This window comes from Clostridium nitrophenolicum (assembly GCF_055391695.1).
Window position 1 is genome coordinate 4,267,528 of sequence record NZ_AP042469.1, and the last position, 230,686, is coordinate 4,498,213.

Here is a 230,686-nt window from a genome sequence, read left to right on the forward strand (position 1 = left end):
GCTGTAGGCAAATCCAATCTAATTTCCCTTTTCATCTGCATAGTAAATAGTGCAAAAAAGTTATCTTCTCCTTCCATCATAGAGAATGTACATATTTCTATTAGCTTAAAAAAATTTCTCCTGAATTCATCCGTTATGCTTTCATCCTTTTCCCACTGCATCATTTCATTAAATAAATCTATTCTTAATTCATCAAATTTATTGTTTTCACTCATTTTTCTCCTTCCTCTCTAGAATTAAATCTGATCATATACTGAAAAATAACCCTCTACAAAAGATTTTTCATTTAAAAATTCAACATAAAGGCTATTCTCATAATTCCACTTTATTTCTTTCATAATGCCCATTTTTAAATCCACTGGGTACAGTTGAAGGAACTCTGAAAATAATTTAATTTCTCTTTCTCTGCCATCTAAATTATTTAGATATGTTAAAGCATTTTTAGCTGCTAAGTATAACCTAGAGTGACTTTCTTTATTGACCTTTTCCGCTAATTCCTCCTTTATTTCTTCTTCTGAAAATATTTCTTCTGGTGTAATTAGCGGATTAGTATAGTTCTCCAAATAATTGTAAAAATCTTGTGCAATGCTTGGACCTACATTACCTTTGACTACGTTATATAAAATTTTTGAAGGTACTTTTCCTTCACTTATTAAATAAACTCTATATGCATTTGATATTCTCTCCCAGCTTCTTGGGGTAGCTTTAATACTCTCTTGAGAATATGGATTATGTAAGTACTCTGGAAAGCTGGCAATAAACTCAACTATACGTTGATGAATATTCTCTTCTCCACTTACGTTATTTCTTTCCATTCCCCATCTTAACCATTCCTTAACATCTGCATCTAACTCAATCCATACAAACCTATCTTCCTGAGCAGGATCCATATCAACTACTTGATAACTGCTTTCTGCAAAAGTATCATATTTACTAGAGGGATTCATAGCTGCTATAACTTTTACATTGTCCGGCAGTAGATATCCATTTATCTCTCTATTTAGAATTATATTCATAAGCTCTTGCTGTACACTATGCTCACATCTATTAATTTCGTCAATAAATAATATTATATTTTTGCTTGGCTCTTTTTTAAAAATTCCATCTATTTCTAGCAATTTTGTATGAATTGCATATACGGTTTTTCTTCTTGTAACTTCCCTTCCATTAACTTCAACTGTGTATTCCTGAACCGTTGGTAATCCTCCAATTTCACCTTCTTTAAGTATGTTGGCATCTATAGTAATACAATGATAACCTTCCTTTTGCGCCAATCTTTTTATAAGCGCAGTTTTTCCTATACCACTTTCTCCTATAATAAGTGGTACTGCTCCACTTTTTATTACTAGATCTGTTGTTAAAATAGCATCTGTAAAATTCATCTACGTCATCTCCTTACATCATTTTTAGTCTAATTGATATACAGTAATCTTGCTTACTATAAAGTTCTATATGGAAAGTTTATAATCTAATATAATCTTTTTAGTATTCATGCTGCCATATTTATATGCAAATTTAATTTTATCAATATTTAAAGTATCCTCTTTTATAAAATCTAAGACATATTCTTTGTCTATATTTTCATCAGAAAGTTTTTCTTTTAAGACTTCCTTAATCTTCTCTATATTCACATTACCATCTACATATTTTATTACCTTTACATTATGACTAATAAAACGAAGCCACATATTCTCTGTAATATTGTCAATATATATTACTGCTTCTTCATTTTGAGTAACGGCTTCAATTTGAACATTAAAAGATGGATTTTTAATATATTTTATAGCATTCCATTCCTTTTTTATTGCCAATAGATTAACTTCTTCTTCTGGATTGTCTAAATACTTTATTGAGTCCCAATCCTTATCAACGGCTAAAAGTTGAATTTCTTTAGAAGGATTCTTGTAAAATTGAATGGCCCATCCTTTTTGCTCTATAGCCTTTCTTATGAGTTTTTCACTTGGATTTTTAATATGTTTAAGTGAATTCCACGCCTGCTCAACGGCATATAAACACATATCCTCTGTTGGATTCTCAATATACTCGATTGCCCATTTATTAGATTTTAATGCTTCCCACAGTACCTTTTCTGTAGGTTTTTTTATATATCCAAGAAGCATGCCATTTTCTTTAACTGCCAGAAGCTGCATTTCTTCTGTAGGTTCCTGAATCGATTTAATATAATATGGATTCTTAGAGAGAATATCTAATATATTTTTTTCATTACTATCCATAACGCTCACCTCTATTTGTTTACATCTCTTATAAAACTCATGTATGCTTTAGCTGAGCTTTCCATCTTGTTGTCACCTGGTATGTAGTACACAGTATTTTTTATGTTATTCGGCAAATATTGTTGTTTCACATAATGATTTTTATAATTATGCGGATATTTATATCCTGTACCTCTATTTAATTTTTGTGCACCTCCGTAATGTGCATCTTTTAAATATTCTGGTACCTCCCCTACATTTATATTATCTAAATCCTTTAATGCATTATCTATAGCATTTATTGCTGAATTAGATTTAGGTGACGTAGCAAGTAGTATCACAGCCTCCGCCAGTGGAATTCTAGCTTCTGGAAATCCCAGCTGCATGGCTGAATCAACACAGGATTTAACTATAGATATAGCACTTGGATATGCTAACCCTATATCTTCAGAAGCAATTACCATGAGCCTCCTACATATTGATATTAAATCCCCTGCTTTCACAAGTCTTGCCAAATAATGAATGGCTCCATCAGGGTCACTTCCTCTAATGGATTTTTGAAAGGCGCTTAATACATCATAATGATTATCACCTAATTTATCATAATTTAAGGCCTTTTTTCCAGAACACTCCTTTGCAATTTCCAATGTAATTTCAATGTTACCATCAATATTTCTAGAAGCAGTGTAAAGTGTTAATTGTAAATTATTAATGGATTTTCTTAAATCCCCTCCACTGTTTTCGGCAAGAAATTCTAATATACTCTCGTCACAAATAACTTTTGTATCTTTTAATTCATTTTCAACAGCTTTAACAGCTCTAAGTAAGGATTTAACAATATCCTCTTTACTTAAGGGTTTAAACTCAAATACAGAGGATCTGCTTAGCAAAGCATTATATACATAAAAATATGGATTTTCTGTAGTGCTAGCTATCAGAGTTATCTGCCCATTTTCTGTATACTCTAATAAAGATTGTTGTTGCTTTTTATTGAAATTCTGAATTTCATCTAAATATAATAATACTCCGTTTATTGACATCAAATTACCTAATTCATCAATAATCTTTTTTATATCGCTAACAGAAGCATTAGTTGCATTAAGCTTATAAAATCTTTTATTCGTTGCACCTGCAATAATATTCGCAATGGTGGTTTTTCCAACTCCAGGCGGTCCATAAAAAATCATATTCGGTATTTGTTTCGTTTCAATAATTCTGTTAAGTATCTTTCCTTTTCCTATTAAATGCTGCTGCCCAACTACTTCCTCAATACAACTAGGTCTTATTTTATCCGCTAACGGTTTCATATAACTGCTCCTTTTTAATAATTATTATTAATTAATATTTTACATCATTTTTTTAAAAAAGTAAAACCTCTCACATCAAGCGAGAGGTGCAATATTTATTCTTCATCTAAGTAACAATTCACTATTTCTCCATAATATACAGTATGATAATCTTTTGCTCCATAAGAAGCTTTATCAATACTCTCATCTAAAAGATTAGGACACATGTCTTGTTTAAATACAACTTTACATTCATAGTGAATTCCACATCCTTTTATTACTGGGATAGAAATATTTTTCCCATCCTTTAATACTAAGTTGCATTCTTTAATTTTATTTATTTCTCTCCCTGATTTTGATCCACAGACTGCTAATGCATTTTTCATTTTATCATCAAAAGGTACGCTTACAGTAAACTCTCCACACTTTTCGATGAGCTCATGAGTATGTCTTGACTTTCTTACAAGCACTGTAAACATTGGCTTATGCCAAACAAATCCAATACTTCCCCAGCTTATAGTCATGGTATTTACTTCATTATCTACCTTACATGTTAAAAATGCCCCTTTTTTATGTAAGTTCTCCATAGATTTTTCTAAATTTGATGTAAAATTCATTTGTGTGATCCTCCTATTTACATTAACTATATAATTTAGTATACACTTTTGTATTAGCTTTATTATATTTTTTCATATTCCTTTTTTCTTTCTCTAAAATGTACTGCCTTTAAACCACATAGCTGAACTATTTCCCTGGCAATGTTAAAATTACTTCCAATAGCTGTAGGGACATGTGAATCAGATCCTATTGTTACATTTCCCCCCCCCAGCTCTCTAAATCTTTTATAAATAGTAATAATATTCTGTATCGCCTTTTCATCGTTAAGCCTTCTAGTACTAAGTTCTAAACACTTGTCATTTTCTACTAAAGTCTTAAGTATCTCATCTATAATCTCTGAATAATCTTTATAGTATATTTCTTTATCATCATATTTAGCATATCTTGCTATATAGTCTATATGCCCCATACTATCAATAAAGTCAAAAGCTTTTACAGATCTGTACAAGGTTCTAAAATACTTCTCATATGCTTCTTGTTTACTTTTACCCTCATAATACTTATTATAATATATATCCAGGTTATCTATCAGATGTACAGACCCTATAATATAATCAAAAGGATTGCTTTTTACAAGCTCTCTACTTTCTTCAATACAATCCTCCTTCATTCCAAGTTCAATTCCTAGCAAAACGTTGTCACTTCGATACTTGGAATATTTTTCAAAGTAATCTTGTACATCAAAACAAAAAAGCCCTTCTTTTGGAAACTTTAAATCCATATGTTCCGTTATTATCATCGATATATTTTTATTTTCTGCCGATTTTATAGCATCTTCTATTTCCATTTGGCAATCTGTAGAAAACCTTGTATGTACATGAGTGTCAAACATTGCTTTTCCTCCTAATCTAATAATACATTAAAATATATTTACAATTCATTTTAATTATACTTGCTTACAAAAACATAACTACAAAAGGTATAGTAATCATTGATATTATTGTAGATATAAATACGCTTCTAGAAGCTAGTGCTGTATCTGCGCCATATTTTTCAGCTAAAACAGATGCTAATACTGCCGCTGGCATAGCTTCAATTATTACAGCTATTTGCATTAATAATTTATCTGCATTCAATAATTTTAAAATGCCTAAAGTAAGAAATGGCACTGCTATAAGTCTTAAAAAAGATGCATAATAGACTAAAGTACCTGAAAAAATATCCTTTAGCTTAATTTCTGATAACATAGCTCCTACAATAATCATCGATAAAGGTGTTGTCATAGAACCTACAATACTCATTGCTGTAAACACTGGATAAGGCAGCTTAATGGAAAAACTAAAAATTATTAGTCCTAAAATAGTAGCAATTATGGCTGGATTAACGAGTACTTCCTTTAGCGTTTTTAAATCTTTCTTTCCTGTATAAATCATAATCCCAATACTAAACATAAAAATGTTAAAAGGTATATTAAAAATTGCACCATAAAAAATTCCTATTTTCCCAAATAAGCTTTCTAAAACAGGGTACCCCATAAATCCACAGTTAGAGAATATAGTTGCAAATCTTAAAACCTTTTTTGAGTTTTCAGGATATTTAAAAGTTAAAATCCTACTTACAAAAATCAATATTATATGAATGATTATTGAATAAACAAACATTATTCTCGCCTTTGAAATCATATCTTGAGAATAAGTATAGTTAAAAGAGGAAATAAGTAAACAGGGTAGAGTTATATTAGTAAGAAAGTTAGAAAAACTTTTGCTAGCTTCCTTAGATAAAATATCTTTTTTTCTTGCATATACTCCTACTATCATAATAAGTGACAAAATTATTACTTGATTAATTATATTATTTTTCAAATCTTCTCCTCCAAAATTATACTCCATTAAAATTTTACACTTTTATATAGAAAAAATAAAGAACTTCTTTCTCAATTTTGCATACTAAAACATGATTATGTAAATATATATAAATAGTGAAACTAGTTTATTTTGGGGGTATAATAAATGAAGAAAAACAACTTGAAAGATGTTAAAGATGCTGTATTCAATGATTTAAAAAATGCAAAAATAGAAAGCGGAAAAGAAAGTACTCAAAGAATTGCAGGAAGTATACTAAAAAAATATAATGTAGATTTTGATGAAATTTTACAAAATACCAATTACCTATCCATATATAAAAACTCTGATACTATTGGCAATATATCTATTTCTAATGAAACCTCAGTAATAACAAATGATTTTGGAGAAGATACAAAAATTAAATATGATACCTTTAATGAATTAGAAATACTATAATAAATAAAAATTCTGCTTGAAAACTGAGCAGAATTTTTATTTAAAGTTTAAAAGCTTTATTTCAACTAAAGCTTAATATTTTTTATTCATTTTCTATATTATTATACATACACATATCAGCATAATTAGAAGCTAAGTCTGCAATTCTCTGTGTAGTTTCCTTGGGACTATTTCTAAATAATCCTTCAGCAATATTTTTATTCTCTGAAAGAAATTGATATATATTTAACGTTATATAGTCCCTAATCTTAAGATATATGTAATCTTCGTGCAGAGCACTTGCTCTTCCATTTAAATCTTGAATAGCATTATATCTTTCAATAAATTCTAAATCAACTTTATCTAAATTTTTACCATTTTTGAATACAATTTTCCCATCTTTAACTTCTGTTTCAGAATCATTTTCTATTTGTAGAATAATTTCATTAATTTTATCTGATTCAGGTATCTTACCATTTTGACCCCATTGAAATATTACATCTAGTTCTTTATTCCACAATTTTTTAAGATAAATAATATCAGCCTTTAATAAAGTTATATAATCAATATCACTTTCTATATTTTCCTTTTTACTTCTTAAGATATTATAAATACTTTGGTACCAATAACTTTTAGCTTCCAATATCGGTCTTGCCGCTGCCTCAACCATTCCCGAAATAATTTCCTGTTTGTTACTCTCATTTATTTCCATATTCAATCCCCCTGGCATTAGTTTGTTTAATTTATATCATTATATTTCAATTATAACATATTTTTTACATTAAAATCTTGTGAATTTGCGAATTGAATATCCACTATTTTGAATTCATAAATACAAAGGCTAAAGCATTAGCTTTAACCTTTATAAATCTTAAGCTTCACGTCAAAGCTTATATTTTTGTCACTGTATTTAGCTTCAATAGTTCCCCCTTGAAGTTCAACTATACTTTTAGCAATAGCCAAGCCTAAACCACTTCCCCCTGTTTCCGATGCTCTAGATTTTTCCAATCTATAAAACCTATCAAACATTTTTTCTAATTCTTCTTTACTCATTTCTTCGCACTTATTCTGAATAGACACAACTACATAATCATTATCTTTTGTCAATACAACTTTTATAATCCCAGGTTTTATTGAGTATCTTGCAGCATTTATAAATAAATTTTCAAATATTCTAGCGGTTTTCCCAGGATCTACTTCCACTATAACCTTTTCCAATAAAAATGCTTTAGATACTGCTACTTTATTTTCTTCAAATATAGGCACCAGTTCCTCTACTAGTTGATCAAGCAGTCCATCAAGCACTATAGTTTGCTTATCCAATTTCACACCATTATTAGTTAGCTTGGTATATTCAAATAAATCATTAATTAATACTTCAAGCTTCTCTGACTTATTGTATGCTATATTTACATACTGTTCTAACTGATCTTCATTATATTTTTTTTCTTTTATAAGTCCTAAGTATCCCTTAATAGATGTTAATGGAGTTCTTAAATCATGAGAAACATTAGTTATTAACTCACTTTTCATTCTTTCTGCTTTTCTTTCATCTTCTATCTTATTTTTTAGCTCTTCCGCCATAAAATTTATATTGTCAGCCAATAGTGCAATTTCATCTGAACCCAGTTTTTCTATTCTATAATTTAGATTGCCTTTAGATATTTCAAAAAGACCAGAAGAAACTAACTCTATATATTTCATTTTTTTCTTAGTTAAAAAATAAAACATAAAAAAGAAGACTGCAAGAGAAACTATAACTGTTGGTAATGGGGTATTATCTCCATAATGATATACAATATCTCCTTTGGGTATACCACTTACCATTAAATATCCTTTTCCATCAGAAAATTTAATTGGGTAGAAATTCACATATTCTCTCCCTGTATCTATTATTTCATCATTATTTCTAACTGATATTTCTCTATTACCCATTGTTTCCATCGCATTTTTTATAGTAGCATAAATATCTATCTGTGTCTCATTAGCATTGTCTGATTTGTACAAAACCTTTCCATCTAAATCAGAAATTAGTATTTTGTAATTTTCCCCATTTCTTGATTGTTGTAATATTTGGTTTATGCTTTCTTTATCGTTAATACTTATGTTTCTATTTTTAATAGTATCTGCAATATTTAATGCCTTATCTGATATCCTTTTAACACCTTTAGTATAATCTATCCTGGCGCTCATGCTGCCTTTTTTAAAAGTGTCATTTGAAATACTTCCTACAATAATTGATGCTACTAAGCACACTGCAAATATCACTATTAATTCTAATCTTATGCTTTTGCTTATTTTATCTAGAGCTAAATTATATATTTTTGTAAATGGACTAAATAATTTTTTTATAAATTTAGGACACCTAACCTTCAATTTTATACCCTACCCCCCAAACTGTTTTTATAAACCTAGGTTTTCGGGGTTCTTCCTCTATTTTTTCTCTTATCTTTCTTATATGAACCATCACAGTGTTATCTGATTCAAAGAACTCTTCATTCCATACTGACTCATAAATTTTTTCTATACTAAAAACTATTCCTTTATTTTTAGCTAAAAGACAGAGTATGTCAAATTCTCTTGGGGTTAATTTTATTTCCTTATCTGATATCTTAACTTCATGAGTATTCGTATTTATTAATAAATCATCTACCTCAATTACACCTTCATTTTTCTCTTGTACAGCATTTAATTTTTTGTATCGACGAAGTTGCGATTTTACTCTGGCTATCAACTCTAGCGGATTAAAGGGTTTTGTTATGTAATCATCTGCTCCAGTAGTAAGCCCTAAAATTTTGTCCATATCCTCACTCTTAGCAGAAAGCATTATTATTGGCATGTTTTTATTTTCTCTTATTTTTATACAGGCTTCAATTCCATCCATACTTGGCATCATAATATCTAGTATTATTAGGTCTGTCTCTTCTTTTTCTAGATGATTTAATGCCTCTAACCCATTAGCAGCCTTTATTACTTTATAGCCCTCATTAGCTAAATATATGCCTATTAAATCTCTAATTTCTTTTTCATCATCCACAACTAATATAGTTTCTATTTCCATAATGAACTCCTTTCCAAACTTATCCTACAGCAATGCAGAAGGAACACTTCTATAAATACTGTTAAGTTTGAAGTTTCTATCTACAAATATATATTAACACTCTTAATCATAACATAGTAATTGAAAATATGTATACCTTGAAAAATTCTCCTAAACAATATACTTATAATTATAAAGCTTATATCTTAACTATTTATTATGTTAATTCTTAACCTTTTCTTAAATTTGTACATCTTAGCAACTCATTTATTTTTATAAATTAAAGAAATATTATTGTTGATATAAGTTCTACTATTAGCTAATAATATTTATAGTATATTAACTATTTATATTGCCTTTCATGGAGGGATTAATCTTGAAGAAAAAAAGCAACCTTACAAGTCGATATATTAAATCTAAAGCAAAGTATTTTGGCTTTTTAAATAAAGATTCACTAGAACTGCATTATTGGATTTATGAGTTATTTTATCAGATACAAAAAAGAACTAACAACAGATGTATTCTAAAAGGAGGTGCTGCCTCACAACTGTACTTGCCCGTTGACTGGCAGCGATGTACTAATGATATTGATTGTGCTACAGACTTGTCGCCTAAAGAATTACAAAAGGTTATGAAGTCAATCAAAGATGACTTTACTCGAAATGGTCTTAACAGCAGTTATAGGGAGTATATACCTAGAAATATAAAACCTCACCATAGAATAATACCTATGATGACCTTCATTTTTGATATACCTTTTGTTTTCAAAACAAAAAAAAGAGTTAGGTATCCAGGAATAAAGATAGATTTTCTATTTTTAAATATAAGTAAACTTCATAAAACCAAATTAATAAGTAATGAAACTTTAGGACTAAAACTTAATTACGTTCCTATTGCTATAGATAAGTATTCAACAATCAGTGACAAACTAATTACCCTAGCATCTAATTCTCTTGGACTAGAAAACTTTAAATTAGAGGCATTATATAAGAATATCTATGATCTTTATTGTTTAATAAATACCTACAATGATTTAGAGAGCTTTAAAATAATATCTGATAGAATAAAGGATAGTTTAAATATAGAGCTGGAAATGAAAAAAGGTGACTACATAACTATCGATTTACTTTTAAAGGATATATTATTTACTCTATATGATATTGCAACTTTTAGCCTAAGAGTAAACAATTCAGATCTACCTTTACAAATCAAAAAATTTCAAGATAACACAATGCAAAAGGAAGTCAGAGAAAAGCTTAATGCGGATATGTGGAGTGTAATGTGCCTTTATCTTTATATATGGGTATTTTCAATAAAAACTTATATTAACGATAAAGATTATTCTAAATTACAGGGAATAAATTCTGTTATAGATCAATATGAATATTTTGCATCCTTAATGAAAAAAGAAAGACGTGCATTTAAGAGGGACCTAAAGGATCAAATAAAAATAAAGGATCCCAACCTTATTTTAGAAGGCACCGGAAATCCCCTAAGACTCATTTATTTAAATTATATTTTAGATAACTTAAAACCAAATTGGATATAAAAGTCTAAAATAACTTGTTTCAAATTATAGATAAGCACTTAGATTGCTTATCTATATTATTTCCCAAAAAATAAAAATGGCTCCGTGGAGAGGATTCGAACCTCCAACCCTTCGGTTAACAGCCGAATGCTCCACCATTGAGCTACCACGGAACAATATTGTTCTCTGAAAATTGCACAGTGAATTGTGTTGGTCAAGCCCTCGACCTATTAGTATCAGTCAGCTGAACATGTTACCATGCTTACACCTCTGACCTATCAACCTTGTGTTCTTCAAGGGGTCTTACTAGCTTACGCTATGGGAAATCTAATCTTGAGGTGGGCTTCACGCTTAGATGCTTTCAGCGTTTATCCCGTCCCGACATAGCTACCCAGCTGTGCTCCTGGCGGAACAACTGGTGCACCAGAGGTCAGTCCATCCCGGTCCTCTCGTACTAAGGACAGCTCCTCTCAAATTTCCTACGCCCGCGACGGATAGGGACCGAACTGTCTCACGACGTTCTGAACCCAGCTCGCGTGCCGCTTTAATGGGCGAACAGCCCAACCCTTGGGACCTACTTCAGCCCCAGGATGCGACGAGCCGACATCGAGGTGCCAAACCTCCCCGTCGATGTGGACTCTTGGGGGAGATCAGCCTGTTATCCCCGAGGTAGCTTTTATCCGTTGAGCGATGGCCCTCCCACGAGGAACCACCGGATCACTAAGCCCGACTTTCGTCCCTGCTCCACTTGTATGTGTCGCAGTCAGGCTCCCTTCTGCCTTTGCACTCTACGAACGATTTCCAACCGTTCTGAGGGAACCTTTGGGCGCCTCCGTTACTTTTTAGGAGGCGACCGCCCCAGTCAAACTGCCCACCTAACAATGTCCCGTGACCAGATTCATGGCCGCCGGTTAGAATCCCAGTACTGTCAGGGTGGTATCCCAAGGATGACTCCACAAAGGCTGACGCCCTTGTTTCTCAGTCTCCCACCTATCCTGTACAGACAATACCGAAACTCAATGCTAAGCTACAGTAAAGCTCTACGGGGTCTTTCCGTCCAATCGCGGGTAGCAAGCATCTTCACTTGCACTACAATTTCGCCGGATTTGTTGTCGAGACAGTGCCCAAGTCATTACGCCATTCGTGCGGGTCGGAACTTACCCGACAAGGAATTTCGCTACCTTAGGACCGTTATAGTTACGGCCGCCGTTTACTGGGGCTTAAGTTCACACCTTCGCTTGCGCTAAGTGTTCCCCTTAACCTTCCAGCACCGGGCAGGCGTCAGCCCCTATACATCAGCTTTCGCTTTAGCAGAGACCTGTGTTTTTGCTAAACAGTTGCTTGGGCCTATTCTCTGCGACCTACTTGCGTAGGCACCCCTTATCGCTAACTTACGGGGTCAATTTGCCGAGTTCCTTGACAACAATTCTTCCGCTGGTCTTAGGATTCTCTCCTCACCTACCTGTGTCGGTTTGCGGTACGGGCACCAACTTCCTCCATAGAGACTTTTCTTGGCAGCGTGGAATCAGATACTTCGCCCATAAGGGCTCCCCATCACACCTCAACTAAGTTTAACGGATTTGCCTGTTAAACATGTCTAAGTGCTTAGACGCACATCCAATAGTGCGCACATCTTATCCTCCTGCGTCATCCCATTTGTAATAACGTCAGTTGGCGGTATCGGAATATCAACCGATTGTCCATCACCTACGCCTTTCGGCCTCGGCTTAGGTCCCGACTAACCCTGAGCGGACGAGCCTTCCTCAGGAAACCTTAGGTTTTCGACCAATAAGATTCTCACTTATTTCTCGCTACTTATGCCAGCATACTCACTCCTGTACAGTCCACCGCTCCTTTCGGTACGACTTCAATCCATACAGGAAGCTCCTCTACCGCTCTTTCGAGCCCATAGCTTCGGTGGTAAGTTTTAGCCCCGGACATCTTCGGCGCAGGATCTCTCGACTAGTGAGCTATTACGCACTCTTTGAATGAGTGGCTGCTTCTAAGCCAACATCCTAGTTGTCTTAGAAATCCCACATCCTTTTCCACTTAACTTACACTTTGGGACCTTAGCTGATGATCTGGGCTGTTTCCCTTTTGACCACGGATCTTATCATTCGTAGTCTGACTGCTGAGATTCAAGTATATGGCATTCGGAGTTTGATAGGGTTCAGTAACTGTTGTCAGCCCCTAGCCCATTCAGTGCTCTACCTCCATTACTCATTCTCAACGCTAGCCCTAAAGCTATTTCGAGGAGAACCAGCTATCTCCGAGTTCGATTGGAATTTCTCCGCTATCCACAGCTCATCCCATGGTTTTTCAACACCAACGTGGTTCGGTCCTCCACGGAATTTTACTTCCGCTTCAACCTGTCCATGGATAGGTCACTCGGTTTCGGGTCTACGACATGCAACTTATTGCCCTATTCAGACTCGGTTTCCCTTCGGCTGCGCACCTTAAGTGCTTAACCTTGCTACATATCGTAACTCGCTGGCTCGTTCTACAAAAAGCACGTCATCGCACGTAAAAGTGCTTTGACCGGTTGTGGACACACGGTTTCAGGTTCTATTTCACTCCCCTCCCGGGGTTCTTTTCACCTTTCCCTCACGGTACTGCTTCACTATCGGTCACCAGTTAGTATTTAGCCTTGGGAGGTGGTCCTCCCTGCTTCCCACAAGGTTTCACGTGTCTCGTGGTACTCTGGAGCAGATCTAAAAGTTTCCGTTTTCACCTACAGGGCTGTTACCTTCTACGGCGGAGCCTTCCAGCTCTCTTCAATTAACTCCTACTTTCATTTGTGATCTGTCCTCAACCCCAGGAACAAGTTCCTGGTTTGGGCTCTTTCCCTTTCGCTCGCCGCTACTTAGGAAATCGATTTTTCTTTCTCTTCCTCCGGGTACTTAGATGTTTCAGTTCCCCGGGTATATCCCTATAAACCTATGAATTCAGTTTACAGTACACTACGTTAGTAGTGTGGGTTGCCCCATTCGGAAATCTTCGGATCACAGGCTATTTGCGCCTACCCGAAGCTTATCGCAGCTTATCACGTCCTTCTTCGACTACTGGTGCCAAGGCATTCACCATGCGCCCTTTGTAGCTTGACCATCTAAATTAATATTACCTTCGCATTACTGCGTCAGCTTCCCTCATTGCGGTGCTCATTTACCTTAAGTAAACTCTGCTCCTCATTCAGTTGCTTCCTTGTTCTGCTCGCTACTATTAATTTATATTAATTCTTAAATCTACAAAGGTTACTTACTTATATAATAAGTAGTTTTACCTTCAGCTTTACTTTCATTTATATATCACTGTGCAATTTTCAAAGAACAATTATGGTGGAGATAAAGGGATTCGAACCCTTGACCCCCTGCGTGCAAGGCAGGTGCTCTCCCAGCTGAGCTATACCCCCATAAAATATTAAGGGATTCATAACGAGCAATTTACAACCCCAGATTGATGTTATTGAAACATCTGACCGGGGTAATTCTTAACGCCGAAGGTATTCGGCTAAATTACCCGTTCAAATCCATTTAGGATTTGAACCCTCAAAATTAAACAGAGTGTAAACAAACCTTCAAAGTAGAATTACCTACTTTGTCGACTCCTTAGAAAGGAGGTGATCCAGCCGCAGGTTCTCCTACGGCTACCTTGTTACGACTTCACCCCAATCACTAACCCCACCTTCGGCCGCGTCTTCCTTACGGTTAGACTACGGACTTCGGGTGTTGCCAGCTCTCATGGTGTGACGGGCGGTGTGTACAAGGCCCGGGAACGTATTCACCGCGACATGCTGATTCGCGATTACTAGCAACTCCAGCTTCATGTAGGCGAGTTTCAGCCTACAATCCGAACTGAGGGTAATTTTATAGTTTTGCTCCACATCACTGTATTGCTTCTCTTTGTATTACCCATTGTAGCACGTGTGTAGCCCTAGACATAAGGGGCATGATGATTTGACGTCATCCCCACCTTCCTCCCGGTTAACCCGGGCAGTCTCACTAGAGTGCTCAACTTAATGGTAGCAACTAATGATAAGGGTTGCGCTCGTTGCAGGACTTAACCTAACATCTCACGACACGAGCTGACGACAACCATGCACCACCTGTCTTCCTGCCCCGAAGGGCTTCCTCCATTACGAGTAATTCAGGAGATGTCAAGTCTAGGTAAGGTTCTTCGCGTTGCTTCGAATTAAACCACATGCTCCGCTGCTTGTGCGGGCCCCCGTCAATTCCTTTGAGTTTTAATCTTGCGATCGTACTTCCCAGGCGGAGTACTTATTGTGTTAACTGCGGCACAGAAGGGGTCGATACCTCCTACACCTAGTACTCATCGTTTACGGCGTGGACTACCAGGGTATCTAATCCTGTTTGCTACCCACGCTTTCATGCCTCAGCGTCAGTTACGGTCCAGAGAGTCGCCTTCGCCACTGGTGTTCTTCCTAATCTCTACGCATTTCACCGCTACACTAGGAATTCCACTCTCCTCTCCCGCACTCTAGACTTCCAGTTTGAAATGCAGCACCCAAGTTAAGCCCGGGTATTTCACATCTCACTTAAAAATCCGCCTACGCATCCTTTACGCCCAGTAAATCCGGACAACGCTCGCCACCTACGTATTACCGCGGCTGCTGGCACGTAGTTAGCCGTGGCTTCCTCCTTTGGTACCGTCATTATCGTCCCAAAAGACAGAGCTTTACAACCCGAAGGCCTTCATCACTCACGCGGCGTTGCTGCATCAGGCTTTCGCCCATTGTGCAATATTCCCCACTGCTGCCTCCCGTAGGAGTCTGGACCGTGTCTCAGTTCCAATGTGGCCGATCACCCTCTCAGGTCGGCTACGCATCGTCGCCTTGGTGAGCCTTTACCTCACCAACTAGCTAATGCGCCGCGGGTCCATCTCAAAGCGGATTGCTCCTTTAATTAGTTCTCCATGCGAAAAACTAATGTTATGCGGTATTAATCTCCCTTTCGGGAGGCTATCCCCCTCTTTGAGGCAGGTTACCCACGTGTTACTCACCCGTCCGCCGCTAATCCATCCCGAAGGATTTCATCGCTCGACTTGCATGTGTTAGGCACGCCGCCAGCGTTCGTCCTGAGCCAGGATCAAACTCTCAATTTAAAAGTTTGAATGCTCATTACTGTTTACTCACTACTATATAATATAGTAATAAAAGAATTGCTGGTTTAGTTTACTTTAAAAAGTCATTTAGACTTTTTACCTCTGTTTAATTTTCAAGGATCATGTCGCTCTCTGCGACTATTAAATGTTATCACCTTTAATTAAGCTTGTCAAGAAGTTTTTATTATTAGTTAAAACGTTATCTAACTAACTTTTATATGGTTTTTCACAGCTTTTATATGATATCATACAAGCTAATTTGATGTCAACGAATTTGTACATTAATTTTGCTTGTATTATCGCTCACTCAAGCGACGATAGTTATCTTATCACTTTTATCATTATATTACATTATTGCTTTTCCCTACAGATTAGAATTATATTATTAATTCTTTATTATTCTTCTAAATGCTCAATATTTTTTATAACGATACACCAGACACAGTTTTCATTATCTTAGCCTTCTTTGCAATTAATAAAGGATATTAAACCAATGAAAATCACTCCATTAAGTAGACACAACTAAAAAGACTGCTGTAAAGTCTACTTAGCGGGGTGATTTTTATGTCAAAAATACTCTTTTTAAACAAAATCAACAATAGTAGAAAAGATGGATTAGGCAGTTCACAATTGCAAAGAAGTTAGACTTATACGGCTAAATAATTCTTCACCTTTACTATTTTTCCACCTCTTACATATACCCTTGGAACCCTTCTGCTAAACATACATATTACTTCACCTAAACTAGTACCTAACATCGCTTTTATGTCTTCAAGAGTTATACTTAAGTTGCCATCACTCCCCATTAGTATTACCTCATCTCCTATTTGAACATCTCCTAAGTCTGTAACATCAATCATACATTGATCCATACATATTGCTCCTACAATAGGAGCAAATTTACTCTTTATTATCACTTTTCCTTTTCTAAAAAAACGCCATGAATAGCCATCAGCACAACCTACAGGCAGTGTAGCAATTTTGCTCTTTCTTTCCGTTATGAATTTCCTTCCATAGCTTATTGAGGTCCCAGCTTCTACTTCTTTAACATGTATAATATTCGCTTTCACTGACATCACGGGTTTTAAGTCAATTCTAGATTTCATTATCTCTTCACCTGGATATAAACCATATTGTATTGCCCCTGGCCTGACACCGTCCAAATAAGTTTCCGGTAGATCGATTATAGCAGCACTGTTCGCAGCATGTTTAAAATTAATCCTTACATTTCTACGTTCAAGCATATTCACAAAATGATTAAACTTTGCATATTGCTCATAAGTATATAATTTATCTTTTTGGTCCGCAACAGAAAAATGTGTAAACATTCCCTCTAGTTTAATACCTGGCAGCATACTTATTTGTTTTACAATGTCAGCACTTTCTTCACTAGGTAAAAACCCTATTCTTCCCATGCCAGTGTCAACGGCTATATGCAACTTACCTGTTTTCCCAATCTCCACGGCAGCATCTGAAATTGCTTTAGCAAGTTCATATGAGAAACAAGTTTGGCTTATATTATTGTTTATCAGAATTTTTGCCATATTAGAAGGAGTGTATCCCAATATCAATATAGGATTATCAATACCAGCACTCCTAAGTTCCAATGCCTCGTCTAGTATCGCTACCCCCAGCCATCTTATTCCATTTTCTAAAAGTATATGTGTAAGTTCAATAACCCCATGACCATACGCATCAGCTTTAACAATCGCAATATATTCCTTTTCATTTTTTAAAAGTCGCTTTATCTCTCTTACATTATGTTCAAAATTATCCAAGTTTATCTCAGACCATAGAGGTCTAAATTCATTGAACATTATCTCCTCCCCTTTTTTAAATCGCTTGAATCAAATAAAGAAGATAAATAGCCATCTTCTGATTCCTATATAATTAGACTTAATAACCATTTTTCTATTTTATTACTTATTTTATTTAAAAATAAAACGCCCCCTTAAAGTAAATTAAATAGGCCTTTTTTATCTGTATCCATTACTATAAAGGGGCATCTCTTTAAAATTTATAGTTATCTATGAACTCATAAATATTATATTCCTAATTTTTGGGATTTTTCCATGACACTGTGTGATTTACTATATCCAAAGTATATTACAATTCCTATAGCTATCCATATTGCAAATACAACTTTAGTAAAGTGTGGCAATTCCCAAATTAAATACAAACAAAACATCATAGCTATGCTTGGAATTATAGGAACTCCTGGACATCTAAACGGCCTCTCAATATCAGGTCTTCTCTTTCTAAGAACTATTGCTGATGCTGAAACTATAATAAAAGCTATAAGGGTTCCCATGTTTGCCATTTCAGCTAGCCTCATTACCGGTAATAATCCAGAAAAACACATTGATATAATAGCAACTAATATTGTACTATTTACAGGAGTTCTATATTTAGGATGAACAGTTGAAAATACCTGTGGAAGTAATCCGTCTCTTGACAATGCGAATAATATACGAGTGCACCCGTACATTGTAACTAATAATGCAGAAGTTAATCCACATACGGCTCCAACGGATACTAGCGCCGATCCCCATGTAATACCAACTTGAAGGAGAGCGTATGCAACTGGTGCTGCTGTAGTCTTATATACAAGATAAGGAAGAACCCCAGTCAGTGTAGCTGCAACAAGTATATACAACACTGTGCAAACTATAAGAGAGCCAATTAAGCCAATTGGCAAATCTCTCTGTGGATTCTTACATTCTTCAGCTGCACAGGAAACTGCATCAAATCCTACATATGCAAAGAATATAACTGCTGCACCTCTAAATACACCACCAACACCATAGGGGAAGAATGGATTCCAGTTAGCTGGTTTAATATGTCCCACTGCTAAAATGATAAATAGAATTATAACACCTAACTTAAGTATAACTAGAAAATTATTTAACTTAACACTCTCTGTAATACCCCTTATTAACAGCAGCATCATAACAAATACAATAAGAACTGCTGGTAAATTAATTATTCCACCATTCTGGCCAAAAGGATTGCATATTGCTGCAGGAAGATGTATTCCAAATGCTCCTAAAAGTGTTACCAAATATCCTGACCAACCTACTGCAACAGTTGATAAACCTACCATATACTCAAGTGCCAAATCCCATCCTATAATCCATCCCCAAATTTCACCTAGTCCAACATAGCCAAATGTATATGCACTACCTGCAATAGGAATCATACTTGCAAGCTCTGCATAGCATAAAGAGGCGAAAATACAAGTGAGACCTGAGACAATGAATGAAAGAATCAATGCTGGTCCCGCATAGTTTGCAGCCGCAACTCCTGGAAGTACAAATATTCCAGTACCAATAACGGCGCCAATCCCTAAAAATACCAATTCAACTGGTCCAAGAACCTTTTTAAGTGCTCTGTCACCTGACGCCCCTGCTAATAAATCTTCAATAGACTTAGTTCTAAATATAGAATTACTATTTGTTGCCATTATAAACACTCCTTTCATTTTTAATATTTGTAAAACACAAAAATACGAACCAACTATATCATGTATCTTAAAATCAAATAAAGCCTAGAATTCAATTGTTATTTACTACATAATAGAAGAATATAATTTAAATTTCCTCTTTATTTTCCTCTTTATTTACCTCTAAATTATTAGTTGCATCACATAATGTACTATGTTTTGCTCCATACAAGAAATAGATTGCTATGCCTACTATTGTCCATACTCCAAATCTAATCCAAGTAACTCCTGGTAAACTATACATGAGATAAAAGCAGAATAATACCGTTAAAATCGGTGTAAAAGGAACACCTGGGCATTTAAACTTTCTTTCTACATCCGGCATAGTTCTTCTTAAAATAATAACTCCTATAGATACAATTATAAATGCAGATAAAGTTCCTATATTACACAAATCCATAAGTACAGTCAGTGGTAAAAATCCTCCTATAACAGCTGTTAATGCACCTGTTGCTATAGTACATATTCCAGGTGTTCCATGTTTTTTAGATATTCTGGCTAGTGATTTCGGTATTAATCCATCTCTTGACATAACCATGAATATTCTAACTTGTCCGTATACAGTTACAAGAAGAGTAGAAATCATTCCTATAACAGCTCCTACGCCAACAAGTGCTGAACCCCAATTTATTCCTATTCTTCTTAAAGCAGCTGGAAGAGCATTATTTACATCAATTTCTTTAAAAGGAACCATTCCTGTAAGTGTTAACGAAACAGCTACATATAATATGATAATTACAGTTAAACAAATAGTTAAACCAAGAGGGATGTCTCTTTTAGGGTTGATTGTTTCTTCTGCTGCAGTAGAAACAGCATCAAAACCGATATATGCAAAGAATATAATTGCAGCAGCCGACATTATTCCTTTAGTTCCGTAAGGTGAAAATGGATGATAGTTAGCAACATTTATATGCGTTGCTCCAAGAACTATAAAAATAATAATTACAGATACCTTTATAAAAACTATTATATTATTTACTTTTGCACTCTCTGATACACCAATATAAAGCAGCCATGTTATAAAAGCAATAACTAAAACTGCAGGTAAATCTACAATTCCACCAACCAGTGGAGACTTTATTAGCATTGCAGGCAGATGAATATTGTAGGCTTCAAAAACTCCAACTAAAGTTGATGACCATCCTGATGCAACAGCCGCCGCAACAACAGTATACTCAAGTATCAGGTTCCAACCAATTATCCATGCTATAATCTCGCCAAAAGCAACATAGGTATAAGAATAGGTACTTCCTGCAACTGGAAACATAGTAGCAAGTTCTGCATAAGTAAGAGCACATAGGGCACTGGTTATTGCTGCTACTACAAAGGATATTGTAACCGCAGGGCCAGCCAGCTGTGCCCCCTGACCTGTAGCAACAAATATACCAGTTCCTATTACTGACCCAATTCCAAGAGCTGCTATATCAAATGCAGTCAGTTGTTTTCGCAGACCACTGCCTTCTATCGCCTCTTTAAAGTCCGCTACGCTCCTTTTTCTAAATATGTTCATAAAATAGCCCCCTTAAATTTATTAAAAAATTTTATTTATCAATGTCCTATAACTTAACCAATTAAACATACAATTTATTCCTATACACCTTTAATATTAACATCGCTAATGTAGAGGTACACTAAGAAGAGAGTTAATTATGTGCTTATATAGCTCCGGTATTACACTTAAAGAGTATGGAACATTTAGCCTTTCAGTACACTTATGAAAATCCTTGCCTTCTCCTCCAAATACTACTCCTGGAATATCAAGCTTACTTAAATCTTCTAATGGTAAATCATAATTCACTCCATATCCAACAATATTAGAAGACAGATTATCTAAATCTTTATTTTTGTCACATCCTGCATAGCTTAGATCAGATATAGCCATGAAAAAGTCATCCTTAATAATTTTTTCATTGAATTTTTCATCAGCATATTCTATTGTTGCATTTATAGCATCTATAAATTTTCTACTCTTTTCATCTTTATCTTCTAAATGTCTATGAGGATAGTATGGAGGAATAAAAGAAACTATTATCATAGGCCTTTTATTTTCATACTTTTCATAGGTTTCTTTTACTATATTTATGGCTATGGTTTGATTGTCCTTTTTTTCTTTTTTCCAAATCTCAACTTTTTCTTTAATATAACTTTCAAAATCTTTATTCTTAGCCTTAACTTCTGAAAGCAATTTTTTATAAGGCATAACACAAGGTTCCACTTCAATATATTGAATTTCTTCACAGTACATTTTCATATAATTTTCTCTTTTTTCTTTAGCACTATTTAAAACATTGCTAAATGCCTTAAATGCTAACTTTTCTAAATCACTTATAATCTTCTCCTCTGACATATTAAGGGTTAATATATTATAATATGCTGCTGCTAATAGAGGACTTTGCACAGAGTATAGTTCCTTTAAATCTGTTTGTTTTAGCGCCATAGGTGGTGGGGTAACAGTTTTGTTAACCTTATCGCAGAAATCTGGATTACCTTCTAGGAGTCTATTTATTTCTGATACCAATGCATTAGGATTTAACCCCTTAAAAGACTCTCCTACATGTGTTTCTTTTCCTACACAGAAAAACAAAGGCATTACTTTACCTACACTTCCCATATATATTCTTTTGAATTTCTCATCTTTATTTTTAGGTATACTACATTCAGATACAATTGCACCAACATAGTTATATCCCATTTTCTCCTGAAGATTTACAAGAAAAGGAACTGAGGCTATCATCCCCTCTGAATTACTTTCTTCTCCTGGTACTCCTAAAAACAATATGTTCCCTTTGAAATTCCTATTTTCACTAAATTCTCTTATAATCTCAATATCTATAGCAATACCAGATTTCATATCTGCAGTTCCTCTTCCAAAAATCCATTTGCCAGATTTAAGATCTACTAGTGCCTCATTGTCTAAAGTTAACTCATTAATTCTTTTTGTACATTCTTCTACATTAAAAGCAATATCCTTTAATTGTCCATATTCTTCTACTTCAACTACATCTATATGTCCTGTTAATATTATTGTATCTTTTGACTCATATTTTCCATTTACTAGAGCCCATACAAATTTTCTTCCTAAAGAATCTCCTTCTATTTCGCCTAGTCCAAAATTATTCTTATTTTCTTTAAAATAAGAATTTTCTGATAATATATTGTATATTTTTTGAGATATAAGATTTTCGCCTTCTGTACCTGATACACTTGGAACTGATACTAATTCCTTTAATGTGCTATAAATTTTTTCTTGTAATATCAATTTTATGCCCCCCATTTTTATTAAATTACTTAATTATGAGTAGAAAATATTGGTATATAATATATACACCAATATTTTCTATTCACTTTCAAAATTAAATTTATATAGAACTACCATAATATAGTTATCATTGTCACTTGCAAATTTTGCTGCTGTTCTTAATAAGTTTCAAAGGAAGCTGAATTTTCTGTATTATTCATAACACTATTTTTACCTATATATACTATTCTTTAAGACAATTATTCTCTATTTTTTATTAAATCTCTAAAGTCTCCCATAATAGCTCTTGGAACTGGAAGATCTATCATTGTCTTAAGCCCTGCATCAGCATTAATTATGTGAGGAATCATATTTACACACATAGCAATTGTTCCTATTCCTCCATCAACTTCCGGCTTGTTTGCCATATGAATAGCTGGGTTCCCCTTAATTGTTATATAATCCCCTGTTTCTGTTCCTTCCATTTCTGGTTCAATCTGCTGTGGGTGAATTAAATCTATTTTAACTTCTCCATTAACCCATCCCTGAGCTGTCATACTAACACCAGCAACATCTCCAGCCTTTGCGAATCCAAATGGTGATTTTCTGTCAATTGTTGTAACTATTGGTTTCATTTGTTGCTCAAATTTTTCAATCTTCCAGCCAAGTCCATCAGCAATCATTGCTGCTGATTCAGCAAAGCCAACATGTCCAGAAAGTGTACCATCTTTAATTCCATTCTCAAATTCTTCAACAGTAGTACCAACTCCCTGTTCCTTCATAACAAATGGTCCAAATGGTGATAAGCTATTTACTCTTTTTGCTTCAATATGTTCAACATCTTCCATACATCCAGTTAGGCAAAGCACAAGTAAATCCATCATAAGACCTGGATTTATACCAGTTCCAAGTATACTAACTCCATTCTCTTTAGCAATTTTATCAAGCTCTGAAGCAATCTCTGGATCTTGAGCATATGGATATGCCATTTCTTCTGCTGTTGAAATTACATTTACTTTATTTTCAAGTACAACCTTTAATTTTGGAAATGCTTCTTTTGTAAATGAATCTGTTGCACAAAGGCATACATCTGGATTTGTCTCAGTTAATATTTTTTCAATATCAGGATTTATTATAACTTCTCGTCTATCTCCTCTTTCTATTTCCAATAATTCATACATACTCTTTCCTATTTTTTGACCTCTAGCACATACTCCAACAATGTCTACACCTTTTTTCTTTAAAAGCATTTTTGCCATACCACTACCCATTGCTCCAAATCCCCAAATAACAACTTTTACATTTCTTTTCATAATAATTCCTCCTAAATATATTTAATTTAATTTAATTTTTACCTTTTAAGACATAATCGCTACGGCCAATTCTTCTTCATAATATTTTTTTACGTAGAATGAAGTCATGGCAGCAAGAAGACATCCATAATCCATTTTGAAATCTATAATATCTCCTACTCTAAGAGGTTTTGTACTATCTGTAACGTCCAATATCAAATGATCACTGCTGGCACCAAAAATACTTATATTATTATCTAAAGGAATAAGTCCATCTACTTTTATATCCTGTCTACCTATAGCTACAATAGCTCTTTTTCGTATTCCTTTATCTTCGAAACTAGGTTTTTGGCCAAAAGCATCCATACCTATCTTACCTTTAGGAACAGTTGGCTTATCTTTTATCTCTACTATTTCTCCACTTAATATGAAAGCATCATCATAACAGCCAGGTATTAATTTCCCAAAGGATGTTTCCCTTCCTAGTACAATACCTTCACCCACTCTTAATTGGTTAACTCCCTCTGGAATAGTATTATCCATAACCATATAGAGACTGCTTGAATTACCACCTGAGATTATTGGTAACTCTATATTACATAGAGCTTTAATCTCATTTTTTAATCTTATAAGTTTGCCTAAATTATCTTTATCTGGAAGAACTCCTCCGTAGCATGTAACATTAGTGCCTAAACCTATAAGACTTATGCTGTCGAGTTTTAATATTTCCTTAACTACAGCAACAACATCCTCTTCAAGTACACCTTCTCTCAGGTCTCCAACATCTACCATTAATATAATATTGTGTTTTTTATCTAAGCTTTTAGCTGCTTTTGCTAAGGTTTTTATAGTATCCAATTCAGAATTTAAACTTATATCACTATACCTAACAACTTCTTCAGCTTCGCTTTCCATAGAAATCCTTAGTAGAGTCTTTCTACAGTTTAAATTACTCATCTTTTTTAAGTTTTGTATTCTTGAATCTCCAATATGTGTAACTCCCCCATCCAATATAGCCTGTACTATAGGAGATTCTGCGCAAAAAACTTTAGTTACTCCAACAACATCTATTCCTTTTTTATTACACAAGGATAGTATCTGATTTGCATTATGTGTTACTTTTGAAAGATTCACATCTATACAGGGGTACTCCTTCCTCATAATAGTTTCTCCTTTTACTAAATACTAATTGATTATTCAAACTCTTTAATAATGCTATCTAAATTTAAGCTCTGTCTTAAAAGCGCTTCTGCTGCCTCCTTATCCTCTTTGCTCAATACTCCTGCGCAGGCCATTATATAATCCTTATCTATTAAAGCTTTAGCACCTTTTCTTGGAAGCATAGTGATGTCATCCTTTAAATACCTTATTTCCAAGAGTGTTCTTTCACCACTTGGAAGTCTTGCTAATGCACCACCGGTACCTATTATATATTTAACCTGTGATAAATCCTTGCCATAAGCTATAAAACCGCTTTCTCCGCTGTATTTTCTTTTTATAGTTCCTATATGTCTATTTACAGCTACATCTACAGCTTTTTTAGTGAGCAAACAACTGGCTTTTATATCTTCTTTTTCAATAGGGATAGCTTTTATATGCTCAGCAATATACTCCTTATTTAATTCTCCAAGATCTCTTATATCAAGCAATTCTATGACGTTTTTGCTATTTATAAAAATCCCTAAATCCCCCTCTACTGTTCTTTTAGCTTTTGGCTCCGGATTTACTAGCATATCTAGAATCACTTTACTGCCTTCAGTAACAGAATGTACATCTGTTGTAGCTCCTCCCACATCTAATACCACTAAGTCTCCTATTTTGTCATAGAGGATTTTTGAACTTTCCATTACAGCACCAGGAGTTGGCATTATACTTCCATCCACCAGTTGTTTAATTTTATTCATGCCTGGAGCTTTTATAATGTTTTTTTCAAAGGCATCCTGTATTATCTTTCTTGCAGGCTCTACATTTAATTCATCTACTCTTGGATATACATTGTCTATAATATATAGCTCCTGACCTTCAAATATTTCCTTTATTTCTTCTCTATTTTCAATATTGCCACAATACACTATTGGTTTATTAAACTTCTCTGCACTTATGAGTTCTGCATTAAAAATTGCTGTATCTCTTTCTCCATAGTCTGTACCGCCAGCAATCATTATCATATTAGGAGCAATGTCATGTATTCTTTTTATATCGCTCTTTCTCATTTTGCCAGCAGTAACCATTTTAATAATGCCACCGGCCCCTAAGGCAGCTTCTTTCGCTGCCTTAACAGTCATCTGTTCCATGAGGCCGTGTACAGTAATTTTTAACCCACCAGCTGCACTGCTGGTAGCTAACATTTTTCGCCACAAAAGTGATTCGTTTATTTTATTTTCAATATCTTTTATTGCATTTTTTAGTCCTATAGTCACGTCACCATCCAGAACTGTTGTACATGCCTTCCCCTGAAAAGGAGTATCTACAAAAATTTTGTCATTCTTATCACGATGCACGTTAAAAGCTGTCACTAAAGTAGTAGTACTGCCTATTTCTGCAACTAAATAATCAACTTCCATAAGATTCCCTCCTGTATCAATTGCTGCTTATACCTTGTAATGTCATGTATCAATATACTCTATTTAAAATTACTTCTTATTCCTCTTCATCCGGATCAACACCCATTAGCTTCTTAATAATAAAGGATGCAACATCTGTACCATTTGAACCTCTTCCAAATCCAACATCCATACCACGTGCTTTTGCAATCTCATCAGTTACCTGAGTTCCGCCAGATACAAGTATCAACTTATCTCTTACACCTTTTTCTACGCACAGATCATGAAGCTTCTGCATATTCTTTGTATGAACATCATTATGGGTTATTATTGTACTGCATAATATAGCTTGAGCTCTTGATTCTATTGCCGCATCAACAAGCTTTTCTACAGGGCAGGAAGTACCAAGATAAATTGCCTCTATACCAAACTTTTCAACCCCTCCGTGTTTAATATCTATAACTTCTCTTAATCCTACAGAGTGTTCATCCTCTCCCACAGTAGCTGCAACAACTTTTATTGGATTTTCTTTTACATAATCTCTCATTACATCTGGAGATAGGGTTTTTCTTCTCTTCGGTAGTGAAAGCTCATCTCGTTTTACAGGCATAAAATCACATACACCTTTAATTTCTACTAGAGTTCCTTCTGACATCTGTAAAACTTGTTTATGAATAATTTCTACGTCCTTTAAATTCATTCTCTTTCCCATTTCAAGTGCAGCAGCTTCGCTGATTTGTTCATTTTCAGGTATGCATAACGTAACTTTTACATATCCATCTTTTGCCCACTGAACTTCTGGAATTACTGTACCATCTTCTTTGATTCTCTCTAATCTTTTGAATACGTTGTCATTTTCATCAAGTTCATCGATATATTTAATCTTTGAATGATCACATAATGTGCATCCATTTATAGCATCACATGCATTCTTATATTCCTTAGGGATGTTATTATATCCAAAATGAGCACAAACAGGTGCAAAGTAGTCTTTGTCTCTTTTTATTATGGTTCCAACAGCATCTCCACCATCTATCTTTCTTGCTATACCGTCTCCATTTCTCTCAGGATATTCTCCTGAATCTACAAAGAATCCGGAATCGACTGCTTTAAAGTACCCACCAGCTTCAATCATTTCCTCTAAGAATAGAATAGCTCTTTCTTTTAATTCTCTTACTTTTTCTGGTAGATAACCCTCTTTTCTTAGCTCTATCATGTCCATCAGTCCATCCATACCAATAAACGCCTGCTTAGCAGTATTTACAGCATGTATATTATTATAGTGCCATGGAACATTTCTTCCCTCGTCAGGGGTTATTGTGCTTTGAATATCTGCAGAAGTTAACTGTGATATCAACAGATTTAAAGTATGTCCTACAGTAGCTTCTCTTTCACAGGACTCTATATATTTTGTGTTCATTTGCGCTCTCATTTTATATTTGCTAAATAACTCTCTTAATGCTACTGCATATGGTAAATCATATTTCATGCATGGTGCTGGTGCAGATGTTGGAGGAACTGTTGAAAGAGCTATATTCTCTGGCTTCATTCCAACTAATTCTGAAAACTTTGCATTTATAGCATGCTGTACCATAAGTTCTGGCATTACATTATAGCCTTTCATTGCTGTAGCATTAGCATTGTGAGCACCATCTATCTGCAGCATATCTGCCCAAACCATTATTTTTTTCGCTACTGCTGCATCTACAAAGGATCTAAACATATTAACATTTCTATAAAGCACATTGTACTGAGGGTCCTGATGCGCTCCATTTACTCCCTCTTCAGCAAACATAACAGCTATGTCAGGACCAGCCACTCCAGATACGTAAGAATGAAAATTTATCTTTCTTCCTACTTCTTCTTCTATTAAATCTATGGCTTTTCTTGTTGCCCTAACTTGCTTTCTTGTAATAGGAACGCCACCTATTCCCTCTGGGGTACCTTCTATTAATCCATCAAAGTGACTTTGCCCTGCTGTTCTTATAACCATTAAGTGATCTGCACCATGCCATGCTGCCATTCTCATTCTTCTTATATCATCTTCAAACCTTCCGGAAGCTATTTCTGTGGTAATAACCGGTTGTGGCTGTGGATCAATGCTATTAAAGCTTCTTGCAGCTGGAAGCGGTTGACTGTTTTCTAAAGATTTAGATATCTCACTATAAGTAAACTCACCAGCTTTTCCTTCTTCATTTTTTTCTCTCCAGTGCCAACCTCTCCACTTTGGTTCATATTTGTCTAAATCTCTTAATATTTCTTCTATGTCTATTTTCTTATTTGCCTCTAATCTCTCAATCATTACTTGTCACCGCCTTTCATTTTGTCAATAACTAAATCCCAACCTACACCTTTTGCTAATTCTTCTCCTGCTTTTAAATAATTAATATTTTTTATTTTTGCATAAGTTAAAACTACATTGCCCATTCCTTTATCTAATAAATTCCACTTTGTTCCATAATCCACTATTGGCTGTGCATCTAAACTGGAAAATCCCATTCTCAAGAGCACTGAACGTTCAATTGCTGGTGATGTATGTGTATATGCTAAGTCTACTAATGGCTTTATAATTTGCTCTGTTAAATCCCAAAACCTTTCATATAACTTTTCGTCACTTAAATCTTTTAAATGCTGTCTTCTTATTTCAAAATCACTTTCCCTTTTCATACATTTCCCCCTACTCTATACTTATATTATTTTCTTTTAATAACTCTTTAGTTTCTTTTAATGATAACTTGGTCTCCTCTAACAGGAATTTAAGATCCCTTTGTTCAATTTCATTTCCCTTTATTCTCTTTAAAGAATTTCTTATATATGACTTTCTTAACTCTTTCATATTTGCATCTATTACTGATACTAATGAAGGATGAGAAGGTAATATTATGTTCTTACCTGGAACTTCTTCCTTTGGATTACCTATAATGATTTCAATACCATTTTCTTTTGCAAAATTAAGCTGAGCTATAGGATGCTTGCCCGCCCCTGTGTATTCAGTTTCTTGAACAACTATTATTTCATCATTATCATATTCTTGCGCAATTGCAAAAGCAGCAGCCAGTGATGTATTTCCTGCTGGACCTCTTTCTAAGCCCTCTAGTTGAGCTAGCACTTCAGTCATCCAGAATACTTCACCCTGGCTTATGGTTACATATCTGTCCATATACCTTAATGGTCTTGCTGCACTTCTTGGAACATCTGATCTATCAGGGTTCGTCATGAACGGAATGCCAAACCCCGTGTGCCCTGTAGTAAAGGATTTCTTATTGAAGGCTATATCTGATGCCATATGAAGACCGCTCAAATCTACAGATGAACCTATTATTTTTGTATCTAACGCTCCTGCTTTTATTAGGCCTCTAGCTGTACCAGTAACATTGCCGCCTCCTGCATGTGTTACCACTACAGCACTAGGGTCTCTTTCAAACTTTTCTCTACATTGTTCTGCTATCTCATAACCTAATGTTTCTACTCCAGCTATTCCATAGGAGGAATATAAGGATGCATTATAATATCCTGTATCTTCAAGTATTTTCAGATATGTGTAGAATAACTCTGGCCCAACAGTAAGCCTAATAACTTCTGCTCCATAACCCTCACACTTTCTTCCTTTTTCTATGATTTCAGGCTGTCCAATTTTTCTTGAATCATAGCATTCATTTGCTATTATGCATTTGAGTCCTCTTATATTAGCTTGAGAGGCTACTGCTGCACCATAATTACCAGAAGTGGCTGCAGCTACACCTTTATAACCTCTTTTCATAGCATCATACACAGACACTGATGCTCTTCTATCCTTAAAGCTTCCCGATGGATTACAGCTCTCATCTTTTATAAATATTCTAGCAGCCTTACCTGTTTTAGAAGCCTTTCTTGCTAACTTTGTTATGTTTTTAAGTTCTATTAATGGAGTATTTCCAACCCCAGCCTCTTTTTGAATTTCTCGAACTTCCTCTAAACAATATCCTACATCTCTCATAAGGCCTTCATAATTAAATGAAAGTTTTCCAGTTTCATATTTATCAAAATCAATCCCAACAGATTTAAGCATAATTTGACTCTTTCTTGCCATAAGTTCTTCATACTTATTCATTATTTATTACCCCCTTCTTTTCTTAAATGCAGGCTTAGCAATTATTCTTTTATGATGTCTCTAACTTGTTTTCTCACATAGCTTAGTTCTTGAACATATTTTCCAAAGGAATGATCATATCCTGGTTCAATCTCAACAACTTTTCCTCTTGCAATTCTTCCTACATTTGTTTCAACTTCTACCTCGCCACCAATTTCACAGTCCTGTAAACAGTTTCCTCTTATCCAGCACTTAAGTGGTGTTTGTTTAGTTTCTTCAGGTATACTTTGAGATCTCTCCTTCGGTGTTAAAACAGTCTCTTCAATTTCTACCCATGTACCCTTTTTTATCATATACTCTTCACCTACCACATAAAAAATTTTAACTTAAATAAATTAGCCTACTATTGTATACACATCTCATAGTGATTTCTTAGGCAAAATTTTATTTACTTTTATGTATTACTTATATAGCAATTGCCATGCCAAATAAAAAAGCATGTATTTTGGCCTTGTTCCAAAATACATGCATAAATTAAGGAAAAATTTTTTGCACTATTTATTTAAATATTTTTAATAGAATTAAATAAGCTTACTAATATGCACATAAAACCCAATTATTGTAAAAGCAATTTTTTTTGCACGTCTCGCAAAGATTTTTGCACTTATGCAGATTAATCAAATTTACTTAATATTTATACAATTACTGCAAATAGTTCACTACAAGCTAATCTATTTTATTAATATTATACTTTTTAATCTTATATTGTAAGTTTTGTCTCGAAACATTTAACTGTTTGGAAGTTCTACTAACATTATATTGATTATTTTTCAATGTTCTTTTTATTATCTCTTTTTCAATATTGCCAATATATTGTTCCAAGTCAAAGTTATGATTTTTATCTATAATAAGGTTTTCAATATCTATTTGAGTTTCATTTAAGGACTTACTGAATATTTTCGGATCAAAATGCCAATAACTTAAAATAGAATTGTTATCTGCCATGTTCATAGAAGATTCTATTGCATTTTTTAATTCTCTTATATTCCCTGGCCAATTATATTCTATTAGCTTTTCCATAACGTCTTTATCAATTCCTATTATATTTTTGTCTAAAATTTTATTATAATTTTCAATGAATTTATCTAACAATATAGGTATATCCTCTTTTCTTTCCCTCAATGGTGGTATATTTAACCTTATAACACTTAATCTATAATAAAAATCTTTTCTAAGTTTTCCGCTTTCAATTAGTTTTTCGGGCTCTTCATTTAATGTTGCTATTACTCGAACATCACAATCTATAACTTTGCTGCTTCCAACAGGTCTTATATATCCATCCTGTAATACTCTTAAAAGCTTAGATTGAAGATAAGGTTCCATTGAATTAACTTCATCTAACAAAATCGTTCCTCGATTCGCCTCTTCGAATAACCCCTTTTTATTTTCTGCTCCTGTAAAACTCCCTTTTTCTGTTCCAAAAAGCATTCCTTCAAGCAAAGCGGCAGGAATAGCTGCACAATTTATAGGTATAAACGGTTTGTCCTTCCTAATTCCGTTATAATGAATGCTTTGTGCAAAAACTTCTTTACCGCATCCAGTTTCTCCATAAATTAAGACAGAAGAATTTGATATACTTGCTTTTTTAGCTTTTTCTATAGCACTTTTCATTGTAGGAGTGTTTCCACATATATCGCTAAAGGTATAGTTCTTTTTTGATTTCACATTTATTTCCTGTAACTTACATATACACTCTGTTAGTTCCTTTAGTTTTGTCATATCTTTAGCTATTTCAATAGCAGCTATATTTTTACCATTATGGATTATTGGCACAGTAGTATTTATAGTTGTGACTTTTTTCTTGTATTCGTTGCTATACTGCTGAATTAAGTCCACAATTTTCTTACCGGTTTTTAGAGCATTCATTAGAGTAGATGTATCTTCCTTTACATCCTTTAGGTATTCATTAACTCTTTTCCCTAGAACTTTCCCAGGTTCAATTCCTTCTATCTTGCCCATAGCCTTATTGTAATACATCGTCTTACCGTTGGAATCAACTATTTGAATTCCTTCGTCTAAATTTTCTAATAAACACTCTAATACCTTTTCTGCATTGAATAAATTTGAAACCATTTTATCCCCCTCAATTCCATAGTATTTATAATTTTAAACTACAGAGTTAAAATCCATCCCCATATAAATAGAAGCAACTCATTTTCCATATTATTCCGTTATATAAATTATAAGTTTAATTACTCTTCAAATCAATATACTGATTATTCTAAATACTTTTTATATTTACTAAGCAAAATAAAAAAACACTAAGCAAATGCTTAGTGTTTTTTTATTGAATCCGGCAGCGACCTACTCTTCCACAGGGTCTCCCCTGCAGTACCATCGGCACTCTGAAGCTTAACCATCGTGTTCGGAATGGAAACGGGTGTTACCTTCACGTCATTACCACCGGATGCTGATTTGTCAAAATCTTCGATTTTGGTAACAAATCAGTACTCCTCAGCTCCGCTGAGTGAGTTTCATTTAAATATGAACTTTTATAATTGCTTTATATAATATAAAGCATATGTTGGAGCGGAAGACGGGATTCGAACCCGCGACGTTCACCTTGGCAAGGTGACGCTCTACCACTGAGCCACTCCCGCAAATTCATGACATCTCAATAATTATTAAAGTTTAAATGGCTGGGATAGCAGGATTCGAACCTACGAATACCAGAGTCAAAGTCTGGTGCCTTACCGCTTGGCGATATCCCAAAATAATGGTGCGTCTTAAGGGATTCGAACCCCTGGCACACGGCTTAGAAGGCCGTTGCTCTATCCAACTGAGCTAAAAACGCATATTTGGAGCGGGTGAAGGGAATCGAACCCTCGTAACTAGCTTGGAAGGCTAGCACTCTACCATTGAGTTACACCCGCATATACTTACATGTCCTTAGTACATTTATGAATTATATACTATCTTATACTGCTTGTCAACTATATTTTAAAATAAGTTTATATTTTTATTTGATTGCTATCGTTATTAATACTTCCATCGTACGTTATGAAAGTAATTCGCATCAGATCAACACTCTATGGAAGCATCGGATAAAATTAGAACTAAAAACTCTGCTTATTTTGGTTTCCTATAATGCTATCTATAATAGTAGTTTTAATTTTCAAAACAAGCGTTAATTATTAACTCTTAACACAATTAAGCTTTATATTTAAAGACATATTTATAACTTGACTAATAAGAATTTATGTGATATTATACCATTATAGAATTTAATAAAGTTAGTTAAAAGGGAGTAATTTAAACTGCAAAATCAACATTCCGATTTGAATATTTATCAAATCTGGTTTTGTAGGCCTTTGTGAGGTAATAAGACTTTTAACATAATCTTTAGGGTTATGTTAAAAGTCTTTTGTTTTTTACTTTACTACATAGTCTCACAATATTAAATTTCTTAATAATCTTATTTAATTAAAGCATTATTAAATTTACTTAAATAATAAAGGAGGAATTTTATGTCTACTAAAAAATCAATGTTAACATTAGGTCTATGGGTGGGACTAGCTTTACTATTTAATATAGGTATTTATATATTTATGGGTTCAGAAAAAGCTTTATCTTTTTTAGGTGGATATGTAATTGAGCAAAGCTTAAGTCTAGACAATCTATTCTTATTTTTACTTGTTTTTGAAGGATTTTCAATTAAACCAGAATATCAAAAGAAAGTTCTTACCTATGGTATATGGGGTGCAATAATTTTAAGATTTATATTTATTGTATTAGGAATAACTGTGATTAATAAGTTCCACTGGATGCTATATATATTTGGTTTAATACTAATAATAAGTGGAATTAAAATGTTTAAAGAGAATGATAAAGTTAACAATATAAAAGATAGTAAATTACTTAAATTTATTAATAAAATCATTCCTGTTTCAGATAAACTAGAAGGCGAAAAGTTTTTTATAAGAAAAAATAAAAAACTTTATATAACTCCTCTTTTTGCAGTATTATTGCTTATAGAAGGTTCGGATATTATATTTGCTATAGACTCAATCCCTGCTATATTTTCTATAACAACAGATCCTTTTATAGTTTATACTTCAAATATATTTGCAATTTTGGGACTTAGAAGTATGTACTTCCTTTTATATAGGCTTCATGAAAAATTTGCTTATATAAAATACGGTGTTGCATGTATATTAATATTTACAGGTATAAAGTTATTAGCATTATTATTTAATATACACATATCAGTAGTAGTGTCCTTAGTGTCCATATTTACTATACTTGCAATAAGCCTTTTAGCTTCTGTATTTATAAATAACAAAAGTAAAGATGACGAAGCTACCAGCTATTCAAATATACAATAATTAGAACTTAATAGTTGCTATTTAACTAATTATAATATATGTATTATTTAAAATTAGAGATCACCAGAATCAAGTAAATTATGATTCCAGTGATCTCTATTTATATGTAATTTATTAATTTATTTCCTTAAATCTACATATCTGAGTACAGTTTTCATGGAAATTAGTTTTAAATAAGCTTGAAATTTGTTTCACTTTGTTGTATAACATTATTGTACTGACTGGTCAGTACTTATTTTATTATAGGAGGATGTGTTTGATTTATGAAATTATTTAAAATTTTTAAAAGTGAATTAAAATCAATATACCAAAATAAAATCAAACTAGCAGCAACTGCAGCGGTCATAGTCATTCCTCTTTCGTACAGCTTATTCTATTTAAAAGCTTATTGGGATCCCTATGGCAATTTAAAAAATTACAATATAGCTGTAGTAAACAAAGACAGAGGTACCTCTACAGAGGGCAAAAGTTATAACTATGGTAATGACATAGTTAATAATCTAAAGGATAAGAATGATGTAGGCTTTAAATTTGTTTCTGAAGAAGAAGCTACTAAAGGCATAGCTAATGACAAGTACTTTGCAGAAATTCAAATTCCTGAGGATTTTTCTCAAAAAATAGTAAGTGCAAAAGATGGTAAAGCTATATCACCTAAAATCATTTATCTTTCAAACAACAAGAAAAATTACATTGGCACAAAAATCTCTGATGCTATAAAAAATGAATTCGTTAATGAGATTAAGAAAAGTATTTCTGGGGAATACGGTGCAATTGCATTTGATAGCATATATGAAATGAAAGACGGTATGAAAGATGCCTCAAATGGAACAGAAAAGTTATATGATGGAACTAGCAAATTAAAAGATGGAAGTCAAAGTCTTAATACTGGATTAAAGGAAATGGACAAACAAGTTCCTGAGCTTCAAAATGGTGTTAGTTCTCTAGCTAACGGTTCAGATCAATTGAATAATGGTCTTGGACAACTTAACTCAAAGATTCCAGAATTATCAGCTGGTGCAAATAAGTTGACTTCAGGAGCAACAACATTAAATAAAGGTATGAACAGTCTGCAGGAAGGTGCAAAAGAGTTAACGGATAAATCTTCGGATTTAAAAAATGCTGGAGACTCCTTAAATGAGAATTTTGATAGTAAGCTTATATCAGGTTATACTCAGGTTTCTAGTGGCTTGAAAAGTGGCGCAGATCAGCTAAGCTCTGGAGCTAATCAGGTGCAGAATGGAGTAAATTCTTTAATTACTACATTAAATCAAAATCAGTACGCTATGAGTAATGGACAGAAACAACTTCAAGCATATCTGGCAGCGCATCCAGAAGCAATGCAAGATCCTAATATGCAAGCATTTCTATCAACAATGCAATCTATATCAGATCAGTCTACTAATCCTGATAATTCAAAAAATATAGAAATGCTGAAAGATGGTGTAAACCAAGTAGCTACTGGTGCCTCAAATTTATCAAGTCAACTTGATATAAATAATCAAAACTCCGCATCAGGAATGTTTTACTCTGGACTTAATAGCTTTAAGTCTCAAGGAATTGAACCATACACGACAGGTGTTAACCAATATGCGAACGGAGTATACCAACTATCTTTAGGAATTAATACAATATCACAGGGGTCATCCCAGCTAGCAAGTGGTTTAGAAAATCTTGATAGCAATATGCCACTGCTTCAAAATAGTTCTAAACAGCTATATGATGGTTCTTATCAACTAACTAAGGGTCTGGGCCAACTTAATAGTCAGGTGCCTAATCTAGCTCAAGGTGTAAATCAGCTAACTGAAGGTTCTGGTCAACTAAGTAATGGGCTAAATGATTTGAAGAATGGAACAAAGGAACTCGATACTGGATTAAATAATGGTATAAAGAAAGTTGAAGACAATGTTAAAACTCCGAGCAAAGATCTAGGAAATTTTATAGGTAACCCAGTAAAAGTAGATGAACAAAACTTAAATCCTATAAATAACTACGGTTCAGGATTGGCACCATATTTCTTACCGATATCCATATGGCTTGGTGCAGTTTTCATGTTTCTTGTAATTAAAACTAAGAAAGATGATTATAAAGAACTTAGCAATGTTCAGCTTGTTCTTGGAAAATTTATTCCATATGCTGTTATTGGTATAATTCAAGCTGTATCATTAGGTGGAATAGTACTAGCACTTGGAATTGAGCCATCGAATACTTTACTTCTATTTTTACTATTAACCTTAATGGCTCTTTCCTTTGACTCTATAATTCATTGCTTTATGAATCTATTTGGACTTGTCGGTGAAGGACTAGCTGTTGTATTATTAGTACTTCAATTATGCTCAGATTCTGGTACCTTCCCTATTGAAGTGTTACCTAAGTTCTTCCAGGCTATAAGTCCATACTTACCTTTCACTTACGCTGTAGAAGCTATAAGAGAAATATTATTTGCATCAAGAATAAACTATTCAATTATTCAAAAGGACGCATTAATATTAGTTCTCTTTGGACTAATAGCAATGATTGTTAACATCATATTCGTTAGAAAAGGTGAAAAACTCTCAGAAAGCCTTGAAGAAAAATTGGCAGCTTAGTATATAAAAAAGCCTTGTTAAAATAGAAGTTTTTAAACTTATTTTAACAAGGCTTTTTTAATTAATCTTCTATTGGTTTTTTAAGGAATCCTAACATTATTGCTGTAACAAAAGATCCAATTAATATAGCCGCTACATATAATAATGGGTTACCTTTTACTATAGGAATTACGAAGATTCCTCCATGTGGGGCTGGAAGCCCTATATTAAACATCATAGTAAGCGCTCCTGCTATCGCTGAACCTACAACTATCGAAGGTATAACTCTACCAGGGTCAGCTGCTGCAAAAGGTATAGCACCTTCAGTTATAAAACTTGCACCCATTATATAACAAGTTTTACCTGCATCTCTTTCCTGTTTTGTAAATCTATTTTTAAATAATGTAGTTGCAATAGCAATACCTAATGGTGGAACCATACCTCCAGCCATAATTGCAGCATGAGGATAATAATTCCCTGAACCAATCATTGCTATTCCAAAGGTAAATGCAGCTTTATTTATTGGACCACCCATATCAATAGCCATCATTCCACCTAATACTATACCAAGAATTATCTTATTGGCAGTCCCCATAGAACTTAACCAACTTGTAACACCTGCATTAAGAGCTTTAACCGGATTAATAACAACGAGGAACATAATAGCTCCAGTGATGAATATTCCAAATAGCGGATATAATAGTACTGGCTTTATGCCCTCTAATGACTGTGGTAATTTAGAGAATATATTTTTAAGACCTAATACAACGTAGCCACCGAGGAAACCTGCAATTAACCCTCCTAAGAATCCAGCACCATTATTTGCTGCTATAAATCCTCCAACCATCGCTGGCGCAAAACCTGGTCTGTCAGCTATACTGCTGCCTATGAATCCAGCTAGAACTGGTATCATTAGTGAAAATGCATTTCCACCACCTATATCCATTAAAAGCTTAGCTGTTGGGTTAAAGGATGGGTCCTTTGGATCAAAAGCTTTTATACCAAACATAAAGCAAATTGCTATTAATATACCTCCTCCTACAACAAAAGGAAGCATATTGGAAACACCATTCATAAGATGTTTATAGAATCCTGTTCTTTCATTTTTACTTGCTGATACATTTTTATCATTTCCGCTGTGATGATATACTGCTGCATCACCACTTAACCCTTTATTTAAAAGCTCTTCTGGCTTCTTAATAGCTTGGGCAACAGGAACTTGAATTAGTTTCTTACCCTCAAATCTAGACATTTCAACTTGCTTATCTGCAGCAACTATAATAGCAGTTGCCTTTTCGATTTCTTCTTCTGTTAATCTATTTTTAACCCCCGTAGAACCATTAGTTTCTACCTTTATATCTATTCCCATATCTTTGGCTTTATTTTTTAATGCATCAGCTGCCATATAAGTATGAGCTATGCCAGTTGGACATGCAGTTACAGCTAATACTAAACCATTAGATTCTCTATTCTTAGTATTTACATCTTGTTTTTGTTCCTTTAAATAACTCTTTTCTTCACTATCGATTAATGATAAAATCTCATTCTCTGAATTTGCACTCATAAGCTTTTCTCTAAAGCTTTCATTCATAAGCATACTGGATAATCTAGATAATGTATCTAAGTGCTCATTATGAGCTCCTTCGCTTGCCGCTATCATAAAAAATATGTGAGAACTGTTTCCGTCTAAAGAATCATAATCTATTCCACTCTTAGAGCGGCCAAAAGCTAAGGCTGGAGTTTTAACTGCAGATGTTTTCGCATGTGGAATTGCTATTCCTTCTCCTATTCCTGTTGAAAATTCATTTTCCCTTTTCCATATGGCATTCTTAAATTCTTCTTTGTTATTTAGTCTTCCTGCTCTATCTAATTTATTTGTCAATTCATCTATTACGTCAGCTTTTGTGTTTGATTTTAAATCTACAATAATCGTTTCTTTTGTTAGAAGCTCTGTAATTTTCATAACTTTCCTCCTATTTTTAAAAGGTTTTCATCTTAGGCATTAATTTTTTATTATTTAAATTGTACTTCAGAAAAATAATTTCTCTGAAGTAACTTTTAAGAAGATAATTTAGTGATCTTAACCTGTACAAGTAGCTTTTCTACCTCTTCCCTTTTGCATAAGTCCATAGAAAATGCTGTAGCGCTTCCCGATGCTACTCCGTATCTAAAAGCTTCGTTAATATCTTGAGTTTTAGAATAGCTAGCAAGGAATCCTGCTATAAGTGAATCTCCTGCCCCTACTGAATTTTTTACAATTCCTTTTGGAGCAGATGCATGATATACTCCTTCACTACATATTAATAGCGCACCTTCACCTGCCATAGATATAATTACATTTTGTGCTCCCATTTCTCTAAGCTTTTGTGAATATTTTATTATATCCTCTTTCTTATAAATCTCAATATTAAATATTTCACCTAATTCGTGATTGTTAGGCTTAATCAAAAATGGCTTGTGTCTTAGTGTAGATATCAAAGCCTCACCAGTAGTATCTACAACTACTTTTACCTCTTTATTTTTTACCTTCTCTTGAATTTGCGAATATATATTCCTTGGAAGAGACTTCTGCACATTTCCAGCCAACACTAAAATGTCTTCTGAATTTAGAGCATCTATCTTTCCAAATAACTTATTTAAATCTTCTTCCCCAATATTAGGACCACTACCATTTATCTCTGTTTCTTCATTAGAACTAAGCTTAACATTTATTCTCGTATCTCCATTTACCTGGATAAAATCAGTATATATTTCTTCCTTTTGAAGAAAACTCTCTATAAACTGTCCTGTAAATCCCCCAATAAAACCTAATGCCCTGCTTTTTATTCCTAAGTTATTTAAAACTCTTGATACATTTATACCTTTTCCACCAGCATATTTATTTTCGTCAACCACTCTGTTAACAGTTCCTGCTGTGAAGTTTTCAACCTTAATAACATAGTCTATTGAAGGGTTAAAAGTTACAGTATATATCATTAAATTGTCACAACCTTTACTTTAGTTTTTTCATTATATTCTTTGTAATTTTCAACTTCCGAATTTGTAATTATAACAGCATCTTTTAAATCTGCTACTTTTACAAAGCTAACTTCTCCAAATTTGCTTTCATCAGCCAATACAAAGGATTGTCTTGAATGCTTGATAGCGTTTTCTTTAAGCATAGCCTCTTCGGAATCTGGAGTAGTAAAACCACATTCAATGTGTATTCCATTTATACCCAGAAAACATTTATCAAATCTGAACTTCTCAAGACTTTTTAGAGCATCTGAGCCTATAACTGCCTTTGTTATATTTTTAATTTTTCCTCCAAGTATATAGGCATTTATGTCTTTATCAACTAGAGCATTTATATGCTTAAGACCATTAGTAACAACAACAATGTTGCTTTTATCTATATATTGAATCATTTCATAGGTTGATGTACCAGCATCTAGATATACACTGTCGCCATCTTCTATTAAAGATGCGGCATATTTAGCAATAATCTTCTTCTCATCTACGCTTTGAACTTCTTTTTCACTATAGCTGGGTTCAATTAGCCTTCCTTTAGGTAGTGTTGCACCACCATGTATTCTTTTCAAAGCATTAATACTCTCTAAATAAGTTAAATCTCGTCTTATAGTCGATTCTGATGTATTAGTAGCCTCTATAAGATCTATTATTTTTATTACCCCTTTTTCTCTTAATAAATCTAATATAATACTGTGTCTTTCTTCAGTCAGCATTTTATCACCTACTTATTGATATATAATATCTTTACTCTATGTAAACATTATAATATAGGAATTTTCAAAAATCAATCATTTTCATTCAAAAACATTTAAAATTTTTCACACAAAACGTCAATATCATTCATAAGTTGAGAAAAAACTTTCATCAATAATAGTAAATTCCTCCTCCCTGTGATAAAATATTTTACATAACAATTAAGGAGGATAGCTATGAATACTATTTTATTTGATCTAGATGGAACATTACTTCCACTGGATATGGCTCTGTTTGAAAAAATATACTTTGAAGAACTTACAAAATCCTTTTCTGATATACTGACTCCAGAGGAGCTTGCCAAAAACATATGGGGTTCTACTAAGACTATGGTGGCAAATTTGGAGGATAAAACCAACGAAGATGTATTTATGAATGACTTTGGCCAAAGGGTAAACTATGACTTATTAAAAATTAAGCAGCGTTTCGATGATTTTTATGATACTACTTTCTTTAGAGTTAAAGAGGCGGTTAAAGATGTTGAATCTATTAGAGAAAGTGTTAAAATCTTAAAAGAAAAAGGATACAAAATTGTAATTGCCACAAATCCACTCTTTCCAATTAAAGCAATCCATCATAGAGTTCGTTGGGCTGGTTTTGATCCTAAAGAGTTCTCTTACATATCAAGCTTTGAAAAAAATCATTATTGTAAACCTCAATTGAAGTACTACGAAGAAATATTAAATGATATTTCTAAAAATCCTGAAGAATGTCTTATGGTTGGAAATGATGTACAAGAAGATCTTGTGTCAAAACAATTAGGTATGAAGACATATTTAATAACGGACAATCTACTCCATAGAACAAAAGATGAGATAATATCAGATTATATAGGAGAATATAAAGATTTCTATGAATTTGTCAAAACCTTGCCTTATGTTCAAGATTAAAATTTGATAACGAATAATTTAAGGCACAAAAAACCAATTAGTCTTTTGTGCCTTAAATTATATCCTTGATTTCTACTTAAGTAGAGAAAAAATCATATTTTTGTACAATTCAGGAACTACATTAAATGAATATGGGACATTCAACCTTTCAGTATATTTATGAAAGTCCTTTCCTTCACCACCAAAAACTATACCTGGAATATTAAGCTTATCTAAACAGTCTAATGGTAATTTATAATTTATATCATAAGCAACAATATTAGATGATAAATGATCTAGATTTTTACTTCCTTCTATTCCAGTATAACTTAAATCAGATATAGCCATAAAAAAGTCTTCTTTTATAAGTTTTTCATTAAATTTCTTTTCAGCAAGTTCTATTGTTTCATCTATAACTTCTATAAACCTTTTACTTTTATCATCTATACCTTGTAAATATTTATGTGGATAGTATGGAGGAATAAAAGAAACTATTATCATTGGTTTTTTGCTATTATATTTTTCATAAGTCTCTTTGACAATATTTATTGCAATAGTCTGGTTGTCCATTTTTTCTTTTTTCCAAAGCTCAACCTTGTCCTTTATATATTTATCAAAATCTTTTACTTTAGCCTTAACTTCCATTAAAAGCTCTTCATAAGTCATAACACAAGGTTCTCCTTCCATGTATTGAACTTTATCTGGAGATTTTTTTATAAATTTATCTCTCTTTTCCTTTAATAAATCTAAAACATTGTTAAAAGCTTTTAAACTTAACTCCTTTAAATCCCTCATAAGTTTGTCTTCTGAAATACTTAAAGTTAATATGTTATAATATGCTGCTGCATATAATGGAGTCTGTACAGAGTATAGCTCCTTTAAATCTAACTGTTTTAGGCATGTAGGTGGTGGTGTAATAGTATCGTTAACTTGATCCGAAAAATCCGGATTATACTCTAATAGCCTATTTATTTCTGAAACTAAGGCATTGGGATTTAATCCTTTAAGAGATTCTCCTACATGAGTTTCCTTACCTACGCAGAAAAATAATGGCATTATCTTTCCCACAGTTCCCATATAGAGCTTTTTTAACTTATCATTTTCATTATCAGGTATACAACATTCAGAAACAATTACTCCACAATAGTCGTATCCCCTCTCCTCTTGTAGTTTTAAAAAGAAAGGTACAGATGCAATCATTCCTTCTGAGTTACTTTCCTCTCCGGGCACTGCTAAGAATAGCAAATTTCCTTTAAAATTCCTCTCTTCACTAAGTTCTCTAAGCATTTCTATGTCTAAGGCTATGCCATATTTCATATCGGCAGTACCTCTTCCAAAAATCCATTTACCGGATTCAAGATCTCTTAATGCTTCTTTATCTAGATTTAACTCACTGATTCTCTTAGTACATTCTTCAATATTGAAAGCAACAGGTTTTAAGTGTCCAAACTCTTCTACTTCTACTACATCTAGATGCCCTGTTAATATTAGTGTGTTATTTGATTGTTCTTTTCCATGCACAACACCCCATACAAAACTTCTTCCATATGGGTCTTCTTCTATTAGTTCCATACCAAAATTCTTTTTATTGTTTTTGAAATATGGTATTTCCGATAGTATGCTGTATATCTTTTCAGATGTTATATTTTCACTTTCTGTACCTGATACTCCAGGTGCTGCAACTAATTCTTTTAACGTATTGTAAACCTTATCACTTAAAGTCATTTCCTCTCCTCCTTTTTTGCGTCCCTGTATATTATATATTAAAAAACTACAAATTTAAAAGAATTTTTATAGCAAATTATTTTAACCAAAAATAAAAAAACACTAGACATCTATCTAGTGTTTTTTGGTCGGGGTGACAGGGATTGAACCTGCGACCTCATGGTCCCAAACCACGCGCGCTCCCATCTGCGCCACACCCCGTTATATTGGAGCGGGTGAAGGGAATCGAACCCTCGTAACTAGCTTGGAAGGCTAGCACTCTACCATTGAGTTACACCCGCATATTCTGCAAAAATTGCTATAAGCTTCGTATTACTTCGTCAGCTCCCTCCCTGCGGTACTCATTTACAGATCAGTAAACTCTGTTCCTCGCTCAGTCGCTTCCTTGTACTACTCGCTTCTATCAATTTTTAGTTGTTACTTTTTGTTTTTTCATTTTTAAGGAACACCGGGTAATTCTTAACGCTAACTGGTGTTAGCTAAATTACCCGGCAAATGTCATTTAGACATTTGCCCTCTCAAAATTGCACAGTGAATTGTATTGGTCAAGCCCTCGACCTATTAGTATCAGTCAGCTGAACATGTTACCATGCTTACACCTCTGACCTATCAACCTTGTGTTCTTCAAGGGGTCTTACTAGCTTACGCTATGGGAAATCTAATCTTGAGGTGGGCTTCACGCTTAGATGCTTTCAGCGTTTATCCCGTCCCGACATAGCTACCCAGCTGTGCTCCTGGCGGAACAACTGGTGCACCAGAGGTCAGTCCATCCCGGTCCTCTCGTACTAAGGACAGCTCCTCTCAAATTTCCTACGCCCGCGACGGATAGGGACCGAACTGTCTCACGACGTTCTGAACCCAGCTCGCGTGCCGCTTTAATGGGCGAACAGCCCAACCCTTGGGACCTACTTCAGCCCCAGGATGCGACGAGCCGACATCGAGGTGCCAAACCTCCCCGTCGATGTGGACTCTTGGGGGAGATCAGCCTGTTATCCCCGAGGTAGCTTTTATCCGTTGAGCGATGGCCCTCCCACGAGGAACCACCGGATCACTAAGCCCGACTTTCGTCCCTGCTCCACTTGTATGTGTCGCAGTCAGGCTCCCTTCTGCCTTTGCACTCTACGAACGATTTCCAACCGTTCTGAGGGAACCTTTGGGCGCCTCCGTTACTTTTTAGGAGGCGACCGCCCCAGTCAAACTGCCCACCTAACAATGTCCCGTGACCAGATTCATGGCCGCCGGTTAGAATCCCAGTACTGTCAGGGTGGTATCCCAAGGATGACTCCACAAAGGCTGACGCCCTTGTTTCTCAGTCTCCCACCTATCCTGTACAGACAATACCGAAACTCAATGCTAAGCTACAGTAAAGCTCTACGGGGTCTTTCCGTCCAATCGCGGGTAGCAAGCATCTTCACTTGCACTACAATTTCGCCGGATTTGTTGTCGAGACAGTGCCCAAGTCATTACGCCATTCGTGCGGGTCGGAACTTACCCGACAAGGAATTTCGCTACCTTAGGACCGTTATAGTTACGGCCGCCGTTTACTGGGGCTTAAGTTCACACCTTCGCTTGCGCTAAGTGTTCCCCTTAACCTTCCAGCACCGGGCAGGCGTCAGCCCCTATACATCAGCTTTCGCTTTAGCAGAGACCTGTGTTTTTGCTAAACAGTTGCTTGGGCCTATTCTCTGCGACCTACTTGCGTAGGCACCCCTTATCGCTAACTTACGGGGTCAATTTGCCGAGTTCCTTGACAACAATTCTTCCGCTGGTCTTAGGATTCTCTCCTCACCTACCTGTGTCGGTTTGCGGTACGGGCACCAACTTCCTCCATAGAGACTTTTCTTGGCAGCGTGGAATCAGATACTTCGCCCATAAGGGCTCCCCATCACACCTCAACTAAGTTTAACGGATTTGCCTGTTAAACATGTCTAAGTGCTTAGACGCACATCCAATAGTGCGCACATCTTATCCTCCTGCGTCATCCCATTTGTAATAACGTCAGTTGGCGGTATCGGAATATCAACCGATTGTCCATCACCTACGCCTTTCGGCCTCGGCTTAGGTCCCGACTAACCCTGAGCGGACGAGCCTTCCTCAGGAAACCTTAGGTTTTCGACCAATAAGATTCTCACTTATTTCTCGCTACTTATGCCAGCATACTCACTCCTGTACAGTCCACCGCTCCTTTCGGTACGACTTCAATCCATACAGGAAGCTCCTCTACCGCTCTTTCGAGCCCATAGCTTCGGTGGTAAGTTTTAGCCCCGGACATCTTCGGCGCAGGATCTCTCGACTAGTGAGCTATTACGCACTCTTTGAATGAGTGGCTGCTTCTAAGCCAACATCCTAGTTGTCTTAGAAATCCCACATCCTTTTCCACTTAACTTACACTTTGGGACCTTAGCTGATGATCTGGGCTGTTTCCCTTTTGACCACGGATCTTATCATTCGTAGTCTGACTGCTGAGATTCAAGTATATGGCATTCGGAGTTTGATAGGGTTCAGTAACTGTTGTCAGCCCCTAGCCCATTCAGTGCTCTACCTCCATTACTCATTCTCAACGCTAGCCCTAAAGCTATTTCGAGGAGAACCAGCTATCTCCGAGTTCGATTGGAATTTCTCCGCTATCCACAGCTCATCCCATGGTTTTTCAACACCAACGTGGTTCGGTCCTCCACGGAATTTTACTTCCGCTTCAACCTGTCCATGGATAGGTCACTCGGTTTCGGGTCTACGACATGCAACTTATTGCCCTATTCAGACTCGGTTTCCCTTCGGCTGCGCACCTTAAGTGCTTAACCTTGCTACATATCGTAACTCGCTGGCTCGTTCTACAAAAAGCACGTCATCGCACGTAAAAGTGCTTTGACCGGTTGTGGACACACGGTTTCAGGTTCTATTTCACTCCCCTCCCGGGGTTCTTTTCACCTTTCCCTCACGGTACTGCTTCACTATCGGTCACCAGTTAGTATTTAGCCTTGGGAGGTGGTCCTCCCTGCTTCCCACAAGGTTTCACGTGTCTCGTGGTACTCTGGAGCAGATCTAAAAGTTTCCGTTTTCACCTACAGGGCTGTTACCTTCTACGGCGGAGCCTTCCAGCTCTCTTCAATTAACTCCTACTTTCATTTGTGATCTGTCCTCAACCCCAGGAACAAGTTCCTGGTTTGGGCTCTTTCCCTTTCGCTCGCCGCTACTTAGGAAATCGATTTTTCTTTCTCTTCCTCCGGGTACTTAGATGTTTCAGTTCCCCGGGTATATCCCTATAAACCTATGAATTCAGTTTATAGTACACTACGTTAGTAGTGTGGGTTGCCCCATTCGGAAATCTTCGGATCACAGGCTATTTGCGCCTACCCGAAGCTTATCGCAGCTTATCACGTCCTTCTTCGACTACTGGTGCCAAGGCATTCACCATGCGCCCTTTGTAGCTTGACCATCTAAATTAATATTACCTTCGCATTACTGCGTCAGCTTCCTTCATTGCGGTGCTCATTTACCTTAAGTAAACTCTGCTCCTCATTCAGTTGCTTCCTTGTTCTGCTCGCTACTATTAATTTATATTAATTCTTAAATCTACAAAGGTTACTTACTTATATAATAAGTAGTTTTACCTTCAGCTTTACTTTCATTTATATATCACTGTGCAATTTTCAAAGAACAATTATGGTGGAGATAAAGGGATTCGAACCCTTGACCCCCTGCGTGCAAGGCAGGTGCTCTCCCAGCTGAGCTATACCCCCATAAAATATTAAGGGATTCATAACGAGCAATTTACAACCCCAGATTGATGTTATTGAAACATCTGACCGGGGTAATTCTTAACGCCGAAGGTATTCGGCTAAATTACCCGTTCAAATCCATTTAGGATTTGAACCCTCAAAATTAAACAGAGTGTAAACAAACCTTCAAAGTAGAATTACCTACTTTGTCGACTCCTTAGAAAGGAGGTGATCCAGCCGCAGGTTCTCCTACGGCTACCTTGTTACGACTTCACCCCAATCACTAACCCCACCTTCGGCCGCGTCTTCCTTACGGTTAGACTACGGACTTCGGGTGTTGCCAGCTCTCATGGTGTGACGGGCGGTGTGTACAAGGCCCGGGAACGTATTCACCGCGACATGCTGATTCGCGATTACTAGCAACTCCAGCTTCATGTAGGCGAGTTTCAGCCTACAATCCGAACTGAGGGTAATTTTATAGTTTTGCTCCACATCACTGTATTGCTTCTCTTTGTATTACCCATTGTAGCACGTGTGTAGCCCTAGACATAAGGGGCATGATGATTTGACGTCATCCCCACCTTCCTCCCGGTTAACCCGGGCAGTCTCACTAGAGTGCTCAACTTAATGGTAGCAACTAATGATAAGGGTTGCGCTCGTTGCAGGACTTAACCTAACATCTCACGACACGAGCTGACGACAACCATGCACCACCTGTCTTCCTGCCCCGAAGGGCTTCCTCCATTACGAGTAATTCAGGAGATGTCAAGTCTAGGTAAGGTTCTTCGCGTTGCTTCGAATTAAACCACATGCTCCGCTGCTTGTGCGGGCCCCCGTCAATTCCTTTGAGTTTTAATCTTGCGATCGTACTTCCCAGGCGGAGTACTTATTGTGTTAACTGCGGCACAGAAGGGGTCGATACCTCCTACACCTAGTACTCATCGTTTACGGCGTGGACTACCAGGGTATCTAATCCTGTTTGCTACCCACGCTTTCATGCCTCAGCGTCAGTTACGGTCCAGAGAGTCGCCTTCGCCACTGGTGTTCTTCCTAATCTCTACGCATTTCACCGCTACACTAGGAATTCCACTCTCCTCTCCCGCACTCTAGACTTCCAGTTTGAAATGCAGCACCCAAGTTAAGCCCGGGTATTTCACATCTCACTTAAAAATCCGCCTACGCATCCTTTACGCCCAGTAAATCCGGACAACGCTCGCCACCTACGTATTACCGCGGCTGCTGGCACGTAGTTAGCCGTGGCTTCCTCCTTTGGTACCGTCATTATCGTCCCAAAAGACAGAGCTTTACAACCCGAAGGCCTTCATCACTCACGCGGCGTTGCTGCATCAGGCTTTCGCCCATTGTGCAATATTCCCCACTGCTGCCTCCCGTAGGAGTCTGGACCGTGTCTCAGTTCCAATGTGGCCGATCACCCTCTCAGGTCGGCTACGCATCGTTGCCTTGGTGAGCCTTTACCTCACCAACTAGCTAATGCGCCGCGGGTCCATCTCAAAGCGGATTGCTCCTTTAATTAGTTCTCCATGCGAAAAACTAATGTTATGCGGTATTAATCTCCCTTTCGGGAGGCTATCCCCCTCTTTGAGGCAGGTTACCCACGTGTTACTCACCCGTCCGCCGCTAATCCACCCCGAAGGGTTTCATCGCTCGACTTGCATGTGTTAGGCACGCCGCCAGCGTTCGTCCTGAGCCAGGATCAAACTCTCAATTTAAAAGTTTGAATGCTCATTACTGTTGTTTTTGACTACTAACAAGTAGTTCAAAAGAATTGCTGGTTTAGTTTACTTAATAAAAATCATCTTGATTTTTAACCTCTGTTTAATTTTCAAGGATCATGCCGCTTTCCCTGGCGACGAATATTATTGTACCAGCTATAAAAACATTTTTTAATCATAACGAGTATCATTAAACTAAATTATATTTAAGTTTCTATATTATTCTTCAATATGCTTTAAATTTTCCTTATGGACACACCAGACTTCGTTTATCTTAATTATAATCGAAACTAAATATATAGAGAAGTTGCAATAATACTTTATTGCAACTTCTCTATATATTTATCATGGACTTTTCCGAACACTGATGCAGATACTATAGACCCTATTAGTGCCAAAAACATATCCCATTGAGTATCCCAAACATCTCCCTGAGTTCCTAAAAATGCATCTGCAGCAGTACCTGTCGCTTTAGCAACTCCCCATTCTAGTAGTTCATAGGAAGCGCTTATTGATAAACAAATACAAATAATTAAAAAGTTCAACATTTTACTCCTTTTCAAATATGACTTTTTAATTAATACTTCTTTAGCAATAAAAGCAGGTATAAATCCCTGGGCAAAATGTCCTAATCGATCATAATAATTTCTGCTTAAATTAAAGGTATCTCTTATCCAATTGAATAAAGGCATCTCTGCATATGTATAGTGTCCTCCTACCATTAATATAATTGTATGGATGAGAATTAATACATATACAAAGGTTGTAAATCTAAATTTGCTATAAGTTATTGTGATTACTATAACTCCTATAACTGCTGGTAAAACTTCTAAAAACCAAGTAAATAAATTCTTAGGATTAACTGCCGACCAAATAAAAACTATAAAAAATATTATTAGTAAAACTATATGCAATCTATCTCCTATAGCAGCATTTTTATTGAACATTTCATATACACCTACTTAGCTGTATATTGCTAACTATCATAGTAATCCTCAGAATCTTCACCTAAATCCTCATCAAACTCTTCCTCAAAGGACACAAATTCAACTCCATCTTCGTAATTATCATTATCATAAGAATCTTTGCATGCTTCACATAATCCTCTGGTTAATTCATCAGAATCAAATATATTTCCACATCCTCTGCATCTTGTAATTCCTCTTTCAAATTCATATTCAGCACATTCTTCACACAATCCTGCACTGCTTTTAGAATATGCTTTAAAATACTCTCCACAGTGTATACACTTTTTCATTTTATTCCTCCTATTTTTATATTATTATGCGCTTAGTAATCTCTTTCCCATCTGCATATTTTGTAATAAGTTCTTCGCAGTACTCCATGTATTCTTCCAAACCCTCTTTTCCATTAAAAGAAACTACATTTAATAGAAGCCTTTCAGTATCTTCTGTTACCATCGCCCTTACTGAATCAGAAGTGGTACTTCCAAAGTTACCCTTACTATCTCGAAATACTGGTAAATTGGATAAGTTAATTTGCCCTCTTCCAATTCCTTCATAATAATCTCCTTCTTCTCCAATTGTAAGAACTATATCTGTATCTATTTTATCTAAATCATATGCACAAACAGGATTAAAAGAACGTATAGATATTAAATTATTTATATCTACTATATTATTTACTTTGTAAAGTTCATTTCCTTTAACAATTCTTCTTACTAATGATTCAGATGAAACTCTATATCTGCTAGGATCTTTCCCTAGTTTTTTATATGCTTCTCTAGCCGCCTTTATATTATTAATTTTTAAAACATCTTCCAAAGAATTCTTGCTAGATATTTCATTGCTTGCTGAAGATATTTCCTCCCAAAGCAGTTCACTAGATTCTCCTACCTTAATCTTAGCTTCTATAGATCCTAGTGCTATTTTACCATTAAGTGTACTCTTTATCTTTTCGCATATGCTTATATTTGTCATAATTCTCTCCTCTTTCAAGTATATTCTTTTATGATACTAAAATTAATTAAAACTTCTCTGGCTTACAAATTATTTCATGTATCTTTGTTGAGAATATGTTATTTGCATGAGCAGGGGTAATAACTACTGCAGTATCCGCTCCTACTCCAGTCCCACCAATAGCTATTACTTTTTCTCCATATGGGATAAACCCTGAGTCAAGAGCCATAACTGCAACTTCTACACAAACCTTTGTTCCTTGTCCAAGCATTCTCAATGCATAAGCTATAATCTCTACTGGATTTGCTCCACCAAATTTTGTACTTATTCCTCTCTCTGCACCACTTAAGACATGGGTTGTAGTTAAAACTTTTATACCCATGCTTTTCAACTCTTCCCTTACATCATCTGGCATCTCATTTTGCCCTGGTACCTGGAATCCATAAGCATGAGTAACACAAATTATATTTAAATCGTTGTTATCCTTAATGAGTTTTACTGTATCTCCGCTGCATGATGCCACAACTATATTTTTTATATTCTTTTCTTTTGCTGCTTGTATTGCTAGTTCTATTGTTTTTTTTGTATTTGCTTTACCTTTTTCATTAAAATACATTGATTATCACCCCTTAGTCCTTTTATTATATCTATTTCTAATTCTACATAATACTTCATTATTTTAAAAGAAAAATTTGAAAAATAATTTATATATTCCAACTCTGGAAATAATACCACCTGATACTATATGCTAAAGATAAAAAAATGCATTTATCGCAAAAAAAATAAAAAACCCTTCATCCTAAAATTAGAACGAAAGGTTTTGATGCCTGGTATCACCTAGTTTAATAAAATGTTCTACGCTGATTATATGTGTTATGTAATTGAAATATTATATTTAGTTTTTATATACTTACTAATATCTCATTTATATCTTCACTTACTTTTATACGCTCATCATATACCCACTGCTCATCAAACTCTAATCCAAAGGTTTTTGAAAATGAATAGTAAAGATTTATTTTTTGATAATAATTTTCTAATTCATATAAATCTTTTAATAAGCATTGAGGCTTTGATATTATTTCTCTTTTAGCTATGAAAACTTCATCTACATAACTTAAAAATGAATCCATCATAATAGGATTAGATACATCAAAAGGAATTCTTAATAATTTCCACTGTATTCCTTCATCTAGTTTATATGTTTTTACATTATCTAGCACTATTAAATATTCTGTTATATCCATTTTTCTATAAAAATGTACTTTTTCATTTCTCGTGCTCCATAATGCCAATTTTTCTCTAAGATTAAGATTTTTTATTTTTAGTATAGCTTCACTCGGGCCTACCACACCTTCCTCAATAACTTTATCTTCCACATCTATCATTTCTTTTATGAACTCTTGTGTATCACCATAAGAAGCTACATATCCAACTTCATATATACCTTTTCTTCCTGCCCTACCTGCAATTTGCTTAACCTCTTGAGAGTTTAAATATCTTATATCGGTACCATCAAATTTTTTAACATCCATAAATATTATTCTTCTTATAGGCAGATTAACTCCCATTCCTATGGCATCTGTAGTTATTAAAATTTTTGTTTCTTTATTTATAAATTGATCATACTGTTTTCTCCTCACTTCTGGAGGTAAATCTCCATAGATGAGGCTGGCTTTTATACCTAAATCAGCATAGTGGTATGCTAGCTGTAGTACTTTCTTTTTAGAAAATACTACTAGTGCATCTCCATCTTCAATTTCTTTATACTTAAATTCTTCATATTGTAGTTCAAGTGGAATACTTCTCTTATATTCTCTAAACTCGTATTCATCCTGACAATCTTCTATTATTTTAATGAGAAGTTCTTTAGCATTTAAAGCACCACAAATATGTATCTCTTCACACTTTAATCCTAAAAGTGCCCTTGTCCACGCTGTTCCTCTCTGGTCATCATTAATCATTTGAATCTCATCTATAACAGCAATATCATAATTTCTTTCAATATCAAGTTTCTCTATAGTACAGGATATATGCTTTGCTTCTTCAACTATTATCTCTTCTTCTCCTGTTAAAAGGCTGCATTTTACTCCTTCTGCATTTAATTTTTCGTAGTTTTCTAGTGCTAATATTCTAAGAGGCGATAAGTATATTCCATTTTCAGCCTCTTTAAGTCTTTGCATAGCATTATAAGTTTTCCCTGTATTTGTTTCTCCTAAATGAAGATAAATTTTTCTCTTAATTTTTCTTGCACTCTCATATTCATCTTTGGGATTTGAGGGAAACACAATATCAAATTCCTTAGATATAATTCTAGGAATATGTTGAGTTATAAGTACACTTATAATCCCGGATCTTAAGTAATTCTCATGATTATTTCTTATTATTTCATTAAGTCTGAAACTAGTATGATTTTTTCTATTATAATCCTCCACAAGTCTTTCTGATATATAGTCAAAAATCTCTATATATTTCTCATAAACTACTTTATAATCCCTTAACCCCTGATTTTCAAACTCCTCCAATAGCTTTATTTTCTTTCTTATTGAAGCTTCATGTTCCCAAAGTGCATTGGTTTTAGTATGTCTAACTATTTCATCTATCTGATTTATTTGGTTCTTTATTTTTCTAAAATTTCTTTCCACAGCTCCTCTTTTCACTGTCCTTCACTCCTTTATTACTTTCCAATTAACACTTAGTTTATTAAATTTCAAACCATTTTATTTAAATTATAACAAAATAATAAAAATTCCTATATCTATAATTCTGATATAGGAATCTATTATATGAATGCTACTAGCAAATTGCCAAAATTATTTATTATTTAATTCATTAATTTTTTCTTTAAGTACATTAATAAAGCTTACATTATTTTTTATAGTAGTGGCTTTTCGAGTTTCATTATTATCTTTTTTCATATAATCGCAATAATTATGTGAATTACTTATTGCCTCAATTCTAGATCTTCTCCTATAATAATCTATCCCCATTGAATTACCTCCCTGTAAAACCTTAATTATCACTTTTCTATATATTTACAATCCATATATAAATTTTAAAACATCGTACCATATTTTGTAAATATTTTTAAATATTGATATTTTCCCAATGTTTGATAAAATAGTTGTATAAAGCTCAAATATTTCATATGTGATATAATTTTAATGCTAATGATGACTAAAGGAGAGGTATTATGGATAATTTTGAAAACCTTCTAAGTAAGTATGCTGAACTGTCAGTAAGAGTTGGTGTAAATCTTCAAAAGGGTCAGACTCTTGTTATAAACTCACCTATAGAATGTGCAGAATTTACAAGAATTGTAGCTAAAGAAGCATATAAGGCAGGTGCTAAAGAAGTCCATGTAGAGTGGAGTGATGAAGAACTTACTCTTATTAAATTTATGAATGCACCGGAGGAGGCATTTAAAGAGTTTCCTAAATGGAAAGCTGAAGGCTATGAGGAGCTAGCTAAAAATGGAGCAGCATTTTTATCTATTTCAGCATCAAATCCAGAGCTTTTAAGAGATGTAGATCCGAAAAAAATTGCAGAGTCAAATAAAACTAGATCTATTGCATTAAAAAAATATAGAGAATATATAATGAATAGCACAGTAGCATGGTCTATTGTTTCAATACCTACAAAAGCATGGTCGAAAAAGGTTTTCCCTAACCTATCTGAGGAGAGCGCAATTGAAAAACTTTGGGAAAACATATTTAAAATAGTAAGAGTTGATAAGGATAACCCTATAGATGCTTGGAATGATCATTTAGATAATCTTCAAAAGAAAGTTGAATTTTTAAATGAAAAGAAATTTAAAAAGCTTCACTATATTTCAAAGGGCACAGATTTAACTATTGAATTGCCTGAAAAACATATATGGGCTGGTGGAGGAGAGTATAATTCAAAACAAACATATTTTGTTGCAAATATGCCTACTGAAGAAGTATTTACTCTTCCTTTAAAAACAGGAGTAAATGGTAAGGTAAAAAGTACAAAGCCACTTAATTATAGTGGAAATTTAATTGATAATTTTACTTTGATTTTTAAAGATGGGAAAATTGTAGATTTTTCAGCTGAGAAAGGTTATGAAACATTAAAGAAGCTAATAGAAACGGATGAAGGTTCCCATTACCTTGGAGAAGTTGCCTTAGTGCCTTATGATTCACCTATATCAAATTCAAATATAATATTCTACAATACATTATTTGATGAAAATGCTTCATGTCATTTAGCTCTAGGTGAAGCCTATCCTATATGCCTTGAAGGTGGCAGTAATATGAATGAAGAAAAGCTTGAAAAATCTGGAGCAAATATTTCTTTAACACATGTAGATTTTATGGTAGGTTCGCCAGATCTTGATATAACTGGAGAAACTAGAGATGATGAAGTAGTTCATATATTCAAGAATGGTAATTGGGCCTTTTAGCAACATAATATAAAAAATATGCGACACAGTTTTTATAGGAAAAGTAACTAGAAAGTTAGCTTATACAGAGGGATATGTTTCCAAAGCTGAAGTAGATTTAAAAACTTTAGACTGGCTAAAAGTTTTTAACGTGCTGAAGCTTGGAAACATATCCCGTCGTATAAGCTGACTTTCAGCCTAATTCCCTATATAGGGTCTTATGTCGTATAATTTTTATAATTAAGCTTTCTTTTTACTTTCTATATCATCTCTATCATTTAAAGTGCTGTGCTTCATACCATACATAAAATAGATAACAGCTCCTATTGCCGTCCATATTGCAAATCTAATCCAAGTAACTGATGGTAAACTCATCATTAGATATAAGCAAAAAATTATTGTTAAAATTGGCGTAAAAGGAACACCAGGACATTTAAATTTTCTTTCAATATTTGGCATGGTTTTTCTTAATATAATAACTCCTAAGGATACAAATATAAAAGCAGAAAGAGTTCCTATATTACATAAATCCATAATCATACCTAAAGGTAAGAATCCAGCCATAATAGATGTTACAATACCTGTAATTATAGTGCATCGTCCAGGGGTACTATATTTTTTTGTTATAGCAGCAAAAGATTTAGGTAATAGTCCATCCCTTGACATAACCATAAATATTCTAATTTGTCCATATAAAGTTACAAGTAATGTAGAAATCATTCCTAAAACCGCTCCAGCACCAACTAATGCAGATCCCCAAGTAACTCCTATTCTTGACAGAGCTCCTGGAAGGGCATTATTTACATCAATTAATTTAAAAGGCACCATTCCAGTAAGTATTAAAGAAACAGCTATATAAAGAATAATAACTAAAATCATACATATTCCCAATCCAAGGGGCACATCTCTTTTGGGATTTTCAGTTTCTTCTGCAGCTGTTGAAACTGCATCAAATCCAATAAATGCAAAGAATATTATTGCAGCTCCAGACATTACTCCTTTGAATCCAAAAGGAGCAAATGGATGGTAGTTTACAGGATTCACATGGGTTATTCCAAGAAAAATAAATACAAGTATAACGAATATCTTTACACCAACTATAATGTTATTTATTTTTGCACTTTCCGATACACCAATATAGAGCAGCCAGGTTACAACTGCTGTAATTATAATAGCTGGTAAATCTACAATTCCTCCTGAAAGAGGGGAATTTGTAATCGCCGTTGGTAAATTTATACCATAGTCTTTTAACATTCCAACAAATGTTCCAGACCATCCTGCAGCAACAGCAGCTCCAGAAACAAGATATTCAAGTATTAAATTCCACCCTATAAGCCATGCCCAAATTTCACCGAAAGCCACATATGAATAAGAATAAGTACTTCCTGCAACGGGAAACATCGTGGCAAGTTCTGAGTATGTTAATGCACAAAGTGCACTTGTAATAGCGGCTATTATAAAGGATAATGTAACAGCAGGGCCTGCTAATTGTGACCCCTGACCAGTAGCAACAAATATGCCAGTTCCCACTACTGATCCAATTCCAAGGGCAGCTAAATCAAAGGCACTTAACTTTTTCTTAAGTCCACTTTTCTTAGCTGCATCTCTAAAATCTTCTACAGATTTTTTTCTAAATATATTCATATTTTATCCTCCAATATTAATTCACAAAAATCTTTATTTATGCAGGTCCAAAGAAACTTCTATAAGTATAAAAAAAACTAAATAATTATACAACAACTCTACAAGGTAGTTTTTTGTGTTTTTTCTACAAATTTTTTTATATTTCTTCATATTTCTCTTAATATTATTTAATTGATATTTTTATCAAAAAAAAGAAAGGTATTCTCCTTTCTTTAAAATATTTAAATATCTATCTTTTTAATTAGCTTTTCTAGATACACAGACTTCATCTGTTTGCTTGCCATTGCCTGTTTCATAGGAGGCAACTTTAATATAGCTGACAAAATTGCTGCCATTGCTCTATGACTTCCTAGCGCAGGATTATCGAATATTAAATTTTGCAGCTGATTTTTTTCTACTGCCATTAATACTGCTCTATGAACGGAATTAGCGGGAGTTATTATATGCTCTTTCCGCCTTTCTAAACTAATACTCTTTTTTGAGCAAGACCGTACACATACTCCGCATCCAAGGCATATATCTTCGTCAATTTTAGCATAGCGCTTCTTGCTATCGTCACCGTTAGAAATCATTTTTATAGCCCCTATTGGGCATGCTTTTACACATTTTCCGCATCCTATACAATTATTTTCATCAACCTTAGGTATGAAATTTGTAGTATGTACAGGATGAAGCATTCCAAATTTTTTTGCTGTAATCATAGCTTCGCAGCAACAACCACAACAGTTACAAATAAATGTGACCTTTTCTCTTACATTTTCTCCACATTGAACCAAGTTATGTTCATATGCTTGATGAAGAAGTTCCAATCCTTCTGATACTTCTACTTCACGAGCAAATTTGTGCTTTACTAGAGAGGATGCAACATTATCAAAAGTCATACATATATCTAATGGAGCATCACAACCACGATTAATATGATGCATTTTATGTCTGCAATAGCACATACTTATTCCTATATGAGAAGCATTTTTTATAACATTACTAGCTCTCTCATAATCTAATATATGAACAGAATTCTTATTTGAAAGCACTCCCTCCTGTACAAATACTCTTCCAAGTCGTGTTTCAGAACTAAAAAATAATTCTTTAATAAAATCCTCTTCTACATTCATGTATTGGTAATAAAGTTCACTTAATAACTTTTGGTCTATATCATTTCTAGTCCTCATAAGTGCGAATTCAAAAAAGCCTGCCATAGGTGGCGGAAGCATATATTGTTGTGTTCCATTATTATCAACATCTAATAATATAGCTCTACTCGCTAATCTATCTAATATCTTTCTAGCCTCTACCTCTTCCATATTCCATATCTTACTTGCAGTTTTGGCTGTGAAGGGTTTTATTGGAAGAGTAGCTACTAACTCAGCCTCCTTCTCGCTAAATAAAATACTTAAAATTTTATATAGAGTTTTAGAAGGAGGGGCTCCCTGTGGAAACCGATTAATCCTATCTATAAGATGTTTATAGCTTTCTTTAGCAGATAAATGAGACATACTTTCACCTTCTTTTTTTCACCTATTTCACAAATACAATTATATCAAATTTTTCATATTATTAGTATTGCCATAAATTTTTATAGTATAATCCTTCATTAGTTTCCATATTAAATTAAAACCCTTAGATGTTTTTTCATCTAAGGGTTTTCCAATTATCTTACAGTTTTTATTATTCCATTCGCTATTGATTGCGCAAGTTTGTTTTGGAAACTATCACTTGCTAAAAGCGCTTCCTCAGTTGGATTACTTATGAATCCAAGTTCCACTAATACAGAAGGTGCTGCCGTGTTCTTTAAAACATAGAAGTTTGCAGTTTTTATTCCTCTATCTACAAATCCTGTAGAATTAATAAGTTCCGTCTGTATTGCCTGTGCTAATTTTTGACCTGCTGAACTTCCATCATAGTAATATGTTTCTGTTCCACGAGCCTCTGATGCGTCTGCACTATTAGTATGTATTGATACAAAGTAATTAGCTCCAGCATTGTCAGATATATCACACCTTGCTTGAAGGTCTTGAACAACATCTGCTGGCCAAGATACACTATCACTTGTTCTTGTGTATACTACACCTATTCCATTTTGCTGAAGTATTTTTCCTACCTTTAACGATACAGCTAAAGTTACGTTTTTCTCATAAGTTCCATTTGGGCCTACAGCTCCAGAATCATATCCTCCATGACCTGGGTCTATAGTTATTATGATAGGGCCAGTTATAAGATTTTGTATAACATAATCCGCTACTACCCCTGTTCCGCCAAGTACATTGATTGTATATATAGATTTTATATTGCTCTTAACTATAGGCTGCTGACTTCCATTTGAATTATGTACCAATACTACCGGTGATGAAGTTTTTGCTGCTGCCGCTGAACCAGATAGTGCATCTGCAAAACCTTCACCATTCGCTACATATACAGTATTAAAACTTATATTTGAAGCAAATTCATTTATAATAGCCGAATTTGTTTCATATCTATCCTGTCCACTTAATCTTTTATAATTTCCAAGACTGCTTGCTGCCGAATCACTTACGACTCCTGTACCACCTACAATATAGCCACTGCTAGCATTATTACTGCTTATAAATTTAGCTGTAACATCTGGAAGCTTATCTTTCGGAGTAAGTAATATAGGTATTTGCTTTACAGCTGCTATTGAAGCAACAGATACTGCATCTGGAAAATTCTCTCCTGATGCCACTATTATGCCATTACCTGCACCTATATTTTTAGCAACTTCTACACTTGTCTCATATCTGTCTTGTCCCTGTAAGCGACTTGATTTTATGCCCATAGAACTTAGCTGGCTCTCTATGCTAGTAGGCATTACACCAGTTCCCCCTACTATCATAACGTTTTTTACACCAAGTCTTACAATCTCACTTTTAACAGAATCTTTTAGTACAGTCCCTGCATTTAATAAGATAGGCGCATTATACTTTTTAGCTAAAGGTGCTGCACTTAAGGCATCTGGGAAATCTTCTCCGGATACCAATATTACGTAGTCTGATTTCTGCCAGTTGTTTTGAGAAACCTTAATAGAAGTTTCGTATCTGTCGCTGCCTCCAAACCTTTGAATTTCAGGAGCTGCAGATACTTTAATAGTTGATAAAAAAGTAATAAACAGAAATGCTAAAAATGTTAGTAAAAAATTCTTTCTGCCAAACATAGATTCATCTCCTTGTACATGTATTATTTAGCCTGTCCTTTTTATTCTAACATAACTTTAGTATTATATATCAATGTTATTAATTCCACATTTGTAATTATATTGATATAAAACAATGAGTTTACACAAATTTTACATATTTCACTCTCAAAATAAAATAGGATTGTCTCTAATTCCAAGACAATCCTACTTTAATTTCATTCTATATTTTATAGTATGAAAATTTATTACAGTTTATTTCTTACCTATAGATACACGCCAAACCTCTGGCCCCTGCTCAAGATATTCCCACTGAAACTGATCTGTGTATTCAGCTAAAAATTGATAGTAAAGTGGACGTGGATCATGATCATTTATTAATTCCATTTTTTCTCCAGCTTTTAAATCTTCAAAAGTCTTCATTATTACTGCATGCTTATCTCTAGGTTGATACTTTCTTGCATCAACCTGTGCAACAAATAAATTCATATACAATTACCTCCTTGATATTTAACTTAATTTTATATAATCATTATATTCTCTTATATTTTAAGATTCTGTGATCTAAATCAAACTTTAATAATTTAGTGTATTTTGGGTATATCTATAATATATTAGCTTTGCAACTAAATATAGAGGTGTTAAATCTATGAGCAATAATACAATACCTTCATATAGTGATATCCTCAAGAACCTAAATGAAAGCTTTAGTGATTGTCCTGATATTATTATGAGAAAAGTATATTTAAAAGATGAGGTAGAAGGGTACTTTATATTTATAGAAGGATTAGTAAACTTTGATTTAGTACAGAGAGATTTTATATCTCATATACTCTCCATGTCATCTGAAGAGCTTTGTGATGAAAATAAAGTTAGAACTCTTCCTGTGTCCAATATTGGTTTTTATTATGACATCCCCTCTATAGTAGATAAAGTATTATATGGTGAATATGTATTTATCTTTAACGGAATGGGATTTGCTGTGTCCTGTATTTTAAGAGAATTTGAAAAAAGAGCTATCGAAGAGCCAGTTGTAGAAAAAAACATAAAGGGGTCTCATGAAGGTTTCGTTGAAACTCTTAATATTAATATTGCAATATTAAGAAGGAAAATAAAAAATAATAATCTTAAATTTAAATTGCTCCGTGTTGGAACTTCATCCAACCAAATGGTAGCTATTGCCTACATACACGGTATTGCTAACCAAGATATTTTAAATGATTTATATAACAAAATTAAAAATATTGATTTTGACGGAATGATTGGAACTGGGTATATAGAACAACTTATATCAAGTTCGCCAAACTCTCCATTTCCACAGTTTTTATCTACTGAAAGACCAGATAAGGTCATGGCTATGCTGCTTGAGGGTAGATTTGCTGTTATGATAGATGGTTCTCCTGTTTCCTCAATTGCTCCAGTTTCAATGTTTTCTTTCCTTCAAGCACCAGACGACTATAATTCCAGTTGGATATCTGGATCTTTCATAGGTTTATTAAGGGAATTGGCAATGCTGCTAGCATTATTTCTTCCAGGGATATATATAGCCATAACATCCTTTCACTACTATATGGTTCCTCTTAGGTTGTTGATTCCACTTGCAGAATCCAGAGAAAGGGTACCTTTTCCTCCATATATAGAAGCTTTAATTATGGAGCTTACAATAGAGCTCATAAGAGAAGCCTCAATAAGGCTTCCTTCATACATAGGATCAACTATAGGTGTTATCGGAGGCATTATTGTAGGGCAAGCAGCAGTTCAGGCAGGGTTAGTCAGCGTGTTAATGATTATAGTTGTGGCAATAACTGCTATAGCTTCCTACACCCCCCCAATATCTGATATGGGTTTTGCTATAAGATTTTTTAGATTTATAATTATGATTGCCTCTGCAACTTATGGGTTAATAGGAATGCTAATATGCTGGATACTGCTGCTTATTCATTTATTATCTCTAGAATCTTTAGGTCAGCCTTATTTTTCTCCTATTGTTCCATTTAAGTTTAAAGACTTAAAGGATGTATTTGTACGCCTTCCGCTTAAGTATATGAAAAAGAGACCTGACCAATCAAAGCCTATTGATAAGGAGAGAGGAAAAAATGATCAATAATAAAAAGCATAATATTACTTCGAAGCAACTTATGATATTTATTGTATCCTCTGAAATAGGTTTCGGACTCCTTTCTCTTCCTTCTACCTTAGCTGAAAAAGTTGGGCATGACGGCTGGATATCAGTTTTATTGACAGGAATCCTATGTATTATAGCTGTATATTTTATAATGCTTTTCTTAAGTAGATATTCGAATAAATCTATTTTTCAGATTAATATACTTTTATATGGCAAAATTTTAGGTACTTTTATAAACTTTGGGTTGTTTGCATATTTATCTTTTACTACTAGTGTTGTAGCTAGATCTGTTGCAGAATTTACTAAAGTAACATTATTAAGACTTACTCCAGACTTTGCTATTTCTGTTGTATTATTATTATCATCTATATATGTATGTTCTAAGGGGTTTAAAGTTCTAGCTAGACTATCTAGTTTAATATCTCTTTCTTATATTGTTGCTATAGTATTCTATTTGTCAATACTAAAACATGCAGATTTATCTTTTATACAACCTTTAGGACTTGCAGGAATTCCTTCGATTTTACAAGGAGTCCTTATTTCTAGTTTTTCCTATTTAGGCTTTGAGTTAGCTACAATTGTCTATCCTCATGTTACTGATAAAGATAAAGCTATTAAGTATGCTGTATATGCTAATATATTTACTACTCTCTTCTTTACATTAATAGTTTTTTTATTGACTATATTAGCTGGAGAAAAAAAGCTAGAGTTAAGTGCCTTCCCATTGCTTACCATAGCAACTTCTATTAGACTTCCTATATTTGAGAGAGCAGATATATTTTTCATAATTCTTTGGTTTCCTGTAATGGGAAGTGCTGTAAGAAGTTATTATTGCTCTTCATATCATTTTATAAGATTAATTTTTAAATTAGACAATGAAGTGCTTCCTATAATAGTATTTTCTATATTCATTTTAACATTAAGCAGTATACCAAAGGACTTAGTTCAATTAGGTCAGTTTGCTGAAATGGTAAATTACTTAGGTATTGGAGTTGTTGTTTACCTTATTATATCTTTTCTATTTTCTTTTGTTAATAAGAGAGGTGTAACGATGAAATGAAGAAGTATTTAATACTTTTCTCTATTATTATATCTATTCCTTTTCTGCTCACTGGTTGTTGGGATCAAAAAGTTTATGAACAAATAGGATTTATTTTACAAGTTGGCATAGAATCTTCTCCGGACAATAGATTGCTTGTATCCTACACCTCTCCAGTAACAGATCCCAATAAGAAAGAACAGGTGGAGTTGCTTTTCAGTGATGTAGAGATTGTTAGAGAACAAAGAGAAAAAGCTATACAAATGTCTGCTAAGTTATTACAAGGTGGAAAGGTACAACAGATGCTTATATCAGACTCTTTGGCTAAAAAAGGCATTATTAATCTTTTAGAAATATTAGAACGAGATCCTGCAAATCCTGCTATCGCATATGTAATCGTTAGCGAAAGTAGCCCCAAGGAATTATTTAATTATTCCCAAAAACTTGGAGACAAACCAAGGTCTGCATTTTATCTTCATCAGTTAGTTATTAATAATTTTGAAAACGCCTATTGCCCTAATACATCAATATTTGATTTTGCCCGCGCTTACTTCGCTCCCGGTATAGATCCTATAACCCCTATAGTTAAAATAGAAACAGAAATGGGAAAAGGCATACGAGTTGATGGCGCTGCACTATTTTCTGGCGATAAGCTAGTAGGAAAAATTAAACCTAAGCAAACCTCATTACTTTTAGCAATGCAAGGTAAAATGTCTAAAACAGAATATATTTTTACCACTGTAGGCCCTTCTAAAAATGATTCATCTGGGAAAACTGGAGCTGCAGTCATGCTTACTAAACCTAAGAAAAAAATAAATGTTAGTATTGAAAATGACATCCCTACAGTTAAAATATCTTTAGCCTTTAAAGGTGATTACGATGAGCGTGAATGGAATCACATAGACAAAAAAGAAATACAAAAAGAATATGAAGAACTAATGGCTAAGGAACTAAAATCAGAATGCATGAAATTATTAAAATATACACAAGAAGTAGGAAGTGATCCTCTAGGTATTGGAAACTTAGTTAGAGCTAAGCATAATTCCTTTTGGCAGAAACATAAGTGGGAAGAAGTATATAAAAATATTTCCTTCGATGTTGATGTTAGCTTAGAAATTGTCAGATACGGATTAATTAAATAAAATTATTTTCTTATTATAGGAGAATATAATAACAATATTCTCCTATAATAAGAACAGCTATTAATATGTAATCGCTATATTTGGAGTTATTCCTGCTAAATGAGCTTCATACTCACACTCATCATATAAATTTTCTGCATCACCATATCCATTAAGTATATTTTCGAAATACAGCATAATTACCTTTTTTATATATTCTGCATAGTGAAACTCTCTAGTTTCCTCTCCCTTTTGCAAACATTCAAAATATAAATTTTTAAATCTTTTTGCCATTTTGCCCATATCCTCAGGTTTATCATTATTAAAAGCTTTTTCAACTTCTTCTTTGGCTTTACTTAATCTATTTATCATTATTTGAACTCCTCCTAACTACCACAAAACAAACTTATTATTATTGTTTTTGCACCATCTTTAACCACCTATATTATGCCACATATTTCATAAAAATTATAGTATGTTTGGATGAAAAAAGGAGCGAAAATCGCTCCCTTCTTTCATTTCATAAATTATTAAAAAACTTTTGTTAGTATTTACTCTTCAACGTTCTCCTTATCACCTTCAATGCTGTGTAGAATTGCTACTTGGCTATCCAGCTGTTCTTTTTCAACTACAATTTCAGTCCATTCTCCCGCTAGGTTGCTGTTAAAGCTGCGAAGATGATCATAAAGATTGTCTGAATCCACGTGGCTATTTTTATCAACAATAATTGACAATCTTTTAATCCTCTTTATGTTATGAGCCTTGCAAAGAGCTTCTAAAGAATCTGATATTTTATTTAGTAATATAGTATCATGCATTATATATTCCCCCTTATTTTTTTATAGTTCCTATCTTGGGAAGGCTGTTTAAAATTCCTACATTCCCCATGTGACATCCAGAAAATTCACTAGTTAAATCTTTTCCTGAATATAATCCATAATGAGTTCCGCCTCCCCATGCAGGATTCACACTTACGTCATATACTATCCCATTTACTGCAACATAAGCTGGCTTCCCTCCTTCTCCATTATAATTAGCGATAATATTATAGCTATAAGTACAGCCCTTTCATTAAATTATATACACTAAAAAAACAAAATAGCACTAAGAATAGCTCCTAGTGCTAAGAATTAATTAAAGTTGCCATACCTATACATAAAACTATAGATATATTTATAAGAATAAAATTCTTCACAGACAATACAAAGGTTTCACTCTTAACAGGTTTTTCAGTGAAAGCTTTTATATTTTTACTTACTGGAATTATTGTAATTAATACCAACATAGCTATACTCGGAATTAACTTTATTGCAATCAGTATTATTATATCTATGTATCCGATAAAGTAGAAAATTTTAAAAAGCTGTAATGCCCTTTTTTTACTTATATAGTATGGCAATGTATATCTCTTATTTATTATATCTTTTTCCATATCACAAATGTTATTGGATAGCATTATGTTTGATATACCAGTCACAGCAGGTATAGAGCTTAAAAATATGTAAAATACTTCTATTATATTTACATTTAAAGTTAAAATATTGTTTTTATATACCAATCCTATAATATTTTGATCGTATATATGAATATAAATTGATAAAAATAAAATCACAAATCCCATAAAAAAACCTGAAAATAGTTCACCTAATGGCATACGTGAAATTGGAATTGGACCAAAAGTATAAAATATACCTATAAAGAATGAAACAGCCCCTATAAAAAGAACAATTATATTTGTATTTAAAGCTAATATAATTCCAAAAGTAACTGCGATGACTAACAAACTAAATATTACAACTAAGGCTGTGGATTCCTTAATACCGCCCTCTATAACTATGTTTTCAACTTTACAACTATCTAAATGGAATTTACTTGCTTTTTTATAGTCACAATAGTTATTTATAGCTGTTGTAACCATATCAAAAGCAATTAGCGATATAAACATTATTATAAAATTGTAAGGTTTAAAGCTTTTATAGTGATACAAGGAATAGGTTGCTCCTAGTGCAAAAGGAATTACACTAGCTATTTTAGTTCTAATTTCAACAAATTTTAAAAAGCTACTTAATGACATCTTCTAACCCTCCAGTTTTATTAAATGAAACTCCTTCTCCTTCCGTCGAATGAGTAAGCGATTCACTACAAATCAGCACTCTGTGTAAGCGATCATCTCAAAATCAGCACTCTGTGTAAGTGACTATCACCAAATCATAGATTTGGGATATCTACTTAAGATTTTGGATGCCTGCTTAAGATTTGAGTTCTCTGCTTAATAAAAGACCTTAGGTTTATCTAATACCTAAGGTCTTTTTAAGACTACTTATCTATTATTTCATTACTTTCCTATAGTAACTTTTACTACTGAAGTATCACCTTTTTTCGCATTTTCAACTAGCTGAGTAGAAAGCTTTTTAAAATTGTTTGTAGAAGTAGTTGCCCCAGTTACAGTATCTACTTTTGTTGGATCCTGTTTTGCTACTAGTGAGTCAGTCAACTCCTTAGTGTATTTAGCTGGGTTTGTTTTATTCTTTTCTTCCATTGCTTTGTTATAACCTGCATCTTGAGTTTTAAATTTTCCATCTTTATTAACATAGTCAAATTTAGCTGAAGTGATTTTTCCATCCTTTACTTCCATCTCTGCAAATGGCTTCCATCCTCTTTCATCGAAGTCTGAAGCTTCAGCCTTGTACTTTCCATCTTTAAAAGCTGCTTGAGTTGTTGAATTTGAATTAGCAGGTGCTGCTTCTTTCTTTTCACCGCACCCAGCTAGTAAGCCTGTACTTATAATTACTGATACTAATAAACCTAATAAAAACTTTTTTTTCATATTACACTCCCCCATAACAATATAATAAGTATTAAAACATTATCAGTATTTGTTGGATAATCTAATTATACTATATTCGAACAATATTGTATATATTTTACAAATATATAATAACCTAAATTTTAGTAATTAATTTAATTTTAATTATAAATAATGTGAAATTTATTCATTTAATTGATTAAATTTACTATTACTCTATATATTTAGTTAATTTATAACAAATAAATCCTTTTATACTATTCATAACTCATATGGACATATTATAAATTTAGATATAAAATGTTATTATGGATTAATTTACATCTTAACCAAATTATGTGGTATTACAAGGGGGGGGATTATGTTTAATGATGCGAAAATACTTATTTTAGGTGCTGGATATGGTGGTATAAGGGTAGCAAAAAAACTAGCTAAAAAATACAAAAAAAATCCTAATGTAAAAATTACACTAATTGATAAAAACCCATTCCACACTTTGATGACAGAACTTCACGAGGTTGCTGGTGGAAGAGTTCAACCGGAATCTGTACAAATTGAGTTAAGTAAAATATTCCATAGAACAAAGGTAAAGGTGGTCACTGATTATATTACTAAAGTAGATACTGATAAAAAAATTGTAACTACTACTTTTGGAGAATATAATTATGATTATCTGGTAATAGGCACTGGCTCTGAACCAGCCTTCTTTAACGTTCCAGGTGTAAAAGAAAATGGTTTTACACTTTGGTCCTTTGAAGATGCAATTCGTATAAGGGAGCATATACATTCAATGTTCTCAAATGCAGCAAAAGAAAGAGATGAAAACAAAAGAAAAGAATTTCTTACTTTTACAATAGCAGGTTCTGGCTTTACTGGAATCGAAATGGCTGGAGAACTTCTTGAATGGAAAAGTAAGCTATCAAAAGATTACAATGTAGATGAAAAAGAAGTTAGAATTTTAGTTGTGGAAGCCATGTCTACAATTTTGAATATGCTAGATCGTAAACAAGCAAACAAAGCTGAGAGATATATGTTTAAGCATAAAATAGATCTAATAAAAGATTCGCCTATTATTGAAGTGACGCCAAATTCTATAAAGCTTAAAAATGGAGATGAAATTTCAACTAAAACTCTTATTTGGACCTGTGGTATACAAGCCAATCAACAGTCCTCTGAATATGGTCTAGAAAAGGGAAGAGCGGGAAGACTAATTACAAATGAATATATGCAAGTAGTAGGAAAAGAAGATGTATTTGTAGTTGGAGATATTTCTTACTATGAGGAAGAACCGAGTAAAGGAAATCCTCAAATTGTTGAAGCAGCAATGCAAACTGGCGACACAATAGCGAATAATATATCCGCATTACTAGAATCTAAAAAATTAGCTAAATTTAAGCCAAAGTATCATGGTTTTATGGTTTCTATTGGCGGAAGATACTGTGTAGCAAACCTTTCGGGCTTTAAATTATCTGGCTTCTTTGCTATGGTTATGAAACACTTAGTTAACCTCCATTATCTATGGGGAGTAAATGGGATAAATGCTTGTTACCATTACTTAGTACATGAATTTTTCTCAATTGAAGATAAACGAAGTATAATGAGAGGTCATTTATCATCGAAAGGAAACCGACTATGGCTTGTACCTCTTAGATTATTTATAGGATCTCTTTGGGTATTAGAAGGATTAAAGAAATTTGTTGGCGAAGGTACCTGGGCTGAAAAAGGACTTCTATCTGTAATATCTGGACCTGGTCCTGATAGCTGGCTTAAATCTGGAAATATAAAACTTCCTTTTGAATGGTTAGTTTCTGCTGCTAACTCAGGAGCTTCAGAATATGTTAAAAGTGCTGATGCGGCTGCACAAGCTGCTTCCGCTCAACCAATACCTATATTAAGTCATATGCCAGGCTTTTATAAATTCTTGATGAATGTAATGATACCTAATCCTGATATTGCAATTTGGTTTCAAAGAATGGTTGTATTTACAGAAATATGCATTGGATTAGCTTTACTTGCAGGATTATTTACATTTTTAGCAAGTGCCGCCTCTGCCTTTTTAGTTGCTAACTTTGTACTTTCTGCTATGGCAGGATGGGATATACTATGGTACTTCTTCGGTGCTATTGCATTAATGTCTGGAGCTGGAAGAACCTTTGGTTTAGATTATTGGGTGATGCCATGGATAAGTGAGCAATTGAGTAAATGGCGGTTTGGAAAAAGAATACCTGTTTATAATCAGGAACTACAGGTTAAGGAATTTATATCTCATGAAGGAAGTATAAACTCGTAGTTAAAAATAATCACTAGATTTGAGGAATAATCTTATGGATAAAATGTGGAATAAATACGATGATGTAAGTAATGAACTAAAAGCCGTAGTTTCTCTAATGGAGAGTAACATTAAATGTAAAGATAAAAAAATAGAGAATTCTATAAAGGAATTAATTCGCTCTGGTGGAAAGTTACTAAGACCTGCTTTTGTTATAATATCTTCCCATTTTGGCAGCTATAATCCTAAGAAAGCAATACCTTTAGCAGCTGCCGTTGAAATGCTTCATATGGCAACTTTAGTTCATGATGATATTATTGATGATGCTAAACTTAGAAGGGGTCAGGAAACTATTCAATCAAAATATGGAAAAGACTACGCAGTGTATATAGGGGATTTCCTTTTCTGTGTCTGCTTTAAAATCTTGGCTTCTTCTACAACCCTAGAAAACATTAAAATAGACAGTAATTCTATGTCGAGAATTTGTTTAGGTGAAATAGATCAGTTTAACTCAAGATTTGATAATACTCTTTCAGTCAAGAATTACTTAAATAGGATTTCCGGTAAAACTGCTGAATTATTTTCACTGTCATTATATGCCGGTGCCGCAGAAAGTGGTTGTACTGATGCCCTTTGCAAAAGATTTTGGCATATAGGTCATAATATAGGCATGGCATTTCAAATAATCGATGACATATTAGACTATACAGGCTCTAATGATTCAATAAAAAAATCTGCCACAGTTGATATAAAGCAAGGAATATTTACTTTACCCTTTATCTATGCCGCTCGAAAAAATAAAAGTTCCTTTATTCCCTATCTAGAAAAACAAATTTTTTCAGATGAGGATGTGATGGATCTTATGCTTTTAGTAAACAAATATAACGGCATAGATAGTGCAAAACAACTTGCACATAAATATACTGAAAAAGCTTTTAAGCTAATTAATAAACTGCCAGAAAATCCATATAAAATAGTTTTAAATGAAGTTACTGAATATCTTCTTAAAAGAACTTATTAAAAATAACATAATTAAATGGCGCGGCTAATATATTAATATATTGGCCGCGCTTTCTTATATTTAAAATGAATAACATCAGGCTCACTAGCATATACTTAAATTCCTATTAACAACTTTAAAAAATTAGCATTTAATAGCTGTTCATATGCATATATTTTATTGAAACAAAGGATTGGGAGGTTGCTATGAACAAGAAGATTATTGCTATAGGCAATATAGTGATGTGTGATGATGGAATAGGTGTAAAAATTGCCGAGCTTTTACACTATGATTTTAAACTATTGGGATTTGAAACAATAATTGGTGAAACAAAGATAGAATATTGTATGGATAAAATAAAAAACGACGATTTTTTAGTAGTTCTAGATTCAAGCTATTACGATATTGAGCCTGGAACTGTTACTGTAACTCCGCTAGAACAAATCGATCCTGATACTTTACATTTTTCGCAAAACACATTGACTTTATTAGAGCTGGTAAAGTTGTATAATAAAAAAATTTCGGGCTTTCTTATATCTGTTGAGGCCTCCGAAATATATTTTAATCCTGACCTTAGTGAGGATTTGAAGGTAAGATTCCATGATATATGTAACCACTGTATAAATTATGTTACTATAATTAATAAACTAAACACTACATCTTAAAGCTATAATTTTTTCGCCATTGCTTGGAAATTCAAGAATTTTGCGACGCATTTTTTTATAGAAAAACTAACTAGAAAGTTAGCTTATACAGAGGGATATGTTTCCAAAGCTGAAGATAGATTTAAAAATTTTGTGTTAGTCTTAGTGAAGGGTTTTAAGAGAACCTTAGAACTTTAGAGTTGTTTGAGCGTAGCGAGTTCTCGAAAGTTCTTAGGTTATCTTGAAGCACAAGCTTTAGACTGACTAAAAATTTTTAACGTACTGAAGCTTGGAAACACATACCGGCGTATAAGTTAACTTTCAGCCTAATTCTCTATATAGGGTCTTATGTCGCAAAATTTTTATTTCACGAAATGCAAGTTTTTAATGAATTCCCTCTACTGATTTTCTCTCTGGTTTTTTGTTGCATATTTTTTGCCTTCTCTTCTCAAGTTCTTTTACTATATCATCAATAGTAATATCCTGATATGCCATTAATACTAGCAGATGGTAAATTAAGTCACAGGTTTCATATACGACTTCGTCTTTGTCATTATTTTTGCTTCCTATTATAACCTCAGCACTTTCTTCGCCAATTTTCTTTAGTATTTTATCTATGCCCTCACTAAAAAGATAACTTGTGTAAGAACCTTCTATAGGGTCTTTTTTTCTTTCTTGTATTACCTCATAAAGTTGTTCTACAATATTTTTTAATTCCATTAATAAAACCCCCTATTTATATAATATTTCTATAAAAACAGCTTTTACTTCCAGTATGGCAAGCTGCTCCTATTTGATCAACTTTTACAAGCAAAGTATCTCCGTCACAATCTACACTAATATTTTTTACATATTGTAAATGTCCAGAGGTTGCTCCTTTATTCCAAAATTCCTGTCTCGATCTACTCCAGAACCAAGTTGTTCCTGTCTCTATAGTTTTCTTTAAAGCTTCTTCGTTCATATATGCAAGCATTAACACTTCTCCACTTTTGAAATCTTGGATAATTGCCGGAATTAAACCTTTAGCAAAATCTATTTCTTTTAATATTTCTATTTTTACATTATTTAATTCTACATTCTCCATATTTATTACCTTTCTACATTCATCACCTATATAATGTTCTAACTGCTATAATTAAGAGTTAATTACTACTATTAGCTGAATTCATTAATAAAATACTTTATAATCTTACCTCAACTGATTTTTCTTTAAGATAATTTTTAACTTGTGATATGCTCAATTCTCTATAATGAAAAAGTGAAGCTGCTAACGCTGCATCTGCTCCAGTTTCTTTAAACACATCATAGAAGTGCTCTAATTTTCCACAACCACCTGAGGCAATGACTGGAATATTGCAAGCCTCTACCACTGCCTTTGTAAATTCTATGTCGTATCCATTCTTTGTTCCATCTGCATCCATACTTGTTAAAAGTATTTCTCCAGCACCTAAGCCTTCAACCTTTTTTACCCACTCTAAAGCATTAAGTCCTGTATCTATTCTCCCACCGTTTATAACCACATTCCAACCAGAACCATCTTCTCTTTTCCTTCCGTCTATGGCAACCACTACGCATTGACTTCCAAATCTTTCAGCTGCTCTTTTAACAAGCTCTGGGTCTCTAATAGCTGCTGAATTTACCGATATTTTATCTGCACCAGCTCTTAATATTTCCTTGAAATCCTCTAAAGTTCTTATGCCTCCTCCAACAGTAAGAGGAATAAAAACTTTCTCTGCAGTTCGCTTAACTACATCAATCATTGTGTTTCTTCCTTCATGAGTAGCAGTTATATCTAGAAAAACTATTTCATCTGCTCCTTCATGATTATAAAAATCTGCTATTTCAACGGGATCACCAACATCCCTTAAATTAACAAAATTTACTCCTTTAACAACTCTTCCCATATTAACATCAAGGCAAGGTATTATTCTTTTTGTAAGCAAACTCCACACCTCTTTCTACACTTTATACTTAAGTAACCTTCCTAGCAACAGAATCCTATGATTAGATCCTTCGTTGAAACTATCTTTAACTAAAAAAATTGAGTCATCTAGCCTTTAGATTCATCTATAATTTCTTTGACTTTTTCTATAAAGAAATTCATCTCTTCATCTGATCCTATACTAATTCTTAAATAATTATTTATTCTATCTTTATTAAAAAACCTTACTAATACACCTTTTTCTCTTAGTTTAGTAAAAAGTTCTTTTGCAGTGCATGTAGAATGAGATATAAAAATAAAATTAGCTTTTGAAGGCACAACATTAAAACCAAGTACCATTAATTTTTCAATAACTTTTTCTCTTGTATTTATTATTTTTGATACACATTCTTTAAAATATTCTTCATCTTTTATTGCTTCTACTGCAGCTATAGCAGCGACTCTGTCTATTGTATAAGAATTAAAAGAATGTTTTATTCTATTTAGTCCATCTATAAGCTCCTCTTGACCAAGGGCAAATCCTAAGCGAATTCCTGCTAAAGAACGAGATTTAGATAAAGTTTGTATTACCAAAAGATTTGAGTAATCCTTTATAAGGCTCACTACTGAAGTTCCTCCAAAATCTATGTAGGCTTCATCAATTATAACTACTTTATTAGAGTTATAATCTAAAATCTTTTTTATTGATGCTATATCCAAACATTTCGCTGTTGGTGCATTAGGATTAGGAATTACAATTCCACCATTTTCAGTCATAAATTCATCAACAGGTATAGAAAAGTCCTCTTCTAATTTTGCAAGCTTATAATTTATATTGTATAAATCCGCATAAACTGGATAAAAACTATAGCTTATATCAGGAAAAATTATAGTTTCGTTTCTATTAAAAAATGCTAGAAATGATAAAGCTAACACTTCATCTGAACCATTACCTATAAAAACCTGATTTCTATCTAAGTTATAGTACTTTGCAATAGTCTCACTTAATTCATCACAATTAGGATCTGGATAGAGTCTTAAATCTGCATTTACTGCATTCCCTATTGCTTCTAAAACCTTTGGTGATGGCGGATATGGATTCTCATTGGTATTTAATTTTACATACTTTTTATCCTTTGGCTGTTCACCGCAAACATAAGGTTCTATGCTTTTGGTGATTTCACTCCAATACTTACTCATTATTAACACACACCTTCTACTATGGTCTTTTTCACCAACTTAATTTAAATAATTATCTACATTCCTCTATAGCTTCTTTTAAATCTATGTTTCCACAATATATTGCTTTACCTGTAATAGCTCCATAAATGCCCATTTTATTTATAGTTTTTAAATCATTAATGTCCTTAATTCCGCCTGAAGCTATTATATTACAGCTTACACTGTTTTGAATTTTCCCAAGTTGTTCTAAGTTAGGCCCTTGAAGAGTACCATCCTTGCTTATGTCCGTAAAGATAATAGTTTTAACTCCTATTTTCTCCATTTCCTTAGCAAAATCTATATAATCTACGCTGCTTACATTAAGCCATCCGTTTACTGCAACCTTTTCATTTTTTGCATCTATTCCTACTGCTATTTTTTCTCCATACTTTTTTACTGCTTCCATTACAAACTGTGGATTTTTTAAAGCGGCTGTTCCAAGTATTACTCTTGATACTCCTGCTTCAATAAGCATATCTATAGTTTCTATATCTCTAATACCGCCACCAAGCTCTACTGGAATTCCTACTGTTTTAACTACTTCAGATATAACCTTTAGATTTTTAATCTCTTCATTAAGTGCACCATCTAAATCAACCATGTGGATATATTCTGCTCCACTTTCTTTAAAGCTCATAGCAACCTTTAAGGGATCCTCTCCCACTACTTCTGATTCTTCAAATTTTCCTTGATACAATCTAACACATTTGCCATCTCTTAAATCTATAGCTGGAAATACTATCACTTTATCAACTCCCAAAAATTTTTTAACATTTGCATTCCAGGTTCTCCACTTTTTTCGGGATGAAATTGAAGTCCAAATACATTACCCTTGCTAACTACTGCTGGAGTATCAATACCATAAAAGCTGTGTGCATTAAGTACTCCTTCTTCCTCAATTTGTGCATAAAAAGAATGTACAAAATATACGTAGCTACCTTCTTCAACATCTTTTAATACTTCGCATGACTTATCTATAATAAGATCATTCCAACCCATGTGCGGTATTTTTAAATTAACTTCGAATTTTTTAATTTTTCCTTTTAGAAATCCAAGTCCTTCTGTTACTCTTACTTCATCGCTTTCTTCAAATAAAAGCTGCATTCCGAGGCATATTCCCATAATAGGAGTTCCGTTTTTAACAGCTTCCTTTAATACTTTATCAAGACCTAACTTTTTTATATTTTCCATAGCATCTGGAAAAGCTCCTACGCCAGGTAGTAGTATTCCACTGCTGTTTATTATTTCTTCCGCATTTTCTGTTATTTTAGCTTTAGCTCCTATAAACTCAAAAGCTTTTTCAACACTTCTCAAATTTCCCATTCCATAATCTACTATAGCTATCTTTTTTTCTTTCAACTTTATCCCTCATTTCCTACATGGTTCAAATTATATACTTCCCTTTGTAGACATAACCCCTTTAATTTTTTCATCCTTAGTAATTGCTTCTCTTAAAGCTCTTCCAAGTGCCTTAAAGAGACCTTCTATCATATGATGAGCATTTTTTCCATAAAGCACTTTTGCATGAAGAGTTATCCCTGCATTAAAAGCTAGTGCTCTAAAAAACTCTTCTACCATTTCCGTATCCATCTCTCCAACCTTTTGTGAATTAAATTCACCTTCAAAAACTAAATAAGATCTCCCACTTATATCCATAGATATCATGCATAAAGCTTCATCCATAGGAACAAAAGCAGTACCATATCTTTTTATTCCAGCCTTGTCTCCAAGAGCTTTTTCTATACATTTGCCAAGGGTAATCCCTACATCCTCTATTGTGTGATGGCAATCTATATAAAGATCGCCTTTTGCCTTTACATCTAAATCCAAAATACCATGCTTAGCAAAAAGGGTAAGCATATGATCAAAAAACCCTACTCCTGTTTCTACGCTGTAATTTCCTTCTCCATCTAAATTGATCTCAATACTAATATCTGTCTCCTTAGTAGTTCTAGTAAGTTCTGCTCTTCTTATACCTTCCATATCCACCTCTCCACTCTTATCAAATTATGCCCTCCTATAGGGAAGTTAACTGTCGGTCTTTGAGCCCTATACTCCTACTTCATTCGCACTGCTATTGAATTAGCATGAGCTGTAAGCCCCTCTGTATCTGCAAGCTTAATTATCTTATCCCCAACATCAAATAATGCTTCTTTGGAGTAATACATAAAACTTGATTTTTTCACAAAATCATCTACTGAAAGTGGTGAAAAAAATCTTGCTGTTCCACTGGTTGGCAACACATGATTAGGTCCTGCTATATAGTCCCCTAATGGTTCTGGTGAATAAGATCCTAAAAATATAGATCCCGCATTTTTAATTTCTCCCAAAACTAAAAATGGATTTTCAACACAAACTTCTAAGTGCTCTGGTGCAATTTCGTTTGACATATCGATTGCTTCTTTTAAATTATCTACTATTATAATTACCCCATAATTTTTTAGAGAATCTAGAATAATATCTTTTCTGCTTAAAATTTCTACTTGTAGTGATAATTCCTTTTTTACTTTTTCAGCCAATTCTAAAGATGTAGTAACTAGTATTGATGACGCTAATCTATCATGTTCTGCCTGTGACATTAAGTCTGCTGTTATATACTCTGCATTTCCACTTTCATCTGCTATAATTAGAATTTCGCTAGGACCTGCTATCATATCTATGTCTACGTATCCATAAACACTCTTTTTTGCCATTGCCACATAAATATTTCCTGGCCCAACTATTTTATCTACTTTATCAATAGTTTCTGTTCCAAAAGCAAGAGCGCCTACTGCTTGTGCTCCTCCTATCTTGTAAATCTTATTGACTCCAGCTACATCTGCTGCTACAAGAATGTTAGGATTAATGCTTCCATCCTTTAATGGAGGAGTTACCATAACTATATTTTTAACACCTGCTACCTTAGCTGGAATAGCATTCATCAGTACCGATGATGGATAAGATGCCGTACCACCTGGCACATAAATCCCTACGTTTTCTAAAGGTCTGATATTCTGTCCAAGCATAACTCCTTTTTCTTTAGTAATCATCCAGGAATTTCTCTTTTGTTTTTCATGGAAAAATTCTATATTTTGAGCAGCTAATTTAATAGCATCTAAAAATTCCTTATCTACCATTTCATAAGCCTGCTTAATTTCTTCTTTGCTTATTAAAATGTTATTTTTATTTACATTCTCACTATCAAACTTATTTGTGTATTTTATTAAAGCTTTATCTCCATTTTCTTTTATGTCACCTAATATATCTTTAACTGTATTTGTTACATCTTGTTGTACACTTTCTTCTCTATCCTTAAGCTTACCCAAATATCTTTTACCTTCTTCAGTGTTTCCGTATACCACATTTATAATATCCATAATTTATCCTCCAATTACAACGATAGTTTGTCATTCTTTTCCCTTAGAAATTTCTATGCATTACTTGCTAATAAAACATCTCTTAAACTTACTTCTCTATGAACTTTTTCAATTATTTCCTCTATCTCATCCTTTTTCATCTTCATACTAGCCATATTTACTACCATTCTTGCACTTATGCTGCATATATCTTCATAAATCACAAGACCATTTTCCTTTAGAGTACTTCCGGTTTCCACAATGTCCACTATGGCATCTGATAAACCTAATATAGGAGTAAGTTCTACAGACCCTTCTATTTTTATAATTTCAACATCCTGTCCTATTTTTCTAAAATATTCTCTTGCAACATTAGGATATTTTGTTGCTATTTTTTTTCTGTTATATCCTTCATAAAAATTTGAATTTTTAGGACCTGCAACTGCAAATCTGCAACAGCCAAACTTCAGGTCTAAAACCTCATAAAAATTCTTATTCTGCTCTAATAAAGTGTCTTTTCCAACAATACCTATATCTACTACTCCATGCTCAACGTAAGTTAGCACATCTGGCGCTTTTACAAGTACAAAATCTATATTATAATATTCATCATGAAATATAAGCTTTCTTCCTTTATTTTTAAGTTGACTACAGTCAATTCCTGCTGATTCAAATATATCTATAGCACCTTCTTCAATTCTTCCTTTAGTAATGGCTATTCTAACTGTCTTCTTATTCTTCATATTAAAACTCCTCATCCTGATTAAAATAAATTCACACTATTATGATCCTATTTATTCCTTTTCCTTTTGCATACTCCATAGCCTCTTCCTTAGACTCTAAAAGACTGAGTTCAGCAACTATATTTTTCTCTCTTAACTCCTCAGCTTTTTTATAAGCCTCTTTAAATGATTCATCTTTATAGTAAATTAATACTTTTTCCCTAGTTTCCCCCTGATTTGTATTTTCAAGAGCTCTAATTATACTGTCCACATCTAATGCAAAACCTGTAGCTGGCTGATCCTCACCAAATTGGCAAATTAAGTTGTCATATCTTCCTCCGCTTAGTATGTTTCCGCCTACTCCATGGGTATATCCTCTAAAAATTATTCCAGTGTAATAATCTAAATGCTGCACCATTCCCAAATCCACTGATAAGTAATCTTTAAATCCTGCACTTTTAATTATGTTGTAAACTTTTCTTATGCTCTCAATAGATTTAAGTACCTTAGGATTATCTGTTAGCTCTTCTGCTTTGTCCAAAATCGTAATATCTCCAAATAATCTTGGTAGTTCCTTAAGCATACGTAGTGTAATCTTATTTATTACATCTTTTTTATCTTCTAAAAGCTCCGACAGAGCTGTGAAATTTTTATTCTCTATATATTTTCTTAATCTTTCTTTATCTTCATCACTTATATTTATTTCTTCAATTACTGCTTTAAAAAATTCAGCTTGCCCTAATTCTATTTTAAAATCCTTAAGTCCACATTTAATCAATGCTGTAATTCCCATTATTATAGCCTCAGCATCTGCTTTAAGACTTTTAATCCCTATTATCTCAATACCGGATTGAGTAATCTCACTATTTTTGCCGTTTAAACTTTCATTAACTCTATATATATTTGATGTATAGCATAATTTTAATGGATGAGGTGCCTCTCTTAATTTAGTAGCTGCAATTCTTGCTATTGGTGTAGTCATATCTGGCCTTAACACTAATATTCTCCCTTGATTATCAAATAGCTTATACATTTTTTCTTGAGGCAATGTAGCATTTTCACCATTAAATACATCATAGAACTCAAGGGTTGGTGACACTACTTCTAAGAATCCACTATTTATATAGGTTTTTCTTAATATATTTTCAAGCTCTATTTTTTTTGTACACTCTTCAAATAAAGTATCCTTTGTCCCATCCGGTATATATCTTTTCCACTTAATCATTACATTCACTTCCCTGTTTTATTACGTTACAAATTCACCATAGTAAAGTACTAATTCGTCATAGTAATATACTACCAGTTTATTTCTATAATTTCAATAGGATATCTAAAATATTAATAATTTATTCTATGATTAAAATGACTTTTTATTTTATAGACTTTTAATATTATATTTGGTATGTTTAAATTATTAAAAATTACTATATACTCTATGATCTATAAGAATATGGAGTCTTAATCCAGAAAGTTAACTTTCAGCCTTATATCCTGTATTTTATATTAGAATAAAAGGAGTAGTTGTTAATGAAAAATTATCTAAGGCTTAAAATAACAGCAAAAGACCGAGTTGGCATAGTGCTGGATATTTTAAAAAAGCATTATGAAAATAATATAAATATACACTCTCTAGAAGTTTTCCCAGGTAAAGCATATATAAAAATTGAAATTTTAAGAAATGAAAAAAAGCTGAACTTAATTAACAGCATACTTTCTCTAGATGAAGTATTCGAAGTTCAAGGTGTAGAATTACTTCCCTATGAAAGAAATGAGCGAAGATTACTTGCTATGATAGACGCTGTACAGGATGGTATTATGGCTATAAACCATAATGAAGAAATTGAACTTTTCAACAAGTACTGTGAGAACATATTCCACATAGATAAAGAAGATGTTCTTGGAAAAAACGTTGGTGACTTTTTAGGCTTTGAAGCACCTATGATTAAACTTTTAAATACTGGAGAAAACTATGACAATGTGGAGGTACATATAAAAAATAAAAATGGTCACATTCATTACATAACCACAGGACGTCCTATAAAAGATGATAAAGGAAAAACTATAGGTGCAGTAGCTTCAATTAAAGATATAAATGAAGCAATAGAATTATCTAATGCTATCACATCAAAGGAAGAAATAGCATTTAAAGATATTATTGGAAATAGCTCTTCAATTTTAAAAGTAAAAAGAGTATGCTCTGCTGTAGCTAAAAGTAATTCTACTATACTGCTCCGCGGCGAAAGCGGTACAGGCAAAGAGCTTTTTGCAAAAGCTATTCATAACTTAAGCTCGAGAACTGATAGAAACTTTGTTGCTATAAATTGCGCTGCCCTTCCTGATAATCTTATAGAAAGCGAACTTTTCGGATACACAAAAGGAAGCTTTACTGGTGCAAAGGAAGAGGGAAAAGATGGTCTTTTTAAAATAGCAGATAAGGGAACTGTATTCCTAGATGAGATAGGTGAACTTTCGCTTTCCCTTCAAGCAAAACTTTTAAGAGTACTTCAAGAAGGAACCATAAGAAAAATAGGAAGTGTCTTAGAGGAAAAAATAAATGTAAGAGTAATAGCTGCTACAAACAGAAATCTGGAATCTATGATTAAAGATGGAACTTTCAGAGAAGATTTATATTATAGACTTAATGTAATACCTATATTTATACCTCCTCTTAGAGATAGAATTGAAGATATCCCAATGTTAGTTACTTTTTTTATTAATAAATTAAATAAACAGCTGGACAAAAACATAAAAGGTGCTGAAACTGAATTTATCGAGAAACTAGTAAAATATCAATGGCCTGGAAACGTAAGAGAATTAAGAAATGTTGTAGAGAGAGCAATGAACTTATGTTATAGTAATCTACTTAATGAAGATAACTTAATTTTAGATTTCGAAAAAAATACAAATTATATAAATGAAGAAAAAAAAGATGATTTTAGTTTTACTCTCAAAGAAGTGGTAGAAATCGCTGAAAAGAAAGCACTGTTATCAGCAATAAAAAAACATTCTAGCTTCAGAAAAGCCGCAAAAACTTTAGGTATATCTCATACAACTATAATGAATAAAATAAAAAAATATAATATAGAATGTAAAGAATAATTTACATATGTAAAGAAAAGTTGCCACAATTTGATATTGAATGGCAACTTTTCTTTACACACTGACACAAATAGCCCCTTAAGCAATTGGCATGAGTTTTGCTTTATATATAATCAAAATTATATTTTATAGAAATAAGGGGGATAAATCTCATGGAAAATATAAAAGAAATGGGTTTTGACACAAGAGCAATACATGGAGGACATATTGGAGATAAGCAATTTGGTTCTTTAGCTACTCCTATATATCAAACATCAACCTTCATATTTGATTCAGCAGAGCAAGGTGGAAACAGATTTGCTGGACAAGAAAACGGATACATATACACAAGATTAGGAAACCCAACCTGCACAGAAGTTGAAGAGAAATTAGCTTTACTTGAAGGTGGAGAAGCTGCCGTATCTACTGGATCAGGCATGGGTGCTATTTCATCAGCTCTTTGGACTGCACTAAAAGCTGGAGATCATGTAGTTGCATCTGATACTTTATATGGTTGCACTTTTGCTCTTTTAAATCATGGTCTTACAAGATTTGGCATTGATGTAACCTTTGTAAATGCATCAAATCTTGAAGAAGTAAGAGAAGCATTAAGACCAAATACAAAAGTAGTTTATCTTGAAAGTCCTGCAAATCCAACATTAAAAATTAATGATATCAGAAAAATATCTGACATTGCTCACAAAAATAGCAGTGATTGTCTTGTATTTGTGGACAATACTTTCTGTACTCCATGCCTTCAAAGACCATTAGAATTAGGTGCTGATGTTGTAGTTCACTCTGCTACTAAATACTTAAACGGTCATGGAGATGTTATAGCAGGCTTTGTTGTTGGTAAACAAGACTTTATAAACCAAGTTAGATTCTTTGGATTAAAGGACATGACTGGTGCTGTACTTAGCCCATTTGACGCTTACCTTATCATAAGAGGTATGAAAACTTTACCTATAAGAATGGAAAGACATTGTAAAAATGCTATGGAAGTTGCTAAATTCTTGGAAGCACATCCTGCTGTAGATAAGGTTTATTATCCTGGACTAGAAAGCTTTGAAGATTATGAGCTTGCAAAGAAGCAAATGAGCCAGCCAGGAGCTATGATTTCCTTTGAATTAAAAGGAGGAGTTGCAGAAGGAAGAACTGTTATGAATAATGTTAAACTTTCAACTCTTGCAGTAAGTTTAGGCGATGCTGAAACACTTATTCAACATCCAGCTTCTATGACTCACTCTCCATATACAGCAGAAGAAAGACATGCTGCAGGTATTAGCGATGGTTTAGTTAGACTATCCGTTGGTCTTGAAAATGTTGAAGACATAATAGCAGATTTGAAACAATCTCTTGACTTAATAGTAAAATAGTTTAAAGTAAATTAGCCTAAACAGAAGGGTATTTTCTCTATCTGTTTAGGCTCTTTATTTTAAGCTAGAATATGACTAATATTAAGTCATATATGCAAACCTTTATTCTTTTTATTAGAAATCTACTTTTTTACCGCTGTATGTGCATTCGAATACTTTCTTCATTTCTTCTACAGTTATTGGTCTTGGGTTTGATCCTGTACATGCATCTAAAATAGCATTCTTTGATATAAAGTCTAAGTTTGCATTAAAATCTTCTTCAGTTACTCCGTATTCTTTCAATGTTAAAGGTATACTTAACTTTCTGTTCATATCTTGTATCAAAGCTACTAATGAATCTGTTAATTCAGCATCAGTATTTCCAGCTAGTCCTAAAGTTTTAGCTATAGTAGCAAATCTCGATTCACAAGCCTTTCTATTGAATTGAATTACATATGGGAGGTATATAGCATTAGCGCATCCATGTGGAATATGGAATACAGCACCAGTTTTATGTGCCATACTATGAACTATTCCAAGTAAAGCATTTGAGAATGCCATACCTGCTAGGCATTGAGCTATATGCATTTCATTTCTTGCTTCCTTATCCCCTTTATAGGAGTTTATTAGATGCTCATTTACCATGACTATAGCCTGCATAGCTAGAGGATCAGAAATGTATGATCTTGCAGTTGCTACATAAGCTTCTATTGCATGAGTTAAAGCATCCATTCCTGTGTGAGCTGTTAATTTAGTTGGCATTGTTTGAGCTAAAGCTGGATCTACTATAGCTATGTCAGGTGTTAAATTGAAATCAGCTAAAGGATATTTTATTTTAGCTTTGTAATCAGTTATTACTGAAAATGCTGTAACTTCTGTAGCAGTTCCACTAGTTGATGCTATAGCAACAAATTTAGCCTTTTGTCTTAATTCTGGTATTCCAAATGGAATAACTGCCTTTTCAAAAGTAAAATCTGGGTATTCGTAGAATATCCACATTGCCTTAGCAGCATCTATTGGTGATCCACCGCCTACAGCTATAATCCAATCTGGGCCAAATTCTCTCATCACTTTAGCGCCATTCATAACTGTTTCAACTGATGGATCTGGTTCAACACCTTCTATTAACTTTATTTCCATACCAGTTTCTTTTAAATAACTTTCAATCTTTCCTAAGAAGCCAAATTTTTTCATTGAGCCTCCACCAACAACTATAATAGCCTTCTTACCTTTTAATGATTTTAATACCTCTAAAGAATTTTCTCCAAAATAAATATCCCTTGGAAGTGTAAATCTTTGCATCCCTATACCCCCTAATAATTTAAATTTTTTCCTGTAACTATTTATATAGCAAAATCTATGCCAAGTGCTTAAGCTTTATTTTGTGTAAATGAATTATGAGAAATCTCAATTTGAGATTTCTCATAATCTCAAATTGAGATTATGATGTTTTTTATAGCACTTAATAACCATTTATAGAATATTTTTTAATTTTTCTGTAAATAGTAGCTCTACTTATATTGAGCATTTCAGCAGCTTTTATTAAATCTCCTTTAGCTTCTTTAATAGCCTTTCTTATGCTTAACTTTTCCATTTCTTCTATGGTCATTACTTCAGAATTTTTATCCTCTATAGTCGCAACTTTTTCATCACTTATTAAATAGAGATGTTTCTTAATATTGATATAATCATATAAGTACTCTTCTGTAATATTATTACTTTCACATAAATAATAAGAGCGTTCTACAACATTTCTCAACTGTCTTACATTACCAGGCCAACTATAGTTACTTATTAATTCTAAATAGCGGCTGCTTAAAGTTTTAAAGCCGCTAAAGTTCTCACTGTTCAATCTATGAATAAAATAGTTAGCCAATATTTCAATATCCTCTACTCTTTGCTTCAGCGGAAGAGTCTTAATACTCATAACATTCATCCTATAATATAAATCTTCTCTAAAATTCCTATTTTTTATTTCCTCCACTAAATCACGATTAGTAGCAGCAATAATCCTAACATTTAGTTTTTTTTCATAAGTTCCACCAAGTCTTGTAATTTTATTGTTATCCAAGACTCTCAAAAGCTTGGACTGCATATCTAAAGGCAACTCTCCTATTTCATCTAAGAAAATGGTTCCTCCATCAGCTAATTCGAACTTACCAGGATGTCCATCTTTAGCCGCTCCAGTAAAAGCTCCCTTTTCATATCCAAAGAGTTCACTTTCCATAAGTTCCTTAGGTAACGAGGCACAATTTACTGCTACAAAGGGACCATTTTTTCTAGTACTATAGTTATGTATTGATTGAGCAAATAATTCTTTTCCCGTACCACTAGGCCCTTCTATAAGTATGCTGCAGTTAGTTATTGCAGCTTTTTTTGCAAATTCTATAGTCTTTTTCATATCTTTATTCTTAGTTACTATGTCTTCAAAATTGTACTTAGCATTATATCCTGCCATAACATTTACTATCTTATGTAAATATCCCTCATCTTTAAAGGTTATGACTATACCATTAGCTTTTCCATTAACTATAATAGGAAAGGCATTCATACTGCATTTAATTCTTCTATTTTTTACATAAAGATTACAATCTAAGTTATAGTATACATTCTCAATATTTAACATTTTCTTTATAAAGTCCATATCTTTAATTAACGAATTAATATCAGTACTTAAAATTTCTTGCTCGGGTATTCCCAGTATTTTTGATGCCATTTTATTGGTTCTTTTAATTTTCAAATCCTCATCTAGCACAAGCATTCCTTCTGAAATTGAATTAAATATTACATTTAGAAGCTTATTAGATTCTTGTAGAGCAAAATGTTTTTCAATTAAACGGGCTCCCGAAGCTACAATTCCTGTAGTATGAGAATGCGCTTCAGAATAGTTTCCAGACATATTTATACACCCTATAATTTTATTTTCTTCATCATGTATAGTTGCAGCAGAACAAGTAAGACAGTGATTCTTTGAACAGTAATGTTCTGCTCCTATTATCTGAACAGGCTTATCTAAACAAAGAGCAGTTCCAATAGCATTGGTTCCTGCAGATTTTTCAGACCAATTAGCCCCTACCACAAGATTTAATTCTTTTGACCTTTTAAATTCATGATTACCTATAGCATCTATAATATAACCATTCTTATCTGCAAGTACTATTACAAAACCTGACCCAGCAACTATGTCATATAAGCCTTCCATTATAGGATGCGCTACCTGTATTAACTGAGCGTTTTCCTTTATTATGAAGCTCATTTCCCATTCTGATAACTTTTCTACATGTTTTCTAAAAGGATTAACTTTAAGCTTCCTACATCTCATCCAGGATTCTCTTATTATAGAATCTAAATTTTCATCTAATCTATCACTTTTAATGCAATCTTCCCAATACCCTCTTACATACGATAAATTTATTCTCACAAAATCACCTCGGATCTAAATAGTTTTACTTAATATAAATTTAACCTATATTAGTAATAATAGCAATAATTTACAAAAATATCAATGTGACAAAAAAGCATATATTGTAAACAATATATGCCCTGTAACATATTAATTATGTGTTTTAGTTATAACTTTGAAACACCTTTTCTAATAACTCCATAGCTTTATCTACATCATCATTTTCTACATTAAGTGGCGGTAAAAGCCTTATAACATCGCTTCCTGCAGTAACCGCTAGCAGCTTATTTTCAAAGCACTTCTTGCTAAACTCCTTTACATCCACTTTAAGCTTTATCCCTAGTAATAACCCTACTCCTTTTATCTCTTCTATTATTGGATATTTCTCTTTTAAATCTTTTAATTTAGAAATAATATATTCACTTTTCTCATTTACCTTACCTACTACTCCTCCATCTGTTAACTCCTTTAAAACAGCAAGACTTACTGCACAAGCAAGCGGATTCCCGCCAAAGGTGCTTCCGTGGTCTCCTGGCACAAGTACAGAGGCTTTTTCGTTAGCCATTACAGCTCCTATTGGAAATCCTCCACCAAGCCCTTTCGCCATGCATATAACATCTGGAATCACTCCAAATTTTTGATAAGCAAATAAAGTTCCTAGCCTTCCCATACCACATTGAATTTCATCAAATATAAGAAGAGCATCATACTTTTCACATAATTCTTTAACTTGCTTCAAATACTCAATGGCAGCTGAGTTTATTCCACCTTCCCCTTGTATAGGTTCAATTATAACTGCACAAACTTCACTACCCATTTTATCTTTCAAATCTTCTATATCATTAAATTTAGCACTTCTAGTTCCACCAATCAATGGCATAAAGTCTTCTTGATACTTCTTCTGTCCTGTTACAGACAAAGCACCCATAGTTCTACCATGGAAGGAATTTTCCATGTATATTACTACATTTTTATCTGCTCCACCTTTTATCTTTCCATATTTTCTTCCTATCTTTACTCCACATTCCATAGCTTCTGTACCACTGTTACAGAAAAAAACAGATTTATGATCACTAAAAGAACATAGCTTTTCAGATAGCTCAACAGCTTGTTTACTCCAGTAGTAATTAGATATATGCATGAGCTTACTGTTCTGATCAGCTATAGCTTTTGTTACTGCTGGATGGCTGTGTCCTAAGCAGTTAACAGCTACCCCTGATACAAAATCCATATATTCTATGCCATTACTATCATATAGTTTACTTCCTAAACCTTTTTCAAAAACTACATCAAATCTTCCGTAAGTATTCATTATATTACCTTTTGACATTTTTTCTCTCTCCCTCTTGAAGTAATTTTAGTTCCAAAATCATATACTATATTTGAAATCAAACTGTGCTTCTTTCTGCCATCTATAAGGTGTATATCTTTTGTTCCATTTTCTATAGCCTCTATACAACACTCCATTTTTGGTATCATACCACCATTTATTATTCCTTCATCTATATAACTTTTTACGTCATCAGTAGTTATATTTCTAATGATACTTGATTTATCATTTATATCTTTATATACACCTTCTACATCCGTAAGGATCATAAGTTTTTCGCACTTAAGTTCGGAACTTATAAAGGACGCTGCATAATCTGCATTTATATTGTATTTATTGCCATAAGAATCACAGGCTATAGGAGAAATAACTGGCACTCTTCCTTTCTCTAGAATACTCAATAAAAAGGATTTATTTATACTTACTACCTCTCCAACAAAACCTATATCTATTTTCTTACCATTTTCATATATATATTTCTTCTTTGCCTTAATTAAATTGCTGTCTCTTCCACTTAGTCCTATGGCACTTATTCCTTGATTGCTTAAGCTTGCGGATATATCTTTGTTTATATGTCCTGAAAGAACCATCTCAGCTATATCCATTACATTTTTATCAGTAACTCTAAGTCCATTTTTAAATTCACTTTTTACACCGGTCATTTTTAACCACTTAGATATTTCCGGGCCACCACCATGGACAATAATTATATTTATACCAAAGCGCTTTAGTAGAACTATATCCTCAATAAAAGCTTTAGATGCATTTTCATCATTCATTATGCTTCCACCATATTTTACTACAAAGGTTTTACCTTTAAACTTATCTATATCATGTAGTGCTTCTAAAGGTATAGAATTTTCTTCCTCCAACATGTGCTCCACCAACCTTATTAAATTTTATGAGAATAATTATACTCTTATTGTTATTAATATGCAATACATTTTAAATAATTTCATATTTTTATTGCATAATTATATTAGCTTATGTATAATTATTTTTATGAATAATTTAAAATATCTAGAGGTGATAAGATGATTAACGTAGGAATATTAGGTTCTACAGGCTACGCAGGCCAACAACTGGTATGGCTTTTAACTAATCATTCAAATGCAAATATTGTTTTTCTTTCTTCTCATAGTTATGAAGGAAACTTATACAGTGATATATATAAAAATTATTATGGTTTCAATAAAAATATTTGCATAAATATGCAAAAAGCTGAATGTAAATTAAATAGCATTGATGTGCTTTTCATAGCTTTACCTCATGGAAAATCTTTTGATATAACAAAAAAAGCTCTTGAAAAAGGAGTAAAAGTCATAGATTTAGGGGCTGATTTTAGAATTAAATCAAAGGCTGCTTATGAGCAATGGTATGGATTGGAACACCAATGCAGCGAGCTTCTAGCAGATTCAGTTTATGGACTTCCTGAGCTTAAGCGAGAAAGTATAAAAAATGCTTCTCTAATTGCTAATCCTGGCTGTTACCCTACTGCGAGCATTTTAGCAATTGCTCCACTTTTAAAAGCTAAAATAATTGACCCTAAGTCTATAATTATAGATGCAAAATCTGGAGTTTCTGGCGCAGGAAGAAATGCTGCTATACCAAATATATATACAGAATGTAATGAATCCATAAAAGCATATTCTGTTGCCTCTCATAGACATACTCCAGAAATTGAACAAGAACTTTCACATTTATTAGGAAGTGATTTAACTCTTGTTTTTACCCCTCATTTAGTTCCGATGAACAGAGGAATTCTATCTGTATGTTATGCAAACTTAACTATTGATATGTCGCAAGAGGAATTATATAAGCTATATAATGAATTTTACAAAGATGAGTTTTTCGTAAAAGTTACAGAAGATATGCCTGAAACCAAGTATGTTAAGGGTTCTAATATGTGCCACATTGGTCTAAGATTAGATAAAAGAACAGGAAAAGTAATAGTATGCTCTGTCATAGATAATTTAATGAAAGGTGCCGCAGGTCAGGCCATTCAAAATATGAATATTATGTTTGGATTAGACGAAAAGACAGGACTTAACTTTCCAGCAATGCTTCCTTAAGGCATGTACATGTAGTTGACAGTGGACAGTGAAGGAGGATTTTCTTACGCTTTGCTTCAGAAAATCTTAAATTTATAAAGACTCGTTTCACATTAGTGAAACGAGTCTTAAAAATATAATTGTTTTCTGACATAATAAAGAAAACTCACCTTATCTGTCCTCTGTCAATTGTCAACTAAAAACTTACCGTTATTCGTAAGTTATCTTCTTATTCTCATCACATACAATCTTTGTATCTTTTCCATTTAGGTTAGTTTTTAAAATTACTTTGTGCTTCCACAAATCAACTACATGTTTGAGAGTCTCCACTGCATACTGAAGTTGAAGCTCTCTTCCTTCAAAGACATGCTCAAGAGTTAAAGTTTTATCCATTTTTGACATATCTTCAACTCTAATGTTCGGAATACTGCCCATACCACAGCTATTGCTTAGGGTATTTCTTATTTCCTTCCATCCTTCATCATCGGATATTTCATCAATTACATAATTCTTATCTTTCTTAATATACTGGAATAAATTAAGCTTAGTACAAAGCTCCTTTGTCAAGTACCTTCTTAAGAAAGACTCATCTCTTTCTATGAGTCTTACCTCAAATATTTTTTCTTCTCCGTATTTCTGAACTAGGTCTTTATAAATTTCAAAGCCTAAGAAATATGGATTTATATTTCCTTGAAGAGGCACAATAACGTCATTATGTCTTTTTATAAACTCAAGATAAAGCTTTTGAGGTAATTCTAATTTCTTTAGAATATTATAATGCCAGTAGCTAGCCCAGCCTTCATTCATAATTTTGGTTTCTATTTGAGGAACAAAATACTTTGTTTCATCCCTAACTATTTCTATAACATTCTTCTGCCACTCAAACAAATCACCATGCATGGATATAAAACCTAATATATCTTCTACCGGCTCTTGAGGTACTTTTTCAACATCAGGAGGCTCTGGCTTTTCTCTAGGTACAATTGGACTATAATTCATATCTATACTTTTATAATCTTCCATTTTTCTTTTTCTAATCTCTTCATCGCTTAAATGCTTAACTCCAACAACTCTATTTGTTTGATATTTTAGAGCATGAGCTGCATTTAACATCTTTTCGACCTCTACATACCCTATACTCGGATCGTTAATGTATGATCTTATAATATCTGCATGATTTTTAAACATTTCCAAAGTATAAATTGCACTTGTGGCTTCTTTAAACATTCTATTATTTTTGAAAAAATCGTTATGTCCATAAACATGTGCCATCGTTAATATTTGAAGCAGCATTGTATTATCTTTCATTAAATATGCAACACATGGATTTGAGTTTATTACCATTTCATAAGGAAGCCCTGTAAGATTATAATTATAAAGAGTTCTTAGCTTTTCATATGCTTTTCCAAAGCTCCAGTGCGGATACATAGAAGGCATACCTACATAAACTTCATATGCCAGCATATCATTATAATTTATGATTTCAAATTCCTGAGGATAATAATCAAGTCCAACTTCCCTTGCCTTTTCTTCTATTAAGTCATTCCACATCTCCAAATCAGCTACAGTGTATTCCAATTCCTCACCCCCTCTAACAAATTAGTAGTCATTATTTATTTCCACAGTAAGCATTTCTCTAAGAGCATCCCACATATCCTCTTTCTTTTTCATTGCCACAGATACAAAATTCTTTCTTTTAACTTCATTAGAATATCTCTTTTTTATTGCACTAGTATATCCATAAGCCATAATCTCTGCATATCCAAATAGGTTGCTAACATCACACAAGGTATTAGCCGCTTTAACGGCCCTATCATTATCTTCACTCCAATTATCTCCATCACTTACATGAAAAGCATATATATTCCATATAGCCGGATTGTATTTTTCTTCAATAATTTCTAAAGCCTTATTGTATCCGCTAGATATATAAGTGCCTCCGGATTCAACCTTGTGAAAGAATTCATTTTCTGTAACAACTTTAGCAGTGGTGGAGTGTGCAATAAACACAACCTCCACGTTTGAATACTTAGCTTTTACAAACTGATACAGCATAAAGAAAAATGATCTAGCTAAATACTTTTTATTTTGATCCATAGATGCCGAAGTATCCATTATGCACATTACCACTGCACTGTATTCTCTCTTCTTGGTTGGTTTTACTCTATAATATCTTAAATCATCTTCTTTAAAAGGAAATCTCCCTACAAGATCTTCTCCATCAAGAGAATATTGGTTTAGCACTTCTTCATTCATTCCATTTTTTTGAACATCTTCTTTAAGTGCTCTTTTCATACCCTGTTTTCTTTTTAACTTTTCAACAACAGTTTTCTTCTTGGCAAGTCTTGGGGGGATTCCACTTTTCTGATAACCACACTTCTTCTTTGAACCATCTGACAATATTTCAGAAAATCTCTTTTTAGTCAAATTAGGTAAATTTAAATCCTGAAATATATATTCCATAATATCTTCTATGGTTATCTCAGTTTCGTATATATCTTCTCCTTCCTCATTACCTGCCCCTTTATTTCCACTTCCTTTGGCTTCTTTTTCGGTGCCTATTACATCTCCTCTTTTCTCTGTGCCATCACCACTTCCTACACCAGGCACATTTTTCCCATATACAAATTGATATTCTTTGAGCCCTTTAATAGGAATTTTTATCTTTTTATTTTTTGTCTGTCCTATAATACTTTCCTCCGACAGGATATCTACGAGATTCTTCTTTATCGAATCTTCAACAAGTTCTCTATGTCTTCTCCTATCCTCGCCAGCCCTATCATGCCCTATAGGGTTGAATTCTCTAAATACTGCCATAATATCAATCCTTCCATAGATTATTAGCAGCATATTTTAATATTACATCACAACAATGATCGCAATACCCGTTTTTCTTCATTTCTTCTACCATAGAATTATATTTCTTATGCTGTTCCTTATCTCTAACTTTTGATTTAGTAACTATACGTGACATCTCTCTTACTGATGATGTTATTTTCTTTTCTATAGCTTCTTTTAAAGGCTCATAGGATGTATAATCTACTTTTCCGCCCTTTCTCATTAGATAGAACATATATGATGTGACATCGGACCTAAAGCCTTTAGCAGAACCTTCTGATATGCCAATTTGTTCTTCTATAGAACGCATAAATTTTTCGTCTGGGTCTAGCTGTTCTCCAGTTGATTTATCCTTAATTTTAGCCCTATTGACATAAGCTTCTGCATGATCTAAATAATTATTGAATAAGCTCTCAGCTTGTTCCTTAAAGCTTTGAATAAAGGCCTTAGTTATTTCTTTTTCGAGAACCTTATTATATTCTTTTCTTATGCTATCTTGAATTAATCCAAGATATTTCTTTCTCAAGTCATCAGCAACATCTAAATCTTTTATTGATTTAATAATACTTTCCATTACACTTAATGGATTAATACAATGATGTTCTGAGTCTGAAAGAGCATTATCTATAGCTTTAATAATAAATCTTGTTGATATGCCTTCCATACCTTCTCTTATTCCAGCTTCTTCTCTAAGCTCCATAATATCTATCTTCTTAGTAGTTCCTTTTTCAACTATTTCTTCTCCATTATAAATCTTTAACTTAGTCAAAAGATCTACTTTATTAGATAGAGATAGTCTGCTTAATATAGCAAACATAGCAGCTACTTCAATAGTGTGTGGTGCTATATGAGCTTTAAAGTGACTCTTCTTTAATATCTTTTCATATATCTTTGTTTCCTCGCTTAATTCCATACAATATGGAACTTCAACCTTAACTATTCTGTCTAATATGGCTTCATTTGTATGGTCTGATTTAAACTTATTCCATTCAGCTTCATTAGAGTGGGCTATTATAACTCCATCGAAATAAATCATAGAACCTTTTCCTGGAGATGGTATAGATTTTTCTTGAGTAGCAGTTATAATAGTATGAAGATACTCAACATCATTTTTAAACACCTCTATAAATTCAACCAATCCTCTGTTTCCAACGTCAAAAGCGCCATTTAGGGAGAATATACGAGGATCATCTTCTGGATATAAATCCATCTTTGAAATATCTACTGATCCAACCAAAACTGATGTGTCTTGATTATTTGGATCAACAGGCGGTACTACCCCTATTCCTTTTCTAGATCTAATCGAAAATCCTGTTTTAACTACCGGGAAGTTTTCATACTGCCCTTTAAATTCTTCTTTTAACCTATGTCTACATACCGGACATAAGTCTCCTTCTATTTTTATTCCTAAGTTTTCTTCAAACTGCTTTCTTAAATGTTTAGGAATAAGATGGAGAGGTTCTTCTCTCATAGGACATCCTTTCAAAGCATATATAGGTTCGCTTTCTTCTAAAGCCCTTTTTAATACTTCTACTATAGAAGACTTTCCTGAACCTACAGGTCCAACTAAATAAAGTACCTGTCTTGACTCTTCACCATTCATAGCTGCTGAATAAAAATAACTAGCTATTTTCATAAGAGTCTTTTCGATGCCGAAAAAATCATTTTTAAAAAAGTTATAACTTTTTATTGTTTCATTACCATATATTTTTCTTATCCTTAGGTTTTCTTCTGACTTTAAAACTTCCACACCTGGATTTGTTATTAAATTATACATTCTTCTATGTGCAAGCTGAGCAACTTCCGGATTTTCTTTTATAATCTGAAGATAATCTAATAAGGTTCCTTCAAATTCGTCTTTTCTTCCTTTTTCTCTATCCTGCTCTATTAATTCTTTAAAATTCATCCCTCAACCTCCATATAAAGTGATAAAAGAAAGACTATTTATATAACAATTTTAGATACATCATTATTTGATATATCTTTGTAGTATTTATATTAAATTTTTACATGTTTTAGAACAAAGTTAATTTTAGAAAAGACTGCAAATTTATAAGGGGCGTTTTCCTTGAAAACACCCCTTATAAATTATTTAATGTTATAATTAGAATTCACTATATATGTAGTTAACTGCGTTATTGTCAGAAAAAAGAAAAATCAAAATTAATCCAAAGACTATAACTCCACAATACATAAATAACAAAATATTATTATTTTTTATTTTATTATCTACCTTCATGATAATATTTATCAATCGCCTCGTCAATATATATCCATCCTTTCCATCCAAGATGCATAATATCCTTTAAAAAGTATTTTTCATACTCATTCTCTGATAAATCAAGCATTTCAAAACCATAACCTGCAACCAATGTTCTTATTTCCTTATAGCATGCCTCTCTATTTTCTTTAGGAAACTCACAATAGTCATACCACTTTCCATGAACAGGCACACTTACAAAAAGTGGTTTTATATTTTGACTTTTACATATTTCAAGTAATAGTTTAAAGTCTTCATACTCTGGTGAATTTATATAGGATTCGTTTTTATATGATCCCTTATATGTATTTAAATTATCTTTTATATATTGATTGTAATAATCATTTAAAATATAAAAATCGTTATTATTAGCTTTAGTTTTTGCTAGTAATTCAGCCTTTTCCATTTGAGAATTCCAGTCATACACTGAGGACTTAGGCTCAATATACTGTTTTTCACCAGCTTTTTTATACTTTAACAATCTATCATATGCAATCCTCTTATCCCTGATGCTAAGTATATAAGACTTAAACTTGTAGTAGGGATTTAAAATATCAAGCGCAATCTTTGATGGTGCATTATTATAGGTATATAAACTTGCATATATACTAACCATTAAATTATTCTTATCACTTTCTAGAAGTTGCTTAGTTCTTTTTGCAAAGGACAATTTTATAGATTTATCAATATTATTATTAAACATAAAAGTATAAAATTGAAGTTCGGAAAAATTCATAAGGAATTCATTAGTTCCTAATCCTTTAGTATTAAACCATTGAGGAGATATAATTATTACAAGCTTTTTATCTTTGTACTCTTTACTTAATGCTCCAATTCTAGCAGCATGAATAATACTTTGACAATATCCTCTACCAACACCATTTATCTGAAACCCATCAGCCTTATCTGCAAAAATATTCATAGGATGGGTAGGTATTGTTTTATCTGCTAGCTCTGAAGAACCAAGTAATTGGAGATTGTCTTTTCTCTCTAAAGATTTTTTTTGAAGAATAAGCCCTTTTTCTTTTTCTGACATAAGTTCATTTCCAAACTTGTCATAATAAATGTTATCTATTCGGGTTGTATAATAGTTATCTATTATATGTAAAGATGAAAATACTAAAATAACAAAGGCTGCAAAAGTACTTAATATAATAGCTATCTTTTTCATTATGTTACCTCAAGGAAACATATTCAATAATTTTATTAGGTGTATTTATATCCTCTCTTTGTACCTCTGTTGGCTCAATTTTAACTCCAAGCTTTTCTTCTAATGCAATTAAAAGTTCTATAGTTGCAAGTGAATCTAACAAACCTGAGTCAAATAAATCCAAGTCTTTATCTTCTCTCACTTCATCAACACCACATATTGACTCTAATATATCTAATATTTTTTCTTCCATAGTTTCTTCCTCCAAATTTATAATTTATTTTTTAAATAAGTAACCAGAAAAAATTAAAAAACCAAAGCATACAAGGTTAAAGGTAACAAAGATAAACAAAGGGCTCCATGCCTCATTTTTCTTGGCTTTTTTATACCATTTGCTTTTTCTTTCAATATAATCTGTGGTAATAATCAGTAATGCATGATATATTCCATATAGTAAATAAAAAGCTTGTGTTCCATGCCATATCCCCATAGTTCCCATGGTAATAAAATAACCTATATAAGAAGCAGTGAATCTGCTTTTAAACCATTTTTTCTTTAGTGCAGCCATTACAAATCTAGTATATAAAAAGTCTCTGAACCAAAAGGATAAAGACATATGCCATCTGTTCCAAAAATCTTTAATATCTTTGCTAATGAAAGGCATATTAAAATTTTCTGGAGTTGCAACTCCTAAAATATAGCTTGTCCCAATTGCCATTAAGCTGTAACCAGCAAAGTCAAAGAACAAATAAAAGCTATAAGCATACATATAATTTAATGTATTTAATAAAGTATGTGTTGCAGGGATTTTATTCATCCAATAGTTTGAAATTAAAACACCTATTATAAATTTATAAGCAATTCCTGTTGAAAGTTTCCATATTCCTTCTCTTAGATAAACTAAGTATTCTTCCTTACTTAAAACCTTATTTATATCCTCTTGAAACCTTCTTGAACGATCAATAGGCCCTGAACTTATAGTTGGAAAAAATAAGAGAAAATAAGTAAAATTAAGTATACCTACTTCTGTTATCAATCCATCATATATTTCTAAAAGCATTTGAATTACTTTAAAGGTTAAATAAGAAATTCCCAAAAAACCAAGTTGTCTATTTATTAATAAAATATTTCCCCATTTATCTAATATCAGTGGTATAAGCGAACAAACTACCATTATCCATAAAATCCACCGTTGTTCATATCTTCTTCTTATAATCGAATAGAACTTTACTAAAATCAGTTCACCTATATAAAATAACATTAACAATGTAATTTGCTTTTTTGAATTACCAAATATCAATATTAGAGCTGCAATATTAGCTATAACACCATATTTTTTTAAGGACTTTCCATTGATACCTAAAAATACAGCTGGTATTAAAAGTATAAATAATACGTAAAAGAATAGTAATCCACTGTATGGAATCATTTCATCTCCTCCAGTAATGCCTTTCTGTTAACTTTTCCATTTATAGTCATAGGAAGTGATTCCACTATATTAATCTTTCTAGGAATCATATAGTCCGGTATAAACTTTTTCAGTTCATTTTTAATTTGCATAGCCATTTTAAATTCTTTGTCCCAAGGACTTCTATTTAAAGTAACTACTGCAGTTAAATGTTGAATCCTATTTTCTTTAATTATAGGAACTACAACACAATTATTAATAAATTCTATATTTCTTAAATTATTTTCAATATCTTCAAGTTCAATTCTATATCCATTTAATTTAATTTGAAAATCTATTCTCCCACAATAGTAAAGTAAGCCCTGCTTTATATACCCTTCATCTCCAGTCCTGTAACACCTCTTCTCTACTCCATTAATAACCTTTTTCGAAAAGGATTTCTCTGTTCTCTCCTTATTATTGTAATATCCTATACTTACACTGTCTCCTATTATAATTATTTCTCCCTTTTCTCCTTCTGGAAGCTCATTGCCATTTTCATCTATAATTATAACTCTACAATCTTCTTTAACAATACCAACTGGTAAAGGTACTATTTTATTTGCAATTTCTTCATTTATTTCAATAGAGGTTACTGCTACCGTAGCTTCTGTTGGCCCATACATATTTATAACCTTTGAGTTACTGAACCTTTTAAGAAGTCTTTGAGCACAACTATTTGTAAGTGTTTCTCCACAAAATAAGAAAGTTTCAAGTTTAGGAAGTAATTCTTCATTAAAACTACTATCGCCTAAACACATTTCTGCAAAAGAGGGTGTAGATACCCAAATATTTATATCTGAGCTACCAAAGCTTTCAAACAATAGTTTTAAATTTAATACCATAGACTTATCTATGCTAAAGAGAGTAGAGCCCCTAGATAATGAAAGGTATAAGTCCATCACAGATAAGTCAAAAGAAAAAGGAGCCTGATTCATAAATACATAGTTAGCACCATCTCTTAATGAAGAAATCTTTGTTGCCCAATGAATAAAACTTTCTAAACAGGAAAGAGTAATCTGTACACCTTTCGGTTTTCCAGTACTTCCAGATGTATATATTATATAATATGTATCCTTTTCTTCTAAGGCATACTTTTTATCAGGTTTATGCAGTTTATATTGTAAAAGTATCTTTTTAATTTCATTATAATTCTTTACATTTACCCCTATAAAATTATAGTCAAATTCTCCTATATTAAATATTAGCTTAGTCTGGGAACTTTCCACTATATCTCTAACTCTCTCATAAGGAAATGAAGTATCAATAGGTATATATGCATGTCCAGCTTTTACACAGGCCAAAAAACATATAAGCATCTCATGTTCTTTATGTCCATAAACAACTATTGGTGTTTTATCATCCCCAAATTGATCAATAATATATGCAGCCATAGCATCAGACTTTTCAATTAGTTCACCATATGTAATAGAACTATTTTTATAAATATGAGCTATTTGTTCACACTTATCAATCTCATAACTATTTATTTTTTCAATCAAACTCATCCATATAATCCCCTTTAGTCTAATTCTACTTAATAACTATTTATCCTAATATTACGTATTTAACCATTATATATTATACTTTATTATTTAAGCATTTTCAAATAATGTAGTTTTGCAAAAAGAAAAAAGAACTAGCTCTAATTTACTAGTTCTAAAATAATGTTAATAAATATGAGTAAAAAAGTACATTTATATTATTGGCAATAACTATAATAATATACTCTTATAATAATCTTCTTCATCTATTTTTCCATTATCCATAAGCCATCTTTCTTGAAAAGCTCTTTTAGCAGACCATCCAACATCCCTTAAAAATAAACCATTTACTGATCCTCCCACAACAGCTCCTGCTATTGGAATAGCTGCTAGAGCTTTCCTTTTTGTCAGATTAACACCTAGTTGTTTAGATAAATTTTTCGCAGCAATTATACCTGCTTCTTTACTCATCCTTTTTTTAGCAGCTTTTATAGCTATTGTTTCCCAAGACTTTTTTGTAAGGGTTATCTCTATGTTTTTTAAAAATCCTAAAGCAGCAGCTTTCTCTTCTATAGTGTTTGAACTAGATGCAGATAATATTGCCATACAAAATTCTCTATCATCTTTCGTTTTACATTCATATCCATAACACATACCAATTTTATTAATAGTATTAAGTGCTAAAGTTATTACTACTGGTATATCTATGGCTATACCAGCTAAGCCTAAAATTCCTGTTCCTCCGCCCTCTACAACAGCAGCTTTTATTGCCCATTTATGAATTTCATCCGCTAAACTATCCGATAAATCTAACCTTTTATACCTTAATTCCTCAATATCTTTTACACCTGCTTTTTTTCTAATGTCCTCCTTATCCGTAAGTCTTACTGATAGCAAATTACTAAAATTTAATATACCCTCAAATGCTATATTGGGTATAAGCTTAGTTCCTGCCCAAACAATAGGTTTAGATACCAAATTAATAGTTTTACTTAAAACACTAGGTTTTTGTTTTTTCCATTTTATAATTTCTTCAAGCTGTTTTTCTTCATATAGCGAAAGATTTATAACCTTATCATACCCTTTTACTACCTCATACTCCACATTGTTTATTTCCAACAAGTTCACCCCGCTAAAATTTGCCTTATTATAAATTTTATCATATCAAACGAAATCATTTCTATAAGATAGTATTGAACTATACTATACCATCTATTCCACAGTCTAGCACCACTAGTAAATCCATCTCTTCAAAGCAATATAAAAACTATCTGATGTAAGCTTACTATCTGTCATTTTCTGTTATTAGAACAAACTCGTTAAATACTTTTATCAGTTTAATTTACAAAAGCGTGGAGGCTTGACAAATAAGACCATAATTGCAGAAATAATAGATAATATAGCTGCAACTAAAAATGATTTTTCAAGCCCTAAAAAAGCAGCAATAATCGGTCCTGCAATAGCTGCTATACCAAATGCTTGAAATACAATTTCGTAGTTAGAACCTAAATTTTTAACACCATAGTAATCAGCAGTAATTGCTGGAACTATTGTAACAACACCTCCAAAACTAAAGGCTACAGTTGCAATACATGCAAAGAATATAATGAAATTCATATTAATCAAACTCATTATAATCATAGCAATAAATGTGGCTATATAAATAATTAAAAAAGACTTGATTCTTCCAATTTTGTCTGAAACAATTCCCCATGTAATCCTACCACCTGCATTAAACAATGCAATCATAGTTACAGTACCAGCTGCAACTCCAGGAGACAACTTTACAAGCTCAATCCCTATATCTTTAGCTAGCCCTATTACTAGCAAACCACTTATACACCCGAAAAAGTACACAATCCATAATAAATAGAATTGTTTAGTATTAATCATTTGCCTAACAGAAAAATCTTTATTATCATTATATTTTATAGATTTTGGTACTTTATAATCCTTTGGAGGTAATATTAAAAACTGTGCTCCAAATACTATTAATACCATATTAATTATGCCAAGAAATAGGAATGTTTGCGAAACCCCCTTTGCTGAAATAAGACTTAAAATAATAGACTTAAATATTAAGCTTCCGAGCCCAAATGAACCTACTGCTATACCAGTAATAAAACCCCTTTTCTCCGGAAACCATTTTACACATGTTGTCAACGGGCCTACATAAGTTATCCCAACACCGGCACCACCAATTATTCCATAACAAATATATAATTCAATTAATGATGTGGCTCTACTAGATAGTATTAGACCCAATCCAAATAAAATCCCTCCTAAGATTGAAACTTTTTTAGGTCCTATTTTATCTTGTAATTTCCCTGCAAAAATTGTTGAAAATGCAAACATTGCAATTGCAATGGAAAACGTTAATACAACAGATGACTTTTCCCAGCCAAACTTATCTATTAGTGGTTGATTAAATAAACTCCAGGAATATATAGAACCTAGACAAACTTGAAGTAATATAGCTCCTAGAACTACTAACCATCGTTTTAACTTATATCTTTCCATAACCTATTTTCCCCTTGCTAAATTCTAAGCTATTTATTGCTTTTTAATTGCTGTTTTAAAGCTTCTGCTAATTGTGCTGGGCAAGACGTATTTTTTACCCCGCATTTAATTCCTTCAAGTTTATTAATAACATCTTCTATTTTCATACCCTCAACTAATTTGCTGATACCGCTGAGATTTCCATTACATCCAGCTGTAAAAGACACATCCTTTAATATACCATCCTCAATCATAAATTGAATTTTTCTTGCACATACATCTCTAGTTTTATACTCAATCATAAATATCCTTCCTTTATTGGTAATAATTTCATACTTATAGTTATCTAAATCTATCTTTATCGATCATTAGATACAATACATTTTCATATTGTATCTAATGATTGATTATATGTTCTTTCTAATTGTAACTATTAAATAACCAATTCTATTTTTGCATTAAGACTATTTAAAACAGGTGATACTGATAAAGTAAGGTTTGCTATTTCCTTTACTTTTTCTATAGGTGCAGAAGTAACCGCATTTAATTTTATAGTAGGATTTATAATTCCGCGTTCACCTTCTTTAATTCCTAAAAATACAGCTACATTTAAATCTGCTTCAATATCTACATCTACTTTTTCTAGCTTAACGCCTTCCTGACTTGCAAAAACCTCAAAGGTAATTGCAAAACAACTAACAGCTCCTGCTAATAAATATTCAACAGGATTAGGCCCTTTATCTGTTCCTCCTAATTGAGCTGGTTCATCAATAATTATAGGTGAAAAATCTCTTATAAATACATTGTTTTTAGTACCATCTTCCCAATTAAGATGAGCAGTCCATTTTTTAATTCCCTCACTTGGATTTTCCTTTATTGTGTTTGTAATTTGCTTTACAGCATCTAATGCAATATTATTCATTGTAACATCCTCCCGTATTTCTATATTTATTAATTACTACGTTTAAATTTTAGCACCAGATGCTGACTAAGTATGTAATATACCTTACATCTATTAAAATTATTCTTAATCTTTTTATTTTAATTGAATCCAAATCCTATTTTCGTGATACCTAATTATACTATCTTGCAAAAGTTTGTTAATAGTTAAAGTTACTGTTTCACGAGTCGAAGCAATCATAGCTGCCATATCTTTATGAGTAATTGAACTAGGAATTGGATACCAGCCATTATCTTCTTTACTATAATCTATAAGTTTTTGAAATAAAAAGATAAGTCTTTTTTCAACTTTTCCATAACCAATTTGCTCTAAAATCTCAACCATATCCTGATGTTTCTCAGAAAAATAATTGAGCAAAGCCATTGCCAGTGATGAATTTTGTTGAACAAGCCTTTTTACTTCTTCTCTAGAAACAGCAACAACTTTAAGTTCTGTTAAGGCCCTCGAAAATATTCTACCTTCCTTTTCTATAAAAACATTTGCAAGTCCAATAATATCCCCTCTTGATAACAAACCTATAACACATTCTTTTCCATCTATATGAATATGAAAATCACATGCATTTCCTTTCTTTATAATAAAAACATATTTATCTAATTTTTCTGGTGTAGAAATTAATTCCCCTTTTTTAAAAGTAAGCTCTATTCCATTTTTCATCCATTCATTAGAATAATTTTTAGGGAATAAATTAATAATCTTATTTGTATAGGACATTTTCCTAACCTCCTTCTTTATCTCCACAAGAACAATAATTTATTTTTCTCATATATAATTTTATTAACATTATTAAATAAAACTATAGTTTATTATAATAAACTATAGTTTTACGATTATAATCTTGTTCTTTAGCTGCTATATTCATATTTTTTAGTTTGAAGATCATTGGTATAAAATTCATTCAATAGCTAACCGCAATTAATACTTTCGGGTGGAGATAGATCCTACCTAATGTAGGTTTTATTTTATCTTTATATCTCTACTATCCTCCCGATACCTTTTTCCAAGGCCTTTTTATATATTTTGCTTGCAGTAACAACATCTTGAATAGCAATTCCTACAGTTTTAAATAAAGTTATTTCACTATTACTCTCTCTTCCTTTTAATTTTCCCAAAATAACTTCACCTAGTTCTCCATCTATTCTGCTGTTATCTATAAGTCCTTTTTCCATAGGTTGTATAAAATCACCGGCCTCAGCAATTACCGCATCCTTTGAGTCAACAAATACTTTATCTGCTTTTGTAACAATGTACTCGTCTAGTTCCTGCATTTCCCTCGTATATGAACCAACTCCATTCACATGAGCACCTTTTTTTACTAAATTTCCCGGGAAAACAGGCTTTTTAGAGGTTGTAACGGCAGTTATTATATCAGCATCTTTTAAGGCCTCTTCAGCACTTTCTGCTGCAACAATTTCTACTCCATATTCTTTCAATTGTATCTTAGCTGCTTCAACAAACTTCTTAGCTTCATCGCCTAAGGCAAAAACCTTTACAATCTCAAGCTTTCTAACTGCAAGCAGCGCTTCAAGCTGACACATTGCCTGACCCCCAGCTCCAAAAATAGCTGCTATCTTTGCATCAGGAGATGCAAGCACATCAGTAGCCGCTCCAGAGGCTGCTCCAGTTCTAAGCTGAGTTAAATAAGTTCCATCCATTATACAGCAAACCTCACCTGTAGTTCCATCTAACAAAATCATTTGAGCCGGTACTGACGGTATTCCCTTTTCTACATTCTTAGGAAATACTGAAACTATTTTTATTCCTACACTATCTAAATCAGGAACATATCCTGGCATAAATAAGCTTTGACCACCACATTTAGCAACATCGATATTCACTCTTAAAGGAACTACACTTTTCCCCTCTGAATAAATCGAAAACGCCTGTTTAACAGAATCTACGGCATCTTTCATAGAAAATACCTTTCTTATGTCTTCTTTAGATAAAATTAGCATTCCTTTACCTCCATTTACTTTTATGTACATATAAACTTTGAAAACCTTTAAGTATATTTTAGCAATTTTTCAGATTTTCATCAAACACCTTTCAGGTTTAGATATTTAAATAAAATTCTATCTTAGCTTTGTTATGATTTCCACTTCTCAATACTGAAATTTAACTTCTAAAAAGAAAGTACAGGGATTATTCAACCCCTGTACTTTCTTTATTAAACAAAACTATTATTGAACTTTAAACCCAAAGTTAATTTAACTAAAGATATACATTTGCAGTTACACATTTAGATTAAATACTTTTCTATTTAAAATACTGTACTCCAGCTTCAAATATTCTTTGATTCTTATTACCCGGAATGTTTTTCAATACATTTTCTCCTAGTCTTTCTGAGTGGGCCATCTTTCCAAGTACTCTTCCATCAGGGCTTGTTATACCTTCAATAGCATAAACAGAACCATTAGGATTAAATCTTATATCATAAGTTGGATTACCATCAAAATCTACATACTGTGTAGCTATCTGTCCTTTTGCTATTAGTTCCTTAATAGTATTATCATTTGCTACAAATCTTCCCTCTCCATGGGATACAGGTATTGAATGCATATCTCCAACCTTTACATTGTTAAACCAAGGAGAAAGATTAGATGTAATCTTTGTATTTACTACATTTGAAACGTGACGTCCTATTTTGTTATAAGTAAGTGTTGGGCAACTTTCATCTATATCTACTATTTCTCCAAATGGTACTAACCCAAGTTTGATTAACGCTTGGAATCCATTGCATACACCAAGCATAAGACCATCTCTATTCTTTAATAAGTCCATTACAGCTTCTTTTATTTTTGGATTTCTAAATACAGTAGCAATAAACTTACCTGAACCATCTGGCTCATCCCCTGCGCTAAATCCACCTGGAAGCATAATTATCTGAGATGATTTTATAGCTTTTTCCATGTAATCTACAGATTTCTCTATATCTCTACCTGTTAAATTCTTTAATACCATAACCTCTGTATCGGCGCCGGCTTTTTTAAAGACTCTTTCTGAGTCATATTCACAGTTAGTTCCTGGGAAAACCGGTATAAATACCTTAGGCTTAGCAACTTTAATAACTGGACTCTTGATATTTTCTGCAGTAAACTGTACTAATTCTATTTTCTTATCTATAACTTCTGTATTCGTAGGGAATATATTTTCTAGTTCTTTTTCTGAGGCTTCTATAATGCTATCAATGCTTATTTCTACTCCATTTACAGATATAACAGAAGCAGTCTGTGTTACTCCTAATATCTTATATTCTAATCCTTTTAATGCTTCTTCTAAGTCCAAGTCACTTGTAACTTCTATTATTATTGATCCATATTGTGGTGCAAACAATTCCTGTTCATCGATATTATTAATAAAATTCATTCCTATTTTGTTTCCAAAGCTCATTTTACTTACTGCTTCACAGATTCCACCTCTTCTAACTGTTATAGCAGATAATACTTGCTTCTTATTAATCATGGAATTAATAGTATTATAATTTTTCTTAAGAACATCAAAATTCGGAAGGTCATATTGATCCCTTAATAACGGAATTATTATAACCTTATTTCCTGCTGCTTTGAATTCAGGAGAAATAACTTTATCCACATTAGTTACATTAACCGCAAAAGATACTAATGTTGGTGGTACATCCATATCTTTAAAGCTTCCTGACATACTGTCTTTTCCACCTATTGCAGCAATACCAAGTTCTTTTTGAGCATGCATAGCTCCGAGCAGCGCTGAAAATGGTTTTCCCCATCTTTCCGGATCATCATTTAATCTTTCAAAGTACTCTTGGAAAGTAAGCCTTACCTTACTAGCATCTCCACCACAGGCTACAATCTTAGCTACAGATTCTACTACTGCATATACAGCGCCATGGAATGGACTCCATTTAGCAATTTCAGGATTATATCCATAAGTCATTATAGTTCCTGTTTTAGTTTCTCTATTTAAAACTGGAAGTTTTGCAGCCATTCCTTCTGGTGGCGTTAATTGATACTTGCCTCCAAAAGGCATAAGTACAGTTCCAGCTCCAATACTGCTATCAAATCTTTCAACAAGCCCTTTTTGACTACATATATTTATATCACTTAAAGTATCAATCCATTTATCTTTCAGATTATCTACTTCTACATTAAAACTAAAGTAATTTTTATCTTCTTGTGGTGCTTTTACTTTTATATCTGTCTTACTTCTTACTCCATTTGTATCTAGAAAATCTCTGCTTAAATCTACTATTGCATTTTCTCGCCAATACATTTTTAATCTTCTGCTATCTGTTACTTCTGCAACAGTTGTAGCTTCAAGATTTTCATCTTGCGCATACTTTATAAATTTTTCTTCATTTTCCTTCGATACAACTACTGCCATACGTTCTTGTGACTCTGATATAGCAAGTTCAGTTCCATCTAAACCTTCATATTTTTTAGGAACTAAATCTAAATTTATATTCAGTCCTTCTGTAAGCTCCCCTATTGCTACTGATACACCACCAGCTCCAAAGTCATTACATCTCTTAATCATAGTACTTACTTCTTCTTTTCTAAATAGCCTTTGAATTTTTCTTTCTTCAACAGGATTTCCCTTTTGAACTTCCGAACCACAATTAAGGATTGAATTTTCAGTGTGCTTCTTAGAAGAACCTGTTGCACCACCACAGCCATCTCTTCCTGTTCTTCCTCCCACTAATATTACAACATCTGTTGGAACAGGTGTTTCTCTAACTACATTTTTCATTGGAGCTGCACCAATTACTGCACCTATCTCCATTCTTTTAGCTACATAACCTTCATCATATATTTCAACTACTTGACCGGTAGTTAATCCAATCTGATTTCCATAGGAACTATAACCATGGGCCGCTTCTGTAGTTATCTTCTTTTGAGGAAGCTTTCCTGCAAGAGTATTTTCTATTTTTACTCTTGGATCTCCACTGCCCGTAACTCTCATCGCTTGATATACATAAGATCTTCCTGAAAGTGGATCACGAATAGCACCTCCAAGACAGGTTGCTGCCCCACCAAAAGGCTCAATTTCCGTTGGATGATTATGTGTTTCATTTTTAAACATTACTAACCACTTTTCAACTTGTCCATCAATTTCTGCATCAACAACTATACTGCAAGCGTTTATTTCCTCAGATTGATCTAAATCATCAAGCATACCTTTTTTCCTAAGTTCTTTCATACCTATAGTTGCTATATCCATCAAACACATTGGCTTATTTTTATCTAAATAAAGGTTGTTTCTAGTATTTATATATTCTTCATATGCCATTTTAATTGGAGCAGTTAAGTTTCCATTCTCTATTTCTACTTTATCTATTTCTGTCATAAAAGTAGTGTGTCTACAGTGATCTGACCAATAAGTGTCTATTACTTTAATCTCTGTAACAGTTGGATTTCTTTTTTCTGTATCTCTAAAATATTGCTGACAAAACTTTAAATCATTAAAACTCATGGCAAGTCCTCTAGTATCCATAAAAGTTTTTAGCTCAGCATCATTCATTTCCACAAAACCCTCTAAAGTTTCAACTTCATCTGGTACTTTTAGCTCCATTTCTAAACTATCTGGCTTTTCCAACAAAGCTTCTCTAGAGTCAACAGTGTTTATACAATAATTCTTAATTTTATTAAACTCTTCTTCAGACACATCTCCTTGTATTACATATACCTTAGCTGATAAAATGTTCGGCTTTTCACTCTGAGTCAGTATTTGAATACATTGAGAAGCAGAATCGGCTCTCTGGTCATATTGGCCTGGCAGATATTCTACAGCAAAAGCTTTATCACATTCATTTATGATTATCTCTTCTTCATAAATATAGTCAACTGTTCTTTCAGAAAAAATAGTATTTTTAGATTTTTCATATTCTTCATCTAAAATTCCTGATATATCATAACGATTAATAACTCTTACTCCTGATAAATACTTAATATTTAAGCTTTCTCTTAAATCCTTAAGTAAATTTTGAGCCTCAACATCGAACCCTGCTTTTTTTTCAACATATAATCTTCTAGCATTACTCTTCATTTTCATTTCCCCTCACTTCAGAATTTTTACGAACATTTTTTAATAAACTTAAAATATAATTCGCAATTATTATATCACAAATTCATTATTTAACCAATATTAAATTAGCAAATATATTATAAATTTTAAAACCGCTAAAAAAAACAGTATTATAATCAGCTTCAATTGATTATAATACTGTTTATGCCTTTATTTGCTGGCTATCATCCTTAATGCTTCCAATAAGGGATGATATACTCCTTGATAAGTTCTGCTAATTATTGATTTTTCCAATCATAAATATTTCTTTAGCATATTTACCCAAATTACGAACATTATTATATAATGGTTTGTCCTTTGAAACTACTCCTTTTACTACATGTCCACTAACAGTTTTAATTTCCACTTCTTCTCCTACTTCACAATTCTCTAAACAGCACCCTCTAATATAAACTTTAAAAGAGTGATCTCCATTGCTGTGACCTATTTCTTCGATTTCAATCCAACTTCCTCTTTTTATCATTAAAATCCCCCCACTTACTCATCCTAAAATTAATTTAGGCATCTGAAAGAAAATAACAAGTCAAAGATGCGACGGATATTTTGTGTCAGACAAGGAGGCAGGTTCCGCAGATAGTCAGCACTATCTAAGGGTTCTGCCGACGCAGTATGACGAAAAATAAACTAACATACTGACTAGTTATTTTTTTGAAGATGCCTTATCTTTATAAATTATATGCAATATAATTTGTAAATATATTTATATTTTTAAAAATGGGGATAATAATCCTAAAATATTAATCTTTAAACAAGGAGGAATATAACAATGAATAGTGGTTGCAGAAGCGCTAATAACCCTATCAATAATGATATGAGTGGCAGAGACGATGCAGGAAAAAATAATAAAAATGCAAAACGTAAGAAATCTAGTTTTTTCTTTCTTTTATGTTTAATAGTAGTTTGAGTGGGCATAGTGCTAGTGGAACTAGCCTCAATAATCATAGGTGCATTAGGAGCATGAGTAAACCCTACTCAGTACATAAGAACTGAGTAGGGTTTTATTCTTAATTATATATTGGATATCTACTACATAGTTGATATACTTCTTCTTTAATGTTAGATAAGTCTTTGTCTCTGTTCTCTATCGTATAATTTATAAAGTAGGCTATCTTTTTCATTTCATCTTCTTTAAATCCCCTTGTAGTAACAGCCGGGGTTCCTAATCTTATACCGCTAGTAACATTTGGACTTAGCTTATCAAATGGTATTGCATTTTTGTTTACCGTAATTCCTACACTATCTAAAAGTATTTCCGCGTCTTTTCCTGTTATGTTTTTACTTGTTAGATCAACTAAAATTAAATGATTATCTGTACCACCTGTAACTAGTCTGAACCCATATTTAATTAATTCTTCTCCTAAAACCTTGCAGTTTATAATTACTTGATTAATATAATCTTTATATTCATCACTCAGTGCTTCTTTAAAACACACTGCTTTAGCAGCGATAGTATGCATTAATGGACCACCTTGAGTTCCCGGGAAAATCATTTTATCTAAATCCTTGCCATACTTCTCCTTACATAAAATAGCTCCCCCTCTTGGTCCTCTTAGAGTTTTATGTGTTGTAGTTGTTACAAAATCTGCATAAGGTACTGGTGATATATGTTTTCCTGCAGCTACAAGTCCAGCTATATGAGCCATATCTACCATCATATAAGCTCCAACCTCATCACAAATCTCCTTAATTCTTTTAAAATCTATTTCTCTCGGATAAGCACTCGCTCCAGACACTATCATCCTAGGCTTGTACTTCAAAGCCAAGTTTCGCATTTCTTCATAGTCTATTTTTTCTGATTGCTCATTCACTCCGTAAGATATGAAGTTATAAAGTTTACCGGAAAAGCTAACGCTGCTTCCATGTGTCAAATGGCCACCATGAGCTAAATTCATCCCTAAAACTGTATCTCCAGGCTCAAGAACAGTCATATATACTGCCATATTCGCTTGTGAACCTGAATGGGGCTGCACATTTACATACTCTGCGTTAAACAATTTTTTAAGTCTTTCTTTTGCTAAGTTTTCTGCTATATCCACAACATGACATCCACCATAGTATCTTTTTCCCGGGTAACCTTCTGCATATTTGTTAGTTAGAAATGAACCCATAGCTTCCATAACGGATTTACTAGTAAAATTTTCTGAGGCTATAAGTTCTACTCCCTTTTCCTGTCTCAACTCTTCTTTCATTATGGTTTCATAAATTTCCTTGTCAGCGTTTTTTAAATTTTCAAAATTCAAATTACACACCTCTCCCCTTTTTTCAAATTTTAAGTGGTAAAATTAATTTTAGTACTGAAAACAAGCAATTCTTAAAAGTTCTTTAATTAAATTATAAATCTTTCCCATCATTTTATCAATATTTAGTAATAAACTTATTTATTTACATATGTAATAAAGCTAATTGTAATGTTAAGGTTAAAGTTTTTTAAAACTAATATGATGTAAGTTTTACTTTATGTTATAATACTTTATATAATTTTTAGTATAAGGGGAATGATCATGGATTTTAACAGAATAATAAATATGGCTACATATGCTGGGAAAATAATGTTAGAAAGTGGAGCCGAAATATACAGAGTTGAAGAAACTATGATAAGAATTTGCAGCGTGTGGAATATTCATAATTTAGATACCTTTGTAACCCCAACTGTAATAATGGTTTCCGCTTCAACTACATATGGGCAACCTATATCTATCGTTAAAAGAATAAAGAAAAGAACAGTTAACTTAGAGAAAATATCACAGGTTAATGATATTTCTAGAAACATAAAAAGTAAAGGTCTAACGCTAGATGATATTGAAAATAAGTTATCTAAAATCGAATCATCAAAAGCTTATAGTGATAAACTAAACATAGTTCTTTCAGGAGTAGCTGCCGCCTTCTTTTCATTGGTATTTGGCGGAAATTTAAGAGATTTTTTCGTATCATTCTTTATAGGTTGCGGCATTAGATTTATATCATTAACTTTAAGCAATTTATCTGCAAATGATTTCTTTATAAATATATTATGCGGTTCTTTTACCGCTATAGTTGCTTTAGTATCTACGTATTTAAATATAGGTTCGCACTCAGACAAGATAATAATAGGTTCAATTATGCTCCTTGTACCTGGTCTTGCAATAACGAATGCAATAAGAGATACTATATCTGGAGACTTACTTGCCGGAATTTCTCGTGCCGTGGAGGCGTTTTTAATTGCCGTTGGCATTGCTTTGGGTACTGGAGTTGTTTTAAGATTTTGGCTTGTTTATTTTGGAGGTGTAAAACTATGATTTTAAGTTCTATATATACACTTATTGCTACACTATGCTTTTCAGTTATATTTAATATAAGAGGGAAAAATTTGATATTTGCAGCTTTAGGCGGCGGCTTTAGTTGGTACATTTATTTGCTTACCTCTTCCCATTTAAGCGAACATAGCATTTTACCTTTTTTTATTTCCTCAGTAGTTGCTTCAGTATATTCAGAGATAATGGCACGTGTCTTAAAAACCCCTGTAACTACCTTTGTAATATGTGGTATCATACCGCTTGTTCCTGGCGGCGGAATGTATAATACTATGCTTCAATCTATACAGGGAAATTTAAATGGATCCCTAACTTTAGGATTGCAAACTTTATCTATAGCCGGCGCAATTGCTATAGGAGTGTTTTTTGTATCTTCTACATCAAGGTTATTATTTTTGGTTAGGAGAAACTTAAAAATGAAGTTAAATAAATATATTTAGTACTTTTATCGCTAAATTTTATTAACCAAAAACTTTGATGACTATAGATATCCAACTCTGATAATTGACTTAACCAAGGCACCCCTATGAATACCGCTAATTAGTCAAGCACTCAGGTTGGATATCTACGACTACTTCAAAAACATTGTAAGTGTTGAAACTAATTCTTCTAATTTTTTTATTTCTTCTTTGTTTTCTGAATCGCATCCAAAACATCTCTTTGCATAGTTTTCCAATACGATTGCTCCTACTTTATTAATGGCAGCTCTTGCCGCTGCAACTTGAATTAGTATATCTTTGCAGCAAGATTCATTATCCACCATCTTTTCAATACCTTTAATTTGTCCCTCTATTCTTCTTAGTCTCGTTTGTATATCTTTTTTTGTCACTATACTTTTATCCTCCATAAATACACACTCCCAATTATTATTAATTTTAAATACCTATACCCCGTATTTTAAAATTATATCATCTTTATTATTGACTATCAATAAATTCTTTATCCATATAAAAGAGATACGCAATAATACGTATCTCTTTCAGTAATAATTTTTTCTTAACTATTTAAGGCATCTTTGACTTGTTATTTTCTTTCAGATGCCTAATATAAATTTTTGTATAACTTCTGCTATAGCACCATTATTATTATCCTTTTCAGTTACATAGTCGGCATGTTTTTTTATATAGTCTCTTGCATTATTAACTACAACACCTAAACCTGCACAATCTATCATACTTATATCATTTTCATCATTGCCGATGGCAATGCACTCTTCTATAGGTATTCCATAATTACTTGCCAATACTTTAAGAGCAGTTCCTTTAGATACTCCTTGGCTAAGTATTTCTATATTATTTATTTCTGACTTTGTAGTCTCTATCCCTATTATTCTATCTATTCTTTTTCTTAGTTCATCCAAATATTCTATGTCATCATCAATAACAACAATCTTATTAATATCAAACTCAGCTTTCTCTATAACTTCTTTTGCATCAGGCACTAACCTTATTTCAACTCTAAACTTCCTATCTATTTCTCTATTAAAATTATAAAGACTTTCTGCTGTAAATCTAAACTGCTCACTATAAATAGCACTTTCATCATAAAAGTGAAAATAAGTATCCTTTTTTTCCCTTATTATATCTATAACCTTCAAAATATCTTTTTTATCGATTGATTTGGAATGAACCACCTCTCTATTTTCATCCAATATTATAGCTCCATTACAACAAATCATTGGCTGTTTCTTTGATACAGTATCCCTATAAAACTTTAATCCAGAAGGTATTCTTCCAGAAGATATAACAAATTTAACCCCTTTATTAACAGCTTTTTTTATCATATCTAGGTTATTATCTGTTATGTGCTTATCGTCATTTAATAAAGTTCCATCCATATCTACAGCTATAATTTTATATTTCAATGCTATCACTCCTAATTGTTGTAGTATTTGGTATCTAAATCTATACTTAATATTTTTTAAACTTTAACTATCCATGTAATAAATAATCAATTATTAACATAATGTATTTTAGAATTAATTTATATTAGGGTGGTGTAATTGAAAAAAATACTAATTTCCCTTTGCACTTTATTTATTATATCTATTTTGCTTGTAGGGTGCAATTATAATTTTAGTAATATTAGCTTTAATAAAACTAAACCGAATAATTTTTATTATACAAATATTCTAGCTAAAAACTTGACATTAGAGTCATCTGTAAAATGTGTAATATTAGATACAAACTTTTATAAAGAAAAAGAGCTTTCAAAAGAAAATCTAGATACAGTAAAATCTATGTTAAAAGCTCTCAATAAAAATAATTTTGTATCCAAGCCTAAAGACATTCCAGAAAAGCCTATATATAAAATGTTTTTTACCTTTAATAAAGAAAAACTTGTAATTAATGTTTATAGCGAAAAATATTTGTCAGTGTATCCATGGGACGGCAACTATTCAATGGATTATATAGATATGAGCAGCCTCCCTATTTCATTAAATTTATATAATCTTTGCAAATTCACATTCAATTAAATAATTTTTAAGTAAAAATTTGCGCTAGATAATACCCTAAAGCTTTTTAAAAATTAGTAAAGGGTTATATATCTAGCCTAATTTTATATAATAATTTACAAGCTTCTCATTTTATACAAGCCACAAGACATTATCACCACATATGATTTTATTAAATAGCTTATATATTTAACAAAATTATAAGCTAAATATTGTATCATATACTTAAAACCAACATATATTGTTATTACGAGTAATTTTATGAAAGGTGCTTAAATGTTTATATGTCCTTATCTTTTTAGATCTAATATCCTATTTAGAAATCCTACCTCTTATATAAGGGTACTACACGCTAGTCCTGGTTCTCCTGCTGTAGACATATATATAAATAATGTTCCAACTATTAGAGGGCTTGCTTATAAAAACTTTACAGACTATGCACCTATAGATTCCGGTTTATACAACATAAAAGTATACCCTAGCGGCAATACAACACGTCCTTTAATAGATACTAGCTTATTTATACCTGATGGAATTATTTATACTATTGCTATAATAGGAACTCCTCCAAACATCAGCCTGCAAACAATCGAAGATACACGCAGACCAATAATAGAAGGTAAAACCTTATTAAGATTTGCCCATTTATCACCTGATACACCTAATGTAGATATAACTTTACCTGACGGTACTGTATTATTTAATAATGTTGGATATAAACAAGTTACACGGTACATTTCAGTAAATCCTGGGGTATACAGAGTGCAGGCACGTTTAACTGGAACAGATAAAGTAATTTTAGAAGTGCCTAATATTAATTTGTCTCCTAATAGATTCTATACAATATATGCAGTAGGTCTTAGCTCAGGTAATCCTCCTCTTCAAGTCTTAATACCACTAGATGGAAATAGTTATCTAACTCCTTAGTTCGAAAATCCTTTAAACTAATTTAAAAGGGCTTGGTTTAACCAAGCCCTCTATTAATACCCTAAATCTTTTGCCACAATTATTACTTTGATTCTTCCCTTTTGCCCCTGTTTTCTGATAAGCACATAGTCGTTACATATTCTTTCTGGACTATCACACTCCATACAGTATCCTAGCTTTGTGCAAGGAGTTTTTCTATTAAGACGCTTTGCATTTGCAGGAGCTGCACAATATTTCATACGATTATCTGCTTCTTGTATATCTTTTACAATTTTATTTACTCCTACTACTACAATCACCTTATCTGGACCATAAAGCATTGCCGCTACTCTATTCCCAGTACCATCTACATTATATAGTTCACCACTTTCAGTTACAGCATTACTGCTTACAAAATAAGCATCCGCACTAAAACTTTTTCTAAAAATCTCATTTATTTGTTCAACTGTTAGTCCTGGTGCATATCTATCTAAAAAATTATATTTTCCATTCCTTAGAAAATCAATAACCCCCGTTTCAAAAAGAGTCATAGACCCTCCAACGGAAACAGTATCTCCTTCTTTGATAAATTCAGAAATTTTATCTATTACAGCCTTTTCGTCTGCAACATAATATGTCTCCATATTATTTTTCTCAAGACTCTCAATGGTTCTCTTTACTCTCATATCCATTACGTATTTAACATTATTATCCATATCTATTCCCCCCATAAATTTTATATAAAATAACTAATTGCCACTAGTAGGACATCCTATAAAAGTGACTATAAGTCTCACTTTATAGTATAAAAAACTAAGGCAACTTTTTCAATGGCATCATTATTTGAAATTTTATTATAATGTGTGAATATAATAAAGAGGATGCCTAATAACAAGACATCCTTTTATCCTCTCTATATAGCGGTTTACAATCTTTAAAACAAAGATTTAACCTTACTATAAAGCTATAAACACTTCTTAATATCTATAATTTATGTACATTAGATGCTTGCGGTCCTTTTGGTGTTTCAACTATATCATAACTAACTTGCTGTCCTTCACTTAAATCTTTTCTTCTTCCTTCTTCTTTTATAGCAGAATAATGAACAAAAACCTCACCGGATCCATCATCTCCTGTAATAAATCCAAATCCTTTTTCGTCATTAAACCATTTTACTACACCTGTTGACATTGACATTCTCCTCTCTTCTTATATCTACAAGCTTGCAAAAAAAGTTTTATGCTTGTTTCTCACACTTTTTCTTTAATCAAATAATCAAAACCTTTAAACCCTATATCTAATAGTCGGGACTAAAATACATGATTTATTTTTATTATTTACATTATTCTTATATTAATACAGTAAGTTTTAAATTAAAAAGGAAATTGCAATTATAACATACACCGCTATCAATTGAATTCCTTCAAGCCAATTAGATTCTCCATCACTAGCTACTCTGTTTACAATAAGAACTGATACTATTAGTGCTACCATTTCAAATTCATTGAATATAATACTCATTGGCTTAAACAGGAGACTCACGAATACCAATACTGGTGCAACAAATAAAATTATCTGCAAACTTGATCCTACCGCTATTTCCACTGCTACATCCATTTTATTCTTAAGTGCCATAAGTATTGCAGTACTATGCTCCGCTGCATTACCTATGATAGGAATAATAATTATACCTACAAAAAATTTACTTAATCCTAATGATTCTGTCATTGGTTCTACAGAACTTACTAAATATTCACTTTCTATAGCAATAGCTATAGTACAAACTAATAAAATAATTATAGACCTTGAAATGCTCCATTTTGGTTCTGATTCATCCGCATGCTCTGACCCATACAAATCTTTATGAGTATAAAAGGAAAAATAAAGACCTAATAAATATATTATAAACATTGCCAAGGCAACGCCTATACTGAGCCATTCATACTTTCCCGTAAGAAGCTCATTGTTCACTGTATGAGTAAATATAGCAGGAATACTTAACCCTATAACCGCAAATAAAAGCATACTTGCGGAAACCTCTACTATGCTTTTGTTAAACTTTTGGACCTTATATTTAAGTCCTCCTAAAAACATACTTGCACCTAATACTAGCAAAATATTCCCTATAACGGAACCTGCTATAGAGGCCTTTACTACATCAAAAAGACCCTCCTTCAATGCAAAGAAAGATATTATAAGCTCAGTAGCATTCCCAAAGGTTGCATTCAGGAATCCCCCTATTCTAGGTCCTGAATATATTGATATTTCCTCTGTTGCTTCTCCCATCAACCCAGCAAGGGGTATTATAGCTAAAGATGAAAATATAAAAATCCACATAGGGTCCATTTTCATAAATTCAGCTGCTATACTTATAGGTATAAAAACAAGTAAGTATTTTAAAAATTTCATCATCTACACCTCACAATAATTTCACCTTAGGCATCTGAAAGAAAATAACAAGTCAAAGATGCGTTATACACACCTTAAACACATATTTATTATTATACATAATATCATTACATTTCTATGCACTAAAGCCCTATTTCATATTTCCATATTTATTTTACCAGAATATCCACAGTTTACAATAAAATTAATTATAAAGTTCTATTTATTTTGTGACTTTTGAAGTTGTAAACACTTATGTATTATAGTAAAATTTTATATGTGTCGACTTTTATTTATTATATGGTTGCCGCCTCAAATCATAGGTGTAATCTCGCCTCACTTAAGTAGGCATACAAAATCTGCGATTTTGAGATGATCGCTTACTCAGTGAGTACTCATTCGACAATAGGAGAAAGAGTTTCATATTAATATTAGAAAGGATACTAAAATGAAAAAAGGAGATAAAATTGCAGCTATACTAATCGCAGGTATAATCATTTTGAGCTTTATAGGTGTTTTTGCATATAAACATTATATTAGCGGGTCTAGCCGTATAGCTGTAATTGAGCAAAACGGTAAAGTAGTTAAAACTATAGATTTAAATAAGATAAAAGAAAAAAGTGAATTTATTCTCCCTTACAACAACGGTCACTTTAATAAGGTAGAATTGGAGCCTGGAAAAATTCGCATTATAGATGCAGATTGTCCTGATAAAATTTGTGTAAAAACTGGTTGGATATCAGAACCAGGGCAAACATCAGTATGCTTACCACATAAGTTAATGATAAGAATAGAAGGCAAAAGCTCATCATATGACCAAATCTCTAGCTAGATTTAAATTGTTTTTTAATGATTGTAAGTTACAAATCTAGGAATTACCTAACAACTTAAAAATTTTTATTAAAGAATTAAGGTGTAAACATGAATAAAACAAAAAGAATGGTATTTTTAAGCTTTTTAGTGAGTATCGCTCTTGTAATCTATATAATTGAAGCTCAAATACCTGTTTTATTTCCAGGTATAAAGCTTGGGCTTGCTAATATGATATCACTTGCAGCACTTATATTATTAGGATGGAAAGAAGCTCTGTTAATAATGATTTTAAGAACAACTTTAGGTTCTATATTCGGAGGGACTATGCCATCCTTTATGTTCAGTCTAGCAGGAGGATTTTTAAGTAATATCGTAATGATTATTCTCTATAAAAACTTTAAAAATTCTATGAGTATATGGACAATAAGTATATGTGGAGCTGTATTTCATAATATAGGTCAGCTATTTGTAGCCTCAATTGTAGTACAGAACTTTAGAATATATGTATATTTGCCAGTGCTTCTGGTATCAGCAGTACTTACAGGATACTTTATAGGACTTTGTACAAAATTTTTGACCACTCACTTAACTAAAATTTCTATTTTTAAAGAATTTCAACAACAATAAATATATTGCTTTAATTAAAAAATAACTTTGATTAATTTCAAGGTTATTTTTTACGTTCAATTAAATACAATTCTAAATTTTTGACTAATATTTAACTAATAAATCTTTCTAAAAATAAAAAATTAGATATCATTGAATAATATCCAATTTTTTATAACTTTTTATTTTAAATAAAAACATTTTACAATAAATGGATTTTTTTCACGAAGTACCGTGTATACCTAGCTTTTATAGTTAGTAAAATGTTGAAAAAGGAAAAACGATTTTTATATAACTGCAGCAATATTCATGGAAATTTGCTAGAGTTTTCTGATAATTGATGTTAAAATAATAACAATATAATTGTTAAATTTATACCAATATTATAGATATTTTATTGTAAAAATAATATTATCATAAGGAAGTGTATATTATGTCAGAGTTTAAAGTTTTATCAAAGGAAACCATTACTGTGGATATTAAACCTGGTGAATCTTTATTGATTATAAACAAAAAGAAAAAACTCTCTCCTAATAGCAGAATCACCTTTAAAGGTGAAAACATTATAGATATAGCAACAAAACACGCTAAAAGAGTAGATAACTCTTTTATGTCTTTGATCAAAGTTTATTTAACCTCCCTTAATCCTATAAGAACTATAGGAAAACAGTGCCATGAGGCTATCTCTAATTATACTGGATTGTCTATTCTAGAATCAGAGGTTAAATTAAAGGAAACCTTAAATAACTTATCTTGTCCCGATATCGACACTTTAATCAAAAAATTTCCTTTTAAATTAGAAGCCTATGAAAAACAGAGACTAATGTTTGCACTAGCCTTTTTAATCAAACCAAAACTTATAATTTTGGATGATACAATTTTTAAAATGGAACCTAAAATAAAATCTTATATATTAAAAGAGCTCGAAAAACTTAGAAAAGAAAATAAGACTAGTCTAATATTTATATCAAAGAAACTTGATATTGTTAATGAAGGTATAGATATTATTGCAATTATGTATAAAGGTACTGTAGTTGAATTTGCAAAAAAAGATTTAATTCTAACAGACCCTATTCATCCTTATACAAAATATCTTCTAAACCATAAGAGTACTTTAGATTTTACAGAAGAACAACTAGAAATCGTTAACTATGTGACAAATATTGTTAATACACCTAAAAACGGATGTTCTTTCTGCCTAAATTGTAAAAAAGCATCCTATGACTGCGTATATATGCCACCTAAAATAAAAACCATAGGCAGAGAACGACAGGTAATTTGTAATAGCGTTTAAAGGTAAATAATTCTAAAGTTTATCTATATAGGGCTCAAAGGCCGAAAATTGACTTACACCACGAGCTATGCTTCCAAGCTTCAGCTTTGGAAACATAGCACTTTGTGTAAGTCAATTTTCTAGCTTGAAACCCTATATAGGAAAACTAACTGACCGCTTTTTATCCCTATAGAGCCTATTTTTCTTCCTTGCAAGCATCAATATCGAGCTTTAGTACCTTTGCAAAATACTTAGCTGTACTTGCCTGAACACCAATAGTAATAATTATAGCCATAGATGTTACTGCTGATATTATGTCTGCATGTTGCACTTTCATTGATATAATCATTCCGGCTAGAGCTGCAGGTATAACACCTGTTTCTCTTGTCCACATAAGATAAGCTATTTCCCTAAAGTTCCAAGATGCTTTTCTATCAAGTATGACAGAGAAGAATACAGATACTGGTCTTGCCACAAATATGAAGCCAATTACTATAATTAAAGCTCCTCCAAAGTATTTAGATAGAATATCAAAGTTCATTTGAATACCTAGTAGTACGAATATCATTATTCTTAATATAGAAATAAGTACTTCTTTAAATTTTAAGTGTAAATCATAGGATTCTTTTTCTATAGCTGAAAGTTTACATGCTTCTTTATTTCCACAAACCATACCAATTATAAAAACTGCCATAAATCCACTGAATCCAAGATGGGATGCGGTGAAGTAAGCTAAAAGTACTACAACTACAGCAATTTCTCCTGCATATCCTTTTAATAAACCAAATTTACTTTCAGATATCAACAATGTTGCTATGTATCCAATAATACCTCCAACTAATACACCACCACCAGCTTCTTTTAACAAGTCAATGATGCTGTGACCTAGTGAGAAAGCCCCCCCAGAAACTATGCCTATAATCGCAAACGTTATTATTGCTCCAGCCGCATCATTAAATGCTGATTCTGATATAATTGTTTGCTTAAGCTTAGGGCTTATATTCATATTTTTAAATAATGGTACAAGTACTGATGGATCAGTGGACGCAATAACAGAGCCTAAAAGTAAAGCATACATAAAGTCAATATTAAGTACCTTATAAGCAAAAAATCCTGTTATAAAAGTTGATATTAGTACACCTACAGTAGATAACATTCCTACTGACAACTTAACTTCATTTAATACTTTAAGACTAATTTCTCTACCACCATCATACAATATATATGATGCTCCAAATACTAATATAAGTTGATTGGCCACAGGATATTGATCAAAATTTACTAAATTTAAAACAGAGGGTCCAACTATTATACCTGCCAATATAAAAAACACTACATCTGGCATATGTACCTTCTTCCCTATTTTAGCAAATACAACACCTGAAAATATAATTAAAGCTAGCAACTTCATTAGATTTTCCGTTATTAATACCACATTCCCTTCCACTATATCACACTCCATTGCAGTTATTATTCCTATAAGTTGTCATCATATTGACTATAACCTAATTTTATATAAATATTTATCTTTGATCCAATTTAGTTTAATTTTAGTATTACTACTGCCTGTTTAAAATACATTATATCATAGCAACTTCTCTTTTGTAACTATAGCTTACAGGCATAATCTGTAGGCATAAAGAGTGATATATGCTGATATATAGTTAATAACTCTATATCAATTATTCTTCTACAGATATTATTAGCATATATTTAAGTTTTCTAAAATAAAAAAATTTACTAATACACAAACTCATAATTATAAATTTGCGTATTAGTAAATAATATATACAATAATATTTAATATATTTCTAATGTATCTTTCTCTTTTATTATTTAATGCTTAAATTATTTGTCACACTTGTTACATTCACCACAGCTATCGCAGCCTGAAGAATTCGCTGCAACCTCCTGCTTACTTGCTATTATCGCTGCTGCCCCTACTCTTTCTTGTATAGCTTTTGTCGGACATTTAGCTATACATGTAGGCTCAGTACACTTCTCATAGCATATATGGGAATCAACTACTGCTAAATTATTTTCAATTTTGATTGCACCATGTGGACAGTTCTTGCCGCATATTCCACATCCTAGACAAGATATTGTGCAAACCTTACGAGCCTGTGCGCCTTTATCTTTTGAGTTACAATTTACACTTACATGTGCTCCAACAGGCATCATTTCTATAACTTTTTTAGGACAAATAGTTTCACATTTTCCGCAACCTGTACACTTATTTAAATTAACTATTGGCAGACCATTTTCTCCCATTGATAGAGCATCAAAGGGACATGCTTTCGCACAGTTTCCGAAACCAAGACATCCATATTGACATCCTTTTTGTCCACCTTGCATTAAACTTGCTGCAAAGCAATCTTGTATACCTTCGTAGTTATATACCTTAGCTGCTTTATCTACTGATCCTGCACATTTTACATGAGCAACTCTTGGCTCCATTTCTGGAGCAGACTTACCTGTTAACTCTCCTACTATTTTCGCTACTGGAGCTTTACCAGGAGCACAAAGATTTGGAGGTACATCTGGATTTAAAACTACTGCTTCAGCATAGGCCAAACAACCTGCATATCCACAAGCACCACATTGACCCTTTGGAAGAGCATCCTCAACTATATGAATAAGTGGATTAACCTCAACAGCAAATTTTTTATTAGCATATGCTAAAACCAAACCAAACACTAGACCAACAAGTGTCATTACAATTAAAACCATTATTGCAGTATTCATTTATCTCTCAGCTCCTTTCTATAGACTGATCATTCCGGAAAAACCAAGAAAGGCTAGCGCTAGCATACCTGCTAAAATAAATGCAATGCCAAGGCCCTCTAGTGGCTTAGGTACATCTGCTAATCTTAATTTTTCTCTTAAACTTGCCATAAGAATTATTGCTAGGGCAAAACCCATACCTGATCCAATCGCATGAACTACACTCTTACCAAAGGAGAACCCTGAATCAGCATTTAAAAGTGGTACTCCAAGCACTACACAGTTTGTAGCAATTAATAGCAGGTATATCCCCCACATATTATATAGAGCAGGAGCTTGCTTTTTAATAATCATTTCAAGCAACTGAACGAAACTTGCAATTAGAAGTACAAATACACATGTTGTTAAGAATGTCAATTTATATGGAACCAATACAAAATGATGCACTAACCATGCTAAGGCTGAACTCATAGTCATAACTGAGGTAACAGCCATACCCATACCAACGGAAGCACTAAGACTTTTAGAAACACCAAAGAATATACATAATCCTAGGAATCTAGTTAAAACGAAGTTATTTACAACTACCGCACTTATAAACAGCATTAAATATTCCCTCATTATGCTTCACCCCTTTCAGCTGCAAGTCTTGCTGCACGTTCTTGATACATTTTAAAACCAGCAACTAAATAACCAATTAATATAAATGCTCCTGCAGGTAGAATCATTATTAGTGCAGGATTATACCATGATCCAAATACTTGGATTCCAAATATAGATCCAGCTCCAAACAGTTCACGAATTATACCAATTACTACCATTGAAAGTGCAAAACCACATCCCATACCTAGACCATCAAAGAATGAAGGAATTACAGGATTCTTTGATGCAAATACTTCTGCACGAGCAAGAATTATAGCAAAAACAACTATTAGTGCTAGATATATACCTAGTTCCTTGTATGCTAGTGGGAAGTAAGCTTGCAATAGTAACTGTACTAATGTAACTATAGTTGCTATTGATGTAATATAAACAGGTACACGCACCTTAGGATTTACAACTTTTCTAGTTATAGATACCACAGTATTATTAAGAGTTATAACAAACATAACTGATAGGCCCATTGTCAAAGCATTTTTTGCCGTACTAGTTGTTGCAAGTGCAGGACAAAGGCTAAGAGCCAGAACAAAAATTGGATTTTCAGCAATTATGCCCTTTTTAAATATATTCCATATTTCTTTCATTCTTATTTACCTCCCGCATACTTAGTAACTTCTTCTACGGCTTCTTTAACGCCTTTAGTTACTGCCTTTGAAGAGATTGTAGCTCCAGTCATAGCCTGAATATTTTTCTTATTTGAAGGATCCTTTGTAACCTCTAGATCTTCAGCGCCTTTATTTTTGAACATATTTCTAAAAGGATCTTTTTGAGCATTGTCTCCAAGCCCAGGAGTTTCATTATGAGCTAGTATAGTAAAGTCAATCTCTTTTCCTTCTGGTGTAACTGCTACAAGCATTTTTATTGGTCCACCAAAACCTTTACTTTCTGAAGGCACTACATAAGCAATAGTTTTTCCGCCATTTTGCGCTTCGTACCAATCTGTTTTACCTGGTATTTTCTTAAAGTTGTCTGCATCTTTAACCAATGCTTTCATTGAATTATTTTTCATCTCAATAGCCTTTTGTGCTGCAACAGGTGCTGTAACAAAATAAGTTGCAGCAATAATTGCTCCAGATATAAAACAAGCTGCAGTCAAATTCATAGCTATTTGAGCAATACTATAGTGTTTTTCTGTATGTTCTGCTGACATTTCTAACTACCTCCTTGCCCCAAATTTAACTGGCTGGCAGAAACGGTCAATTAATGGTGTAAGAGTATTCATCAATAATATTGAGTAACAAACACCTTCTGGGTAACCGCCTGTTAATCTAATTAATGTAGTAAGTGCACCAGCACCTACAGCAAATATAATTTGGCCCTTTATCGTAATCGGAATAGTAACCATATCTGTTGCCATGAAGAATGCTCCTATAATTAATCCACCAGCCATCATGTGGAATATAGGATCTCCTGTAAACATACCAGCTGGTCCAAATATCCAAGTTAAAATTCCTACTGTACCGATCATGAAAACCGGTACTTGCCAGTTTATATATTTTTTATAAATTAGGTAAGCTCCTCCTAGAATAAGTAATATAGTAGAAGTTTCTCCTATACTACCATTTCGAGTACCAATAAATAACGCCTTGTACATGTCTGATGTACCACCAAAAGTTTCAACAAGTTTGTGATAACCTTGTAATTTTAAAATTCCTAAAGGTGTTGCTGATGATACTGTATCAACAGCAGTATGCATCTTTGTCCATGTTGTCATAGCTACTGGGTAAGAAACCATTATTGCAGCTCTACCTATATGAGCTGGATTGAAAATATTATAGCCTAATCCTCCCATAGAATGTTTAGCTACAACTATTGCAATGAAAGATCCGAATATTGTCATATACCAAGGTAATGCTGGCGGTAAACACATAGCCATTAATAAACCTGTTAAAAATGCACTTCCATCATTTATAGTTATAGGCTTGTTTCTAAATTTCTGTACTAAGTATTCAAATGCAACTGCAGAAATAATTCCTAATAATAATGTTTTTAATGCAGGCATACCAAAGTTATATATTCCAAATAGAGCTGCCGGAGCTGCTGCTAAGTTAACCTTCCACATTATGCTTGATATTGACTCTTCTGAACGAATGTGTGGTGAACATGAAACGGTGAAAAGATTTCCTTTTGTTTCAGCTTCTTTTTCTTTTAGTTTTGTATCTAAATTCTTATCTTTTATTACTTCAGCACTCATTAACATTCACCTCCTATTTTTTTGCAGCCTTTGCTGCATTTTGAGCTTTACTATACCTGATGTACTGTACAATATTACGTTTAGCTGGACAGCCATAAACACAACTTCCACACTCTACACAATCTAAAAGATTAAACTCTTCTTTAGCTTCCTCAAATAATCCACGTTCACCTAGAATGCTAAGCATACTTGGATTTAATCCCATAGGACATGCCTCTAGGCAGCGTCCGCAGCGAATACATGCTGACTCTTTTCCTGAGTTAACATCTTCTTTGCTTAATGCAAGTATCCCTGATGATCCTTTAATTATAGATACATTTATGTTAGATTGAGCAAATCCCATCATAGGACCACCACTAATTATTTTTTCTGGTGTTTTTGAAAATCCACCACAATATTCAATAGCATCTTGGAATGTAGTTCCTACTCTCAATAAAAGATTCTTAGGTTCCTTTATAGCTCCACCACTAATTGTAGTTACTCTTTCAATTACTGGTATACCTTTACAGACAGCATCAGCTATAGCTATAACCGTACCTACATTTTGAACAACTACTCCTACATCCATAGGCAGTCCACCAGAAGGTACCTCTTTACCTGCTAAAACTGCTATAAGCATTTTTTCAGCACCTTGTGGATACTTAGTTGGTAATCCTACAACTTCTATGCCAGTGCCTTCAAAAGCTTTTGTCATTACACTTATAGCATCTGGTTTATTATTTTCAATACCTACATAGCCTTTAGTAACTCCAAGTATTTTCATTGTTATCTTAACACCTGTAACTATACGCTCTGCATATTCAAGCATAGCTCTATGGTCTGCAGTTAAATAAGGTTCACATTCTGCTGCATTTAAAATGAAAGTATCAATTTTCTTACCTTCTGGTGGTGCTAGCTTAACATGAGTTGGGAAAGTAGCTCCACCCATTCCAACTATACCTGCATCTCTAATTATGCTGCGTAATTCATCATTGCTTAAAGCTTGCCAATCACGGTCAACAGGAAGTCCTTCAATCCATTCATCTTGGCCATCATTTTCAATAACTACTGACAAGCATTTGCCAAATACACTATGTGGGTGATCAGCTACATCTATAACCTTGCCTGATATTGATGCATGTATATTACTTGATACAAAAGCATCACTTTTAGCAATTATTTGTCCCTTTTTAACTATATCTCCTTTATTAACTATTGGCGCACAAGGTGCCCCTATGTGTTGTCTTACAGGAATTATAACTTTATTTGGCAGAGGCGCTACTTCGATCGCTTTACTTGATGTATAGCTTTTACGATCATTGGGATGCACTCCTCCACGAAAACTTTTTGCCATTTTTTTCAACACCTCACTCAATATTTTTAAGATATTTATAAGAAAGCATAAAACTTAGCAATGCTTTAATGACTAAGACAGTATACGTGTAATAATTGGTATCATTGCTTTATCACTTTGCGTAGACTTATCAAAAATCTTTACATAAATAATAGATAAAATAAATGCTACTATTCCACCACCAATTTGAAACATCCTAATAGATTGTCCTGTCTTTTCTCCTAACCATGTACCAGCAACGGCACCTAAGAAAATTGCAATAAGAGGCATAATATATACAATAAAGGCTGCTTTTAGCATATTTGTCTCTTTCATTTCAAAAGAAACCCGTTGTCCAGGTATAGCTCCAAGTGGATTTTGTACATCTAAGACTGTAGCGTTATCTCCTGGACATGCACCACAGTTTTTACAATCACCATGTCTACTTGATTTCACTTTAGCCATGTCTCCAGAAACTTCTATTACTACACCCTCATTTTCTCTGGTCATACTTCTTCCCCCTTCCAAATCTCTAAAATCTACTTACAAAATACTATAACTGCTGAAGTATGAAGTAATACTTAGCAATTAATATGCCAAGTATATAAATTATTATATTTTTAACTAAAACTTACATCGATTAAAAATATAATAACATTCTACTTTTGAGAAAATTCTAAACATAACTCAGCGTAGATAAAACTATTTATTAATCCTTTCATAATATATTTATTACAACAAAAGCTGTAAAATTTATTATCAAATCACTCATATAGCGCACTTTCTTTTTTAATTCTATGAACTATATTATCACCTTGATAAAAATTCACTTTTAGCTTTGACTAATTCATTACTTTTTCTAGAATGTAAGGTAAGTTGGATCATATTTGCTTAAATTATTAACAATGCATACATTTAAGTAATATAAATGTAATTATGCTTTTAATATTAGTAAATTAGTTTATTTTGTCGATCCTCCTAATCATAGCATAAAGATTTATGCTGTACTAATATTACTATATGAACTGTGTTAATGTTTTTATGTTATATTTTAAAAGCTGTTATATTTTTCAGTGAAATCATTTACAAAAATCAGCGTTAATATCTACTTAACTTGTAGTATATTCTGTTTGTTTTGTTCTTTGCAAACTTTTGATGAATTTCTTTCATTTAAATGCATAAATTTATTGATACAAACTTTTGTATCGAATTAACCCTTTCCACTGTAATTATACATGTTAAAAATTTAATTACAATAGTATTTATAATCCTTTAGTGAAAATTTTTAAAAAAATTTCATAAATAATTAATATATTTTATGAAATTATTCACATAAACTTATGAGTAATTAACATAATTTATCATAGTATTTTTTCAGAATAATCTAACTTCAGAATTTTATTTGATATTTTTTTCATATTTTTCTAATTTACTAATTAAATTTTAGCTATTTTTCTTATTTAATCATTATATCTTCTATAATAAATTGAATAATTCAATAACTTAAAGTTTCATATAGCATTAAGTTCATATTTTTACATTATTTTCATGTGAAAATATGAACTTAATTTTCATTTTTCTTTGTTATTTTTAAAACTATTTTTTAAAGATGTAACTTTTTAATTTGACATGATATGTATATTGTGTATAAACTTTAACAATATGTACTTTTTTGAATTTCTTTTTTATTTTTCCTTCATTTTTTTAACAATTCACTAAATGTAGATTTACGGTACTATCTAATTTATTAGGTGTTGTTATAGATTCTTTTGAAAACTTTTTCATAATCAAGATTCATAATATTATATTGTTGTATCATAAACTTTATAACCGTTGTATCATTTCTATACTTAAACAAAATTTATTTTTACAAACCAATAATTTGAAATGTGTTATACAATAATATATTTAAGCTTATTTTTTTCTACAACTATTGAATTTTACCATAATTTGTTATATGCTAATATTAAGATAGAAGTCTTTTTGCAAAATTCTCGCTTTTAAGTTTTGGCTCAACTTTATCAAATCCTTAACTAAGTACTATTAAAAAGGAGTTGACCTTATGAGCACTTACTTAATTATCATTTTCACCTCATTGCTTTTAGCTCTATTTTCCATTCTTTTTCTTATTAAATTTATATTCACACAAGAAAAGGGTTCAGAACAAATGCAAAATATCTCAAATGCCATAAAAGAAGGCGCTATGGCTTTTATGAGAAGACAATATAAAACGATTTTTTATTTAGCGCTTGTAACTGTTGTTTTAATTGTAGTTGCAAATTATTTTGGTAACTTGTCAAAGGGCTACGACATCGCCATCAAACATGCTTCTCGTATTGGAATTGCTTTTATAACTGGTGCCTTATGTTCCGGTATATCTGGATATATAGGCATGTACATGGCAGTAAATTCAAACATACGCGCTGCCGCAGGTGCAAAAAAAGGATTAAACTCTGCTTTAACTATAGCTCTTAGAGGTGGTGCTGTTACTGGCCTTGCCGTTACATCTCTTTCTCTTTTGGGTGTAGCTATACTATTCTTACTATTTGGTGGTATATCAGGAAATGATACTTTAATAAAGGAAGCTCCTTCTCTTTTAGTTGGGTTTGGTTTTGGAGCTTCATTTGTAGCTCTCTTTGCTCAACTAGGTGGAGGTATTTATACCAAAGCAGCAGATGTTGGAGCAGATTTAGTTGGAAAAGTTGAAGCCGGGATACCTGAAGATGACCCAAGAAATCCTGCCGTTGTTGCAGATTTGGTTGGTGATAATGTAGGAGATTGTGCTGGTAGAGGTGCCGACCTCTTTGAATCAACAGCAGCCGAAAACATAGGTGCAATGATTCTTGGTGTAGCACTGTATCCTGTATTTGGGTGGAAGGGAATTCTATTTCCTTTAGTAACAGGGGCAGTAGGAATAGTATCCTCAATAGTCGGCTTATTCTTTGTAAAAGCTGATAAAGACACGGACAATCCTATGTCTGCATTATATAAAGGCTATTTGGTTACAACAATTTTAAACTTAATATTTTTATTTTTCATTGTAAAATCTATGTTTTCTGGTATTTTACCAGATGGAAGCAGAATAAACTATCTATACCTGTATTTCTGTGCTTTTGCCGGAATAGTTCTTAGTTATATGTTTGTATTAATTACGGACTACTATACATCATATAAATATAGACCAGTAAAATCAATTGCTGAGTCCTCTAAAACTGGCGCGGCAACTAATATAATTACTGGAGTGTCTGTAGGTATGGAGTCAACAGCTCTTCCGGTTTTATTTGTTTCAATTGCTATTTTTACCGCTTATAAACTTGGTGAAGCTGCTCTTGTTGGAGTATCTAATGGAGGTCTTTATGGTATTGCTATAGCTACTATTGGTATGCTTTCAACTTGTGCTTATATACTTGCTATGGATACTTTTGGTCCTATCACTGATAACGCTGGTGGTATAGTAGAGATGTCTGGTGCTCCTGATGAAGTTAGATTAATAACAGATAAACTTGATGCCTGTGGTAATACAACTAAGGCATTAACAAAAGGCTATGCTATCGGTTCTGCTGCTCTAGCTACCTTCCTTTTATTCTTTGCATATTTAGAGCAAGTAAAAACAATCCTAGGGAAGCCTTTAGATTCATGGTTTGCAGTAGATATTGGAAAAACAGAAGTATTTATTGGAGCATTTTTAGGCGCCATGGTAGTATATCTTTTTGCCTCTACAGCTATACGTTCTGTTGGAAAAGCTGCTCAGTATGTCATTTTAGAAGTTAGAAGACAGCTTAAGGAAATACCTGGTATATTAGAAGGTAAATCAAAACCTGACTATGCTACTTGTGTTGATATTGTTACTAAAGGTGCTTTAAAAGAAATGATATTACCTGGAATTATCCCAATTGCGGCACCAATCATTGTCGGGTTAACTTTAGGTAAAGAGGCTGCTGCCGGATTTTTAATGATATGTACAATATCTGGTGTTGTTATGGCCCTCTTCTTAAATAACGGAGGCGGAGCTTGGGATAATGCAAAAAAATTTATTGAACTAGGAAACTTAGGCGGCAAAAAATCTGAAACTCACAAAGGAGCAGTAGTGGGAGATACTGTAGGAGATCCATTTAAAGATACTGCAGGACCTTCTCTGCACGTTTTAATAAAACTTATAAGTACTTTAACATTAGTTTTAGTATCCTTATTTAGGTAAAGCAGTTTTAAACGGATGATCTTTATGATTGTCCGTTTTTATTTTAAAACATAGATAGAAAAGGTAGAAAGCTTTTAAATCTACCTTCAGCTTTGCAAATATGTCCCTCTGGATAAGTTACTTTTTAGTTAGTTTCTATATGTATTTTTTTATAAAATTATGTTTTAATAAAATTATATACTAAAATATCCATTATATATAAGAAAGAATTTTTAATATGTCTACTGAAATGGAAATAATAAGATCAATCTGTAAGTATTGTATAAATAGATATCAAATCTCAAATAGTGCTCCTATACTATCAAGCTTCATATATCAATTGTGCAGAGAGTTAGATATATATGTACCTGCAGTTCGAGGTATCTTATCTGTGGAAGTAAAAGGATATAAAAGACAATTTGCTCATTGTTTTAATATATATAAATGCGATATTATCGATGCTACTATATATCAGTATGCTTTTATAAATAAATCTATAGATACCCTCTTTCCTGTTTTTGTCGCAGGAAGTGTGCCAGAGAATATTGATTATTTAATTCATAATGAAGTTAAATTGGATTCTCAAATTAAATTTAAGAAGGATTATCTTAATAAAGTTTTGGATGAAATTAAGCAAATTGATAATATTAACTTGAAAAAATTTAGCTTGCTAGAGGACTCAAAAAAAGAAGACTTATTTTATTATAAATAATTAGTTGAGAGTTGACACTTTCACTTCTCAACTCTCAACGTAAAAAGTATTTATTTCAAATTTAAGTATCACCAGTACATTGCAGTGCATAATTTAACTGATCGCTAAGTAAATCTATATTATAAGTAAGTTTTACTTTATTATTTTTTTAAGCCACTTAGGAAGTTGCTTTACTTTAAAAGTATCAGATGATTGAAGAGAATTACTATATATTAATTCCCCATCAGCATAAACGCAAACTTTTCCTATTTTATCTCCTTTATTTATTGTATAGTCTATTTTTTCAGGCTTTATAATCTTTACCGTATATTCAGCTCCATTTTTCACAGGAATCACCACATCATCATCAAACTGCAATTTTATATTTCCTCTCTTTAAAGCAATTTCTCCTGCACTATCTCCTTTTAAGAACATCTTTTTAAATTCATAATTCTTGTTTACGTAATCAAATATTTTTATGCTTTCCTTCCATCTTTCTGTACAGTTCAACACTACAACTATTACATCATTTCCTTGTATATTTGCTGAAGAAACTAAACACTTTCCAGCCTTTCCTGTATATCCTGTTTTTACACCAGTAGCCTCAGGCATTTGCCATAATATTTTATTTATATTATGATAGCTTCTTGTAAATCCCAGTGTTTTCCCATCTACATCTTTTGAACTTACTATTTCATTAAATAATTTATTTTCTTTTGCTTTTGCTGTAACCACAGCTAAGTCGTATGCTGTGGAGTAATGTTCATCTTTATCTAATCCATGTGGAGTTTCAAAGTGTGTATTTATAACTCCTATTTCTCCAGCATACTCATTCATAAGCTTTGCAAACTCTTCTACACTTCCGCTTATTCCTTCTGCTATTGCAACAGCTGCATCATTTCCTGATCTTAACATTAATCCATATATTAATTCCTTCGTAGATATTTGCTCGCCTTTTCTAAGACCCACTACCGATCCTCTCATTGAAGATGCTTTTGAAGATATTTCTATTTTTCTATCTAAATCACCATATTTCAAAGCAACTAATGCAGTCATTATTTTGGTTGTACTTGCCATAGGCACTAATTCATAAGCATTTTTTTCATAAAGCACAACTTTTGATTTACTATCTAAAGCTATAGCACATCTTGCACTCATAGTTATCCCTTTATTTGTACTATTCTTAGTGTTTGGATTACTTATTTCTAAAGCTTCCACTCTATAGGAAATAAATAAAGGTAAAGTAAAAATAAATAAAAGCAATGAGCATAGATATCTATGCCTTTCTCTCACTTTTTTATGCATAAGTTTTCCTCCCTTACTATTAGGGTCTAATTTCCTAAAAATTAATATCTACATTATATTTTTTCTTTAATTTATTAAATTAATCTTTAAATTTCTTCCATATTGTTATATAAATTCCCCATATGGATATAATTATTACTGTATACATAAATGGAGGAATTTTTAATGCATATTCTATATATTGGAATTTTAATTTTGCTTTTAATTTTTTTAATTCCAATTCCTATTAAATTTAAAGTTAAATATAGTAAAAAAGAGTTAAGATTTATTCTTTATAATATAGATATTACTAATAAGATGAACTATATTAAGAATAAAACTAAACTTGATATTAAATATAAAGAAGATCGTATTCCTATTTTTTCCAATACACTAAAAGTATCATTAAATTCATTAAAAGCTATAAAATTTAAACCGAGTCTAAAGATTAAAATAAACATAGAATATGGTTTAGATGATGCTGCACAAACCGCATTTGCCTTTGGATTACTCTCTACATTTGTTTCAATATTATTAAAAGCATCTAGTTCATTCATACACATAAAAGATGAAAAAGTAAATATAAAACCTGAGTTTAACAAATTAATCCTAATATTAGAAATAGATAGTATAATTTTTATTAATTTGGCTAAAGTTATTTATATATCCGCCATAATTTATCGCAATCTTCGTAATAAAGAAAAAATTAACCTTGCTAACACATAAATAAAAGGAGGAATTAAATATGGAAGGTCATCCTATAGAAAATTTACTAAAAAGTACTATGGAAAACCTTAAAGACATGATAGACGTCAATACAATAGTCGGAGATGCAGTTGAATCAAAAGATGGTTCCTTAATCATACCGATATCAAGAGTTTCATTTGGTTTTGTATCTGGCGGAAGCGAATATGACTGCAAAAATACTGGTGGTACAGGTTCTGATTACCCCTTTGGTGGTGGATCTGGCGCTGGAGTCACAGTAAAACCTATAGCATTTCTTGTTATAAAAGGTGATTCTATAAGGCTTTTATCTTTAGATCAACAAAATACTTATGATAAACTAGTAGATTCTATTCCTCAAATAATGGATCTTTTTAAGAATATGTGTCATAGTGATAAGAAATCTAAAAATCAAGAGCAGTGCTCTCATGAACCTGCACAATCTACTACTGATTAATATGTAGATTTTCTTATCTATAAATATAATTGTAAGAAAAGATTAACCCGATGTCCTAAAAACATCGGGTTAAATTTTGCGAATTATATATTTAATCATTTGATTCCTCTTGATCTAGCGCAACCTCTCCCATAAAGCTGTCAAGGCCAGGCATTTGACCAATATTTTCAAGATCAAAATACTTTAAAAATTCTTCTGTCGTTCCATACAATATAGGTCTTCCTATAGCATCTAATCTCCCGCATTCCTTAATTAATCCTTTTTCTATAAGGCTAGATATAGCTCGGTCACTTTTTACTCCTCTTATCTCATCTATATCAACTCTAGTTATAGGTTGTTTGTAAGCCACAATGGCTAAGGTTTCTAATGCTGCTTGAGATAATCCCTGTCTCGAATTAATTCCCAAAAGCTTTTCAATATATACACTGTTGTCAGCCTTTGTAGCAAGACTATAACTTTCATTATTATTTATTATCTTTATCCCACGACTTTCACATTCATATAATTTTCCCATTTCCTTTAGTAGTTGTTTTGTAAAATCTAAACTGCATTCTATTATAGATGCTATTTGCTTGATATCCAAAGGCTCACCTGAAACAAATAACAATGATTCTATTATAGAAAAATAAATATTCTTTGTTGAAACCTCTTCTAGTTCTAATTGATTAATATTCTTATTCTTCATGTTCATTTACCCTCTCTACATATATTTCTCTAAAATTCCGCTCCTGTATTACAGTCACATATCTTAATTTCATAAGCTCCAAAAGAGCCAAGAAGGTTACAACTACTTCTATTTTTGAAGAACATTTTACTGCAATAGTGGAGAATGGTATTCTTACACCTGTTTCAATGTTTTTTCTTAAATACTCCATTTTATCTTCAATCTTAAATTTATCTATCGGAATCTCTTTATTTATAATATTTGTAGTATTTATTTTGTTTCTATAAACTGTTATAAGCCTATTATATATTTCATATAGGCTGAGCATAGTAACTCCCTTAAGAAGTTCTTGATGAGACTGCGGTTTCTTCTTTTCTTCTATAATTTCAGGTTTTTTCCCAAACATTCTCCCTAGTCCTAATTCTCTGTCTTTAAGCAATTTAGCAGCGGCCTTAAACTTTCTATATTGGAGTAGCTTGTCCACTAATTCTTTTCTAGGATCCTGAGCATCTAAATCTTCAGCACTTTCTTCAATTTTAGGCTTAGGTAGCAGCATTTTTGATTTTATTTCGATAAGAGTAGCCGCTATAATTATAAATTCCGAAGTTATTTCAAGATCCATCTCTTCCATGGTATGTATATACTCTAAGTATTGTTTAGTAATTTCATGTATCTTTATATCATATATATCCATCTTATTCTTTTTAATAAGATGTAGAAGTAAATCAAAAGGTCCTTCAAAATTTTCAATTTTTATATTTAAAGACATTTAATTATCTCTCCCAAATTATCCACTAAATATTTTTTATCATCTTTTATGCCTGTATTCAACTTTAATTTCATTATAAATTTCAAAATCCTTCCTACGTTCTTACCTTCATTTATACCAAGTTTACTTAAGTATTCACCATTTATATGTAATTTTACTTCTTTTAATTTGTAAACATAATTAATAATTTTGTATTTTAATTCTGTATTCCAACACAGAATTATTAAAGCATATAAATCTATATTTTTTAATATACTACATATCTCATAATTATCCATGGCTTTCATTAGTAAGTCAACTATTTTGTCTTTGTTATAATAATAATGTTTAATAGATTTCTTTAACTCTTTATCTAAGAATGAATTATTCATAAAAACATCTATATACTTTTCATCTCTTAATGAGTAAAATATATTTAAAATTCTTAAATTTATATCATTATAGCTTTCTAAGCAATTCTTTATTCCCAAACAATCAGTTTCTAATTTTAATACTCCTAACTCATTACATAGAGCTAAATTTTCTATCCAATTATCCTCTCCACACATTAAAAATAATTCCTTTATTATTCTGTCTGAGCTAATAGTATTAATATCACCTTTATTTATACTTCTAATTATCTCATTTTTGTCCTGTAGTTCTAGACCATATCTTACTCTATATTTAATTGCTCTGAATATCCTTGTTGGATCCTCAGCATAACTATTGCTGTGAATTTTTTTAAGTTGTCTATTTCTTAAGTCTAAAAGCCCGTTAAATAAATCAATAATCTCATTATTAATTATATCATAAGCTAAAGCGTTGATAGTAAAATCCCTTCTAAATAAATCATCCTCAATACAAGAAGGTTCTATTATAGGAAGTGATCCATTTTTCTCATAAGTCTCTTTTCTGCATCTTATTAAATCTATTACTATACCATTATTAAATTCAATTGTCGAGGTTTGGAATTGAGAGTGATACTCATATTTTTTTACAAAGGACAGATTATCTATAACAATTTTAGGGTCTTTATTTATACATATATCTATGTCTTTAGTACTCTTTCCTAAAATACTATCCCTCACTGCTCCCCCTACTATATAGGCTTTAATATCACAACTTTTACATAAACCTTTTATTATATTTATAACATCTATCTGTTCTTTATTATAGCTATTGAGAATATCCATTTTAACTCCCTCTATAATCTTTTATTTTCTTCTTTTATATAAAGTCTTTAATAAACTGAATCTTTGGAAACATATTCTGAGGTATAAGCTAACTTTCGCCCTAGTCCCCCTATAAATATATTATACAATGTAATTCATTATAAATTCTATAATGAAAAGTGAACAATGTATAATGAACTATTAGTTCACTCTTCATCGTTCACTTCTTAATTTTAAATACCTTTATCTAAAATTTTTGTAAAATTATTTTTTAAATTTTCAAAAACACCTGCTTTTTTAACATCTCTATCGCTATAGATTTTTGTCTTTCCAACTAATTCACCATTCACATATACTTCACAATGACCAACTACTTCATTTGCTTTATATGCTTTTCTATTTGTATCCACAATACACTTTTTAGTTATTTTACTATCTTTACCTTTTTCCACTATTATGTTTAAATCTTCTTTTGCTTTGGCTATGAAGAATCTATCTCCTTGTTTATTTAAAGTAATTTTTTCTACATCTGCACCCTTGGTTAAAAGCTTTTTACACTCAAATTTTGAAAAGCCATAATTTAAAAGCATGCTAGCGTCTTTATTTCTTACTTTAAATGTTGGAGACCCCATAACAACTGAAAGCATTCTCACTCCATCTCTTGTAGCAGTTGCTGATATACAGTACTTAGCTTCGTCAGTAAAACCAGTTTTTAATCCGTCACATCCCTTAAAAAATCTCACTAATTTATTGTGATTCACTAATCCTATTGGACTTTTTCTTCCTTCAGATATTGTCTCCATATATGTTCCTGTGTATTTCAGTATAGCTGGATGTTTTAGAAGTTCTTTAGACATAATTGCTATGTCATAAGCTGTAGTTACATGGCCAGCTGCACTTAATCCTGTACAATTCTTAAATGAGGTGTTTTTCATACCAAGCTGACTTGCTTTTTCATTCATAAGCTTAACAAAAGCATCTTCACTTCCTGCTAAGTATTCTGCCATAGCTAATGCTGCATCATTGCCAGAAGCTATTCCAATACCTTTAATTAGGTCCTCTACACTTCTAACTTCACCAGTATCCAACAGCATAGAGCTTCCACCCATTTTTTTAGCATTTTCACTCACTGTAACTTTATCACTCATCTTGATTCTTCCAGAGTCTACTGCCTCCATCGTTAAAAGCATAGTCATGATTTTAGTTACAGATGCAGGTGGTAATTTTTCATTAGAATTTTTTTCAAATAATATTTTACCACTTGTTGGTTCCATCAATAATGCAGATCTTGCATCTACATTTAGTCCAGCTTCTGTTACATTAGTTTCTTCTTTTTTGTTTGGTTCTGCTTTAACAATTGTTGAAAAAATACCTATAACAAAAAATAGAATTAATAGTAAACTTATTAAGGCCTTATTTCTCTTTTTCATTTTAATTTCCTCCTTCCTTCAATTCTATTTTTTCCCGAAATTAATAATATTATCACCAAAATATTTAAAATAGACGTGAAACAACAAACCAGAGATATCTAATTTGACACCTCTGGTTTGTTATGAAACTTAAGTCACATTCAAATAAATTATTTTAATATTTCCTTTGCAAAGCTATCTCCATATAAGTTATTCTCAATTTTGAGCAAATCAAGTATAGTCTTGCCTATATCAGAAAAGCTTTTTCTTATACCTATGTTTATACCACTTTTTATTCTTTTACCATATACAATCACTGGTATATATTCTCTGGAATGATCTGTACTTTCAGTAGTTGGGTCACAGCCATGATCCGCAGTTAATATTAAAATATCATCTTCCTTCATAGCGGATATAATTTCAGGTATTCTATTGTCTACGTCTACTAAAGCTTTAGCATACCCTACAGCGTCATTTCTATGGCCATACAACATATCAAAATCAACTAAGTTAGTAAATATAAGTCCATTCTTGTTTTCTTTCATGTATTCTAATGTCTTATCTATTCCATCCATGTTATTCTTAATATGAACAGCATCTGTTATTCCTTTTTTGTTATATATGTCTTCTATTTTCCCTACAGCCATAACACTTATGCCCTTTTCTTTGATATACTCCAACATAGTTTTATCAAAAGGATCTAGTGCAAAATCTCTTCTATTTGATGTCCTAGTGAATTGTCCTAGCTCTCCTATAAAAGGTCTTGCGATTATTCTTCCTATAGCCTTTTCTCCTACAAACATTTTTCTTGCTATTTGGCACATATTGTACAACTCATCTAAAGGTATAATATTCTCATGAGCAGCTATTTGAAATACACTATCGGCTGATGTATAAACTATAGGCGATCCAGTTTTTATGTGCTCCTCTCCTAATTCTTTAATTATTTCTGTCCCTGATGCTACTTTATTTCCAATTATTTTTCTTCCAATTTTTGATTCAAATTCTTTTATTATGTCTTCAGAAAAACCTTCAGGATAGGTATTAAGTGGTTCTTTGAGTATAACTCCTGCTATTTCCCAATGCCCTGTTACTGTATCTTTTCCTATAGATAACTCTGCACATTTACCAAAGGAACCTATTGGATTCTCACACTTAGCTATATTTTTTACTCCATCTATATTACCTAAGCCTAACTCTTCCATATTAGGTAGCCTAAGTCCTCCAACAGCCTTAGATACATTTCCTAAAGTATCACTTTCTACATCTCCATATCTTGCTGCATCTGGCATTTCTCCAATACCAACGCTATCTAATACAATCAATATAGTTCTTTTTATCATATATATCTTCCTTTCTTCTCATCTATCATATGTTTAAAGGACAGTTGAAAATTTCCAACCGTCCATTATTATTTTCAATTATTAACTTTTATTATGCTCTTGGGTGAAAATTTTTATAAATTTCAGCTATTTTGCTTTTCCTAGAAATGCTAGAGTATATTTGTGTTGCAGATAAATCTTTATGCCCTAACAACTCCTGTACAGATTTAATATCTGCACCATTTTGAAGCAAATGTACAGCAAAAGAATGCCTTAGAGTAAAAGAATTTATAGCTTTATCTATTCTAGCTTCTTCTGCATAATATTTAACTATTTTCCAAAAACCCTGCCTTGTCATTTGGACACCTTTTATATTTAAGAAAAGCAAGTCCAAATTATATGTATTCAACTCAGCACGAATATTTAAGTAATCTTCTAGACACTTTATTGCCATTGATCCTATAGGTATTATCCTTTCCTGCTCCTTTGAGCCCTTACATTTAACATAACATAATTTTAAATTTATATCATAAATGGTAAGATTTAAAAGTTCAGATACTTTCATACCTGTAGCATACATTACTTCAAGCATTGCTTTATCCCTTATACCCTTATTTAGTTTTAAATCTGGTGCTGCTAAAAGCTTATCTACTTCTTCTATTGTTAATACTTTTGGGATATTATGCTTAATTTTTGGTATTTGATAACTTATTACTGGATTCTCACTAACAATTCCTTTTGCTAGTAAATATTTATAAAAATTTCTTAATGATACAATATTCCTAACTATTGACGAAAGAGCTCTGCCTTGCTTCTGTAGATATTGAACATATGCCATTACTGAAACTGTTTCAACATCCTGAATTTTCTCTTCCCTTTCTTTTATAAAATCACAAAACCTACTTACATCTCTAATGTATGCATCCATAGTATTTTTACTAGCATGTTTTTTTTCTAAATTATCAATATACTTTAATAGATAGTTATCCATAACCTTCTCCTACCTTTTGGGTATTATATTTATTAAAATCCTAAAAATTTTTCAAAAACGTAAATATAATTATAAATTATGTCTAAATTTCTACGAACTAAACTGTGTACAAATATACTGTTGTCATACACATTAGGCTTACTTATAAAATTATATAATAAATAATCTAAAAATCTAGGTAAAAATAATCCAAAAAAAATAAGTATAAAGAAACATTTTAGCACAATTATAACAAATGAAATAAGCTCTTCATTTCTAATCATATACCTACACTTCCTATACTTGTTACTATCAATTTAATCATATGAGGGGTAATATATGCTTCCGTAAAAAATCCTATAAACATAACAACTATAACAAGTACAAAAGAAAGTGAATAAGAGGTTATTCTAATCCATATATTGGAAATCCAATGCTTATTCGTTTTATCTTTTAATATAGTTAATGAAAATTCCATAGCAAGTACAGATGCGAATATTATACATGGAATATAAATAATATTTTGTGGAAGTACACCTATAAGTGAAAACCACATTCCTTTTATACCCATTCCATTTATTACAAAACTAATTGTAAATCCTATGGTAAATCCTTTTATGATGTCAATTATTAATATTACAGGTATACCTATCATAGTTAAACCCAAAAACCACACGACTGCCAATATAGGTATATTGCTTTTTATTGTCTCAATAAAAATAGACTTGTAATTTATGTTTCCCGATCCAATTGAACTATTAAAGTTCTTTAAATAACTTAAAAGGTCACTTTTTTCAAAGCTCCCCATATACTTTACACTGTATATTCCCAGTACTATTCCTGTACATATACATAAAAGACTTATAACATAGAGCCAAAAATTATTTTGTACATGTTTATTTATGATATTTAACATTTTGTTTTCTGACATAGTTTTATCCCCCTTTGTTTAGTTACCTTTTTAATATTTATGATACTCAAAGGAGTTATATGACTATGTTTAAAATCATATATTTACAAAAGCATAAATGCACTTATAGTTTTAGCGTCTATTATTTCACCATTTTTTATCATTTCTTTAATTTTCTCTATCTTCATCTCTCTAACATTAATAAATTCATCTTCATCACCTAAATTATCTTTACCTTTATACAAATTCTCAGCCTTATATATATAAATATACTCATTGCAAAATCCTGGGCTAGTAACCATCTTACCTAAATAGCTAAATTCTTTAGCTTTATATCCAGTTTCCTCTTCCAATTCTCTAATACCACACAGTTCTATATCTTCATCTTTTTCAATTTTCCCTGCAGGTAACTCTAAAATAATTTTTTCTATTGGCTTTCTGAATTGTTCAACTAAAAGTATTGTGTCTTTATCCTTGTATGCTATTATGGCAACTCCTCCAGAATGATTAACAATTTCTCTACTAGATTTTCTTCCATTTGGTAATTCAACAGTGTGAACATTTACATCAATAATTTTACCCTTATATATATTTTTAACTTCCAAGGTCTTTTCATTAAAATTCATATTAGTAACCCTCCGCTATATTAGCATATAAAAACTTCATACCGAAAATTGTAATAATGTATTTTGAGTAATTTACTATAATTTTATACTTTCAATATATAATTGTCAATTAAAGGAACATGCTCAAATTTAGTCATATAAGATAAAATAACAAGTCAAGGATTCGAGGGATAAATTTATCCCCTAGATTACTACAATCCAGGGGATAAAATAATTTCTAAAAACAAAGCATAGACTTTATAAACATAAAATCAATAATAAAACTTACGCAAGGTGAAGTAAAACATTTACTCTTCTATTTGCTCATTAATTTTCTTCATAAGTTTTTTATAATATCTAATAATTTCTCTTAGCTCTTCTTCCTTATCGTCATCGTCTACAAGTTTTTCTCTTAATTCGTTAATTCTATTTGATATGAGATTTTCTATGTTTTTTATTTCTTCAAATTCTAATTCTAGTTTCATTATATCACCTTCCTTGTTAAATTATTATGTCAAGATTTTTTATTTTAGAATATTATATAAAAAAAAGGCAGATTCTTAGATCTTATTATCTGCCATTTTTGTAATTATCTACCTTTGAGTTTGTTTTTAGGATACCTTATTTTTTAATCTTAATTTGTCAGCTACCATTGCTATAAATTCACTATTTGTAGGCTTACCTTTATCATTATGTATAGTATAGCCAAATATTTTATTAATAGTTTCAACTTGACCTCTTGACCATGCCACTTCAATAGCATGTCTTATTGCTCTCTCTACTCTACTAGCTGTTGTATTATATTTTTTTGCAATGGAAGGATATAGTTCTTTAGTTACTGCAGATAAAAGTTCCATATTATTTACTACCATTGTTATAGCTTCTCTTAAATACATATAACCTTTAATATGAGCTGGGACTCCTATTTCATGTATTATATTAGTTATTTCTTGCTCAAGATTTGTAGGTTCGCTCTTAGTAAATTTTATTTCTGTTGTGTCAATTAATGATATTGTCTTTTTTGTCTCATCTCCACTGCTTATTGTGTTGTTAAACATTTGTCTAATTCTTTTTGTAAATACATCCATATCAAAAGGTTTTACAACATAGTAGTCTGCTCCTAATGTAATTGCTCTTTGGGTAATTTTATCTTGCCCTACTGCAGAAAGTACAATTACTCTTGGCATAGGACTTATATCCATACTATTTAATCTTTCTAAAACGCCAAGTCCATCAAGATGAGGCATAATTATATCTAATACTACTAAATCTGGTTTTTTTTCTTCAATAAGCTTTAAAGCCTCTACTCCATCTTTTGCAATGCCTGTAACAACAATATCCCTTTGGTTTAACAGATAATCATTTAGAATGTTACAAAATTCTTTATTATCATCTGCTATAATTACACTTATTTTTGATTGTTCCATATTCCTTACTCCCCTTTGTTTTTATTTCATTCCCATATCTTAACAAATAATAGATTCGACAAAACAATTTTAATTCCTTCTTGTAATGAAAAATTTTTATCAAATATGAATAAAAGATAGCATAATTATCATGCTATCTTTTATTATACTACTTTTTACATTCATTTTGCCATAGATTTTGATATTATTAAAATTTTTTACAGTATTTTTTTCGTTGTTCTTAGTTTTACTACTATTTTATTTTGTTAGTATATTTGCATCTTTGAGCATCCATTCTATATATATTCCATATCCAACATCTGGCTTATTTATCAGAACATGTGTTACTGCTCCTATTATTTTATTATCTTGTATAATAGGGCTACCACTCATACCTTGAACAATTCCTCCTGTTTTCTCTAAAAGTACTGGATCTGTAACTTTTATAATCATACTTTTAGGCCCAGGAGTATCTTGGGATAAAAGTTTTTCTATTTGTATATCATAATATTTAGGATTATCTCCATCTATAGTCGTTAATATTTTTGCTGGTCCTTCTTTTATCTCATTACGTAACGCAACTTTCATTGGTTTATTATAGTCGTTTACTAATTTAGTATTACTTTTACCGAATATACCACATTCAGTATTTTTTTGTATATGACCTAGTATTGTTTCTTCATTTACAAATATACCTTTTAATTCTCCTGGATTTCCTCTTAACCCTTTTTTAACTGACACTATTGAAGATGATACTATTTCTCCAGAATTTATGCTTAAGATTGTACCTGTGTCAATATCCGTTATAGGATGACCAAGAGCAGCAAACATCTTAGTTTTATCATCGTAGAATGTTAGAGTTCCTACTCCAGCTGTAGAATCTCTTATCCAAAGTCCTATCTTATAATTTTTATCTTCTGAGCTTTTAATAGGCTTTATTATTTTTTCAAGTTGTTCTCCTTTTCGATCAATAGTGATTTTTAAATTCTTTCCTTCTGAGCTATTAATTTGACTTTGCGTTTGCTCTGCATTTTTAACCAATGTGTCATTTATCTTTATTATGTTATCTCCTATTTGTATCCCACCTAAGGCTGCTGGGCTTGGTGTTTTTCCATTTTCAGTTTTTATATCTGATAAAGCTACAACCAATACTCCTTTTGTACTTAGTTTTACTCCAACTGGTTGACCTCCAGGATATAAAACTATATCATTGCTTACAGATTTTATTGAAACAGATTTTACTGGAAAAATTCCCAATAAATTTACACTTGCTTTTTTGTCTTTATTAGTGTTATTAGCAGCTTTTACAGTATCAGTTTCTTCACATACTTTTACAAATGTATTGGATTTTATAGATTGACCTTCTCTTATAAATATTGTTGTAGGTATATTTTGAATCTTAAAATAGGCAACTAATGTTATTAACAGGATTGGAATTAACATCCAGCACAATATTTTGCTCGTTTTTTTAACCATGCTTTTACCTCCTGTCACTTTTGCATTTTTTATAATTTTAAGTTGCCCTCTTAAATATTTTATTATGCTATTATATACTTTCAATTAAAGTTAATACTTTGATGTAAAAACTAATTTTTTGACTATCGTTAATTTTTTTATGAATCAATCTTATTTTTACCAAAAGAATACAATTTTATGACTAAAATAAATAAAAAAGACTGCAACTAATGCAGTCTTATCCAATATTAGATTTTAATTCTATTTTTTTAGAGTTTGCCATGCCAATTAACTCTTTTGCATGTTCTAATGTTAGCTTTGTAACTTCAGCTCCACCTATCATTCTTGCTATTTCGTATTCCTTTTCATTTTTACTCATTTGTCTTACTCTTGTAAATGTTTTATCTTCTTTAACTTCTTTAGATACCCAATAATGCATGTCAGATATGCAGGCAATTTGAGGTAAATGTGTAACACAAAATACTTGATGACCTTTAGAAATAGTGTACATTTTTTCAGCTACACATTGTGCTATTCTTCCACTTATTCCAGTATCTATTTCATCAAATATAACAGATGGAATTTTATCTTTATCTACAAACACTGTTTTTAAGGCTAGCATTATTCTAGATAATTCTCCTCCAGAAACAACTCTTTCAAGAGGTTTTAAAGGCTCTCCTGGATTTGTAGATATAGAAAATTGTACTTTATCTAAACCGTTTTGAGTAAATTTATCTTCTAGATCTACCTCAATTTTAAATGTACTTTTTTCTAGTCCAACAAAATTCAATTCACCTTTAATTTTCGTTTCTAGACTTTCAGCTATCCTACATCTTTCTTTATGAAGCTTTTCTCCTTCGACTTTTAGTTCTTCTATTATCTTAGCTTTATCTTTTTTTAGCTTTTCTACAATTTCGCTACTATTTATCATCTCTTCATATTGAAGCTTTATTTTATCTCTATAGTTAAGAATATCTTTAATAGTATTTCCATACTTTTTTCTATAGGAGTTAATCAGATATATTCTGCTATTTATATATTCTAATTCATTTTCATCATAATAAATATTTTCCTTTATACTTCTAATTTGTTCTATACTGCCCTCTATATTATAGAAAGCTTCTTCTAATGAACCTTTTATATCCTTTACTTTAGGAAGATTCTTTTCTAAGGAAGATATCTCCTTTATGACCATCGATAGACCATCATAAATCGATAAAACGCCCTCATCATTGGTATAGAGATTGTTATAACACATGTTTAATGTATTATTTATTTTTTCTGCGTTAGAAAGAATTTTATATTTTTCTTCTAGCTCTTCCTCTTCGCCTTCCTTTAGGTTAGCAGAATTTATTTCATCTATTTGATACTTAAAGAAATCAGTAAGTTTTTCCTTCTCTCCATCTTTGCCTAGAAGCCCCAAAATTTTATCTTCAATTTCATTTAGCTTATAATACTTTTCCCTATAATTTTCTAATAATTTTCTTATATTATCCTCACCATAGTAGTCTACATAATGAATATGATTCTCATTTGATAATAAATTTTGATTTTCATGCTGTCCATGAATATCCAGTAATGTACTACTTATAGACTTAAGTGATGATAGTAATATTGATTTACCATTAACTTTAGCAATACTTTTACCGGATTGAAATGTTTCTCTACTTATTATAATTAAATCATCATACTCTATATCTTGTTCTTTTAAAGTTTCTTCAGTCTTAGGATTTTCTATTGAAAAAATTGCCTCAACAAAAGTTTTATTTTCTCCTGTTCTTATCAAGTCTTTACTGAATTTGCTTCCTAATACGTAATTAATAGCATCAATAAGTATTGATTTACCCGCTCCTGTTTCACCTGAAAGCACATTAAAACCTTTTTCAAATGAAATAGTTAAATCCTCTATTAATGCAAAGTTTTTTATGTTTAATTGAAGAAGCATAGAATAAAAGCCCCCTACTGTGCAATCATTTTTTTCATTTTTTGAGTTATAACTTGTGCCTTTTCAGCATCTCTTGCCATTACAAAAATAGTATTATCTCCAGCAAGAGTTCCTGCAATTCCTTCAAAATTTAATGAATCAATAGCTTCTGCAGCTGCAGGTGCTGATCCTGATATAGTTTTTATAACAACAAAGTTATTAATATTTTCAACAGTTAAAACAGTTTGAGAAAATATATTTACAAGTTTATTAGATAAAAAATTTTCAGTGTGCATTATAGTAGCATACTTGTACTTTCCACTATCTGATAAAACCTTTATAAGTTTTAGCTCTTTTATATCTCTAGATACTGTAGCTTGTGTAACATTCATTCCACCTTTTCTAAGTTCTTCTGCTAGTTCTTCTTGTGTTTCTATATCCCTTGAATTTATAATTTCTAGTATTTTAGCGTGCCTTGTCACTTTCATATTGTTCACCTTCACATTCCTTTGCTCTAAAAGTAATTTTTTTTCGTAAAGTGTTAAAATAATCGTTATCACCAAATCTTACAAGTTTACATTTATAATTTGATTTGCTGATATCTACTGCTACTGTACTGTCAGTTTCAATCCATTCCTGTCCATCTACTGACAAAAATATGTTTTCATTATTTTTCTTAACTCTAATGGATATTTTACTTTTTCCATCAAGTACAACTGTTCTAGCTGTAAGTGACTGAGAATACATTGGAGTTAAGGCTAAAACGTCAAGTTCAGGATGTATTATAGGTCCACCTGCTGAGAGATTATATGCTGTGGAACCAGTTGAAGTACACACAACAACTCCATCGGCATTAAAAGTATTGTAAAATTTATCATTAATAAATACTTCGTATTTTTGTATTCTTGACCAAACGCCTTTGTACATTACTATGTCATTTAATCCATGATATACCTTAGTTTCCCCATTATAACTATAGGTACATTGAAGCATTGTTCGTTCTTCAACATCATATTTTCCATAGATTAAATTTCTAATAGAAGTCTTAATATTTAAATTTTCTACCTGAGCTAAAAAACCTAAATGTCCTATATTTATTCCTAAAATAGGTACGCTATGTTTATAAATACGTCTCGTAGTGCTTAATATTGTTCCATCTCCACCTAGCACAATAATTGCATCCAATTTAGCGCTTTCTTTTTCATCAAGGCCATTACCATCTTCATAAACCTTAACTTCTATATCCTTTCTTTCGCTGCGAATCAAGTTTACAATAAAATCTAACATCTCCCCATTGTTATCTTTTGTTGTATTTACATTAATCCCTATACTTTTCATAATGCCTCCCCATTAAGCCCTTGATGAGCTGAGCCAACTACGCTTTTCATATCTTCGTATTTAAATGTTTCATTAAATTCCTTATTCTTTGTAAAATAAATTAAGTATTCTATATTTCCCTCTGGTCCTTTTATTGGCGAATAATCTAATGCAATTATTTTGCAATCACATTCCTTAACAAATTCTATGATATTACCTACTACTTCCTCATGAGTTGATTTTTCTCTTACAACTCCTTTTTTGCCAACCTTTTCTCTTCCAGCTTCAAATTGAGGTTTTATTAATGCCATAATACTTCCATTGTCATCAAGCAGCTTTAAAACAGTAGGAACAACCTTTTTTAGTGATATAAAGGATACATCTATGCTAGCAAAATCACCATACTCACCAATATCATCTATAGTAACATATCTTATATTGGTTCTTTCCATACATACTACTCTTGGATCAATTCTAAGCTTCCATGCAAACTGACCATATCCTACATCTATAGAAAATACTTTTTTTGCACCATTTTGAAGCATACAATCTGTAAATCCTCCAGTAGAAGCCCCTATGTCAAGACAAATTTTATCATTTAAATCTATATTAAAATTCTTGACAGCCTTTTGTAATTTTAATCCTCCGCGGCTTACAAAAGGTAATTGTTCTCCTTTAAATTCAATATTTGAACTTTCTTTAACCTTTTCACCGCATTTATCTACTCTGTGACCATCAATAAATATTTCACCAGCCATTATACTAGCCCTAGCTCTTTCTCTTGAGTCAAAAATTCCTTTTTTCACTAATAGAATATCAAGTCTTTCTTTATTATCCGACATAACAAACTCCTTTTAATATTATATCCTAGCTAAACATCTGAAAAAATAATAAGTCAAAAATGCTAGTATATTTTGTGCTAGACAAGGCAACAGTTTCTCTTATAATAAAATATAAGCTGACTCCGTTGTCGCAGTATGGCATAAAACATACTGGCATACTGACTTATTATTTTTTAAAGATACCTTATTCAACTAAACTAAAAATACAAGCTAATTATACAAAACTCTTGTTTGATATTATTTTATCATTAATTTACTATTTATCATACTATTTTTAATATGTTTTTTATGATCCCGTCAACATCCAATCCATACGTCTTATATAATATGTCTGTTTTTCCATGTGGAATAAACTCATCATTAAATCCTAAATTTAAAACTTTTACCTTTTTATCTAAAGTATTCATATACTCAAGTACACTAGATCCTAATCCACCATGGACCACATTATCTTCAATAGTTACAATATTGACGTTTTGCTCTGATAGATCTTTAATTAATTCTTTATCAATAGGCTTTATAAAGCAAGCATTTATAACTCTTACATCTATTCCTGAATTTAATAATTTTTGTCTAGCCATAATAGCATGCTGTACCATTTTTCCTTGGGCAACTAAAGCTATACTTCCTTTATCATATATCTTTTCCCATTTTCCACGCTTAAAATCCTTCAGTGGTTCGATTGCAACATTTATATTGTCACCACCTCTTGGATATCTTAGTGCTATAGGATAATTTTGCATAGTTGACCATTTAAGCATATATCTAAGCTCTGGTATACTCTTAGGTGACATTACCGTCATATTAGGTATATGTGTTAAATATGATAAATCAAATACACCTTGATGAGTTTCTCCATCATCACCAACTATGCCTGCTCTATCGATAGCAAAAACCACTGGAAGGTTTTGAATACACACATCATGCAGAATTTGATCATATGCCCTCTGTAGAAATGTAGAGTATACAGCAAAAACCGGTTTTAATCCTTCTCTTGCCATACCTGCTGCCAAAGTTACAGCATGCTGTTCGGCAATTCCGACATCAAAAAATCTATTCGGGAACTCTTCTGAAAACGGTTTAAGCCCCGTCCCATCCCTCATAGCCGCTGTTATAGCTACAATATTTTTATTTTTTGCTGCAAGTTCTACCATCTCTTCTCCAAAGGCTTTTGAATAGGAATCACATGAACTAAAGCATACTTCTCCACTATCGCAATGAAAAGGGCCTATACCATGAAATTTACCTGGATTTTTTTCTGCAAATTCATATCCCTTCCCTTTCTTTGTTATAACATGTATAATAACTGGTCCTTTTATATTTCTAGCTCTAGATAGAACTTCCGTTAATCCTTCTAAGTCATGTCCGTCAATAGGTCCTAGATACTTTATACCCATATCTTCAAAAAACATCCCAGGAACTACCATTTGTTTTATTCCTTTTTTTATTCTTTCAAGATATTTTGCCATTCCATTCCCTATATTAGGTATCTTTTTTAAGGTACTTTCAACTTCTTCTTTTAACCTGTTATATTTAGGGTCCATTCTTATTTTGCTTAAATATCTAGACACCCCACCTACATTCTTAGCTATTGACATTTGATTATCATTTAGAATAATTACTAGTTTAGTCTTTCTATATCCTACATCATTAAGTGCTTCAAGAGCCATACCACCGGTTAATGCTCCATCTCCTATTACAGCAACTACATCATAATTCTCATTTTTCAAATCTCTTGCTCTAGCCATTCCTAAGGCAGCTGAAATGGATGTGCTGCTGTGACCGGTTTCAAAAAAGTCATATATGCTTTCATTTCTCTTAGGAAATCCACTTATGCCGCCAAATTGCCTTAATGTATCAAACTTATCTTTTCTTCCAGTAAGTATCTTGTGTATATAAGCCTGATGCCCTACATCCCATATAAGCTTATCTTTATTTAAATTAAATACATTGAATATACTTAAAGTAAGCTCTACTACTCCTAAGTTAGAGGCAAGATGGCCTCCGGTTTTTGAGACTTTATCTATTAAAAATTTTCTTATCTCCAATGCAAGTCTTCTTTGCTGTTCTAATGACATTTTCTTTATATCGTTAATATCTCTATAGTTTTCTAATAAACTAGGCATCTTTCATCTATCCTTTTTTAAAATATAGTATTTCTATTTATTTTTCTCTATTAAGTAAAAATAATGTTATTTCTTTTAATTTGGAAGTATCTCCCTCAACTTTATCTAATACCTCTACACATTCACTGGTTAATGAGTTGCACATCTCCATGCACTTATTTAACCCATATGTGGTAATAAAGTTAGTTTTATTATTATCTAAATCACTTTTAGCTTTTTTACCTAAAACTTCTGTATCTCCCACTATATCTAATATATCATCTTTTATTTGAAAAGCTAATCCTAGTTTTTGCCCATAATAATCTAATTTTTTAACATCATCTTCTGTTGAACCACCAAGAATTGCACCTGCAACTATAGATGCTTTTATTAGTGCTCCTGTTTTTTTACTGTGCATGTAATATAGTTGATCTATTGGTATTTTTGTATTTTCACTTAGTATATCCACTGTTTGTCCGCCAACCATACCCTCTATCCCTGCACTTTCTGAAATTAAACTGCAAGCTCTTATGGCATTCTTATCATTATCCATACAGTATCTAAACATGATGTTCATTGCCTCATTTAAAAGACCATCTCCAGCAAGAACTGCGATTGCTTCACCAAATACTTTATGATTTGTAGGTTTTCCTCTTCTTAAATCATCATTATCCATGCAAGGCAAATCATCGTGAATCAAAGAATAGGTATGAATCATTTCTATGGCCGCAGCTACTGGAAGTACAGACTTATAATTATTATTTTTCAGCATATATGTCAGTAAAAATAATAATGGTCTGATTCTCTTTCCACCTGCATCTAAGCTGTAAATTATAGCTTCATATACTCTCTTATTGTAGGATCCTTTGTCTTTAAAATGCTCTGAAATCCAATTTTCTACTTCTTTCTTTAATTTTTCAATTGTAATCTCATCTTTTATATCCATATCCCACTTCTCCATTCATATTCTAATATTGATAACCTTCCCCAAATGGCATATATTACTCTTTTAAAATTTGCTAACTCCTAATTTTAAGTTTTTACTCTTCTTCAAAATCTTTTTCTCCATCTTCTGTTAGAAGCTTTATTTTTCCTTCTGCCTCATTTAACACTTTATATAGTTTATTGCAAAGTTTTACGCCTTCTTCATACTTCTTTAAACTTTCTTCTAGTGATAGCTCTTTGCCATCCATTATATTTACTATATCCTCAAGTTTTTCCATCATACTTTCATAAGACTCATTTTTTCTAGGCATAAAATCACTCCTTTAATGCCATTTTTAAAACTTACTATCATCTTCAACTGTAAGGTTTGCACAAACATATCCATCTTTTAATGTAATTTTTACTTTTTCTGATTCTTTGAGTGTTGAAATTTTACTAACTAAATTTTCATTTTCATCTTGAATCATAGCGTAACCTTTATTTAAAACATTCAAGGGATTGTGTGCTGAAAGTAGAGCACTTATTTTACCTAGTACCTCTTTTTCTTTGTTTAATCTTCCTTTAACTTTTATATCTATCAATTCCCTTAATCTATCAATATTGTTATATTCATTTATTATATATATTGACGGGCTAAGGGACATTAAATTCCGCTTCAATAAATTTATTTTGTTTTTTCTATCATTTAAGTTTATTTGGATGCGAGTCTGTAGAATATTTTCATATGCTAAAACTCTATTTTTAAATTCCTCTAAATTAAATACAGCAATTTCCGCTGCCGCTGATGGAGTTGGTGCTCTTCTATCACTGACAAAGTCCACAATAGTATAGTCAATTTCATGGCCTACACCAGTGATTATAGGTTTTTGTGAACTAAAAACGGCCTTAGCCAGTTTCTCATCATTAAAACACCAAAGCTCTTCTATAGAGCCTCCACCTCTTGCAAGTATTATAAGTTCAATATCTTCCATTTTATTTAAAGTTTCTATACCTTTTATCATATCTGTGCTTGCATTCATTCCTTGAACCAATGCAGGATATATTACTAATTCTACATTCTTATTTCTTCGTTTTGTAACATTTATTATATCTCTAATTGCTGCACCAGTTGGAGAAGTTATTATTCCAACTTTCTTAGCATACTGCGGCAAAGGCTTCTTATACTTTTCATCAAATAAACCTTCACTTTGCAGTTTGTTCTTTAATTTTTCAAATGCTAAATATAATTCTCCTACTCCATCCGGCTCCATCATATCACAATAAAATTGATAGGCTCCTTCTTTTTCATAAACTGAAACTCTTCCCTTAACTATAACTTGCATTCCAACTTCAGGAATAAATTTTAAATTTTTTGCTGCACTTCTAAACATTATACAATTTATTTTGCTAGACTCATCTTTAAGAGAAAAATATATATGTCCACTACTGTGGAGTTTTAAATTAGATACTTCTCCTTTTACACTAGAGTTAGATAGTATAAAGTCATTATCTACTAACTTTTTTATATAACCGTTTAAAGCTGATACTGTTAAGGTTTTTATATACATATTTACTACCTTCTCAAATATTGAAATTTTAATTTACAATTTAAAGAACATGAAAAAGCAGTTAAAAGAAGTTTATTCTACTGAATAACTTCCTTTAACATACTTCCAAGCACACCATTAATAAAAGATGCAGACTTATCTGCTGAATATTTTTTAGCAAGCTCTATAGCTTCATTTATAGATACATTCTTAGGAATATCTTTTTCATATAAAAATTCATATGTACATATTCTTAATATAGATACATCTATTTTAGATAATCTATTAATTTTCCAATTTCTTAGGTGCTTTTCTATTTCTTTATCTATATCCTCGCCATTTTCTTGAACTCCCTTGAGAACTCTTATAATATATTCCATATCAACATCTTCTAAATCAATACTTTCAGGATCACTTTCCTTATAAGTTGATAGCCCAGTCATATCTAACTCTGAATCTTCAACCTCAATATTTTCCTTAAGATTTGCGATAACCTCTTTAAAATCTTCCTTGTTTATAGTGGTTTGGAATAATAATTTCATGGCAATTTCTCTTGATTTTCTTCTATTCATTTCTTCCTCCTGATTTGGCTAAATGTTCTTCTACAATTAATTATTGTCAGTTTAGATATAATTATACTTAAAGTAATATTGTAGTTCAAGTATGCACATGGAAATACTTAAATTAGTAATTTAAAAATTTTGCGACGCAATTTTTAAAAATGTCCAAGAATAAAAAAACCCTCTAAACACAGAGGGTGTAGATACTCTATTCTTCCATATCTTCAACAACATCCATTACTTTAGGAATCATAACATTCTGTACATGCACATTTACTGCAGAAACGTCAAGACCTGTCATAGACTCAACAGCCTTCCTTACATTTTCTTGCACTTCTAATGCTACATCTGGAATTCTTATTCCATACTCTACAACTACATATAAATCAATAGCAGCGCTATTTTCTCCAACTGTAACTTTAACACCTTTTGACAAATTCTTTTTTCCAGTTAATATTTGAGTTATACCACCTACAAGGCTTGCGCTCATACCAACTATTCCTTTTACTTCTGTAGTAGCTAGACCTGCAATTACGCCTACGACTTCATCAGATATTTTTACAATACCCATGTCAATTTCATTTTTAATATTCTCTTCCATTCTCGTACCCCCTAGGTATTTGATATCAGTCAAAACTAACTTTACGTATATTATATCAAATAGCTTTCCCTTTTACAAATTAAACATTACCGAATTGATAAATAATTTCTTAAATAAAGATTTAGCCTGTACACTTTAACCTAGATTTTAAGTGTACAGGCTATATATAGTATTAAAATATGTTACTAATTTTATTGTTTAACTTCTATTTCAACTTCTTGAATTTTAGCTATTCCCATCACTACATTTTTTATCTCTCTTGTATCTTTATCCGTAAGTTTGTCCTTTCCTTTTACTACAACTCTTACTTTACCACTTTCTTCTATAGAACAAAGTACATCTTCATAACCTTTACCCTTTAAAGTAGTCTCAATTTTTGATTCATAATTTGTACTCATTGCTAAATCAGTATATTTTTTAGTTGCTTCATCTCTGTTCTCTTTAGATATATTTTTGTCATCAATTAAAGTTTTTAATGTCTGTAGTGTTTGTGCATTTTTTTGCTCACGAGTTAACTTAGCCTCATCAAAGAATGTGGTTTTACTACTTTTCTTATCTGTATTGTTAAAAGATACTGCACTACTTTTTGCGCCACTGCTGTCATCACCATTCACATATAATGGACTATTTAATTTTGTAGCAAGTACCCCCGCACAAACAATAAGAACTAAAAGAGTAGCAATAATTATACCTTGTTTTTTATTCATTTTTTTATTCCCCCTATCAACCTTTCTAACAAATTATATGCTTTTAGAAACATTTATATACTATTTTTTCATAGGATAAACATTAACTTTGTTCTCTGGAATATTAAATAAATCAACCACTGCCTTAGTTATTCTAAGTGCAGTAACTTTTTCTTCAGCACCTTCAGCTACAACACAGACTCCTGAAACCTTTGGTTTATAGGTTTTAACTATAAGAGGCTTTGACTTATCACCCTCATTTGTTACAACAACAGTACTTCCGTTATTCTTCTGTGTGGTATTTCTAGTTCCGCCTTCATTGTCTTTTTCTTCCGTATTACTTGTTGAATCATTTATATTTACTGCAGGAACCTGCTCTTCTCCACTTTCAAAACTAACCATAACCTCTACTTTACCGACACCTTCAATTTTTTCTAAAGTATCCTTTAACTTTTGTTGGATTGTATTTTCATAATCTTGCGCCAATCTATCGCTACTAGTCTGTTGTTCAGTTTTACCTGCCTTATTTCCCCCTTTGTTATCTCCAGCACCTAAACTTTGGATTCCAATTGTGTTAGATGTTTTAAAAAAGCTTACTGTTAAAACTATTAGAACTCCTGCCAATAGCATTATAAGTAAATTAGCTACATTCTTTTTATCCGATGAGTTTTTCTCACTATCTTTAATAAGTTTCTCAAAAAACTTTTTAAAATCCATATGGTCCTCTCCTTTTTATCTTTTAATCTTAGTCATCTTCAAGAAAATAACTAGTCACTATTCTAGTCTATTTTGTGTCATACTGCGTCTGCAGAACCCTTAGATAGGGTACACTATCTGCGGAACCTGCCTCCTTGCCTGACACAAAATATCCGTCGAATCTTTGACTTGTTATTTTTTTCAGGTGCCTTATAAAAGTTACTCAATTTTATATTTTATATACTTGTATTACGTCCTTTGAGACATTAAGCTCATCACCTAAGTATTTCTTTATAGACTGACTTTTTTCGTTATTGATTTCTTTATCACCGTTATCAACAGTCTTACTGTCATCACCTATTTTTATTTTTTTAATTCTTTCTATACTTCCATCCTTAACTCCTACCTTTATATCTTTTATAACAAGTTTATCATTATTGTCATCATAGGAAGCCTCAACCTGAACTTTATAATTACTGTCTGGATATTTTTCTTTTAACTTTTTTTCGCAGTTAGTCTGAAGATTAAGCTTAAATACTTCTAAAGTGTCTTTTATATTCTTTTCTTTATATTTTTGAAACTCATTTTCCGTTTTTTTTGCATCAAAGGATTGAATAGCATTGCTTGTATAGGTATTTATGTCAAAATTTCTATCAAAAACCTTTATTAAGGGATTTATAAAAACTGTAATCAAAATTAAACCTAGTACAAACTTTGCATACTTTTTCAAACTGTTATCAGGAAGAATTATCTCCACAGCAGTTATGAAAAACACAGCAGTACAAATGCCTATAAGCCATTCCCTTAGAACTTGTAACAATGTTTATCACCTTCTTTCTTATGTTTTTTTATCCCCCTATCATTACCTTACCTGCAGATGCTATTATAGCTATCATTATGAAAAACATAACTGATACGCTGATAAGGCACGCTGTCACCAGTACAAGTGAGTCTCCAGCTGCGCTTATACAATTTACTAATCTGCTATCACTTATAGGTTCTATTAATGCTGCAGTAAATTTGTACAAAAGTGACATTATAAGTAACTTAATTATTGGGAACAGCACTATAGCAATTAATATGACAAGACCTAAGCTGCTTAATGCATTTTTTAATAAAATTGAGTAACCAGCTACTGTTGATACAGCATCTGAAAGACTCTTTCCAACTATAGGTACAAAATTGTCTACAGCGAATTTTGCTGTTTTTGCAGTAACTTCATCGATAGTTTTAGCTGTAATTCCTCTTATCGTAATTATTCCTATGAATATTGTCATTACAATACCTTGTCCCCACATAGCCACTTGATTTAAAAGCTTTGTAAGTTTACTAATTTTGTATTCTTCAGACATATTGTTCACAAACTGTAATACAAAAGTCATGCATATTATTGGTATTATTATGTCCATAAATATTTTTGCACTTATGGTTATCGTTCCTATTATAATAGGATCCATAACTGCTGCTTCTACGAATCCACCTACGCTTGCAATAAGCATTATAAGAATTGGCACAATAGCAGTCATAAAGTCCGTCATTTCCTTCATCGTAGATCTTGCTGTATCCACTCCTATATAAAAGCTTTTAGCCATTATTATTATAAGTAGAGAGTAGCATGCAAAATAAGCTATGTTAGATAGACTTTCACCACTAAAGGCCTTTTGTAAATTAGTAAGAAGTGCACATATAAGTGCAATTACCACCAATAGTGCTAATAACTTTAATGATGCAGCAATCTCTTTAAACATATATATGCCTAAAGCATTAATCAGCTTTTTTGTGGATACTTTGCCATCTCCAGTTTTCATAAAATCCTTTACATATGTTTTTACTTCAATATCTTTAAGCAATTCATATTTTGTTTTCATATTGGAGATATAGTCATAAAATTTCTCTATTTGTTCAGTTTCAACTTTTTCGCGAGTATCTATATTAATGTTATTAACCTCTAATGCCTTCACATTAAAGGATGTTACAAAAATCATCAGTAAAACCAATATAATCTTCTTCATAGTTAACACCTACATAATCTTTAGAATTGACTGTAATACAGCCATAAGTATAGGAATTGCCAACACTAAAATAAGTATTTTTCCTGCAAACTCCACTTTAGCCCCTAAGCTTCCTTGTCCCGCATCTCTACATAATTCTCCGCAAAAGGAGGCTAAATAAGCAATGGCTAATATCTTAAATACAGTAGTTAAATATATAAAATCTATATTAGCTTTAGCTGCTAGCTGTTGTAAAAATTGGAGCACTGCAGTTATCTTTGTTATCATAAATAAGAATATCATGACACCAACAGCCAGGCTTATATATACTGCAAAATCTTCTCTTCTCTCTTTGAAAAGCAGTACAATAAATAATGCCATAAACGCAAAAGCAACTATTTTGATTATTTCCATAGCTTCCTCCTAAAGTTGGAACATTGTTCTTACTGTAGTAAATAGTTTGTTTACTAAGTTTATTACCATCATTAAAACTATTAATATACCAGCTAAATTTGTTACTACAGCATAATCTCCTTTTCCACTAGCTTCTAAGACTTTATTTATGATTATTACAATTATACCTACACCAGCAATTTTGAATATTAAACTAATATCCAACATTTTAATTACCCCCTTCTTTTATAAACGTTATTTAGTTAGTCTAAACGAGTATTATAACTATAATAGCCCCCAGCGAAAATCCGAGGTATCTATACATCTTCACGTTTTTACTCATCAAAATCTCTGAGTCTTTTATTCGCTTTTTTAAATTTTCTAAAGTAAGGTGAAATATTCTTTGTTGCCCTTCTATATCTGATTCTCCTAGAGTTTTTGAAAAATCCAATAATATATTCATATCATCTCTTTTTAGGTTCAAGATATCTTTTCTCCTATTTAATACATTACGGAATGCTTCATGTACATTGTTTACTTCATTGTCAAATAATAGGCATGATACTTCTTCGAATATTTCTTTAATTGGATACACACTTTTTTTAGATACATCTTCAATCGCTTCAGGCAAAGGAGTGTGGGTATATACTATTTCATTTTGAAGTTGGTAAATACATCTTTGAAGCTCTTCTAACTGTCTAGTTCTCTTTTTAAACTTCGCTGAATAAACAAATCCTATTCCTGTGGATGCGGCTAGAATCATAATACAACCTAGAAATTTTAACATTCTACCCCCTCCATATCACTGATTTAGTTGAAAAATCATATATACGATCTACTGTTCCAGCACCTTTCTTATTGCTTAAAACGATAGCTCTCTTAAATACATTATTTTCAACAATTTCTTTAAATACAGGTCTATTATATAAATCCTCTATGTCATACCCGTGAATTGTAGTAATTAAACTTACTCCTGAGTTAAGAGCATTTAAAATACTATCAATGTCCTTGTAGGCGCCTATCTCGTCACAAACTATAACATCTGGAGACATGCTTCTTATAGCCATCATTATCCCTTCACTTTTTGGACACCCATCTAAAACATCTGTTCTAAGTCCAATGTTAAGTTGAGGTATTCCATTAAAACATGCTCCTAATTCACTTCTTTCATCAACTACACATACTTTTTTCCCTTCAAAAAACATCTTGTCCATACCATCTGAAATATTTCTCGTTATGTCTCTTATCAATGTAGTTTTTCCGCACTTTGGTGGAGATATTATTATAGTATTTATTACTTCATTGCTCTTTATAATAAATTTCATTATAGAATCTGAACAACCTTTTACTTCTCTACAAATTCTAATATTAAGGGATGCAATGTTTTTTATAGTTTTAACTTCATCTTTTTCTATTACACACTTTCCGCATACACCGACTCTATGTCCACCTTTAATTGTTATATAGCCCTGTTTTAATTCTTCTTCAAAGGCATAAATAGAGTAGTTGCTCATCCTTTGAATGATAGTTTTTAAGTCATCTGATCTTGGTGTATATTTGTTAACTATTTCTCTATTACCTACTTGAAAAACTAAAGGCTTGTCCGCTCTTATTCTGATTTCTTGAAGTGTCTTTGATTGTGATTGAGCTAAATCTCCAAGAGCATCTTTAATACTTTGTGGTAAAATATTTAAAATTTCTTTTGTATCTATCTTTCTCATCTCCTTTCTTTATATTAATTTCTATTTTAATTACTCAGAAATTATTCCAAATAAATAAAAAATTTTATCCGATGACTACCCGCTCTAATACTCCCATCGCGCTCTGTGAAAGCGATTCACACAAAATCAGAAATTTTATTTCTCTGCTTTCACTCTGTGAAAGCGGGAGTAAAGAGCGGCTATGTCCCTGGATTCGTTCAACTAAGAATCAGATGGGGGTTAAATGCCTAAATGGCATTTAACCCCCACCTGATTCAAGTTTCACTTCATAACCAAATAAAAAATACCACATAAATGAGTAACCTCATTTATGTGGTATTAAAATAACTTATTCAATAAACTTCCACTCTAATACTTCTATTTTTGCTAGAAGTATAAAGTAATACCGCTCTGAATTCGTTCAATTATTCACAACAACAATTTTTAGTTGCTATTTTTTTATGGCAATTAGGACATGTAATTTCTTCACCCTTAGCTATTATGTCCTTATCAACATACACAGTATCTCCACAGTTAGGACATTCAAGTTGGATAAAGTTATCACCTTCATCTTCATATAGCTCATAATCTTCATCATAAAAATCTTCTTGAAGTTCTGCTAGGTCTTCATCTATGGCATCTATGTATTCTTGAACAACTTTTTGGGATTCTGAGATTTCAGATATTTCTACAGCTATGTCTTTAAGTACACTAACAATTTCTGTTAATATTCTTCCTTCCTTAGTGCTTTCATCGATACTTAATCCGTCAACTAATCCACTAAGATAAGAAACCTTTGACATAATAGAATTCATTTAACCACATCCTTAAATTTATTTTGCCATAATAGTATTCCTTAAACTCTTTCCATATATTCTCCAGTTCTTGTATCTATTCTTATAATTTCTCCTTCATTTACGAATATAGGAACCGGAACAACTGCTCCAGTCTCAACTGTAGCAGGTTTTAAAACATTTGTAGCTGTATTTCCTTTAACGCCTGGATCTGTTTGAGTTATCATTAATTCAACAAAGTTTGGAGCTTCTACTGAGAATGCTTCACCTTTAAAGAATTTTATTACAGCAAACATATTTTCCTTTAAGAATTTTATAGCGCCTTCAACTTTCTCGTAATTCAAAGGAATTTGCTCAAATGTTTCTTGATCCATGAAATAATATAATTCACCATCTGAATATAAGTACTGCATTTCTTTTCTTTCTATAACTGCTTCTTGAAGTTTTGCTGTTGGGTTAAAAGTTGTATCTGTAACTCCTCCAGTTATAACATTTCTAAGCTTTGTTCTAACGAAAGCTGCTCCTTTACCTGGTTTAACATGAAGAAACTCTATTACAGTAAACACTTGTCCATCTTGTTCAAAAGTAGTTCCTTTTCTTATTTCTCCTGCTGATATCATTTATGTATCCCTCCAAAACTTTATTATTCATTTATTATATTATGACCTTTTACAGGTAATCATATATACTATTCTATACATATTAAATGCTTAGGTGATTTTGAGAATATTTCTATTCCATCTTCTTTTACTAATAATATATCCTCTATTCTTACTCCACCAAAACCTGGTATATAAATTCCTGGTTCATCTGTAACAACTATACCTGCTGGTAATGGTTTATCATTTCTATATCCAACCGTTGGTGCTTCATGAATTTCTCTACCTACTCCATGACCTAAGCCGTGGCCAAAATATTCTCCATAACCTTTTTCTTTGATGTGATCTCTTGCAATTTTGTCAACCTCAATGGCAGGAACCCCTGGTTTAAAACCTTTTAAAGCTTTTTCCTGTGCTTCCAATACAATATTATATATTTCAACCATTTTTTCAGACGGCTTACCTATAACAATTGTTCTTGTCATATCTGAGCAATATCCTTCATAAACACATCCAAAGTCAAGTGTTAAGAATTCTCCTTTATTAATAACCTTATCAGTAGCTTCTCCATGAGGTAAACTTGATCTAACTCCAGATGCAATTATTGAAGGGAATGAAAGGTCTGTAGCTCCTAATTTTTTCATATAAAATTCAAGCTCAAGTCCTACTTCTCTTTCAGTCATTCCTGGTTTTATAAAACTAAGCATATGTTCGAAAGCCTTGTCAGCAATTTCTGCTGCTTTTCTCATAAGCACTAGTTCGCTTTCGTCCTTTACAACTCTTATTTCTTCAATTATACCTTCCATAGGGACTAATTCACAATTAAGTTTACTTTTATAAAGGCTGTATGTACCATAAGAAACTATATTTTCTTCAAATCCAAGCTTTTTAATATTATTTTTATTTACTAATTCTGATAGAAAGTCAGCAAAAGTAATGTTCTTACTGTATTCTAATAGTTCATAGTCTTTAACTTGTTGCTGTGCTTGTTCAGTAAATCTTGAATCTGTAATAAAAAATGCCTTATCAGTTGTTATTACTGAAAAGCTTTCATTCCCAGTAAATCCACTTAAATAATTTCTATTATGATCTCCAATTAAAAGAACAGCATCTAATCCTTTTTTGCTTATTGCATCTCTTAATTTTCTCATTCTTTCTTTATACATCTTATATTACCCCCATATTTACGTAACGTGTAGCATTCACTATTACTTTCTCCAATTTATGTAACAATTATTCCTTATTAAACTTACAATTTAAGAAATAAACGCTCTATGTTTTCACTTTTCAATATAGAGACTACACAATACAGTTCTATTTGAACAATGTTATTTTATCAAAACTTGTGATTATTTGCAAATAATATTAATTTATTTGCTTTCAGATTCTCTACTTGTTTTTTATAAAATCAATATTCACTTTAGTAGTGTTATTGCTGTTTTCATCTTTATTTATTTTTATATTATTAATACGTTGATAATTATCTTTATTTTTTATATCTTCTAGTGTACTTTTAACTACAGAAATATCACCTAAGATTTCAAGTTCTACTGTTGCTTCTTTATTACTTTGACTTCTCAAACCGTTTATTTTAACTTTTTCTTTTCCACTTAAACCCTCTAATATTTCAGTAAATCCAAATTGTTTTAATTTGCTATTATAACTTTTATTTTCATCTATAACTCTTAATTTAGCCTCATTTTCAGATATTTTTTGTTTAACATTGAAATTCTGTACAATTAAAAATACAAATAATATTAAACATAGAATGACCATGATTGGCTTATAAATCGTATTTTTAAACATATATTTTTCCCTCTCACTTTAACTCCATATTTATTTTTATATTCCCCGTATTTTCACCACTCAGAAATACTATCTGTTTTATTATAAATTTATTTTTCATTTCTATTTCTTTTATGAGTAATTTATAATCTAATTTTGTTGAATCAAAATTTAGTTCTATTCTTCTTCCATCTATATATAGACTTTCATAATTGTCATTTTCCTGTACGCTTGCTATATAGGTTAAGAATGTATCTAATGTTCTATTATTTTTACTCTTCGATTCATTCATTTGTTCACTATCTTTCTTTTGTGGTACGAGCCTCTGATTAATTTCAGTATCCAAAAGCTTTTTTTTATTTGTATTTACAAATAACATTTCCATAAGAATTAGGTCTATTATAATAAATATACTTATAAAAACTTTCAGTGACTTTTTTCTCTTAACTTTTCTATCTTCTAAATACCACTCCGGTAAAAAATACATCTTTTCTATTTAAATCATCTCCTTATGATGCCTAAGCTTTAAACTCTATATAAAATAGTTATTATCACAGCAAGCATTTCCTAAGTCTATGCAACTATATTGTTTTTCCGCATCTTTAATTAAAGTTTTGTAAGGAAAGTTCAGAAAAAATATTTTGTTAAATTGATCATGCTCTTGCGATATACTGCATTTAACTTGAAATTTTTTCAACTCATCTATAAAACTATTCTCAGTAAATGTTTTTATAACACTGTTAGCAATCATTTTATTGTCTACACAAGCTAATAAATATAAAATATTTTCATGTATAAAAATAAGGATGTAATTTTTATCTTTAATTCTATTTTTATAATTGTTCAAAATGCAAAATTGTATTGGAAATATGCCCTTTATTTTTCCTCCTCTTTCTGTGCACTTTTTTATTAAATTTGATTTACTCCAATTTAATAAAAATACTATCACATCTAAGCTTGAACCATTATCTTTGATGATTTGATAGGTAAACATAATGTTATCTATATTTTTAAATCGATACTGCAGCTCACCTTTAATAATTGCATGAAGTTTCTCCTTTTTTACCTTTGGGAAAGTCATAAATTTCACATATATTTCTTCGCCATCTACTATTATAAATAGATTTTTATTTTTAAAATCTATTTTAATATCATCAATATTTTTTGCCTCAATATTAATTTCATCATGTTTTTTTAATGCTATTAGTCTGTCTATAAAGCTTTTTTTCAAAATCTCCTTATAAGTTAAATTATCATTATAAACTTGTAATAATCCCTTTTTTCTCATCATTTTATTCCTCCTTTTTTATAAGAATAATCAATGCATCCATAAAATATAGATCCATTAATAATTTTATACTCATATAACTCCTCTTTATAAAACTTATGATTGATATAGTATTCAGCTAAAAAGCAATTTGAATCATTAATATATTTAATTAAATTATCATCATATTTTATAGCAGTACTTGTTGTGGTATTGAAAAATTCTTTTACTCCTTCTTCACTTATACAACTAACACTTTCATAGATATTCTCATCTAATTCAGTTAGAAGAAACTCTCTTGGTTTTTGTATAATGTCCACTTTCATTGTGCTTTGCTGAAGCTTTAAATCATTATTTCTTATTAAAACTTCCATTTTATAAACACCTAAAACAATAAGAAAACATAGGCTGCAGGCAAATAAAACATATATTAAAATAAATCCTTTTTTGCTTTTCCTCTTTCTAGTCCTAAACATCTTTTATACACTTTACCTTTCCTTGTCTCTATAGTTATATATAACACCCTTCCTTTTTCCTCCACAATAAACTCCTTAACATTTTTTAAAATGTTATTGGTTGTAGGTGAATATACAGCGCCATAGGATATTATAATGTCTGAATCACGATCTTTTCTAATATAATCACAACCCTTACCATCATATCTTTTTATAGTAATTCTGTTATCCGATATTTCTGCATACTTAGCATTATTTATTTGGTTTTCAATTATCATAAAAGCCTCATTTACATAAAAATATTCTCTACTTTCATTTATTTCTTGTCTATGTATCTTCATATACTTTGAAATAATAATTACTTGAATAGAGGCTATAATTCCTATTAATGCTGTAACAATCATTAATTCAATTAATGTAAATCCTTTTTTAGCAGCTTTTCTATCTTTTATATTTTCCCTTATAAATCTCACACTCCATAACCTTAGTATTGTTTTTGATCTTTGTATATAATTTTAAATTTAACTTTAATACCTTACCTTGCTCTATATCAATAGACATATAAGGTTCTTCTGATGGTTTATTCCGAGCAAATAAATTAGTTATTCCTTTTTCTTTGATTTTATCCTCTTGAATATTCTCTTTAGAAATATAATATCTATTTTCAAGGGCAAGCTTCTGCATTTCATCATAAGAACAATTATAAATTATGTTATTCTTTGCTGCTTCCATAAATATTGTATTATTATGTATCTCATTACTTGTTTTTTTCAGCTTCAAATTATTCAGTTGAATTGACAATATTGTAATAAATAATATTGAAAATACAGTAATGCTACATATAACTTCTATTAAAGAGTATCCTTTATTAATATTTGAATTCCACGAAAGCTGTTCCCACACACATCGTAATACAGTGCATTTCTCCTTCACGATCTTTGTATTGAATAGTACACGCATCTTCAGTTATACCTCTGTTATCTATTTTTATTTTATTCCCTGGCCTCACTATATTTAATGTAAATTTATCTGGTAACTCTAATCTATAAACTCGCTGTGTTCCAGAGTTTAAACATACAAAGTTTTTTTCAGTATCAAAGTATAAATAACCCCCTGTGTTTTTATCTCTACAATACTCTTTTGAGTTATTTATTAAGTTGATTAGAGAATTACTGAAAATATCAACATCTATTCTATTTTGTAACTTGCTGTATCCACCAAAATTTATTAAACTACAGCTAAATAGTATAGATATTATTCCCAGCACTATCAATAGTTCTATAACAGTAAAACCTTTCTTTTTAGTTCTCATATAAATTACTCCATTATGATTATCTTTAGAAAATTATGTACCAGACTTAGTACTTGATTGTATGTTTGTAGACGTGGCTTTTGGATATACAGTTCTTCCATTATATATTACTAAAAGAGAGTTTTGAGCTGCATCGATTGTTGCTTTACAAGTCTTACCATCACTTTTATAATTTATATCTACACATTGGTCTCCTAAAGACGAATTTTCTACCGTAGTACCAGCTTCAACTGAGGTTAGTGTATCTATATTGGCTTTTACATTGTCTTTGTCAAATTTCCCTTCATTATCTCCATAACTTGCCATGGCTGCTGTCTGAATTTGCTTTGCTGTATTTATGGCTTTTGTTACTTTGGCCTTTTCTTGATAAGCTGAAAATTTTGGAACTAAAAATCCCATAAGAACCAATATTATAGAAATAACCAACATAAGTTCTATTATAGTAAAACCTTTTTCCTTTGAATTTATTATTTTCTTATAATTTATTTTCATAATCTTTTCCTTTCCTATAAAAATTTTTATCCGATAACTACCGTCCTGAATTTCTTCAACTAAACTTCAAGTAGCCTTTGAGAATCTAATTTGAAAATGCCTTATGCTATAGAATCCATGATATTTATAATAGGCATAAAGGCTGCTATTATAAATACTCCTACAAATAAAGCTAAAAATATAATAATCATTGGCTCCATTAAGCTTAAAAGCCTTTTTAAATACTCCTCTAATTCATTTTCAAGTATCTCTCCAAGCTTTGATAGCATCTGTTCAACCTTTCCAGTCTCCTCTCCAATGGAAATTAGAGATAAAAATAGTTCATTTCCTAGTTCCTGTTTCTTAAAAGAAGAATTCATACTCTCTCCTTGCTTTATATCTTCTATGCAATTCTTAATTTTATTCTCTATTACTTTATTATCTAAAACACTAATAACAGTTTCCAAAGCTTCTATTATATTAAAACCTGCTTCTATAAGCATAGATAGTGATACTGAAAACTTATATAAAAAAAGATTATTATAATATCTTCTTAAGTAGGGAATTTTAATTTTTATATTATCGAAGTAAAGTTTACCTTCATTTGTTCTTGAGTATTGATATATAGTAATCATAATTGTAAATAAAATTATATTTATTAGGTAAAAGTTTGCTCTAAGAAAATTATAAAAATCTAATGTGATTTGCGTTAGAAAAGGAATGTCTCCACCAATAGACAATAGTGTATCTATAAAGTTAGGTATTATTTTAGCCATTAAGAATAAAATTATAAAGAAAGAGCTTGTTAGCACAACTAAAGGATATGTAATTGCTGATTTCACTTTATTAACTAATTTGTCTTGTTTATCATAATATTCCGATAAATTTTCTAGTATTTTATCTAGTTTCCCACTTTCTTCTCCTATCTTAATCATCTCATTCATGAACAATGGATACACATCAGGTTCTTTTTTCAAGCTTTTATAGATACTTTCTCCTCTTGAAACATTTCTTTCTACCCTGTATAAACTCTGCTTCAATGTTCTTTTATTACATTGGGATGCTATAGTATTTAATGCTTGAGATACTGAAATTCCAGCACTTATCATACTGCTTAACCCTTTACATAAAAAACTTATGTCCCGAGAGTTAACTCGTTCTTTAAATATATATTTTAAAATACTATTTTTCTTTTTAAAATCCAAAAGATAATATCCATTATCCTTTAATTTGTCTCTTAGTTCAATTATGTCTTCGCCTTCATATTCCCCCTCAAATTTGTTTCCTTGAATATTTATGGCACTATATTTAAATATGTTACCACTCCTTCCATGTTGTAAAAGTATGTCTAACTCCTTAATTATAGATTTATTCTTATAAATTCTTCATAAGTAGTCACTCCACTTTTTATAAGTTCAACACAATGTTCTCTCATGGAAGCCATACCTCTATTAATATTTAAATTTCTAATATCCTCTACAGATTTTTTATATTTGATTTTAATGTTTTTTAATTTATTAATGTCCATTATTTCATATACTACAGTTCTTCCTTTATAGCCTGTATTGTTACATTTCCAACATCCTGCACCTTTATATAACTTGTAGGATAGAGAAAGATTTAAGTCTTTAATTTCATTATTTGAAGCATTATAAGACTTTTTACAGTATGGACATATTTTCCTAATAAGTCTCTGAGATATGACAGCTTTTAAAGCTTCCTCAATAAAATATGATTGTATCCCCATATCTTTAAGCCTTAATATAGATTCTGCTGCGTCATTAGTATGTAGCGTACTTATAACTAAATGTCCTGTTACCGCTGCTCTAATAGCAATCTGTGCTGTTTCCTCATCCCTAATTTCACCAACCATTATTACATCTGGATCTTGTCTTAATATGCTTCTAAGACCTTCTGCAAATGTAAAACCTATTTTAGTATTCACATTGACTTGATTAATATTTTCAAGGCTATATTCTACAGGATCTTCTATACTAGTTATATTTTTTTCTATCTTATTTAAAGAATTTAACATAGAGTATAAAGTTGTAGTCTTTCCACTACCTGTAGGACCTGTTACGAGTATAATTCCATGCCTGCTTTTAATCATTGATTTTATTGTATTTACGTCTCTATCGCTAAATCCTAACCTATCTAAAGACTTCATATTATCAGATCTATACAGAATTCTTATTACAATTTTCTCTCCATATACGGTAGGAAGAGTTGAAACTCTTAAATCATAATCTTTATCCTCATATAAGTATCTTATTTTTCCATCCTGTGGTACCCTCTTCTCTGATATGTCCATTGTGCCCATTATTTTAAGTCTTGTACATACAAGGAAATATATGTTTTTAGGCATCGATGTAAAGTAGCTTATAATTCCATCTACTCTGAATCTTACTATAGTTTCTTCTTGAAAGGGCTCAAGATGAATATCACTAGCATTTTGATATATAGCTCCATTTAATATAGAATTAACTATTTTAACTACGGGAGCATCCTGCAATTTTTCTTCATCATAGTTTTTTATACTTTCTTCTTTAATGTTTAATTTGCTTTCCAGCTCAATAATTTTTATAGCATTCTCTAAACTGTACTTACAATAATATTTATTAATGGCACTTACTATTTTTAATTCACTGGCATAAAAAAATTTTATATCTTTTCCGCTTATAAACCTTAATTCTTCTTCTAATAAAATAGTTGGTGTTTTACTTGTCGCTATATAAATATAATCATCGACTTCTTTAAAAGCTAATAAACAGTTATCATTTGCTATTTTTTCTGGTATCTTTTGCACAACTTTACTATTTATAGCTGTATTTTCTAAATCTATGGTCTCCCTAATCTTACTCATATAAGTACCTTTCTCACCTCAACTTTCTTACTCTCATATTAAAATTATGTCCACTGTTTTAATTCGTAAACAAATTTCCCATAATTTATTAAACCAAAATAAAAATCACATAAAATCTACCAAATATTTAAGTAGATTTTATGTGATTAAAATGTTAGCCAGAACTATACACATTATACTTTCCTTTATGAGTTGATATAAGATTTATGGAGCCTTCTTCTCTATCATACATATATACGTCTAAAGAATTTTCTTGGTTTGGTTCATCCATTCCACAAAAATATATGTTTCCTTGTATATCCATAGCTATTCCGGAAGCTTCATCCAACTCCTTTGGAAAATCATATGTAAGCCTCTGTATTTTTAAATCTTTAGCTGAAAATTTATATACTGCCATTTGTTTTTCATCATCTTCACTGCCAATAAAAAAAGCCTCTCCCTTTTGATAATTTGCAGCTGATCTAATTATGTTAGTTACATTAGTAGCTATACTTTTTGTTATGTTTTTTTCACTGTCAAAATAATATACAGCTTGTGAATTCCCCTGCCTTGAAATAAATAATATATTATTTCCAATTGGAGTAAAATGTAGACAATATCCATTTGTATTATCTAAATAAACTTCTTCTTTATTACTGTTAAAATCATAAGAATAAATTTTATCTGAATCAGATTTTCCTTCCATGCTTCCATAGTAAATTATTTTATTGTCACTTATCCATTCATACAAATTACCTGAAACTAATACTTTCGATTTTAAACTTATATACTTACCTTTTTTAATATCGTATATCTTCATTCCTTCAGCACTTTCCATTGAGTCTTCTTTAAAGCTTCTGAAGGCAAGCTTATCTCCTGTTGGACTAAGCTTTGTGTCTAAAGCAGTATAAAAGTCCTTTAGTTCCTTTTTTCTATTATCTTTTATTATTGTAATTTTATTGTGATTAAAATTCTGTCCTTTAGATATATTTTCAGTATAAACATAAATTTGATTTTTAGAGTTATATGTTAATCCAAGCAGACTTTCTATTGACCCAATCTTGTACAAATCCTTATTTTCTATTTTATATACCTCTGAATTTTCCCCCTTATTTTCTAATGCAGTCACCTGAGAATAATGTGGTAGATTATCCACCTCTTCAGAAGTTTCTCTACTGAAACTACAAGCTGTACAATTTAAGGTAAAAAACAAAATTATAATGATAGATAAAGTCTTGTAAAATACTTTCATTTAAACTTCATATTCCCCTTTAAAAGAAACTACTGCAGGTCCTGTCATAAATACACCATTTTCTTTTATTTCTACAAATAGTTCTCCACCTGGTACTTGAACTTCCACATTTTTACCTGTAAAACCCAATCTATTAGAAGCTATTACAGAAGCACAACTTCCAGTTCCACAGGCCAACGTAGGTCCTGCACCTCTTTCCCAGGTCTTAACTCTAATTTTATTATCGTTTATAACTTCACAAAAGTTAACATTGGTTCCCTCTGGAAAAATATCATATTTTTCTATAACTTTTCCTTCTTCAACATCATAGTCATCAAGCTTTCCAAATAAAACTGTGTGGGGTACACCCATAAACATAGTTGTTATATTATATTCTTTGCCATTAACTTTTATTTGTTCATTTATAATTTCTTTATCAAACTTAGAAGGTATTTGTTCTGGGATAAAAGTCGGGGTTCCCATATTAATTGTGACCTCTTTCGCTTCATTATCCTTTACATGGATAAAAGCTTCCTTTATGCCATCTCCAGTCTCTACTTTTATGCAATCCCCTTTTGCAATTCCTTCATCCCAAACGTATTTTGCAAAGCACCTTATACCATTACCACACATGGAAGCATAAGAACCATCTGCGTTTATAATAACCATTTGTGTTTGTGCAATGTCGCTATTTCTGACTATTAATATCCCATCTCCGCCGATTCCAAAATTTCTGTTACAAAGTTCCCTTGCAAGTTCTCCTTCTTTTCCTAAAAACATACCATTTCTATCATCAACTACTATAAAGTCATTTCCATTGCCATGCATTTTCGTAAATTTCATCTATAATTCGCCGCCTTTCTTAAAAATGTTCTTACTAAATAAAACTTCAAATTTAGTTTACTACTACACTAAAATTTTATCAATAGATTATACTGCACAACAAGTTAAATTACCAAAAATATTACTTAATGTAGATATTTTTATGTTATAATATGCCCATAATATTCTTTGATAAGATATTGATTTAGATATAGAAAGGATGATATCTGTGGCATTAGACGGAATTTTTATACACAGTATAATAGAAGAACTTAAGAATACCATATTAAATGGGAGAATCGATAAGGTAAGTCAACCAGAAAAAGATGAAATAGTTTTATCAATAAAAAATGAACGAAAAACTTATAAGCTTTTGATTAGCTCCAGTTCTGTTTATCCTAAAATACATTTTACAAAAATAAGTAAAGTAAATCCAATGCAACCGCCTATGTTTTGTATGGTTTTAAGAAAACATCTAAATACCGCTAAATTAATAAAAATACATCAGCTTGATACTGACAGAGTTGTTTTGTTAGATTTCGAAACTACTGATGAATTAGGATTTAACAGCATTTACACCCTTGTAATAGAAATTATGGGGAGACATAGTAATATTACTTTGATTAGACAAAGAGACAACATGATTATGGATAGTATAAAACATATTACTCCAGAAATAAATTCCGTAAGATCCGTTTACCCTGGAATTAAATATATTTTCCCTCCAACTTCAACTAAGTTAAATCCTTTTGATTATAGTATAGAAGACTTTAAGCTATATATTATTGAAAACAATATTAAATATGATAAGAATTTTTTCTCCAAAGTATTCACAGGGGTAAGTTCCCAGTTTTCAAAAGAGCTTACTTATCAAATTAATAATTCAGGAAAAGAACTTACTGAAAGCAACTTAGAATATATATATAATTATTCTGTTAAAAGATTTGAAAATATAAAAAATGGTGAGTTTTGCTTCTCTGAATACTCACTAAATGGAGTAGTTAAAGACTTTTACTGTCAAGAGCTTACTCACCTATGTGAGTATAATCAGAAAACCTTTCAATCACCATCAGATTTAATTGAAGAATTTTATTTTGAAAAGGATAAAGCTGATAGATTAAATAATAAAAGTTCTGATCTTCAGAAACTTGTAAATGTAAATCTGGACAGATGTAATAAAAAAATACAGATACTGAAAAATAGCTTGGAAGAATGTGATCGTAAGGATACTTATAAGATTTATGGTGAACTTTTGACAGCAAATATATACAGTTTGAAAAAAGGTGATATATCTGCTGAATTACAAAATTACTATAGTGAAGACTTAGAATACATTGAAATTAAGCTTGATCCTAATAAAACTCCATCTGAAAACATTCAATACTACTTTAAAAAGTATAACAAACTAAAAAAGACCGAAGAGGCAGCCAAGGTCCAACTAGAGGTAACAGAACAAGAAATGGAATATCTAAACTCCGTACTGACAAATATAAAGAACGCAGAGGATTATGAAAGCATTGAAGAAATTAAGCGAGAACTAATGGAAACTGGTTATATAAAATTCAAAAAAGTAAACAACAAAAAAACTAAAACTACCAAACCTATGAAATTTATATCTAGCGATGGTATTGAAATATATGTTGGTAAAAATAACTTTCAAAATGATTATTTAACCTTAAAATTTGCAGATAAAAGAGACATATGGATGCATACCAAAAATATACCTGGCTCTCATATTATAATAAAAAACTTTGGAGCTGTTCCTGATAAAACCTTAGAAGAGGCTGCTATGCTAGCTGCTTTTTATAGCAAAGCAAAAGAATCCACAAAAGTAGCTGTAGATTATACTGAAGTGAAAAATGTTCATAAACCTAATGGTTCGAAACCTGGAATGGTTATATATTACACCAATAAAACAATATATATAGACCCTAAAAAGCCCGAGATAGAGCAAGTTCATTAGATTTTACAGAGTACAAACCACAGAATTAAATATAGGGAAACAACCTAGAAAGTTGACTTATACAGAGGGATATGTTTCCAAAGCTGAAGTAGATTTAAAAACTTTGTGCCAGTCTTAGTGAAGGGTTTTGAGAGAACCTTAAAACTTTAGAGTTGTTTGAGCACAGCGAGTTCTCGAAAGTTCTTAGGTTGTCTTGAAGCCCAAGCTTTAGACTGGCTAAAAGTTTTTAACGTGCTGAAGCTTGGAAACATATCCCGGCGTATAAGTCAACTTTCGGCCTAATAACCCTATATTCTATTCATAATACTTCTTTTCAGGCTTTGGTCCAAAATACTGATAATAGTAACATTTAAGTCTGCCATTATAGAGCTTTCTGTTTTTATCTGCATCTTTTCCAAAATGTCTTTGAAATTCTGAATGTGCTGTTATCACAAAATAGGACCAATCTCTAAGATTTTGAAATACTTCTCCCATATCTTTATATAATTTTTCAACCTCTTTAATTTCTCCTAATCTTTCTCCATATGGAGGGTTAGTGATTATAAATCCATATCTTTTTTTAGAGCTAAAATTTTGCATAGGTATTTTTTGAAAGTTTATGTAGTTCTCTACCCCTGCCTTTTTTGCATTTTCCATAGCAGTTCTAATTACTCTACCGTCCATATCAGAGGCTAGTATCTTGAATTCTTTATTATTTATTGCATTTGTTGCATATTTTCTACTTTCATCCCATATGCTTTTAGGTATTATATCCCATTGTTCTGATATAAAAGTTCTATTTAATCCTGGAGCAATATTTTTGCCTATAAGTGCAGCCTCAATGGCTATAGTTCCTGAGCCACACATTGGATCTGCCAATATTCTTGATGGCTCCCATTTACTTAAAAGTACTAGTGCCGCTCCTAAAGTTTCTTTTATAGGTGCTCCTCCTGCATTTTCTCTGTATCCTCTTTTATGAAGTCCTGAACCTGACGTATCTAAAGTTACAGTTGCTATATCTTTTAATATCCCTATTTCTATTTTATATTCTGGACCATCTTCGCTAAACCATTCTGTTTTGTACTTTTTTTTCATTGCTTCAACTACTGCTTTTTTTACAATAGATTGGCAGTCAGGCACACTAAATAAAGTAGATTTAACAGACTTACCTGAAACATGCATAAATGCATTTACTGGCATTATACTTCCCCAATCAACGGCGAGAGTGCCTTGGAATAAGTCCTCAAAAGTTTCTGCTTTAAACTCTGCCATTTTTATTAAAATTCTATCTGATGTTCTAAGCCACATATTGCATGTTACTATATCTCTCTCATCACCTTCAAAAGTTACCTTACCGTTTTCTATTTTTAAATCGTCATACCCCAATTCTTTTAATTCACTTGCCACTACTGATTCCAATCCAAAAGTTGATGTTGCAATTAATGTATAGTTCATTTACTTCTCTCCCTTTTCTCTAATCATAAGCCTATTATATACTATCATTACCACATTCTTAAGACAATATGAAAATTAACCATCTTATTGTAGTGCTGAACCTATTCCTTCTGCTAAAGCTTTAGCTAGTTTATTTTGATATTCAGTGCTACTAAGTAATTTATCTTCCTCAGCATTTGAGAGAAACCCCATCTCCACTAATACTACAGGAACCTTTGACCAGTTAAATCCTGTCATGTCCTTCCGTTCACTTAAACCTCTATTCTGCATACCTACATCTTTAACTAATCTATCCAATATTATCTTTCCATACTTAGAGCTTTTATCATATATTAATTTTGTATTCTCATTAATTGGTGCTGGAATAAGCATTGAAGCTCCATTTACACTTGAGTTATCACTAGAGTCTGCATGTATTCTAATTGCTAAATCAGCATTTTCTTTATTTGCAATCTCTACTCTTTCGACGTTTCCCAAGCTTTTAGAATTCTCTACTTTTGTCATTTTAACAATATATCCTCTTTCTTCAAGAATAGTCCTGAGCTTTAATGCAACCTTCATATTAACAAGATATTCTGGGGTTTTACTAAGAACGCCTTCTGCTCCTCCTCCATCTTTTATTTTCATCGACCTTGAATTAGGTTCGATAGGTTCTTTATCTAAATTAGATTTATTGGCATGTCCAGGATCTATGACAATGACCTTCCTCTTTATTTCTCCTGTAGAAACTTTTTTATCTATCTTCAATTTATCATCTTTCTTTTCAGATTTCTCTATACTTTTACTATGGATGGAAATGTTATTCACCTTCCAGGGTATAGCTTGTCCACTTGTTATTTTTAAATAAGATTCCTGCAATGCTTTTGATACGAATACTACAATTAAAAGAACCAGAATTAAACTTACGACAATGTTTTTAGATTTTCTCATGAATGTCAATACCTCTTTTTATTAAAATTGTCACTCTATAAGGCATCTGAAAAAAAATAACAAGTCAAAGATGCGACGGATATTTTGTGTCAAACAAGGAGGCAGGTTCCGCAGATAGTTGACCCTATCTAAGGGTTCTGGTGACGCAGTATGACGCAAAATAGACTAGCATACTGACTAGTTATTTCTTTGAAGATGCCTGACATTATAAAATCCCTAAAACTATTATATCAAGTTTTAGGGATTTTTTTAACATCAATTTGTATTCATTGTTTTCTCTTATCTTTTAATATATGCTATACCGCTTCTATTATCTGCTTTTTTGTTTCTGAAGTTTCTTCTACAACAAAATCTTCCTCTGTTGCACTCTTATCTGGAAGTATTAGATTTAAAACTATTCCTACTATAGTTGCAAGAGCAACACCTGCAATCTCTATCTCTGCACCATTAAAGTTAAACTTAACTGCTGCTCCTCCAATTCCTATAACTATTATAACTGAGGATAGTATTAAATTTTTCTTCTTGCTAAAATCTATTTTGTCTTCTACGAATATTCTAAATCCTGATGAAGCTATTATACCAAATAGAAGTATACTTACTCCACCCATTACCGGCATTGGCATATTTTCGATTATAGCTGCTACTGGGCCAATAAAGGAAAGCATTATTGCAATTACTCCTGCTCCTCCTATTACCCATACACTATATACTTTTGTTATTGCCATAACACCTATGTTTTCTCCGTAAGTTGTATTTGGTGGTCCTCCAACTAAACCAGCAAACATCGTAGCTACTCCATCACCAAGTATAGATCTATGAAGGCCTGGCACTTTTGTAAAATCTCTTCCTACTACATTGTTTGTAACATATACATGTCCTATATGCTCAGCAAGTGTTACAAAAGACACTGGAGCCATTAACATCATTGCATTCAAGTTAAATTTTGGTGTAACAAATGGTGGAAGTCTAAATAGTTTTGCATTTGCTATTGCTTCAATTGCTTGGTGAGGAATTACTCCAAGAACTAATGCTGCTATATATCCTGCTATCATTGCAACAAGTATTGGTATAACTGCTAAGAAGCCTCTAAAGTACATGCTTCCAAGCACTCCTATACCTAATGTTATCATAGAAACTGTAATCCATGCCCATCTTGGTACATTTTGCATTGTTGGGGTCGTAAAGCTTGAATTTAGTCCCGCCCAGTTTATAGCTACAGCTGCAAGTCCAAGTCCTATAACTATAACTATAGACCCTACTACTACTGGTGGCAGTGCCTTATTCAACCACCTTACTCCACAGAATCTTATTATTACAGCTACTGTAATATATACAAGACCTGCTGCCATAACTCCTGAAAGCATAGCTTCTGGACCATAATTTTTAGAAGCCACCATCATAGGTCCTATAAATGCAAAGGATGAACCAATATATGCTGGTAACTTTGCCTTAGTACAAACTATATAAAGCAATGTTCCTATACCACTACAAAACAATGCAATAGATGGACTCATTCCTGTTAATATAGGTACTAGTATTGTGGCACCCACCATTGCAAAAAGATGTTGAAAGCTCAATGGTATAGTAGTAAAAATCGGTAGTTTTTCTTCTACGTCTACATAATTTTTCATTTTTATTTCCTCCCTTTTTTAGCCTCACAGGACTATTTTAAAAGTAGTAGCTATATTTCATAATTCAGTAGCTAATATATGTTTGCCATGCTTAAATTATTTAAAATTACTACATAACTATAAATCTATATATCATATATCTTTACTGAATCATTTCCGTCGATTTCAGCAACTTCAACAGATACCATTTCATTCTTGGATGTAGGTATATTTTTCCCTACATAATCTGCTCTTATAGGAAGTTCTCTATGACCTCTATCAACAAGTACTGCTAATTGAACCATTTTAGGTCTTCCTGCATGCATAACTGCATCGATAGCAGCTCTCACTGTTCTTCCTGTATAAATTACATCATCTACTAATACTACTTTTTTATCTTTTACATCTATTAGTTCTATTTCGTTTACTATCGGCTGGTCATGTAATTTACTTAAATCATCTCTATAAAGAGTAATGTCTACACTTTCTACTTCAATTTTTATACCTTCAATTTGCTCAATAATTTGTGCTATTCTTTGTGCTATTGGATATCCCCTTCTTTTTATCCCTACAAGAATTACATCTTCTACACCTTTATTTTTTTCAATTATTTCATGAGATACCCTAGTTAAAGTTCTTTTTACTCCTTTTTCATCTAGGATTACCGCTTTTGGCTCCATTTTCTGTACCTCCCCAGGTTTTATAATTTAAAAAAGCCCATGCTTAGTGAGCATGGGCGCAAAATGCCTATAATAATCATTGTTCGTCGCCTTATGACCTCACTGGATCATCTTAAAGGATACTCATAATTTAATTGTTCAAAGGCTGTAAATCAATACTTCCCAACCTATTGAAAATATAGTAACACATATTTAATCACATTTCAACTACTATTTTGTTTATTATTTTCAAATATACTTTGTTAAATTTTAAGTTTTCAGTATTTGTTTAACTCTTACTTAAATTCATTCCTAAGAATATTTAACACTCTTACAAAGTAATCTGGTAATTCAGATTGAAATTCTATGTACTCTCCACTTTTGGGATGTACAAATCCTAGCTTTTTAGCATGAAGCATTTGACCATCCAGATTAAATCTCTGCTTTTTATATCCATAAACTGGATCTCCAACTAATGGATGCCCTATATGAGCCATATGGACTCTTATTTGATGGGTTCTGCCTGTTTCTAAGCTGCATTCAACTAACGTAGTATTCTTTAACCTTTCTAAGACCTTATAGTGTGTAACCGCTCTTCTTCCATCCTTAACTACCGCAATTTTTACTCTCTCTACAGGATGTCTTCCAAGTGGTGCATCTATGGTACCTTCATCATTTTTTAAGATGCCTTCCACTAAAGCTACGTAAGATCTTGTCATTGAATGATCTTTAAATTGTTCCGCCAATTTATTATGAGCATTGTCATTTTTAGCTACTACAAGAATTCCTGAAGTATCTTTATCAATTCTATGAACTATTCCTGGTCTTGCAACTCCATTTATGCCTGACAAATCTTTACAGTGATTTAGAAGAGCATTAACTAAAGTGCCATTATATACACCAGCAGCTGGATGAACTACCATTCCCTGAGGTTTATTTACTACAATTACATCAGCATCTTCATATACTATATCTAAAGGTATATTTTCAGGTTCTACATTAAGTCCTATAGGTTCAGGAATAGTAATTTCCACTTTATCATTAATCCTTAATTTATAGTTACTCTTTTTTAATGCTCCATTTATCTTTACATTTCCTTCTTCTATTAAATTTTGAATATAAGACCTTGACTTATCTTCAAATTGATTGGATAAAAATACATCTAATCTTAAATTTGTTGAATCCTGCTCTATTATAAATTGTTTATTTTCCATCATTATCTTCCTTTATCATGTAAATTACTAGTAACATAGTCCCAATTACCACAAGCATATCTGCCACATTAAAGGTAGGAAAATAGTATACATCTTTATAGTGAAGCATAATAAAGTCTACTACATATTTGTACCATATTCTATCAATTAAATTTCCTATAGCTCCACTTATTATTAATGCTAAACTTATTCTCAGAATTTTAGAAGTAGGTTTGTACTTAAATAAGTAAAATACAACCCCCCCTGTTATAATTAATGTAACTAACGACAAAAAAATCAACTTATTTTGGAGAATACCAAAGGCCGCCCCCCTGTTTTCGAGATATGAAAAACTAAAGAAATCTTTTATTATAGGAATTTCAGTAGTTTTAGTCAAAACATTTAGGGCCCATATCTTAGTAATCCTGTCTAAAATCAGTCCTAGAACTATTATTATAAATTCCACTTTTATCCCCCCAACTGTTAAATTGACAACTGTCAACTCTCAATTTAAGAATCATTGATTCGTAATTTAGGAAAACTGCGACGCAGTTTTTTAGAGGACAATTGACAGAGGACAGAGGACAATGAAGGTGAGTTTTCTTCCTTACGTCAGAAAACTAATTTATTTTTTAAGACTCGTTTCACTAATGTGAGACATCGATTTATAAATTAAAGATTTTTCGTAGTATAAGGTCGAAAAATCCTCCTTCATTGTCCTCTGTCAATTGTCCTCTGTCCCCTATAAAAATTTTGCGTCGCATAATTTTTAAGTTTTGACTTTACCGATCTACTCTTAGTCTGGTAATTGTTCTCTATATTGTTGATTGCTTATTCTCTCCATTGGGTCTACATAGCTATTATCACTATCTGTATACCATTCTGTTCGATCTTCCAATCTTTCAAATTTTATAACCGATTGAAGACTATCCTCAGCATCAAATTCTATTTCTGCATCTTTATCATAATCATTAAAGCCATATCCAAAAGGATAATCAATTACATATTCCTCAAGAGGTCTATTATGTTTTTCAAGAGGCCTTGAATCATTTACCTCCCTCTGGCAATCAACACAAAACTGTGCATAAGGAATAAATTCAAGTCTTTCCTCCACTATGTCCTTGCCACACATTTTACATTTACCATAAGTACCTTCATCGATACTAGCTAATGCATCATCTATCTTTTTTATTATGGTTATTTCGTTTTCTTTGAAAGCTAGACCTCTCTCTTTATCAAATAGTTCGGTAGCAGTATCTGCTGGATGGTTATCATAAGCTGATAACTCCCTTGACATTGCTGAATTGGAGTCAATTGTTTCATTTTGTTCCATCTGATTCAAAAAATCATATACCTTGCTTCTTTCCTCTTTTAAAGTTCTTTTAAAATACTCCAATCTTTCCTTATCCATAGCTACAGAAACTCCTTTCTTAAGGCATCTGAAAGAAAATAACAAATCAAAATATATTAGAATACTGACTAGTTATCTTATGAAGACACCTAACATTAAAATAAGAATATTAACAATATAAGCATTTTAACTATACTTTTACTTATGTTTCACTTTATATTTTACTTAATTATTTATTGTTATTCTTATTTTAACTAGAAATCTTTTATTTATTCTGCAAATATGGAACTTATTAGATAACAATATAACTACTGTTATGTATATAAATCATAAAAGCACTTAAAATAATCTATTGCTTCAGGAAAGGATATTTCTGTACATTCAAAATTCTCAATGTAAGTTTTACCTTTATTTTTTGCAGCCATAGCTAAAAAACTTAGAGCTATCCTGTGATCCTTTTTAGAATTCACAGTTACTTCAGCATCTATATAGTCATTATCGCCATATATAATCAGGTTGCTATTTATGTGTTGAGATTTTACTCCAAAAGCTTTAAGGTTATCAATTATAGCTTCAATTCTATTGCTTTCTTTATATTTTAATTCATCTACCTCTTCAAAAACTGTAGTTCCTTTAGCAAAAGCACTAATAACTGAAAGAATAGGTATTTCATCTATGATATTGGGTATTCTTTCGCTGCTTATTGTAATTCCATGAATATTACTGCTTTTAACCTTTATTGTTCCTATCTCTTCTTCATTTACTTTTTCTTTTATGTATACCTCAATGCTCGCTCCCATGTCCCTTAATATATCTATATAGTTTTTTCTTCCTGGGTTTAATAAAACATTTTCTAATACAAGTTCACAATTATTAGAAATTATAGCTGTTCCAATTAAAAACGCAGCAGTAGAAATATCTCCTGGGACATAAATATCTTTACACTTTAGCTCGGAATTTTTTATCTTTATAATATTATCTTCTTTATTTATAGAAGCATTTATATACTTAAGCATTCTTTCACTATGATCTCTTGTAGGCGATTGCTCTTTTATAACCATTTCTCCTTCGCCTAAAAAGCCAGCAATGAGTAAACAGGATTTTACCTGAGCTGAAGCTACAGGCATTTGATAATTTATAGCCTTTAACTTACTATTTTCCTCAAACTTTAATGGTAACAATCCCTCACAACTTTTTATTTTTGCTCCCATTTTTTCTAATGGATTAATTATTCTTTTCATTGGCCTTCTACTTAAAGATTCATCTCCAATGAAAGAAGCTTTAATACCACAGCCAGCCAAAACTCCTGACATCAGCCTTACCGTAGTTCCAGAATTTTTTGCATCAAGAATTCCAGGATATTTATTAAAGCTTTCATATCCTGGTGAATCTACAAAAATTACATTTTCTTTCATCTCTGCATTTACACCTAATTTTCTTACACAATCAAGTGTAGCCAAACAATCTAGTCCCCTCGGAAAGTTTTCAATTTTATATCTTCCTTTTGCAAGTGAACCTATTATCAATGATCGGTGAGCAATAGACTTATCCCCTGGAAGATTAAAGCTTTGTTTCACATTGTCTCTTACTTCATTTACAATTAGCCTCAAACTTAAGTTCACTCCTCTATTTATAGGGTTTCTGTTAGAAACCCTATATATTAAAGTACTTCTTCTAACTTCTTTATACCAGATACAATGTTTTTAAGACTTTCCATTGATATTGTCTGCCTTGCATCAGATACAGAGTTATCTGGGCTTATGTGACTTTCTATAATAAGTCCATCTGCTCCTGCTGCAATTGAAGCTAGACTCATGGTAGGGACAAGTTCTCTTAATCCTGTTCCATGACTTGGATCCACAATAACTGGAATTCTGTACTTTTGCTTTACAACTGCTACACTATTTAAATCTAAAGTATTTCTTGTATAGTTCTCAAAGGTTCTTATACCTCTTTCACATAATACTACATTATTGTTTCCTTCAGACATTATATATTCAGCTGCGTACAACCATTCACTTATTGTGGCACTTAGTCCTCTTTTAAGAAGAATTGGTGCTTTAGTTCTTCCTACTTCCTTAAGAAGAGTATAATTGTACATATTTCTAGAGCCTATCTGAATCATATCTGTATAATTAAGGGCATTATCAATATCCCTCGCATCCATAACTTCTGTGACTATTGGAAGCTTTACTTCTGCTCCTACTGCTTTTATTATTTCTAATCCTTCTTCCTTCAATCCCTGGAAGTCATAAGGAGAAGTCCTAGGCTTAAAGGCTCCACCTCTAAGCATATGAACTCCCATATCTTTTAGCTCTTTTCCTATTCTAATCATTATATCGTAGCTCTCAACAGAACAAGGGCCTGATATTATTACCTTTTCCTTTTCTCCAAAAACTACATTTTTAACTTTTACCTTAATAGGGTCTCCACTATTTTGGTCTATTAATAAGTTTTTCATTTAGTAATCACCTACATAAAATGCCTATATGTTCATAAGCATATTCTTTAAAATTTCAGTAGAATTCTTTATAGCTATAGGTGCAAACTTTTCATATTCCATATGAGCACCATTATTTCCATTGTCAGATATAGATCTTATAACAACAAAAGGTATATTATTTAAATAGCATACTTGTGCTATGCTTCCACCTTCCATCTCGCAGGCGATAGCTGTAAATTTTTCATTTAACCATACTATTTTATCTGTACTGCAGATAAACTGATCTCCTGTTACTATTCTGCCCACAAAACTCTTTATACTTCCAATATTCTTACATGCTGAAACTGCTTTGTCCACAAGTTCTTTATCGCACTTAAAATCGTAAGTGTCTAATCTTGGTATTTGACCTATTTTATCTCCAAATACTGAAGTATCTACATCATGTTGTACAAGACTATCTGCTACTACAACATCACCTGGATATACATCTTTTCCAATTCCACCTGCTATACCTACATTAATTACTCTATCAACATTAAAATCATCTATTAATATTTGAGTACATATGGCTGCATTCACTTTACCAATACCGCTTCTTACAACAACTACATCTTTATTATGTAACTTTCCAGATTTAAAATTCATATTTGCCTTAACTTCAGCTCTATCTAACTGCATTTCTCTTAATAAAATTTCTAATTCTTCATCCATAGCTCCAATAATTCCTATTTTCATTATTATTACCCCCTACTAATACTTTCTTCTACTGCTGAATAAATTTCTTCAGCAGCAACTTCTACTTTTATTTTGCACTTTGATACATCTTCTAATAGTACAAATCTTATTTTATCAGTATTTTTTTTATCATGATTAATAGCATACAAAAAGGTAGAATAATTGTCAACCTTATATCTTATAGGCAATTCTAATTTTTCTAGTAAGGCTTCAAGCTTTATATATACCTCACTATTAAGTGACAATTTTTTTTCTGATAACTTAACTGCTACAAGCATACCTAAAGCTACAGCTTCTCCATGTGAAATTGCAAAGTTTGAAGATACTTCTATTCCATGTCCTACCGTATGTCCAAAATTTAATATGTTTCTTAGGTCCGAATCATTAAAGTCCCTTTCAACTATTTCTGACTTAATATTTAAACATTCCTTCACTATATAAAATAGTTTATCATTTTTCTTTTCTAATATGTATTTATAGTTTTCATTTATAAAATCAAGTAGTTGTATGTCTTTTATCATACCATATTTAACTACCTCACCTAACCCATCCTTAAACTGCCTTTCCTCAAGAGTCTTTAAAAATCTAGTACATATGTATACAAAAACTGGGTTATAAAAATTACCTATAACATTTTTTATTCCATTATAATCATAACCTACTTTTCCACCTATGCAGCTATCAACTTGAGATAACAGTGTTGTAGGTACATTTATAAATTTAATTCCTCTCATATATGTAGAAGCCACAAACCCTACTAGATCTCCCACTACTCCGCCACCTAGAGCTATGAGAGTACTGCTTCTATTAGCATTATTTTCTATAAGAAAGTCATATATGGACTGTACTGTATTTATGTTTTTATTATTCTCACCATGGGCAAAACAATAAACTTTGCATTCTGTCTTGCACTGCAGTTCATATATTAAATCCTTATATATATTATAAATAACATCGTCAGTAATTAAAAATATTTTGTTTTTTATTTCAATTTTATGTTTGTTAAGTAAGGTATAAAATCTACTAATATTATCTTCTATATATATTTCATATCCTTCCTTTGAACATGATGTATTTAATGTTTCCATATACACACTCCTCAGTCTATATTATACCATAAATGGGTCAATTTTATTAAAAATAAAAAAATCTCACTCAATATGAGTGGGATTTTTTAATCTTTTACAAAGAAATTTTTAATTTCTTCTAGTTCGTTATTGTTTGTAAATGCCTCATCCTTTGGCATAGTTTTTTCTTCTTGTTTAATTATTCTTGTTTCTTCACTATTTGTCATTTCTATTTCTTTTACATTTAAATCCAAATTTAGATTTTCGTTTGCTTCATAACCTATGTTATAGTTCTTTACAAGATCTTTTTCCATATCATCAAACATTTCTAACTGTGATTCCATAAAACTTCTAAACTTTGTTCTAAACTTACAGAACTCCTGTTTCATTCTCTCAAAATCATCAGTAATTTGAAGCACGTCATGATGAGCTTTATCTATTATTCTCTGAGCAGTATCATTAGCGTTTTTTACAATAAGTTCACTTTCCTTTTTAGCATTTTCTCTAGCTTGTTCAGCAGCATTTTGTGCCAAAAGAAGAGTATTTTGTATTGTACTTTCCATCTTATTATAGTGCTCTATCTTGTCTTCTATATTTGAGAGCTTTTCTTTTAAAGTTGAGTTATCTTTATAAAGATTCTCGTAGTCTTCCGCTATCTTATCTAAAAATTCATCTACTTCATCTGGACTATATCCTCTTATAGTTCTCTTAAATTCTTTATTAGTTATCTCCATAGCTGTTATTTTCATTGTGAACACCTCAAATCAAATAAATTTTTTTACTTGAATTTTAATCCTGCCGCTTCCTGTCCATCCAGCCTCTTCTAAAATCTTAAATTTTCCATATCCCCTTATAGTTATTATACAATCATCTTTTAAAATCTTATCTTTTTTTAAAGCTTCAGAATAATCTATAAGTACTTTACCCTGTCTTATTAACTCCTCAGCTTTACCTCTTGATATATTGCATAATGCACTAACTACACAATCAATTCTGAGAGAGGAAACATTCACAATAATATTCTGAAAGTCATACACAGGAATTTCGCTGCTGTTTACATCTAAAATATTAATAGTACAAGTAGACTTACCTACACTTGTTAAATTCATTTTTATATAATCTGTTATCTCATTATGAACTGCTAAATAGCACTCATCATTTTTTAATATTAAATCTCCTAGCTTTTCTCTCTTAATCCCAAGAGCCATTATTGCTCCAAGATAGTCCTTATGCTCAAGTTTAGTAAATTTAGCATTAGTAGATATTTTAACTAAATCTATTGGATAATACCAAACATCTGCCTCTGAAAAAGCTATTATCTTTCTTTGCGCATCTTCAAAAACTCCATAACAATTAATTTTAACATCAAGCTCACTGCTCATATGTTCTAAAGTTTTGTATATATCAGGTGTATAGAACTCTGATGTATATGTCGTTCTAGTAGTTCTTTGTGTTAAAATAATTTTATCATAAATTTTAGAAGCTATACTGTTGTCTACAAAAGACATTTTATTTAAAAAAGTTTTCTTATCCATAAAAGCTCTATAGTATACTAAATACTATTCTCTGTAAAACATCTAATATTAATAAAGCAATTATAGGAGAAAAATCAATCATTAATCCTGGTATAAGCTTCTCTTGAAGTTTTCTTCCCGGAATCATAAAAGGATCTGTAAAAACATGAAGCAAGTCTATAAAACCGCCTCTTCTTCCTGGCATAACCCAAGAAAGAATTACATCAATTAATATAGCCCCCTCAAGAAGTCTAAATAGTAAAGAAAGGGCAATTCTTAAAGTATCTAACATTTTAGCCTCCAATTATTACTTATTCCAATTAAAAAGTCCCTTACTGGATAATTCATTTTTTAAATCATTGCTCACTTCTACTGTAGCTGGTGACAATATATATACGTTTTTTTCAATTTCCTCTAAATCTCCACCTAGAGCATAGCTAGCTCCTCCCATGAAATCTAAAAGTCTTTGGGCTATTCTTGCTTCTAAACCAGTTGTATTTATAACTACAATTTTTCTGTTTTTTAACTCATCACATATATCAGCTGCCTCTTCATATGTAGTTGGTTTAACTATTTTAACTTTAGCAGCGATATTGTTATGTATGCTTACAATCTTATTCTGTCTTTTTGAGCTTGATATAACAGGTTCAACTTCTGATATATCATTAACTGCTTTTTTTTCTTCTCTTTCCTCTGATAGTTCTATGTCTTCCTCTAAATCATCTTCTAATCCCAAAAATCCCATCATTTTAGTTATAACTTTTCCTGCCATTTTATTTACCTCCTACTTATTATTATAGTTTCTTTTCCCAAATATGCCCTCTCCTACTCTTACCATATTTGAGCCTTCTTCAATTGCAATTTTATAATCTCCAGTCATACCCATAGATAAGAATTCCATGTTAATGTTTTTAAAGTTTCTGTTTTTTAATTCATCAAATATCTTTTTGACTTGATAAAAATAACCTCTGCAGCTATCTTCATCACCTTGAGGAATTATAGACATAATCCCTCTTACTTTTACGTGATTGCAGTTTTCACAAGCATTAATCAATTCTTCCAAGTCCTCTACATTAGCTCCTGTTTTATTTTCCTCCCTGCCAATATTTACTTGAATCAATACTTCTGCAGTCATTCCACTGGCTGCATAATGTTTTTCAAGCTCATCAAGAAGTTTAATACTGTCTAGAGAATGAATAAGATATACCTTCCCTACAATATATTTAACCTTGTTTCTCTGTAGATGACCTATTAAATGCCACCTTATATCCTGCTGCAACTTTTCAAATTTATCAGTAAGCTCTTGAACCTTATTTTCACCAAAGTCCCTTACCCCCATGTCATATACCCTTTGAAGGTCTTCCACAGGTTTTGTTTTAGAAACCGCTATTAAAGTGACACCTTCTGGAATAGTTTCTCTTATTTTAGTTATATTTTCTTCAATTGACAACTCTACCGTCTCCTTTTAATGCCAAATTGAATTGTACACTTTACCTTATAAGGATACTTATTCTTCATAAATCTTAAAATTCCTGCAAAAATTAATAAAAATTTTAATTAAATTTAAACAAATTAAAGTAAAATATTGGAGTAAAATGTAAATTTATTGTTATTGATTTACTTTCATAAACTCTTTTTTATCTTCTCCAGTATAGGCAGGTATTTTAACATCATCAGTTTGTTCAACATCAACTCTAATTTTTCTAATCATTAGCGTTTTTAAGTAGTTTTCGTTAGATAACATATAATTATACAAAACTTCCTTATTTCCAATAGCATTAATAGTAAAGGGCACTGCTATTTTTACTCCATTAGCTCTTATAAAAGGACCACTGCAATAAATCTCTGTCCTATCCATTATTCTCTGTCCATTTATAGAAATGGCTTCTACTCCTGCATTCTTTAAATCATTTATTACCTGTATTATATCTGTATTATGAACAAGTCTGAGTTCACGCTCATACCCATAGGAGTTGTTTATATTTTCTGTACTCGCATCATCCATATTTATTACTATTCCCTGTCCCTGTAATGGGACCTTTCCTAATACAATGTTATTCTGATTTAGCTCTTCCTTTATGCTTTCACTAATATGAGTTTGATTTTCCTCATTGCTATTATACTTTGAGAGCTTTGCAGAATAATTGTCATATTGCTCTATAAGTCCAGCTATATCACTATAGAGCTTATTTCTATAATTGTATGCATCTTGATATTGTTTTGCACTTAAAAATACTCTATCCGATCCTCTTGAAAAGCTAATATTCATGGATATTAGTATGCCTATAATTATAGAAGCTATGAACACAAATATATCAGCTTCATGATTTTTCATCTAATTCACCTCATTGACGGGCTCTAGCCTTTTCAATTAACAATCTTCTTATGGTAGCAAAGTTGTCGAATATTCTTCCACCGAAAACTATTACTGCTGCTAAATATATAGGAACTCCCAGTTTATCACCTAAATAAGCAAGTCCTGCTGCTAGAACTGCATTTCCAAAAAAACCTGATATAAAGATATCTGGTTGGAACTTTTGGGAAAGACTTCCCTTAATAGCTCCAAAAACTGAATCCAAGCAAGCTAATATTGCCACTGACATATATGGTGAAAATTTATCTGGAATATTAACATTACATACAACACCTACAATAATACCTATTACAAGTCCAATAAATCCTATCATCTTTCTCCCTCCTATTTATTCTTTCACTGGCTTAGCATATTCAAATTTATAAGTCTTATTATACTTTTTAATAGAAATATCGTCAGTTTTTTCGAACTTCACATCACATATCGTCTTAAAATCTGAAAAAACCTCTGGAAAACTCATAGATTGATACAATAGCGTTTTATCCCCTATAGCTTTTATTACTATTCTGCTTGAGGGAGAAATCTTCTCATCATTAATTAATATATAATTGCCTGCATTTCTTATACCGGTTTTAGACACTACTCTAATATCATTGATAGATATAGCTTCTGCACCTGCAAATCTTAATTCATTTACAATATAAACTAAGTGTTTATCTGTTATACGATCCTCTGTATTACCGAAAAGCTTAGTGTCCGGTGTAAGGTAAATAGTTATTCCTGATCCACTAACATCTGTTAAGCCCATAAGAGTTCTTGTATCATCTAATTCCTTTAAGAGATTTTTAGTAGTATCACTTTTACCTGCTGCTGCACTTTCATAGTTTTTAATTTGATTTTGAAGCTCGTTTACCTTTTGTTCAAGCTCCTGTTTTTGTTTTTTATACTGTTCTATCTCTACAGTAACATCAGTGCTGTTTTTATTGGTAAAATTGAAAGTTTTATCTTGTTTCATAAGAATTTTAAATTGATATGCAAGCATAAACCCTAGTATGCCGCAAACAACTGCTACACTAATCTGTGATCTAACCTTTCGCATATATTACATCCTCCTACTTTTGAATAAAAAACACAGGATTTCCATTAAAACTTACATCAATGTATCCCTTTACCCCTTTTAATTCTTTTCTATCTAAGATATTTAAAGCCTTATTGAATTTTTTATCTATATCCTCAGCATTTCCAAACTTTATGCAAATATCACCATAGTAAACTTTGATATCTATTGAACTGCTTACATCAATAAGAGTTAGGCCCTGAGAAACTTTACTGTTGCAAACAATATCACCTAAATTAACAACTGCATCGACTTTTCTCTTATCACTATCTTGTATCGGCTTTCCAACTTCACATTTCGAAAAATCAATTCCATCAAGCTTAATCAGTTTCATTCCTTTAATATTATCTCTCTTTTGCAGAACAACTCCAGCTTTATCTATAATGAAATACTGGTTGTCCTTAGTATTGTAAAATACAGCTTCTCTTTCTTTTACACTTATAATAAGAGTAGATGGGAACTTTCTAGTTATAGTTACATCGGATATATATGGGTTACTTAAAATATTATTTTCTCCCCCTTTTAAATCAACATAGAAAATGTTATTTCCTACTTTTATATTTGAAAGTGTAATGATATCTTTAATAGAAATATTCTTATTACCATTAACTTGAATGTTCATTATGTTAAAATAAGGAAGCTTTAAACAAAGAGTAACACATATTGATAATAACATAATAAATAACATGAATAATTTCTTTATTCTTTTCTTTTTTCTTCTTTTAAGTATTAATTCGTTATCTGCTTTACTTAAAGCCTGACTCATTTATATCAACCTTTCTTGCCTCGTATATAGATTCGTAAACATTATTAATAAATAAAAATTAAACAAGCTATATATATAATAACATTTTGAAAGATGAATTTCATTAAATTATGTGTTAATTTTATATACTTTTTCTATAAAATTTTACATAAATTATAGCATTGCGAAATGCAATGCTATAATTGTAAAATTAACTATATTCTTTTTGCCGCGAAATATTTAAGAGTATACCTGCCGCTATCATATTGAATATCAGTGAAGATCCTCCATAACTTATAAAGGGAAGTGGAACTCCTGTAACTGGCATTGATCCTGTAACAACAGCAATATTTATAATTGCCTGCACTGCTATAACAGATGTAATTCCTGTGGCTAGTAAAGTTCCATAAGTGTCCTTCGCCTTTACAGCAGTAACTATTCCTCTCCATATAAATACAACAAATAAGATTACGATTAAAGTACATCCTATGAGACCTAATTCTTCTCCAATTATAGAAAATATAAAATCGGTATGAGGTTCCGGTATGTAATAGCATTTTTGTCTTGATCTGCCTAAGCCCATACCCCAAATTCCTCCTGACCCAAGAGCAAGCAGCGATTGTATAAGCTGATACCCATCTCCTTTAGGATCTCTCCAAGGATCTAAAAAACTTGTAAATCTAGCCATTCTGTATGGTTCAAAAACTATACCCGCTACGCCACCTAATGCTACTAATCCTACAAGTGCAAACATATGAGAGGTTTTAGCTCCTGAAACGTATAGAACTATCAGTGTAACTATCATTATTACTGAAGCTATACTTAAGTTTTTTTCTGCAAGTACCATACCTGCATAAAATCCTGAAACCATAAGGTATGGTATAACCCCATGAGTTAAACTTTTAATTCTCTCACCTTTACGTTCCATGCTTTTAGCCATATATAAAACCACTATATATTTTGCTATCTCTGAGGGCTGTAATGAGAATGGTCCTCCAAGTCTTATCCATCTTCTAGCACCATTTGTTGCAGGAAAAGCAAACACAGCTGCTAAAAGTATTATTGTAACTATCATAGCTAATTTTGTATGTTTCTTAATCTTATGATAATCAGTTTTAATCGTAAAAAACATTGCTACAATTCCTATCACAGCGCTTAAACCTTGCTTTTTTAAGAAAAACATACTATCGTTTATTGCAGGGTTAAAAAATGCACTATATGAACTAGCACTATAAACCATAATTACTCCAATAGCTACTAAAAGCATTATAGTTGAAAATAATACAAAGTCTATAGGCCCCATTTTAACATTGGGTTTGTTCATTTTAAATCCTCCTACCTGATTACTTATCTCAATCAATAGCAAGATTGACAGTTGTCAATCTTTCTGTTTATAAATTTACAGTTAGTGATAAAAACGCTACTAGGCAAAGTATAACAGTAACTATGCAAAATACTGAAACTACCTTAGTTTCATGCCATCCAGATAACTCGAAATGATGATGTATTGGACTCATTTTAAATATTCTCTTTCCTGTAAGTTTAAAGGAAATAACCTGAAGTATTACAGATAAAGTCTCCATTACATATATTCCACCTACTATTATAACCAATAGTGGAAGTTTTAGTATCATAGCAACTGCAGCAATTGCTCCCCCTAATGCTAATGAACCAGTATCCCCCATAAACACTTGAGCTGGAAAAGCATTATACCTTAAGAATCCTAATAAGGCTCCTGCAACTACTGCACAAAATATTGCTAATGTATAGTGCCCCATAGCCAAGCTAACTAGTGCAAAGAAGGTCATAACCAGTAAAGTAACTGATGTTGCTAGTCCATCAAGTCCATCTGTTAAATTTACAGCGTTAGTTGTAGCTGCAAAGTAAATTATTATGGATGGAATATAAAATATACCTAAGTCCCAAGTTTTATGAGCAAATGGAACAATTACTGATGTCCCTATATAAGGATTGCTTGCAGCATAGTATGCAAAGGCTCCTGAAACAATCAGAAGCAAAATCATCTTTTGATAAGCTCTTAATCCTAGGTTTTTCTTGCGTATAATTTTTAATCCATCATCTAATGCCCCTATTACTCCAAAGGCAACAAAAGCATAAAGTGCAATCATAGCTTCGTCATTAGGCTTTTTTACTATAAGTGCCATAGCTATAAATGAAGAAAGTATAAATATTATTCCTCCCATTGTAGGGGTTCCTGATTTTTTTTGATGACTTTTAGGTCCTTCATCTCTAATACTTTGACCAAATTTAAATTTACGTAATAATGGTATTAAAATAGGTCCTTCTAGTATTGATATAAAAAATGCAACTAGTACAGAATAAATTAGCTTATTCATATTAAAATTCCGCTCTAAATTTTAGAGCGTCTTCACCTCCTATTTGCTGATGCTCTTCTTTAGTTTTTCTACTATTAATTCAAATTTTGCTGCTCTTGAGGCTTTTACTAATACTGTATCTCCTTCTTGCAAATACTCTTTTGTAAGAAAATCCACTGCATCATCATAGTTTTCAAAAGCCCTATGTTGCTGCCTGTTATCTTGTACTTCACTAAAACCTTCTTCATAAGCTTTACTATACTCACCAATTGTTATAAGTAAGTCTACATTATTTTTTCCTGCGTACTCTCCTACATCCTTATGTGACTTAAAAGCTTCTTCTCCTAGCTCTCCCATTGTTCCAAGTATTGCTATCTTTCTTTTTGCATTAGAATTTTTAAGCACATCAATAGCAACCTTCATAGAATCTGGGTTAGCATTGTAACAATCATTGATTATAGTGAACTTTTCATTTCTAATAATGTCCATTCTCATAGATGTAGTCTGTAAGTTTTTTAGTCCTTTTCTTATATTTTCATAATCCATATTCATAATTTTACTACAGCCTATAGCAAGTAGTGCATTTGAAATGGTGTGTTTACCAGGCATATCTATATGAAATTTTTCTTTAGTGCCGCCTTTACCTTCTATAACTTCAAATTCTACGTAATCTTCTCCTAGCTCTATATTATCAGCTTTAAAATCAGCATTGCTGTCTATACCAGTTTTAATCACTGAGTAATTATTACTTTCAACTGAGGAAAGCATATCATTGTCCCCATTTATTATTAAAATATTTTTTGAGTTAAAAAAGTCAGTAATTTCAAGCTTTGCTTTCAAGATATTTTCTCTACTTCCTAGGTTTCCTATATGAGCAGTTCCTACATTAGTTATTAGCGCTACATCCGGTCTTGCAGCCTTTGCCATTGTATGTATTTCTTTTAAATTATTCATTCCCATTTCTAAAACTGCAATATCATAGCTGTTGTCTAATTTAAATATCATAAGTGGAAGTCCTATTTGATTATTGAAGTTTCCTGCTGTTTTAAAAACCTTATATTTACCACTTAAAGCTGCTGCCACCAAGTCTTTAGTTGAGGTCTTACCAGCTGAGCCAGTTATACCAACTACCTTCAAATCCAATTTTGATCTATAAGCTTCTGCTAGGTCCAGTAGAGCCTCTCCTGTACTTTGCACCTTTACAACTGTAGTATAATTTTTAATTTCTTCATCTTTATATCTAATTTCATCTACTATGCAAATAGATGCACCTTTTTCACTAGCAACTTTAATATATTCATTACCATTAAAATTTTCACCCTTTAACGCAACAAATATATTCCCTTTTTCTATCTTTCTGGTATCTGTGCTAACAGCATTAAAACCAGAATACTCTCCTTTTAAAACTACCTCTCCCTGTACTGCACTTACTATTTCATCAAAGCTCATATATTCCAACTACGAACAACTCCTTCCTTCTTGAACTTTCAAGACTCGAACCCTATACAGGGAAACTAAGCAGAAAGTTAACTTATATAAAGGGATATGTTTCCAAAGCTGAAGGTAGATTTAAAAGCTTTGTGTCAGTCTTAGTGAAGGGTTTTAAGACAACCTTAGAACCTTAGATACTGTTTGAGCATAGCGAGTTTATCTAAGTTCTTAGGTCGTCTAAAACACAAGCTTTAGACTGACTAAAAGTTTTTAACGGACTGAAGCTTGGAAACATAGCCCGGGGTATAAGTTAACTTTCGTCCTAATACCCCATATTAATGGAGTTCCTTAACTATTTCTGCAATAACTTCTCTTTCATCAAAATGTATAGTTTTATCCTTTAGTATTTGATAATCCTCATGTCCTTTTCCAGCTACTACAATTACATCATCTTTTTCTGCTAATTCCATAGCTTTCTTAATAGCATCTCTTCTATTTTCTACCACAATATAGTTATCTTTTTGAATACCTGTTTCTATCTCCTTTATTATAGACATAGGATCTTCTGTCCTAGGATTGTCAGAAGTAATAACTGCTAAATCACTTAGTTCTGTACCTATTTTACCCATAATTGGTCTCTTAGTGTTGTCCCTATCTCCTCCACAACCAAATACGCTTATAAGTTTTCCTTTTGTGAATTCTTTTGCAGTTTTTAGTATATTTTCTAATCCGTCAGGAGTATGAGCATAATCTACTATTACCTCATAGCCTAAATTATAATTTTGAGTAACTATTTCACATCTACCTGGTACACAGAGCATACTCTCCAAGCCTTTTTTTACAATGTCTATTGATATCCCCTCGCCTAAACATGCTCCAATGCTTCCAAGAGCATTCATTACATTGTATTTACCTGGTATATTTAAATTTATATGCGTCATTTCATTTTTGTATGTTACATCAAAATCCACACCTCTAGAATGCATATGTATATTTTTAGCCCAAACATCTGAAGGATTATCTATTGAATAAGTAACTTTATTTCCTTTAGAGTCCTTATACACCCTGTTCCCGTATTCATCATCTGTATTTACAACTGAATTTTTAGTATTTTTAAATAAAATAAGCTTAGCATCGTAATAATTTTCAAAGGTTTTATGAAAATCTAGATGATCCTGTGTCAAATTAGTGAATATTGCCTGGGCAAACTTAACTCCATAAACCCTATCAAGGTACAGTGAGTGTGATGATACTTCCATAACACAGTAACTTACTCCGTCATCTACCATATCCTTAAATAATTTTTGAAGCTCTAGAGACTCAGGAGTGGTTCTATGGGAAGGTATTTTTTTGTTTCCTATGTAATTTGCTATTGTGCCTATAAGCCCTACTTTGTGTCCTGCAGCTTCCAATATAGACTTTATCATAAATGTAGATGTAGTTTTCCCGTTAGTTCCAGTTATTCCTATAACCTTCAGCTTATCTGCTGGATGATCATAATAGTTAGCCGCTGCTAAAGCTAGTACTTTTCTGCTATCCTCAACCATTATTACAGTACAATCTGGTATACTTTCTACATCCTTGCTGCATATAATTGCTTGTGCTCCTTTGCTATAAGCACTATTTATGTACTTATGCCCATCAGTACTATACCCTTCAATACATACAAACAAATCTCCATCCTTAACTTCCCTTGAATCATATTGTATTTCTCTTATTTCTAAATCATCGCTGCCTTTTATTATCTTATAGTCTATTCCACTTAGAATCTGTTTTAAATTCATAGTACACACCCCTTTTATATTTACAATATGAAACTCCTCTTCCTTACGTCAGATGAGTAAGCGATTCGCACAAAATCACAGATTTTGGCTCCCTGCTTAATTCTTCACACATGTAATGTAGTTTATACAGAATATTGGCATGCAACACATATTTATTCCGTATTGCATGCCTAAAGTTACTTTGTAATTTATTTTTAGTCTCCTAATATCTCCGTATGAAGAGTTATAACCGTTCCTTTTTCAACTTCTTTTCCTGGTTCTATACTTTGTTCTGATATCATTCCATCTCCCTCAAAGTCTGCTTTAAGTCCTACGCTATTAAATACAGCAACAGCTCTCTCTCTACTCAAACCCTTAACATCTGGAACTGCTACTACTTTATTATAGTTTGGTGTGCTGCCTGTGTAAAGAATTATTTTGCTGCCTTCCTTTACTGTATATCCTGGTTTTGGATTCATATCTACAATATATTCTCCATTAGAATCAGACTCACAATCTAAATGCTGCTCTTTAAGAGCCTTTTCAGCATCAGTCTTCTTCATGCCCCTTACGTCTGGTATAACTACATCCTTTAGCATGCTTCTAGCAATATCCTGACTATCTGCATCACTCTTCATAGCTAGATAATTAAATATATCATTAAATACCTGCTGTGCTACTGGTGCTGTTATTTGACCAGCATAGTAATTAGATGGATCCGGTTCATCTATTGACACTAAGACTGTTATTCTAGGATCACTTGCAGGTGCCATACCTATAAATGAAGATATATATTTTCCTGGTTGGTATCCTCCTTGACCTGCTTTTTGAGCTGTTCCAGTTTTTCCACCTATATGATACCCTTCTATAAAGGCTTTCTTACCGCCACCTTCTGAAACAACTTTTTCTAAATACCCTCTAAGCTGTGCAGCTTTGTTAGCATCTATTATTTGTTTACTATTAGCCCCTGAAATATCAAACTGCTTATCGATAACTTTATTATCTTTTTCATCGTCATAATGAGATATTTCTTTCATAACGTGAGGTTTTATCAAGGTTCCACCATTAGCTATGGCATTAAAAGCAGTAATAAACTGAATAGGTGAAACCGTATTAGTCTGTCCAAAGGATATAGTAGCTAAATCAATCTCACTTATGTTCTCAGGCTTTTTGATAATTCCTTTTGCTTCTCCTGGTAAATCTATACCTGTCTTTTCTCCAAAGCCAAACTTTTTAATATATTTATATAAATTTTCTTTACCTACTTTTTTACCAACTGAAGCAAAACCAACGTTACAGGAGTTTTTAAGTATGTCAACAAAACCTTGTTCTCCATGCCCAGAAGTTTTCCAACAGTGTATTATTTTTTTCCCAACAGTAAAACTTCCGCCGCAGGTATACTTATCACTTTCACTAACAGCATTCTCTTCTAAAGCTGCCGTTGCTGTTATTACCTTAAAAATTGACCCAGGTTCAAAAGTATCACTTACGGACCTGTTTCTCCAGCTTTTTTGAAGATCATCGTAGGACATATCCTTAATCCAAGGGTCATTTGGATTATAATCTGGTTTGTTAACCATAGCAAGTACTTCTCCATTTTTAGGATCCATAACAACTATAGAGACAGCCTTTGCCTGATTATCCTTCAATGCTTGGTCTGCAGCTTTTTCTACAAAGTGTTGAATCATATCATCTATTGTTAAAACTACATCTTTACCATCTATAGGCTTAGTATATTCAGAAATTGTATAGGGAAGTTCCTTACTCTTTCTATCGGTCTCTGCAATTCTAACTCCTGGAGTACCAGATAGATCTTTGTTATAATTAAGCTCAACACCGGTTAGCCCATTTCCATCTGAATTAGTATGCCCAAGCACATGAGCTAAAAAATTATTATTAGGGTAATATCTCTTGGTATCAGCTGATATCAATACTCCTCTTAAATTCAAATTTCTGACCTTATCAGCCTCTTCTTTTTCAATTCTTCTTTTTAATGTAGCTGAGCCAAGAGGAAGTCCTCCTGGAAGTGTTTTGCCTAATACTTTTGAAACCTCACCCTTGTCCATAGCTAAAGCCCCGCTAAGCTTCTCTGCTACCTCATCTTGAGACAACTTTTTTTCTTTCATAGTGTCTCTTAAGGTGTTCATATCCAAATCTACTCTATAAACGTTAGCACTTACTGCTAGTTCACGACCATTACGATCAAGTATTCTTCCTCTTTTAGCATCAATTTTTACCTCGCTTGTCCATTGATCTATTGCTAGGGATTTTAATTTATGAGACTGATATACCATTATGTAAAACATCCTACCAAACATCAAGCAAAAGGCTAAGAAAAGAAAGCTGAAAACAACTATCATTCTTTTTCGTATAATAACTTTATCTCTGTATTCCTTTTTTGACAACCTGTTTACCCCCGTTAAAATTACTATAAAAACAAATCAAATGAAAAATAGTTTTTTCTGCTGTCTTTCTTAATTCTTCAGTACTAAAACTGATAAATCTTTATCTAAAATAGTAATTTTGTGAGCTTATCCCAGATGTTCTGTTTCTCTACTTTATCCTGCGCTTTCTTTTCTGTTATTTTAATATTTTCCTTATCTAAATTTGTATAAACTGCCGTCCCTTTATCCGGTGATACCATTTGAAGTTTATTAATTGCTATATCCTCAATGTACTGTAAATTATTATATTTAACAAGTTCAACCTTTAAATTTTCATTTTCCCTATTAATTTCATTTATATTATGTTTTGTTGAATTTAATTCCATCTGCATATTATAAATAGCACAATATCTTCCTATAAGTACTAACCCAACTATAAATGTTAAAATAATGTTTCTTATTACTTTCACCTTATTATTGAGTCTTTTTTTAGCTCTTCTTTTTTTCTTTAGCTTTTCCTTTTTGTTTTCTTCTTTATGGCTTTCGTTATCTCTATAAGGTCTGTATTCAGGCTGTAGAACGGTATTACCTTGTATGAAGCTCTCTTCATTTACCACTATCACTTTATTCACCTCACCTAAAATTTAGAACTATATTCTTTCCGATACCCTAAGCTTAGCACTTTTGCTCCTTGAATTTGCACTCATCTCTTCTTCTGAAGGTTCAACAGGTTTTTTAGTTATAATTTTTATATAAGGTTTTTTCCCACATACGCAAACTGGAAAATCTGAGGGACATGTACATGGGTTTTCTAATTGCTTGAACTTAGTTTTTATTATTCTGTCCTCTAGTGAATGAAATGTTATAACTGCTATTCTACCTCCTTTATTTAAATGTTCTACACTGTCTTCTACAGCTTTATTTAATATTTGAAGCTCTCTATTAACCTCAATTCTTATAGCTTGGAAGGTCCTTTTTGCTGGGTGTCCCTCCTTTTGAAATTTAGCTGGAATAGCTTCTCTTATTATTTCTACAAGTTCTCCTGTAGTTTTTATACTTTCTCTTTCTCTTCTTTGTACAATAAATTTTGCTATTCTTTTAGCAAACTTATCTTCACCATATTCTTTTATTACTCTAGATATATCCTGTTCACTGTAGCTATTAACTACATCATAGGCAGAAAGTGTGTCATCTCTATTCATCCTCATATCTAAAGGTGCATCCTTCATATAGCTGAAGCCTCTCTCACCTTCATCTAATTGGTAGGATGAAACCCCTAAATCCATCATAATACCATCAATTTTTTCTATTTCTAAATCCTTTAAAATTTCATCTATATTGTAAAAATTGCTATGAACATAAGTTGCATTGTCAAATTCTTTTAATCTTTCTTGTGCCGCTTTTAGTGCACAAGTATCTTGATCTATTCCTATAAGTCTTCCTTTTGAAGATAATCTTTTAAGAATTTCAAATGAATGTCCTCCGCCACCTAATGTGCAATCTACGTATATGCCATCTTCTTTTATATTAAGCGCTTCTATTGTTTCTTCCAATAATACTGATACATGTTTAAATTCCATAAACTATTTCCTCCACTACTATGAATTCTGTTATATCTCTAAATTCCAAGTTCACTCATCTGTTCTGCAATTTCATCAAAGTCTATATTTGAATTGTTATATTCTTCCCAGTTCTCTTTACTCCAAATTTCTACTCTATTGGATACCCCAATACTTACTATTTCCTTTTTTACCTCTGCATATTCTAAAAGATTCTGTGGAATTAAGCTTCTTCCTTGCTTGTCCATATCAATCTCATTAGCTCCTGAAAAGAAAAATCTAACAAAGGCTCGAGCATTCTTACTTGTTAATGGGAGGTTTTTTAACTTTTGCTCTAGTATTTCCCATTCACTTAAGGGGTATGCATATAAGCAACCATCTAATCCTTTTGTCAGTATGAACTTGTTTCCAAGCTCTTCTCTAAACTTTGAAGGTACAATTATTCTATTTTTACTATCTAAGGCATGCTCGTATTCACCTATAAACATCTTTGCACCCCAATTTTGTTATTTTCCTCCACTTTGCTCCACTTTTAACCACTGAGTTTACATATTCTATATTAACATAAAAATTCCTCTTTTTAATAATCTTTTTTAATATATTTTTTAAATCTATTTAAATAGTTCTTTCTATCTTTATCGACTTTATTCTTTTAAGACCTTACAATATATTTTCAAAATATTTTCAAATTGTTTAAATATATATTTCATATTAATCTCAATTCTATAATTCGACATAAATATTGTCTTTTTAACTTCTTCCACATTAAGGCATTTAACCCTTAATATTTTTTAATAAAAAGTATCTGCTTTTAGAACAATAATATACAGAAGTTTTTAAAATTATCATACCTATATAGTTACAAACTAGAAAGTTAACTTTCGACCTTGTTACTATATATATTTTCGACTTTGTAACTATATATATTAAGGAAAGGATGATTTAGTATGATGGGCAATAAAATAATGAAACATATGTTTAGGCATCACCGTATGCACTGTCTTAATAAAAGTGAAAAAGTGTGCATTGCAGCAATTATAGGATACAGTTTTATGAAAGGTATATGCATAGGTATGTATCTTGGAAGAAAATAATGTTTTATAAAATATTAGAACCTTAGGTTGGTGAAAAGTCTAAATGTCTTTTCACCATCGACTTATTAATGATAATTGATGAGTCAGTTCGTATAAACTTACTCGTTTATCGAAGGTTATTAAATTCTTTAAAGTCAAATATTAATTGCCAACTAGGAGGAATTTGAGGTAATATGTAGAACTTTTATACATTAAGTATTTTAAATTTACCAAATGGGGGATCATAATGGACTATGAGTTATCTGATCTTATAAGTATACCTCAACTTCAAAAATTGCTAGATAGCTTTTATACTGCAACTGGTATTGCGACAGGAATTGTCTCTTTAAATGGTGATATATTAACAGCTACAGCTTGGAGAGATATTTGTACAAAGTTTCATAGAGCAAATCCTAAGTCAAACATTCGTTGTATTGAAAGTGATAAACAGGCCTTTGAGCCTTTTGCAAAAGGAGAAAAAATTATAAGCTATAAATGTAAAAATGGACTTATAGATATAGGAACTCCAATAATAATAGAAGATAAATTCCTTGCTATTATATACGTTGGACAAATTCTCTTTGAAGAGCCTGATATAGAATACTTTAAAAAACAGGCCGAAGAATTTGGCTTCAATGAAAACGAATATTTGGAAGCACTAAGAAAAGTTCCTGTTGTAAAGGAAAAAGAATACATAAAAATTCTTCAGTTCTTAAAATATTTATCTGAAGTGATTGGAGAAATGGGTTTAAGGCAATTAAAATTATTGCAAGCACAAAAAAAGTTGGAAGTATCCGAACGAAGATATAGGCTAGCTCTTCATGGCTCTAATGATGGTATTTGGGATATAAATTTTTTAGATAATACTATCTATTTTTCACAAAGATTTATAGAAATTTTAGGATATAGTAATGATGAACTTAAATCATTAATTAATTATTTAGACAAAATTATTCATATTGATGATCTAAATCCTTTTTTGACTGAATACTATAATCATTTAAACAATAAATCTGACCATTTTATTAAAGAGGTGCGAGTTAAAACCAAATGGGGATATGATAAATGGGTGCTAGTTAGAGGGGCTGCCATCTGGCATGACAACATTCCCATAAGAGTAGCTGGGTCTTTAACAGATTTATCTAATCAAAAATCTGCTGAAGCCAGCTTAAAAAGTGAACAAGTTTTTTCTAAAGCAATTATAGACTATGCAAATGTACTATTATGTGTGTTTAATTCCAGTGGAGAATTAACACAATTCAGCAGATATGCACAAGAGCTCTGGGGATATTCTGAAAAAGAAGTATTAAGTCATGCCTGGATGAATACTCTTTGTCCCGGTGACGCTGGAAAAGAGATGTTAAACTTTATGCTGTCAATAGATGCAAAAGACACTTTGCCTCAGCTAGAAAGCACTTTAGTTTTTAAAGACAATTCCCTGCATACTATACTTTGGAATAGTAAAATAGTAACAAATGAAGATGGATCAATAAAAAATATCATATGTTCAGGCTTAGATATAACCGAAAGAAAAAATGCTGAAAGAAGATTAACAGAGTTTTTCGCAAATATCTCTCATGAACTAAGAACGCCTCTAAATATAATATTTAGTTCTCTTCAATTAATAGACCGCTGCAGTGTTGGGAACTCAAATAGTATTAACAGCTGTATATGTAAAAAATACACGAAAGGTATGCAGCAAAATTGCTACAGATTATTAAGATTAGTAAATAACTTAATAGATATCACAAAGATTGATGCTGGGTATCTAGAACTAAATATGGATCGATGCAATATAGTAAGTCTAGTAGAAGATATAACCGTATCAGTTGCAGAATATATAGAGAGCAAGAATATAAGTTTAATATTTGATACAGATATTGAGGAAAAAATCATATGTTGTGATTGTGATAAAATTGAAAGAATTATTTTAAATCTTCTTTCAAATGCTACTAAATTTACTAATCCTGGAGGATTTATATTGGTAACCTTGCAAGATAAGGGATCTAATACTATTATTTCTATAAAGGACACAGGAATAGGCATAGAAAAAAGCAAGCTAGAAATTATATTTGAAAGATTTAAACAAGTAAATAAATCTTTTACACGGGATCACGAGGGCAGTGGAATAGGTTTATCCATTGTAAAACATCTGGTAGAAATGCATAAAGGATCTATTAAAGTTACTAGCGAATATGGCAAAGGTTCTGAATTTATAATTGAACTTCCTGACAATTTAAATTTTGAAGATAACTGTAATAAAATCAAAAAACTATATACTAATGAGCACTCTAAGGTCGAAAATATACATATAGAGTTTTCCGATATATATTTTAGCTAACTCTAGAATCAGCCAATTATAGGATAAATATATAAATTGAGAGTAAACTATATATAGTAAATTTAAAAGTATATATAGGAGATGTTTACTGTATGAAAAAGTGTTTATTTTTATCCACAGCTAATAGAGTTAAATGTCATACTTCTGATAAGGCGAATCAAAAAATTAAAGAAGAAACTTTAGATAGTATAAATTATTATAGAGGAAGAAGTAATGTAGAACTATCTAATCGCATTAAGGAATTAAATAATGAATGGGATATAGAAAGAGTCCTAGAGACTAATACCTCTATATTAATTGTTTTAGGATCAATTTTAGCTATTACTACTAATAAAAAATATTGGTCATTTTTTACAGGGGCCATAGGTGGTTTTTTATTTCAACATGCAATACAAGGTTGGTGCCCTCCTCTTCCAATAATAAGAAACTTAGGCATAAGAACCTCAAGTGAAATAGATGAAGAAAAGTTTTATTTGAAATACTTAAGAGGTGATTATGAAAAATGGAGTGACCGAACTGAACATTAGTTATATATTTATTCTTCAATTCGTGAAATAAGAAATATGCGACATAAGTTCCTATATAGGGTATTAGGCTGAAATTTAGCTTATACGCCGTGATATGTTTCCAAGCTTCAGCACGTTAAAAACTTTTAGCCAGTCTAAAGTTTTTAAATCTACTTCAGCTTTGGAAACATATCCCTCTGTATAAGCTAAATTTCTAGTTACTTTTCCTATAAAAACTGCGTCGCATATTTTTTATTTTACGAATTACAGTACTTATTTGTTCTTTTTCCTATAAAAATCATCAAATTAAATTATAGGAAAATCACTTTTAGGTTGATTTTCCTATATTTAATTACATATTTACCTCTTATCCTTGAAATGGCCAGGCTTGTAGAGTATAATTTAATAGGTAATTTAGAAACCTTTGTATTTTAGTGTGAAAATCATGGAAAAGTGTAAACTTTTAGTTCATAGATTTGAAACTTAAAATTTAATATAATTTAAGAAAGGAATGTACACAAATGAAACTTGGAATTGTAGGACTGCCGAACGTAGGAAAAAGTACTTTATTTAATGCTATAACTCAAGCAGGAGCTGAATCTGCAAACTATCCATTCTGTACAATTGAACCAAACGTTGGAGTAGTTAGCGTACCTGATAAACGATTAGATGTACTCGAAAAAATGTATAATACAAAAAAGAAAATATATACAGCTATTGAGTTCTATGATATAGCTGGACTAGTTAGAGGTGCAAGTAAAGGTGAAGGTCTTGGAAACAAGTTCTTATCACATATAAGAGAAGTTGAATCTATAGTTCATGTGGTAAGATGCTTTAATGACCCTAATGTTGTTCATGTGGATGGTTCTGTAGATCCTATCCGTGATATCGAGACTATAAACCTTGAGCTTATTTTTTCAGATTTAGAAATGATAGATAGAAGAATAGAAAAAGTTGTTAAGCTAGCTAAAGGTGGAAATAAAGAAGCAAAAGCTGATTATGAGTTAATGCTAAAGATTAAAAATCATCTAGAAGCAGGTAAACCTGTAAGAACTTTAGAATTGACTGATGATGAAGCAGATCTTGCTAAAGGATATTTTTTACTTACAACTAAACCTGTACTATATGTATCAAATATCTCTGAAGATGATTTAGTTTCAGGAAACTTAGAAAACGAATATGTAAAAAAAGTTAAAGAATATGCTGCAAATGAAGGCTCAGAAGTAATTATCATTTCAGCTAAAATCGAAGAGGAACTTTCTGTCCTTGAAGGCGAAGAAAAAACTGAAATGCTTGGCGAGTATGGCTTAGATGAAGCTGGACTTGATAAATTAATACACGCAAGCTATAAGCTTTTAGGTCTTATGAGCTTCTTAACTGCTGGTGTTCAGGAAGTAAGAGCTTGGACTATAAAGCAAGGAACTAAAGCACCTCAAGCTGCAGGAAAAATTCATACTGATATAGAAAAAGGCTTTATAAGAGCAGAGATTATTTCATATGATAAATTAGTAGAAGTAGGTTCAGAAGCTGCAGCAAAGGAAAAAGGTTATTACAGACTTGAAGGAAAAGAGTACATTATGCAGGATGGAGATATAGTTCACTTTAGATTTAATGTTTAAAATTGTTTATTTATATAAGGTCCTAAACTAGAAAATTGACTTACTCCCCGGACTATAAATATATCCCTGGGTGTAAGTCAATTTTTTACTCTTCTTGTTTTTTTCTAGTTACTCGTTTACCTGTATACTTCTTAATTTCCTTCTCTACATCATTCATTATTTCTTTATATCCAAGCGCCTCTTCACCCATCAATATTTCTAAAGCATCTTTTATACAGGACATCGAATATATATGAAAATTCCCCTTTCTAATCTCTTCCTCCACTTCACCATTTAGCACAAGACTATCTATATTAGATTCAGGAATCAGCACACCCTTACCTTCTACCTTATCTACTAATTTGCATATCTTATAGAAGCCTTCTATTTTTTCATTTACTCCACCAATTGGTTGAACCTCTCCAAATTGATTTATTGATCCAGTAACTGCTATATTCTGCCTTATTCCTATCTTACTTAAAGCTGAAACCATTGATACAACTTCAGCTACGGAAGCACTATCTCCATCTATCTTTCCATATAGTTGTTCAAAACTTAAATGAAAATCTACAGGTAATTTTTCATACCCGCCAATTAGTGTGTTCATATAACCTTTTAATGTGTTTATGGCTTTATTGTGAATTTTCCCACTTAAATCACTTTCTTTTTGAACATCTAATATATTTCCATTTCCTTTATAGCAAGAACAGGTTATTCTTATTGGCTTACCAAAGCTGAAATATCCAGTATCTATAACAGATAGGCCGTTTACCTGACCCACCAGCTTATCTTTAACATTTATGAATATCTTATTTTCTTTATAACTTTCACCAATCTCCCTTTCTATGAGCTCTTCATCGTACACCGTATCTTTGATATCATTGCCTTCAATTTGAGTTCTGTTATCATTCTTTACCTTACTGTTAGATAACATTATAACCCTTCCCAGCTCATGATCATCTATAAATAGCTTATTTCTATTTTCCGCTTTTCTTGATGAAAATTTTGCTAGCTCTTTCATAGCTCCAGCTGAAAGTGGGTTTAATTTGTTACTCTTGCATATAGTATTTACTTTTCCTAAAAAGGCCTGTTTAGTTTCATTATCTATTTTTAGCACAGATTTATATTCTGCTCTTATTTTAAATATCTTTTTAAAATCTTCATCATAAGAATAAAGCAAGTCATAAGTTTCATAGTCCCCTATAAGTATTATTTTTTCATTAAATTTTATAGGATCTGGCTTAAGACCACTAAGAGATAAGAGCTCAAGGTATCCTCTGTTATAATCAAGATCTACCTTTCCACTTATAAGAGATTTTTTAAAATAATAATATGCTGCCGGATTAGTTAAAAGACTGCTTATCCTTAATACCAAGCAACCTCCATTTGCTTTTAAAAATGATCCTCCTCTAATTAAACTTATATCTGTAATATAGGTTCCATTCTTATTTTCATATTCTATACTTCCAAGGAGATTGTTAATACTAGGATCTTCTTCAAAAATCACTGGCGGAATTTTATTGTCACTATTATCAACTATAACATTTACTACATACTTGTAAATTATTTCATTTATCTCATCTTCATCATCATCATAACTTATAGAATATATATCTTTGATTCCCTTTTCTATATTGTCACAAATATCATCTAAAAATTCTATAACCTCTATATTCTCGGCAAACTCATCTAGATATTCTTTTCTAATGTCTTTTGCCTCTTTATTATAATATTCCTCCATAATACTTCTTATCTTTTCAATTTCACTTAATTCCATTTCCCTTAATTCTTCAATTATTTCTTGAGCGTTGCTCTTCAAAGTGCTTACCTTGCTTAATATGCTTTCTTTTTCTTTAACCTCTAAAGAATCATATTCCTTTTCATTCATTAATTCTCCTTCATCCTTTAAGGGAATGAAAGAAAATCCATTTTGAGTAGGCCTTACTGTAAAACCATCTTCCTCTGCCATTTTAACAAGTTTATTTATTAAATCGCTCCTTTTTTGTTGGAGATTTTCCACTATTTCTTCTTTTTCCTTACTTACAGATCCATTATAAAACTCATAGGTAATTTCCGCATAGCTCTTTTGCACACTTTCAAGAGTTTCCTTAAGTTTTTTTCCTGTACCACCTGGCAGAAATAAAGCTCTTGGGTATTTTTCATCATCTTTTACAACGTAGCATATATCCTGAGGTTTACCTCTATTTTCTAGGTTTTGTTTGATAAATTCCATTATAGAATCTAACTTATCTTTTGAAAAGTCATCTATAAGATAAACGTTGTATCCTTCCTTATCTATTTCTAAAGCTGTTTTTATTTTCTTATACACTTCGTCATACTCAGGTATATTATTAACCTCTTCTCTTACATGGATATTATCAAAATTGAAGTCGTATATAACCTCCTGTGGTGTCAATTCTTTCTTCATATACTATCCCCCTTTCACCGCTTACTATAATAATATTCTTAAAAATAATATTTAGGCACAAAAAATAGAAAAAACATTTATACTTTTTTACATCTAAAGGCTACAAAAGGGAAAACTATAATAAAAATAACTGATTATATTTTAAAAAGCACAATACTGTGTTATAATATACATAAAATTCTACTTGGAATTACTGCTGGTTGCTCAGCATTTCAATAAAATATATATATCGTAAAGGAGTTAAAGACATGAGTTTCAAAGAAAAAATTGCTCAATACTATTCAAAAGCTTATTTAAAAAAATATGGAGATAGACTAACTCAGGTACAGGGTACTGTAGTATCTGTAAAAGTTGCTGAGAAAACTATATTATGGATATTTCATAAATTAAGTGTTGTTCTTTTGGTTAGACCTGATAGAAGTAAAAATATAGTTAAATGTGCTTATACAAGAAATAGATGGTTTAAAAAACCTGAATTTATTCCTGTAACTCAAGGCAATCTAGTATTAGCTCAAGGACTTAAAGGTAAAAAAGGAAAGCAAAACAGTGAACAAATTGAACTCATAAATATTAGAAACATGACTACAAAGAAGGACCTTGTTCCAATGGAAGGCAAAATTCAAAGAGTACAAAAAGTTCAAAGGGTAAAATAAAAATGGAATTGCATATGCAATTCCATTTTTATTTTATAGGAGTCTAAGACCGAAAGTTAACCTATATATAAAATATTATTTGAAGTACAAATACAAACTGTTAATTAATGCAATTATACCTGAGAAGAATACTACTATGCCCCACTGTCCTAAGTTAAGTCCCGCAGTATGGAATACTGATTGCATAAATGGAACATAAAGTACACATAAAAGCATTGTTATAGAAATAGCTACCGCCCCTACAAGATAAGGATTTGTAAATATCTTTATCTCAAATATTGAATGTCTTTCAGATCTACACTCAAATACGTGTATTAACTGAGACATTATTAATGTAGAAAGAGCTAATGTTCTGCATGTAGTTAAATCATAACCATAGTACCTACCTGCAATAAAAGCAAGTACTGTGCATACTCCAATAAGTGATCCTCTAACAATTATCTTTTCACTTAATCCTCTTGCAAATATACTTTCATTTTTAGGTCTTGGCTTTCCACTCATTATGTCACTATCGGGAGGATCTACTCCTAATGCTATAGCTGGAAGCCCATCTGTTGCAAGGTTAACCAATAATATTTGTATAGGAAGCAGTGGTGTATCTAAATAGAAGAGAGATGCCAAAAACATAGTTAAAACCTCTCCTAAATTACAGGAAAGAAGATATCTTATAAACTTTCTTATATTATCATAAATTATTCTTCCTTCTTCTACAGCAGAAACAATAGTTGCAAAATTGTCATCTAAGAGTATCATAGATGAAGCTTCTTTAGTCACATCAGTACCAGATATACCCATTGATATACCTATATCCGCCTCTTTAACTGCTGGTGCATCATTTACACCATCCCCAGTCATTGCAACAATCTTATTTTTAGACTTAAAAGCTTTTACAATTCTTAACTTATGATGTGGACTTACTCTTGCAAAAATGGAGACAGCATCAACCTTTGAACTCAGCTGTTTATCGTTTAACTTATCCAGTTCCTCTCCCGTGATAACTTCTGATTGATTTTTGCATATGTTCAGTTCTTTTCCTATAGCAAAAGCTGTATTCTTATGATCTCCAGTTATCATAACTGCTCTTATACCTGCCATCTTACACTTTAAAACTGCATCTTTAACCTCTTTTCTTGGTGGATCTATAATTCCCGCTACACCTATAAATATTAGATTATCTTCTAATCCCTTTCCTTTAACGATACCAGTATCTTTATAAGCTCCAGCTATACATCTTAATGCATCGAAGGACATAGTTTCTACTGCCTTTAATATCTTATCTCTATAATCAGATGTAAGTAGCTTTACTTCCCCTTTGTCTAATATATATTTGCACTTATTTATTATTCTTTCTGGAGCTCCTTTGACATAACATATTTCCTTTGAGCCCTCATTCATTATTACAGACATCATCTTTCTATCTGAATCAAAGGGAATATCGTAGACTCTTCTTGCTTTATCCAAAAAACCTTTTAATTCTTTATTTTCTTTGAAGAAGGCTTTTATTAGAGCAGTTTCTGTTGGATCACCAAAGAGACTTTTTGCAATATTGTCTCCACTGTTATCAAAATTACAATCGTTGCAATATGTAAAAGCTTTCTTTAATGATAAATTTTCCGGAATAGACTCCTTGTCCACATAATAAATTTTGCTATTAAAATACATAGCTTTAACTGTCATCTTATTTTCTGTAAGAGTTCCAGTTTTATCACTACATATTATAGAAGTACATCCTAAAGTCTCAACAGCAGGAAGTTTTCTAACTAATGCATTTCTTTTAAGCATTCTGGAAACTCCAAGAGCTAGTGCAACTGTAACTATAGCTGCAAGTCCTTCTGGTATAGCAGCCACAGCCAAACTTACTCCTAGTAGAAACATTTGATACTTATCTTGACCTCGCCATATACCGGTTAAAGTTACTATTACACATATAACAATACAAAGTATAACTAGTACTTTTCCAAGCTGTGTAAGCTTCTCTTTTAATGGTGATCTATCATTTTCTATGCTCTGAAGCATGCCTGCTATTTTACCCATTTCTGTCTTCATGCCAGTTTGTATTACCCTTGCCTTGCCTTTTCCTGTAAGCACAATAGTTCCCATATAAATTGAGCTATTTTTAGTTCTTGAACTCTTTTCAACTCCGACAGATTCACCAGTAAGTAGTGATTCATCAGCCATAAAGTTACTGTCTTCTACTAGCATACAGTCTGCAGGAATTCTATCTCCACTTTCAAGTATTAATAAATCTCCCACAACCAGTTCCTCTGCATTTATTACTCTTAATACTCCACTTCTTATTACTTTTGCAGTAGGAGCAGCTAGTTCTTTAAGGGCTTCTAAGGACTTTTCAGTTTTATACTCCTGTATGAACCCTAAAACAGCATTCATTATTATAATTATTAGTATTGTGATTGCATCTGCTTTTTCTCCCATAAAGCCTGATATTGCTGTAGCAACAATAAGAACCCAGACTATAAAGTCATTAAATTGAGAGAAAAATATTTTAATGGGAGATACCTTATTTTTCTTTTCCAATCTATTTGGTCCATATTTTTTAAGCCTTCTCGCGGCTTCAGCTTGTGTTAGTCCATCATGTAGATCCCTTTCGTTAATCAAATTTATCACCCCTTAAAAAGATTTTGCCCTTCATTATTTAAGTATATGAGATGGTATATTGTTATTATGATTATTTTATTCCTTACGTCATAAAATAAGAATTTTACGACACAAGACCCTATATAGGGGACTAGGCTGAAAGTCAGCTTATACGCCGTGATATGTATAAGCTAACTTTCTAGTTACTTTTCCTATAAAAACTGTGTCACATATTTCTTATTTTCCGACGTAAGGAGGAAAACTCACCTTCACTGTCAACTGTCAGTTGTCAACTCTCAACTAAAAAAATGCATCACATTTTTCCTAAAATATGTTTGATAAAATATTAGTATTGTATATAATAATATATGTAATTAATAATAATTACTCTATGTTAGTATCTTTTACTAACTAAGAGTTAAAAATTTAAAATTAATAGGGAAATTAACTCTGAAGTTAATTTTGAAGTTAGAACCCCTATAACTTAGGAGGAAAATGTAATGAATGATGTTGTATACATAACAGGACATAGAAATCCTGATACAGATTCTATTTGTTCTGCTATATCTTATGCAGAGTTTAAAAACAAAATTGGAGTAAATGCACTCCCAATTAGATTAGGAGATGTGAGTAGAGAAACTCAGTTCGCACTTGACTATTTTGGTGTTAAGGCACCAAAATTAATAGAGACTGTTAAGACACAGATAGCTGATTTAGATATTGATAATGTTACTCCTATAAGCCCTGATACTTCATTGAAATCCGCTTGGTCAATGATAAGAAAAAATAATGTAAAAACCCTTCCTGTAGTTGATGATGAAGATACACTAGTAGGTTTAGCTTCTCAATCAAATATAACTTCCTGCTACATGGATATATGGGATACTAATGTAATTGAAAAAAGCGGCACAAGTCTTGAAAATATACTAGATACTCTTTCAGCTAAGTGTATATATGCGGCAGAAGATAATCCAAAATTCACTGGTAAAGTGGTAGTTGCTGCTATGGAGCCTGAAAATGCTGAAGAATTTATAGATGCAGGAGACATTGTAATTTGCGGTAATAGAGAAGATGCTCAAACAGTTATTATTAACGGTCATGCATCTCTTATGATAATTACTGGTAATCATAGTGTAAGTGATGAAATACTAGAAAAAGCGAAAGAAGTTAAGTGTTCAGTAATAGTAACACCTTATGATACTTTTACATCATCTAGATTAATAACTCAAAGTATTCCAGTTAGCTATGTAATGACTAAGGATAACCTAGTATCCTTTAAAACTGATGATTTAATTGATGATGTAAGAGAAGTTATGCTTCAAACTAGATATAGAAGCTATCCAGTAGTAAATGCTGAAAATAAAATAGTTGGAAGTATTTCAAGATACCACTTAATCTCAAAGGATAAGAAAAAAGTAATACTTGTAGATCATAATGAAAAGGCTCAATCCGTTCATGGTCTTGAAGATGCTGAAATCGTAGAAATTATTGATCATCATAAAATTGGAGTTGTTCAGACAGGCAACCCTATATACTTTAGAAATGAACCTGTAGGATGTACTTGTACGATAGTTGCATCTATATTCTTCGAAAATGGAATAAGACCATCTAAGAAAATCGCTGGTCTTTTATGTGCAGCTATTATTTCAGATACGCTATTATTAAAATCACCTACATCAACTAAGACAGACGAGCTTGTACTAAAGAGATTAGCAAGTATAGCTGATATAGATCTTGAAAAATTTGCAAAGGAAATGTTTAAAGCCGGTTCATCATTAGAAGGAAAAACACCAGAGCAAATACTTAACCAAGACTTTAAACCATTTACAATGAATGATATTAAAGTTGGAGTTGGTCAAATTTCAACTATGGATACTGAAGGATTTGAAGTGGTAAGAAAGGATATGCTCCAGTTAATGGAAAAGAGATGTGAGTCTGAAGGATTTGGACTAATATTGCTTTTAGTAACTGATATATTAGAAGGCGGCTCAGAATTAATTGCTGTAGGTCCTTATAAAGATGCAGTTGAGAGAGCCTTTGGAGTAACTCTTGAAAATAATAGCGCTTACGCAGCTGGAGTTATGTCAAGAAAGAAACAGGTTATTCCACAACTAACAGCTGCAATGTCAACAAGAAAATAAGATTTAACATTAATATAAAAAACACTTACAATACATACAAATTACAAGTATATATTGTAAGTGTTTAACCTTTTTACTTTGCAAATAGAATTGTGACAATACGTATTTTTATAAACTCAATGGAGTACATCTTATCTTAGCCTTCTATTTCTTCCATATCTACAGTTTTTATCTTTACATCAACAAGATCTTCAGATATGTTCTCTACCATCATAGGTTGTTTTTCATATTCCATATTCATTGTTGGAGATGTCATATCCATCATTGTTTCCTGCATTGGCTGATACATATTATGCATACCCATCATTGGAGATACCATATCCATCATTGGGTCCTGCATTGACTGATACATTGGCTGTGTACCCATCATTGGAGATGCCATATCCATCATTGGGTCCTGCATTGACTGATACATAGGCTGCGTATCCATCATTGGAGATGCCATATCCATCATTGGGTCCTGCATTGACTGATACATAGGCTGTGTATCCATCATTGGAGATACCATATCCATCATTGGGTCCTGCATTGACTGATACATTGGCTGTGTACCCATCATTGGAGATGCCATATCCATCATTGGGTCCTGCATTGGCTGATACATAGGCTGCATTCCCATCATTGGAGATACCATATCCATCATTGGGTCCTGCATTGGCTGATACATAGGCTGCATTCCCATCATTGGGAACTCCCTATCCATCATAGGTCCCTGCATTGGCTGATACATAGGCTGCATTCCCATCATTGGGAACTCCATATCCATCATAGGCATATAATCGTAATTATACTCATCATGACGATAATGAACATGACTCTGATCATCATGTTCAGGACCTTGTTCCATGTGGCGCCTGTCATCCATATCACGCACATGTTGTGGTTCCATCATTGGTTGCATGTACATACAACACATCATAGGGCAATGGTAATACATATTCTTGTCATCTTTTTTATTACAGGATTTTTTTCTTGTATCCACTCAAAATTCCTCCTAAAAATAACATACATCAATATATTATATGTGGATACAAGTGTTTTGTTTACAAAAATCTATCTACCCTTCATATTGTTTATCATTCCCCACATTTCATCACCGGTTTTTAACGCTCTTGATCCCATTTCGAAAGCTCTTTGTGCTACTATCATTTCCGTAAGCTCTTTTCCAACATCTACATTAGAGTCTTCAACAAATCCTTGAAGTATATTTGCCTTTGTTGTTCCATTCATTTGTGCACCTTGCTTTAACACATATAGATTTTGTCCTATAGAATTCAATGACTCTTGGCTTACCGGATTATAAAGATTTATTTTACCGTAATGAACACTGTTATTATTATAATTTAAATATATCTCTCCATCTTCCTTTACGGAAAAATTATCATTTGTAAGCCCCACTCCCGAACTAAGTAAATTTTGTCCTTCCTCAGTAAACTCCATATCTAATCTATTACCACTTTTATCTACAAGCTCACCATTTGAATTTATATTAAAGCTTCCCGCTCTTTCATACCCTTTAGATCCATCTGGCAGCGTAACTCTAAAATATCCTTCTCCGTCTATTGCAAAGTCTGTTGGGGAGTCTGTACTTCGTAAATTACCTTGTTCAACATCTCTTATCCAATTTCCAGCCTTAACGCCTGTACCGTTTAGAATAGTATTTTTATTGTCATTAGTAGGATACCCTTTCCTTTTTAAGCTATCATAAACTAAATCCTGAAAACTAACCTCTTCTCTTTTATATCCTACAGTATTGACATTGGCAATATTATTTGAAATACTATCTAACTTTTGCTGCTGAGCATTCATAGCACTTCTACCAGTCCATATAGATCTTAATACCATACAAATTCTCCTCTCTTCTAGTAAATATAGATATCCAACTTCGATAATTGACTTAATCAAGGTACCCCTATGAATACCGCTAATTAGTTAAGCACTCAGGTTGGATATCTATCTAACGCTCCCTACTTCGTTTACTGCTTTTCCTAAGGTTTCATCTAATGATTGTATAATTTTTTGATTTGTTTCAAAACTTCTCATAGTAGTAATCATGTTAGTCATTTCATTTATTACATTTACATTGGATTTCTCTAATGAATTTTGTTTGATTATAGCATTATTTTCTACAGCGTTATTACCTTGATAAAGATTGTCTCCAATCTTCTTTATACTATTATAATCATTAAAATCTACTGTATATAATTTATACATTTTATTATCATTTATACTTATATTGCCATTAACATCACTAGTTAATTTACCATCACCTACATTTATCGGCTCTAACTGATTTGTTGCTAAATTTCTTCCGATTACTGCATCTCCAGAATCATTTACAAGAATTCCTCTCATATTTACGTGAAAGTGACCATCTCTTGTGTAGTATTGTCCATTATTAATTCCATCATTTCGCTGAACAGTAAAAAATCCTTTCCCATCAATAGCAAAGTCAGTAGGTTTTCCTGTATCCTGTATCATCCCTTGAGTAAAATCTGTATTTACTGAGTCTACTCTACTTCCAAGACTAAGAGTTCCTATTTCATTTCTTACATTTTTTCCACCAACTACTTTATCATAGTTTTCTAATAAAACATCATCAAATCTTCTGATAGCTAAGTTGTCTTGTTTAAATCCTACAGTATTTGAATTGCTTAAGTTACTTGTTATTACATCCTGTTTTGCCTCCTGCGTTATCATTCCTGATACTGCAGTATAAAGCCCTCTTATCATTTGCTCACTCCCTTATCATTAATGACCTTTACTTCGTCTGGATACATCATTCCCATGGATCTAGCTTTATCTTCAATTTGACTTTTGCTCAATTGATAGTTGACTTTAGCTCCTGCCATAGCTGTTGTAGCTATGACAATGCCTATACCTATTCCTATCAAAATTCTTCTGTCACTTAAAAAAGCTATTATAACCTTTACTTTATGTATAATTCTTTTATTAATAGTACTTCCCCCTTGCCAATACCTATCTTTTCTGATATTTCATCAACAGATAAACCTTCATCTAAAAGCTTACTTATTTCATCCACTTTTACGTTATTACGTTTTATGCTGCTACCTTTTTTCTCATAAGCTTCATTATTTTTATTTATATTTTCTTCTTCTGTATTATTCTCATCTATGTCATTTATAGGCATACTATCATCGATTAAATAATTGACAGATGTATTGTTCTCATTTGTATCTATACTATTAATTACATCATTACTACCACTAATATTTTCGTATTCTACGTCCATTTTATTTAGTATATAATCTTCATTTTTATAATTATCTTCTGTTTTTTCTTTATTATCGCTTCTATGATTATCTTCTATATAAATATCATTTTCACTTAGTTCTCTATCAGCTTTTAAATCTTCAATCTCCCTTTGCAGCTCCAAAACTGTTTCTGCAAATTCTTTTCTAAGCTTTCCTATCTCCAAATCATAATCCTTCATACTGTTTTCACTATGTTCCAAAACATTACTGAAGGTTCTCTTTTCCTTTCTAATAGCATTAATATTTAGCGCTATTAGCAGTATTCCTATTAACAAAAGCCCAACCGCAGTCATAGCTCCTCCTAAATTTAAATTTTTGTAATTTTATTAATATATAAGTTAGAAGGATATCCTTCTAACTTATGTATTTCAATTTAACCAAAGCTTTTCTCAAATGAACTATTGCTCTACTATGAAGCTGACATACTCTAGATTCTGAAACACTTAATACCTGTCCAATTTCCTTTAATGTGAGTCCATCATAATAATATAGAGACAAAACTGTCCTATCTTTTTCATTTAGCAGATCTATTGCCTTAGCTAAATATTCTAATTCTTCTTTCTCTTCAAGAGTTTTCTCAGGGCTTGGACTTTTATCGTCCTGAATAGTGCCAATAAGAGGAATATCATCTTCTTCTGAAAATATTAAGTCCTCTAAAGACACAATTGATATATAGTTTATATAGTTTTCGATTTCCATCATTTCTTTTAGGCTAATTTTAAGTTCTGCAGTTATTTCCGCATCTGACGGCTCTCTTCCAAATCGTTTTTGAAGTCTTTCTACTGCATCATTATATCTGTTTAGCTTATCCATAGCTCCCTTTGATATAGGGCTATTCTTTCTTAATTCGTCTATCATTGCTCCCTTTATTCTTATAGATGCATATGTGGAAAACTTCATTCCTCTTGTTTCATCAAATTTATTTATTGCATCCATAAGTCCAAGCATTCCATAGCTTACTAGATCTTCATACTCTATATACTTAGTTTTTCCTATTATTACTCTCGAAGCTATATATTTAACTAATGGTATATACTTCTTAACCAGTTCTTCCTTTACATCTAAACCATCAACTAGTGACATGAAGCTACTCCCCCTTTGGTCCCTTCTTCATCTGCTCTCTCATAGTTTTAAAAACCAGCCTTATTATAGATTCTCTAGTTAATCTATCTAAATCTACAAAGGTCACTCCACAAATAATTTTAGGATTTTTCCTGTCATTTTCTACTCTCACAATTTTCCCTTTTATTGTAAGATTTTCATCACTAAGTGGAATAGTCATCATCAGCATACTTCCTAAGTTAAGTCTTTTCTCAAATTTTCTGTCTATTGCTAGTCTTAATCCCCCACCACTTATATCAAGTGAGTATGCATCAAAGAACTCAATTTGATTATTGCCTATATTCTCAATTTTCTTGCTATTTTCTAGTATTCCACAATATATATTAACCATCAAAGGTACTCTTGCAAAGTTTCTTCTCTGATACATCACTACCTTTTCTGGTCTTTTTAACATTATTATTAGAAGTTTGTCTATTTTTCTTCCTGAAACTACAGTTTCAAATCTATAAATGTCCTTATTATAGTAATAAAGGCATCTTACCTTATCACCTTTTTTAAGTGGTACATACTTTCCCTCATTTACTGGTATGCTTATTCCAATATACTCATCTGTTACATCCTGAATATTGCTTTTATAGATTCCATCTTCCATTTCTATTTCTATTCTCTGATTAACTAGGAACTCCACATTGTCGCTCATTAAAACCTACCCCTTATGAAAAAATATTAAAAATCTTCTTAAAAAAATCCTGTACACTGCTTCCTTTTTTGTCCGTTTCTAATCCTATAATTTTACCTGCTATGTAGTTTAAATCTTTAGCTACATCAGAATTAGGATAGCTAATTAAAAAGGGCTGCTGCTTACGGACAGCTTGAACAAGTTTCTTATCATCTGATAAATATCCTAAATACTGCAAATTGATATTTAAAAACTTTGATACAGCGTTATTAAACTTGTTAAAAGTAATTTCACCCTCTTTTGATTCTATAGTTCTATTTACTATAACCTTTGCGTTATCTTTTATCTTAAAATGGCTTACAGCTTTAAGCAAACTATAGGCATCTGTAAGGGAAGTAGGTTCTGGTGTAGTTATTACTATTAATTCCTCACAGCAAGAAATAAAACCAAGTACGTCTCTATTAACACCAGCACCTGTATCCATAATAATATAATCGAGGTCTTCTAAACATGTTAACTTAGCTAAAAAACTATCTCTTTGTTTGTCAGTCATTTGCTCAATTTTTGAAACACCTGTACCTCCTGGAAGCAGTTTTACTCCAAAAGGTCCTTCTACTAACACCTCTTCTATTTCTTTACTACCAAATATTACATCATAAACATTAAATTTAGGCAAAAATCCCATAAGTACATCATCGTTCCCTAGTCCCATATCTGCATCAAATATTAGTACTCTTTTTCCCATTTTCTGAAGAGCAATAGATAAGTTTACTACAAAATTGCTTTTTCCCACTCCACCTTTACCAGAAGTTACAGTAATTATTTTAGGCTTCGATATGTTTTCTCTTTGTTCGTTACTGTCTTTATTTTGCTGCTGTACTAGCTGCCTCAATTTCTGAGCTTGATCTAACATACTTTATCCTCTCCTAGTATAAGTTTTGTTATTTCTTCAGCAGTCAGTAACTTTATGTCATCTGGTACATTCTGACCTGTTGTAATAAAGCTTATAGGCTTCTTTGCACTTTCCACTATGTTTAATATAGAACCATAAGTAGAGGTTTCATCTAGTTTTGTAATTATTACATTATTATAGTTTAAGGGTTTATATCCATTTACTATTACATCAATATCTTTATTTTTTGTAGTACAACTTATAACAAGATGTATGTTTTCTGTTTTCACCTTATCAATAAAGGCTCTAAGCTCGGAAATCTGCATGGTGTTTTTGCTGCTTCTTCCAGTAGTATCAACAAGAATAACATCACAATCTGACATACTCTCTAATGCAGACTGCATATCTTTAATGGTAAATACTACGTTAAAAGGTATGTTCATTATGTCAGCATATGTTTTAAGCTGTTCAACTGCTCCTATTCTATATGTATCTATAGTTATAAGTCCGACTTTCTTATTTTCAATTAGTGAAAGTCTTCCGGCAAGCTTAGCTATAGTTGTAGTCTTTCCAACACCTGTAGGTCCAACTAATACTATTACATTCTCTTCTTTGTTTTCAGATACTTTAACCATATTATTTACTATTTCTTTAAGCTTTTCTTCCTCTGTTCTATCGTCACTAATTTCATTTACCATTTTCACAATTTCACTAATAATTTTGCTATCAATATCACTACTCTCAAGTTTCATGTGAAGTTCGCTTTTTGGTGTATTAACAGCTAAGGATGAGTTCATCATATCCTTAAGCATACTCCGCATTTCTTGTACTTCTTTTACAAGTTCTTCATTATCTTTACTCGGACTATCCTGAGCTTTTATATGCTTAGAGGCTTCATTCTCCTCATTATATTTATTTTTATGCTCACTTACTTTATTTTTCATCAATCTCTTTACTGCTTCAATTCCTTCTTCCATGCTTTCCTTGCTGCTACTTTTATTGTTATCTATTGCTGCAGTAACCTCAATCATTTTCTTTGAAAATAAACCTAAAAAACCACCTTTTTTAATCTTTCTCTGGCTTACTATGATTGCATCTTTTCCCAGTTCATATCTTATTCGAGTTAGTGCTTCATTCATGTTATTTACGGTATATTTCTTTATAATCATTATATTGAAACCACTCCTTCGGTTTTTATCTCAATATCATTAGGTATTTCATTAAGTGATAAAACACTTACTGCTGGAAAAACCATCTCAATCAGCCTTCTGAAAGCTGGTCTTACTTTTGGTGAGACCAAAACCACTGGTTGGTTTTCATAAAAATATACTGAATCTAGAGTGTCCTTTAATGCATTCAATATCCTTCCTGTAACTTCCGGATCTATTGCCGGGAATGAGCCTTGCATTGATTTTTGTATATTATTACTTATTAAATCTTCAATTTCTGGATTTAATGTAATTACTGTAATTGCTCCACCATCGTCTACCATAGGATTACATATACTTCTTCCAAGTGCAAATCGCACATATTCAGTTAACACTTCGATATCCTTTGTAGTTCTAGAATTATCTGCTAAAGACTCCATTATTGTTACCATATCTTTGATTGGCACTCTTTCTCTTAAAAGATTCTGAAGTACTTTCTGCAGCTCTCCTATAGTTAGAAGATCTGGTATAAGTTCTTCTACAACGGTATTGTACTTCTCTTTTACAGAATCTACAATTAACTTAACTTCCTGTCTGCCAAGGAGCTCATAACAATGATTTTTTATAGTTTCAGTTAAGTGAGTAACCATAACAGTAGTCGGATCTACCACTGTGAGTCCCTTTATTTCTGCTTCTTCTCTTTGATCTTTGTTCACCCAGATTGCAGGTAATCCAAAGGATGGCTCAATTGTTCTTATTCCTTGAATCTCTGTTTCTCCATTAGTAGGATCCATACAAAGAAGCATATTAGGCATAAGCTCTCCTTTTGCTACTACTGTACCTCTAATTTTTATAACATACTCATTGGTTTTTAACTGAAGATTGTCCCTTATTCTAATAGGTTGTACCACTATTCCCATTTCTATAGCGCACTGTCTTCTTACAGAGGTTATTCTTTGAAGAAGATCTCCACCTGAAACCTCATCTGCCAGTGGGATAAGTCCATACCCTATTTCTACCTCCATAGGTTCAACAGAAATTAAGCTCATAACATTTTCTGGCTCTTTACTTTCTATTTCTGTTATTTCCTGCTGTTCTATCTCAGTTTGCTCTATAGCCTTCTCTTTTTCTTCTTTATATAGAAGATATGCAGATATTCCACAGGCTATTGCTAAAATAAAAAAGGATAAGTGTGGAAGTCCTGGTATAATAGATAAGAATAAAAGCACTACTGAAGCTATTGCTATAACCTTTGGAAATCCTGTTAACTGTCTTATTGCCAAATTACCAAAGTTTTCATCATTACCTGAACGAGTAACTAATATACCTGAAGCTGTAGATATTAATAGTGCTGGTACTTGTGTTACAAGACCATCTCCTATAGTAAGTCTTGTATAAGTTTGTGCAGCTGTAGAGGCATCCATATTCATCATCACAACTCCTATGATGATACCTCCAATAATATTTATTGCTGTAATTATAATACCTGCTATGGCGTCTCCTTTAATAAACTTAGACGCACCATCCATTGCTCCATAAAAATCTGCTTCCTGCTGCAATCTTTTTCTTCTTTCCCTTGCTCCCATTTCGTCAATTAAACCTGCATTTAAATCTGCATCTATACTCATCTGTTTACCTGGCATAGCATCAAGTGTAAATCTTGCAGATACTTCTGATACTCTACCAGCACCGTTTGTGATTACAATAAACTGTATAATTACTATAATTAAGAATATGATTATACCAACAACATAGTTTCCTCCAACAACAAAACTACCGAAGGCATTTATTACTTCTCCTGCATAAGCGTCCTTTAATATTAACCTTGCTGAAGATATGTTTAAAGCAAGTCTAAACAAAGTTGTTATAAGTAGTAACGTTGGAAATACAGAAAACTGCAGTACTTCTGTTGTAAACAGTGTTAAAAGTATAATTACTACTGATATAGTAATATTAAAAGATAACAGTATGTCCAATATTTCCGGTGGAAGTGGTATTATAATCATAAGTACTACAGATATAACCACAAAGGCCATTATTATATCCATATTATTTTTTAGACTAAACCTTTTTCTGCTGTTTTCCAAAATATCACCTCATATGATAATTCACAATTGATAATTATTAATTTTATAACTTAATTTTTCTTCTTATTAATCTTATATACAATCGCCAGTATCTCTGCTACTGCTTGATACATTTCAACAGGAATTTCCTCTTCTAAATCTACCTGTTCATAGATCAATCTAGCTAAAGGTTTATTTTCGATAATAGGTACTTCATTTTCTTTAGCTATTTCTTTTATTTTTATAGCCACTTTATCAGCACCCTTTGCTAAAACTGTAGGAGCACTTTGTCCTTCCTCGTAACCTAAGGCTACTGCTATATGTGTCGGATTTGTCACAACTACTGTAGCTTTAGGTACTTCCTGCATCATTCTTCTCATGGCCATTTCTCTTTGTTTCTGTCTAATCTTACCCTTTATCTGAGGGTCTCCCTCATCTTGCTTATATTCTTCCTTTACTTCTTGTTTAGACATTTTTAAATCCTTATTGTACTGAAACCTTTGATATAAATAGTCTATAATTGCTATAACAATCATTATAATTGTTATCCTAAAGAAAATGCCTATTGTAAGATTCCCTACAGCTTCCATTACCGCAGCTGGCTTTAAATCTCCTAGTGAAAGTATATACATATAGTTACTAATCACGTATTTAACACCTACATAGCCTACCACTATAACTATAGCTGAGTCTTTAAGTAATTCCATTACAGTTCTCATAGAAAAGATTCTCTTTAAACCATTTAAAGGATTTAATTTAGAAATATCAGGCTTTAATGGCTCTGAGGTAATTAAAGCTCCAGTCTGAAGAAAATTTGCCAAGACTCCCATGAGCATAATAGGAACGACAATTGGCAAAAATATTATTCCAATTCTCCATACTACTATAAAGGCAATTTTCTGCACGCTATCGTAAGTCAGCGCTGTTGTTATGTAATTATTTAAAAAAGCAATCATAGTCCCTTTAAGTTGATTTCCTGCATACCCCCCTAAACTTAATAACACAACCGTAGATACTAATAGAGTCAGTGATAAAGCTATTTCTTTACTTTTAGCTACTTGACCTTTTTTTCTGGCCTCACTCTTTTTTCTAGGGGTAGCCTCTTCAGTTTTGTCATCTGATGCGAATATTATAAGTATAGGTATTGTTTTATAAAATCCTCTTATTGCATCCGGTATTCCATAAAAAGAATTTTCTATTATTCTTAAAAATATAGGTAGTGCAAAACAAAAGGCTCCAAGCCCTACAAGTATTTTTACCGGAAGACCGAGTATCATTATATTTAACTGTGGAACAGTTCTTGCAATTAGTCCCATAGTCAAATCCGTTATGAGAATTATCAATACTATTGGTATTGCTATTTTCAAAGCTATTGCAAAATATTCGATAAATACTTTTATAATTATATTTATTGAATTTTGACTTAAAAAAAATTGTCCTACTTTTATAACACTAAAGCTTTCCATTAAAGCTTTAATGAGCATATGATGTCCATCTACTATAAAAAAAACTACAATACTAAACCAATACAATAAATGTTCGATTAAAGTAGTATTACTACTTGATGTAGGATCAAAGATAGTCATCATTGCAAATCCAACCTGCAGGTCTATAAGATTGCCTGCAAATCTTATAAGCATAAAGCATAAGTTTGTAATAAATCCCAATGTCAATCCTGCTGCCGCTTCATTTAAGCAGTTAATTATAAATGGTAAATTGTCATTTATAGTATGTATTCCTGAATAGTCAATTCCCGGTATTAATATGTATGCCATAATTAAGGTTAATCCTACCTTAACAGCGTTTGGGGTACCATTTGGGAAAAATACAGGAACTATAACGAAAAAACAAAACATTCTAATGGTTATTAATATTAATGCTGTAAAGTATACGGTATCTATCAAAATTTTCACCCCATAAGAAAATTACGACGTAATTTTTTTAGAGGACAATTGATAATATAAATCAAAGATTTTTGCAGCGCAGCGGAGAAAAATCCTCCTTCATTGTCCTCTGTCAATTGTCCTCTGTCCTCTAAATTTTGTATCGTAAAATTTTATATTACTGCGTAATATGTGCTATATATGTAAAAATTCTCGTAGTAAAATTTACAAGTTGGTGAAGCATCCAGCTTCCTGTAATAAGTCCTACTAAAGCCACTGCTACAAGCTTAGGTACAAAGGTTAAAGTTTGTTCCTGTATCTGTGTTGTAGCCTGAAATATACTTATAATAAGTCCAACTATTATTGAAATCAAAAGAATAGGAGCTGACACCAAAAGTCCCGTTTGTATAGCATCTTTTATAATGCCTATTACCATGTTTTCACTCACTTAACTCACCTCATGAAAAACTCATAATTAAAGATTTCACTAATAGATACCATCCATCTACCATTACAAATAACAGCAACTTAAATGGCAGTGATACCATTACTGGAGGCAGCATAAACATTCCCATAGACATAAGTACACTAGCTACTACTAAATCTATTATCATAAATGGTATAAATATTAAAAATCCTATTTGAAAAGCTGTTTTTAATTCACTTATAATGTAAGCTGGAATTACCACATTAAGAGGCGCATTGTCTTTTGTTACCTTATAATTTAATTTTGCTTCATCAACAAACAGTTTAAGATCCTTCTGTCTTGTCTGCTTAAGCATAAATTCCCTTAAAGGCTTGGCCCCCTCTTCTATAGCTTGTTCCTGTGTTATTTTATTTTCTATATATGGTTGTATTGCATTGGTATTTATTTTACTATAAACTGGCTGCATTATAAATACAGTTAAAAATAAAGCCAGTCCAACTAATACCTGATTAGGTGGAGATTGCTGTGTTCCCATGGCATTTCTTAAAAAGCCAAAAACTACTACGATTCTAACAAAACTCGTCATCATCATTACAAAAGATGGAAGTAGTGTAAGTATTGTAAGCATTATTAAAAGCTTTATATTTCCTACATACTGCTGCGGAGTATTAGCATTGTCCACAGAAATATTTATTTTAGGTATAGGAAAGGCCTCTGGTGCTGCATGCACCTTTGCTGCTGCAAATACCATAGTAATAAAAATTAAAACTAGTATTATGGCCTTGCTATTTCTCTTATTCATTTCTATCTTCCTTTTTAAATCTAAGTTTTTCATAAAAGTTCCTAACAGGTACTTTTTCACTAATTTTTTTAAGTCCGGTTTTTTCATAAAAATCTTTTAAATCGTTATATTGAGGTATAGCTTTTGAATCTACTACTTCAATTATTTCCTCCTGCGACAACTCAGATATTATTTCTACCTTCCCATTAGTTGAAGCCATTACATAACCTTTTTGTCCTATCTTTACGACTAAAAGGCTGTTTTCTTTTGAAATAGGTACTCTCTCTAAAATTTTTATATATCTTCTATTCTGGATATTTTGCAGCTTACTTCCACCGTATTTCATCGATATATATATTAGCATTAATATAAAAAGTAATGCTATTATTGTTCTTAAAAACATCAAACCAAACTGCAAATCCATCTGCATTCTCCATTCTCTCTATATAGTGTGCTATGTTACTGTACAAGTATGTCGTTAAAATAAACGTTATTTAATTGACCTTTATCTAGTGTTGCATTTATTCTTTGAATAATTTCCATTTTAATACTTTCTATTCCTTTAGCATTTATATCTGTTGACTTTTTTGATCTTAAAACACTTATAACAGCATCTCTTAATATAGGCTTCTTCTCCTCTAACTCAGGATCTAATTTCTTGTTATCATAACCTAAAAAAACTTTTACTTTTAAATATCTTTTTCCATCCTCATCTGAAAGATTTACTAAAAACTCATCTAGTCCAAATGTCTTTGCTGATACTACCTGCTGCAGATAGCTTCCATTTTGAGCCATCTGTTGTCCTTGTTGCATCTGTTGCACTGGTATTTGCTGTTGAGCCACCTTCTTAGTAGTATTCTCTTTTGAAGCAAAGAATTGATTATATCCAAAATACCCTCCAGCTCCTAGAACAATAACTGCCGCAACTGTTATAACAATAATTTTCAATTTGCTTCCATCTTTTTTTTCTTTGTTATTTTCCATAATGCATGTCTCCCTTTCATTCATATGTACTAAATAAATCAGGATGTTAACTCCCCATTTTAAATAAATAATAAAAACATAATGTTATCTATTTTATAATTGAGAAAGAAGATATTCTTCTTCCCCAATTTTATCTTCATATTTAATTTTGACAGTTAGATTTTTTAAGATTACACTGCATTAAACTTTTACCTTACATCTCCAGTAAATATTTTTCTTTTATATTCGATTACTTTTCTTATTATTTCATCATTAGATTCTTTTACAAGATATTTATGACCATTAGTTAGCGTTATAACGCTTTCTGGTATCTGTTCTAGTTTTTCAATATGCTCTGAATTAATAACAAATTCCTTGTTGTCTAAGCCTGTAATCTTTATCATAAAATCCCACCCTTTTTATTTTTAGAGGACAAAGGAAGAAAACTCACCTTCTATGTCCTATGTCCTCTGTCAATTAATTATTATCTCTTTAAATTAACTAAATCCTGAAGAATTTCATCTCCAGTAGTTATTATTTTTCCATTTGCTTGGAAGGCTCTACTTGCTATTATCATATCTGTAAACTGTTCTGCTAAGTCTACATTAGACATTTCAAGCATTCCTTGAAGCATTTCTCCATAACCGCTAGCATTATATCCGTCTTCTCCTGCTTTGAGGTTGGCACCACATCTAATAGTAGGTGCTCCTGAGTTGGCAGATGCATTATAAATATTCTTACCCATTTTTGTAAGACCTGCATCATTTTTAAAAGATACCATAGCAATCTGACCTAATGCTGCTGTTGCTCCTCCATCTAAAACTGCAGTTATAACTCCATCTTTACCTATAGAAACAGATTGAATTCTAACCTCCTTACCATCCAAGGTTACACTATCTGGTATAGCCAGCGGTACTAGTGCTGTATCTACTATTGCTGTATCAGCTCCACCTTTACCGTTACCTGATAATTCTATTGTATGAGGCTTTGAATGATCGTCTACACTATAAGTTATTGTTGCATTACTATTAGCATAACCATAAACTCTCAATCCATCTGAGGTTAAAAGATTGCCTTGAGGGTCTAATGTAAAGGATCCATCTCTAGTAAATCCAGTTTGAACTTCATTGCTACTAATTGAATGCTCCGTAGGTTCAACTGTAAGCGTTCCTGCATCAGTAGCTGCACTATCTGTAGGAACAGGGCCGGAACCTACAACAAAGTATCCTTGCCCATCTATGGCAAAATCTAAAGGTCTGCTAGTTGGCTGCATATTTCCTGTTGATGTTACTGTATCTATACCTCCTATTTGTACACCAAGCCCTACCTGTTTTGGATTTGTACCTCCTGTAGTTGAAGTAGCCTGTGTCGCTTGTGCCATATTTTGGCTTATCATATCCTGAAATCTTATTCTTTGTGATTTAAATGCTGTTGTACTTGAGTTAGCAATGTTATTTCCAACTACATCAAGTTTTTTCTGATTAGCTTTAAGTCCACTAATCCCTGAATACATTGATGGTAACATAATTTTTCCTCCTTTTAGTCGGAACACTGGGTAATTTTGCTAGGTAAAATTACCCGTTAAAGTCCATTTAGGACTTTAACCTCCAAATTTTATTTTATGATTTTATTATGATTTTGTTACACTTTATATTTTTACTCTGCCTCTGTCGTTCAGCAAAGTACAGCCTCCGATTCAGTTGAGAATTGTCAACTGTCAACTATTCTGGTCCAGCTGTTTATAAAACTACCACACTATCGATATTTGTAAAAACGCTTCCCTTGCTACTTTCTTTATCTACTGCTGTGATTATTGTTCTATTTCTTATTGAAGTTATAAGTGCAGTATCTTTATATAATATTAATGATTCTTTAGCGCCTTTTTCCTCTGCTTTGTTTATTCCTTCGTTTATGTTTTTCATATCAGCCTCATTAAAGCTTATATTTCTCTGCCTTAATCTTTCAGCAGCATGACTGGATATAACAAAGCTTTCCTTGCTAGTTATTTGCTTATCGAGTATGTCTTTAAAAGAAGTTTTTGTATTATTTACTTGATTCTTTTCTGGTTTGCTATGCGTTGGAAAATCTCCAATTAAATGCAGCTTACCATTAATAACTCTGTATCCCATAACATCACTCTTTCTAAGCTAGCTATCTTTTACCCTAATTACTTTATCAAATGTAAAATCTTTAGTTTCTCCACTTGAATTTTGAACAGTTACTTTTATACCATTAGCATCCCTTGATACTTGCTTTACTATTCCTGTATAATTGCTTCCACTGCTGTCCTTTTCATCTAGCTCTACAGTCTTTCCTATTAAAGCTGCCGCATTTAGAAGATTCATACTACTATTCGCTGTACCTGGCACTTTGCTATTGTTCGTTATTCCAATTACATCTTCCATAGCAAACTCTTTAATTTTATCAACAATGTTTCCATCTTTATCTTTTTCTTTTCCTACTATTACATCAACCTTAACGATATCTCCATCTTTAATTATATCCTTAACCTCACCACTATAAAGATTTCCATTATCGTCTAGCTTTTTTAGAGATACAATTTTTCCTATAAGTCCATTTGCGCTTGTAACTCTCATAGTGCTATTTAAGTTAGCCATTTGCTCAAGACCAGCAAATTGTGCCATTTGTGCTACATACTCAGTACCGTCTTTTGCATTCTGCGGATCCTGGTTAGAAAGTTCAGCTGAAAGTATTCTTAGGAAAGCATTTCTGTCCATATCCTGTCCTGATCTTACTATCTTTGTACCTTTTGCAGTTTTAGTAGAATTGGCTTGATTTATTTTGTCTATAAGGCTTTGATCCTGTGTTTTACTAACTGCATCTGCCATAAAACTTCACCTCCTTTATTTTTTTGGAAACCCCTCTTCGTAAACTCTGAGGAGTAAGTGATCATCTCAAAATCATAGATTTTGGATACCTACTTAAGCTAGCATATTTACATTACTATCAATGGAACTTACATTATCTGCAGCTTCTTCTTCTGATATAGCTCCAACTGCATAATTTCTTTTTCCTTTGTTGTCTTCATGATTTTGCTGATTGTTAGAGCCATCTTTAAAGAAAGTTGTATCTTCGTTATAAATGTTTAGTGCTAAACTTTGAACCTTTATATCACTATTTTGAAGCTTGTTAGTCATATCTGCTAAATTAGAATTTAACAAATTAAAAGCTTCTTTATTAGCAGCTGTTATAGTTGCTTTCATAGCCCCAGCTTCCATAGTAAGCCTTATAACTACTTCTCCAAGTTCTTTTGGGTTTATTTTAACTGTAAGATCCTTCATATTGTTTAATTCCATATATTTTATGGATTTTATCATATCTGCACTAAAGTTATTTTTGTTTATAACCAAGTTCTCTATTTCAGCTACGTTAACATTTTCTACTTTTGCATTGTTAAACTGTGACATAAAATTAGTAACCTTTGAAATTTTATCATTACTATTGTTTGACAAAAGATTTTTAAGGAA

At 32.0% G+C, this 230,686-nt stretch carries 212 protein-coding genes, 9 tRNA genes, 5 rRNA genes and 2 pseudogenes (2 of these 228 running past the window's edge); 34 read left to right on the top strand and 194 right to left on the bottom strand.

From position 1 onward, the window contains the following. The 7 genes from ACZ5N4_RS20205 to ACZ5N4_RS20235 form a co-directional block, all read right to left on the bottom strand. Window positions 1–215, bottom strand: partial view of a vWA domain-containing protein gene (locus tag ACZ5N4_RS20205; RefSeq protein ID WP_464204301.1) — the beginning only. Its footprint begins 1,165 nt before the window's first position; the window shows 215 of its 1,380 coding nt (coding positions 1–215); the start codon lies at window positions 213–215; its stop codon lies off the left edge, out of view. A 21-nt stretch (window positions 216–236) separates the two neighbouring features. Beyond that, window positions 237–1,382 (bottom strand): AAA family ATPase, encoded by a 1,146-nt coding sequence (locus ACZ5N4_RS20210; RefSeq protein WP_464204302.1) that lies wholly within the window; start codon window positions 1,380–1,382, stop codon window positions 237–239. A 66-nt stretch (window positions 1,383–1,448) separates the two neighbouring features. After that, a complete protein-coding gene (locus ACZ5N4_RS20215) occupies window positions 1,449–2,234 on the bottom strand; it encodes a hypothetical protein (RefSeq protein ID WP_464204303.1) in 786 nt (261 codons plus the stop codon). A gap of 11 nt (window positions 2,235–2,245) precedes the next feature. Beyond that, entirely contained in the window at window positions 2,246–3,520 is a 1,275-nt protein-coding gene (locus ACZ5N4_RS20220) for a replication-associated recombination protein A (RefSeq protein ID WP_464204304.1), read from the bottom strand. A 95-nt stretch (window positions 3,521–3,615) separates the two neighbouring features. Continuing rightward, the gene (locus tag ACZ5N4_RS20225; RefSeq protein ID WP_464204305.1) at window positions 3,616–4,116 is read right to left on the bottom strand and encodes a flavin reductase family protein; all 501 of its coding nucleotides are present in this window, start codon (window positions 4,114–4,116) and stop codon (window positions 3,616–3,618) included. 62 nt (window positions 4,117–4,178) lie between these two features. Beyond that, on the bottom strand, window positions 4,179–4,949 hold the full coding sequence (locus ACZ5N4_RS20230; protein WP_464204306.1) for a histidinol phosphate phosphatase: 771 nt from the start codon (window positions 4,947–4,949) through the stop codon (window positions 4,179–4,181). A 64-nt stretch (window positions 4,950–5,013) separates the two neighbouring features. Continuing rightward, a complete protein-coding gene (locus ACZ5N4_RS20235) occupies window positions 5,014–5,919 on the bottom strand; it encodes an AEC family transporter (RefSeq protein ID WP_464204307.1) in 906 nt (301 codons plus the stop codon). A 147-nt stretch (window positions 5,920–6,066) separates the two neighbouring features. Here ACZ5N4_RS20235 and ACZ5N4_RS20240 point away from each other — a divergent pair, with 147 nt between their 5' ends. Beyond that, window positions 6,067–6,357, top strand: coding sequence for a hypothetical protein (locus ACZ5N4_RS20240; RefSeq protein WP_464204308.1), 291 nt, complete (start codon window positions 6,067–6,069; stop codon window positions 6,355–6,357). An 82-nt stretch (window positions 6,358–6,439) separates the two neighbouring features. On the opposite strand, the gene ACZ5N4_RS20245 is transcribed toward ACZ5N4_RS20240, so the two are convergent. From ACZ5N4_RS20245 to ACZ5N4_RS20255, 3 genes are all read right to left on the bottom strand, one after another. Next, window positions 6,440–7,048 (bottom strand): hypothetical protein, encoded by a 609-nt coding sequence (locus ACZ5N4_RS20245; RefSeq protein ID WP_464204310.1) that lies wholly within the window; start codon window positions 7,046–7,048, stop codon window positions 6,440–6,442. 143 nt (window positions 7,049–7,191) lie between these two features. Then, window positions 7,192–8,712, bottom strand: coding sequence for a sensor histidine kinase (locus ACZ5N4_RS20250; protein WP_464204311.1), 1,521 nt, complete (start codon window positions 8,710–8,712; stop codon window positions 7,192–7,194). Further along, window positions 8,702–9,397 carry a response regulator transcription factor gene (locus ACZ5N4_RS20255; RefSeq protein ID WP_464204312.1) on the bottom strand — a complete coding sequence of 232 codons (696 nt, stop codon included), beginning with the start codon at window positions 9,395–9,397 and terminating at the stop codon, window positions 8,702–8,704. Before ACZ5N4_RS20255 ends, ACZ5N4_RS20250 begins: the two co-directional genes overlap by 11 nt. A 355-nt stretch (window positions 9,398–9,752) precedes the next feature. On the opposite strand from ACZ5N4_RS20255, the gene ACZ5N4_RS20260 reads away from it, so the two are divergent. Beyond that, window positions 9,753–10,925, top strand: a complete 1,173-nt coding sequence (locus tag ACZ5N4_RS20260) for a nucleotidyl transferase AbiEii/AbiGii toxin family protein (protein WP_464204313.1) — start codon at window positions 9,753–9,755, stop codon at window positions 10,923–10,925. Window positions 10,926–11,002: 77 nt separating this feature from the next. Here the strand turns inward: ACZ5N4_RS20260 and ACZ5N4_RS20265 are convergent. The 21 genes from ACZ5N4_RS20265 to ACZ5N4_RS20365 all read right to left on the bottom strand — a co-directional run bounded on the left by ACZ5N4_RS20265 (window position 11,003) and on the right by ACZ5N4_RS20365 (window position 33,599). Further along, window positions 11,003–11,077: transfer RNA gene (locus tag ACZ5N4_RS20265), tRNA-Asn, on the bottom strand. Between the two features lie 37 nt (window positions 11,078–11,114). Beyond that, window positions 11,115–14,008 (bottom strand): 23S ribosomal RNA (locus tag ACZ5N4_RS20270). 229 nt (window positions 14,009–14,237) lie between these two features. Continuing rightward, window positions 14,238–14,313, bottom strand: a tRNA-Ala gene (locus ACZ5N4_RS20275). A 200-nt stretch (window positions 14,314–14,513) separates the two neighbouring features. Continuing rightward, window positions 14,514–16,022: ribosomal RNA gene (locus ACZ5N4_RS20280) — 16S ribosomal RNA — on the bottom strand. The 16S and 23S rRNA genes sit together here with 2 tRNA genes alongside, the layout of an rRNA operon. A 647-nt stretch (window positions 16,023–16,669) precedes the next feature. Continuing rightward, window positions 16,670–17,839 carry an alanine racemase gene (gene alr, locus ACZ5N4_RS20285; RefSeq protein WP_464204314.1) on the bottom strand — a complete coding sequence of 390 codons (1,170 nt, stop codon included), beginning with the start codon at window positions 17,837–17,839 and terminating at the stop codon, window positions 16,670–16,672. A gap of 227 nt (window positions 17,840–18,066) precedes the next feature. After that, window positions 18,067–19,485, bottom strand: coding sequence for an amino acid permease (locus tag ACZ5N4_RS20290; RefSeq protein ID WP_464204315.1), 1,419 nt, complete (start codon window positions 19,483–19,485; stop codon window positions 18,067–18,069). A gap of 127 nt (window positions 19,486–19,612) precedes the next feature. Continuing rightward, window positions 19,613–21,034, bottom strand: a complete 1,422-nt coding sequence (locus tag ACZ5N4_RS20295) for an APC family permease (protein ID WP_464204316.1) — start codon at window positions 21,032–21,034, stop codon at window positions 19,613–19,615. Between the two features lie 105 nt (window positions 21,035–21,139). Then, window positions 21,140–22,783, bottom strand: coding sequence for a M20/M25/M40 family metallo-hydrolase (locus ACZ5N4_RS20300; RefSeq protein WP_464204317.1), 1,644 nt, complete (start codon window positions 22,781–22,783; stop codon window positions 21,140–21,142). A 239-nt stretch (window positions 22,784–23,022) separates the two neighbouring features. Then, window positions 23,023–24,075, bottom strand: coding sequence for a 2,4-diaminopentanoate dehydrogenase (gene ord / locus ACZ5N4_RS20305; protein WP_464204318.1), 1,053 nt, complete (start codon window positions 24,073–24,075; stop codon window positions 23,023–23,025). A gap of 45 nt (window positions 24,076–24,120) precedes the next feature. After that, window positions 24,121–25,215 carry an ornithine racemase Orr gene (gene orr, locus ACZ5N4_RS20310; RefSeq protein ID WP_464204319.1) on the bottom strand — a complete coding sequence of 365 codons (1,095 nt, stop codon included), beginning with the start codon at window positions 25,213–25,215 and terminating at the stop codon, window positions 24,121–24,123. Window positions 25,216–25,247: 32 nt separating this feature from the next. After that, window positions 25,248–26,618, bottom strand: a complete 1,371-nt coding sequence (locus tag ACZ5N4_RS20315) for a GlmL-related ornithine degradation protein (protein ID WP_464204320.1) — start codon at window positions 26,616–26,618, stop codon at window positions 25,248–25,250. Between the two features lie 76 nt (window positions 26,619–26,694). Further along, window positions 26,695–28,899: a D-ornithine 4,5-aminomutase subunit OraE gene (gene oraE, locus ACZ5N4_RS20320; RefSeq protein ID WP_464204321.1), complete on the bottom strand. Its 2,205-nt coding sequence runs from the start codon at window positions 28,897–28,899 to the stop codon at window positions 26,695–26,697. Then, entirely contained in the window at window positions 28,899–29,264 is a 366-nt protein-coding gene (locus tag ACZ5N4_RS20325; RefSeq protein WP_464204322.1) for an ornithine aminomutase subunit alpha, read from the bottom strand. Before ACZ5N4_RS20325 ends, oraE begins: the two co-directional genes overlap by 1 nt. A gap of 10 nt (window positions 29,265–29,274) precedes the next feature. Further along, a complete protein-coding gene (ortB, locus tag ACZ5N4_RS20330; protein ID WP_464204323.1) occupies window positions 29,275–30,687 on the bottom strand; it encodes a 2-amino-4-oxopentanoate thiolase subunit OrtB in 1,413 nt (470 codons plus the stop codon). Window positions 30,688–30,728: 41 nt separating this feature from the next. Next, window positions 30,729–31,019, bottom strand: coding sequence for a 2-amino-4-oxopentanoate thiolase subunit OrtA (gene ortA / locus ACZ5N4_RS20335; protein ID WP_464204324.1), 291 nt, complete (start codon window positions 31,017–31,019; stop codon window positions 30,729–30,731). Window positions 31,020–31,392: 373 nt separating this feature from the next. Next, entirely contained in the window at window positions 31,393–32,799 is a 1,407-nt protein-coding gene (locus tag ACZ5N4_RS20340; RefSeq protein ID WP_464204325.1) for a sigma-54 interaction domain-containing protein, read from the bottom strand. Between the two features lie 218 nt (window positions 32,800–33,017). Further along, window positions 33,018–33,134 (bottom strand): 5S ribosomal RNA (gene rrf, locus ACZ5N4_RS20345). A 117-nt stretch (window positions 33,135–33,251) separates the two neighbouring features. Then, a tRNA-Gly gene (locus ACZ5N4_RS20350) sits at window positions 33,252–33,326 on the bottom strand. Window positions 33,327–33,362: 36 nt separating this feature from the next. Next, window positions 33,363–33,437: transfer RNA gene (locus ACZ5N4_RS20355), tRNA-Gln, on the bottom strand. A 6-nt stretch (window positions 33,438–33,443) separates the two neighbouring features. Continuing rightward, window positions 33,444–33,520, bottom strand: a tRNA-Arg gene (locus ACZ5N4_RS20360). Between the two features lie 5 nt (window positions 33,521–33,525). Then, window positions 33,526–33,599: transfer RNA gene (locus ACZ5N4_RS20365), tRNA-Gly, on the bottom strand. A 594-nt stretch (window positions 33,600–34,193) separates the two neighbouring features. Between ACZ5N4_RS20365 and ACZ5N4_RS20370 the strand changes: the two genes are divergently transcribed. After that, on the top strand, window positions 34,194–35,051 hold the full coding sequence (locus ACZ5N4_RS20370) for a TerC/Alx family metal homeostasis membrane protein (RefSeq protein ID WP_464204326.1): 858 nt from the start codon (window positions 34,194–34,196) through the stop codon (window positions 35,049–35,051). Between the two features lie 263 nt (window positions 35,052–35,314). After that, window positions 35,315–37,636: a YhgE/Pip family protein gene (locus tag ACZ5N4_RS20375; RefSeq protein ID WP_464204327.1), complete on the top strand. Its 2,322-nt coding sequence runs from the start codon at window positions 35,315–35,317 to the stop codon at window positions 37,634–37,636. Between the two features lie 61 nt (window positions 37,637–37,697). On the opposite strand, the gene ACZ5N4_RS20380 is transcribed toward ACZ5N4_RS20375, so the two are convergent. From ACZ5N4_RS20380 to ACZ5N4_RS20390, 3 genes are all read right to left on the bottom strand, one after another. Then, complete coding sequence (locus ACZ5N4_RS20380) at window positions 37,698–39,578, bottom strand: PTS fructose transporter subunit IIABC (protein ID WP_464204328.1); 1,881 nt, start codon at window positions 39,576–39,578, stop codon at window positions 37,698–37,700. A 95-nt stretch (window positions 39,579–39,673) separates the two neighbouring features. Further along, on the bottom strand, window positions 39,674–40,591 hold the full coding sequence (gene pfkB / locus ACZ5N4_RS20385) for a 1-phosphofructokinase (protein WP_464204329.1): 918 nt from the start codon (window positions 40,589–40,591) through the stop codon (window positions 39,674–39,676). Further along, window positions 40,591–41,340: a DeoR/GlpR family DNA-binding transcription regulator gene (locus ACZ5N4_RS20390; protein WP_464204330.1), complete on the bottom strand. Its 750-nt coding sequence runs from the start codon at window positions 41,338–41,340 to the stop codon at window positions 40,591–40,593. Before ACZ5N4_RS20390 ends, pfkB begins: the two co-directional genes overlap by 1 nt. Before the next feature lie 216 nt (window positions 41,341–41,556). Here ACZ5N4_RS20390 and ACZ5N4_RS20395 point away from each other — a divergent pair, with 216 nt between their 5' ends. Then, window positions 41,557–42,270, top strand: a complete 714-nt coding sequence (locus ACZ5N4_RS20395) for an HAD family hydrolase (protein WP_464204331.1) — start codon at window positions 41,557–41,559, stop codon at window positions 42,268–42,270. 72 nt (window positions 42,271–42,342) lie between these two features. On the opposite strand, the gene ACZ5N4_RS20400 is transcribed toward ACZ5N4_RS20395, so the two are convergent. From ACZ5N4_RS20400 to ACZ5N4_RS20455, 12 genes are all read right to left on the bottom strand, one after another. Next, complete coding sequence (locus tag ACZ5N4_RS20400) at window positions 42,343–43,974, bottom strand: M20/M25/M40 family metallo-hydrolase (RefSeq protein WP_464204332.1); 1,632 nt, start codon at window positions 43,972–43,974, stop codon at window positions 42,343–42,345. A gap of 125 nt (window positions 43,975–44,099) precedes the next feature. Continuing rightward, window positions 44,100–44,175 (bottom strand) — tRNA-Pro (locus ACZ5N4_RS20405). A gap of 6 nt (window positions 44,176–44,181) precedes the next feature. Then, window positions 44,182–44,255 (bottom strand) — tRNA-Gly (locus ACZ5N4_RS20410). Window positions 44,256–44,515: 260 nt separating this feature from the next. Then, window positions 44,516–47,409, bottom strand: a 23S ribosomal RNA gene (locus ACZ5N4_RS20415). 229 nt (window positions 47,410–47,638) lie between these two features. Next, window positions 47,639–47,714 (bottom strand) — tRNA-Ala (locus ACZ5N4_RS20420). Between the two features lie 200 nt (window positions 47,715–47,914). Then, window positions 47,915–49,423, bottom strand: a 16S ribosomal RNA gene (locus ACZ5N4_RS20425). Window positions 49,424–49,746: 323 nt separating this feature from the next. Then, complete coding sequence (locus tag ACZ5N4_RS20430; RefSeq protein ID WP_464204333.1) at window positions 49,747–50,373, bottom strand: DUF2238 domain-containing protein; 627 nt, start codon at window positions 50,371–50,373, stop codon at window positions 49,747–49,749. 29 nt (window positions 50,374–50,402) lie between these two features. Next, complete coding sequence (locus ACZ5N4_RS20435) at window positions 50,403–50,684, bottom strand: hypothetical protein (protein ID WP_464204335.1); 282 nt, start codon at window positions 50,682–50,684, stop codon at window positions 50,403–50,405. 16 nt (window positions 50,685–50,700) lie between these two features. Beyond that, entirely contained in the window at window positions 50,701–51,366 is a 666-nt protein-coding gene (locus ACZ5N4_RS20440) for a B3/B4 domain-containing protein (RefSeq protein ID WP_464204336.1), read from the bottom strand. Window positions 51,367–51,412: 46 nt separating this feature from the next. Further along, window positions 51,413–51,961 (bottom strand): pyruvate kinase alpha/beta domain-containing protein, encoded by a 549-nt coding sequence (locus tag ACZ5N4_RS20445; protein WP_464204337.1) that lies wholly within the window; start codon window positions 51,959–51,961, stop codon window positions 51,413–51,415. Window positions 51,962–52,247: 286 nt separating this feature from the next. Next, entirely contained in the window at window positions 52,248–54,005 is a 1,758-nt protein-coding gene (locus tag ACZ5N4_RS20450) for a helicase-related protein (protein WP_464204338.1), read from the bottom strand. A 153-nt stretch (window positions 54,006–54,158) separates the two neighbouring features. Next, window positions 54,159–54,335 carry a hypothetical protein gene (locus ACZ5N4_RS20455; protein ID WP_464204339.1) on the bottom strand — a complete coding sequence of 59 codons (177 nt, stop codon included), beginning with the start codon at window positions 54,333–54,335 and terminating at the stop codon, window positions 54,159–54,161. Window positions 54,336–54,538: 203 nt separating this feature from the next. On the opposite strand from ACZ5N4_RS20455, the gene ACZ5N4_RS20460 reads away from it, so the two are divergent. Continuing rightward, window positions 54,539–55,771, top strand: coding sequence for an aminopeptidase (locus ACZ5N4_RS20460; RefSeq protein ID WP_464204340.1), 1,233 nt, complete (start codon window positions 54,539–54,541; stop codon window positions 55,769–55,771). 219 nt (window positions 55,772–55,990) lie between these two features. On the opposite strand, the gene ACZ5N4_RS20465 is transcribed toward ACZ5N4_RS20460, so the two are convergent. The 4 genes from ACZ5N4_RS20465 to ACZ5N4_RS20480 form a co-directional block, all read right to left on the bottom strand. Continuing rightward, window positions 55,991–57,394 carry an APC family permease gene (locus ACZ5N4_RS20465; protein ID WP_464204341.1) on the bottom strand — a complete coding sequence of 468 codons (1,404 nt, stop codon included), beginning with the start codon at window positions 57,392–57,394 and terminating at the stop codon, window positions 55,991–55,993. 221 nt (window positions 57,395–57,615) lie between these two features. Further along, complete coding sequence (locus tag ACZ5N4_RS20470) at window positions 57,616–58,890, bottom strand: 4Fe-4S dicluster domain-containing protein (protein ID WP_464204342.1); 1,275 nt, start codon at window positions 58,888–58,890, stop codon at window positions 57,616–57,618. A gap of 155 nt (window positions 58,891–59,045) precedes the next feature. Continuing rightward, a complete protein-coding gene (locus tag ACZ5N4_RS20475; protein ID WP_464204343.1) occupies window positions 59,046–60,563 on the bottom strand; it encodes a cell wall-binding repeat-containing protein in 1,518 nt (505 codons plus the stop codon). 234 nt (window positions 60,564–60,797) lie between these two features. Next, a complete protein-coding gene (locus ACZ5N4_RS20480; protein WP_464204344.1) occupies window positions 60,798–61,031 on the bottom strand; it encodes a DUF2249 domain-containing protein in 234 nt (77 codons plus the stop codon). A gap of 160 nt (window positions 61,032–61,191) precedes the next feature. Here ACZ5N4_RS20480 and ACZ5N4_RS20485 point away from each other — a divergent pair, with 160 nt between their 5' ends. Genes ACZ5N4_RS20485 through ACZ5N4_RS20495 form a run of 3 tightly spaced genes read left to right on the top strand, consistent with a single transcriptional unit; the run spans window position 61,192 to window position 64,848 of the window. Continuing rightward, the gene (locus ACZ5N4_RS20485) at window positions 61,192–62,649 is read left to right on the top strand and encodes a spore germination protein (RefSeq protein WP_464204345.1); all 1,458 of its coding nucleotides are present in this window, start codon (window positions 61,192–61,194) and stop codon (window positions 62,647–62,649) included. After that, window positions 62,639–63,727, top strand: a complete 1,089-nt coding sequence (locus tag ACZ5N4_RS20490; protein WP_464204346.1) for a GerAB/ArcD/ProY family transporter — start codon at window positions 62,639–62,641, stop codon at window positions 63,725–63,727. Before ACZ5N4_RS20485 ends, ACZ5N4_RS20490 begins: the two co-directional genes overlap by 11 nt. Then, window positions 63,724–64,848 (top strand): Ger(x)C family spore germination protein, encoded by a 1,125-nt coding sequence (locus ACZ5N4_RS20495; protein ID WP_464204347.1) that lies wholly within the window; start codon window positions 63,724–63,726, stop codon window positions 64,846–64,848. The genes ACZ5N4_RS20490 and ACZ5N4_RS20495 overlap by 4 nt, the downstream gene beginning before the upstream one ends. Window positions 64,849–64,908: 60 nt before the next feature. On the opposite strand, the gene ACZ5N4_RS20500 is transcribed toward ACZ5N4_RS20495, so the two are convergent. From ACZ5N4_RS20500 to ACZ5N4_RS20520, 5 genes and pseudogenes are all read right to left on the bottom strand, one after another. After that, complete coding sequence (locus ACZ5N4_RS20500; RefSeq protein WP_211144051.1) at window positions 64,909–65,199, bottom strand: hypothetical protein; 291 nt, start codon at window positions 65,197–65,199, stop codon at window positions 64,909–64,911. 179 nt (window positions 65,200–65,378) lie between these two features. After that, complete coding sequence (locus ACZ5N4_RS20505) at window positions 65,379–65,645, bottom strand: hypothetical protein (protein WP_464204348.1); 267 nt, start codon at window positions 65,643–65,645, stop codon at window positions 65,379–65,381. Between the two features lie 13 nt (window positions 65,646–65,658). After that, window positions 65,659–65,853, bottom strand: a pseudogene (locus tag ACZ5N4_RS20510) (cytochrome b5 domain-containing protein); the annotation flags it as partial. 97 nt (window positions 65,854–65,950) lie between these two features. Beyond that, a complete protein-coding gene (gene menA, locus ACZ5N4_RS20515; RefSeq protein ID WP_464204349.1) occupies window positions 65,951–66,901 on the bottom strand; it encodes a 1,4-dihydroxy-2-naphthoate polyprenyltransferase in 951 nt (316 codons plus the stop codon). Between the two features lie 261 nt (window positions 66,902–67,162). Then, entirely contained in the window at window positions 67,163–67,654 is a 492-nt protein-coding gene (locus ACZ5N4_RS20520) for an FMN-binding protein (protein WP_464204350.1), read from the bottom strand. A 340-nt stretch (window positions 67,655–67,994) separates the two neighbouring features. On the opposite strand from ACZ5N4_RS20520, the gene ACZ5N4_RS20525 reads away from it, so the two are divergent. The 3 genes from ACZ5N4_RS20525 (at window position 67,995) to ACZ5N4_RS20535 (ending at window position 71,567) form a co-directional block, all read left to right on the top strand. After that, the gene (locus ACZ5N4_RS20525) at window positions 67,995–69,923 is read left to right on the top strand and encodes an FAD-dependent oxidoreductase (protein WP_464204351.1); all 1,929 of its coding nucleotides are present in this window, start codon (window positions 67,995–67,997) and stop codon (window positions 69,921–69,923) included. Between the two features lie 34 nt (window positions 69,924–69,957). Beyond that, window positions 69,958–70,923 (top strand): polyprenyl synthetase family protein, encoded by a 966-nt coding sequence (locus ACZ5N4_RS20530; protein WP_464204352.1) that lies wholly within the window; start codon window positions 69,958–69,960, stop codon window positions 70,921–70,923. Window positions 70,924–71,108: 185 nt separating this feature from the next. Further along, entirely contained in the window at window positions 71,109–71,567 is a 459-nt protein-coding gene (locus tag ACZ5N4_RS20535; RefSeq protein WP_464204353.1) for a hydrogenase maturation protease, read from the top strand. A 363-nt stretch (window positions 71,568–71,930) separates the two neighbouring features. On the opposite strand, the gene hisE is transcribed toward ACZ5N4_RS20535, so the two are convergent. From hisE to ACZ5N4_RS20585, 10 genes are all read right to left on the bottom strand, one after another. Next, window positions 71,931–72,266 (bottom strand): phosphoribosyl-ATP diphosphatase, encoded by a 336-nt coding sequence (hisE, locus tag ACZ5N4_RS20540; RefSeq protein ID WP_464204354.1) that lies wholly within the window; start codon window positions 72,264–72,266, stop codon window positions 71,931–71,933. A gap of 16 nt (window positions 72,267–72,282) precedes the next feature. Then, window positions 72,283–72,630: a phosphoribosyl-AMP cyclohydrolase gene (hisI, locus tag ACZ5N4_RS20545; RefSeq protein WP_464204355.1), complete on the bottom strand. Its 348-nt coding sequence runs from the start codon at window positions 72,628–72,630 to the stop codon at window positions 72,283–72,285. 97 nt (window positions 72,631–72,727) lie between these two features. Continuing rightward, window positions 72,728–73,489, bottom strand: coding sequence for an imidazole glycerol phosphate synthase subunit HisF (gene hisF, locus ACZ5N4_RS20550; protein WP_464204357.1), 762 nt, complete (start codon window positions 73,487–73,489; stop codon window positions 72,728–72,730). Window positions 73,490–73,596: 107 nt separating this feature from the next. Continuing rightward, complete coding sequence (gene hisC, locus ACZ5N4_RS20555) at window positions 73,597–74,667, bottom strand: histidinol-phosphate transaminase (protein ID WP_464204358.1); 1,071 nt, start codon at window positions 74,665–74,667, stop codon at window positions 73,597–73,599. Between the two features lie 52 nt (window positions 74,668–74,719). Continuing rightward, complete coding sequence (hisA, locus tag ACZ5N4_RS20560; RefSeq protein ID WP_464204359.1) at window positions 74,720–75,433, bottom strand: 1-(5-phosphoribosyl)-5-[(5-phosphoribosylamino)methylideneamino]imidazole-4-carboxamide isomerase; 714 nt, start codon at window positions 75,431–75,433, stop codon at window positions 74,720–74,722. Next, complete coding sequence (hisH, locus tag ACZ5N4_RS20565; RefSeq protein WP_464204360.1) at window positions 75,430–76,047, bottom strand: imidazole glycerol phosphate synthase subunit HisH; 618 nt, start codon at window positions 76,045–76,047, stop codon at window positions 75,430–75,432. The genes hisA and hisH overlap by 4 nt, the downstream gene beginning before the upstream one ends. A 30-nt stretch (window positions 76,048–76,077) precedes the next feature. Further along, a complete protein-coding gene (hisB, locus tag ACZ5N4_RS20570) occupies window positions 76,078–76,671 on the bottom strand; it encodes an imidazoleglycerol-phosphate dehydratase HisB (protein WP_464204361.1) in 594 nt (197 codons plus the stop codon). Window positions 76,672–76,745: 74 nt separating this feature from the next. Continuing rightward, window positions 76,746–78,038, bottom strand: a complete 1,293-nt coding sequence (gene hisD / locus ACZ5N4_RS20575; RefSeq protein WP_464211017.1) for a histidinol dehydrogenase — start codon at window positions 78,036–78,038, stop codon at window positions 76,746–76,748. 59 nt (window positions 78,039–78,097) lie between these two features. Beyond that, window positions 78,098–78,766, bottom strand: coding sequence for an ATP phosphoribosyltransferase (gene hisG, locus ACZ5N4_RS20580; protein ID WP_464204362.1), 669 nt, complete (start codon window positions 78,764–78,766; stop codon window positions 78,098–78,100). Window positions 78,767–78,797: 31 nt separating this feature from the next. Next, the gene (locus tag ACZ5N4_RS20585; RefSeq protein ID WP_464204363.1) at window positions 78,798–79,970 is read right to left on the bottom strand and encodes an ATP phosphoribosyltransferase regulatory subunit; all 1,173 of its coding nucleotides are present in this window, start codon (window positions 79,968–79,970) and stop codon (window positions 78,798–78,800) included. A gap of 302 nt (window positions 79,971–80,272) precedes the next feature. On the opposite strand from ACZ5N4_RS20585, the gene ACZ5N4_RS20590 reads away from it, so the two are divergent. Next, window positions 80,273–81,844, top strand: a complete 1,572-nt coding sequence (locus tag ACZ5N4_RS20590) for a sigma 54-interacting transcriptional regulator (protein ID WP_464204364.1) — start codon at window positions 80,273–80,275, stop codon at window positions 81,842–81,844. A 152-nt stretch (window positions 81,845–81,996) separates the two neighbouring features. Continuing rightward, window positions 81,997–83,199: a methionine gamma-lyase gene (megL, locus tag ACZ5N4_RS20595; protein WP_464204365.1), complete on the top strand. Its 1,203-nt coding sequence runs from the start codon at window positions 81,997–81,999 to the stop codon at window positions 83,197–83,199. Window positions 83,200–83,313: 114 nt separating this feature from the next. Here megL and ACZ5N4_RS20600 read toward each other — a convergent pair whose 3' ends face one another. The 4 genes from ACZ5N4_RS20600 to argB all read right to left on the bottom strand — a co-directional run bounded on the left by ACZ5N4_RS20600 (window position 83,314) and on the right by argB (window position 88,786). Next, complete coding sequence (locus ACZ5N4_RS20600) at window positions 83,314–84,480, bottom strand: iron-containing alcohol dehydrogenase (protein WP_464204366.1); 1,167 nt, start codon at window positions 84,478–84,480, stop codon at window positions 83,314–83,316. A gap of 160 nt (window positions 84,481–84,640) precedes the next feature. Continuing rightward, the gene (locus ACZ5N4_RS20605; RefSeq protein WP_464204367.1) at window positions 84,641–86,599 is read right to left on the bottom strand and encodes a sigma-54-dependent Fis family transcriptional regulator; all 1,959 of its coding nucleotides are present in this window, start codon (window positions 86,597–86,599) and stop codon (window positions 84,641–84,643) included. Between the two features lie 145 nt (window positions 86,600–86,744). Then, window positions 86,745–87,911, bottom strand: coding sequence for an aspartate aminotransferase family protein (locus ACZ5N4_RS20610; RefSeq protein ID WP_464204368.1), 1,167 nt, complete (start codon window positions 87,909–87,911; stop codon window positions 86,745–86,747). Next, a complete protein-coding gene (gene argB, locus ACZ5N4_RS20615; RefSeq protein ID WP_464204369.1) occupies window positions 87,893–88,786 on the bottom strand; it encodes an acetylglutamate kinase in 894 nt (297 codons plus the stop codon). Before argB ends, ACZ5N4_RS20610 begins: the two co-directional genes overlap by 19 nt. A 159-nt stretch (window positions 88,787–88,945) precedes the next feature. Here argB and argC point away from each other — a divergent pair, with 159 nt between their 5' ends. Further along, window positions 88,946–89,983 carry an N-acetyl-gamma-glutamyl-phosphate reductase gene (gene argC / locus ACZ5N4_RS20620; protein ID WP_464204370.1) on the top strand — a complete coding sequence of 346 codons (1,038 nt, stop codon included), beginning with the start codon at window positions 88,946–88,948 and terminating at the stop codon, window positions 89,981–89,983. A gap of 189 nt (window positions 89,984–90,172) precedes the next feature. On the opposite strand, the gene ACZ5N4_RS20625 is transcribed toward argC, so the two are convergent. The 15 genes from ACZ5N4_RS20625 to ACZ5N4_RS20695 all read right to left on the bottom strand — a co-directional run bounded on the left by ACZ5N4_RS20625 (window position 90,173) and on the right by ACZ5N4_RS20695 (window position 109,124). Continuing rightward, a complete protein-coding gene (locus ACZ5N4_RS20625; protein WP_464204372.1) occupies window positions 90,173–91,540 on the bottom strand; it encodes a SpoVR family protein in 1,368 nt (455 codons plus the stop codon). 21 nt (window positions 91,541–91,561) lie between these two features. Continuing rightward, entirely contained in the window at window positions 91,562–92,779 is a 1,218-nt protein-coding gene (gene yhbH, locus ACZ5N4_RS20630) for a sporulation protein YhbH (RefSeq protein ID WP_464204373.1), read from the bottom strand. A 4-nt stretch (window positions 92,780–92,783) separates the two neighbouring features. Further along, window positions 92,784–94,706, bottom strand: a complete 1,923-nt coding sequence (locus ACZ5N4_RS20635) for a PrkA family serine protein kinase (RefSeq protein WP_464204374.1) — start codon at window positions 94,704–94,706, stop codon at window positions 92,784–92,786. Window positions 94,707–95,025: 319 nt separating this feature from the next. Then, window positions 95,026–96,231, bottom strand: a complete 1,206-nt coding sequence (gene dltD / locus ACZ5N4_RS20640; RefSeq protein ID WP_464204375.1) for a D-alanyl-lipoteichoic acid biosynthesis protein DltD — start codon at window positions 96,229–96,231, stop codon at window positions 95,026–95,028. Window positions 96,232–96,235: 4 nt separating this feature from the next. Beyond that, complete coding sequence (gene dltC, locus ACZ5N4_RS20645) at window positions 96,236–96,463, bottom strand: D-alanine--poly(phosphoribitol) ligase subunit DltC (RefSeq protein ID WP_464204376.1); 228 nt, start codon at window positions 96,461–96,463, stop codon at window positions 96,236–96,238. Between the two features lie 24 nt (window positions 96,464–96,487). Further along, window positions 96,488–97,639, bottom strand: coding sequence for a D-alanyl-lipoteichoic acid biosynthesis protein DltB (gene dltB / locus ACZ5N4_RS20650; RefSeq protein ID WP_464204377.1), 1,152 nt, complete (start codon window positions 97,637–97,639; stop codon window positions 96,488–96,490). Continuing rightward, on the bottom strand, window positions 97,636–99,165 hold the full coding sequence (gene dltA / locus ACZ5N4_RS20655; protein WP_464204378.1) for a D-alanine--poly(phosphoribitol) ligase subunit DltA: 1,530 nt from the start codon (window positions 99,163–99,165) through the stop codon (window positions 97,636–97,638). The genes dltB and dltA overlap by 4 nt, the downstream gene beginning before the upstream one ends. 207 nt (window positions 99,166–99,372) lie before the next feature. Then, a complete protein-coding gene (locus ACZ5N4_RS20660) occupies window positions 99,373–100,260 on the bottom strand; it encodes an EcsC family protein (protein ID WP_464204379.1) in 888 nt (295 codons plus the stop codon). A 213-nt stretch (window positions 100,261–100,473) separates the two neighbouring features. Further along, window positions 100,474–101,661, bottom strand: coding sequence for an L-lactate MFS transporter (locus ACZ5N4_RS20665; protein ID WP_464204380.1), 1,188 nt, complete (start codon window positions 101,659–101,661; stop codon window positions 100,474–100,476). A 29-nt stretch (window positions 101,662–101,690) separates the two neighbouring features. Continuing rightward, window positions 101,691–101,942, bottom strand: a complete 252-nt coding sequence (locus ACZ5N4_RS20670) for a TIGR03905 family TSCPD domain-containing protein (RefSeq protein ID WP_464204381.1) — start codon at window positions 101,940–101,942, stop codon at window positions 101,691–101,693. 131 nt (window positions 101,943–102,073) lie between these two features. After that, window positions 102,074–102,562 (bottom strand): OsmC family protein, encoded by a 489-nt coding sequence (locus ACZ5N4_RS20675; RefSeq protein ID WP_464204382.1) that lies wholly within the window; start codon window positions 102,560–102,562, stop codon window positions 102,074–102,076. Window positions 102,563–102,676: 114 nt separating this feature from the next. Beyond that, window positions 102,677–103,315 carry a Crp/Fnr family transcriptional regulator gene (locus ACZ5N4_RS20680; RefSeq protein WP_464204383.1) on the bottom strand — a complete coding sequence of 213 codons (639 nt, stop codon included), beginning with the start codon at window positions 103,313–103,315 and terminating at the stop codon, window positions 102,677–102,679. Window positions 103,316–103,569: 254 nt separating this feature from the next. Beyond that, entirely contained in the window at window positions 103,570–104,556 is a 987-nt protein-coding gene (locus ACZ5N4_RS20685; protein ID WP_464204384.1) for an ornithine cyclodeaminase family protein, read from the bottom strand. 301 nt (window positions 104,557–104,857) lie between these two features. Continuing rightward, entirely contained in the window at window positions 104,858–108,622 is a 3,765-nt protein-coding gene (locus ACZ5N4_RS20690) for a phosphoribosylformylglycinamidine synthase (protein WP_464204385.1), read from the bottom strand. 253 nt (window positions 108,623–108,875) lie between these two features. Further along, entirely contained in the window at window positions 108,876–109,124 is a 249-nt protein-coding gene (locus ACZ5N4_RS20695; protein WP_464204386.1) for a hypothetical protein, read from the bottom strand. Window positions 109,125–109,427: 303 nt separating this feature from the next. Between ACZ5N4_RS20695 and ACZ5N4_RS20700 the strand changes: the two genes are divergently transcribed. Next, the gene (locus ACZ5N4_RS20700) at window positions 109,428–109,565 is read left to right on the top strand and encodes a hypothetical protein (protein ID WP_464204387.1); all 138 of its coding nucleotides are present in this window, start codon (window positions 109,428–109,430) and stop codon (window positions 109,563–109,565) included. Between the two features lie 100 nt (window positions 109,566–109,665). Here ACZ5N4_RS20700 and glyA read toward each other — a convergent pair whose 3' ends face one another. Next, window positions 109,666–110,901 carry a serine hydroxymethyltransferase gene (gene glyA, locus ACZ5N4_RS20705; protein ID WP_464204388.1) on the bottom strand — a complete coding sequence of 412 codons (1,236 nt, stop codon included), beginning with the start codon at window positions 110,899–110,901 and terminating at the stop codon, window positions 109,666–109,668. 261 nt (window positions 110,902–111,162) lie between these two features. Between glyA and ACZ5N4_RS20710 the strand changes: the two genes are divergently transcribed. Continuing rightward, entirely contained in the window at window positions 111,163–111,936 is a 774-nt protein-coding gene (locus tag ACZ5N4_RS20710) for a threonine/serine exporter family protein (protein ID WP_464204390.1), read from the top strand. After that, on the top strand, window positions 111,933–112,391 hold the full coding sequence (locus ACZ5N4_RS20715; protein ID WP_464204392.1) for a threonine/serine exporter family protein: 459 nt from the start codon (window positions 111,933–111,935) through the stop codon (window positions 112,389–112,391). Before ACZ5N4_RS20710 ends, ACZ5N4_RS20715 begins: the two co-directional genes overlap by 4 nt. A 131-nt stretch (window positions 112,392–112,522) precedes the next feature. Here the strand turns inward: ACZ5N4_RS20715 and ACZ5N4_RS20720 are convergent, their stop codons facing one another. Together ACZ5N4_RS20720 and ACZ5N4_RS20725 are read right to left on the bottom strand one after the other, a co-directional pair. Next, a complete protein-coding gene (locus tag ACZ5N4_RS20720) occupies window positions 112,523–112,798 on the bottom strand; it encodes a metal-sensitive transcriptional regulator (RefSeq protein WP_464204393.1) in 276 nt (91 codons plus the stop codon). Between the two features lie 186 nt (window positions 112,799–112,984). After that, the gene (locus ACZ5N4_RS20725; RefSeq protein WP_464204394.1) at window positions 112,985–113,815 is read right to left on the bottom strand and encodes a Cof-type HAD-IIB family hydrolase; all 831 of its coding nucleotides are present in this window, start codon (window positions 113,813–113,815) and stop codon (window positions 112,985–112,987) included. A 138-nt stretch (window positions 113,816–113,953) separates the two neighbouring features. On the opposite strand from ACZ5N4_RS20725, the gene ACZ5N4_RS20730 reads away from it, so the two are divergent. Both ACZ5N4_RS20730 and ACZ5N4_RS20735 read left to right on the top strand, forming a co-directional pair. Then, entirely contained in the window at window positions 113,954–114,427 is a 474-nt protein-coding gene (locus tag ACZ5N4_RS20730; protein WP_464204395.1) for a DUF4883 family protein, read from the top strand. Window positions 114,428–114,682: 255 nt separating this feature from the next. Further along, window positions 114,683–115,333, top strand: coding sequence for a DUF4397 domain-containing protein (locus tag ACZ5N4_RS20735; protein WP_464204396.1), 651 nt, complete (start codon window positions 114,683–114,685; stop codon window positions 115,331–115,333). A gap of 53 nt (window positions 115,334–115,386) precedes the next feature. On the opposite strand, the gene ACZ5N4_RS20740 is transcribed toward ACZ5N4_RS20735, so the two are convergent. The 3 genes from ACZ5N4_RS20740 to cax form a co-directional block, all read right to left on the bottom strand. Beyond that, window positions 115,387–116,028, bottom strand: coding sequence for a lactate utilization protein (locus ACZ5N4_RS20740; protein WP_464204397.1), 642 nt, complete (start codon window positions 116,026–116,028; stop codon window positions 115,387–115,389). A gap of 268 nt (window positions 116,029–116,296) precedes the next feature. Next, window positions 116,297–116,509: a cold-shock protein gene (locus tag ACZ5N4_RS20745; RefSeq protein WP_464204398.1), complete on the bottom strand. Its 213-nt coding sequence runs from the start codon at window positions 116,507–116,509 to the stop codon at window positions 116,297–116,299. A gap of 171 nt (window positions 116,510–116,680) precedes the next feature. Beyond that, entirely contained in the window at window positions 116,681–117,721 is a 1,041-nt protein-coding gene (gene cax, locus ACZ5N4_RS20750) for a calcium/proton exchanger (RefSeq protein ID WP_464211019.1), read from the bottom strand. A 427-nt stretch (window positions 117,722–118,148) separates the two neighbouring features. Between cax and ACZ5N4_RS20755 the strand changes: the two genes are divergently transcribed. From ACZ5N4_RS20755 to ACZ5N4_RS20765, 3 genes are all read left to right on the top strand, one after another. Next, complete coding sequence (locus ACZ5N4_RS20755; protein ID WP_464204399.1) at window positions 118,149–118,532, top strand: NusG domain II-containing protein; 384 nt, start codon at window positions 118,149–118,151, stop codon at window positions 118,530–118,532. Between the two features lie 89 nt (window positions 118,533–118,621). Then, on the top strand, window positions 118,622–119,140 hold the full coding sequence (locus ACZ5N4_RS20760; protein ID WP_464204400.1) for a Gx transporter family protein: 519 nt from the start codon (window positions 118,622–118,624) through the stop codon (window positions 119,138–119,140). 412 nt (window positions 119,141–119,552) lie between these two features. Beyond that, window positions 119,553–120,413, top strand: coding sequence for an oligopeptide/dipeptide ABC transporter ATP-binding protein (locus tag ACZ5N4_RS20765; RefSeq protein ID WP_464204401.1), 861 nt, complete (start codon window positions 119,553–119,555; stop codon window positions 120,411–120,413). 175 nt (window positions 120,414–120,588) lie between these two features. On the opposite strand, the gene ACZ5N4_RS20770 is transcribed toward ACZ5N4_RS20765, so the two are convergent. The 8 genes from ACZ5N4_RS20770 to ACZ5N4_RS20805 all read right to left on the bottom strand — a co-directional run bounded on the left by ACZ5N4_RS20770 (window position 120,589) and on the right by ACZ5N4_RS20805 (window position 127,792). Then, the gene (locus ACZ5N4_RS20770) at window positions 120,589–121,839 is read right to left on the bottom strand and encodes a cation:proton antiporter (RefSeq protein WP_464204402.1); all 1,251 of its coding nucleotides are present in this window, start codon (window positions 121,837–121,839) and stop codon (window positions 120,589–120,591) included. A 401-nt stretch (window positions 121,840–122,240) separates the two neighbouring features. Then, window positions 122,241–123,137: an RnfABCDGE type electron transport complex subunit B gene (rnfB, locus tag ACZ5N4_RS20775; RefSeq protein ID WP_464204403.1), complete on the bottom strand. Its 897-nt coding sequence runs from the start codon at window positions 123,135–123,137 to the stop codon at window positions 122,241–122,243. An 18-nt stretch (window positions 123,138–123,155) separates the two neighbouring features. Then, window positions 123,156–123,737 (bottom strand): electron transport complex protein RnfA, encoded by a 582-nt coding sequence (locus ACZ5N4_RS20780; RefSeq protein ID WP_464204404.1) that lies wholly within the window; start codon window positions 123,735–123,737, stop codon window positions 123,156–123,158. Then, entirely contained in the window at window positions 123,737–124,360 is a 624-nt protein-coding gene (gene rsxE / locus ACZ5N4_RS20785) for an electron transport complex subunit RsxE (RefSeq protein WP_464204405.1), read from the bottom strand. Before rsxE ends, ACZ5N4_RS20780 begins: the two co-directional genes overlap by 1 nt. A 2-nt stretch (window positions 124,361–124,362) precedes the next feature. After that, window positions 124,363–124,926: an RnfABCDGE type electron transport complex subunit G gene (locus ACZ5N4_RS20790; protein WP_464204406.1), complete on the bottom strand. Its 564-nt coding sequence runs from the start codon at window positions 124,924–124,926 to the stop codon at window positions 124,363–124,365. Between the two features lie 6 nt (window positions 124,927–124,932). Next, complete coding sequence (locus tag ACZ5N4_RS20795) at window positions 124,933–125,970, bottom strand: RnfABCDGE type electron transport complex subunit D (protein ID WP_464204407.1); 1,038 nt, start codon at window positions 125,968–125,970, stop codon at window positions 124,933–124,935. A gap of 13 nt (window positions 125,971–125,983) precedes the next feature. After that, window positions 125,984–127,303, bottom strand: a complete 1,320-nt coding sequence (rsxC, locus tag ACZ5N4_RS20800) for an electron transport complex subunit RsxC (protein ID WP_464204408.1) — start codon at window positions 127,301–127,303, stop codon at window positions 125,984–125,986. A gap of 72 nt (window positions 127,304–127,375) precedes the next feature. Beyond that, window positions 127,376–127,792 carry a SoxR reducing system RseC family protein gene (locus ACZ5N4_RS20805; protein ID WP_464204409.1) on the bottom strand — a complete coding sequence of 139 codons (417 nt, stop codon included), beginning with the start codon at window positions 127,790–127,792 and terminating at the stop codon, window positions 127,376–127,378. A gap of 1,552 nt (window positions 127,793–129,344) precedes the next feature. On the opposite strand from ACZ5N4_RS20805, the gene ACZ5N4_RS20810 reads away from it, so the two are divergent. Further along, on the top strand, window positions 129,345–131,480 hold the full coding sequence (locus ACZ5N4_RS20810) for a sodium-translocating pyrophosphatase (protein WP_464204410.1): 2,136 nt from the start codon (window positions 129,345–129,347) through the stop codon (window positions 131,478–131,480). A 229-nt stretch (window positions 131,481–131,709) separates the two neighbouring features. Further along, window positions 131,710–132,171 carry a hypothetical protein gene (locus ACZ5N4_RS20815; protein ID WP_464204411.1) on the top strand — a complete coding sequence of 154 codons (462 nt, stop codon included), beginning with the start codon at window positions 131,710–131,712 and terminating at the stop codon, window positions 132,169–132,171. Window positions 132,172–132,303: 132 nt separating this feature from the next. Here ACZ5N4_RS20815 and ACZ5N4_RS20820 read toward each other — a convergent pair whose 3' ends face one another. Next, complete coding sequence (locus tag ACZ5N4_RS20820; RefSeq protein ID WP_464204412.1) at window positions 132,304–133,455, bottom strand: D-alanyl-D-alanine carboxypeptidase family protein; 1,152 nt, start codon at window positions 133,453–133,455, stop codon at window positions 132,304–132,306. Between the two features lie 165 nt (window positions 133,456–133,620). Between ACZ5N4_RS20820 and ACZ5N4_RS20825 the strand changes: the two genes are divergently transcribed. Further along, complete coding sequence (locus tag ACZ5N4_RS20825; RefSeq protein ID WP_464204413.1) at window positions 133,621–134,160, top strand: DUF2953 domain-containing protein; 540 nt, start codon at window positions 133,621–133,623, stop codon at window positions 134,158–134,160. Window positions 134,161–134,179: 19 nt separating this feature from the next. Next, the gene (ytfJ, locus tag ACZ5N4_RS20830; protein ID WP_464204414.1) at window positions 134,180–134,614 is read left to right on the top strand and encodes a GerW family sporulation protein; all 435 of its coding nucleotides are present in this window, start codon (window positions 134,180–134,182) and stop codon (window positions 134,612–134,614) included. Between the two features lie 91 nt (window positions 134,615–134,705). On the opposite strand, the gene scpB is transcribed toward ytfJ, so the two are convergent. The 45 genes and pseudogenes from scpB to dapF form a co-directional block, all read right to left on the bottom strand. Continuing rightward, window positions 134,706–135,299, bottom strand: coding sequence for an SMC-Scp complex subunit ScpB (gene scpB, locus ACZ5N4_RS20835; protein ID WP_464204415.1), 594 nt, complete (start codon window positions 135,297–135,299; stop codon window positions 134,706–134,708). Beyond that, complete coding sequence (locus ACZ5N4_RS20840) at window positions 135,289–136,047, bottom strand: segregation/condensation protein A (RefSeq protein ID WP_464204416.1); 759 nt, start codon at window positions 136,045–136,047, stop codon at window positions 135,289–135,291. Before ACZ5N4_RS20840 ends, scpB begins: the two co-directional genes overlap by 11 nt. After that, window positions 136,038–137,219, bottom strand: a complete 1,182-nt coding sequence (locus ACZ5N4_RS20845) for a tRNA nucleotidyltransferase/poly(A) polymerase family protein (protein WP_464204417.1) — start codon at window positions 137,217–137,219, stop codon at window positions 136,038–136,040. The genes ACZ5N4_RS20840 and ACZ5N4_RS20845 overlap by 10 nt, the downstream gene beginning before the upstream one ends. Window positions 137,220–137,431: 212 nt before the next feature. Continuing rightward, a complete protein-coding gene (locus tag ACZ5N4_RS20850; protein ID WP_464204418.1) occupies window positions 137,432–138,628 on the bottom strand; it encodes a D-alanyl-D-alanine carboxypeptidase family protein in 1,197 nt (398 codons plus the stop codon). A 149-nt stretch (window positions 138,629–138,777) separates the two neighbouring features. Beyond that, a complete protein-coding gene (locus ACZ5N4_RS20855) occupies window positions 138,778–139,950 on the bottom strand; it encodes a phosphopentomutase (RefSeq protein WP_464204419.1) in 1,173 nt (390 codons plus the stop codon). Window positions 139,951–140,041: 91 nt separating this feature from the next. Continuing rightward, the gene (gene xerD / locus ACZ5N4_RS20860; RefSeq protein ID WP_464204420.1) at window positions 140,042–140,920 is read right to left on the bottom strand and encodes a site-specific tyrosine recombinase XerD; all 879 of its coding nucleotides are present in this window, start codon (window positions 140,918–140,920) and stop codon (window positions 140,042–140,044) included. Between the two features lie 259 nt (window positions 140,921–141,179). Then, complete coding sequence (spoIIM, locus tag ACZ5N4_RS20865) at window positions 141,180–141,830, bottom strand: stage II sporulation protein M (RefSeq protein ID WP_464204421.1); 651 nt, start codon at window positions 141,828–141,830, stop codon at window positions 141,180–141,182. 83 nt (window positions 141,831–141,913) lie between these two features. Continuing rightward, entirely contained in the window at window positions 141,914–142,435 is a 522-nt protein-coding gene (locus ACZ5N4_RS20870; protein ID WP_464204422.1) for an NUDIX hydrolase, read from the bottom strand. A gap of 287 nt (window positions 142,436–142,722) precedes the next feature. Beyond that, entirely contained in the window at window positions 142,723–142,899 is a 177-nt protein-coding gene (locus ACZ5N4_RS20875) for a hypothetical protein (RefSeq protein WP_464204423.1), read from the bottom strand. 126 nt (window positions 142,900–143,025) lie between these two features. Further along, the gene (gene spo0A / locus ACZ5N4_RS20880; RefSeq protein ID WP_464204424.1) at window positions 143,026–143,841 is read right to left on the bottom strand and encodes a sporulation transcription factor Spo0A; all 816 of its coding nucleotides are present in this window, start codon (window positions 143,839–143,841) and stop codon (window positions 143,026–143,028) included. 237 nt (window positions 143,842–144,078) lie between these two features. Beyond that, complete coding sequence (spoIVB, locus tag ACZ5N4_RS20885) at window positions 144,079–145,296, bottom strand: SpoIVB peptidase (protein ID WP_464204425.1); 1,218 nt, start codon at window positions 145,294–145,296, stop codon at window positions 144,079–144,081. 217 nt (window positions 145,297–145,513) lie between these two features. Then, entirely contained in the window at window positions 145,514–147,220 is a 1,707-nt protein-coding gene (recN, locus tag ACZ5N4_RS20890) for a DNA repair protein RecN (RefSeq protein ID WP_464204426.1), read from the bottom strand. A gap of 14 nt (window positions 147,221–147,234) precedes the next feature. Then, window positions 147,235–147,687 (bottom strand): arginine repressor, encoded by a 453-nt coding sequence (locus ACZ5N4_RS20895; protein ID WP_464204427.1) that lies wholly within the window; start codon window positions 147,685–147,687, stop codon window positions 147,235–147,237. Then, window positions 147,665–148,537, bottom strand: coding sequence for an NAD(+)/NADH kinase (locus tag ACZ5N4_RS20900; RefSeq protein ID WP_464204428.1), 873 nt, complete (start codon window positions 148,535–148,537; stop codon window positions 147,665–147,667). Before ACZ5N4_RS20900 ends, ACZ5N4_RS20895 begins: the two co-directional genes overlap by 23 nt. Further along, a complete protein-coding gene (locus tag ACZ5N4_RS20905) occupies window positions 148,534–149,358 on the bottom strand; it encodes a TlyA family RNA methyltransferase (protein ID WP_464204429.1) in 825 nt (274 codons plus the stop codon). Before ACZ5N4_RS20905 ends, ACZ5N4_RS20900 begins: the two co-directional genes overlap by 4 nt. Before the next feature lie 263 nt (window positions 149,359–149,621). Then, window positions 149,622–151,484, bottom strand: coding sequence for a 1-deoxy-D-xylulose-5-phosphate synthase (dxs, locus tag ACZ5N4_RS20910; RefSeq protein WP_464204430.1), 1,863 nt, complete (start codon window positions 151,482–151,484; stop codon window positions 149,622–149,624). A gap of 37 nt (window positions 151,485–151,521) precedes the next feature. Then, window positions 151,522–152,409 (bottom strand): polyprenyl synthetase family protein, encoded by an 888-nt coding sequence (locus tag ACZ5N4_RS20915; RefSeq protein ID WP_464204431.1) that lies wholly within the window; start codon window positions 152,407–152,409, stop codon window positions 151,522–151,524. Window positions 152,410–152,503: 94 nt separating this feature from the next. Beyond that, window positions 152,504–152,719, bottom strand: coding sequence for an exodeoxyribonuclease VII small subunit (locus ACZ5N4_RS20920; RefSeq protein WP_464204432.1), 216 nt, complete (start codon window positions 152,717–152,719; stop codon window positions 152,504–152,506). A 24-nt stretch (window positions 152,720–152,743) separates the two neighbouring features. Then, window positions 152,744–153,955, bottom strand: coding sequence for an exodeoxyribonuclease VII large subunit (gene xseA, locus ACZ5N4_RS20925; RefSeq protein ID WP_464204433.1), 1,212 nt, complete (start codon window positions 153,953–153,955; stop codon window positions 152,744–152,746). Window positions 153,956–154,032: 77 nt separating this feature from the next. Next, on the bottom strand, window positions 154,033–154,506 hold the full coding sequence (gene nusB, locus ACZ5N4_RS20930) for a transcription antitermination factor NusB (RefSeq protein WP_464204434.1): 474 nt from the start codon (window positions 154,504–154,506) through the stop codon (window positions 154,033–154,035). A gap of 196 nt (window positions 154,507–154,702) precedes the next feature. After that, window positions 154,703–155,095: an Asp23/Gls24 family envelope stress response protein gene (locus tag ACZ5N4_RS20935; protein ID WP_211142516.1), complete on the bottom strand. Its 393-nt coding sequence runs from the start codon at window positions 155,093–155,095 to the stop codon at window positions 154,703–154,705. Window positions 155,096–155,286: 191 nt separating this feature from the next. Then, a complete protein-coding gene (locus ACZ5N4_RS20940) occupies window positions 155,287–155,802 on the bottom strand; it encodes a SpoIIIAH-like family protein (RefSeq protein ID WP_464204435.1) in 516 nt (171 codons plus the stop codon). A 60-nt stretch (window positions 155,803–155,862) separates the two neighbouring features. After that, a complete protein-coding gene (gene spoIIIAG, locus ACZ5N4_RS20945; protein ID WP_464204436.1) occupies window positions 155,863–156,498 on the bottom strand; it encodes a stage III sporulation protein AG in 636 nt (211 codons plus the stop codon). A gap of 208 nt (window positions 156,499–156,706) precedes the next feature. Next, the gene (gene spoIIIAF / locus ACZ5N4_RS20950; protein ID WP_464204437.1) at window positions 156,707–157,297 is read right to left on the bottom strand and encodes a stage III sporulation protein AF; all 591 of its coding nucleotides are present in this window, start codon (window positions 157,295–157,297) and stop codon (window positions 156,707–156,709) included. A gap of 28 nt (window positions 157,298–157,325) precedes the next feature. Further along, window positions 157,326–158,489 carry a stage III sporulation protein AE gene (gene spoIIIAE / locus ACZ5N4_RS20955; protein ID WP_464204438.1) on the bottom strand — a complete coding sequence of 388 codons (1,164 nt, stop codon included), beginning with the start codon at window positions 158,487–158,489 and terminating at the stop codon, window positions 157,326–157,328. Window positions 158,490–158,498: 9 nt separating this feature from the next. Beyond that, window positions 158,499–158,882 carry a stage III sporulation protein AD gene (gene spoIIIAD / locus ACZ5N4_RS20960; RefSeq protein WP_178908046.1) on the bottom strand — a complete coding sequence of 128 codons (384 nt, stop codon included), beginning with the start codon at window positions 158,880–158,882 and terminating at the stop codon, window positions 158,499–158,501. A gap of 9 nt (window positions 158,883–158,891) precedes the next feature. Further along, window positions 158,892–159,089: a stage III sporulation protein AC gene (gene spoIIIAC / locus ACZ5N4_RS20965; RefSeq protein WP_308039526.1), complete on the bottom strand. Its 198-nt coding sequence runs from the start codon at window positions 159,087–159,089 to the stop codon at window positions 158,892–158,894. A gap of 40 nt (window positions 159,090–159,129) precedes the next feature. Continuing rightward, on the bottom strand, window positions 159,130–159,648 hold the full coding sequence (gene spoIIIAB, locus ACZ5N4_RS20970; RefSeq protein WP_464204439.1) for a stage III sporulation protein SpoIIIAB: 519 nt from the start codon (window positions 159,646–159,648) through the stop codon (window positions 159,130–159,132). A gap of 1 nt (window position 159,649) precedes the next feature. Continuing rightward, complete coding sequence (gene spoIIIAA / locus ACZ5N4_RS20975) at window positions 159,650–160,573, bottom strand: stage III sporulation protein AA (RefSeq protein WP_464211020.1); 924 nt, start codon at window positions 160,571–160,573, stop codon at window positions 159,650–159,652. Between the two features lie 413 nt (window positions 160,574–160,986). Further along, a complete protein-coding gene (locus tag ACZ5N4_RS20980; protein ID WP_178908049.1) occupies window positions 160,987–161,376 on the bottom strand; it encodes a CD1247 N-terminal domain-containing protein in 390 nt (129 codons plus the stop codon). A 41-nt stretch (window positions 161,377–161,417) separates the two neighbouring features. Continuing rightward, window positions 161,418–161,975, bottom strand: coding sequence for an elongation factor P (gene efp / locus ACZ5N4_RS20985; protein ID WP_178908050.1), 558 nt, complete (start codon window positions 161,973–161,975; stop codon window positions 161,418–161,420). Between the two features lie 68 nt (window positions 161,976–162,043). Next, window positions 162,044–163,120: a M24 family metallopeptidase gene (locus tag ACZ5N4_RS20990; RefSeq protein WP_464204440.1), complete on the bottom strand. Its 1,077-nt coding sequence runs from the start codon at window positions 163,118–163,120 to the stop codon at window positions 162,044–162,046. A gap of 223 nt (window positions 163,121–163,343) precedes the next feature. After that, entirely contained in the window at window positions 163,344–163,760 is a 417-nt protein-coding gene (locus tag ACZ5N4_RS20995) for a hypothetical protein (RefSeq protein WP_464204441.1), read from the bottom strand. A 13-nt stretch (window positions 163,761–163,773) separates the two neighbouring features. Continuing rightward, on the bottom strand, window positions 163,774–164,226 hold the full coding sequence (locus ACZ5N4_RS21000) for a hypothetical protein (protein ID WP_464204442.1): 453 nt from the start codon (window positions 164,224–164,226) through the stop codon (window positions 163,774–163,776). A gap of 45 nt (window positions 164,227–164,271) precedes the next feature. Next, window positions 164,272–165,030, bottom strand: a complete 759-nt coding sequence (locus ACZ5N4_RS21005; protein WP_464204443.1) for a hypothetical protein — start codon at window positions 165,028–165,030, stop codon at window positions 164,272–164,274. Continuing rightward, the gene (locus ACZ5N4_RS21010) at window positions 165,027–165,380 is read right to left on the bottom strand and encodes a hypothetical protein (protein WP_464204444.1); all 354 of its coding nucleotides are present in this window, start codon (window positions 165,378–165,380) and stop codon (window positions 165,027–165,029) included. The genes ACZ5N4_RS21005 and ACZ5N4_RS21010 overlap by 4 nt, the downstream gene beginning before the upstream one ends. A 56-nt stretch (window positions 165,381–165,436) precedes the next feature. Beyond that, a complete protein-coding gene (locus ACZ5N4_RS21015; RefSeq protein ID WP_464204445.1) occupies window positions 165,437–165,934 on the bottom strand; it encodes a prepilin-type N-terminal cleavage/methylation domain-containing protein in 498 nt (165 codons plus the stop codon). Then, window positions 165,903–166,193, bottom strand: a complete 291-nt coding sequence (locus ACZ5N4_RS21020) for a hypothetical protein (protein WP_464211085.1) — start codon at window positions 166,191–166,193, stop codon at window positions 165,903–165,905. Before ACZ5N4_RS21020 ends, ACZ5N4_RS21015 begins: the two co-directional genes overlap by 32 nt. A 75-nt stretch (window positions 166,194–166,268) precedes the next feature. Beyond that, window positions 166,269–166,364: pseudogene (locus ACZ5N4_RS21025) on the bottom strand (prepilin-type N-terminal cleavage/methylation domain-containing protein); the annotation flags it as partial. Then, window positions 166,330–166,773, bottom strand: a complete 444-nt coding sequence (locus ACZ5N4_RS21030; RefSeq protein WP_464204446.1) for a type II secretion system protein — start codon at window positions 166,771–166,773, stop codon at window positions 166,330–166,332. The pseudogene ACZ5N4_RS21025 and the gene ACZ5N4_RS21030, both read right to left, overlap by 35 nt. A 33-nt stretch (window positions 166,774–166,806) precedes the next feature. Next, window positions 166,807–167,265 (bottom strand): prepilin-type N-terminal cleavage/methylation domain-containing protein, encoded by a 459-nt coding sequence (locus ACZ5N4_RS21035; RefSeq protein ID WP_464204447.1) that lies wholly within the window; start codon window positions 167,263–167,265, stop codon window positions 166,807–166,809. 101 nt (window positions 167,266–167,366) lie between these two features. Continuing rightward, a complete protein-coding gene (locus ACZ5N4_RS21040; RefSeq protein ID WP_464204448.1) occupies window positions 167,367–168,449 on the bottom strand; it encodes a type II secretion system F family protein in 1,083 nt (360 codons plus the stop codon). A gap of 155 nt (window positions 168,450–168,604) precedes the next feature. Continuing rightward, the gene (locus tag ACZ5N4_RS21045; protein ID WP_464204449.1) at window positions 168,605–170,107 is read right to left on the bottom strand and encodes a GspE/PulE family protein; all 1,503 of its coding nucleotides are present in this window, start codon (window positions 170,105–170,107) and stop codon (window positions 168,605–168,607) included. Between the two features lie 154 nt (window positions 170,108–170,261). After that, window positions 170,262–171,338 carry a DPP IV N-terminal domain-containing protein gene (locus tag ACZ5N4_RS21050; RefSeq protein WP_464204450.1) on the bottom strand — a complete coding sequence of 359 codons (1,077 nt, stop codon included), beginning with the start codon at window positions 171,336–171,338 and terminating at the stop codon, window positions 170,262–170,264. After that, the gene (gene dapF / locus ACZ5N4_RS21055) at window positions 171,339–172,160 is read right to left on the bottom strand and encodes a diaminopimelate epimerase (RefSeq protein ID WP_464204451.1); all 822 of its coding nucleotides are present in this window, start codon (window positions 172,158–172,160) and stop codon (window positions 171,339–171,341) included. It lies immediately after the preceding gene. Window positions 172,161–172,368: 208 nt separating this feature from the next. Between dapF and ACZ5N4_RS21060 the strand changes: the two genes are divergently transcribed. Continuing rightward, window positions 172,369–174,102: an Rqc2 family fibronectin-binding protein gene (locus tag ACZ5N4_RS21060; RefSeq protein ID WP_464204452.1), complete on the top strand. Its 1,734-nt coding sequence runs from the start codon at window positions 172,369–172,371 to the stop codon at window positions 174,100–174,102. A 294-nt stretch (window positions 174,103–174,396) separates the two neighbouring features. Here ACZ5N4_RS21060 and ACZ5N4_RS21065 read toward each other — a convergent pair whose 3' ends face one another. The 28 genes from ACZ5N4_RS21065 to mraZ form a co-directional block, all read right to left on the bottom strand. After that, complete coding sequence (locus tag ACZ5N4_RS21065) at window positions 174,397–175,536, bottom strand: THUMP domain-containing class I SAM-dependent RNA methyltransferase (RefSeq protein ID WP_464204453.1); 1,140 nt, start codon at window positions 175,534–175,536, stop codon at window positions 174,397–174,399. Between the two features lie 84 nt (window positions 175,537–175,620). Beyond that, on the bottom strand, window positions 175,621–176,466 hold the full coding sequence (locus tag ACZ5N4_RS21070; RefSeq protein ID WP_464204454.1) for an N-acetylmuramoyl-L-alanine amidase family protein: 846 nt from the start codon (window positions 176,464–176,466) through the stop codon (window positions 175,621–175,623). Window positions 176,467–176,762: 296 nt separating this feature from the next. Next, on the bottom strand, window positions 176,763–178,097 hold the full coding sequence (uraA, locus tag ACZ5N4_RS21075; protein ID WP_464204455.1) for a uracil permease: 1,335 nt from the start codon (window positions 178,095–178,097) through the stop codon (window positions 176,763–176,765). 125 nt (window positions 178,098–178,222) lie between these two features. Next, complete coding sequence (gene pyrR / locus ACZ5N4_RS21080) at window positions 178,223–178,756, bottom strand: bifunctional pyr operon transcriptional regulator/uracil phosphoribosyltransferase PyrR (RefSeq protein WP_464204456.1); 534 nt, start codon at window positions 178,754–178,756, stop codon at window positions 178,223–178,225. 275 nt (window positions 178,757–179,031) lie between these two features. After that, window positions 179,032–179,949, bottom strand: a complete 918-nt coding sequence (locus ACZ5N4_RS21085; RefSeq protein ID WP_464204457.1) for an RluA family pseudouridine synthase — start codon at window positions 179,947–179,949, stop codon at window positions 179,032–179,034. Further along, window positions 179,939–180,394, bottom strand: a complete 456-nt coding sequence (gene lspA, locus ACZ5N4_RS21090; protein WP_178906594.1) for a signal peptidase II — start codon at window positions 180,392–180,394, stop codon at window positions 179,939–179,941. Before lspA ends, ACZ5N4_RS21085 begins: the two co-directional genes overlap by 11 nt. A 330-nt stretch (window positions 180,395–180,724) precedes the next feature. After that, a complete protein-coding gene (locus tag ACZ5N4_RS21095; protein WP_464204458.1) occupies window positions 180,725–181,339 on the bottom strand; it encodes a TraR/DksA C4-type zinc finger protein in 615 nt (204 codons plus the stop codon). A 254-nt stretch (window positions 181,340–181,593) separates the two neighbouring features. Next, entirely contained in the window at window positions 181,594–182,889 is a 1,296-nt protein-coding gene (gene aroA, locus ACZ5N4_RS21100) for a 3-phosphoshikimate 1-carboxyvinyltransferase (protein WP_464204459.1), read from the bottom strand. A gap of 50 nt (window positions 182,890–182,939) precedes the next feature. Continuing rightward, on the bottom strand, window positions 182,940–183,740 hold the full coding sequence (gene aroF, locus ACZ5N4_RS21105; RefSeq protein ID WP_464204460.1) for a 3-deoxy-7-phosphoheptulonate synthase: 801 nt from the start codon (window positions 183,738–183,740) through the stop codon (window positions 182,940–182,942). Window positions 183,741–183,764: 24 nt separating this feature from the next. After that, window positions 183,765–184,457 carry a 5'-methylthioadenosine/adenosylhomocysteine nucleosidase gene (locus ACZ5N4_RS21110; protein WP_464204461.1) on the bottom strand — a complete coding sequence of 231 codons (693 nt, stop codon included), beginning with the start codon at window positions 184,455–184,457 and terminating at the stop codon, window positions 183,765–183,767. Window positions 184,458–184,462: 5 nt separating this feature from the next. After that, window positions 184,463–185,560, bottom strand: a complete 1,098-nt coding sequence (gene aroB / locus ACZ5N4_RS21115) for a 3-dehydroquinate synthase (protein ID WP_464211021.1) — start codon at window positions 185,558–185,560, stop codon at window positions 184,463–184,465. 71 nt (window positions 185,561–185,631) lie between these two features. Next, the gene (locus ACZ5N4_RS21120; protein WP_464204462.1) at window positions 185,632–186,273 is read right to left on the bottom strand and encodes a DivIVA domain-containing protein; all 642 of its coding nucleotides are present in this window, start codon (window positions 186,271–186,273) and stop codon (window positions 185,632–185,634) included. A 15-nt stretch (window positions 186,274–186,288) separates the two neighbouring features. Next, a complete protein-coding gene (locus ACZ5N4_RS21125; RefSeq protein WP_464204463.1) occupies window positions 186,289–187,059 on the bottom strand; it encodes a YlmH family RNA-binding protein in 771 nt (256 codons plus the stop codon). 7 nt (window positions 187,060–187,066) lie between these two features. Continuing rightward, window positions 187,067–187,330, bottom strand: coding sequence for a YggT family protein (locus ACZ5N4_RS21130; RefSeq protein ID WP_464204464.1), 264 nt, complete (start codon window positions 187,328–187,330; stop codon window positions 187,067–187,069). Window positions 187,331–187,345: 15 nt separating this feature from the next. After that, entirely contained in the window at window positions 187,346–187,810 is a 465-nt protein-coding gene (locus ACZ5N4_RS21135; protein ID WP_464204465.1) for a cell division protein SepF, read from the bottom strand. A 12-nt stretch (window positions 187,811–187,822) separates the two neighbouring features. Continuing rightward, window positions 187,823–188,488: a YggS family pyridoxal phosphate-dependent enzyme gene (locus tag ACZ5N4_RS21140; RefSeq protein WP_464204466.1), complete on the bottom strand. Its 666-nt coding sequence runs from the start codon at window positions 188,486–188,488 to the stop codon at window positions 187,823–187,825. Between the two features lie 159 nt (window positions 188,489–188,647). Further along, entirely contained in the window at window positions 188,648–189,373 is a 726-nt protein-coding gene (locus ACZ5N4_RS21145) for a DUF881 domain-containing protein (protein ID WP_464204467.1), read from the bottom strand. 10 nt (window positions 189,374–189,383) lie between these two features. After that, complete coding sequence (locus ACZ5N4_RS21150; RefSeq protein WP_178906582.1) at window positions 189,384–189,725, bottom strand: small basic family protein; 342 nt, start codon at window positions 189,723–189,725, stop codon at window positions 189,384–189,386. Window positions 189,726–189,740: 15 nt separating this feature from the next. Continuing rightward, entirely contained in the window at window positions 189,741–190,451 is a 711-nt protein-coding gene (locus ACZ5N4_RS21155; protein WP_464204468.1) for a DUF881 domain-containing protein, read from the bottom strand. Window positions 190,452–190,464: 13 nt separating this feature from the next. Continuing rightward, window positions 190,465–191,235 carry a cell division protein FtsQ/DivIB gene (locus ACZ5N4_RS21160; protein ID WP_464204469.1) on the bottom strand — a complete coding sequence of 257 codons (771 nt, stop codon included), beginning with the start codon at window positions 191,233–191,235 and terminating at the stop codon, window positions 190,465–190,467. Between the two features lie 190 nt (window positions 191,236–191,425). Next, window positions 191,426–192,538 carry a stage V sporulation protein E gene (spoVE, locus tag ACZ5N4_RS21165; protein ID WP_464204470.1) on the bottom strand — a complete coding sequence of 371 codons (1,113 nt, stop codon included), beginning with the start codon at window positions 192,536–192,538 and terminating at the stop codon, window positions 191,426–191,428. Between the two features lie 67 nt (window positions 192,539–192,605). Continuing rightward, the gene (gene mraY, locus ACZ5N4_RS21170) at window positions 192,606–193,571 is read right to left on the bottom strand and encodes a phospho-N-acetylmuramoyl-pentapeptide-transferase (protein WP_464204471.1); all 966 of its coding nucleotides are present in this window, start codon (window positions 193,569–193,571) and stop codon (window positions 192,606–192,608) included. A gap of 39 nt (window positions 193,572–193,610) precedes the next feature. Beyond that, the gene (locus ACZ5N4_RS21175) at window positions 193,611–195,008 is read right to left on the bottom strand and encodes a UDP-N-acetylmuramoyl-tripeptide--D-alanyl-D-alanine ligase (RefSeq protein WP_464204472.1); all 1,398 of its coding nucleotides are present in this window, start codon (window positions 195,006–195,008) and stop codon (window positions 193,611–193,613) included. A gap of 308 nt (window positions 195,009–195,316) precedes the next feature. Next, complete coding sequence (locus tag ACZ5N4_RS21180; RefSeq protein WP_464204473.1) at window positions 195,317–196,765, bottom strand: UDP-N-acetylmuramoyl-L-alanyl-D-glutamate--2,6-diaminopimelate ligase; 1,449 nt, start codon at window positions 196,763–196,765, stop codon at window positions 195,317–195,319. A 194-nt stretch (window positions 196,766–196,959) separates the two neighbouring features. Further along, window positions 196,960–199,149 carry a stage V sporulation protein D gene (locus tag ACZ5N4_RS21185; RefSeq protein WP_464204474.1) on the bottom strand — a complete coding sequence of 730 codons (2,190 nt, stop codon included), beginning with the start codon at window positions 199,147–199,149 and terminating at the stop codon, window positions 196,960–196,962. A gap of 104 nt (window positions 199,150–199,253) precedes the next feature. Further along, window positions 199,254–199,751: a septum formation initiator family protein gene (locus tag ACZ5N4_RS21190; protein WP_464204475.1), complete on the bottom strand. Its 498-nt coding sequence runs from the start codon at window positions 199,749–199,751 to the stop codon at window positions 199,254–199,256. 27 nt (window positions 199,752–199,778) lie between these two features. Beyond that, a complete protein-coding gene (rsmH, locus tag ACZ5N4_RS21195) occupies window positions 199,779–200,708 on the bottom strand; it encodes a 16S rRNA (cytosine(1402)-N(4))-methyltransferase RsmH (protein ID WP_464204476.1) in 930 nt (309 codons plus the stop codon). A gap of 38 nt (window positions 200,709–200,746) precedes the next feature. Then, window positions 200,747–201,175, bottom strand: a complete 429-nt coding sequence (gene mraZ, locus ACZ5N4_RS21200; RefSeq protein ID WP_178906561.1) for a division/cell wall cluster transcriptional repressor MraZ — start codon at window positions 201,173–201,175, stop codon at window positions 200,747–200,749. Between the two features lie 459 nt (window positions 201,176–201,634). On the opposite strand from mraZ, the gene ACZ5N4_RS21205 reads away from it, so the two are divergent. The 4 genes from ACZ5N4_RS21205 (at window position 201,635) to ychF (ending at window position 206,226) form a co-directional block, all read left to right on the top strand. Then, entirely contained in the window at window positions 201,635–201,781 is a 147-nt protein-coding gene (locus ACZ5N4_RS21205; protein WP_464204477.1) for a hypothetical protein, read from the top strand. 226 nt (window positions 201,782–202,007) lie between these two features. Then, window positions 202,008–204,101, top strand: coding sequence for a PocR ligand-binding domain-containing protein (locus ACZ5N4_RS21210; protein WP_464204478.1), 2,094 nt, complete (start codon window positions 202,008–202,010; stop codon window positions 204,099–204,101). Window positions 204,102–204,193: 92 nt separating this feature from the next. Continuing rightward, the gene (locus ACZ5N4_RS21215; RefSeq protein ID WP_464204479.1) at window positions 204,194–204,628 is read left to right on the top strand and encodes a DUF2892 domain-containing protein; all 435 of its coding nucleotides are present in this window, start codon (window positions 204,194–204,196) and stop codon (window positions 204,626–204,628) included. 500 nt (window positions 204,629–205,128) lie between these two features. Then, window positions 205,129–206,226 (top strand): redox-regulated ATPase YchF, encoded by a 1,098-nt coding sequence (ychF, locus tag ACZ5N4_RS21220; protein ID WP_464204480.1) that lies wholly within the window; start codon window positions 205,129–205,131, stop codon window positions 206,224–206,226. A gap of 85 nt (window positions 206,227–206,311) precedes the next feature. Here ychF and ACZ5N4_RS21225 read toward each other — a convergent pair whose 3' ends face one another. Continuing rightward, on the bottom strand, window positions 206,312–208,633 hold the full coding sequence (locus ACZ5N4_RS21225) for an AAA family ATPase (RefSeq protein ID WP_464204481.1): 2,322 nt from the start codon (window positions 208,631–208,633) through the stop codon (window positions 206,312–206,314). A gap of 248 nt (window positions 208,634–208,881) precedes the next feature. On the opposite strand from ACZ5N4_RS21225, the gene ACZ5N4_RS21230 reads away from it, so the two are divergent. Further along, window positions 208,882–209,286, top strand: a complete 405-nt coding sequence (locus tag ACZ5N4_RS21230) for a hypothetical protein (protein ID WP_464204482.1) — start codon at window positions 208,882–208,884, stop codon at window positions 209,284–209,286. Window positions 209,287–209,361: 75 nt separating this feature from the next. Here the strand turns inward: ACZ5N4_RS21230 and ACZ5N4_RS21235 are convergent, their stop codons facing one another. After that, the gene (locus tag ACZ5N4_RS21235; RefSeq protein ID WP_464204483.1) at window positions 209,362–211,902 is read right to left on the bottom strand and encodes a calcium-translocating P-type ATPase, PMCA-type; all 2,541 of its coding nucleotides are present in this window, start codon (window positions 211,900–211,902) and stop codon (window positions 209,362–209,364) included. A 479-nt stretch (window positions 211,903–212,381) separates the two neighbouring features. On the opposite strand from ACZ5N4_RS21235, the gene ACZ5N4_RS21240 reads away from it, so the two are divergent. Then, the gene (locus ACZ5N4_RS21240; protein ID WP_464204484.1) at window positions 212,382–214,022 is read left to right on the top strand and encodes a putative manganese-dependent inorganic diphosphatase; all 1,641 of its coding nucleotides are present in this window, start codon (window positions 212,382–212,384) and stop codon (window positions 214,020–214,022) included. Window positions 214,023–214,158: 136 nt separating this feature from the next. On the opposite strand, the gene ACZ5N4_RS21245 is transcribed toward ACZ5N4_RS21240, so the two are convergent. The 20 genes from ACZ5N4_RS21245 to ACZ5N4_RS21340 all read right to left on the bottom strand — a co-directional run. Then, on the bottom strand, window positions 214,159–215,004 hold the full coding sequence (locus tag ACZ5N4_RS21245) for a hypothetical protein (protein ID WP_464204485.1): 846 nt from the start codon (window positions 215,002–215,004) through the stop codon (window positions 214,159–214,161). 71 nt (window positions 215,005–215,075) lie between these two features. Continuing rightward, window positions 215,076–215,867, bottom strand: coding sequence for a flagellar hook-basal body complex protein (locus ACZ5N4_RS21250; protein WP_464204486.1), 792 nt, complete (start codon window positions 215,865–215,867; stop codon window positions 215,076–215,078). A gap of 108 nt (window positions 215,868–215,975) precedes the next feature. Then, complete coding sequence (locus ACZ5N4_RS21255) at window positions 215,976–216,755, bottom strand: flagellar basal-body rod protein FlgG (protein ID WP_464204487.1); 780 nt, start codon at window positions 216,753–216,755, stop codon at window positions 215,976–215,978. After that, window positions 216,752–216,916, bottom strand: a complete 165-nt coding sequence (locus ACZ5N4_RS21260; RefSeq protein ID WP_464204488.1) for a hypothetical protein — start codon at window positions 216,914–216,916, stop codon at window positions 216,752–216,754. Before ACZ5N4_RS21260 ends, ACZ5N4_RS21255 begins: the two co-directional genes overlap by 4 nt. Window positions 216,917–216,951: 35 nt before the next feature. Continuing rightward, entirely contained in the window at window positions 216,952–217,590 is a 639-nt protein-coding gene (locus ACZ5N4_RS21265) for a DUF6115 domain-containing protein (RefSeq protein WP_464204489.1), read from the bottom strand. A 61-nt stretch (window positions 217,591–217,651) separates the two neighbouring features. Continuing rightward, window positions 217,652–218,380, bottom strand: a complete 729-nt coding sequence (locus ACZ5N4_RS21270) for a FliA/WhiG family RNA polymerase sigma factor (protein ID WP_464204490.1) — start codon at window positions 218,378–218,380, stop codon at window positions 217,652–217,654. 4 nt (window positions 218,381–218,384) lie between these two features. Then, window positions 218,385–219,059 (bottom strand): flagellar brake protein, encoded by a 675-nt coding sequence (locus tag ACZ5N4_RS21275; RefSeq protein WP_464204491.1) that lies wholly within the window; start codon window positions 219,057–219,059, stop codon window positions 218,385–218,387. Window positions 219,060–219,072: 13 nt separating this feature from the next. Beyond that, window positions 219,073–219,951 (bottom strand): MinD/ParA family protein, encoded by an 879-nt coding sequence (locus ACZ5N4_RS21280; RefSeq protein ID WP_464204492.1) that lies wholly within the window; start codon window positions 219,949–219,951, stop codon window positions 219,073–219,075. After that, window positions 219,945–221,099, bottom strand: coding sequence for a flagellar biosynthesis protein FlhF (flhF, locus tag ACZ5N4_RS21285; protein WP_464204493.1), 1,155 nt, complete (start codon window positions 221,097–221,099; stop codon window positions 219,945–219,947). Before flhF ends, ACZ5N4_RS21280 begins: the two co-directional genes overlap by 7 nt. Next, window positions 221,099–223,126, bottom strand: a complete 2,028-nt coding sequence (gene flhA / locus ACZ5N4_RS21290; RefSeq protein ID WP_464211022.1) for a flagellar biosynthesis protein FlhA — start codon at window positions 223,124–223,126, stop codon at window positions 221,099–221,101. The genes flhF and flhA overlap by 1 nt, the downstream gene beginning before the upstream one ends. An 89-nt stretch (window positions 223,127–223,215) precedes the next feature. Next, window positions 223,216–225,048: a fused FliR family export protein/FlhB family type III secretion system protein gene (locus ACZ5N4_RS21295; protein ID WP_464204494.1), complete on the bottom strand. Its 1,833-nt coding sequence runs from the start codon at window positions 225,046–225,048 to the stop codon at window positions 223,216–223,218. A gap of 157 nt (window positions 225,049–225,205) precedes the next feature. After that, complete coding sequence (fliQ, locus tag ACZ5N4_RS21300) at window positions 225,206–225,475, bottom strand: flagellar biosynthesis protein FliQ (protein WP_464204495.1); 270 nt, start codon at window positions 225,473–225,475, stop codon at window positions 225,206–225,208. A gap of 10 nt (window positions 225,476–225,485) precedes the next feature. After that, on the bottom strand, window positions 225,486–226,256 hold the full coding sequence (fliP, locus tag ACZ5N4_RS21305) for a flagellar type III secretion system pore protein FliP (RefSeq protein WP_464204496.1): 771 nt from the start codon (window positions 226,254–226,256) through the stop codon (window positions 225,486–225,488). Continuing rightward, window positions 226,249–226,659: a flagellar biosynthetic protein FliO gene (gene fliO / locus ACZ5N4_RS21310; RefSeq protein ID WP_464204497.1), complete on the bottom strand. Its 411-nt coding sequence runs from the start codon at window positions 226,657–226,659 to the stop codon at window positions 226,249–226,251. Before fliO ends, fliP begins: the two co-directional genes overlap by 8 nt. Before the next feature lie 35 nt (window positions 226,660–226,694). Continuing rightward, window positions 226,695–227,222 carry a flagellar basal body-associated FliL family protein gene (locus ACZ5N4_RS21315; RefSeq protein ID WP_464211023.1) on the bottom strand — a complete coding sequence of 176 codons (528 nt, stop codon included), beginning with the start codon at window positions 227,220–227,222 and terminating at the stop codon, window positions 226,695–226,697. A 185-nt stretch (window positions 227,223–227,407) separates the two neighbouring features. Beyond that, complete coding sequence (locus ACZ5N4_RS21320; RefSeq protein ID WP_464204498.1) at window positions 227,408–227,602, bottom strand: flagellar FlbD family protein; 195 nt, start codon at window positions 227,600–227,602, stop codon at window positions 227,408–227,410. An 80-nt stretch (window positions 227,603–227,682) separates the two neighbouring features. Then, window positions 227,683–228,723 (bottom strand): flagellar hook-basal body complex protein, encoded by a 1,041-nt coding sequence (locus ACZ5N4_RS21325; protein ID WP_464204499.1) that lies wholly within the window; start codon window positions 228,721–228,723, stop codon window positions 227,683–227,685. A gap of 214 nt (window positions 228,724–228,937) precedes the next feature. Then, a complete protein-coding gene (locus ACZ5N4_RS21330) occupies window positions 228,938–229,327 on the bottom strand; it encodes a TIGR02530 family flagellar biosynthesis protein (protein WP_464204500.1) in 390 nt (129 codons plus the stop codon). Between the two features lie 18 nt (window positions 229,328–229,345). After that, window positions 229,346–230,047, bottom strand: a complete 702-nt coding sequence (locus ACZ5N4_RS21335; RefSeq protein ID WP_464204501.1) for a flagellar hook assembly protein FlgD — start codon at window positions 230,045–230,047, stop codon at window positions 229,346–229,348. Between the two features lie 93 nt (window positions 230,048–230,140). Further along, window positions 230,141–230,686 carry the end of a flagellar hook-length control protein FliK gene (locus ACZ5N4_RS21340; protein WP_464204502.1) on the bottom strand. 900 nt of this gene lie beyond the right edge of the window, so 546 of the gene's 1,446 nt are visible here — the last part of the coding sequence; its start codon lies off the right edge, out of view; the stop codon is at window positions 230,141–230,143.

Bases quoted from the DNA above. Each gene is read 5' to 3' on its own strand.
- ACZ5N4_RS20210 (WP_464204302.1), bottom strand. From the start codon at position 1,382: ATGAATTTTACAGATGCTATTTTAACAACAGATCTAGTAATAAAAAGT.
- ACZ5N4_RS20215 (WP_464204303.1), bottom strand. From the start codon at position 2,234: ATGGATAGTAATGAAAAAAATATATTAGATATTCTCTCTAAGAATCCA.
- ACZ5N4_RS20220 (WP_464204304.1), bottom strand. From the start codon at position 3,520: ATGAAACCGTTAGCGGATAAAATAAGACCTAGTTGTATTGAGGAAGTA.
- ACZ5N4_RS20225 (WP_464204305.1), bottom strand. From the start codon at position 4,116: ATGAATTTTACATCAAATTTAGAAAAATCTATGGAGAACTTACATAAA.
- ACZ5N4_RS20230 (WP_464204306.1), bottom strand. From the start codon at position 4,949: ATGTTTGACACTCATGTACATACAAGGTTTTCTACAGATTGCCAAATG.
- ACZ5N4_RS20240 (WP_464204308.1), top strand. From the start codon at position 6,067: ATGAAGAAAAACAACTTGAAAGATGTTAAAGATGCTGTATTCAATGAT.
- ACZ5N4_RS20245 (WP_464204310.1), bottom strand. From the start codon at position 7,048: ATGGAAATAAATGAGAGTAACAAACAGGAAATTATTTCGGGAATGGTT.
- ACZ5N4_RS20255 (WP_464204312.1), bottom strand. From the start codon at position 9,397: ATGGAAATAGAAACTATATTAGTTGTGGATGATGAAAAAGAAATTAGA.
- alr (WP_464204314.1), bottom strand. From the start codon at position 17,839: ATGTTCAATGAATTTAGACCTCTATGGTCTGAGATAAACTTGGATAAT.
- ACZ5N4_RS20290 (WP_464204315.1), bottom strand. From the start codon at position 19,485: ATGGCAACAAATAGTAATTCTATATTTAGAACTAAGTCTATTGAAGAT.
- ACZ5N4_RS20295 (WP_464204316.1), bottom strand. From the start codon at position 21,034: ATGAACATATTTAGAAAAAGGAGCGTAGCGGACTTTAAAGAGGCGATA.
- ord (WP_464204318.1), bottom strand. From the start codon at position 24,075: ATGAAAAGAAATGTAAAAGTTGTTATTTGGGGATTTGGAGCAATGGGT.
- orr (WP_464204319.1), bottom strand. From the start codon at position 25,215: ATGAGGAAGGAGTACCCCTGTATAGATGTGAATCTTTCAAAAGTAACA.
- ACZ5N4_RS20315 (WP_464204320.1), bottom strand. From the start codon at position 26,618: ATGGAAGTTGATTATTTAGTTGCAGAAATAGGCAGTACTACTACTTTA.
- oraE (WP_464204321.1), bottom strand. From the start codon at position 28,899: ATGATTGAGAGATTAGAGGCAAATAAGAAAATAGACATAGAAGAAATA.
- ACZ5N4_RS20325 (WP_464204322.1), bottom strand. From the start codon at position 29,264: ATGAAAAGGGAAAGTGATTTTGAAATAAGAAGACAGCATTTAAAAGAT.
- ortB (WP_464204323.1), bottom strand. From the start codon at position 30,687: ATGAATAAGTATGAAGAACTTATGGCAAGAAAGAGTCAAATTATGCTT.
- ortA (WP_464204324.1), bottom strand. From the start codon at position 31,019: ATGATAAAAAAGGGTACATGGGTAGAAATTGAAGAGACTGTTTTAACA.
- ACZ5N4_RS20340 (WP_464204325.1), bottom strand. From the start codon at position 32,799: ATGGTTTCAAATTTATTCAATGCAGAAAAGGTATTAGAGTGTTTATTA.
- ACZ5N4_RS20370 (WP_464204326.1), top strand. From the start codon at position 34,194: ATGTCTACTAAAAAATCAATGTTAACATTAGGTCTATGGGTGGGACTA.
- ACZ5N4_RS20375 (WP_464204327.1), top strand. From the start codon at position 35,315: ATGAAATTATTTAAAATTTTTAAAAGTGAATTAAAATCAATATACCAA.
- ACZ5N4_RS20380 (WP_464204328.1), bottom strand. From the start codon at position 39,578: ATGAAAATTACAGAGCTTCTAACAAAAGAAACGATTATTGTAGATTTA.
- pfkB (WP_464204329.1), bottom strand. From the start codon at position 40,591: ATGATATATACTGTAACTTTTAACCCTTCAATAGACTATGTTATTAAG.
- ACZ5N4_RS20390 (WP_464204330.1), bottom strand. From the start codon at position 41,340: ATGCTGACTGAAGAAAGACACAGTATTATATTAGATTTATTAAGAGAA.
- ACZ5N4_RS20395 (WP_464204331.1), top strand. From the start codon at position 41,557: ATGAATACTATTTTATTTGATCTAGATGGAACATTACTTCCACTGGAT.
- ACZ5N4_RS20400 (WP_464204332.1), bottom strand. From the start codon at position 43,974: ATGACTTTAAGTGATAAGGTTTACAATACGTTAAAAGAATTAGTTGCA.
- ACZ5N4_RS20430 (WP_464204333.1), bottom strand. From the start codon at position 50,373: ATGTTCAATAAAAATGCTGCTATAGGAGATAGATTGCATATAGTTTTA.
- ACZ5N4_RS20435 (WP_464204335.1), bottom strand. From the start codon at position 50,684: ATGAAAAAGTGTATACACTGTGGAGAGTATTTTAAAGCATATTCTAAA.
- ACZ5N4_RS20440 (WP_464204336.1), bottom strand. From the start codon at position 51,366: ATGACAAATATAAGCATATGCGAAAAGATAAAGAGTACACTTAATGGT.
- ACZ5N4_RS20445 (WP_464204337.1), bottom strand. From the start codon at position 51,961: ATGTATTTTAATGAAAAAGGTAAAGCAAATACAAAAAAAACAATAGAA.
- ACZ5N4_RS20455 (WP_464204339.1), bottom strand. From the start codon at position 54,335: ATGGGGATAGATTATTATAGGAGAAGATCTAGAATTGAGGCAATAAGT.
- ACZ5N4_RS20460 (WP_464204340.1), top strand. From the start codon at position 54,539: ATGGATAATTTTGAAAACCTTCTAAGTAAGTATGCTGAACTGTCAGTA.
- ACZ5N4_RS20465 (WP_464204341.1), bottom strand. From the start codon at position 57,394: ATGAATATATTTAGAAAAAAATCTGTAGAAGATTTTAGAGATGCAGCT.
- ACZ5N4_RS20470 (WP_464204342.1), bottom strand. From the start codon at position 58,890: ATGTCTCATTTATCTGCTAAAGAAAGCTATAAACATCTTATAGATAGG.
- ACZ5N4_RS20475 (WP_464204343.1), bottom strand. From the start codon at position 60,563: ATGTTTGGCAGAAAGAATTTTTTACTAACATTTTTAGCATTTCTGTTT.
- ACZ5N4_RS20480 (WP_464204344.1), bottom strand. From the start codon at position 61,031: ATGAATTTATTTGTTGCACAGGTTGATGCAAGAAAGTATCAACCTAGA.
- ACZ5N4_RS20485 (WP_464204345.1), top strand. From the start codon at position 61,192: ATGAGCAATAATACAATACCTTCATATAGTGATATCCTCAAGAACCTA.
- ACZ5N4_RS20490 (WP_464204346.1), top strand. From the start codon at position 62,639: ATGATCAATAATAAAAAGCATAATATTACTTCGAAGCAACTTATGATA.
- ACZ5N4_RS20495 (WP_464204347.1), top strand. From the start codon at position 63,724: ATGAAGAAGTATTTAATACTTTTCTCTATTATTATATCTATTCCTTTT.
- ACZ5N4_RS20500 (WP_211144051.1), bottom strand. From the start codon at position 65,199: ATGATAAATAGATTAAGTAAAGCCAAAGAAGAAGTTGAAAAAGCTTTT.
- ACZ5N4_RS20505 (WP_464204348.1), bottom strand. From the start codon at position 65,645: ATGCATGATACTATATTACTAAATAAAATATCAGATTCTTTAGAAGCT.
- menA (WP_464204349.1), bottom strand. From the start codon at position 66,901: ATGTCATTAAGTAGCTTTTTAAAATTTGTTGAAATTAGAACTAAAATA.
- ACZ5N4_RS20520 (WP_464204350.1), bottom strand. From the start codon at position 67,654: ATGAAAAAAAAGTTTTTATTAGGTTTATTAGTATCAGTAATTATAAGT.
- ACZ5N4_RS20525 (WP_464204351.1), top strand. From the start codon at position 67,995: ATGTTTAATGATGCGAAAATACTTATTTTAGGTGCTGGATATGGTGGT.
- ACZ5N4_RS20530 (WP_464204352.1), top strand. From the start codon at position 69,958: ATGGATAAAATGTGGAATAAATACGATGATGTAAGTAATGAACTAAAA.
- ACZ5N4_RS20535 (WP_464204353.1), top strand. From the start codon at position 71,109: ATGAACAAGAAGATTATTGCTATAGGCAATATAGTGATGTGTGATGAT.
- hisE (WP_464204354.1), bottom strand. From the start codon at position 72,266: ATGGAATTAAAAAATATTGTAGAACAACTTTATGAGGTAATACAAGAA.
- hisI (WP_464204355.1), bottom strand. From the start codon at position 72,630: ATGGAGAATGTAGAATTAAATAATGTAAAAATAGAAATATTAAAAGAA.
- hisC (WP_464204358.1), bottom strand. From the start codon at position 74,667: ATGAGTAAGTATTGGAGTGAAATCACCAAAAGCATAGAACCTTATGTT.
- hisB (WP_464204361.1), bottom strand. From the start codon at position 76,671: ATGGAAGGTATAAGAAGAGCAGAACTTACTAGAACTACTAAGGAGACA.
- hisG (WP_464204362.1), bottom strand. From the start codon at position 78,766: ATGAAGAATAAGAAGACAGTTAGAATAGCCATTACTAAAGGAAGAATT.
- ACZ5N4_RS20585 (WP_464204363.1), bottom strand. From the start codon at position 79,970: ATGATTAAGTGGAAAAGATATATACCGGATGGGACAAAGGATACTTTA.
- ACZ5N4_RS20590 (WP_464204364.1), top strand. From the start codon at position 80,273: ATGAAAAATTATCTAAGGCTTAAAATAACAGCAAAAGACCGAGTTGGC.
- megL (WP_464204365.1), top strand. From the start codon at position 81,997: ATGGAAAATATAAAAGAAATGGGTTTTGACACAAGAGCAATACATGGA.
- ACZ5N4_RS20600 (WP_464204366.1), bottom strand. From the start codon at position 84,480: ATGCAAAGATTTACACTTCCAAGGGATATTTATTTTGGAGAAAATTCT.
- ACZ5N4_RS20610 (WP_464204368.1), bottom strand. From the start codon at position 87,911: ATGTCAAAAGGTAATATAATGAATACTTACGGAAGATTTGATGTAGTT.
- argB (WP_464204369.1), bottom strand. From the start codon at position 88,786: ATGTTGGAGGAAGAAAATTCTATACCTTTAGAAGCACTACATGATATA.
- argC (WP_464204370.1), top strand. From the start codon at position 88,946: ATGATTAACGTAGGAATATTAGGTTCTACAGGCTACGCAGGCCAACAA.
- yhbH (WP_464204373.1), bottom strand. From the start codon at position 92,779: ATGGCAGTATTTAGAGAATTCAACCCTATAGGGCATGATAGGGCTGGC.
- ACZ5N4_RS20635 (WP_464204374.1), bottom strand. From the start codon at position 94,706: ATGAATTTTAAAGAATTAATAGAGCAGGATAGAGAAAAAGGAAGAAAA.
- dltD (WP_464204375.1), bottom strand. From the start codon at position 96,231: ATGAAAAAGATAGCTATTATATTAAGTACTTTTGCAGCCTTTGTTATT.
- dltC (WP_464204376.1), bottom strand. From the start codon at position 96,463: ATGGAAGAAAAAATATTAGATATATTAGAGTCAATATGTGGTGTTGAT.
- dltB (WP_464204377.1), bottom strand. From the start codon at position 97,639: ATGATTCCATACAGTGGATTACTATTCTTTTACGTATTATTTATACTT.
- dltA (WP_464204378.1), bottom strand. From the start codon at position 99,165: ATGAGTTTGATTGAAAAAATAAATAGTTATGAGATTGATAAGTGTGAA.
- ACZ5N4_RS20665 (WP_464204380.1), bottom strand. From the start codon at position 101,661: ATGGAAAGATATAAGTTAAAACGATGGTTAGTAGTTCTAGGAGCTATA.
- ACZ5N4_RS20670 (WP_464204381.1), bottom strand. From the start codon at position 101,942: ATGATTGAGTATAAAACTAGAGATGTATGTGCAAGAAAAATTCAATTT.
- ACZ5N4_RS20675 (WP_464204382.1), bottom strand. From the start codon at position 102,562: ATGAATAATATTGCATTAGATGCTGTAAAGCAAATTACAAACACAATA.
- ACZ5N4_RS20680 (WP_464204383.1), bottom strand. From the start codon at position 103,315: ATGTCCTATACAAATAAGATTATTAATTTATTCCCTAAAAATTATTCT.
- ACZ5N4_RS20685 (WP_464204384.1), bottom strand. From the start codon at position 104,556: ATGCTAATTTTATCTAAAGAAGACATAAGAAAGGTATTTTCTATGAAA.
- ACZ5N4_RS20690 (WP_464204385.1), bottom strand. From the start codon at position 108,622: ATGAAGAGTAATGCTAGAAGATTATATGTTGAAAAAAAAGCAGGGTTC.
- ACZ5N4_RS20695 (WP_464204386.1), bottom strand. From the start codon at position 109,124: ATGATAAAAAGAGGAAGTTGGATTGAAATCGAAGAAATAGGTCACAGC.
- ACZ5N4_RS20700 (WP_464204387.1), top strand. From the start codon at position 109,428: ATGAATAGTGGTTGCAGAAGCGCTAATAACCCTATCAATAATGATATG.
- ACZ5N4_RS20710 (WP_464204390.1), top strand. From the start codon at position 111,163: ATGGATTTTAACAGAATAATAAATATGGCTACATATGCTGGGAAAATA.
- ACZ5N4_RS20715 (WP_464204392.1), top strand. From the start codon at position 111,933: ATGATTTTAAGTTCTATATATACACTTATTGCTACACTATGCTTTTCA.
- ACZ5N4_RS20720 (WP_464204393.1), bottom strand. From the start codon at position 112,798: ATGGAGGATAAAAGTATAGTGACAAAAAAAGATATACAAACGAGACTA.
- ACZ5N4_RS20735 (WP_464204396.1), top strand. From the start codon at position 114,683: ATGTTTATATGTCCTTATCTTTTTAGATCTAATATCCTATTTAGAAAT.
- ACZ5N4_RS20740 (WP_464204397.1), bottom strand. From the start codon at position 116,028: ATGGATAATAATGTTAAATACGTAATGGATATGAGAGTAAAGAGAACC.
- ACZ5N4_RS20745 (WP_464204398.1), bottom strand. From the start codon at position 116,509: ATGTCAATGTCAACAGGTGTAGTAAAATGGTTTAATGACGAAAAAGGA.
- cax (WP_464211019.1), bottom strand. From the start codon at position 117,721: ATGAAATTTTTAAAATACTTACTTGTTTTTATACCTATAAGTATAGCA.
- ACZ5N4_RS20755 (WP_464204399.1), top strand. From the start codon at position 118,149: ATGAAAAAAGGAGATAAAATTGCAGCTATACTAATCGCAGGTATAATC.
- ACZ5N4_RS20760 (WP_464204400.1), top strand. From the start codon at position 118,622: ATGAATAAAACAAAAAGAATGGTATTTTTAAGCTTTTTAGTGAGTATC.
- ACZ5N4_RS20765 (WP_464204401.1), top strand. From the start codon at position 119,553: ATGTCAGAGTTTAAAGTTTTATCAAAGGAAACCATTACTGTGGATATT.
- rnfB (WP_464204403.1), bottom strand. From the start codon at position 123,137: ATGAATACTGCAATAATGGTTTTAATTGTAATGACACTTGTTGGTCTA.
- ACZ5N4_RS20780 (WP_464204404.1), bottom strand. From the start codon at position 123,737: ATGAGGGAATATTTAATGCTGTTTATAAGTGCGGTAGTTGTAAATAAC.
- rsxE (WP_464204405.1), bottom strand. From the start codon at position 124,360: ATGAAAGAAATATGGAATATATTTAAAAAGGGCATAATTGCTGAAAAT.
- ACZ5N4_RS20790 (WP_464204406.1), bottom strand. From the start codon at position 124,926: ATGTCAGCAGAACATACAGAAAAACACTATAGTATTGCTCAAATAGCT.
- ACZ5N4_RS20795 (WP_464204407.1), bottom strand. From the start codon at position 125,970: ATGAGTGCTGAAGTAATAAAAGATAAGAATTTAGATACAAAACTAAAA.
- rsxC (WP_464204408.1), bottom strand. From the start codon at position 127,303: ATGGCAAAAAGTTTTCGTGGAGGAGTGCATCCCAATGATCGTAAAAGC.
- ACZ5N4_RS20805 (WP_464204409.1), bottom strand. From the start codon at position 127,792: ATGACCAGAGAAAATGAGGGTGTAGTAATAGAAGTTTCTGGAGACATG.
- ACZ5N4_RS20810 (WP_464204410.1), top strand. From the start codon at position 129,345: ATGAGCACTTACTTAATTATCATTTTCACCTCATTGCTTTTAGCTCTA.
- ACZ5N4_RS20815 (WP_464204411.1), top strand. From the start codon at position 131,710: ATGGAAATAATAAGATCAATCTGTAAGTATTGTATAAATAGATATCAA.
- ACZ5N4_RS20820 (WP_464204412.1), bottom strand. From the start codon at position 133,455: ATGCATAAAAAAGTGAGAGAAAGGCATAGATATCTATGCTCATTGCTT.
- ACZ5N4_RS20825 (WP_464204413.1), top strand. From the start codon at position 133,621: ATGCATATTCTATATATTGGAATTTTAATTTTGCTTTTAATTTTTTTA.
- ytfJ (WP_464204414.1), top strand. From the start codon at position 134,180: ATGGAAGGTCATCCTATAGAAAATTTACTAAAAAGTACTATGGAAAAC.
- scpB (WP_464204415.1), bottom strand. From the start codon at position 135,299: ATGAAGAATAAGAATATTAATCAATTAGAACTAGAAGAGGTTTCAACA.
- ACZ5N4_RS20840 (WP_464204416.1), bottom strand. From the start codon at position 136,047: ATGTCTTTAAATATAAAAATTGAAAATTTTGAAGGACCTTTTGATTTA.
- ACZ5N4_RS20845 (WP_464204417.1), bottom strand. From the start codon at position 137,219: ATGGATATTCTCAATAGCTATAATAAAGAACAGATAGATGTTATAAAT.
- ACZ5N4_RS20850 (WP_464204418.1), bottom strand. From the start codon at position 138,628: ATGAAAAAGAGAAATAAGGCCTTAATAAGTTTACTATTAATTCTATTT.
- ACZ5N4_RS20855 (WP_464204419.1), bottom strand. From the start codon at position 139,950: ATGATAAAAAGAACTATATTGATTGTATTAGATAGCGTTGGTATTGGA.
- xerD (WP_464204420.1), bottom strand. From the start codon at position 140,920: ATGGATAACTATCTATTAAAGTATATTGATAATTTAGAAAAAAAACAT.
- spoIIM (WP_464204421.1), bottom strand. From the start codon at position 141,830: ATGTCAGAAAACAAAATGTTAAATATCATAAATAAACATGTACAAAAT.
- ACZ5N4_RS20870 (WP_464204422.1), bottom strand. From the start codon at position 142,435: ATGAATTTTAATGAAAAGACCTTGGAAGTTAAAAATATATATAAGGGT.
- ACZ5N4_RS20875 (WP_464204423.1), bottom strand. From the start codon at position 142,899: ATGAAACTAGAATTAGAATTTGAAGAAATAAAAAACATAGAAAATCTC.
- spo0A (WP_464204424.1), bottom strand. From the start codon at position 143,841: ATGGAACAATCAAAAATAAGTGTAATTATAGCAGATGATAATAAAGAA.
- spoIVB (WP_464204425.1), bottom strand. From the start codon at position 145,296: ATGGTTAAAAAAACGAGCAAAATATTGTGCTGGATGTTAATTCCAATC.
- recN (WP_464204426.1), bottom strand. From the start codon at position 147,220: ATGCTTCTTCAATTAAACATAAAAAACTTTGCATTAATAGAGGATTTA.
- ACZ5N4_RS20895 (WP_464204427.1), bottom strand. From the start codon at position 147,687: ATGAAAGTGACAAGGCACGCTAAAATACTAGAAATTATAAATTCAAGG.
- ACZ5N4_RS20900 (WP_464204428.1), bottom strand. From the start codon at position 148,537: ATGAAAAGTATAGGGATTAATGTAAATACAACAAAAGATAACAATGGG.
- ACZ5N4_RS20905 (WP_464204429.1), bottom strand. From the start codon at position 149,358: ATGTCGGATAATAAAGAAAGACTTGATATTCTATTAGTGAAAAAAGGA.
- dxs (WP_464204430.1), bottom strand. From the start codon at position 151,484: ATGCCTAGTTTATTAGAAAACTATAGAGATATTAACGATATAAAGAAA.
- ACZ5N4_RS20915 (WP_464204431.1), bottom strand. From the start codon at position 152,409: ATGGATATAAAAGATGAGATTACAATTGAAAAATTAAAGAAAGAAGTA.
- ACZ5N4_RS20920 (WP_464204432.1), bottom strand. From the start codon at position 152,719: ATGCCTAGAAAAAATGAGTCTTATGAAAGTATGATGGAAAAACTTGAG.
- xseA (WP_464204433.1), bottom strand. From the start codon at position 153,955: ATGTATATAAAAACCTTAACAGTATCAGCTTTAAACGGTTATATAAAA.
- nusB (WP_464204434.1), bottom strand. From the start codon at position 154,506: ATGAATAGAAGAAAATCAAGAGAAATTGCCATGAAATTATTATTCCAA.
- ACZ5N4_RS20935 (WP_211142516.1), bottom strand. From the start codon at position 155,095: ATGGAAGAGAATATTAAAAATGAAATTGACATGGGTATTGTAAAAATA.
- ACZ5N4_RS20940 (WP_464204435.1), bottom strand. From the start codon at position 155,802: ATGAATAAAAAACAAGGTATAATTATTGCTACTCTTTTAGTTCTTATT.
- spoIIIAG (WP_464204436.1), bottom strand. From the start codon at position 156,498: ATGGATTTTAAAAAGTTTTTTGAGAAACTTATTAAAGATAGTGAGAAA.
- spoIIIAE (WP_464204438.1), bottom strand. From the start codon at position 158,489: ATGAAGAAGATTATATTGGTTTTACTGATGATTTTTGTAACATCCTTT.
- spoIIIAD (WP_178908046.1), bottom strand. From the start codon at position 158,882: ATGGAAATAATCAAAATAGTTGCTTTTGCGTTTATGGCATTATTTATT.
- spoIIIAC (WP_308039526.1), bottom strand. From the start codon at position 159,089: ATGTTGGATATTAGTTTAATATTCAAAATTGCTGGTGTAGGTATAATT.
- spoIIIAB (WP_464204439.1), bottom strand. From the start codon at position 159,648: ATGTTAAAATTTCTAGGTTGTATTATGATTCTAGCCGCATCCACAGGA.
- ACZ5N4_RS20980 (WP_178908049.1), bottom strand. From the start codon at position 161,376: ATGAATTCTATTATGTCAAAGGTTTCTTATCTTAGTGGATTAGTTGAC.
- efp (WP_178908050.1), bottom strand. From the start codon at position 161,975: ATGATATCAGCAGGAGAAATAAGAAAAGGAACTACTTTTGAACAAGAT.
- ACZ5N4_RS20990 (WP_464204440.1), bottom strand. From the start codon at position 163,120: ATGTATAAAGAAAGAATGAGAAAATTAAGAGATGCAATAAGCAAAAAA.
- ACZ5N4_RS20995 (WP_464204441.1), bottom strand. From the start codon at position 163,760: ATGTTTAAAAATACGATTTATAAGCCAATCATGGTCATTCTATGTTTA.
- ACZ5N4_RS21000 (WP_464204442.1), bottom strand. From the start codon at position 164,226: ATGTATTTTTTACCGGAGTGGTATTTAGAAGATAGAAAAGTTAAGAGA.
- ACZ5N4_RS21005 (WP_464204443.1), bottom strand. From the start codon at position 165,030: ATGATGAGAAAAAAGGGATTATTACAAGTTTATAATGATAATTTAACT.
- ACZ5N4_RS21010 (WP_464204444.1), bottom strand. From the start codon at position 165,380: ATGGAAGTTTTAATAAGAAATAATGATTTAAAGCTTCAGCAAAGCACA.
- ACZ5N4_RS21020 (WP_464211085.1), bottom strand. From the start codon at position 166,193: ATGGAAGCAGCAAAGAATAACATAATTTATAATTGTTCTTATGATGAA.
- ACZ5N4_RS21030 (WP_464204446.1), bottom strand. From the start codon at position 166,773: ATGAGAACTAAAAAGAAAGGTTTTACTGTTATAGAACTATTGATAGTG.
- ACZ5N4_RS21035 (WP_464204447.1), bottom strand. From the start codon at position 167,265: ATGAAAATAAATTATAAGAAAATAATAAATTCAAAGGAAAAAGGTTTT.
- ACZ5N4_RS21045 (WP_464204449.1), bottom strand. From the start codon at position 170,107: ATGAGTAAGATTAGGGAGACCATAGATTTAGAAAATACAGCTATAAAT.
- ACZ5N4_RS21050 (WP_464204450.1), bottom strand. From the start codon at position 171,338: ATGAAAGTATTTTACAAGACTTTATCTATCATTATAATTTTGTTTTTT.
- dapF (WP_464204451.1), bottom strand. From the start codon at position 172,160: ATGAAATTTACGAAAATGCATGGCAATGGAAATGACTTTATAGTAGTT.
- ACZ5N4_RS21065 (WP_464204453.1), bottom strand. From the start codon at position 175,536: ATGAACTATACATTAATTGCAACATCAACTTTTGGATTGGAATCAGTA.
- ACZ5N4_RS21070 (WP_464204454.1), bottom strand. From the start codon at position 176,466: ATGAGAAAATCTAAAAACATTGTCGTAAGTTTAATTCTGGTTCTTTTA.
- uraA (WP_464204455.1), bottom strand. From the start codon at position 178,097: ATGAAAAATTATGTAGACGTAGAAGAAAAACTACCGATTTTTACTACT.
- pyrR (WP_464204456.1), bottom strand. From the start codon at position 178,756: ATGGAGCCAAAAGCGGTAATCCTAGATGAAAAAGGAGTAAAAAGAACT.
- ACZ5N4_RS21085 (WP_464204457.1), bottom strand. From the start codon at position 179,949: ATGGAAAATAAACAATTTATAATAGAGCAGGATTCAACAAATTTAAGA.
- ACZ5N4_RS21095 (WP_464204458.1), bottom strand. From the start codon at position 181,339: ATGGATAAGGAAAGATTGGAGTATTTTAAAAGAACTTTAAAAGAGGAA.
- aroF (WP_464204460.1), bottom strand. From the start codon at position 183,740: ATGAAAAACTTATTAATAGACCAAAATAGTGGAGACCCTATTAAGGTA.
- ACZ5N4_RS21110 (WP_464204461.1), bottom strand. From the start codon at position 184,457: ATGAAAATAGGAATTATTGGAGCTATGGATGAAGAATTAGAAATTTTA.
- ACZ5N4_RS21120 (WP_464204462.1), bottom strand. From the start codon at position 186,273: ATGAAAATAACAGCTATGGAGATAACTAATAAAGAATTTAAGAGAACT.
- ACZ5N4_RS21125 (WP_464204463.1), bottom strand. From the start codon at position 187,059: ATGGATAAGAAAACTTTTTTAAATAAAATGTCTTTTGTAGACAACAGT.
- ACZ5N4_RS21130 (WP_464204464.1), bottom strand. From the start codon at position 187,330: ATGTTAGATACTTTAAGAATTGCCCTTTCTTTACTATTTAGACTTCTT.
- ACZ5N4_RS21135 (WP_464204465.1), bottom strand. From the start codon at position 187,810: ATGGCAGGAAAAGTTATAACTAAAATGATGGGATTTTTGGGATTAGAA.
- ACZ5N4_RS21145 (WP_464204467.1), bottom strand. From the start codon at position 189,373: ATGAAAAATCATGAAGCTGATATATTTGTGTTCATAGCTTCTATAATT.
- ACZ5N4_RS21150 (WP_178906582.1), bottom strand. From the start codon at position 189,725: ATGATAGGATTTATTGGACTTGTAATAGGTATTATTGTAGGTGTTGTA.
- ACZ5N4_RS21155 (WP_464204468.1), bottom strand. From the start codon at position 190,451: ATGCGAAAGGTTAGATCACAGATTAGTGTAGCAGTTGTTTGCGGCATA.
- ACZ5N4_RS21160 (WP_464204469.1), bottom strand. From the start codon at position 191,235: ATGAGTCAGGCTTTAAGTAAAGCAGATAACGAATTAATACTTAAAAGA.
- spoVE (WP_464204470.1), bottom strand. From the start codon at position 192,538: ATGAACAAACCCAATGTTAAAATGGGGCCTATAGACTTTGTATTATTT.
- mraY (WP_464204471.1), bottom strand. From the start codon at position 193,571: ATGAATAAGCTAATTTATTCTGTACTAGTTGCATTTTTTATATCAATA.
- ACZ5N4_RS21180 (WP_464204473.1), bottom strand. From the start codon at position 196,765: ATGAATTTAAAACAGATTCTAAGTGGAATAGACTATAAGATAATAAAA.
- rsmH (WP_464204476.1), bottom strand. From the start codon at position 200,708: ATGGAATTTAAACATGTATCAGTATTATTGGAAGAAACAATAGAAGCG.
- mraZ (WP_178906561.1), bottom strand. From the start codon at position 201,175: ATGTTTATAGGTGAATACGAGCATGCCTTAGATAGTAAAAATAGAATA.
- ACZ5N4_RS21205 (WP_464204477.1), top strand. From the start codon at position 201,635: ATGATGGGCAATAAAATAATGAAACATATGTTTAGGCATCACCGTATG.
- ACZ5N4_RS21210 (WP_464204478.1), top strand. From the start codon at position 202,008: ATGGACTATGAGTTATCTGATCTTATAAGTATACCTCAACTTCAAAAA.
- ACZ5N4_RS21215 (WP_464204479.1), top strand. From the start codon at position 204,194: ATGAAAAAGTGTTTATTTTTATCCACAGCTAATAGAGTTAAATGTCAT.
- ychF (WP_464204480.1), top strand. From the start codon at position 205,129: ATGAAACTTGGAATTGTAGGACTGCCGAACGTAGGAAAAAGTACTTTA.
- ACZ5N4_RS21225 (WP_464204481.1), bottom strand. From the start codon at position 208,633: ATGAAGAAAGAATTGACACCACAGGAGGTTATATACGACTTCAATTTT.
- ACZ5N4_RS21230 (WP_464204482.1), top strand. From the start codon at position 208,882: ATGAGTTTCAAAGAAAAAATTGCTCAATACTATTCAAAAGCTTATTTA.
- ACZ5N4_RS21240 (WP_464204484.1), top strand. From the start codon at position 212,382: ATGAATGATGTTGTATACATAACAGGACATAGAAATCCTGATACAGAT.
- ACZ5N4_RS21250 (WP_464204486.1), bottom strand. From the start codon at position 215,867: ATGGTATTAAGATCTATATGGACTGGTAGAAGTGCTATGAATGCTCAG.
- ACZ5N4_RS21255 (WP_464204487.1), bottom strand. From the start codon at position 216,755: ATGATAAGAGGGCTTTATACTGCAGTATCAGGAATGATAACGCAGGAG.
- ACZ5N4_RS21265 (WP_464204489.1), bottom strand. From the start codon at position 217,590: ATGACTGCGGTTGGGCTTTTGTTAATAGGAATACTGCTAATAGCGCTA.
- ACZ5N4_RS21270 (WP_464204490.1), bottom strand. From the start codon at position 218,380: ATGTCACTAGTTGATGGTTTAGATGTAAAGGAAGAACTGGTTAAGAAG.
- ACZ5N4_RS21275 (WP_464204491.1), bottom strand. From the start codon at position 219,059: ATGAGCGACAATGTGGAGTTCCTAGTTAATCAGAGAATAGAAATAGAA.
- ACZ5N4_RS21280 (WP_464204492.1), bottom strand. From the start codon at position 219,951: ATGTTAGATCAAGCTCAGAAATTGAGGCAGCTAGTACAGCAGCAAAAT.
- flhF (WP_464204493.1), bottom strand. From the start codon at position 221,099: ATGATTATAAAGAAATATACCGTAAATAACATGAATGAAGCACTAACT.
- flhA (WP_464211022.1), bottom strand. From the start codon at position 223,126: ATGGATATAATAATGGCCTTTGTGGTTATATCTGTAGTACTTATGATT.
- fliP (WP_464204496.1), bottom strand. From the start codon at position 226,256: ATGAATAAGAGAAATAGCAAGGCCATAATACTAGTTTTAATTTTTATT.
- fliO (WP_464204497.1), bottom strand. From the start codon at position 226,659: ATGGATTTGCAGTTTGGTTTGATGTTTTTAAGAACAATAATAGCATTA.
- ACZ5N4_RS21320 (WP_464204498.1), bottom strand. From the start codon at position 227,602: ATGATAAAGATTACAGGCTTAGACAACAAGGAATTTGTTATTAATTCA.
- ACZ5N4_RS21325 (WP_464204499.1), bottom strand. From the start codon at position 228,723: ATGTTACCATCAATGTATTCAGGGATTAGTGGACTTAAAGCTAATCAG.
- ACZ5N4_RS21330 (WP_464204500.1), bottom strand. From the start codon at position 229,327: ATGGGATACAGAGTTATTAATGGTAAGCTGCATTTAATTGGAGATTTT.
- ACZ5N4_RS21335 (WP_464204501.1), bottom strand. From the start codon at position 230,047: ATGGCAGATGCAGTTAGTAAAACACAGGATCAAAGCCTTATAGACAAA.